This window comes from Gammaproteobacteria bacterium (assembly GCA_036383255.1).
Classification (GTDB): Bacteria; Pseudomonadota; Gammaproteobacteria; order Natronospirales; family REEB76; genus DASUBN01.
The window spans coordinates 1-223,678 of sequence record DASVOS010000013.1 but is presented as its reverse complement, the minus strand read 5'-3'; the positions used below and the strand labels follow the sequence as shown (position 1 = coordinate 223,678).

Annotated in this window: 219 protein-coding genes and 2 tRNA genes; 76 read left to right on the top strand and 145 right to left on the bottom strand. The window is 66.0% G+C overall.

Features of this window, described 5'->3' with window-relative positions; genetic code table 11:
* Positions 1-71: 71 nt before the first annotated feature.
* A complete protein-coding gene (locus VF651_09370) occupies positions 72-2,090 on the bottom strand; it encodes an NADPH-dependent 2,4-dienoyl-CoA reductase (GenBank protein HEX7965914.1) in 2,019 nt (672 codons plus the stop codon).
* Complete coding sequence (locus tag VF651_09365; GenBank protein HEX7965913.1) at positions 2,087-2,662, bottom strand: DNA-3-methyladenine glycosylase 2 family protein; 576 nt, start codon at positions 2,660-2,662, stop codon at positions 2,087-2,089. The genes VF651_09370 and VF651_09365 overlap by 4 nt, the downstream gene beginning before the upstream one ends.
* A gap of 162 nt (positions 2,663-2,824) precedes the next feature.
* Between VF651_09365 and VF651_09360 the strand changes: the two genes are divergently transcribed.
* The 4 genes from VF651_09360 (at position 2,825) to VF651_09345 (ending at position 6,938) form a co-directional block, all read left to right on the top strand.
* Positions 2,825-3,517: a BON domain-containing protein gene (locus tag VF651_09360; GenBank protein ID HEX7965912.1), complete on the top strand. Its 693-nt coding sequence runs from the start codon at positions 2,825-2,827 to the stop codon at positions 3,515-3,517.
* Between the two features lie 40 nt (positions 3,518-3,557).
* Entirely contained in the window at positions 3,558-4,769 is a 1,212-nt protein-coding gene (locus VF651_09355; GenBank protein HEX7965911.1) for a diguanylate cyclase, read from the top strand.
* Between the two features lie 10 nt (positions 4,770-4,779).
* Entirely contained in the window at positions 4,780-5,199 is a 420-nt protein-coding gene (locus tag VF651_09350) for a DUF3301 domain-containing protein (protein HEX7965910.1), read from the top strand.
* 137 nt (positions 5,200-5,336) lie between these two features.
* Positions 5,337-6,938 (top strand): APC family permease, encoded by a 1,602-nt coding sequence (locus VF651_09345; GenBank protein ID HEX7965909.1) that lies wholly within the window; start codon positions 5,337-5,339, stop codon positions 6,936-6,938.
* A 54-nt stretch (positions 6,939-6,992) separates the two neighbouring features.
* Here VF651_09345 and arfB read toward each other — a convergent pair whose 3' ends face one another.
* Together arfB and VF651_09335 are read right to left on the bottom strand one after the other, a co-directional pair.
* The gene (gene arfB / locus VF651_09340) at positions 6,993-7,424 is read right to left on the bottom strand and encodes an alternative ribosome rescue aminoacyl-tRNA hydrolase ArfB (protein ID HEX7965908.1); all 432 of its coding nucleotides are present in this window, start codon (positions 7,422-7,424) and stop codon (positions 6,993-6,995) included.
* Entirely contained in the window at positions 7,421-8,635 is a 1,215-nt protein-coding gene (locus VF651_09335; protein ID HEX7965907.1) for an HD-GYP domain-containing protein, read from the bottom strand. Before VF651_09335 ends, arfB begins: the two co-directional genes overlap by 4 nt.
* A 218-nt stretch (positions 8,636-8,853) precedes the next feature.
* Here VF651_09335 and VF651_09330 point away from each other — a divergent pair, with 218 nt between their 5' ends.
* A complete protein-coding gene (locus VF651_09330) occupies positions 8,854-9,090 on the top strand; it encodes a hypothetical protein (GenBank protein ID HEX7965906.1) in 237 nt (78 codons plus the stop codon).
* A 205-nt stretch (positions 9,091-9,295) separates the two neighbouring features.
* On the opposite strand, the gene pstB is transcribed toward VF651_09330, so the two are convergent.
* From pstB to lexA, 10 genes are all read right to left on the bottom strand, one after another.
* On the bottom strand, positions 9,296-10,069 hold the full coding sequence (gene pstB, locus VF651_09325) for a phosphate ABC transporter ATP-binding protein PstB (GenBank protein ID HEX7965905.1): 774 nt from the start codon (positions 10,067-10,069) through the stop codon (positions 9,296-9,298).
* 4 nt (positions 10,070-10,073) lie between these two features.
* Entirely contained in the window at positions 10,074-10,868 is a 795-nt protein-coding gene (gene pstA, locus VF651_09320; GenBank protein HEX7965904.1) for a phosphate ABC transporter permease PstA, read from the bottom strand.
* 59 nt (positions 10,869-10,927) lie between these two features.
* A complete protein-coding gene (pstC, locus tag VF651_09315) occupies positions 10,928-11,839 on the bottom strand; it encodes a phosphate ABC transporter permease subunit PstC (GenBank protein HEX7965903.1) in 912 nt (303 codons plus the stop codon).
* Positions 11,840-12,313: 474 nt separating this feature from the next.
* A complete protein-coding gene (mgtA, locus tag VF651_09310) occupies positions 12,314-15,007 on the bottom strand; it encodes a magnesium-translocating P-type ATPase (protein ID HEX7965902.1) in 2,694 nt (897 codons plus the stop codon).
* 298 nt (positions 15,008-15,305) lie between these two features.
* Positions 15,306-15,653, bottom strand: coding sequence for a hypothetical protein (locus VF651_09305; GenBank protein HEX7965901.1), 348 nt, complete (start codon positions 15,651-15,653; stop codon positions 15,306-15,308).
* An 83-nt stretch (positions 15,654-15,736) separates the two neighbouring features.
* Positions 15,737-19,408, bottom strand: coding sequence for a methionine synthase (gene metH, locus VF651_09300; GenBank protein HEX7965900.1), 3,672 nt, complete (start codon positions 19,406-19,408; stop codon positions 15,737-15,739).
* 5 nt (positions 19,409-19,413) lie between these two features.
* Positions 19,414-20,334 (bottom strand): methylenetetrahydrofolate reductase [NAD(P)H], encoded by a 921-nt coding sequence (metF, locus tag VF651_09295; GenBank protein ID HEX7965899.1) that lies wholly within the window; start codon positions 20,332-20,334, stop codon positions 19,414-19,416.
* A gap of 277 nt (positions 20,335-20,611) precedes the next feature.
* Positions 20,612-21,244 carry a DedA family protein gene (locus tag VF651_09290; GenBank protein ID HEX7965898.1) on the bottom strand — a complete coding sequence of 211 codons (633 nt, stop codon included), beginning with the start codon at positions 21,242-21,244 and terminating at the stop codon, positions 20,612-20,614.
* Position 21,245: 1 nt separating this feature from the next.
* Positions 21,246-23,165, bottom strand: a complete 1,920-nt coding sequence (locus VF651_09285) for a potassium transporter Kup (GenBank protein ID HEX7965897.1) — start codon at positions 23,163-23,165, stop codon at positions 21,246-21,248.
* A gap of 251 nt (positions 23,166-23,416) precedes the next feature.
* Positions 23,417-24,019, bottom strand: coding sequence for a transcriptional repressor LexA (lexA, locus tag VF651_09280; protein ID HEX7965896.1), 603 nt, complete (start codon positions 24,017-24,019; stop codon positions 23,417-23,419).
* A 128-nt stretch (positions 24,020-24,147) separates the two neighbouring features.
* On the opposite strand from lexA, the gene VF651_09275 reads away from it, so the two are divergent.
* From VF651_09275 to VF651_09260, 4 genes are read left to right on the top strand one after another with little or no spacing between them, the layout of a single operon-like run.
* Positions 24,148-24,489 (top strand): metalloregulator ArsR/SmtB family transcription factor, encoded by a 342-nt coding sequence (locus VF651_09275; GenBank protein ID HEX7965895.1) that lies wholly within the window; start codon positions 24,148-24,150, stop codon positions 24,487-24,489.
* Positions 24,486-25,043, top strand: coding sequence for an SRPBCC family protein (locus tag VF651_09270; GenBank protein ID HEX7965894.1), 558 nt, complete (start codon positions 24,486-24,488; stop codon positions 25,041-25,043). Before VF651_09275 ends, VF651_09270 begins: the two co-directional genes overlap by 4 nt.
* 32 nt (positions 25,044-25,075) lie before the next feature.
* Complete coding sequence (locus VF651_09265; protein ID HEX7965893.1) at positions 25,076-25,465, top strand: DUF1801 domain-containing protein; 390 nt, start codon at positions 25,076-25,078, stop codon at positions 25,463-25,465.
* Positions 25,465-25,827 (top strand): hypothetical protein, encoded by a 363-nt coding sequence (locus VF651_09260; protein HEX7965892.1) that lies wholly within the window; start codon positions 25,465-25,467, stop codon positions 25,825-25,827. Before VF651_09265 ends, VF651_09260 begins: the two co-directional genes overlap by 1 nt.
* Position 25,828: 1 nt before the next feature.
* Here VF651_09260 and VF651_09255 read toward each other — a convergent pair whose 3' ends face one another.
* From VF651_09255 to VF651_09150, 22 genes are all read right to left on the bottom strand, one after another.
* The gene (locus VF651_09255; protein ID HEX7965891.1) at positions 25,829-26,320 is read right to left on the bottom strand and encodes a hypothetical protein; all 492 of its coding nucleotides are present in this window, start codon (positions 26,318-26,320) and stop codon (positions 25,829-25,831) included.
* A gap of 23 nt (positions 26,321-26,343) precedes the next feature.
* The gene (locus tag VF651_09250) at positions 26,344-27,336 is read right to left on the bottom strand and encodes an aldo/keto reductase (protein ID HEX7965890.1); all 993 of its coding nucleotides are present in this window, start codon (positions 27,334-27,336) and stop codon (positions 26,344-26,346) included.
* 89 nt (positions 27,337-27,425) lie between these two features.
* Complete coding sequence (locus VF651_09245; GenBank protein HEX7965889.1) at positions 27,426-28,562, bottom strand: hypothetical protein; 1,137 nt, start codon at positions 28,560-28,562, stop codon at positions 27,426-27,428.
* An 86-nt stretch (positions 28,563-28,648) separates the two neighbouring features.
* Positions 28,649-30,832 (bottom strand): copper-translocating P-type ATPase, encoded by a 2,184-nt coding sequence (locus VF651_09240; GenBank protein HEX7965888.1) that lies wholly within the window; start codon positions 30,830-30,832, stop codon positions 28,649-28,651.
* Positions 30,833-30,848: 16 nt separating this feature from the next.
* Complete coding sequence (locus VF651_09235) at positions 30,849-31,124, bottom strand: metal-sensitive transcriptional regulator (protein HEX7965887.1); 276 nt, start codon at positions 31,122-31,124, stop codon at positions 30,849-30,851.
* A 75-nt stretch (positions 31,125-31,199) separates the two neighbouring features.
* Positions 31,200-33,941: an EAL domain-containing protein gene (locus VF651_09230; GenBank protein HEX7965886.1), complete on the bottom strand. Its 2,742-nt coding sequence runs from the start codon at positions 33,939-33,941 to the stop codon at positions 31,200-31,202.
* 95 nt (positions 33,942-34,036) lie between these two features.
* Positions 34,037-35,404, bottom strand: a complete 1,368-nt coding sequence (locus tag VF651_09225; GenBank protein ID HEX7965885.1) for an L-serine ammonia-lyase — start codon at positions 35,402-35,404, stop codon at positions 34,037-34,039.
* Entirely contained in the window at positions 35,405-38,590 is a 3,186-nt protein-coding gene (gene putA / locus VF651_09220) for a bifunctional proline dehydrogenase/L-glutamate gamma-semialdehyde dehydrogenase PutA (protein ID HEX7965884.1), read from the bottom strand.
* A gap of 66 nt (positions 38,591-38,656) precedes the next feature.
* Positions 38,657-39,394 carry an HAD family hydrolase gene (locus VF651_09215; GenBank protein HEX7965883.1) on the bottom strand — a complete coding sequence of 246 codons (738 nt, stop codon included), beginning with the start codon at positions 39,392-39,394 and terminating at the stop codon, positions 38,657-38,659.
* Positions 39,391-40,317, bottom strand: coding sequence for an aminotransferase class IV (locus VF651_09210; GenBank protein HEX7965882.1), 927 nt, complete (start codon positions 40,315-40,317; stop codon positions 39,391-39,393). The genes VF651_09215 and VF651_09210 overlap by 4 nt, the downstream gene beginning before the upstream one ends.
* A 76-nt stretch (positions 40,318-40,393) precedes the next feature.
* Positions 40,394-41,635, bottom strand: coding sequence for an isocitrate dehydrogenase (NADP(+)) (icd, locus tag VF651_09205; GenBank protein ID HEX7965881.1), 1,242 nt, complete (start codon positions 41,633-41,635; stop codon positions 40,394-40,396).
* Between the two features lie 60 nt (positions 41,636-41,695).
* The gene (locus tag VF651_09200; protein ID HEX7965880.1) at positions 41,696-42,622 is read right to left on the bottom strand and encodes a polysaccharide deacetylase family protein; all 927 of its coding nucleotides are present in this window, start codon (positions 42,620-42,622) and stop codon (positions 41,696-41,698) included.
* 5 nt (positions 42,623-42,627) lie between these two features.
* On the bottom strand, positions 42,628-43,095 hold the full coding sequence (locus tag VF651_09195) for a hypothetical protein (protein ID HEX7965879.1): 468 nt from the start codon (positions 43,093-43,095) through the stop codon (positions 42,628-42,630).
* Positions 43,096-43,129: 34 nt separating this feature from the next.
* Positions 43,130-44,182, bottom strand: a complete 1,053-nt coding sequence (locus VF651_09190; protein HEX7965878.1) for a bifunctional UDP-4-keto-pentose/UDP-xylose synthase — start codon at positions 44,180-44,182, stop codon at positions 43,130-43,132.
* A 2-nt stretch (positions 44,183-44,184) separates the two neighbouring features.
* The gene (locus VF651_09185) at positions 44,185-45,126 is read right to left on the bottom strand and encodes a formyltransferase (protein ID HEX7965877.1); all 942 of its coding nucleotides are present in this window, start codon (positions 45,124-45,126) and stop codon (positions 44,185-44,187) included.
* Complete coding sequence (locus tag VF651_09180) at positions 45,123-46,076, bottom strand: glycosyltransferase (GenBank protein HEX7965876.1); 954 nt, start codon at positions 46,074-46,076, stop codon at positions 45,123-45,125. The genes VF651_09185 and VF651_09180 overlap by 4 nt, the downstream gene beginning before the upstream one ends.
* A gap of 9 nt (positions 46,077-46,085) precedes the next feature.
* Positions 46,086-47,219 (bottom strand): DegT/DnrJ/EryC1/StrS aminotransferase family protein, encoded by a 1,134-nt coding sequence (locus VF651_09175; protein HEX7965875.1) that lies wholly within the window; start codon positions 47,217-47,219, stop codon positions 46,086-46,088.
* A 15-nt stretch (positions 47,220-47,234) separates the two neighbouring features.
* Positions 47,235-47,606, bottom strand: coding sequence for an SMR family transporter (locus VF651_09170; GenBank protein HEX7965874.1), 372 nt, complete (start codon positions 47,604-47,606; stop codon positions 47,235-47,237).
* Positions 47,603-49,219, bottom strand: coding sequence for a glycosyltransferase family 39 protein (locus VF651_09165; protein ID HEX7965873.1), 1,617 nt, complete (start codon positions 49,217-49,219; stop codon positions 47,603-47,605). Before VF651_09165 ends, VF651_09170 begins: the two co-directional genes overlap by 4 nt.
* A 104-nt stretch (positions 49,220-49,323) precedes the next feature.
* Complete coding sequence (locus VF651_09160; protein HEX7965872.1) at positions 49,324-49,605, bottom strand: TfoX/Sxy family protein; 282 nt, start codon at positions 49,603-49,605, stop codon at positions 49,324-49,326.
* 29 nt (positions 49,606-49,634) lie between these two features.
* The gene (locus tag VF651_09155; protein HEX7965871.1) at positions 49,635-50,066 is read right to left on the bottom strand and encodes an NUDIX hydrolase; all 432 of its coding nucleotides are present in this window, start codon (positions 50,064-50,066) and stop codon (positions 49,635-49,637) included.
* The gene (locus VF651_09150; GenBank protein ID HEX7965870.1) at positions 50,066-50,464 is read right to left on the bottom strand and encodes a S4 domain-containing protein; all 399 of its coding nucleotides are present in this window, start codon (positions 50,462-50,464) and stop codon (positions 50,066-50,068) included. The genes VF651_09155 and VF651_09150 overlap by 1 nt, the downstream gene beginning before the upstream one ends.
* Positions 50,465-50,698: 234 nt before the next feature.
* Between VF651_09150 and VF651_09145 the strand changes: the two genes are divergently transcribed.
* From VF651_09145 to VF651_09120, 6 genes are all read left to right on the top strand, one after another.
* Entirely contained in the window at positions 50,699-51,415 is a 717-nt protein-coding gene (locus VF651_09145; protein ID HEX7965869.1) for a CPBP family intramembrane glutamic endopeptidase, read from the top strand.
* A 389-nt stretch (positions 51,416-51,804) separates the two neighbouring features.
* Positions 51,805-53,001 carry a glycine C-acetyltransferase gene (locus VF651_09140; GenBank protein HEX7965868.1) on the top strand — a complete coding sequence of 399 codons (1,197 nt, stop codon included), beginning with the start codon at positions 51,805-51,807 and terminating at the stop codon, positions 52,999-53,001.
* A gap of 14 nt (positions 53,002-53,015) precedes the next feature.
* Positions 53,016-54,041 (top strand): L-threonine 3-dehydrogenase, encoded by a 1,026-nt coding sequence (tdh, locus tag VF651_09135; GenBank protein ID HEX7965867.1) that lies wholly within the window; start codon positions 53,016-53,018, stop codon positions 54,039-54,041.
* Positions 54,042-54,076: 35 nt separating this feature from the next.
* Positions 54,077-54,454 carry a hypothetical protein gene (locus tag VF651_09130; GenBank protein ID HEX7965866.1) on the top strand — a complete coding sequence of 126 codons (378 nt, stop codon included), beginning with the start codon at positions 54,077-54,079 and terminating at the stop codon, positions 54,452-54,454.
* Positions 54,455-54,725: 271 nt separating this feature from the next.
* Complete coding sequence (locus tag VF651_09125) at positions 54,726-55,271, top strand: peroxiredoxin (protein ID HEX7965865.1); 546 nt, start codon at positions 54,726-54,728, stop codon at positions 55,269-55,271.
* 126 nt (positions 55,272-55,397) lie between these two features.
* A complete protein-coding gene (locus tag VF651_09120) occupies positions 55,398-57,167 on the top strand; it encodes a GAF domain-containing protein (protein HEX7965864.1) in 1,770 nt (589 codons plus the stop codon).
* 33 nt (positions 57,168-57,200) lie between these two features.
* Here the strand turns inward: VF651_09120 and VF651_09115 are convergent, their stop codons facing one another.
* The 4 genes from VF651_09115 to sppA form a co-directional block, all read right to left on the bottom strand.
* The gene (locus VF651_09115) at positions 57,201-57,920 is read right to left on the bottom strand and encodes a hypothetical protein (GenBank protein ID HEX7965863.1); all 720 of its coding nucleotides are present in this window, start codon (positions 57,918-57,920) and stop codon (positions 57,201-57,203) included.
* Positions 57,921-57,964: 44 nt separating this feature from the next.
* Positions 57,965-58,780, bottom strand: a complete 816-nt coding sequence (locus VF651_09110; GenBank protein ID HEX7965862.1) for a hypothetical protein — start codon at positions 58,778-58,780, stop codon at positions 57,965-57,967.
* Positions 58,781-59,359, bottom strand: a complete 579-nt coding sequence (locus VF651_09105; GenBank protein HEX7965861.1) for a hypothetical protein — start codon at positions 59,357-59,359, stop codon at positions 58,781-58,783.
* Between the two features lie 249 nt (positions 59,360-59,608).
* Complete coding sequence (gene sppA, locus VF651_09100) at positions 59,609-61,435, bottom strand: signal peptide peptidase SppA (GenBank protein HEX7965860.1); 1,827 nt, start codon at positions 61,433-61,435, stop codon at positions 59,609-59,611.
* 242 nt (positions 61,436-61,677) lie between these two features.
* On the opposite strand from sppA, the gene VF651_09095 reads away from it, so the two are divergent.
* Entirely contained in the window at positions 61,678-61,914 is a 237-nt protein-coding gene (locus VF651_09095) for a hypothetical protein (GenBank protein HEX7965859.1), read from the top strand.
* 1 nt (position 61,915) lies between these two features.
* Here the strand turns inward: VF651_09095 and VF651_09090 are convergent, their stop codons facing one another.
* The 8 genes from VF651_09090 to VF651_09055 all read right to left on the bottom strand — a co-directional run bounded on the left by VF651_09090 (position 61,916) and on the right by VF651_09055 (position 70,553).
* Positions 61,916-63,268, bottom strand: a complete 1,353-nt coding sequence (locus tag VF651_09090; GenBank protein HEX7965858.1) for an aminotransferase class V-fold PLP-dependent enzyme — start codon at positions 63,266-63,268, stop codon at positions 61,916-61,918.
* A gap of 1,069 nt (positions 63,269-64,337) precedes the next feature.
* Positions 64,338-66,263: a hypothetical protein gene (locus VF651_09085; protein ID HEX7965857.1), complete on the bottom strand. Its 1,926-nt coding sequence runs from the start codon at positions 66,261-66,263 to the stop codon at positions 64,338-64,340.
* A gap of 66 nt (positions 66,264-66,329) precedes the next feature.
* Positions 66,330-66,671 (bottom strand): 50S ribosomal protein L19, encoded by a 342-nt coding sequence (rplS, locus tag VF651_09080; GenBank protein HEX7965856.1) that lies wholly within the window; start codon positions 66,669-66,671, stop codon positions 66,330-66,332.
* Between the two features lie 17 nt (positions 66,672-66,688).
* Positions 66,689-67,438, bottom strand: coding sequence for a tRNA (guanosine(37)-N1)-methyltransferase TrmD (gene trmD, locus VF651_09075; protein HEX7965855.1), 750 nt, complete (start codon positions 67,436-67,438; stop codon positions 66,689-66,691).
* 8 nt (positions 67,439-67,446) lie between these two features.
* Positions 67,447-67,956 carry a ribosome maturation factor RimM gene (rimM, locus tag VF651_09070; GenBank protein ID HEX7965854.1) on the bottom strand — a complete coding sequence of 170 codons (510 nt, stop codon included), beginning with the start codon at positions 67,954-67,956 and terminating at the stop codon, positions 67,447-67,449.
* A gap of 4 nt (positions 67,957-67,960) precedes the next feature.
* Complete coding sequence (gene rpsP / locus VF651_09065; GenBank protein ID HEX7965853.1) at positions 67,961-68,209, bottom strand: 30S ribosomal protein S16; 249 nt, start codon at positions 68,207-68,209, stop codon at positions 67,961-67,963.
* A gap of 182 nt (positions 68,210-68,391) precedes the next feature.
* Positions 68,392-69,750 (bottom strand): signal recognition particle protein, encoded by a 1,359-nt coding sequence (ffh, locus tag VF651_09060; GenBank protein ID HEX7965852.1) that lies wholly within the window; start codon positions 69,748-69,750, stop codon positions 68,392-68,394.
* A 38-nt stretch (positions 69,751-69,788) separates the two neighbouring features.
* Positions 69,789-70,553: a 3',5'-cyclic-nucleotide phosphodiesterase gene (locus VF651_09055; GenBank protein HEX7965851.1), complete on the bottom strand. Its 765-nt coding sequence runs from the start codon at positions 70,551-70,553 to the stop codon at positions 69,789-69,791.
* A 142-nt stretch (positions 70,554-70,695) separates the two neighbouring features.
* Here VF651_09055 and ccsA point away from each other — a divergent pair, with 142 nt between their 5' ends.
* Positions 70,696-71,514 carry a cytochrome c biogenesis protein CcsA gene (gene ccsA, locus VF651_09050; GenBank protein ID HEX7965850.1) on the top strand — a complete coding sequence of 273 codons (819 nt, stop codon included), beginning with the start codon at positions 70,696-70,698 and terminating at the stop codon, positions 71,512-71,514.
* Between the two features lie 22 nt (positions 71,515-71,536).
* A complete protein-coding gene (locus tag VF651_09045; GenBank protein HEX7965849.1) occupies positions 71,537-72,814 on the top strand; it encodes an HlyC/CorC family transporter in 1,278 nt (425 codons plus the stop codon).
* Here VF651_09045 and radA read toward each other — a convergent pair.
* Complete coding sequence (radA, locus tag VF651_09040) at positions 72,807-74,156, bottom strand: DNA repair protein RadA (GenBank protein ID HEX7965848.1); 1,350 nt, start codon at positions 74,154-74,156, stop codon at positions 72,807-72,809. The genes VF651_09045 and radA overlap by 8 nt on opposite strands.
* Positions 74,157-74,295: 139 nt before the next feature.
* Between radA and VF651_09035 the strand changes: the two genes are divergently transcribed.
* Genes VF651_09035 through VF651_09025 form a run of 3 tightly spaced genes read left to right on the top strand, consistent with a single transcriptional unit; the run spans position 74,296 to position 78,525 of the window.
* A complete protein-coding gene (locus VF651_09035; GenBank protein ID HEX7965847.1) occupies positions 74,296-76,902 on the top strand; it encodes a serine/threonine-protein kinase in 2,607 nt (868 codons plus the stop codon).
* Positions 76,903-76,921: 19 nt separating this feature from the next.
* Positions 76,922-77,743, top strand: coding sequence for a Stp1/IreP family PP2C-type Ser/Thr phosphatase (locus VF651_09030; GenBank protein HEX7965846.1), 822 nt, complete (start codon positions 76,922-76,924; stop codon positions 77,741-77,743).
* Between the two features lie 56 nt (positions 77,744-77,799).
* Positions 77,800-78,525 carry an FHA domain-containing protein gene (locus VF651_09025; GenBank protein ID HEX7965845.1) on the top strand — a complete coding sequence of 242 codons (726 nt, stop codon included), beginning with the start codon at positions 77,800-77,802 and terminating at the stop codon, positions 78,523-78,525.
* Positions 78,526-78,557: 32 nt separating this feature from the next.
* On the opposite strand, the gene alr is transcribed toward VF651_09025, so the two are convergent.
* The 5 genes from alr to rpsF all read right to left on the bottom strand — a co-directional run bounded on the left by alr (position 78,558) and on the right by rpsF (position 82,354).
* Positions 78,558-79,658 (bottom strand): alanine racemase, encoded by a 1,101-nt coding sequence (alr, locus tag VF651_09020; GenBank protein HEX7965844.1) that lies wholly within the window; start codon positions 79,656-79,658, stop codon positions 78,558-78,560.
* Positions 79,655-80,995 carry a replicative DNA helicase gene (dnaB, locus tag VF651_09015; GenBank protein HEX7965843.1) on the bottom strand — a complete coding sequence of 447 codons (1,341 nt, stop codon included), beginning with the start codon at positions 80,993-80,995 and terminating at the stop codon, positions 79,655-79,657. The genes alr and dnaB overlap by 4 nt, the downstream gene beginning before the upstream one ends.
* Positions 80,996-81,245: 250 nt before the next feature.
* Positions 81,246-81,695, bottom strand: a complete 450-nt coding sequence (gene rplI, locus VF651_09010; protein HEX7965842.1) for a 50S ribosomal protein L9 — start codon at positions 81,693-81,695, stop codon at positions 81,246-81,248.
* 14 nt (positions 81,696-81,709) lie between these two features.
* Complete coding sequence (gene rpsR / locus VF651_09005; protein ID HEX7965841.1) at positions 81,710-81,940, bottom strand: 30S ribosomal protein S18; 231 nt, start codon at positions 81,938-81,940, stop codon at positions 81,710-81,712.
* Between the two features lie 27 nt (positions 81,941-81,967).
* The gene (rpsF, locus tag VF651_09000) at positions 81,968-82,354 is read right to left on the bottom strand and encodes a 30S ribosomal protein S6 (GenBank protein ID HEX7965840.1); all 387 of its coding nucleotides are present in this window, start codon (positions 82,352-82,354) and stop codon (positions 81,968-81,970) included.
* A gap of 206 nt (positions 82,355-82,560) precedes the next feature.
* On the opposite strand from rpsF, the gene VF651_08995 reads away from it, so the two are divergent.
* Positions 82,561-82,896 carry a metalloregulator ArsR/SmtB family transcription factor gene (locus VF651_08995; GenBank protein ID HEX7965839.1) on the top strand — a complete coding sequence of 112 codons (336 nt, stop codon included), beginning with the start codon at positions 82,561-82,563 and terminating at the stop codon, positions 82,894-82,896.
* Between the two features lie 120 nt (positions 82,897-83,016).
* A complete protein-coding gene (locus VF651_08990) occupies positions 83,017-83,592 on the top strand; it encodes a hypothetical protein (protein HEX7965838.1) in 576 nt (191 codons plus the stop codon).
* Between the two features lie 204 nt (positions 83,593-83,796).
* On the opposite strand, the gene rlmB is transcribed toward VF651_08990, so the two are convergent.
* Together rlmB and rnr are read right to left on the bottom strand one after the other, a co-directional pair.
* Entirely contained in the window at positions 83,797-84,540 is a 744-nt protein-coding gene (gene rlmB / locus VF651_08985) for a 23S rRNA (guanosine(2251)-2'-O)-methyltransferase RlmB (GenBank protein ID HEX7965837.1), read from the bottom strand.
* A 13-nt stretch (positions 84,541-84,553) separates the two neighbouring features.
* Positions 84,554-86,839: a ribonuclease R gene (gene rnr / locus VF651_08980; protein HEX7965836.1), complete on the bottom strand. Its 2,286-nt coding sequence runs from the start codon at positions 86,837-86,839 to the stop codon at positions 84,554-84,556.
* A 140-nt stretch (positions 86,840-86,979) separates the two neighbouring features.
* Between rnr and VF651_08975 the strand changes: the two genes are divergently transcribed.
* Positions 86,980-87,064, top strand: a tRNA-Leu gene (locus VF651_08975).
* Between the two features lie 739 nt (positions 87,065-87,803).
* Positions 87,804-90,020, top strand: coding sequence for a DUF5916 domain-containing protein (locus VF651_08970; GenBank protein ID HEX7965835.1), 2,217 nt, complete (start codon positions 87,804-87,806; stop codon positions 90,018-90,020).
* 66 nt (positions 90,021-90,086) lie between these two features.
* Here VF651_08970 and VF651_08965 read toward each other — a convergent pair whose 3' ends face one another.
* From VF651_08965 to VF651_08925, 9 genes are all read right to left on the bottom strand, one after another.
* Positions 90,087-91,379, bottom strand: coding sequence for an adenylosuccinate synthase (locus tag VF651_08965; protein ID HEX7965834.1), 1,293 nt, complete (start codon positions 91,377-91,379; stop codon positions 90,087-90,089).
* A 2-nt stretch (positions 91,380-91,381) separates the two neighbouring features.
* Positions 91,382-91,570, bottom strand: a complete 189-nt coding sequence (locus VF651_08960) for a DUF2065 domain-containing protein (protein HEX7965833.1) — start codon at positions 91,568-91,570, stop codon at positions 91,382-91,384.
* 101 nt (positions 91,571-91,671) lie between these two features.
* A complete protein-coding gene (gene hflX / locus VF651_08955; protein ID HEX7965832.1) occupies positions 91,672-92,955 on the bottom strand; it encodes a ribosome rescue GTPase HflX in 1,284 nt (427 codons plus the stop codon).
* 24 nt (positions 92,956-92,979) lie between these two features.
* The gene (gene hfq, locus VF651_08950; GenBank protein HEX7965831.1) at positions 92,980-93,249 is read right to left on the bottom strand and encodes an RNA chaperone Hfq; all 270 of its coding nucleotides are present in this window, start codon (positions 93,247-93,249) and stop codon (positions 92,980-92,982) included.
* Positions 93,250-93,338: 89 nt separating this feature from the next.
* Positions 93,339-94,250 carry a tRNA (adenosine(37)-N6)-dimethylallyltransferase MiaA gene (gene miaA / locus VF651_08945; GenBank protein ID HEX7965830.1) on the bottom strand — a complete coding sequence of 304 codons (912 nt, stop codon included), beginning with the start codon at positions 94,248-94,250 and terminating at the stop codon, positions 93,339-93,341.
* A gap of 19 nt (positions 94,251-94,269) precedes the next feature.
* A complete protein-coding gene (gene mutL, locus VF651_08940; protein HEX7965829.1) occupies positions 94,270-96,045 on the bottom strand; it encodes a DNA mismatch repair endonuclease MutL in 1,776 nt (591 codons plus the stop codon).
* A gap of 90 nt (positions 96,046-96,135) precedes the next feature.
* Positions 96,136-97,371: an N-acetylmuramoyl-L-alanine amidase gene (locus tag VF651_08935; GenBank protein ID HEX7965828.1), complete on the bottom strand. Its 1,236-nt coding sequence runs from the start codon at positions 97,369-97,371 to the stop codon at positions 96,136-96,138.
* A gap of 88 nt (positions 97,372-97,459) precedes the next feature.
* Entirely contained in the window at positions 97,460-97,948 is a 489-nt protein-coding gene (tsaE, locus tag VF651_08930) for a tRNA (adenosine(37)-N6)-threonylcarbamoyltransferase complex ATPase subunit type 1 TsaE (GenBank protein HEX7965827.1), read from the bottom strand.
* Positions 97,948-99,426, bottom strand: a complete 1,479-nt coding sequence (locus VF651_08925) for an NAD(P)H-hydrate dehydratase (GenBank protein HEX7965826.1) — start codon at positions 99,424-99,426, stop codon at positions 97,948-97,950. Before VF651_08925 ends, tsaE begins: the two co-directional genes overlap by 1 nt.
* Before the next feature lie 22 nt (positions 99,427-99,448).
* Between VF651_08925 and queG the strand changes: the two genes are divergently transcribed.
* Positions 99,449-100,504 carry a tRNA epoxyqueuosine(34) reductase QueG gene (gene queG / locus VF651_08920; GenBank protein ID HEX7965825.1) on the top strand — a complete coding sequence of 352 codons (1,056 nt, stop codon included), beginning with the start codon at positions 99,449-99,451 and terminating at the stop codon, positions 100,502-100,504.
* A gap of 140 nt (positions 100,505-100,644) precedes the next feature.
* On the opposite strand, the gene VF651_08915 is transcribed toward queG, so the two are convergent.
* The 9 genes from VF651_08915 to pcnB all read right to left on the bottom strand — a co-directional run bounded on the left by VF651_08915 (position 100,645) and on the right by pcnB (position 108,447).
* Positions 100,645-101,121, bottom strand: a complete 477-nt coding sequence (locus VF651_08915; protein ID HEX7965824.1) for a GFA family protein — start codon at positions 101,119-101,121, stop codon at positions 100,645-100,647.
* A gap of 22 nt (positions 101,122-101,143) precedes the next feature.
* Positions 101,144-101,854, bottom strand: coding sequence for an SEC-C domain-containing protein (locus VF651_08910; GenBank protein HEX7965823.1), 711 nt, complete (start codon positions 101,852-101,854; stop codon positions 101,144-101,146).
* A complete protein-coding gene (gene pgi / locus VF651_08905) occupies positions 101,847-103,424 on the bottom strand; it encodes a glucose-6-phosphate isomerase (GenBank protein HEX7965822.1) in 1,578 nt (525 codons plus the stop codon). The genes VF651_08910 and pgi overlap by 8 nt, the downstream gene beginning before the upstream one ends.
* Before the next feature lie 174 nt (positions 103,425-103,598).
* A complete protein-coding gene (panD, locus tag VF651_08900; protein HEX7965821.1) occupies positions 103,599-103,979 on the bottom strand; it encodes an aspartate 1-decarboxylase in 381 nt (126 codons plus the stop codon).
* 39 nt (positions 103,980-104,018) lie between these two features.
* Positions 104,019-104,918 (bottom strand): pantoate--beta-alanine ligase, encoded by a 900-nt coding sequence (gene panC, locus VF651_08895; GenBank protein ID HEX7965820.1) that lies wholly within the window; start codon positions 104,916-104,918, stop codon positions 104,019-104,021.
* 1 nt (position 104,919) lies between these two features.
* Positions 104,920-105,747, bottom strand: a complete 828-nt coding sequence (panB, locus tag VF651_08890; GenBank protein HEX7965819.1) for a 3-methyl-2-oxobutanoate hydroxymethyltransferase — start codon at positions 105,745-105,747, stop codon at positions 104,920-104,922.
* Positions 105,748-105,946: 199 nt separating this feature from the next.
* Positions 105,947-106,591 carry a deoxynucleoside kinase gene (locus VF651_08885; protein HEX7965818.1) on the bottom strand — a complete coding sequence of 215 codons (645 nt, stop codon included), beginning with the start codon at positions 106,589-106,591 and terminating at the stop codon, positions 105,947-105,949.
* Entirely contained in the window at positions 106,588-107,088 is a 501-nt protein-coding gene (folK, locus tag VF651_08880; GenBank protein HEX7965817.1) for a 2-amino-4-hydroxy-6-hydroxymethyldihydropteridine diphosphokinase, read from the bottom strand. The genes VF651_08885 and folK overlap by 4 nt, the downstream gene beginning before the upstream one ends.
* Complete coding sequence (gene pcnB / locus VF651_08875) at positions 107,089-108,447, bottom strand: polynucleotide adenylyltransferase PcnB (GenBank protein HEX7965816.1); 1,359 nt, start codon at positions 108,445-108,447, stop codon at positions 107,089-107,091.
* A gap of 88 nt (positions 108,448-108,535) precedes the next feature.
* Here pcnB and VF651_08870 point away from each other — a divergent pair.
* Both VF651_08870 and VF651_08865 read left to right on the top strand, forming a co-directional pair.
* Positions 108,536-108,611: transfer RNA gene (locus VF651_08870), tRNA-Glu, on the top strand.
* Between the two features lie 16 nt (positions 108,612-108,627).
* Entirely contained in the window at positions 108,628-109,101 is a 474-nt protein-coding gene (locus VF651_08865) for an RDD family protein (GenBank protein HEX7965815.1), read from the top strand.
* Between the two features lie 187 nt (positions 109,102-109,288).
* On the opposite strand, the gene lptG is transcribed toward VF651_08865, so the two are convergent.
* The gene (gene lptG / locus VF651_08860) at positions 109,289-110,341 is read right to left on the bottom strand and encodes an LPS export ABC transporter permease LptG (protein ID HEX7965814.1); all 1,053 of its coding nucleotides are present in this window, start codon (positions 110,339-110,341) and stop codon (positions 109,289-109,291) included.
* Positions 110,342-110,346: 5 nt separating this feature from the next.
* On the bottom strand, positions 110,347-111,450 hold the full coding sequence (gene lptF / locus VF651_08855) for an LPS export ABC transporter permease LptF (GenBank protein HEX7965813.1): 1,104 nt from the start codon (positions 111,448-111,450) through the stop codon (positions 110,347-110,349).
* Positions 111,451-111,590: 140 nt separating this feature from the next.
* Between lptF and VF651_08850 the strand changes: the two genes are divergently transcribed.
* The 11 genes from VF651_08850 to VF651_08800 all read left to right on the top strand — a co-directional run bounded on the left by VF651_08850 (position 111,591) and on the right by VF651_08800 (position 129,686).
* The gene (locus tag VF651_08850) at positions 111,591-113,075 is read left to right on the top strand and encodes a leucyl aminopeptidase (protein HEX7965812.1); all 1,485 of its coding nucleotides are present in this window, start codon (positions 111,591-111,593) and stop codon (positions 113,073-113,075) included.
* Positions 113,072-113,491, top strand: a complete 420-nt coding sequence (locus tag VF651_08845; protein HEX7965811.1) for a DNA polymerase III subunit chi — start codon at positions 113,072-113,074, stop codon at positions 113,489-113,491. Before VF651_08850 ends, VF651_08845 begins: the two co-directional genes overlap by 4 nt.
* Before the next feature lies 1 nt (position 113,492).
* Complete coding sequence (locus VF651_08840) at positions 113,493-113,804, top strand: hypothetical protein (protein ID HEX7965810.1); 312 nt, start codon at positions 113,493-113,495, stop codon at positions 113,802-113,804.
* 178 nt (positions 113,805-113,982) lie between these two features.
* Complete coding sequence (locus VF651_08835) at positions 113,983-116,799, top strand: valine--tRNA ligase (GenBank protein ID HEX7965809.1); 2,817 nt, start codon at positions 113,983-113,985, stop codon at positions 116,797-116,799.
* 19 nt (positions 116,800-116,818) lie between these two features.
* Positions 116,819-118,228: an MBOAT family O-acyltransferase gene (locus tag VF651_08830; GenBank protein ID HEX7965808.1), complete on the top strand. Its 1,410-nt coding sequence runs from the start codon at positions 116,819-116,821 to the stop codon at positions 118,226-118,228.
* Positions 118,229-118,497: 269 nt separating this feature from the next.
* Positions 118,498-122,862 (top strand): RHS repeat-associated core domain-containing protein, encoded by a 4,365-nt coding sequence (locus VF651_08825; protein HEX7965807.1) that lies wholly within the window; start codon positions 118,498-118,500, stop codon positions 122,860-122,862.
* Between the two features lie 489 nt (positions 122,863-123,351).
* Positions 123,352-124,419 (top strand): hypothetical protein, encoded by a 1,068-nt coding sequence (locus VF651_08820; GenBank protein ID HEX7965806.1) that lies wholly within the window; start codon positions 123,352-123,354, stop codon positions 124,417-124,419.
* Positions 124,420-124,489: 70 nt separating this feature from the next.
* Entirely contained in the window at positions 124,490-125,638 is a 1,149-nt protein-coding gene (locus tag VF651_08815; GenBank protein HEX7965805.1) for a DGQHR domain-containing protein, read from the top strand.
* A 155-nt stretch (positions 125,639-125,793) separates the two neighbouring features.
* Positions 125,794-126,708 carry an AAA family ATPase gene (locus VF651_08810; protein ID HEX7965804.1) on the top strand — a complete coding sequence of 305 codons (915 nt, stop codon included), beginning with the start codon at positions 125,794-125,796 and terminating at the stop codon, positions 126,706-126,708.
* 3 nt (positions 126,709-126,711) lie between these two features.
* Positions 126,712-127,704, top strand: a complete 993-nt coding sequence (locus VF651_08805) for a DUF58 domain-containing protein (GenBank protein HEX7965803.1) — start codon at positions 126,712-126,714, stop codon at positions 127,702-127,704.
* Complete coding sequence (locus VF651_08800) at positions 127,701-129,686, top strand: DUF3488 and DUF4129 domain-containing transglutaminase family protein (protein HEX7965802.1); 1,986 nt, start codon at positions 127,701-127,703, stop codon at positions 129,684-129,686. The genes VF651_08805 and VF651_08800 overlap by 4 nt, the downstream gene beginning before the upstream one ends.
* Here the strand turns inward: VF651_08800 and VF651_08795 are convergent.
* From VF651_08795 to ilvC, 6 genes are all read right to left on the bottom strand, one after another.
* The gene (locus VF651_08795) at positions 129,658-130,926 is read right to left on the bottom strand and encodes an MFS transporter (protein ID HEX7965801.1); all 1,269 of its coding nucleotides are present in this window, start codon (positions 130,924-130,926) and stop codon (positions 129,658-129,660) included. The genes VF651_08800 and VF651_08795 overlap by 29 nt on opposite strands.
* A gap of 55 nt (positions 130,927-130,981) precedes the next feature.
* Positions 130,982-132,580 carry a peptide chain release factor 3 gene (locus VF651_08790; GenBank protein ID HEX7965800.1) on the bottom strand — a complete coding sequence of 533 codons (1,599 nt, stop codon included), beginning with the start codon at positions 132,578-132,580 and terminating at the stop codon, positions 130,982-130,984.
* A gap of 203 nt (positions 132,581-132,783) precedes the next feature.
* A complete protein-coding gene (gene rimI, locus VF651_08785; protein ID HEX7965799.1) occupies positions 132,784-133,248 on the bottom strand; it encodes a ribosomal protein S18-alanine N-acetyltransferase in 465 nt (154 codons plus the stop codon).
* The gene (locus VF651_08780) at positions 133,245-133,985 is read right to left on the bottom strand and encodes a uracil-DNA glycosylase (GenBank protein HEX7965798.1); all 741 of its coding nucleotides are present in this window, start codon (positions 133,983-133,985) and stop codon (positions 133,245-133,247) included. Before VF651_08780 ends, rimI begins: the two co-directional genes overlap by 4 nt.
* A 10-nt stretch (positions 133,986-133,995) precedes the next feature.
* On the bottom strand, positions 133,996-134,826 hold the full coding sequence (pssA, locus tag VF651_08775) for a CDP-diacylglycerol--serine O-phosphatidyltransferase (protein HEX7965797.1): 831 nt from the start codon (positions 134,824-134,826) through the stop codon (positions 133,996-133,998).
* Positions 134,827-134,881: 55 nt separating this feature from the next.
* Positions 134,882-135,868 carry a ketol-acid reductoisomerase gene (gene ilvC / locus VF651_08770; protein HEX7965796.1) on the bottom strand — a complete coding sequence of 329 codons (987 nt, stop codon included), beginning with the start codon at positions 135,866-135,868 and terminating at the stop codon, positions 134,882-134,884.
* Between the two features lie 68 nt (positions 135,869-135,936).
* On the opposite strand from ilvC, the gene VF651_08765 reads away from it, so the two are divergent.
* Positions 135,937-137,652, top strand: coding sequence for a proline--tRNA ligase (locus VF651_08765; GenBank protein HEX7965795.1), 1,716 nt, complete (start codon positions 135,937-135,939; stop codon positions 137,650-137,652).
* On the top strand, positions 137,652-138,221 hold the full coding sequence (locus VF651_08760; GenBank protein ID HEX7965794.1) for a transglycosylase SLT domain-containing protein: 570 nt from the start codon (positions 137,652-137,654) through the stop codon (positions 138,219-138,221). Before VF651_08765 ends, VF651_08760 begins: the two co-directional genes overlap by 1 nt.
* 6 nt (positions 138,222-138,227) lie before the next feature.
* Here the strand turns inward: VF651_08760 and VF651_08755 are convergent, their stop codons facing one another.
* From VF651_08755 to VF651_08745, 3 genes are all read right to left on the bottom strand, one after another.
* Positions 138,228-138,497, bottom strand: a complete 270-nt coding sequence (locus VF651_08755; protein ID HEX7965793.1) for an acylphosphatase — start codon at positions 138,495-138,497, stop codon at positions 138,228-138,230.
* A 64-nt stretch (positions 138,498-138,561) separates the two neighbouring features.
* The gene (locus VF651_08750) at positions 138,562-139,314 is read right to left on the bottom strand and encodes a hypothetical protein (protein ID HEX7965792.1); all 753 of its coding nucleotides are present in this window, start codon (positions 139,312-139,314) and stop codon (positions 138,562-138,564) included.
* 168 nt (positions 139,315-139,482) lie between these two features.
* The gene (locus VF651_08745) at positions 139,483-139,752 is read right to left on the bottom strand and encodes a DUF4398 domain-containing protein (GenBank protein HEX7965791.1); all 270 of its coding nucleotides are present in this window, start codon (positions 139,750-139,752) and stop codon (positions 139,483-139,485) included.
* Positions 139,753-139,931: 179 nt separating this feature from the next.
* Here VF651_08745 and arsC point away from each other — a divergent pair, with 179 nt between their 5' ends.
* Genes arsC through VF651_08730 form a run of 3 tightly spaced genes read left to right on the top strand, consistent with a single transcriptional unit; the run spans position 139,932 to position 141,231 of the window.
* A complete protein-coding gene (gene arsC, locus VF651_08740; protein HEX7965790.1) occupies positions 139,932-140,285 on the top strand; it encodes an arsenate reductase (glutaredoxin) in 354 nt (117 codons plus the stop codon).
* Positions 140,282-140,878 (top strand): NAD(P)H:quinone oxidoreductase, encoded by a 597-nt coding sequence (gene wrbA, locus VF651_08735; GenBank protein ID HEX7965789.1) that lies wholly within the window; start codon positions 140,282-140,284, stop codon positions 140,876-140,878. Before arsC ends, wrbA begins: the two co-directional genes overlap by 4 nt.
* Positions 140,875-141,231, top strand: coding sequence for a DUF2069 domain-containing protein (locus VF651_08730; protein ID HEX7965788.1), 357 nt, complete (start codon positions 140,875-140,877; stop codon positions 141,229-141,231). The genes wrbA and VF651_08730 overlap by 4 nt, the downstream gene beginning before the upstream one ends.
* Here the strand turns inward: VF651_08730 and hda are convergent.
* From hda to VF651_08715, 3 genes are read right to left on the bottom strand one after another with little or no spacing between them, the layout of a single operon-like run.
* Positions 141,212-141,925 carry a DnaA regulatory inactivator Hda gene (gene hda / locus VF651_08725; protein ID HEX7965787.1) on the bottom strand — a complete coding sequence of 238 codons (714 nt, stop codon included), beginning with the start codon at positions 141,923-141,925 and terminating at the stop codon, positions 141,212-141,214. The two genes, VF651_08730 and hda, sit on opposite strands and share 20 nt — an antisense overlap.
* Complete coding sequence (locus VF651_08720) at positions 141,922-143,025, bottom strand: AI-2E family transporter (protein HEX7965786.1); 1,104 nt, start codon at positions 143,023-143,025, stop codon at positions 141,922-141,924. The genes hda and VF651_08720 overlap by 4 nt, the downstream gene beginning before the upstream one ends.
* Positions 143,022-144,119, bottom strand: a complete 1,098-nt coding sequence (locus tag VF651_08715) for a DUF2066 domain-containing protein (protein ID HEX7965785.1) — start codon at positions 144,117-144,119, stop codon at positions 143,022-143,024. Before VF651_08715 ends, VF651_08720 begins: the two co-directional genes overlap by 4 nt.
* Before the next feature lie 109 nt (positions 144,120-144,228).
* On the opposite strand from VF651_08715, the gene purM reads away from it, so the two are divergent.
* Genes purM through VF651_08700 form a run of 3 tightly spaced genes read left to right on the top strand, consistent with a single transcriptional unit; the run spans position 144,229 to position 146,673 of the window.
* Positions 144,229-145,257 (top strand): phosphoribosylformylglycinamidine cyclo-ligase, encoded by a 1,029-nt coding sequence (gene purM, locus VF651_08710; GenBank protein ID HEX7965784.1) that lies wholly within the window; start codon positions 144,229-144,231, stop codon positions 145,255-145,257.
* A complete protein-coding gene (gene purN / locus VF651_08705; GenBank protein ID HEX7965783.1) occupies positions 145,257-145,925 on the top strand; it encodes a phosphoribosylglycinamide formyltransferase in 669 nt (222 codons plus the stop codon). Before purM ends, purN begins: the two co-directional genes overlap by 1 nt.
* A gap of 10 nt (positions 145,926-145,935) precedes the next feature.
* The gene (locus VF651_08700; GenBank protein HEX7965782.1) at positions 145,936-146,673 is read left to right on the top strand and encodes a DUF3108 domain-containing protein; all 738 of its coding nucleotides are present in this window, start codon (positions 145,936-145,938) and stop codon (positions 146,671-146,673) included.
* Here VF651_08700 and dcd read toward each other — a convergent pair whose 3' ends face one another.
* Together dcd and apbC are read right to left on the bottom strand one after the other, a co-directional pair.
* Positions 146,674-147,237, bottom strand: coding sequence for a dCTP deaminase (gene dcd, locus VF651_08695; GenBank protein ID HEX7965781.1), 564 nt, complete (start codon positions 147,235-147,237; stop codon positions 146,674-146,676). It abuts the gene before it with no gap.
* A gap of 32 nt (positions 147,238-147,269) precedes the next feature.
* Positions 147,270-148,340, bottom strand: a complete 1,071-nt coding sequence (apbC, locus tag VF651_08690; GenBank protein HEX7965780.1) for an iron-sulfur cluster carrier protein ApbC — start codon at positions 148,338-148,340, stop codon at positions 147,270-147,272.
* A gap of 121 nt (positions 148,341-148,461) precedes the next feature.
* On the opposite strand from apbC, the gene metG reads away from it, so the two are divergent.
* From metG to VF651_08670, 4 genes are all read left to right on the top strand, one after another.
* Complete coding sequence (gene metG, locus VF651_08685; protein ID HEX7965779.1) at positions 148,462-150,495, top strand: methionine--tRNA ligase; 2,034 nt, start codon at positions 148,462-148,464, stop codon at positions 150,493-150,495.
* A 146-nt stretch (positions 150,496-150,641) separates the two neighbouring features.
* Entirely contained in the window at positions 150,642-151,268 is a 627-nt protein-coding gene (locus tag VF651_08680; GenBank protein ID HEX7965778.1) for an RnfABCDGE type electron transport complex subunit B, read from the top strand.
* Complete coding sequence (gene nth / locus VF651_08675; protein ID HEX7965777.1) at positions 151,265-151,969, top strand: endonuclease III; 705 nt, start codon at positions 151,265-151,267, stop codon at positions 151,967-151,969. Before VF651_08680 ends, nth begins: the two co-directional genes overlap by 4 nt.
* The gene (locus tag VF651_08670; GenBank protein HEX7965776.1) at positions 151,966-152,406 is read left to right on the top strand and encodes a DUF1841 family protein; all 441 of its coding nucleotides are present in this window, start codon (positions 151,966-151,968) and stop codon (positions 152,404-152,406) included. Before nth ends, VF651_08670 begins: the two co-directional genes overlap by 4 nt.
* Before the next feature lie 3 nt (positions 152,407-152,409).
* On the opposite strand, the gene VF651_08665 is transcribed toward VF651_08670, so the two are convergent.
* Together VF651_08665 and VF651_08660 are read right to left on the bottom strand one after the other, a co-directional pair.
* Positions 152,410-152,706 carry a hypothetical protein gene (locus tag VF651_08665; protein ID HEX7965775.1) on the bottom strand — a complete coding sequence of 99 codons (297 nt, stop codon included), beginning with the start codon at positions 152,704-152,706 and terminating at the stop codon, positions 152,410-152,412.
* Positions 152,707-152,715: 9 nt separating this feature from the next.
* Positions 152,716-153,477 (bottom strand): thioredoxin domain-containing protein, encoded by a 762-nt coding sequence (locus VF651_08660; protein HEX7965774.1) that lies wholly within the window; start codon positions 153,475-153,477, stop codon positions 152,716-152,718.
* 370 nt (positions 153,478-153,847) lie between these two features.
* Here VF651_08660 and VF651_08655 point away from each other — a divergent pair, with 370 nt between their 5' ends.
* The 4 genes from VF651_08655 to VF651_08640 all read left to right on the top strand — a co-directional run bounded on the left by VF651_08655 (position 153,848) and on the right by VF651_08640 (position 156,750).
* Positions 153,848-154,111: a hypothetical protein gene (locus VF651_08655; GenBank protein HEX7965773.1), complete on the top strand. Its 264-nt coding sequence runs from the start codon at positions 153,848-153,850 to the stop codon at positions 154,109-154,111.
* A gap of 88 nt (positions 154,112-154,199) precedes the next feature.
* Positions 154,200-155,099 carry a DUF692 domain-containing protein gene (locus tag VF651_08650; protein HEX7965772.1) on the top strand — a complete coding sequence of 300 codons (900 nt, stop codon included), beginning with the start codon at positions 154,200-154,202 and terminating at the stop codon, positions 155,097-155,099.
* Complete coding sequence (locus tag VF651_08645) at positions 155,096-155,875, top strand: DNA-binding domain-containing protein (GenBank protein ID HEX7965771.1); 780 nt, start codon at positions 155,096-155,098, stop codon at positions 155,873-155,875. Before VF651_08650 ends, VF651_08645 begins: the two co-directional genes overlap by 4 nt.
* Complete coding sequence (locus VF651_08640; protein HEX7965770.1) at positions 155,872-156,750, top strand: hypothetical protein; 879 nt, start codon at positions 155,872-155,874, stop codon at positions 156,748-156,750. Before VF651_08645 ends, VF651_08640 begins: the two co-directional genes overlap by 4 nt.
* A 12-nt stretch (positions 156,751-156,762) precedes the next feature.
* Here VF651_08640 and VF651_08635 read toward each other — a convergent pair whose 3' ends face one another.
* The 7 genes from VF651_08635 to VF651_08605 all read right to left on the bottom strand — a co-directional run bounded on the left by VF651_08635 (position 156,763) and on the right by VF651_08605 (position 160,522).
* Positions 156,763-157,044, bottom strand: coding sequence for a hypothetical protein (locus VF651_08635; protein ID HEX7965769.1), 282 nt, complete (start codon positions 157,042-157,044; stop codon positions 156,763-156,765).
* 20 nt (positions 157,045-157,064) lie between these two features.
* Positions 157,065-157,508 carry a phage holin family protein gene (locus VF651_08630; protein HEX7965768.1) on the bottom strand — a complete coding sequence of 148 codons (444 nt, stop codon included), beginning with the start codon at positions 157,506-157,508 and terminating at the stop codon, positions 157,065-157,067.
* A 3-nt stretch (positions 157,509-157,511) separates the two neighbouring features.
* Positions 157,512-157,847, bottom strand: coding sequence for a DUF883 domain-containing protein (locus VF651_08625; protein ID HEX7965767.1), 336 nt, complete (start codon positions 157,845-157,847; stop codon positions 157,512-157,514).
* 276 nt (positions 157,848-158,123) lie between these two features.
* Entirely contained in the window at positions 158,124-158,609 is a 486-nt protein-coding gene (locus tag VF651_08620) for a DoxX family protein (GenBank protein ID HEX7965766.1), read from the bottom strand.
* 22 nt (positions 158,610-158,631) lie between these two features.
* Positions 158,632-159,390 carry a DNA-binding domain-containing protein gene (locus tag VF651_08615; protein ID HEX7965765.1) on the bottom strand — a complete coding sequence of 253 codons (759 nt, stop codon included), beginning with the start codon at positions 159,388-159,390 and terminating at the stop codon, positions 158,632-158,634.
* A complete protein-coding gene (locus VF651_08610; GenBank protein ID HEX7965764.1) occupies positions 159,374-160,234 on the bottom strand; it encodes a DUF692 domain-containing protein in 861 nt (286 codons plus the stop codon). Before VF651_08610 ends, VF651_08615 begins: the two co-directional genes overlap by 17 nt.
* Before the next feature lie 18 nt (positions 160,235-160,252).
* Positions 160,253-160,522, bottom strand: coding sequence for a DUF2282 domain-containing protein (locus tag VF651_08605; GenBank protein ID HEX7965763.1), 270 nt, complete (start codon positions 160,520-160,522; stop codon positions 160,253-160,255).
* A 339-nt stretch (positions 160,523-160,861) separates the two neighbouring features.
* Here VF651_08605 and VF651_08600 point away from each other — a divergent pair, with 339 nt between their 5' ends.
* A complete protein-coding gene (locus VF651_08600) occupies positions 160,862-162,169 on the top strand; it encodes a DEAD/DEAH box helicase (protein HEX7965762.1) in 1,308 nt (435 codons plus the stop codon).
* Positions 162,170-162,216: 47 nt separating this feature from the next.
* On the opposite strand, the gene VF651_08595 is transcribed toward VF651_08600, so the two are convergent.
* From VF651_08595 to VF651_08570, 6 genes are read right to left on the bottom strand one after another with little or no spacing between them, the layout of a single operon-like run.
* Positions 162,217-162,807, bottom strand: coding sequence for a GNAT family protein (locus tag VF651_08595; GenBank protein HEX7965761.1), 591 nt, complete (start codon positions 162,805-162,807; stop codon positions 162,217-162,219).
* The gene (locus tag VF651_08590) at positions 162,804-163,346 is read right to left on the bottom strand and encodes an FUSC family protein (GenBank protein ID HEX7965760.1); all 543 of its coding nucleotides are present in this window, start codon (positions 163,344-163,346) and stop codon (positions 162,804-162,806) included. Before VF651_08590 ends, VF651_08595 begins: the two co-directional genes overlap by 4 nt.
* Complete coding sequence (gene can / locus VF651_08585; GenBank protein HEX7965759.1) at positions 163,346-164,002, bottom strand: carbonate dehydratase; 657 nt, start codon at positions 164,000-164,002, stop codon at positions 163,346-163,348. Before can ends, VF651_08590 begins: the two co-directional genes overlap by 1 nt.
* 42 nt (positions 164,003-164,044) lie before the next feature.
* Positions 164,045-164,755 (bottom strand): hypothetical protein, encoded by a 711-nt coding sequence (locus VF651_08580; protein HEX7965758.1) that lies wholly within the window; start codon positions 164,753-164,755, stop codon positions 164,045-164,047.
* Positions 164,752-165,000, bottom strand: coding sequence for a DUF1272 domain-containing protein (locus VF651_08575; protein HEX7965757.1), 249 nt, complete (start codon positions 164,998-165,000; stop codon positions 164,752-164,754). Before VF651_08575 ends, VF651_08580 begins: the two co-directional genes overlap by 4 nt.
* Before the next feature lie 10 nt (positions 165,001-165,010).
* Positions 165,011-165,625 carry a hypothetical protein gene (locus VF651_08570; GenBank protein HEX7965756.1) on the bottom strand — a complete coding sequence of 205 codons (615 nt, stop codon included), beginning with the start codon at positions 165,623-165,625 and terminating at the stop codon, positions 165,011-165,013.
* Between the two features lie 233 nt (positions 165,626-165,858).
* Between VF651_08570 and VF651_08565 the strand changes: the two genes are divergently transcribed.
* Positions 165,859-166,476 carry a LysE family transporter gene (locus VF651_08565; protein ID HEX7965755.1) on the top strand — a complete coding sequence of 206 codons (618 nt, stop codon included), beginning with the start codon at positions 165,859-165,861 and terminating at the stop codon, positions 166,474-166,476.
* On the opposite strand, the gene lpdA is transcribed toward VF651_08565, so the two are convergent.
* The 4 genes from lpdA to aceE are packed head-to-tail and all read right to left on the bottom strand — an operon-like array spanning position 166,473 to position 172,625.
* On the bottom strand, positions 166,473-168,254 hold the full coding sequence (gene lpdA / locus VF651_08560; protein HEX7965754.1) for a dihydrolipoyl dehydrogenase: 1,782 nt from the start codon (positions 168,252-168,254) through the stop codon (positions 166,473-166,475). The genes VF651_08565 and lpdA overlap by 4 nt on opposite strands.
* Positions 168,255-168,283: 29 nt before the next feature.
* Positions 168,284-168,664, bottom strand: a complete 381-nt coding sequence (locus VF651_08555; protein ID HEX7965753.1) for a VOC family protein — start codon at positions 168,662-168,664, stop codon at positions 168,284-168,286.
* A 17-nt stretch (positions 168,665-168,681) separates the two neighbouring features.
* Positions 168,682-169,959 carry a dihydrolipoyllysine-residue acetyltransferase gene (aceF, locus tag VF651_08550; GenBank protein ID HEX7965752.1) on the bottom strand — a complete coding sequence of 426 codons (1,278 nt, stop codon included), beginning with the start codon at positions 169,957-169,959 and terminating at the stop codon, positions 168,682-168,684.
* An 11-nt stretch (positions 169,960-169,970) separates the two neighbouring features.
* Complete coding sequence (gene aceE, locus VF651_08545) at positions 169,971-172,625, bottom strand: pyruvate dehydrogenase (acetyl-transferring), homodimeric type (GenBank protein ID HEX7965751.1); 2,655 nt, start codon at positions 172,623-172,625, stop codon at positions 169,971-169,973.
* Between the two features lie 177 nt (positions 172,626-172,802).
* Here aceE and VF651_08540 point away from each other — a divergent pair, with 177 nt between their 5' ends.
* Genes VF651_08540 through rnt form a run of 3 tightly spaced genes read left to right on the top strand, consistent with a single transcriptional unit; the run spans position 172,803 to position 176,000 of the window.
* Positions 172,803-174,296, top strand: coding sequence for a leucyl aminopeptidase family protein (locus tag VF651_08540; GenBank protein ID HEX7965750.1), 1,494 nt, complete (start codon positions 172,803-172,805; stop codon positions 174,294-174,296).
* The gene (pyrC, locus tag VF651_08535; GenBank protein HEX7965749.1) at positions 174,293-175,324 is read left to right on the top strand and encodes a dihydroorotase; all 1,032 of its coding nucleotides are present in this window, start codon (positions 174,293-174,295) and stop codon (positions 175,322-175,324) included. The genes VF651_08540 and pyrC overlap by 4 nt, the downstream gene beginning before the upstream one ends.
* A gap of 40 nt (positions 175,325-175,364) precedes the next feature.
* On the top strand, positions 175,365-176,000 hold the full coding sequence (gene rnt / locus VF651_08530; GenBank protein HEX7965748.1) for a ribonuclease T: 636 nt from the start codon (positions 175,365-175,367) through the stop codon (positions 175,998-176,000).
* 51 nt (positions 176,001-176,051) lie between these two features.
* Here rnt and grxD read toward each other — a convergent pair whose 3' ends face one another.
* Together grxD and VF651_08520 are read right to left on the bottom strand one after the other, a co-directional pair.
* Positions 176,052-176,378, bottom strand: coding sequence for a Grx4 family monothiol glutaredoxin (gene grxD / locus VF651_08525; protein ID HEX7965747.1), 327 nt, complete (start codon positions 176,376-176,378; stop codon positions 176,052-176,054).
* Positions 176,379-176,407: 29 nt separating this feature from the next.
* Complete coding sequence (locus VF651_08520) at positions 176,408-176,734, bottom strand: BON domain-containing protein (GenBank protein ID HEX7965746.1); 327 nt, start codon at positions 176,732-176,734, stop codon at positions 176,408-176,410.
* A gap of 343 nt (positions 176,735-177,077) precedes the next feature.
* On the opposite strand from VF651_08520, the gene VF651_08515 reads away from it, so the two are divergent.
* The 3 genes from VF651_08515 to VF651_08505 all read left to right on the top strand — a co-directional run bounded on the left by VF651_08515 (position 177,078) and on the right by VF651_08505 (position 181,106).
* The gene (locus VF651_08515; GenBank protein ID HEX7965745.1) at positions 177,078-177,692 is read left to right on the top strand and encodes a urate hydroxylase PuuD; all 615 of its coding nucleotides are present in this window, start codon (positions 177,078-177,080) and stop codon (positions 177,690-177,692) included.
* A gap of 103 nt (positions 177,693-177,795) precedes the next feature.
* The gene (nadC, locus tag VF651_08510; protein HEX7965744.1) at positions 177,796-178,641 is read left to right on the top strand and encodes a carboxylating nicotinate-nucleotide diphosphorylase; all 846 of its coding nucleotides are present in this window, start codon (positions 177,796-177,798) and stop codon (positions 178,639-178,641) included.
* A gap of 50 nt (positions 178,642-178,691) precedes the next feature.
* Positions 178,692-181,106 carry an acyl-CoA dehydrogenase gene (locus tag VF651_08505; GenBank protein HEX7965743.1) on the top strand — a complete coding sequence of 805 codons (2,415 nt, stop codon included), beginning with the start codon at positions 178,692-178,694 and terminating at the stop codon, positions 181,104-181,106.
* 52 nt (positions 181,107-181,158) lie between these two features.
* On the opposite strand, the gene VF651_08500 is transcribed toward VF651_08505, so the two are convergent.
* Positions 181,159-183,654, bottom strand: coding sequence for an EAL domain-containing protein (locus tag VF651_08500; protein HEX7965742.1), 2,496 nt, complete (start codon positions 183,652-183,654; stop codon positions 181,159-181,161).
* A 161-nt stretch (positions 183,655-183,815) separates the two neighbouring features.
* Entirely contained in the window at positions 183,816-186,350 is a 2,535-nt protein-coding gene (locus VF651_08495; GenBank protein ID HEX7965741.1) for an EAL domain-containing protein, read from the bottom strand.
* Between the two features lie 265 nt (positions 186,351-186,615).
* On the opposite strand from VF651_08495, the gene VF651_08490 reads away from it, so the two are divergent.
* The gene (locus tag VF651_08490) at positions 186,616-188,502 is read left to right on the top strand and encodes a hypothetical protein (GenBank protein HEX7965740.1); all 1,887 of its coding nucleotides are present in this window, start codon (positions 186,616-186,618) and stop codon (positions 188,500-188,502) included.
* Positions 188,503-188,552: 50 nt separating this feature from the next.
* Here the strand turns inward: VF651_08490 and VF651_08485 are convergent, their stop codons facing one another.
* The 5 genes from VF651_08485 to VF651_08465 all read right to left on the bottom strand — a co-directional run bounded on the left by VF651_08485 (position 188,553) and on the right by VF651_08465 (position 194,656).
* A complete protein-coding gene (locus VF651_08485; protein ID HEX7965739.1) occupies positions 188,553-190,940 on the bottom strand; it encodes an EAL domain-containing protein in 2,388 nt (795 codons plus the stop codon).
* A 207-nt stretch (positions 190,941-191,147) separates the two neighbouring features.
* On the bottom strand, positions 191,148-192,167 hold the full coding sequence (locus tag VF651_08480) for an LPP20 family lipoprotein (protein ID HEX7965738.1): 1,020 nt from the start codon (positions 192,165-192,167) through the stop codon (positions 191,148-191,150).
* A 13-nt stretch (positions 192,168-192,180) separates the two neighbouring features.
* Positions 192,181-193,473 carry a hypothetical protein gene (locus VF651_08475; protein HEX7965737.1) on the bottom strand — a complete coding sequence of 431 codons (1,293 nt, stop codon included), beginning with the start codon at positions 193,471-193,473 and terminating at the stop codon, positions 192,181-192,183.
* A gap of 14 nt (positions 193,474-193,487) precedes the next feature.
* Positions 193,488-194,093, bottom strand: a complete 606-nt coding sequence (locus VF651_08470; GenBank protein HEX7965736.1) for a penicillin-binding protein activator LpoB — start codon at positions 194,091-194,093, stop codon at positions 193,488-193,490.
* Positions 194,093-194,656 (bottom strand): hypothetical protein, encoded by a 564-nt coding sequence (locus VF651_08465; GenBank protein ID HEX7965735.1) that lies wholly within the window; start codon positions 194,654-194,656, stop codon positions 194,093-194,095. Before VF651_08465 ends, VF651_08470 begins: the two co-directional genes overlap by 1 nt.
* 200 nt (positions 194,657-194,856) lie before the next feature.
* On the opposite strand from VF651_08465, the gene VF651_08460 reads away from it, so the two are divergent.
* The 5 genes from VF651_08460 (at position 194,857) to VF651_08440 (ending at position 197,489) form a co-directional block, all read left to right on the top strand.
* Positions 194,857-195,234, top strand: a complete 378-nt coding sequence (locus tag VF651_08460) for a hypothetical protein (GenBank protein ID HEX7965734.1) — start codon at positions 194,857-194,859, stop codon at positions 195,232-195,234.
* On the top strand, positions 195,215-195,565 hold the full coding sequence (locus VF651_08455) for an MGMT family protein (GenBank protein HEX7965733.1): 351 nt from the start codon (positions 195,215-195,217) through the stop codon (positions 195,563-195,565). Before VF651_08460 ends, VF651_08455 begins: the two co-directional genes overlap by 20 nt.
* Positions 195,566-195,629: 64 nt before the next feature.
* Entirely contained in the window at positions 195,630-196,013 is a 384-nt protein-coding gene (locus VF651_08450) for a PadR family transcriptional regulator (protein HEX7965732.1), read from the top strand.
* Positions 196,010-196,912, top strand: a complete 903-nt coding sequence (locus tag VF651_08445) for a sensor domain-containing protein (protein HEX7965731.1) — start codon at positions 196,010-196,012, stop codon at positions 196,910-196,912. The genes VF651_08450 and VF651_08445 overlap by 4 nt, the downstream gene beginning before the upstream one ends.
* Positions 196,913-197,030: 118 nt before the next feature.
* Entirely contained in the window at positions 197,031-197,489 is a 459-nt protein-coding gene (locus VF651_08440) for a hypothetical protein (protein ID HEX7965730.1), read from the top strand.
* Here the strand turns inward: VF651_08440 and VF651_08435 are convergent.
* From VF651_08435 to VF651_08385, 11 genes are all read right to left on the bottom strand, one after another.
* Positions 197,486-197,794 (bottom strand): hypothetical protein, encoded by a 309-nt coding sequence (locus VF651_08435; GenBank protein HEX7965729.1) that lies wholly within the window; start codon positions 197,792-197,794, stop codon positions 197,486-197,488. The two genes, VF651_08440 and VF651_08435, sit on opposite strands and share 4 nt — an antisense overlap.
* Complete coding sequence (locus VF651_08430; protein ID HEX7965728.1) at positions 197,794-198,195, bottom strand: 3TM-type holin; 402 nt, start codon at positions 198,193-198,195, stop codon at positions 197,794-197,796. Before VF651_08430 ends, VF651_08435 begins: the two co-directional genes overlap by 1 nt.
* A complete protein-coding gene (locus VF651_08425; GenBank protein ID HEX7965727.1) occupies positions 198,192-198,716 on the bottom strand; it encodes a glycosyl hydrolase 108 family protein in 525 nt (174 codons plus the stop codon). The genes VF651_08430 and VF651_08425 overlap by 4 nt, the downstream gene beginning before the upstream one ends.
* 247 nt (positions 198,717-198,963) lie before the next feature.
* Complete coding sequence (locus tag VF651_08420) at positions 198,964-199,956, bottom strand: hypothetical protein (GenBank protein HEX7965726.1); 993 nt, start codon at positions 199,954-199,956, stop codon at positions 198,964-198,966.
* 57 nt (positions 199,957-200,013) lie between these two features.
* On the bottom strand, positions 200,014-200,556 hold the full coding sequence (locus VF651_08415; protein HEX7965725.1) for a hypothetical protein: 543 nt from the start codon (positions 200,554-200,556) through the stop codon (positions 200,014-200,016).
* Positions 200,557-200,749: 193 nt separating this feature from the next.
* Positions 200,750-201,637 (bottom strand): hypothetical protein, encoded by an 888-nt coding sequence (locus tag VF651_08410; protein ID HEX7965724.1) that lies wholly within the window; start codon positions 201,635-201,637, stop codon positions 200,750-200,752.
* Between the two features lie 50 nt (positions 201,638-201,687).
* Complete coding sequence (locus VF651_08405) at positions 201,688-202,254, bottom strand: hypothetical protein (protein HEX7965723.1); 567 nt, start codon at positions 202,252-202,254, stop codon at positions 201,688-201,690.
* On the bottom strand, positions 202,245-202,649 hold the full coding sequence (locus VF651_08400; protein ID HEX7965722.1) for a hypothetical protein: 405 nt from the start codon (positions 202,647-202,649) through the stop codon (positions 202,245-202,247). The genes VF651_08405 and VF651_08400 overlap by 10 nt, the downstream gene beginning before the upstream one ends.
* Complete coding sequence (locus VF651_08395) at positions 202,646-202,972, bottom strand: hypothetical protein (GenBank protein HEX7965721.1); 327 nt, start codon at positions 202,970-202,972, stop codon at positions 202,646-202,648. The genes VF651_08400 and VF651_08395 overlap by 4 nt, the downstream gene beginning before the upstream one ends.
* A complete protein-coding gene (locus tag VF651_08390; GenBank protein HEX7965720.1) occupies positions 202,969-204,486 on the bottom strand; it encodes a hypothetical protein in 1,518 nt (505 codons plus the stop codon). Before VF651_08390 ends, VF651_08395 begins: the two co-directional genes overlap by 4 nt.
* An 11-nt stretch (positions 204,487-204,497) precedes the next feature.
* The gene (locus VF651_08385; protein ID HEX7965719.1) at positions 204,498-205,115 is read right to left on the bottom strand and encodes a hypothetical protein; all 618 of its coding nucleotides are present in this window, start codon (positions 205,113-205,115) and stop codon (positions 204,498-204,500) included.
* Positions 205,116-205,288: 173 nt separating this feature from the next.
* On the opposite strand from VF651_08385, the gene VF651_08380 reads away from it, so the two are divergent.
* Positions 205,289-205,723, top strand: a complete 435-nt coding sequence (locus tag VF651_08380; GenBank protein HEX7965718.1) for a cyclic nucleotide-binding domain-containing protein — start codon at positions 205,289-205,291, stop codon at positions 205,721-205,723.
* 53 nt (positions 205,724-205,776) lie between these two features.
* Here the strand turns inward: VF651_08380 and VF651_08375 are convergent, their stop codons facing one another.
* The 4 genes from VF651_08375 to VF651_08360 all read right to left on the bottom strand — a co-directional run bounded on the left by VF651_08375 (position 205,777) and on the right by VF651_08360 (position 208,849).
* On the bottom strand, positions 205,777-206,235 hold the full coding sequence (locus VF651_08375; GenBank protein ID HEX7965717.1) for a hypothetical protein: 459 nt from the start codon (positions 206,233-206,235) through the stop codon (positions 205,777-205,779).
* Positions 206,236-206,251: 16 nt separating this feature from the next.
* Positions 206,252-207,304 carry a N4-gp56 family major capsid protein gene (locus VF651_08370; GenBank protein ID HEX7965716.1) on the bottom strand — a complete coding sequence of 351 codons (1,053 nt, stop codon included), beginning with the start codon at positions 207,302-207,304 and terminating at the stop codon, positions 206,252-206,254.
* A 296-nt stretch (positions 207,305-207,600) separates the two neighbouring features.
* Complete coding sequence (locus VF651_08365) at positions 207,601-208,221, bottom strand: hypothetical protein (protein HEX7965715.1); 621 nt, start codon at positions 208,219-208,221, stop codon at positions 207,601-207,603.
* Positions 208,187-208,849: a hypothetical protein gene (locus VF651_08360; GenBank protein ID HEX7965714.1), complete on the bottom strand. Its 663-nt coding sequence runs from the start codon at positions 208,847-208,849 to the stop codon at positions 208,187-208,189. The genes VF651_08365 and VF651_08360 overlap by 35 nt, the downstream gene beginning before the upstream one ends.
* A 159-nt stretch (positions 208,850-209,008) precedes the next feature.
* Here VF651_08360 and VF651_08355 point away from each other — a divergent pair, with 159 nt between their 5' ends.
* Positions 209,009-209,323 carry a hypothetical protein gene (locus VF651_08355; GenBank protein ID HEX7965713.1) on the top strand — a complete coding sequence of 105 codons (315 nt, stop codon included), beginning with the start codon at positions 209,009-209,011 and terminating at the stop codon, positions 209,321-209,323.
* Here VF651_08355 and VF651_08350 read toward each other — a convergent pair.
* Positions 209,320-210,207 (bottom strand): hypothetical protein, encoded by an 888-nt coding sequence (locus tag VF651_08350; GenBank protein HEX7965712.1) that lies wholly within the window; start codon positions 210,205-210,207, stop codon positions 209,320-209,322. The two genes, VF651_08355 and VF651_08350, sit on opposite strands and share 4 nt — an antisense overlap.
* A 64-nt stretch (positions 210,208-210,271) precedes the next feature.
* Here VF651_08350 and VF651_08345 point away from each other — a divergent pair, with 64 nt between their 5' ends.
* The gene (locus VF651_08345; GenBank protein HEX7965711.1) at positions 210,272-210,565 is read left to right on the top strand and encodes a hypothetical protein; all 294 of its coding nucleotides are present in this window, start codon (positions 210,272-210,274) and stop codon (positions 210,563-210,565) included.
* Here VF651_08345 and VF651_08340 read toward each other — a convergent pair.
* Positions 210,550-212,550: a hypothetical protein gene (locus VF651_08340; protein ID HEX7965710.1), complete on the bottom strand. Its 2,001-nt coding sequence runs from the start codon at positions 212,548-212,550 to the stop codon at positions 210,550-210,552. The two genes, VF651_08345 and VF651_08340, sit on opposite strands and share 16 nt — an antisense overlap.
* A 315-nt stretch (positions 212,551-212,865) precedes the next feature.
* On the opposite strand from VF651_08340, the gene VF651_08335 reads away from it, so the two are divergent.
* Positions 212,866-213,300: a GFA family protein gene (locus VF651_08335; protein HEX7965709.1), complete on the top strand. Its 435-nt coding sequence runs from the start codon at positions 212,866-212,868 to the stop codon at positions 213,298-213,300.
* A 79-nt stretch (positions 213,301-213,379) separates the two neighbouring features.
* On the opposite strand, the gene VF651_08330 is transcribed toward VF651_08335, so the two are convergent.
* The 4 genes from VF651_08330 to VF651_08315 form a co-directional block, all read right to left on the bottom strand.
* Positions 213,380-213,592 (bottom strand): hypothetical protein, encoded by a 213-nt coding sequence (locus VF651_08330; protein ID HEX7965708.1) that lies wholly within the window; start codon positions 213,590-213,592, stop codon positions 213,380-213,382.
* A gap of 130 nt (positions 213,593-213,722) precedes the next feature.
* The gene (locus VF651_08325) at positions 213,723-215,021 is read right to left on the bottom strand and encodes a hypothetical protein (GenBank protein HEX7965707.1); all 1,299 of its coding nucleotides are present in this window, start codon (positions 215,019-215,021) and stop codon (positions 213,723-213,725) included.
* Entirely contained in the window at positions 214,999-215,283 is a 285-nt protein-coding gene (locus VF651_08320) for a hypothetical protein (GenBank protein HEX7965706.1), read from the bottom strand. The genes VF651_08325 and VF651_08320 overlap by 23 nt, the downstream gene beginning before the upstream one ends.
* On the bottom strand, positions 215,273-215,539 hold the full coding sequence (locus VF651_08315) for a hypothetical protein (GenBank protein HEX7965705.1): 267 nt from the start codon (positions 215,537-215,539) through the stop codon (positions 215,273-215,275). The genes VF651_08320 and VF651_08315 overlap by 11 nt, the downstream gene beginning before the upstream one ends.
* 121 nt (positions 215,540-215,660) lie before the next feature.
* Between VF651_08315 and VF651_08310 the strand changes: the two genes are divergently transcribed.
* Together VF651_08310 and VF651_08305 are read left to right on the top strand one after the other, a co-directional pair.
* A complete protein-coding gene (locus tag VF651_08310) occupies positions 215,661-216,461 on the top strand; it encodes a hypothetical protein (protein ID HEX7965704.1) in 801 nt (266 codons plus the stop codon).
* Positions 216,462-216,726: 265 nt separating this feature from the next.
* Positions 216,727-217,449, top strand: coding sequence for a hypothetical protein (locus tag VF651_08305; protein HEX7965703.1), 723 nt, complete (start codon positions 216,727-216,729; stop codon positions 217,447-217,449).
* 7 nt (positions 217,450-217,456) lie between these two features.
* On the opposite strand, the gene VF651_08300 is transcribed toward VF651_08305, so the two are convergent.
* The 4 genes from VF651_08300 to VF651_08285 form a co-directional block, all read right to left on the bottom strand.
* Complete coding sequence (locus VF651_08300) at positions 217,457-217,657, bottom strand: hypothetical protein (GenBank protein HEX7965702.1); 201 nt, start codon at positions 217,655-217,657, stop codon at positions 217,457-217,459.
* Positions 217,658-217,876, bottom strand: coding sequence for a hypothetical protein (locus VF651_08295; protein ID HEX7965701.1), 219 nt, complete (start codon positions 217,874-217,876; stop codon positions 217,658-217,660).
* Between the two features lie 144 nt (positions 217,877-218,020).
* Positions 218,021-219,739, bottom strand: coding sequence for a hypothetical protein (locus tag VF651_08290; GenBank protein ID HEX7965700.1), 1,719 nt, complete (start codon positions 219,737-219,739; stop codon positions 218,021-218,023).
* Between the two features lie 308 nt (positions 219,740-220,047).
* Positions 220,048-220,371: an SdpI family protein gene (locus tag VF651_08285; GenBank protein HEX7965699.1), complete on the bottom strand. Its 324-nt coding sequence runs from the start codon at positions 220,369-220,371 to the stop codon at positions 220,048-220,050.
* 90 nt (positions 220,372-220,461) lie between these two features.
* Here VF651_08285 and VF651_08280 point away from each other — a divergent pair, with 90 nt between their 5' ends.
* Positions 220,462-220,959 (top strand): DUF4124 domain-containing protein, encoded by a 498-nt coding sequence (locus VF651_08280; protein ID HEX7965698.1) that lies wholly within the window; start codon positions 220,462-220,464, stop codon positions 220,957-220,959.
* A gap of 4 nt (positions 220,960-220,963) precedes the next feature.
* Here VF651_08280 and VF651_08275 read toward each other — a convergent pair whose 3' ends face one another.
* Positions 220,964-221,941: a DUF4412 domain-containing protein gene (locus VF651_08275; GenBank protein ID HEX7965697.1), complete on the bottom strand. Its 978-nt coding sequence runs from the start codon at positions 221,939-221,941 to the stop codon at positions 220,964-220,966.
* Positions 221,942-222,004: 63 nt separating this feature from the next.
* Positions 222,005-223,474, bottom strand: coding sequence for a tetratricopeptide repeat protein (locus tag VF651_08270; protein ID HEX7965696.1), 1,470 nt, complete (start codon positions 223,472-223,474; stop codon positions 222,005-222,007).
* Positions 223,475-223,678: the final 204 nt, after the last annotated feature.

The window sequence follows — 223,678 nt, the reverse complement described above, 5'->3', positions numbered from 1 at the left end:
TTCAAAGGCCTGCGGGCCTCGCAGAATCATAGACTGTTGCCCGGCTGGAATCCACGGGGTTTTTGCCGGCCCTAAAGGCTCAATCCCAGGCGCGTGCCCTCCTCGATGGCCCGCTTGGCATCCAGCTCGCCGGCCAGGCGCGCCCCGCCGATGAGGTGGATCTGCATGCCCGCGAGGTCCGTCGCGAGCTCGCGGCGGCTCTCCTGGCCGGCGCAGATCACCACGTTGTCCACCTCGAGGACGCTCGGCGCGCCGTCGACGGTGATGTGCAGGCCGGCATCGTCCACACGCAGGTATTCCACGCCACCCTGCATCCGTACCCCATGTGCCTTGAGGGAGGAACGGTGGGCCCAGCCCGTGGTCTTGCCCAGGGTGCGGCCCGGCCGCCCGGCGGAACGCTGCAGCAACCACACCTGCCGCGCCGCGGCTTCGGGCCTGGCCGGCATGAGCCCGCCACGCGCTGCGTATCCCTCGTCCACGCCCCACTCCCGCATGAAGCGGTGCGGCGCGACGCTGGGATAGGGCGGAGACTGCACCAGGAACTCCGCCACGTCGAAGCCGATCCCACCAGCGCCCACGATCGCCACGCGCCGGCCCACCGGCCGGCCCTGCAGCAGCACCTCCACGTAGGACAATACCTTGGGATGGTCGAGGCCGGGGATGGCCGGGACACGCGGCCGCACGCCGGTGGCGAGCACCACCGCGTCGAAGCCTTGTGCGCGCAGTGCGGCCGCGTCCACCTCGCGCCCGAGCACCAGCGTCACACCCAGGAGCTCCAGGCGCCGGCGGAAGTAGCGCAAGGTCTCGTGGAACTCCTCCTTGCCGGGGACACGCTTGGCCATGTTGAACTGGCCGCCGATCTCGGCGGCGGCGTCGTACAGCGTCACCGCGTGGCCGCGCTCGGCGGCGCTGACGGCGGCGGCGAGCCCGGCGGGACCCGCTCCCACCACGGCGATGCGCCGTGCGCGCGGCGCCGGGACGCTGCGGAATTCCGTCTCGCGGCAGGCTCGCGGGTTGACGAGGCAGGTGGCGAGCTTCTGTTCGAACACGTGGTCGAGGCAGGCCTGGTTGCAGGCGATGCAGGTGTTGATCTCATCAGCGCGTCCGCTGGCCGCCTTCAGCACCCATTCCGGGTCCGCCAGGAGCGGCCGGGCCATGGACACCATGTCCGCCTGGCCTTTCGCCAGCACCTTCTCGGCGACGTCCGGCATGTTGATGCGGTTCACGGCGATGAGCGGCAGCTTCACTTCGCGCTTCAGGCGCGCCGTGACCCAGGTGAAGGCGGCGCGCGGCACGCGGGTGGCGATAGTGGGGATACGCGCCTCATGCCAGCCGATGCCGGTGTTGATGAGCGTGGCGCCGGCGGCCTCGATGGCCTTCGCCAGGGTCACCACCTCCGCCCAGTCGCTGCCCTGCTCCACCAGGTCCAGCATCGAGAGCCGGTAGATGAGGATGAAATCCCGGCCCACCGCCTCGCGGGTGCGGCGCACGATCTCCACCGGCAGGCGCATGCGCCGGGCGAAGTCGCCGCCCCAGGCGTCGTCGCGCTTGTTGGTGCGGGCCACCAGGAACTCGTTGATGAAGTAACCCTCGGAACCCATGATCTCGACGCCGTCGTAACCCGCCTCCCGGGCACGTGCGGCACAGCGCACGAAGCCGGCGATCTGCCTCTCGATGCCGCGGGCGCTCAAGGCCCGCGGCCTGAACGGCGTGATGGGCGCCTTGAGGGCCGAGGGCGCCACCGAGAACGGATGGTAGGCGTAGCGGCCCGCGTGCAGGATCTGCATGCAGATATGCCCGCCCTCCGCATGCACGGCCTGGGTCACCCTGCGATGCCGGGCGACTTCCCAGGGCCGGCTCAGCTTGGAGGCGAAAGGCGCGAGGGAGCCGACGAGGTTCGGCGCGATGCCGCCGGTGACGATGAGTCCGGCGCCGCCCCGCGAGCGCTCCGCGAAGTACTCGGCGAGCTTGCCGTAATCCCGGGCACGGTCCTCCAGGCCCGTGTGCATGGAACCCATGAGCACGCGGTTCCTGAGCGTGACGAAGCCCAGGTCCAGGGGTGCCAGCAGATGGGGGAAGGCCGCGCTCATAGCTCGGCGTCACCGTCGGTCACGCGCCACAGGTACCAGGATGCGATGGAGCGGTACGGCGCCCAGGCTTTGCCCGCCCGCTCAAGCGTCGAGTAGGCGGGCAGGCGCTTCATGCCGTAGGCCCGCTGGAAACCCTTGCGCACCCCCAGGTCCGTCACCGGCAGCACGTCCGGGCGGCCGAGGGTGAAGATGAGCAGCATCTCCACGGTCCAGCGGCCGACACCGCGCACCTGGGTGAGGCGCTCGATGATCTCCGCGTCGGGCATGCGCTTCAGGCCCTTCGAGTCCGGCACGGTGCCGTCCAGCGCCTTGGCGGCGAGGTCCTTGAGCGCCAGGAGCTTGTTGCGGGAGAGCCCGGCGCCGCGCAGCGAGGCCTCCGGCAGCGCCAGCAGCGCCTCCGGGTGCGGCCCCAGCTCCGGCGGGAACAGCGCCACCACGCGGCCGAGGATGGTGGCGGCGGCCTTGCCCGAGAGCTGCTGGTAGGTGATGGCGCGCATCAGCGAGTGGAACGGGCTGCGCAGCGGCATGAACTCCAGGCGGCAGGGCCCGATGCCGGCGATGACGGCAGCCATGCGCGGATCGGCGCGGCGCAGGTGGCGCAGGGCCGGGCGTACATCGTGGCGGGATTTGTCATTTGCCGTGCGATCCAAAGCTTTTCCTTCCCTATTGCCAAGCGGGCCGCCTGGGCTCAACCTTATATGAGAAGAACACCCCTCCGAAGCCCAAGGTGCCCCATGCCGCAGAAAGACCTGGTAGCCGCGCTGCTCGCGGCCCTGGCGAAGGACCCAGACATCAATCTGCACGAATCCCCCATCCACGTCGCCTATCATGACAGTCTGCGGCTCGAAGGCGAAGTGGCCAACATCATCGTCAAGCGCAAGGCCCGGCGCATCGCCATGGAGCTCTCGGGCTTGAACGACATCGAGGATCGCCTGCGGCTCCGGCCCGGCGAACGGCGCACCGGAAAGGCGCTGCTGGATGCCGCCACCTCCGCCCTGTCCCAGGAGCCTGCCTTCCGCGACATCGCGGTGCACCCCCATCCCGCCACCGAGTCCGGCCGCGACTGGATCGGCGTCGACGTGGACGACTGCGTGGTGCGCCTCGACGGCCAGCTGAACAGCCTCTCGCACCGGCGCCTGGCGGAGGTCATCGCCTGGTGGGTGCCGGGCAGCTGCGACGTGCACAACCACATCCGGGTCCGCCCGGCCGAGAAGGACAACGACGACGAGGTCTCCGACGCGGTGCGCATGGTGCTGGAGAAGGACCCGTTGCTGCACGCCGAGAGCATCGACGTACGCACCCGTGACCGCGAGGTGACGTTGCGCGGAGCGGTGCACAGCGACGAGCAGCGCCGCATGGCGATCTACGACTGCTGGTACGTGCCGGGCGTGCACGAGGTCCACGACCAGATGCAGGTGCAAGGCTGAGCAGGCTCAGGACGCCGCAGGTGGCGTCCCGGGATCCCATATGAAGATATTCATCGGCGTCCTATATACGCTGCTGCCAGAGCTGATCGTGTTCATGCTGGCGGCGCTCCTGGCGGTGCAGGTCACCTCCTTCCCCCGCCCGGGCCAGCTCGCGGTGGAGCTCTCCGTCGGCACGGTCCTGCTGGCGGCGCTCGGCCTCTCCGCCCAGTTCAACCGCAGCCGCATGTTCTTCGCCCTGCTCACGCTGCTCGCCGCCTACGTGGGCGTGTTCGCGCTCAGCCGCACCGCGGATCCGCTCACCCACGCGGTGCTGAGCGGCGGCCTCAACCTGTTCCTGCCGCTGGACGTGCTGGTGTTCGCCTGCATCCCGGAACGCGGCGTGTTCAGCCGCTATGGCGGCCTTTGGTTCGGAGTCCTGGCCGGCGAGGCGCTGGCGCTGTGGGCGATGGCGGCATTCCCGAGCCTGCTGCTGGCGCGGGCGCTGCACGTGCAGTTCGTGCATCTCTCCTTCCTCAACCACAGCGCCGTGACCCAGCCCGCGCTGCTCGCCACCGGGCTCGGCCTCGTCTGGCTCAACGACCAGCTGCTGCGCAAGCACGACGCCGAGAGCGCCGCGTTCTTCCTGGCGCTGGCGATGGCGGTGCCGGTGCTGCATGGCGCGCCGCTGGCCTGGGGCGCGTTGTTCCTGGGCGCGGCGGGCCTGGGCTTCGGCTACGCGGTGATCCAGGGTTCCTGGAGCATGGCCTACCTCGACGAGCTGACGGGCCTGCCGGGGCGGCGCGCACTGGAGGAGCAGATGCGCCAGCTCGGCGGGCGCTATGCCATCGCCATGGTGGACGTGGACCACTTCAAGCTCTTCAACGACCGCTACGGCCACGACGTGGGCGACCAGGTACTGCGTTTCGTGGCCTCACGCCTGCAGCAGCCGGCGCTCGCGGGCCGGCCGTTCCGCTACGGCGGCGAGGAGTTCTGCCTGCTCTACGGGGGACGCGGGCTGGATGAGGTGTCGCAGGAACTGGAGACGGTGCGCGCCGACATCGAGGCCTGCCGCTTCGACCTGCGCCATGGTGGGCGGCGCAGCGAGGATACGGGACCCGGCGAGAACCAGCCGGATATGCTCTCCATCACCGTCAGCATCGGCGCAGCCCAGCACGGCGACAGCCTGAACGAGCCCTGGACCGTGCTCAAGGCGGCCGACAAGGCGCTCTACGATGCCAAGCACGCCGGCCGCAACCGCGTCAGCCTGGCGTAGACTCTCACCCATGTACCTAGATGCGGGCGGCACCGGTGTGGCCATCCTGCTGCTACTCGCGGCGGCGGCGGGCTTCCTGTTCTGGAACGACAGCCTGCGGGCCCGCGAGCGCATGGTGGCGACCTGCGCGCGGCTGTGCCGCGAGCTCAAGGTGCAGTTCCTGGACGAGAGCGTCGTGCTCACCCGCCTGAGCCTGGGCCGGGGCGCCTCCGGCTGGCCCGAGTTCACCCGCATCTACGGCTTCGAGTTCAGCGGCACCGGCCAGGACCGCTGGCAGGGCCGTGCCACCCTCGCCGGCCGCCGCGTGCTCTCGGTGCAGCTCGATCACCCGGACGGGGTCACCATCCTGGGCGGCGGGGCGCCGGTCTCGCCGGACCTGCTCCGGCTGACGCAGTTCGTCGGGCCGGGGGATGGACGCTCCCTGCACTGATCCCCTGCCGGTTGTCCTGCCCTCCCGCCTCATCTAATATCGCCGGGTCCCCGCGCCGCACGGCCTGGGGCTCCATCAAACCGATATAGGGGTCCCGCGCAATGACAGCTCCCGACAAGGTCCGACGCGAAGCCGGTGTGATCGGACTCCTGTATGCCAGCCTGGGCAGCATCATCGGCTCCGGCTGGCTGTTCGGCGCGCTCAATGCCTCCATGCAGGCGGGCCCCTTCAGCATGGCCTCCTGGACCATCGGTGCCACCGCGGTGCTGTTCCTGGCGTTCGTGTTCGCCGAACTCTCCACCATGTTCCCGAATTCCGGCGCGCTGGTGCACATGGTGCACGTGAGCCACGGCGACATGCTGGGCAAGATCTGGAGCTGGGTGCTGTTCCTGGCATTCGTCTCGGTGCCGCCGGTGGAAGTCATCGCGGTGCTGACCTACATGAACACCCTGCTGCCCCCGTCGGGCTTCCTCGGCATGGGGCACTTCCTGGATGCCGGCGGCCTGCTCACGCCGCTCGGCACGGTGAGTTCGCTGATCATGCTGGCGCTGGTGGTGGCCCTGAACTTCATGGCCATCCGCTGGGTCATCGCCATCAACAGCGTGACCACCTGGTGGAAAGTGCTGGTGCCGGTGGTCACCATCTTCATCCTCGTGGCTTATTCCTTCCACCCGGAGAACATGACCGCGCAGCTGCAGAGCACGCCCACCAGCGGCATCTTCACCGCCGTCGGCACCGCCGGCATCATCTTCAGCTTCCTGGGCTTCCAGCAGGCTATCGCCCTCGCCGGCGAGACCCGCAACCCAGGCAAGTACGTGCCCATCGCTCTGATCGGCTCGGTGGTGATCGCCCTCATCATCTACCTGGGCCTGCAGTACGCTTTCATCGTGGCACTGGACCCCAACGACATCAGCTCCGGCTGGCCGCAGCTGCACTTCGCCGGCATGTTCGGTCCCCTGGCCGCCATCCTCACCGCCGTCGGTGCGCTGTGGTGGGCCTCGGTTCTGTACTTCGACGCGGTGGTATCGCCGCTCGGCACCGCGTTCATCTACATCACCGGCAGCCCGCGCATCCTGATGGCTGCCGGCGAGATGGGCGGCGCCCCCTCCCACGTGGCCAAGCTCAACCGCTGGGGCGTGCCCTGGATCGCCCTGATCGCCACCTACATCTTCGGCGCCGCGTTCTTCTTCCCATTCCCGTCCTGGTCCAAGCTGGTCTCTGCGGTGTCCTCCATCACCGTGCTCTCCTACGCCATCGGCCCGGTGATCCTGCTGCACCTGCGCAAGATCCTGCCCGGCGCGGAGCGCCCGTTCCGCCTGAAGGGCTCCGCCGCGGTCTCGATGATCGCGTTCATCGCCTCCAACTGGATCATCTACTGGACCGGCAACTACGTGATGAGCGTGCTGTTCGTGCTGGTAGGCGGCTACGTGGCCTTCCTGCTGGTGTGGCACCTCCTGGTGAAGCGGCTGCCCGCCTCGAGCCTCGGCTGGCAGCACGCCTGGTGGCTGCTGCCCTACTTCGCCGGCATGTGGCTGATCAGCTACCTCGGGCCCTCCGCCAGCGGCATGGGCGGCAACGACACTTTCGGCTTCTTCACCGGCATGCTGCTCGTGACGCTGTTCAGCCCCGCCATGCTGTGGCTGGCGCTGAAGACCGGCGTCACCTCGGCGGCGGCTCAAGCCCATTCCGACAAGGTGGGAGCGATGGGCTCGCGTGGCATGGAGATGCCATTGCATTAAGTGGTGGGAATCCCGCTAGAACGGAAAACCCGGCTTACGCCGGGTTTTCTTTTTCTAGTCGTAGCTCTTGCTGCGAAGGCGCTTCTTGTCACCCTGGCGCTTCTTGCCCTCGAGACGCCGGCGCTTGGAGCCCTTGGAGGGCTTGGTCTTCTTGCGCGGCTTGGGCGGATGCAGCGCCTGCTCCACGAGGGCGACGAGGCGCTCCAAGGCGTCGGCACGGTTGCGCTCCTGGGTGCGGTGGCGCTGGGCCTGGATGATGAGCACGCCCTCGTCCGTGACCCGCGAGCCCGCCAGGGCCTCGAGCCTCAGGCGCACCCCCACCGGCAGGTAGATGCTCTTGCGCAGGTCCCAGCGCAGTTCTACCGCGCTCGCCACCTTGTTCACGTTCTGGCCGCCGGGGCCTGAGCTGCGCACGAAGCTGAACTGGAACTCGGTGGCGTCCAGCATCAGGCCGTTGCTCAGGAATATCTGGGTCTCGCGGCTCACAGGCGCGCCTCCATCTGCGCGATCCGCGCCGGGTCGATGTCGTAATCCTTGCAATCCACCACCCGCTCCACGCGCCAGGAGAAGCCGCCGTCGTGGATGCCGGGCGCCGCCAGGTTGAGCAGCGGCCTGCGCCGGTACGGGCGCCCTTCCCTGTCCCGCACCAACATCACCACGGGTTTGAGCCGGCTGTCGGGGTTGCTGGACATGACGATGCCGAGCGCGCCGGTGTTGAGCTCCACCAGGCTGCCGATGGGATAGATGCCGATGCAGCGGATGAACTCCTGCATCAGGTCCTCGCCGAAGTCGCGCGGCGCCCAATGGAACATCATGTTGAGGCAGTTCGCGGCGGGGATGCCTTCGTGGTAGACACGGTCGCTGCTGATGTCATCGTAGACCTCCGCCACCGCCACCACCCGCACATGCAGGGGGATCTCCTCGCCCTTGAGGCTGAAGGGGTAGCCCTGCCCGCCGATGCGCTCATGGTGCAGATGCACTACCTCCAGCGCCAGCGGCGGGAAGCCGCCCTGCTTGCGCAGCATCTGGTAGCCGTCACCCGGGTGCTTCTTGAGGATGTCGAACTCGTCCTCGGTGAGCACGCCCGGCTTGTCGAGGATGGTGACTGGCGTGCGCATCTTGCCCACGTCGTGAAGCAGCGCCCCCAGGCCCACCTGTTCCAGGGTGTCCTTGGGCATGCCGAGATGGGAGCCGAAGGCTACCGCCAGCACCGCGGTGTTGAAGCAGTGGTCGGCGGTGTGGGCGTGGCGGTCCTTGAGGTTCGTGAGCCAGAGCGCCGCCTGGGGATTCACCGCCACCAGCTCCACGAGCTGCTGCACCATGGCGCGGGTCTCGCGGGCATCCATGAGCTTGCCCAGGCGGGCATCGTCCATGACCCGCTGCAGGTGGGGGTAGAGCTTCTGGCGGTAGTCCAGCACCCGGCGTACCGCCAGCCGGAAACCGCTGCGCTCGGGGGTCTCCTTGATGCCCGGCAGGGTGAGGTCCGCCGCGGCCCCTTCCCCCGGCTCGGCCGGGCCGCCCAGGACCCGGGCCTCGTCCACGAACACGTACTGGCAGCACTCCTGGAGGGCGGAGAGCTGGTCCGGGGACTCGATGGCGAAGCCCTGGAACAGGAAGGGGCTCTCCAGCCAGGGACGGTCCAGCTCGGTCACGTACATGCCCAGGCTGAGCTCGGATACGGGTATTTTCCTGGTCATCGGCACGTATTATGCCAGCCCGCCCGCAGGATACCCCCCGGGAAATCAGCCCCCTGGCAGCGTCAACCCGTCCACCCAGGAGGCGTTATAGCCCCGACAGAAAGTGTCAGCCCTGGGGCTTTCGAGGATCCGGCCGTAGAGCCGGACACCACCTGGACTTGGGGTCAGGTTTTGCAAAACCTTCAGGTATCCACTCACACAGCAATGGAGTACTCAGAATGAAGCGTCAGATCGTCATCAGCGTCCTCGCCGCCTCCCTGCTGGCCTTCGCCGGCGTGAGCTTCGCCGCTGCCCCGGCCGCCGCCCCGGCTGCCCCGGCCGCTTCCACCGCCAAGGCCGCCCCGGCTGCGGCCCCGGCGAAGAGCGGGCACAAGAAGTCCAGCAAGCACAAGCACAAGAGCCACAAGAAGTCGAAGGATGCCGCTCCGGCTGCCTCGACCGGTGGCAACAAGTAATCCCGGGCTTTTCGGGATTAAAAAAGGGCGCGGTTAAAACCGCGCCCTTTTTCTTTTCCAAGCCGTTTTAGAGCTACTGCGCTCGATATAGCTGCGTTGCGCTTCGGCTCGCACTCCTCACGTACTAAAGAGTACGCTCCAGGTGCTCGCCTCGCGCGCCTTGCTCTACCTTCGCTCGTCACGCTCTAAAAAGGCTTGATAAGAACTAGCCGTACCTTCCGGTGATGTAGTCTTCGGTCTGCTTCCGGGCCGGGTTGGTGAAGAGCGTGCTGGTGTCGGCGAACTCGATGAGGTCCCCCAGGTACATGAAGGCGGTGTAATCCGACACGCGCGCCGCCTGCTGCATGTTGTGGGTGACGATGACGATGGTGTAGTCCTTCTTGAGTTCGGCGATCAGCTCCTCCACCTTGAGGGTGGAGATGGGGTCCAGCGCAGAGGCCGGCTCGTCCAGGAGCAGCACCTCCGGCTTGACCGCGATGGCGCGGGCGATGCACAGGCGCTGCTGCTGGCCGCCGGAGAGGCGGGTGCCGCCCTGGTGCTGCTTGTCCTTGACCTCGTCCCACAGCGCCGCCTTGCGCAGCGCCCACTCGACCCGCTCGTCCATCTCGTTGCGCGGCACCTTCTCATACAGGCGCACGCCGAACGCGATGTTCTCGTACACCGACATGGGGAACGGCGTCGGCTTCTGGAACACCATGCCGACCTTGGCGCGCAGGAGGTTGAGGTCCTGCCCGGTGGCGAGGATGTTGCCGCCGTCGAGGATCACCTCGCCGGTGGCGCGCTGCTCGGGGTACAGCTCGTAGATCCGGTTCATGGTGCGCAGCAGCGTGGACTTGCCGCAGCCGGAGGGGCCGATGAAGGCGGTCACCTGCTTCTCGGGGATCTGCAGATCGATGCCGTGCAGGGCATGGAACTTCCCGTAGTAGAAGTCCAGCTTGCGGATGTCGATCTTGGCGTTGTCGATGCGGGGCGAGCTCATGAGGTCATTTCCCGAATGAATTGGAGCGCAGCAGGAGACGGGCCGCGATGCTGAGCACCAGGATCGCGGTGGTGATCATCAGCGCACCCGCCCAGGCCAGGTGCTGCCAGCCCTCGTAGGGGCTCATGGCGAACTGGAAGATCATCACCGGCAGGTTCGCCATGGGCTGCGACATGTCGGTGCTGCGGAACTGGTTGTTGAGCGCGGTGAACAGGAGCGGCGCGGTCTCGCCGCTGATGCGGGCGATGCCGAGGATCACGCCTGTGAGCATGCCGGCCAGCGACGCGCGGTGCACGATGAACACCGTGACCTTCCAGCGCGGCGCGCCCAGGGCGGCGGCGGCCTCGCGCATCTGGTCCGGCACCAGCCGCATCATGTCCTCGGTGGTGCGCAGCACCACCGGCAGCATGATGATGGCGAGCGAGAGCCCGCCGGCCCAGCCGGAGAAGTGCCCGAGCGGCCCCACCGCGACGCCGTAGACGAACACGCCGATGACGATGGAGGGCGCCGACAGCAGGATGTCGTTGACGAAGCGGATCACCGAGGCCATGCGGTTGGCGCGGCCGTACTCGGCGAGCCAGGTGCCGGCCATGAGCCCGACCGGCGTGCCCAGCCCCACCCCCACCGCGGTCAGGAGCAGCGAGCCGATCATGGCGTTGGCCATGCCGCCCTCGGCGCCCGGCGGCGGCGTGTCGAGGGTGAACAGCTCGACGTTGATGCTGTGCAGGCCGTGGCTCACCAGCGTCCACAGCAGCCAGGCCAGCCAGAACAGGCCGAACACCGTGGCGACCATGGACATGCCCAGGTTGAACACGTTGAGGGTGCGGCGGAACAGGTAGCGGCGGCTGTTGTGCTGGATCACGTCTTCGCCCCCTCGCGCGCCGCGACCCGGATGAGCAGCAGCTTGGCGATGGCCAGCACCACGAACGTGACCAGGAACAGGATGAGGCCGAGGGCGATCAGCGAGGAGGTGTACTTCTCGCCCACCGCCTCGGAGAACTCGTTGGCGAGCGTCGAGGAGATGGTGTTGCCCGGCATGAACAGGGCCTTGCTGATGTCATGACTGTTGCCGATGACGAAGGTCACGGCCATGGTCTCGCCGAGCGCGCGGCCCAGGCCCAGCATGATGCCGCCCACCACGCCGACGCGGGTGTAGGGCAGCACCACGCGCCACATCACCTCCCAGGTGGTGCAGCCGATGCCATAGGCGGACTCCTTGAGCACCAGCGGCACCACGTCGAACACGTCGCGCATCACCGAGGTCACGAACGGGATGACCATGATGGCGAGGATGAGGCCGGCGGTAAACACGCCGATGCCGATGGGCGGGCCCTGGAACAGGCTGCCGATGAGCGGCCACTTGCCGAGGTGCGCGGTTATCCAGGGCTGGACCTTCTCCGCGAACAGCGGCGCGAACACGAACAGGCCCCACATGCCGTAGATGATGCTGGGGATGGCGGCGAGCAGTTCCACCGCGGTGCTCACCGGGCGGCGCAGCCAGGCCGGCGCGAGTTCGGTGACGAAGAGCGCGATGCCGAAGCTCACCGGCACGGCGATGATGAGCGCGATGGCCGAGGTCACCAGGGTGCCGTAGATGGAGGTGAGCGCCGAGTACTGGTCGCTGACCGGGTCCCACTCGGTGCTGGTGAAGAACTTGAAGCCGAAGGTGTGGAACGCCGGCCAGGCCTTGAAGATGAGCAGGCCGATGATGGCCAGGATCAGCCCCAGCACCGTGAGCGCGGCGAGCTGGGTGACCCCCTTGAACACCATGTCAGCGGCGTTGTCCCGCCAGCGTGTGTTGTGCGTGTTGCCGCTCACGGTCCGGCTTCCCGTCTCTATGGTTTCTTCTGACAACACCGCTGCACCGGTAGCGGCGCCCCTTTAGGACACCCCCGCCGGCCTCCCCGCCTGTCTGGTCGGGGCAGTCTAGGGGGGGAATATGGCATAAATATGACAGCCGGGGCATCCGGATTGTCCCGGGCCGGACAACAGCCTTACCTGAGTGTTCCGGTGGGGCTTTTTTAGCCAAAAAATATCTCAGGAGTGTAGAGCGAAGGTGCAGCGCATGCGCTGCACGGGCGGGCAGGATGCCCGCCCGGCATTTCGCGGAGCAGGAAAGCGCAGCGAAATGGGGCTAGGCGAGTCCTCGCACTGCCGCTCTCGCACATCCCTGTGTTCCGCGGCACGTATGCGTCCCTGCTACAGACAACGCCCTGCCGAGCGCAGCAGCTCCTGAGGCAGCTTTCAGTCCAGACCGAAGCGGCGGATGAGGTGCGACTTCGACCACTGGGTGAGGGCCACGTAGCCCACCACGATCAGCGGCATCACCAACAGGAACGGCAGCGGCACCGGCACCATGCCGAAGCCGCGGGCGAGGCCGCTGAACGGCAGCCACAGGCCCACCAGGCAGACCAGGACAGTGGTGAGCAGGAGCGGCAAGCTCGGCCAGCTCTGCAGGAACGGCACCTTGCCGGTGCGGATCACATGCACGATCAGCGTCTGGCTCACGATGGATTCCACGAACCAGCCGCTCTGGAACAGCTTCTCATCGTGCAAGGCACCGAAGAACCAGATGAGCACGAAGAAGGTGATGAAGTCGAACACCGAGCTCACGGGTCCGATGCGCAGCATGTACTGCCTGATGGTCTCGAGATCCCAGCGCCGCGGCTTCTCCAGGTACTCCGGGTCCACGTTGTCCGTCGTCATGGCGGTCTGGGAGAAGTCGTAGAGCAGCGTGTTCACCAGCACCTGGATGGGCGCCATGGGCACGAACGGCAGGAACAGGCTCCCCACCACCACGCTCACCATGTTGCCGAAGTTCGAGCTCGCGCTCATGCGGATGTACTTGAGGATGTTGCCGAAGACCTTGCGGCCCTCCAGCACGCCCTGCTCCAGCACCAGCAGGTTCTTCTCCAGCAGGATGATGTCGGCCGACTCCTTGGCGATGTCCACCGCCGTATCCACCGAAATGCCGACGTCAGCGGCCTTGAGCGCCGGGCCGTCGTTGATGCCGTCGCCCAGGAACCCCACCACGTGGCCTCTGCGGTGCAGCGCGCGGATCACCCGCGCCTTCTGCTGCGGCGAGAGCTTGGCGAAGAGTGAGGTCGTCTCGGCGGCCTCCGCCAGCGCCGCGTCGTCCATCTGCTCCAGGTCCCGGCCCAGCAGGATGTGGGAGACCTCGAGCCCCACCTCGGAACAGATCTTGCGCGCCACGGTATCGTTGTCGCCGGTGAGCACCTTCACCGCCACGCCATGCTGGTTTAGCCGGGCGATGGCCTGGCCGGCGCTCTCCTTGGGCGGGTCCAGGAACGCGATGTAGCCGAGCAGCGTCATGCCCTGCTCGTCCGCGACGCCGTAGGCACGCTTGGGCTCGATGGTCTCGCGGTAGGCCACGGCGATGACGCGGAAACCATCCTCGTTGAGCGCCAGGGTCACGTCGCGGATGCGCACCAGGTCATCCGGGACCAGCGGCTCGGTCTCGCCCTCGATCTCGGCGTGGGTGCAGATGCTGAAGATCTCCTCCACCGCGCCCTTGCAGATGATGACGTGCCGCTCCTCCTCTTCCTCCACCACCACCGACATGCGGCGGCGCTGGAAGTCGAAGGGGATCTCGTCCACCTTGCGGTAGTTCTCCTCCGGGTGCAGGTCGGCGTACATCTCGACCTTCTCCAGCACCGCCACGTCCAGCAGGTTGCGCAGGCCGGACTGGTAGTAGCTGTTGAGGAAGGCGAACTCCAGGACCCGCTCGCTCTCGACGCCGTGGATGTCCACGTGCTTCTCCAGGAACACCTTGTCCTGGGTCAGGGTGCCGGTCTTGTCGGTGCACAGCACGTCCATGGCGCCGAAGTTCTGGATGGAGCTGAGCCGCTTGACGATGACCTTGTGGCGCGACATCACGAGCGCACCCTTGGCGAGGTTGCTGCTCAGGATCACCGGCAGCATCTCGGGGGTGAGGCCCACCGCCACCGCCATGGCGAACAGGAAGGCATCGCCCCAGGCGTGCTTGGTGAGTCCGTTGATGAGGAACACCAGCGGCACCATCACCGCCATGAACTTGATCATGAGCCAGGTGAACCGGTGGACGCCCTTGTCGAAGCTGGTCTGCACCCGTTCGTGGCCGAGGGTGCCGGCGAGAGACCCGAAATAGGTATCGGTGCCGGTCATCACCACCAGCGCGATGGCGGTGCCGCTGACCACGTTGGTGCCCATGAAGCAGAGGTTCGGCAAGTCCAGCGGGCTGCCGGCAGCCTGCTCCACGGCGCTGGCGCGCTTCTCCACCGGCAAGGACTCGCCGGTCAGGGCCGACTGGTTGACGAACAGGTCCTTGGCGGAGAGCAGCCGCACGTCTGCCGGGATCATGTCGCCGGCGGAGAGCTGCACCAGGTCGCCAGGCACCAGCTCGTCCAGGGGCACCTGCTTGCGCAGCGCGCGGTAGGCGACCCGCGGCCGGCCGCCCGCGTCCTCCTCCGGCTCGCCCTCCTCCTCCACCTCCTCGCGGCGCAGCACGGTGGCGGTGGTCTTGACCATGGACCGCAGCTTCTCGGCGGCGGCGTCGGAACGGGCTTCCTGCACCCAGGACAACCCCACCGACAGCACCACCATGAAGGTGATGATGACGGCGCCGTCCAGGTCGTGGGTCACCGCCGAGACCGCCGCCAGCACGATGAGCAGCACGTTGAGCGGGTTGGCGAGGCGCGCCGCCAGCTGGTAGAGGAAACTGCGCTCGGGTTCCATGACCACGGCGTTGGGGCCGTGCTCCGCCAAGCGCTCTTCGGCATCCGTCTCCGCCAGACCCTGGATGCCGGTGTGGAACTCGTCGAAGGTGTCGTCCGCCGCCATGCGGCTGACCTCGGCCAGGCGCGCGGACACGCGCCCGCTGCGCTCCCCCTGGGGGTCGCCGCCGCCGCGCAAGAGTCCACTGAGTCTGTCGAAGGCCACGCCTCACCTGCACCTTGTCGAAAGGCCATGACGCACCGGAGGGTGCGCGAACGTCCAGATCACGTCCGCGGCCGTCCGGTCATGCAGTGAAGCTTGTCGGGAACCGGCCGCGCTACCCTTCCGCATGGGAGGGTCTGCGCGGCCTCAGGGGAGAGGTCAGTCGCGCGAGGCGCCACCGTGGCGGGAAGGGAACTGTCTTTTACAGCTACTGCCCACTTCGGGGCCTCTCGTGACTGGATTGGCGCGGATGCTAGTCCCGGCCTGCGGGACTGTCAACGCATCCGCGCGCATTTCCAGGTCAGCGCGGCGGAGTCGTAGTCGCGGGCTTCGCGGGAGGCTTGGATGCGGCCTTGGTGGCCGGCTTGGGAGCGTCCTGGCAGGGGTTGGCCTTGTGCTTGTGAGCCTTGGCCTGCTTCGGATCCTTCTTGCCCACCTTGGCCATGGCCTTGTGCTTGGCTTTCTTCTTGTGGCCCATCTGCTTGCCGCAGTCATTGGCCTTCGCATCGCTGGCGGGTGCCGGCGCGGCGGTCTTCACCGCCGGAGCCTTGGGTTCGGCGGACTTGGGGGCAGCAGCCGGCGCGGCCCAGGCGAGGGTGACGGTCAGGGCGAGCAGGCCGCCCGCGGCGGTGGCGAGATATCGGTTCATGTCAGTCTCCTGGGATATCCGTGATGTCCGGTGCGCCGGATGCGCATGGCGCAGATATTACCCCGTCCCGGGCTTCCAAGTCCTCAGGGTGTGTATCCCAGGTTCGGCGCCAGCCAGCGCTCCGCGGTGGTGATGTCCATGCCCTTGCGGCGGGCGTAGTCCTCCACCTGGTCGCGGTTGATGCGGCCCACGGCGAAGTAATGGGACTCGGGATGGGAAAAGTAAAAACCGCTCACGGCCGCCGCCGGCCACATGGCGTAGTGCTCGGTGAGCTGGATGCCGGCGCGCCGCTCCGCGTCCAAGAGCTGCCACAGGATGCCCTTCTCGGTGTGCTCGGGGCAGGCGGGGTAGCCCGGGGCCGGACGGATGCCGGCGTATTCCTCGCGGATCAGCGCATCGTTGTCGAGACCCTCGGCAGATGCGTAGCCCCAGGACTCGCGCCGCACCTTCCGGTGCAGCCACTCGGCGAAGGCTTCCGCCAGCCGGTCCGCCAGGGCCTTGAGCAGGATCGCGCTGTAGTCGTCGTGATCCGCCTCGAAGGCCTTCACCCGCGCCTCGATCCCGAGGCCGGTGGTCACGGCGAAACCGCCGAGGTAGTCCTCCTTGCCGCTGTCCGCCGGCGCCACGTAATCCGCGAGGCAGCGGTTGGGCTTGCCGGCGGGCTTCTGCTGCTGCTGGCGCAGGAAATGGAAGGTGGCATGCCGCTCGCCGCGGTCCGTGCCCTTGAACACCGCTACGTCATCGCCTTCGGCATTGGCGGGGAACAGGCCATACACGGCCCGCGCCTGGAGCCAGCGCTCGGCGATGATCTGGTCCAGCATGGCGTTCGCATCCGCCAGCAGGCGGCGCGCGGTCTCCCCCTTCTCCGGATCGTCCAGGATCCTGGGGTAGCTGCCCTTGAGCTGCCAAGCGTGGAAGAACGGCGTCCAGTCTATATAAGGACGCAGTTCCTCCAGCGGGAAGTCGTCCAGGGTCTGGATGCCAAGCTGCCGCGGACGGGGCGGCTGGTACGAGCGCCATTCCACGGGGATGCGGTTGGCCCGGGCCGCCGTGAGGCTGAGCCAGCGGTCCTCGCTGTTGCGGCCCGCATACTCGGCGCGCAGCCCGGCGTACTCGGCCTGGATGGCCTGGATGACGGAAGCACTGCCCTCGCCCAGCAGGGACGAGGCCACGCTCACGGCGCGGGAGGCATCCTTCACGTGGGTGACTGCGCCCTGGTACTGGGGCGCGATGCGCACCGCGGTGTGGGTGCGGGAGGTGGTGGCGCCGCCGATCATGAGCGGGATGCTGAAGTTGTCCCGTTGCATCTCCCGTGCCACATGCACCATCTCATCCAGGGAAGGCGTGATGAGGCCCGAGAGACCGATGAGGTCCACCTGCCGCTCCCTGGCAGTCTCCAGGATCTTCTGGGCCGGGACCATCACCCCCAGGTCCAGCACCTCGTAGTTGTTGCACTGCAGCACGATGCCGACGATGTTCTTGCCGATGTCGTGCACGTCGCCCTTCACGGTGGCCATGAGGATGCGGCCCTTGGGGCGCACGCCGTCCTGTTTCTCGGCCTCGATGTACGGCGTGAGCCAGGCCACCGACTTCTTCATGACCCGGGCGGACTTCACCACCTGGGGCAGGAACATGCGGCCCGTGCCGAACAGCTCGCCCACCACGTCCATGCCCGCCATGAGAGGGCCTTCGATCACGTCCAGGGGCCGCTTGGCCTTGAGCCGCGCCTCCTCGGTGTCCTCATCTATATAGTCTGCGATACCCTGCACCAGGGCGTGCTTGAGGCGCTCCTCCACGGGCCAGCCGCGCCAGGCCAGGTCCTGCACCTGTTTCGTGCCGCCCTTGTCCAGGGTCGCGGCGAAGCTCATGAGCCGCTCGGTGGCGTCCGGACGCCGGTCCAGCAGCACGTCTTCCACATGCTCCAGGAGGTCTTTGGGTATCTCCTCGTACACCGCGAGCTGGCCCGCGTTGACGATGCCCATGTCCATGCCGGCCTTGATCGCGTGGTACAGGAAGGCCGCGTGCATGGCCTCCCGCACCTTGTCGTTGCCACGGAATGCGAAGGACACGTTGCTGACGCCGCCGCTCACCAAGACGCCCGGCAGCCGGCGCTTGATCTCCCGCACCGCGTCTATGTAGTCCAGCGCATAGCGGGCATGGGCCTCGATGCCGGTGCCCACCGCGAAGATGTTGGGATCGAAGATGATGTCCTGCGGCGGGAACCCGAGCTTCTCCGTCAGGATCCGATAGGCCCGCTCGCATACCGCCACACGCTTCTCGAGGGTGTCCGCCTGGCCCTGCTCGTCGAAGGCCATCACCACCACCGCGGCGCCGTGGCGGCGCGCGAGGCGCGCCTGCTCCAGGAACGAGGCCTCGCCCTCCTTGAGGCTGATGGAGTTGACGACGCATTTGCCCTGCACGCACTTCAGACCCGCCTCGATGATCTCCCAGCGGGAGGAATCGAGCATGACCGGCACCCGCGCGATGTCCGGCTCGGCGGCGAGCAGCGAGAGGAAGCGCACCATGGCGGCCTTGCCGTCCAGCAGGCCCTCGTCCATGTTCACGTCCACCACCTGGGCACCGTTCTGCACCTGATCCCGCGCCACTTCCAGTGCCGCGGGATAGTCCCCCGCCAGCACCAGCTTCTTGAACTTGGCGGAGCCGGTGACGTTGGTGCGTTCACCCACGTTCACGAACAGGCTGCCGGGCAGGATGTTGCAGGCCTCCAGGCCCGCGAGCCGGCAGCCCGGCGCGGCGGGATCGCGCTCCGGCGGCCTGTGCCCGGCGATGGCGGCCTTGATGGCGCGGATGTGCTCGGGAGTGGTGCCGCAGCAGCCGCCCACGATGTCCACGTTCCCCTCCTCGGCCCAGCCGCCCAGCTGATGGGCCATGTGCTCGGGGGTCTCGTCGTAACCGCCGAAGGCGTTGGGCAGGCCGGCGTTGGGGTGGGCACTCACGTGGCAGTCCGCGAGCTTCGCCAGTTCCTGCACGTAGGGCCGGAGCTGATCGGCACCGAGCGCACAGTTGAGCCCGATGCTGAAGGGCTTCACGTGACGCACGGAGTTCCAGAACGCCTCCACGGTCTGGCCCGAGAGGGTGCGGCCCGAGAGGTCGGTGATGGTGGCGGAGATCATCACCGGCACCTCGGTGCCGGCACGCTCGAAGTGCTCCTGGATCGCGATGAGCGCAGCCTTGCAGTTCAGGGTGTCGAAGATGGTCTCCACCATCAGGAGGTCCGCGCCGCCGTCCAGGAGACCCCGCACCGCGTCCGCGTAGGCAGCCTTGAGTTCGTCGAAGCTGACGTTGCGGAAGCCCGGGTCGTTCACGTCCGGCGACATGGACGCCGTGCGGTTGGTAGGGCCCAGGATGCCCGCCACGAAGCGGCGCTGGCCGTCCCGCTTGCCGATGGCCGCGGTCTCCTGCTTGGCGAGACGCGCGCCCTCGCGGTTCAGCTCATAGGCTAGGGCCTCGGTGCCATAGTCCGCCTGCGATATGGCGGTGGAGTTGAAGGTGTTGGTCTCGAGGATGTCCGCGCCCGCCTCGAGGTAGGCGCGGTGGATGCCGGCGATGATGTCGGGGCGCGTGAGCGTCAGGAGGTCGTTGTTGCCCTTGAGGGGCTTCGGATGGTTCTTGAAGCGCTCACCCCGGAAATCCGCCTCCTCGAGGGGATGGGCCTGGATCATGGTGCCCATGGCACCGTCCAGCACCAGGAGGCGCTCCTTGAGGAGCCGTTCGAGTTCGCTGCGACAATCCATGGATATCAGCGGGCGTTGACCGCCAGCGGCTCGGGCGCCGGCACCGCGGGCTTGATGCCCAGCAGCCGGCAGATGGCGCGCGCGAGCTCGGGGCGGTTGAGCGTATAGAAATGGAACTCCTGCACGCCCTCCGCCTGCAACAGGCGGCACTGCTCGCCGGCCACGTGGGCAGCCACCAGCTTGCGGGTCTCCGGGTCGTCATCCACGTCCTCGAAGATGTCCGCCAGCCAGCGCGGCACGCTGGCACCGCAACGCAGGCTGAACTTCTTCACCTGCGCGTAGTTGGTCACCGGCAGGATGCCGGGGATCACCGGTAGCCCGATGCCGGCGGAGGCGAGCCGGTCGCGGAAGCGCAGGAACACCTCCACGTCGAAGAAGTACTGGGTGATGGCGCGGGTGGCGCCCGCCTCCATCTTGCGCTTGAGGTTATCCAGGTCCGCCTGCGGCGAGACCGCCTCCGGATGCACCTCCGGATGGGCCGCCACGCTGATCTCGAAGTCCGCCACGCGCTTCAGCCCCGCCACGAGCTCGGCGGCGCTGGCGTAGCCCTCAGGATGCGGCTGGAAGTGCTCGCCTTCAGGCGCGTCACCGCGCAGCGCGACGATGTGGCGCACGCCGGCCTGCCAATAGCGGCGCGCCACCCTTTCGATCTCCTCGCGGCTCGCGCCGACGCAGGTGAGGTGCGCGGCGGGCCGCAGGCCCAGCCGTCGCTGGATCGCGACCACCGTCTCGTGTGTGCGCTCGCGGGTCGAGCCGCCGGCGCCGTAGGTGACTGAGACGAAGCGCGGAGCCAGGGGCGCGAGGCGCTCCAGGGCCTGCCACAGCTTCTTCTCCATCTCGGGCGTGCCGGGCGGGAAGAATTCGAAGGAGACACCGGGGGTGGTGGGGAAAGCCCGCCGGTCCCAGGCAGTGGTGAGGGAGTTCATCTCGGCTCGTGCGCTCCAGACGCTTTAGCAGTCGGCCCCCTTCACGGGTGCCGTATCGCCCTGCAAGTTGTCATAAACGGCGATGGTGCATGCCTCTTTCCGCCCTCCGCGCCCGTCCGTGGGTCCGGAAAACGAAAAACCTGCTTAGCTTGACCACCTTTCGGGTGGGGCTAAAGCAGGTTCCAGAGAGCCCGCTTTAGCTGCATTTATAGAGCGCCCGCAAGCTGAGACTCAAATCGGCGCTATGGGATAACTATCTGATATCCAGGGGATTACGTCAAGCCTGACCTCGCCCGGCCTTGAGGTGCTTGAAGTGCCGGCGGATCCACCAGGCGGCGGCCAAGACGATCAGGGCGCCGATGACCGCATCGAAGCGGTGGAACCAGGCCCCCAGGGTGTCCCAATGCTCTCCCAAGGCACGGCCTATCCAGGCCAGGCCCCAGCACCAGATCAGCGAACCCACGAAGGTATAGGCCACGAACTTGCCCAGGTGCATGCGCGCCACCCCCGCCGGGAACGCGATGAATGTGCGCACCACCGGCAGCAGCCGGCCCACGAAGATGATGGCCTCGCCGTAACGGGCGAACCAGCGGTCACCCATCTCGATGTCCTGGGGCGAGATGAACAGGTAGCGGCCGTACTTCACCACCAGCGGACGCCCGCCCAGGAGCCCCACGTAGTAGGCCGCCAGCGAGCCCAGCACGCAGCCCACGGCGCCCGCCAGGGCCACGCCCCACAGGCTGAGCTTGCCCTGGAACACCAGGTAGCCCGCGAACGGCATGATGAGCTCGGAGGGCAGCGGGATGCAGGCGCTCTCGATGCCCATGAGCAGCACCACGCCTGCATAGCCGAGCGTCGAGAGCGTGCCGGTGATGAACGCGGCGATCGCCGCCAGGAGCTTGCCGATCATGTCAGTGGCGGCCGTCGCCGTTGCGGCGGCCGCCGCCGATGTCCGCCAGCCTCAGGCGCAGGCCCAGCTCCACGGTGCGGTCCGGCGGGATCTGGTAGAAGTCCGTGGCGCGGATCGCGTTGCGCGACATGAACGCGAACAGGTTCTCACGCCAGCCCCACATGGACGGCCAGCGGCGGGTGGAGACCAGGGTCTCACGCCCTAGGTAATAGGTGACGGTCTCAGGATCGATGCTGAGGCCGAAGTCCTTGGCGCGGCGGAAGCACTGCGGGATGTTCGGTATCTGCATGAAGCCGTAGTGCACGTTCACGCGGTAGAACCCGAGGTCCATCTTCGCGACCTCCAGGCGCTGCAGCGGGTGCACGAAGGGCACGTCGTCCGTGAGCACCGTGAGCAGCACCACCTGCTCGTGCAACACCTGGTTGTGTTCCAGGTGGTGCTGCAGCATGGGCGGCGTGCCTAGGTTGGGCGCGGTCATGAAGACCGCGGTGCCGCGCACCCTGAGAGGCTTCTGCTTGCGGATGTGGGCCAGGAACTCGTCCAGGGGCTCGGTGGCGGCACGCAGCCGGTCGATGAGGTTGGAGCGGCCGGTGCTCCAGGTGGACATGATGATGAAGCCGATCACGCCCACCAGCAGCGGCAGCCAGCCACCGTCCCAGACCTTGAAGATGTTGGCGCTGAAGTACATCAGGTCCACGGAGAGGAAACACAGAGTGAGGAAGCCCACCACCGCCACGTTCCAGTGCCAGCGGTCGCGCTCCACGAAGAACATCAGGATCGAGGTCACCACCATGGTGGAGCTGACGGCCACGCCATAGGCAGTGGCCAGGCGGTCGGAGCTCTTGAAGCCCAGCACGATGGCGATGGTCGCCACCATCAGTATCCAGTTCATGGCCGGGATGTATATCTGGCCCTTCTCGTCCACCGAGGTCCTGATGATGGTGAGGCGCGGGCTCTGGCCGAATTGGATGGCCTGGCCCATCAGGGAGAAGGCGCCGGAGATCACCGCCTGGGAGGCGATCACCGTGGCGGCGGTGGCGATCGCGATCATGGGATACAGGAACCAGCCGGGCGAGAGGCTGTAGAACAGCTGCGATGCAGGCTGCTCGGGATGGGCCAGTAGCATCGCGCCCTGGCCGAAATAGTTGAGCAGGAGCGCCGGCATCACGTAGGCGAACCAGGCCAGCCGGATCGGCGCACGGCCGAAGTGGCCGAGGTCCGCGAACAGCGATTCGGCTCCGGTGACGCACAGGAAGACCGAGCCCAGCACCACGATGTCCGCGAGGCCGTGATGGGCGATGAACTCCAGGGCGTAACCCGGATTCACCGCCGCCAGGATGCCGGGGTGCATGACGATCGCGCGCAGGCCGAGCACGCCGATGACCGTGAACCAGAGTGCGCAGATGGGGCCGAAGAACGTGCCCACACGGCTGGTGCCCACGCGCTGGATGACGAACAGGAAGATCAGGATCACCACCGTGATGGCGATGATCACCGAGCGCGGGAACGCCGCGGAGCCCACCTGCAGGCCCTCCACGGCGGAGAGCACCGAGATGGCGGGCGTGATCATGCCGTCGCCGTAGAGCAGCGCCGCGCCGAAGATGCCGAGGGTGATGAGGATGCGCGAGCGGCGGCTGGTGCGGCGCGTGCGCCAGGGATCCAGCAGCGCCAGCAGCGCCATCACGCCGCCCTCGCCCTTGTTGTCGGCCCGCAGCACGAACACCTGGTACTTGAGGCAGACGATGATGATGATGGTCCAGAACACCAGCGACAGCACGCCGAGCACGCTCTCGGGAGTGATGGCCAGGCCGTTGGCGTCGGAGAACGAGCTGCTCAGGGCATAGAGCGGGCTGGTTCCGATGTCGCCGAACACCACGCCCAGCGCGCCCAGGCTCAGGGCATAGAGGCGCTTTCGGTCCATGGCGTCCGGGCCGCCGGCGCCGGCGCTGTTGCGGCGCGCGTGGGGATGATGCAGGTGGTGGCGGGTCATGTGGTGTTCGTTCTGTTCCCCAAAGACAAACGGCCGGCGTCACGTGGATGCGCCGGCCGATGCGAAGAGAAAGCTTGGGATTAGGCCTATAGAATCAACGACTTCGCGCGTAACCCCTGCTTCAGGGGCGCGAAATTATACTCCAAAGACCGGACCGCCAGGGTGGGCAAAAAACGTCCGGTTCACTGCACCGTGACGTCCCGCAGCACGCCCACCACCACCCCTTCGATGATGAACTCACGGCTGTGCACGTCCACCACGATGGGCTGGAAGGCAGGGTTCTCGGGGAGGAGGTGCACCTCGGCCCCCTGCAGGCGGTAGCGCTTCACCGTCACCTCGTCGCCCAGGCGGGCCACCACGATCTGGCCGTTGCGCACCTCGGGGTTGCGGTTCACCGCCACCAGGTCGCCGTCCAGGATGCCGGCGTCGCGCATGCTCATGCCACGCACGCGCAGGAGGTAATCGGGCTTGGGCTTGAACATGCGCGGATCGACGCGCACCCGGCCTTCCAGGTGCTGTTCCGCGAGGATAGGACTGCCCGCCGCTACCCGGCCCACTACCGGGAGACCGGGAGGATCGGTAATGCGGATTCCCCGGGCAGCGCCGGGCAGTAAGCTAATCATACCCTTTCGGGCGAGGGCGCGGAGATGTTCCTCCGCGGCGTTGGCAGATTTAAATCCCAGGGTCTCGGCGATCTCTGCACGCGTAGGCGGCATGCCGGTTTCATCGATAACCTCTTGAATCAACTCAAGAACTTCCTGCTGCCGGGGAGTGATCTTTTCCATGGAGAGAAGCCGCCTCAGCCTGGGTATGTATACAGGGTTCTGTGATTATATACAGGCATTCCCGGTTTGCAAGGAGTGGTTGTAATATACCTTGACAGGAATATGAACATAAAAGTATGTTTAAACTCATGGAATCTTCCTTCGCCATCATCGCCGAGCCGAACCGCCGGGCCATCCTCAAGCTGCTGGCCTCATCAGAACAATCCGTGGGTGAGATCGAACGGCGGCTGCACATGCCCCAGACCTCCGTATCCAAGCACCTGCGGGTATTAAGGGAAGCCGGCTTGGTGGAGTCGCGGGTGGAGGCCCAGCGGCGTGTCTACCGGATCCGGCCCGAGCCGCTCAAGGAAGTGGATGCCTGGCTCGATCCCTTCCGGCGCTTCTGGTCGGCCCACGTGGATGCGCTGGAGCGCCACCTCGAGCGCATGGAGATGGAAGAAGAGCCGGACGGGAAAGGAAAAGGCAAATGAGTGGACGTGAGGACTACCTGCCCGGCCCCGCCGCCGGTGCCGAGGTCCAGAAGGACGGCGACCGGTGGACCCTGGTGCTGGTGCGCAAGCTGCGCCAGCCACCGGCGATGGTCTGGGAGGCGCTGACGGATCCCGCGCAGCTCTCCCAATGGGCGCCCTTCGATGCGGACCGGGACTTAGGGAAAGAGGGTCCGGCGAAACTCGTTACGGTAGGCGCTCCTCAAGCGCCGGCCGAGAGCCTGGTCAAGCGGGCAGAAGCGCCGCGCATCTTGGAGTACAGCTGGGGCGGCAACGATCTCAGGTGGCAGCTCGAACCCGCCGGCGGCGGCACCCGCCTCACCCTCTGGCACAACATCGAGCGCGGCTTCATCACCTGGGGCGCCGCGGGCTGGCACATCTGCCTCGACGTGCTGGACCGGCTCACCGCGGGCGAGCCCATCGGGCGCATCGTGGGCGGCGAGGCCATGAAGTTCGACTGGCAGCGGCTCGTCCAGGAATACGCCGCGCAATTTGGTGTCGAAGCCCCGAGCTGGCCACCCAAGGGAACCAAGTGATGGCCGTGCGCAAGAAAGCGGCGAAGCGAACCATGAAGAAAAGTTCTTCGACAGCAGGCTCCGCTTCCAAGCTCATAGACGAGAGGATAGAACAGCTGGACGACTGGCGAGGCAAGCAGCTCGCCCTGCTCCGCTGCCTGATCAAGCAGGCGGATCCCAAGGTGCTGGAGGAATGGAAATGGGGGGTGCCGGTCTGGTCCCACGACGGGATCATCTGCACCGGTGAGACCTACAAGGACAAGGTGAAGTTGACCTTCGCCCGGGGCGCTGCACTCGAGGATCCTGCCGGCCTCTTCAACTCCAGCCTGGAAGGCAACACCCGGCGTGCCATCGACTTCCCCATGGGCGCGAAGCCCGACGAAAAAGCATTCAAGGCGCTCATCCGCGAGGCGGCAGCGTTGAACGTATCGAGAGGCAAATGATGAACATCCTCCTGTGGATACTCCAGATCCTGCTCGCCCTGCATACCGCCATGGGCGCAGTATGGAAGTTCTCTCACTCCGAGAAGTCCGTGCCTTCCCTGCGGGCGATCCCCCATGGGGTTTGGCTTGGGATGAGCTTGATCGAGCTGCTCTGCAGCCTGGGCCTGATCGCGACAGCGATCCCCTCCCTGGCAGTACTCACGCCGATCGCCGCGGCGCTCATCGCGGCAGAGATGCTGCTGTTCTGCGGCCTGCACCTCGGGCAAGGCGCCGGCAAGCGCGGTGAACTGGCCTATTGGCTGATCGTGGCCGTGCTGGCCGGATTCATCGCCTACGGCAGATTCATGCTGGTGCCGGCCTGACTCAGGAAGCGGCCCGTGCCGCTTCCCACATATCTATAGCCTTGGCCATGGCGAGCATCCCAAAGCGCAGGCTCTGGAGGGCGGCGGCCCTCTTCCCTGCCATCAGTTCAACGTAAGCCTTCTCGATGAGGGCTTCCTGGGGACCCAGCACGCCTTCCTTGAGGAGCTTGAGATAAGCCTGGAACAAGGCCCGCAGGCATTGTTCCACTTCCGGGGCCTCGAGGCCCGATTCGGTGAACACCAATGCGCAGACCGCGAGGGGAGCGCGCTCCAGCTCGGCACGGGGCGAAGCTTCCACCGGCAGGTCCTGCTGCAGATACGCGTGGGTGAGCGTTGTGACTCCGCCGAGCAGCGCCAGCATGGAAGCCATATCGTTGTAGAGGTACGGATCGCCGCGCTGCGCGGCCACCTCGGCGGCGGCCTGGAGCGCGGGGGCGGCGAGCAGCTGGTATTCGACGGGCGTTAAGAGCCCAGCGTTCTCTGGATCACTCATCCCGTCATGTTACGCGAAACGCCTCACCGATTGACCGTGGACATGTCCGCATAGCGGTTACCCGTGGCCGCGCCCACAGGGAAGGCCGCATCGATGCGCTTTAGCTCCTCGCCGCTTAGCTCGATGCCGATGGCGGCGGCGTTCTGCTCCAGGTACTTGCGGCGCTTGGTGCCGGGGATGGGGACGATGTCCTGTCCCTGGTGCAGCAGCCAGGCGATGGCGATCTGGGAGGCTTCCACGTCCCTGTCCCTGGCGATCTCCTCCACCCGCTCGACGAGGTCCAGGTTCTTCTGGAAGTTCTCGCCCTTGAAGCGGGGCATGTTGCGGCGCCAATCGTCCGCGGCCAAATCTTCGTATCTCTTGATGGTACCGGTGAGGAAGCCGCGCCCCAAGGGGCTGTAGGCCACGAAGCCGATGCCGAGTTCCCGCACCGTGTCCAACAGGCCCTCCTCCGGCTCGCGGGTCCACAGCGAGTACTCGGTCTGGAGCGCACTGATGGGATGGACATTGTGGGCACGGCGGAGGGTGTCCGGCGCCGCCTCGGAGAGGCCGAGGTAGCGCACCTTGCCCTGTTTCACGAGATCGGCCATGGCGCCGACGGTATCCTCGATGGGCGTGTTGATGTCCACCCGGTGCTGGTAGTAGAGGTCGATGTGATCCACGCCAAGGCGCTTTAGCGAGGCATCGCAGCAGGCACGCACGTAGTCAGGACTGCCGTTCACGCCCAGGAACCTGCCGTCCGGCGTGCGCTCGTTCCCGAACTTGGTGGCGACGATGAACTTATCGCGCTTGCCCTTGATGGCGCGGCCCACCAGCTCCTCGTTGGTGAACGGGCCATACATGTCCGCGGTGTCGAGGAAGTCGATGCCGAGCTCGAGCGCGCGGTGGATGGTGGCGATGGATTCCTTGTCCCCTTCCCCGCCCTTGTAGAAATCCGACATGCCCATGCAGCCTAAGCCCATGGCGGAGACCTCGAGACCCTGGGAACCGAGCCTGCGGCGGGGGAACGTGGACATGGGCACACCTCTTTCTTCTTGGCGGTCCTTGCGGGCCGATGAGCATACTCCCACTAGAGACAGCGGAGCATGACGGTTTATTTCAGGTCTCAGAGGAGCTTGAGGCGCAGGAACAGCATGTATGAGTGCGGGTTTCCATAAGCGGCCTGGGCGGTCGCCGGCAGGCCGTATACGCTCACCAGCCCGCCCAGACCCAGGCTGAGATGCTCAGCCACCGGCCAGTCGTGGATGTAACCCACGGATAGTTTCCCGACGGTGACCATCGAGGGCAGGAGCTCATCCTCCTGCACCCGCTCCAGGCGGGCGAACCAGGTGTGTACCCCCGAGAACTTGAGTTCACTCTCGGCGAGCCATGCATCCAGCTTGTCCCCGGGCCGGTTGTCGTCCTGTCCCCAGCCGAGGGTCGCGTCCCACTGCGCGTCGCCCACCGCGCCGGAATACATGGCCGACGCGGTGCTGCGGCGCTGGTCCACGGCAGGATCCAATTGCTCGGGGCTGCGCAGGTAGCCGCGGCTCGCCTGCAGCGACCAGTGCTCGTCCGGGTTCCAGGTGGCGCGCGCCGCGTAGGAATCCAGCGCGCCGCCATCGATGTTCCAGCGCCGCTCGTCCGGTTCCCGGCCATGGAAGACGGAGGCCTCCAGCTTCACCTGTCCCAGCACCAGGCCCGCGGTGAGCACGCCGAAGGTGACATGGGTGGAGTCCAGCCAGTGATGGGAGAGCGGCGCCTCCGGATTGTCCACGCCCGACGCCCTATGCATGAAGGCCGGCGGACCCAGGGCTGGCTCACCGGGCAGGCCCGCGTACACGAACAGCGAATCCGTCTCGGCGAACGCGTGGCTATAGGAGGCGGAGAGCTCCATGAAGAGATCGTGGGGATGCTGGCGGTCCACCAATGGGTTCACCCTGTCGGCGGTCTCGCCGGTCTGCAGCAGCAGCGGATAACCGGCCGGACCCATGAGCGGGTCCAGCGAGAACATGCCGCGCAGGCCGAGGGTGTCCTGGCCCCGGGTCCGCTGGGCCATGACCATGAACATGCTTTCGCTGAAATCCTCGTTGGCGCCCCGCGGCCCGCCCTGGTGGTCGCGCACCTGGTACAGGTAGCCGTGGACCATGGTCATCCAGTCGCCGTCCATGGTCATGATGCCTTGCATGGGCACGGCCTCCGGCTGCCAGCTGGTGCCGGAAGCTTCGCGGTCCATGGCATAGGGGCCGAAAGCGCCGGCCATGCCCATGAAATCCTCCGCGCGGACGTCCGGCGCGAATGACAGGGCCAATACCGTGGCCGCAAACAGCGTGCGAATGGGCGCCGCCCTCATAGCCGCGCCCGGCGCAGGCGCAGCGCATTCCCGATCACGGACACCGAGCTGAAGCTCATGGCGGCGGCCGCGATGGCCGGGCTCAGCAGCAGCCCGGCGATGGGATAGAGCACCCCGGCGGCCAGCGGCACGCCGAGCGCGTTGTAGAAGAAGGCGAAGAACAGGTTCTGCCGTATGTTGCGCATGGTACGCCGGCTCAGCTCGCGGGCCCGCGCGATGGCACGCAAGTCGCCCTTCACCAGGGTCACCGCCGCGCTCTCCATGGCCACGTCGGTGCCATTGCCCATGGCGATACCCACGTCGGCCCGAGCGAGTGCGGGTGCATCGTTCACGCCATCGCCCGCCATGGCCACCACACGGCCCTGCTGCTTCAGGCGCCCCACCACCTCGTGCTTGTCCTGGGGCAGGACGCCCGCATGCACCTCGTCGATGCCGAGCGCGGCGGCGACGGCCTGGGCGGTGATGGCGTTGTCGCCGGTGAGCATCACGATGCACACGCCGGAGGCCTTGAGTTGGCGCACGGCTTCGGCGCTGGTGGGCTTGATGGCGTCGGCGACGCCGATGATGCCGGCGGCCCTGCCGCCGATCGCCACCAGCATGACGGTCTGGCCCGCACGGCGCAGCTCTTCCGCCATGCCAGCCAGGGGGGCGGCATCTATCCTCGCTCCTTCCAGCAGCCGGATGTTGCCCACCAGCACATCGGCGCCAGCGAGCCTCCCGCTCACGCCCTGGCCGGTGATGGCCCTGAAGTCCTCGACCTTGGCGGGGACCACACCGCGTGCCTTTGCGCCTGCGACGATGGCCGCCGCCAGCGGATGCTCGCTGGCGGCCTCGAGGGCCGCCACTTGCGCGAGCAGCTCCTGTTCCGTGAAGCCCTGCAGGACCTTCACGGCCTGCAAGGTGGGCCTGCCCTCGGTGAGGGTGCCGGTCTTGTCCACCACCAGCACGTCGATCTTCTCCATGAGCTCCAGCGCCTCGGCATCCTTGATCAGCACGCCGGACTGCGCGCCGCGGCCTATCCCCACCATCACCGAGATGGGCGTGGCAAGGCCGAGGGCGCAGGGGCAAGCGATGATGAGCACCGAGACCGCCGCCAGCAGCGCGTGGTTGAGCGCCGGCGCCGGACCCCATGCGGCCCAGGCAACCGCGGCCGCGAGCGCGACGCCGATCACGGCGGGCACGAACCAGCCGGAGACTTTGTCGGCCAGCGCCTGGATCGGCGCACGACTGCGCTGCGCCTCGCCCACCATGTGCACGATGCGCGCCAGCAGCGTGTCAGAGCCCACCCGGTCGGCGCGCATGATGAAACCGCCCTGCTGGTTGATGCTGCCGGCACTGACCCGGTCACCAGCGGATTTCTGCACCGGCATGGACTCGCCGGTGAGCATGGACTCGTCCACGCCCGAATGCCCTTCGATCACCTCGCCGTCCACGGGAACCTTGTCGCCCGGGCGCACGCGCAGGCGGTCGCCTGCCATGACCTGGTCGAGGGGCACTTCCTTCTCGCCGTCTGAGCCGATGCGGTGCGCGGTCGGGGGCGCGAGCCTCAGCAGGGCGCGGATGGCATCGGAGGTGCCGCGCCGCGCCCGCAGTTCCAGCACCTGGCCCAGCAGCACGAGCGTGACGATGACAGCGGCGGCCTCGAAGTACAGCGGCGGCATGCCCTCCCCCATGAACGCCGCCGGCATCAGGCCGGGGAACAGGAGCACGAAGAGGCTGAAGCCGTAAGCGGCGCCACTGCCGAGGGCGATGAGGGTGAACATGTTGAGGTGGCGGGTGCGCAAGGACTGCCAGCCCCGTTCGAAGACCGGCCAGCCGCCCCACAGCACTACCGGCGTCGCCAGGGCGAACTGCGACCATCCGAACATCGCCTCACCAAGCCAGTGATGGAAGCGCAGAGCCGGCAGTACGTCCCCGCCCATGGACAGCACCAGCAACGGCAAGCTCAGGGCCACACCCAGCCAGAAGCGGCGGGTCATGTCCTTGAGTTCGGGATCGGCGCCTTGTTCGGCGCGCACGATCTTGGGCTCCAGTGCCATGCCGCAGATGGGACAGGTACCGGGGCCTTGCTGCACGACCTCAGGATGCATGGGACAGGTATAGAGGTCGCCCGCTACCGGCTTGTGGGTGGACGGGGGCGGCGCGGCGGCCGGCTCAGGATGGCGGCAGCATTCGTGCATGGCGGCCTCGGAGTGTCTAGGGGGCGAAGCGCTTCAGGATGTCGAACAGCTCATCCAGCTTGGCATCGCGCTCCTTGCGGTCGCCGCTCTCGGCGGCACCGGTCACGCAGTGCCCGATGTGCTTCTCCAACACCTGCAGCTCGACCCGGCGCAGGGCCGCCTGGACCGCCCGCAACTGGGTGAGGATGTCGCCGCAGTAGCGCTCCTCCTCCACCATGCGCGTGAGTCCGGCTACCTGGCCATGGATGCGCCGCAGGCTGTCCAGCTGGGATTTGTGTTCGGCATGTTTCATGCCACATACCATACCCTAGTATGGTATGTGAGGCAAGCCCCAAAAAGCCCCGGAACCACGGCGCCGGGGCATGGATCAGACGGCGAGCGCCCGTCCGCTCTTGAGCAGTTCCGCGAGCTCGTCCGCGGGCAGTGGCTTGCTGAACAGGTAGCCCTGCATGCCGTCGCAGCCGTGGGCCTTCAGGAATTCCCATTGGGCGCGAGTCTCGACGCCCTCCGCCACCGCGCTGACCTTGAGGTTGCGGGCCATGCCGATGATGGCGGTGACGATGGCGGCATCGTCGGCATCCACGCCGATGTCGCGCACGAAGCTCTGGTCGATCTTGAGCTTGTCCAGGTGGAAGCGGCGCAGGTAGCTCAGCGAGGAGTAGCCGGTGCCGAAGTCATCCAGCGCGAGCTGCACGCCGAGGTCATCCAGGCGCTTGATGATGTTGCCCACCTCGCGGGTGTCATACATCACCGCGCTCTCGGTGAATTCGAGCTCGAGCCAGCGCGGCTCCAGGCCGGTCTCAGCCAGGATCGCCGAGATGGTGTCGGCCATGTTGCGGCGGTTGAACTGGATGGCGGACAGGTTGACCGCGATGGGCAACGGTTCGAACCCCTGGCGCTGCCACTCCCGGTTCTGGCGGCAAGCCTCGCGCAGCACCCATTCCCCCACCGACCCGATCATGCCGCTGCTCTCCAGCACCGGCACGAACACCGAGGGTGGCACCGCCCCCTGGCCGTTGCGGTTCCAGCGCAGCAGCGCCTCCACGCCCATGATGCGCCCGCTGCGCAGGTCTACCTGGGGTTGGTAATGCAGGTGGAACTCCTGGCGCTCGATGGCCTGGCGCAGGCTGCCCTCCAGGGACAGGCGCTCATAGGCGCGGGTGTTCATCTCCGGGGTGAAGAACTGGAAGTTGAAGCGTCCGTTCTCCTTGGCATGGTACATGGCCGCGTCGGCGTTGCGGATGAGCGCGTCGATCTCCACAGCGTCGTCCGGGAACAGGCTGATGCCGATGCTGGGGGTGATGTGCAGCTCGTACTCGTCTATCTGCGCCGGCCGCGCCACCGCCTCCTGCAGCTTCTCCGCCACCCGCGCCACCGCAGTGGCGTCGGCCACATCACGCAGGATCAGCAGGAACTCATCTCCGCCCTGGCGGCTGATGGTGTCACTGTCACGCATGCACTCGCGCAGGCGCATGGACACCGTCTTGAGCAGCTTGTCGCCGGTCTCGTGACCGAGCGAATCATTCACGTTCTTGAAACGGTCGAGGTCGAGGTACATGACCGCGAGCTTGGCGTCACGCCTGCGGGCGTCGTGCATCGCCTGGCCAAGGCGGTCCCGCAGCAAGGCGCGGTTGGGCAGGCCGGTGAGGCTGTCGTAATGTGCAAGCTGGTAGACCTGCGCCTCGGCGCGCTTGCGCTCGGTAATGTCGGAGATCACACCGTCGAAGTACAGCGGGTTGCCCTGCTCGTCCTTGACGGTGGTGGCGCTGTTGATGGCGTAGAAACGGCTGCCATCCTTGCGCTGGTACTCCACCTCCTGGTTGCGGTAGTGGCCCTCGTCATCGAGCAGCTGGGTCAGCTCCTGGCGCCGCCGCGGGTTCGCATACAAAATCGGGCCTGCCACGCTCATGAGCTCGTGGGTGCTGCTGTAGCCGAACATGCGCGCCAGCGCCTCGTTGGCGTAGATCATGCCCTTGTCAGGCGTGCTCCTGTAGATGCCATCGGAGATGTTGCCGGTCACCGAGGACAAGAGCTGCTCCTGCTCGCGCAGGGACGCGGTCATCTGCTCGGCCAGCTTGAGGGCACGCGAGCGGTTTAGGCCGAGGTTCAGCACCAGCAGCGTCGCCGGCAGCGTGATGAGCACGCCCATCAGCACCACCAAGAGCGCGATCCACGACACGCTGGAGGGCTCGTGGAAGCGCAGCACCCACTCCCGCCCGCCGATGTTCATGCGGGTGGCATAGTCGGACTCGATGGTGGCCGGGCCGGTCCAGAGGGGGCGCTCCGCGGGGTCTTCCATCTTGCTGTAGAGCACGGCGCCCTCTCCCGCCACCGCGGCGTCGCGCACCTCCACTTCCATGGCCACGTGCTGCGGGATCACGCCCGTCACCACCTTGTCCATGGGCAGGGTCTCGGCCACCCAGCCGTAGAGCGCGGCACGCCGCGCGGCAGGCGTGGAGACGTCTGCGCCGTTGCGGTACAGCGCACGCACCGCCACCACACCGCGATGCACCCCGCCGTCCACGTCGTGCAGGTCGAAAGGCACGCTCAGGCTGTTGCGGCCGTTGTCCCGGGCTGCGAACAGCACGCCGGTGTTGGTGGACAGGTGGCAGGGGTCGAAGCCTTCCACGTAGCTGACGGTAGCGCGCGGCGCCGTATAGGTGATGGGGCAATAGAAGTCGCGCTGCTCGACCGGCCTGATGTGGAAGCCGGGAGCACCATCGGCGCGGGTGGCCGCCACGAAGCGCGCCGCGTCCTGGCGCGTCACGTAGCTCAGATACTGGAGGCTGGAGATGCCGGGATACTTTGCCTGCAGGGCCACGGTCTCGGCGAAGCCCTCCCAGTCCGCGCGGCCCACGCGGGTCGAGCCGGCGAAGAGCCCGGCGCTGGAATCCAGTACGGCCACATACTGGTCGAAGCGCGCCTCCAGGGTGATGGCGACCTGGGTCGCATACAGGCTGAAGCGGGCGTGGCGGCTCTCGGACTGGTACTTGAAGGTTATGACGTAGGCGATGGCGGTGAGCGCGAAGCCGGTCGCGAGCACCGCGAGCGCCACGAGATAGCTGCCGCGGACGCTGCCCAGGGAGCGCCCGGCGCCTAGATACCCCATCCTGCCGTCCCTTTTACAATCTTGTTACCCACCCCGTCTTTTAACATATGGGCGGGGGTTGGGACTACTGTCCCAAGGGCTTCAGGCGGGGATTTTCAGCACTCGGTGACGTTGACCGCGAGACCGCCCAGGGAGGTCTCCTTATAGATGCTGCGCATGTCATGGCCGGTCTGTCGCATGGTCGATATGACTTGATCCAGGGACACCCGGTGCTGGCCGTCGCCGTGCTGGGCCAGGCGCGCGGCATTGATGGCCTTCACCGCGCCCATGGCGTTGCGCTCGATGCAGGGTATCTGCACCAGTCCGCCCACGGGGTCGCAGGTCAGCCCCAGGTTGTGCTCCATGCCGATCTCGGCGGCGTTCTCGATCTGTCCGTCGCTGCCCTGCATGGCCGAGACGAGCCCTCCGGCGGCCATGGAGCAGGCCACGCCCACCTCGCCCTGGCAGCCCATCTCGGCACCGGAGATCGAGGCGTTCTGCTTGTAGAGGATGCCGATGGCGGCAGCGGTGAGCAGGAAGCGCAGGATACCCGCCTCGTCCGCGCCGTCCACGAAGCGCATGTAGTAGTGCATCACCGAGGGGATGATGCCGGCGGCACCGTTGGTGGGCGCGGTGACGACGCGGCCGCCCGCCGCGTTCTCCTCGTTCACGGCCAGCGCCCACAGGTTCACCCAGTCCATGGCGTCGAGCGCGGTGGTCTTCTTCTGATTCGCGAGGCTGGCATGGATCTTGGGGGCGCGACGCATGACCTTGAGTCCGCCTGGGAGCTCGCCGCCTTCGCGCATGCCGCGCGCGACGCAGGCCTTCATCACTTCCCATATCCTGATGAGGCCGGCGCGGGTCTCCGCCTCGGAGCGCCAGCACCGCTCGTTCGCCATCATCAGCTCCGGGATGCCGAGCTTGTGCTTGGCGCAGAGTGCCAGGAGCTCGTCGCCGGACTTGAAGGGGTACGGCAGCTTCACGTCGAGGGAAGCCGCGTCACCCTCCATCTCGCTGCTGCGCACGATGAAACCGCCGCCGATGGAGTAGAACTCGTCGGTGAACAGCTTGTGCTTGTTGGAATCCAGCGCCGTGAAGCGCAGGCCGTTGGAATGCTTGGGCAGCACCTGGTCCCGGTGGAACAGGAGGTCCAGGGCCTCGTCGAAGGGGATCTCGCGCTTGCCGAGCAGCTTGATCCTGCCGCTCTTGCGGATGTGGCTGAGCCGTTCCGCGATGCTATCCGGGTCCACGCCGTCCGGCGTCTCGCCTTCAAGTCCGAGGAGCACGGCCCGGTCGGTGCCGTGGCCCTTGCCGGTGAGCGCCAGCGAGCCGTAGAGCTGCACCGCCACCTGCGCGGTCTGGCCGAATAGGCCCTTCGCTTCGAGGTCCAGCAGGAACTGGCGCGCTGCCCGCATGGGACCGACGGTGTGGGAACTGGAAGGCCCCACGCCGATCTTGAACATGTCGAAGACGCTGACGGACAACTAGTTATCCTTCATGGAGAGCAGGCTGGCATTGCCGCCCACCGCCGCGGTGTTGACCGTGACGGTGCGCTCGGTGGCGAAACGCAGCATGTAGTGCGGGCCGCCGGCCTTGGGCCCGGTGCCGGAGAGGCCCTGGCCGCCGAAGGGCTGCACGCCCACCACGGCGCCGATCATGTTGCGGTTGATGTAGACGTTGCCGACGCGGATGCGCCGCTGGATGTACTGGGCCTGGCTGTCGATGCGCGAGTGGATGCCCAGCGTGAGCCCATAGCCGGTGCGGTTGATGCTGTCGATGACACTGTCCAGCTCGGCCGCCTTGAAGCGGATCACGTGCAGCACCGGGCCGAACACCTCGCGCTTGAGGATGTCCAGGGTCGGCAGCTCCACCGCCGCCGGGGCCACGAAGGTCCCGTGGGCGAGCTCCGCAGGGATGGGCATCTCCTTGATCAGCCGCCCTTGCGTCTTGATCCAGGCCTTGTGCTCGTCGAGCTGCTGCTTGGCGGCCTTGTCGATGACCGGGCCCACGTCGGTGGTGAGCCAGGCGGGATCGTCGATGCGCAGCTCGTCCATGTAGCCGGAGAGCACCTCCACCACGCGGTCGGCGATCTCCTCCTGCACGAACAGCACCCGCAGGGCGGAGCAGCGCTGGCCGGCGCTGTTGAAGGCGCTCGCCACCACGTCCATCACCACCTGCTCGGGCAGCGCGGAGGAATCCACCAGCATGCAGTTCTGCCCGCCGGTCTCGGCGATGAGCACGGGGATGATGCCGTCCCGGTCCGCCAGGGTCTTGTGGATGGTCTTGGCGGTCTCGGTGGAACCGGTGAAGGCCACGCCCGCGATGCGCGCATCCGCCACCGCGTGCTGGCCGACCACGGAGCCGCGGCCCGGGATGAAGTTGAGCACGCCGCCGGGCACGCCGGCCTGGTGCATCAGCCGCACGGCCTGCGCGCCGATGAGCGAAGTCTGCTCCGCGGGCTTGGTGAGCACCGCATTGCCGGCGGCGAGCGCCGCCGCCACCTGGCCCGTGAAGATCGCCAGGGGGAAGTTCCAGGGCGAGATGCAGACGAACACGCCGCGGCCCTGCAGCCACAGTTCATTCGACTCACCTGTCGGTCCCGGCATGGCCTTGGGCTTGCCGAAGTCCTCCTCGGCGCGCTCGGCGTAGTAGCGCAGGTAGTCCACCGCCTCGCGCACCTCGGACACCGCGTCCGGGATGGACTTGCCGGCTTCGCGCACGCAGAGCGCCATCAGCTCCGCCGTATGGGTCTCAAACAGATCCGCGGCCTTGCGCAGGATACGAGCCCGCTCCATGGCGGGCGTCATGTCCCAGGCGGGCTGGGCCGCCACCGCCACGTCCACCGCCTCGCGGATCACCTTGTCGTCCGCCTCGCGGATGATGCCGACGGTCTCGCGGTTGTCCACGGGGTTGAGGGAAGGCTTCTCTTTTCCGGATAGGACCTTGCCGCCCACGATGGGCGCCGCGATCCACTCGCGCTTGAAGGCCTGCTCCATCTCGGCGGCCAGGGCCGCAAGTTTCTGCGGGTCCGCCAGGTTCACGCCGCGGGAATTTGGGCGCCAGGGACCGTAGATGTCCTTCGGCAGCGGGATGCGCGGGTGCGGCTTCTGGGCCAGCGCCGCCACCTCCGCCACCGGGTCTGCCACGATGGCGTCCACCGGCACCTTGTCGTCGATGATGCGGTTCACGAACGAGGTGTTGGCGCCGTTCTCCAGGAGACGGCGCACGAGGTAAGGGAGCAAGTCCTCATGGCTGCCCACCGGCGCGTACACGCGGCAGTTGAGCTTGAGCTTGTCCGGGCCCACCACCTCGTCGTAGAGCTCGATGCCCATGCCGTGCAGGCGCTGGAACTCGAAGCCCAGGTCGCCGCCCGCCATCTGCAGGACGGCGGAGAGGGTGTGGGCGTTGTGGGTCGCGAACATGGGATAGAGGGCGTCGCGGCTCGCGAGCATCTTGCGGGCGCAGGCGAGATAAGCCACGTCCGTGTTCACCTTGCGGGTGTACACCGGGTAACCCTCGAGGCCGCGCTCCTGGGCGCGCTTCACCTCACTGTCCCAATAGGCGCCCTTCACGAGACGCACGGGGATGCGGCGCTTGCCGGCGCGGGCGAGCGCGATGAGCCAGTCCAGCACGCGCGGCGCGCGCTTCTGGTAAGCCTGCACCGCGAGGCCGAAGCCTTCCCAGCCCGCGAGCTTGGGCGAGCGGTACACCGCCTCAATGATGTCCAGCGAGAGGTCGAGCCGTTCGCTCTCCTCCGCGTCCACCGTGAGGCCCATGCCGTGGCCCTTGGCGCGCTCGGCGAGCGCCAGCACCTTGGGCGTGAGCTCGGCCATCACGCGCTCGCGCTGGGCGAGTTCGTAGCGCGGGTGCAGGGCCGAAAGCTTGACGGAGATGCTGGGAGCGGCGAACACGTCGGCGCCCTTCTCCACCGTGGCGCCGATGGCGTCGATGGCCGTGGCGTAGGCCTGGAAGTAGCGCTCCGCGTCCTTGGCGGTGAGGGCGGCTTCGCCCAGCATGTCGTAGGAGTGGCGGAACTTGCGGTTCTCCTCGTCCTTGGCGCGCTTCAGGGCTTCCTCGATCTTGCGCCCCATGACGAACTGGTGGCCCATGATGCGCATGGCCTGGCGGAAGGCGGCACGGATGACGGGCTCGCCCAGGCGCGCGGCGAGCGCGGCCATGTAGTTGCCGAGGTTCTTCTCCACGGCCTGGTCCAGCTCGATGAGCTTGCCGGTGAGCATGAGGCCCCAGGTGGAGGTGTTCACGAACAGCGAGGGGCTGGCGCCGAGATGCTCGGACCAGTTGCCGTTCACGATCTTGTCGCGGATGAGCTTGTCGGCGGTGTCCGCGTCCGGGATGCGCAGGAAAGCCTCGGCGAGGCACATGAGCACCATGCCCTCCTGGGAGGACAGGTCGTACTGGCGCAGAAACTCCTCGATGCCGCCCTTGGCCTTGCGGTTCCTGCGCACGGTCTCGACCAGCGCCTTGGCGCGGGCCTGGATCTCGGCGCGGGACTTGTCATCCAGCCTGGCCTGCTCGAGCAGCGCGTCCACGCACTGGGTCTCGTCCGCGAGGTAGAGCGCGTTGATGGCCGCGCGCAACGGGTCCAGGGCCGGCGGGTTGCCTTGGAAGATGAAGCGGTCGTCGGACGCGGTGTCGGCGGGCTGATACATGCAGGCTCTCAAGGAAAGGCTCAAGAGCCCGCTATTTTACCGGACGGCCCGGGAAAATGCCCCGTTTCAGGCTGCCGTAAGCCTGTGGCGGGCCATTGCGTCGTAGTGGGGACGGCAGAGGGTGGCGAGTTCCTGCTGGAAAGGCGTGAGTTCCGGCATTTTGGGCTCGTAAGGTTCGAAACCGGTGGAACGCTCCACCGCCGCGTACCAATGCGGCGCCCAGACGCCGTCGCTGGCGCGCCGCCCAGCCGGCCAGTGCAGCATGCGCTCGCTGAAGGGGATGCCGAGCCGCGTGCAGAGGATGCCCAACATGGCGCGGGGATCCTTGAGCACATCCTCCGCGTCCAGCACCGGCGGCGCCGCGCCGAGCTTGCCCGCGACATGCTCGAAGATGCGGGTCTGCTGTTCGAAACCAAGTTCCCAGGCGGCAGCATCGGGACGCTGGCGGGTGAAGGACGCCACCACGAGCTCGGGGCGGCGGATGAGGAAGCAGTTCACCACGTCGTCCAGCCAGTCCAGTGACATGTCCGCCAGCAGGTGCTGGGTCATGTGCTTCTGGTACCAGATGGCCTTGCCGCCGGGGATGGAGCCGGTGAGCTCTCTGGCCACCGCGCGCCAGTCCGTGGACTGGGAGGCGATCACCTCCTCACGACCCGGATGGTTCACGCCGGTGGCGGCGAGGTAATGCGCATAGAAGGGCTCGTCCACCACCGCCGTGTCCTCCCGGTTCTCCCAGGAGCGCATCATGGCGGTGGAGATGTTGCGGGGTCCCGACCACATGGCCACCCGCAGGCCCTGGGTCATACGCGTGGGCCCCGCGCGCTCTCGCGCTTGACGAGATCCATGTAGAGGCCTTGCAGCTTCTGCACCATGGGCCCACGCGTGCCGGCACCGATGCGCCGGCCATCCACCTCCGTGACGGGCACGAGGCCCGCGAAGGTGCCGGTGACGAAGGCTTCCTCGGCGCCGTACACATCCGTGAGGCTGAAGTCTTTCTCGAAGTGCGGGAGGCCATGCTCGCGGCAGACGCGCAGCACGTTGGCCCGGGTGATGCCGCCGAGGCAATACTTGCCGGAGGAGGTCCACACCTCGCCCTTGCGCACGATGAAGAAGTGGGTGGAGTTGCAGGTGGCGACGAAACCGTGGGGGTCCAGCATCAGGGCCTCGTCGTAGCCCGCCTTGGCCGCCTGGATGCAGGCCAGGATGTCGTTGAGCTTGGAATGGGCGTTGAGCTTCGGATCGAGAGTATCCGGCGCGGCGCGGCGCACGTGGGTGGTGAAGAGGCGGATGCCCTTCTCCACCGTCGCCGGCAGGGGCTGCTTGTACTCAGGGATGATGACCACCGTGGCAGGGCCGAGGGTGACGCGCGGGTCCTGGTAGGGCGTGGCCTTGATGCCGCGGGTGACCATGAGGCGGATGTGCACGCCGTCCTGCATCTTGTTGGCGCGCAGCGCCGCGAGGATGCGCTCGGTGAGTTGCTCGCGCGTGAGTCCGATGTCCATGTCGATGGCCTTGGCGCCCTCGTACATCCGGTCCAGGTGCAGCTCCAGGAACGGCAGGCCGCCCGCATGCAGCCGCAGGCCCTCCCACACCCCATCGCCCAGGATGTAGCCGCTGTCGAACACCGAGACCTTGGCCTGGTCCCGCGGGAACAGCTCGCCGTTGATGCTCACCTGGATAGCGGCGTTGCGCGGGTCCGCCTGGTAGTCATGGGTGCCTTTCGCCATGGGTGCTCCCGTAAAGCAAGACGGCGGCCTGGAGAGGCCGCCGTCAGGTTATCACTTCACCCTTCCCATCGCCGTCTCAGAGGTTCCTGACCACGGCATCGGCGAAGGCGCTGGTCTTCACTTCCTTCGCGCCGACCATCTGCCGGGCGAAGTCGTAGGTCACGACGCCGGAGGCCACGGTCTTGGCGTAGGCCGCCTGGATCATGTCCGCCGCCTCGCGCCAGCCGATGTACTCCAGCATCATCACGCCGGAGAACAGGAGCGAGCCGGGGTTGGCCTTGTCCAGCCCCGCGTGCTTGGGCGCGGTGCCGTGGGTGGCCTCGAACACCGCCAGCGAGTCGCCGATGTTGGCGCCGGGGGCGATGCCCACGCCGCCCACCTCCGCCGCCACCGCGTCGGAGAGGTAGTCGCCGTTCAGGTTCGGGGTGGCGAGCACCGCGTACTCATCAGGCCGCAGCAGCATCTGCTGGAACATGATGTCGGCGATCTGGTCCTTGATGACGATCCACTTGCCGGTCTTCGGGCTCTTGAAGTGCATCCAGGGGCCGCCGTCCAGGAGCTCCGCGCCGAACTCCTGCTTGGCGAGGTCGTAGCCCCACTGGCGGAACGCGCCCTCGGTGAACTTCATGATGTTGCCCTTGTGCACCAGCGTCACCGAGTTGCGGTCGTACTCGATCGCGTGCTGGATGGCCTTGCGCACCAGGCGCTTGGAGCCGAACTCGGAGATGGGCTTCACGCCCAGGCCCGCGTCCTCGAAGAACTTGGCGCCCAGCTCCTCGCGCAGGAACTTGGCGAGCTTCTTGTTCTTCTCGCTGCCGGCCTGGTACTCGATGCCGGCATAGACGTCCTCGGTGTTCTCGCGGAAGATCACCACGTCCACGAGCTCGGGCTTCTTGAGGGGCGAAGGCACGCCGGGATAGTGCTTGACCGGACGGACGCAGGCGTAGAGGTCCAGGTCCTGGCGCAGGGTCACGTTGAGGGAGCGGAAGCCGCCGCCCACCGGCGTGGTGAGAGGGCCCTTGATGGAGACGATGAGGTCCTTGATGGCCGTCAGGGTCTCGTCCGGGAAGTAGTTGCCGTCGTACAGCTTCTGGGCCTTCTCCCCGAGGAAGATCTCGCACCAGTGGATCTTGCGCTTGCCGCCGTAGGCCTTGGCCACGGCCGCGTCCCAGATCTTCATGCTGGCGGGCGTGATGTCCACGCCGATGCCGTCGCCTTCCACGTAGCCGAGGATGACCTGGTCCGGCACCACGAGCTTGCCGTTCGCGACCGAGATCTTGGTGCCGCCGGACGGCAGCTTGACGTGCTTGTAAGCCATCGAGGTTTTCCCTTGAGCGATGATGAGACGGAGCGCGCGGCAGCGCCGCGGCGGACGGCATTATACAGGAGCGGCCCCGAGCTTCCGCCGCTGCACGGCGAGCGTGCCGGAGCGGCCCGGGATCTCGCCCATCACCACCTCGTACACCGGCAGACGGGCGCGGTCGAGTCCGGCGGCAAGATCGCGGGTGGCGACGAGCGCATAGCCCTGGGACTTCCAGCCCACCAGGAGCTTCTCGAACACGGGCTTGAGGGCCATGCCCTCCAGCTCCGCGTGCAGGGTGAACACGTGCCCGGTGGGCGGCGGCGGCGCGGCGGTGAGCTTCAGCAGGTGCTCGGCCACGTTGTCCACGGTGATGCCGTCCACGCCCACGAGTTCGTCGAGGGTGGGCAGCGTGCCGGGGATCTGCGGCACCTTGTATACGCGCCCTTCCATGCTGGGCAGGAACGGCTCCAGGCCACCGCGGGTGTCGCTGGCGTAGTCCAGGCCCGCTTCCTCCTGTAGCGCCAGGGTGGAGGCGTTGATCTGCCAGCCGGCGGCGCCGAAGGTGCGCGGCGCCTCACCGAACACCTCACGGAATCGTGCCACGGCCTGGTCGAACTCATGCCGGGTCCAGGCCTCATCCTTGCCCGCCACATAGTCCTGCCAGCGGATGTGGTCCCAGGTATGGATGCCCACCTCGAAGCCGGCATCGCGGGCCGCGCGCATGGGCGCGGCGGCGCGCCGGCCGATGTCCGGACCCGGGATGAGCACGCCGTACATGAGGGTCTTCAGGCCGTAGTTCGCCGCGACGTTGGTGCGCAGCACCTTCCTGATGAAGCCGGGGCGGAACACGCGCTTGAGCGCGCGGCCGGTGTTGTCCGGTCCCAGGCTGAACAGGAACGTGGCTTGGGCGCCATGGCGCTTGAGCGTCTCGATCAGCGGCGGCACGCCTTCCAGGGTGCCGCGCAGGGTATCGACATCGATCTTGAGGGCGAGCCTGCGCATGGCCGTCACATCGCCCTACCGGTGCAGAAATTGGCTATCCGCTCGTCCAGCAGTGCTGCCAGGTCCTTGCCTTCGAAGCGGCGGCGGCCGGTCGCATCCGTCACTTCGACGGCGGTGATGACCATGTGGGGCAGCGCCACCGGCACCTGCTTCCCGTCTTCGCCCGCGGAACCGGCGGTGCTGATGACGACGGCGGCGGCCGGCTCGAAGGGCCCGTTGAAAGCCACGTCCCGCGTGCGGCCGGGTTGCCCCATGGTGTCGCAGGGGGCGATGGTGAGCGTGACGGAATCCAGCTCTGCGTCCTGGGTGTTCAGGAAGGCGACCGCCAGGGGCTCCTGCCGCGCGCCTGGGCGCGGGTCGTTCGCCGAGATGTCGTAGATGACGACCGGCACATGGGCGGCGCGGCCTTCCTCCATGTAGTGCCGGAACTGGTCCTTGCCGTTCCAGCAGCCGCACAACACCAGTGGCGCCACGCCGAGAAAGACGCCTGCCCCACTTCGCACGGTGTCAGGCGCTCTCTTCCGTCAGCCGGCGCGCGTCGGCCACGTGGCCGCGGTAGAACTCGAAGAGCTTCCTGAGCGCCATCTTCATGTCCACCTTGGGTTCCCAGCCGAGCTCCTGGCGCGTGTGCTCGATGCTGGGCAGGCGGTTCTCCACGTCTTGGTAGCCCTTGCCGTAGTAGTCGTCGGCGCTGACGGTGAGGAGCTTCACCTTCTTGGCACTGTCGGAGTACTCGGGCATGGAGAGGGCGATCTCCATCATCATGTCCGCCAGCTCCTTCACGGAGTGGCTGTTCTTGGGGTTGCCGATGTTGTAGATGCGCTTGTCCGCGACGCCGCCCTTGTTCTCGATGATGGTCATGAGCGCGTCGATGCCGTCATCCACGTAGGTGTAGGCGCGCTTGCGCACGCCGCCGTCCACCAGCTTGATGTTCTCGCCGCGCACGATCTGACCCAGGAACTGGGTCACCACGCGGGAGCTGCCTTCCTTCGGGGTGTAGATGGAGTCGAGGCCGGGCCCGATCCAGTTGAAGGGGCGGAACAGCGTGTAGGCCAGGCCCTCGCGGTCGCCGTAGGCGGCGATGACGCGGTCCATGAGCTGCTTGCTGCAGCTGTAGATCCAGCGCGGCTTGTTGATGGGTCCGAGGATGAGCTCGGAGGTGTAGGGGTCGAAGCCCGGGTCGCGGCACATGCCGTACACCTCGGAGGTGGACGGGAACAGCACGCGCTTCCTGTACTTCACGCACTGGCGCACGATCGGCAGGTTCGCCTCGAAGTCGAGCTCGAACACCCGCAGCGGGTCCTTCACGTAGGTGGCCGGGGTGGCGATGGCCACCAGCGGCAGCACCACGTCGCACTTGCGCACGTGGTACTCGACCCATTCGCGGTTGATAGTGATGTCACCCTCGAAGAAGTTGAAGCGCGGGTTCCCCATGAGGTCGGAGACCTTGTCGGAGTACATGTCCATGCCATGGACTTCCCAGTCCGTGGTCTCGATGATGCGCTTGCTGAGGTGGTGGCCGATGAAGCCGTTGACGCCGAGGATGAGGATCTTCTTCACGTTCAATCTCCCAATGAAAGCGGTCTGTTCAGGTGCTGCGCGAGCTGCGCGGCATCCAGCGTGCGGCCATCCAGCTCGAGGGCCAGTATCTCGATGCGCTTGCCGTCGCCGCAATCGGCATAGCAGCGGCCCGTGGACTCCATATATAAGGTCGGCTGCGGGTTCTTCGCCGCCTCGTCAGGATAATGGCTGCGCAGCACCTTGAGGGGCTTGCCGCCCGCCGTGCTGTAGGCGCCCGGATAAGGCGGCGCCACGGCCCGGACCAGGTTGTGCACGCTCCAGGCGGGCTGCTTCCAGTCTATGCGCCCGTCCTCCGGGCGGCGGCGGCCGTAGTAGCTGCCGGCCTTGAGGTCCAGCGGCTGGCGGGCCGCGGTGCCGAGCACCAGGGACGGCAGGCTGCGGTCCAGCACCTGCTCCGCCGCCACCGTGACCTTGGCGAACACCTCGCTCGCGGTGTCGTCCGGTAGGATCGGCACCGCCTGCTGGTCGACGAGGTCGCCGGCGTCCGGCTTGGCCTCCATGTAGTGCAGGCTCGCGCCGGTCTGGCGCTCGCCGTGGAGCACCGCCCAGTTCACCGGCACCCGGCCGCGGTACTTGGGCAGGAGCGAGCCATGCATGTTGAGGGCGCCGCGCGGGGCGATGCCGAGCAGCCGCTCGCCCAGCATGAAGCGGTAGTAGAAGGAGAACAGGAAGTCGGGCTTGAGTGCCTCGATGCGCGCGGCGAGCTCGCCCGTGTTCGGGTCCGCCGGCGTCGCCACCGGGATGCCGTTCAGCTCGGCGAGCTTCTTGACGCTGCCGAACCATATCTTCTCGTTGGGGTCGTCCTCGTGGGTGACCACCAGGCTCACGCGCACGCCGTAGGCGAGCAGCACCGACAGGCAGCGCACGCCCACGTCATGGTAGGCGAACACCACCGCGCTGGCGGAGCCGACGCGCGGGCTCATCGCGACTGCTTCTCGAGGATGCTGCGGATCAGGAAGCGCGGCCGGCGCTGCACCTCCTGGTAGATGCGGCCCACGTACTCGCCGAGCAGGCCGATGCCGAACAGCAGGATGCCGATGAAGAAGAACGCCAGGGCGAACAGGGTGAACACGCCCTGCACCGTGCCTTCCGGATACAGGATGCGGTACAGCACCAGGAACAGGAACAGGAAGAACGAGCCGGCGGCGATGATGACGCCGAATAACGAGAACACCTGCAGCGGCACCACCGAGAAGCCGGTGACCAGGTCGAAGTTGAGGCGGATGAGCTTGTAGAGGGAGTACTTGGACTCCCCCGCCTCGCGCTCGTCGTGCTCCACCTCGATCTCGACGGGCTTGAGCGCGTACAGGTAAGCCAGCGCCGGGATGAAGGTGTTGATCTCGCTGGTGTTGTTTATCGCATCTATGACATGCCGCGAATAGGCGCGCAGCATGCAGCCCTGGTCCGTCATCTTGACCTTGGTGATGCGCTCGCGCAGGCGGTTCATGGCGCGGGAGGCGTACTTGCGCCAGGCCACGTCCCGGCGGCTGCGGCGGATGGTGCCGACGTAGTCGTAGCCCTCGTCCATCTTCTTCAGGAGGTTGCCGATCTCCTCCGGCGGGTTCTGCAGGTCCGCGTCCAGCGTGACCACGGCGTCGCCGCGCGACACCTCGAAGCCGGCGAGGATGGCCGCGTGCTGGCCGAAGTTGCTCTGCAGCAGCACCACGCGGGTCGCGTCCTCGCGCTTGCCGAACTGCTCCCTCAGCATCGCGGCGGAGCGGTCGGCGCTGCCGTCGTCCACGAAGATGACCTCGTACTCGCGGCCCAGGGCGTCGAGCGCGGGATACAGGCGCCTGAACAGGGTCTCCAGGGACTCCTGCTCGTTGTAGACCGGTATCACTACCGATAACTCAGGTGCGCGCTTGTCGCTCATGCGTCTCCCTCAGGCCTTCTGCGTGAGACAGTGTCGCAGGGCATCGCAGACCCTGTCCACGTCCGACATCTGCATGGTGGGGAATAGGGGGAAGGTCAGGGTCTCGCTGCCGATGCGCTCGGCGTTGGGGAACTGGCCTTCCTTATATCCCATCTTCTTGTAGAAGCTGAACTGGTTGAGGGCCTGGTAGTGGATGCCGAGGCCGATCCCCTGGGCGTGCATGCGCTGCTTGAGGGCGTTCCGGTCCAGGCCGTACTTCTTATATAGAGGCAGCGGCGTGAACATGTGCCAGCTGTGGCCGGCGTCGCCCTTGGCGGGCAGCACGACCAGGGACTCGTCCGCCAAGAGCTCGAAATAACGGTAGGCCAGCTCGCGGCGCTTCTTGTTGAACTCGTCCAGGCGCTTCAGCTGCCCTATGCCGACGCGGGCGGCCACGTCCGTCATGTTGTGCTTGCTGGCGGCCTCGGTGATGTCCATGGTCCCGTCCGGGAACTTGGTGATGCCGTGGAAGCGCAGGATCTCGAGGCGCCGCGCCTCCTCCGGCGTCGCCACGGACACCGCTGCGCCCTCGATGGTGGTGAGGTTCTTGTTGGCGTGGAAGCTGAACACCACGATGTCGCCGAAGGAGCCGACGCGCTTGCCTTTATATTCGGTGCCGATGGCCTGGGCCGCGTCCTCGATGACACGCAGGCCGTGCTTCTTGGCCAGCGCGTACACCGCATCCAGGTCAGCGGCCATGCCGTTGAGGTGCACCGGCATGATGGCGCGGGTCTTGGGGGTGACGGCGGCGGCGGCCTGGTCCATGAGCATGGCGCGGCTGCGCAGGTCCACGTCCACCAGCACGGGCTTGGCGCCCACGCGCACCACCACGTTGGCGGTGGCGGCGAAGGTCATGGCCGGGACGATGACCTCGTCCCCCGGGCCGATGCCGGCCATCACCAGCGCCTCTTCCATCGCGCCGGTGGCGTGCAGGTAGGTGCGCACTTGGCGCTGGCCGCCGAGATAGTCGCTGAGGCCCTTCTCCAGCTGCTCCACCATGGGGCCGGAGGTGATCCACCCTGAGCGCAGCACGTCCGCCACCCCCTGGATGGTCTCCTCATCGAGGGTGGGACGGGTGAAAGGCAGATAATCCTTGTTACTCATCATCAACCTTATAAGTCAGCTGCGGGCCACGAGGAAGACGCCCACGATGATCACCCCGATGCCGGTGAGACGCATCGCATTCACGGCCTCGCCCATGAAGGCCCAGGCGATGAACGCCGTGACCACGTAACCCAGGGACAGCATCGGGTAAGCGATGCTCACCTGCACCCGCGACAGCGCCAGGATCCACACCACCACGCTCACGGCATAGCAGAACAGGCCGGTGAGGATGTGGGGCTCCAGCGCGAGCTTGAGGCCTGCGCTCCATATCGTGGCAGGCGTCAATTGGATGACACCCAGGTCCTTCACCCCCGCCTTGAGCAGGAGCTGGGCCGCCGCGTTGAGCAGCACGCCGGTGAGCACCAGGGCGAAACTGACGAGGTTCATGGTTTCCTCACGGCGACGTGTTGCGGGTCCCGGCCGATGACCGTCATGGGCAGGCCTTGTCTTGCCAGCGTGTCATACATGTCCGGCGGCATCACCGCCAGGGCGGGCCCGCCGGACCGCCATTGTGAGGCAAAAGCCCGCAGCTCCGGAATCCACTTCTCCTGCTGCCGGCCGATGCCGTATTCCAGCTCGCCCATGTAGGCGACCACGGTGAGGGTGCGACCGAGGTAGAACGGCAGGGACTGGGGGTAGTCCTCGAGACTATATATAGGCATGTCCGCCGTGAGGCTCGGGGCCATCTGGTCCGCCAGGCTCCTCTGGGAGTAGGCCGGCGACAGGGCCTGGGCGCCGAGGGCGAGCACCTGGGTGCCGGCGAAGAGGCCCGCGGTCATCACCGCGAGGCCAGCGGCGACCTTGCCGAAGTGGGCCAGGAAGAACCCCGCCGCCGACGCCAGCAACACGACGCAGATGCCGGTGCCGAGCCAGGGCAGGAAGGCCTGGTACAGCTCCAGCGGCAGCTTGTCGGTGTGCTGCTGCAGCCCCGGGGCCTGCCACAGGGCCAGCACCGCCAGGATCGCGCAGAGGAAGGCGCTCAGCATGGCGTCGCGCCGGCGCAGCAGGGCGAGCTCGCGCCCCACCAGCAAGGCCAGCGCCGGGAAGATGGGCAGGATGTAGCTGCCGAGCTTGGAGTCGGAGAGCGAGAAGAACAGGAAGATGAACCCGCACCAGAGCCACAGGAACAGCAGGCTGTTGAAGCGGCCGGGCTCCGCGGCGTAGGTCCCGCGCCGGAACAGCGCGGCGGCGGCGCGCAGGAACTGCGGCAGGAAAGCGAACAGGCCGAACAGCAGGATGGGGATGAAGAACCACCAGGGCTCCACGCGGTGATGCACGGTGGTGAGGAAGCGCTGGAAGTGCTCGTGGATGAAGAAGAACTGGGCGAAGCCGGGGTTGCGCAGGCTCACCAGGACGAACCAGGGTGCCGTGATCACCATGTATATGAGGAGGCCACCCAGGGCATGGAGCTGCCTGAACCGGAACCATTCCCGCGTGATGAGCACGTAGAGCATGAACACCGCGCCCGGCAGCACCACCGCCTCGAGGCCCTTGCTCAGGGTGGCGAGGGCCGCAGCGGCCCAGGCGAGGTACATGAAACCGCGCCGGGCTTTCGGATCCGCCGCGGCCATGGACAGCAAGAAGCCGAACAGGCTCGCGCTCATGAAGAACGTCACGCCCATGTCGAGGGTGTTGAAGTGCCCCATGACGGCGTAATAAGCGCTGCCCGCGAGCACCAGCGCGGCGCACCAGGCGGTGCGCGCGTCGAACAGGCGGCGGGCGGTGTAGGCCGTCATCAGGATGCCGAGGAAGCCCAGCAGCGCAGTCCACAGGCGCGAGGTGGCGTTGGAGACGCCGAAGGCCTCGTAGGCCACGGCGGTCGCCCAATACTGCAGCGGCGGTTTCTCGAAATAGTGGAAGCCGTCGAGGCGCGGCGTGACCCAGTCGCCGGTGACCAGCATCTCGCGCGGGATCTCGGCGTAGCGGCCCTCGTCGGTCTGGAACAGGTCGCGGTGGCCGAGCCCGGTGAACCAGGCCAGGGCCAGGAGCAGCACAGCCACGAGCGTCTTGGCACGGGTGCTAAGAACCATGGCTGGCGCGGGCCCGAGGGAGGAAAGGCCGCAGATTATATAGGAGGGACGTGGGATTTTCGCCCCGCCGGGCATCAGTCCCGCCCTGCCACCGCCGTACGCGCCCATTTCTGCAGCGTTTCGGCGTCCTCGAGGATGTCCGCGGGCACCTCGTAGTAGCGATGTAGCTCTTGCTTGCCTTTCGGATTGAAGGGCTTGCTGCCGGCTTTGACATAGGCAGGCCGGCTGGCCTCGTCGGTGCGGAAGTAGAGCGCGCCCTTGTGCACTATCCCGAAGAAGGCTTCGCCCATGTAAAGGCCGGTGCCTCCAAACATAGAGCGTGTCTTGATGCCCTTGGCTTCGGCCAATTGCTCCAAGACGTAATCCAAGAAAGAGGTGTCGACCACTACCGTAAGGGGGCAACCAGCCCCGTCTCGCGGAAACGGCGATAGTCCGCGAGCACGATCGCATGATCGAAGGCGAGCGCTGGAGGATGCAGAGGGTCGAAGACCTGCACGTTCTTGGCATCGTCCCCCGCCGTCGGCGAGCCGTGAGCTTCGGCCACGTAGACGGCGGTGACGGTGTGGCCGCGCGGGTCGCGGTCCGGGTCAGAGTAGTTACCCAGCAGGGCCTTGAGCTTCACCTTGAGGCCTGTCTCCTCCTCCGCTTCCCGGACCGCTGCGTGCTCGAGAGTCTCGCCCACGTCCACGAAGCCGCCGGGGATGGCCCAGCCGTGGGGCGGGTTCTTGCGCTCGATGAGCACGATGGGACGGCCAGGCTGGTCGAGCAGCTCGATGATGATGTCGGCGGCGATGATGGGCGTGACTGGTCTACCCATCAGACCTCTCCCTTGCGCGTGAACTTGATGATGTGGCGCCTGTCTCTCTTGTCGGGCCGCTTCTCAGGCGCGGGGTTCTTGAGCGCCTTGCTCTTGCGCAGCACCGCGCGGGCGGCGCGCTCGTCGATGCTGGCGCTGGTCTCCTCGTAGAGCGCCTGGGCTTGAGTCGCGGGGCCGCGCTTGTCTGACAAAGCGCGCACGATGACTTCCAGGGACCCGGTGCCGCGGGTCAGGGAGACGGTGTCGCCGATGCGCGCGTCACGGGAAGGCTTCACGCGGACGCCGTCCACATGCACCTTGCCGCCGTTGATGGCGACGGTGGCGAGGCTGCGCGTCTTATATAGACGGGCCGCCCAGAGCCACTTATCCAACCTGACGTCTCCTGCTTTCTCGCGCATCTGATTTAACCGTTTAACCCCCCACTATGTGAATCTTTTGTGACAGTCACTTCGCATGGAGGCCATCTCAGCACAGCAGAGGAAAAGCCGATAGCCCCTCCCCGAGGGGGTTGACCGACATCGCCCGGCAGGTGCCGGACAGCGTTATGGAATATCCTCCTCTGCAGTCCGGTAGCTGCTTTAAGACCCGCGAAACATCGCCCGTGCCAGACCGCAATCTCTTGGAGGGTATCGATGGATACGCTGATGTTCTCCCTGACCTTCATGTCCGCCGCACTGGTGCTCGCCTTGCTAGCAAAGAGCCTGGACAGGCGCATCCTCCTGGTGGGAGCGGTGCTCTTCGCTCTTTACCTCTCGCTGGACGACTTCGTGACCGGCCTTCCCGCTCTCTTGCCGGCACTCGACCTCATCCCAGGACACTGGAATTGGACCGGAAAGATCCTGAGCCTGATGTTCGCGGCGATCGTCATCATCTCGCTGCGCCTTTCGCCCGACGCCGTCGGCCTGCGCAGGCAGGAGCATCCCCGCATCGCATGGATCGCCTTGGGCCTCTTCATCGTGTGGGGAGCCTGCCTCGGGTTCCTGTTCAAGCCCGGCGTGCCGGACGCGGAGACGCTGGCGTTCCAGGCGACCATGCCGGGATTGGCGGAGGAACTTGCCTATCGGGGCGTCGCTCCGGCGATCCTCCTCATGCTCATCAACCGCAAGCCCCACGTCGATGGCATCCCGTGGGCCGTTATCCTCGTGACATCCGTGACATTCGGGATCTGGCACGCCTTGAGCTACTCCCATGGACATATCGGGTTCGACGTGATGTCGGGACTCTTCCCCTTCATCGGCAGCATCCCGGGCGGCTGGCTCCGCTTCAAGACCAAGAGCCTGCTGGTGCCGGTGCTGGGACACAGCCTCGCCAATGTGGCGTTCCACGTCGCAGGCGCACTGGCGGGCTAACAAAGACGCTCTATCTGCGCGGCCCTGAGAGTCTCGCCTTCCGGGCCGCCCGGGACCGAGAGATTTCGCTTCCAGGGTAGGAATGGACGGCTGCGCGGAGGGAGCGTACTCCTTCATATATGTGAGGCGCGTAGCTTTCGAGACATCCGAGAATGAGGGATTTTGGCCCCTGGCTAGGCGCCGACGGCCGAGCAACCGGAGCGTACTCTTCAGTACGTGAGGGCACCCGCATGCGGGTGCGAGCGGACAGGAGGTCCGCTCGGGACCATGAGCGAAGCAGGATAGCGAAGCGAAATGACGAGGCCCGAGGCAACGACGCCAGGGGACAAAAGAGCCATTCTCGGACGCTGGTATAATGCGCCCGCGTTTTTAGGCCTATGGAGCCTCCCTTGAACCCCTCCCTCCTCGCCCACCTCAAGCAGCAGACCCAGGCCCTCCACGAGCAGGGGCTGTACAAGACCGAGCGGGTGATCAGCACGCCGCAGCAGGCGGCGATCAAGGTGCAGGGCGGCGCGGAGGTGCTGAACTTCTGCGCCAACAACTACCTGGGGCTCTCGGACCATCCGGCGCTGGTGAAGGCGGCCCAGGAGTCGCTCGGCAAGTTCGGCTTCGGCATGTCCTCGGTGCGCTTCATCTGCGGCACCCAGACGGTGCACAAGGAGCTGGAGGCCCGGCTCTCGAAGTTCCTGGGGATGGAGGACACCATCCTCTACGGGTCCTGCTTCGACGCGAACGGCGGCCTGTTCGAGACCATCCTGGACGAGCAGGACGCGGTGATCAGCGACGCGCTGAACCACGCCTCCATCATCGACGGCGTGCGCCTGTGCAAGGCCAAGCGCTTCCGCTACAACAATAACGACATGGCGGACCTGGAGGCGAAGCTCAAGGAGGCGGACGCGGCCGGCGCGCGCTACAAGCTCATCGCCACCGACGGCGTGTTCTCCATGGACGGGATCATCGCGGACCTCAAGGGCATCTGCGACCTGGCCGACAAGTACCAGGCACTGGTGATGGTGGACGACTCCCACGCGGTGGGGTTCATGGGCGAGAAGGGCCGCGGCAGCCACGAGTTCCGCGGCGTGATGGGCCGCATCGACATCATCACCGGCACGCTCGGCAAGGCGCTGGGCGGCGCTTCGGGCGGCTACACCTCCGGGCGCAAGGAGATCGTGGAGTGGCTGCGCCAGCGCTCCCGCCCCTACCTCTTCTCCAACACCCTGATGCCCGCCATCGCCGCCACCTCTCTCAAGGTGCTGGACATGCTGGAGGGCGACGACAGCCTGATCAGGAAGGTGCATGCCAACAGCAAGCGCTTCCGCGAGGGCATGCAGAAGCTCGGCTTCAAGCTGGCCGGCGCGGACCACCCCATCATCCCCGTGATGCTGGGGGACGCGCGGCTCGCCAAGGCCATGGCCGACGACATGCTGGCGGAGGGCATCTACGTGATCGGCTTCTCCTTCCCGGTGGTGCCGAAGGACCAGGCCCGCATCCGTACGCAGATGTCCGCTGGCCACGAGCCGGAACATATAGATAGAGCCATTGCTGCCTTCGCCAAGGTCGGCCGCAAGCACGGCGTCATCAAATAATCCAAGGAATCCCCATGAGAGCTCTCGTAAAAGCTAAGGCCCAAGAAGGCATCTGGCTGCAGGACATGCCGAAGCCCAAGATCGGCCACAACGACCTGCTCATCAAGGTGAAGAAGACCGCCATCTGCGGCACCGACATCCACATCTATAACTGGGATGAGTGGGCCTCCAAGACCATCCCGGTGCCCATGACCGTGGGCCACGAGTTCGTGGGCGAAGTGGCGGAGATCGGCAGCGAGGTGCAGGGCTTCAAGGTCGGCGACCGCGTCTCGGGCGAGGGCCACATCACCTGCGGCCACTGCCGCAACTGCCGCGCCGGCCGGCGCCACCTGTGCCGCAACACCGTGGGCGTGGGCGTGAACCGCCCCGGCTGCTTCGCCGAGTACCTGGCGATCCCGGCGGTGAACGCCTTCCCGCTGCCCAACGACATCCCGGACGACGTGGCCGCGTTCCTGGACCCGCTGGGCAACGCCACCCACACCGCGCTCTCCTTCGACCTCGTGGGCGAGGACGTGCTCATCACCGGCGCCGGCCCCATCGGCTGCATGGCGGTGGCCATCGCCAAGCACGTGGGCGCGCGCCACGTGGTGATCACCGACGTGAACGAATACCGGCTGGAGCTGGCGAAGAAGATGGGCGCCACCCGCACCGTGAACGTGATGAACCAGAAGCTCGAGTCGGCCATGGCTGACCTCGGCATGAAGGAAGGCTTCGACGTGGGCCTGGAGATGTCCGGCAACGCGCAGGCCTTCCGCCAGATGCTGGAGACCATGACCCACGGCGGCAAGGTGGCGCTGCTCGGCCTGCTGCCGGCGGATGCCGCCATCGACTGGAGCAAGGTGATCTTCAAGGGCCTCGTGCTCAAGGGCATCTACGGCCGCGAGATGTTCGAGACCTGGTACAAGATGGTCTCCATGCTGCAGAGCGGGCTCGACATCAGCCCGGTGCTAACGCACCACTACAAGGTGCAGGACTTCCAGCAGGGGTTCGATGTGATGAGGTCTGGAAAATCGGGGAAAGTAGTTTTAGATTGGAATTGAGCTAATCCCAGCCCGGCGCCGTTCGAGGGGGACGCATGCCGTGGACGCTTGAACTCGCCGAGCAGGGCCAAGTGCTGCTGCTCACCTACCGCGGACTGCTCTCGCCGGCAGAATCCGCCGGCATGACGCGGCAGACCCTGGAGCGCATCCTGGAGACGGGCGTGATGCGGGTGATGCTGGACTGCAGTGCGGCGCAGATGGAGATCCCGGTCACCGACATCTACAAGCTGCCGGACCGCTACGAGGCGGCCGGGGTGCCCCGGGCCATCCGCGTGGCGGTGTTGGTGCCCCACGACAACTACAAGCGCGAGCTGTTCGAGTTCTACGAGGACGTGTGCCGCAACCGCGGCTACTTCGTACGCCTATTTGAAGACGCCGTCGCTGCTTGGGACTGGCTCAGGGCCGAGGGATAGACCCCCGCTTGGTCGAGTGATGCAGCCGTCGCTGGATTAAGTCAAAACCTTCTGGCTGGCGGCGACCGCCAGCTCCCCCGCTTCGCTCTCCTGCTCCGCGGGCAGCACTGGGCAGGCTATCCGTGCCTGCCCGTTCGACCGGATGGTCATGCCACTGGCATGACCATGAAGTCGCCGGTCTCACCGGGGAATAAATCCCGCCGCGTCCGGGTCCCCCATGCAGCCCCTAACGGGCTTATCATCACCCCCTGAATCCGCCAAGGAGATGCTCATGAAGCGCCTGCTCACCCTGCTCCCGCTCACGCTGGCCGCCCTCGCCCTGCCCGCCTTCGCGGCCCTCTCCGTCGGCGCCAAGGCGCCGATGTTCACCGCCCAGGCTTCGCTGGACGGCAAGGAGTTCACCTTCAAGCTGGCGGACGAGCTGAAGAAGGGCCCGGTGGTGGTGTACTTCTACCCGGAGGCCTTCACCAAGGGCTGCACCATCGAGGCGCACAAGTTCGCCGAGGCCATGGACCAGTACCACGCGCTGGGCGCGCAGGTGGTGGGCGTGTCCCACGACAAGATCGACAAGCTCAACAAGTTCTCCGTGAGCGAGTGCCAGAGCAAGTTCCCGGTGGCGGACGACAGCAGCCAGGCGATCATGAAGTCCTACGACGCGCTGCTGCCCGGCCACGAGGAGTACGCGAACCGCACCTCCTACGTGGTCGCGCCGGACGGCACCATCATCTACCAGTACACGGACATGAACCCAGACGGCCACATCACCAACACCCTCAAGGCCATCCAGGACTGGAAGAAGGCCCATACGCCCGCGTGACGCAGGCGGCCAAGCCTTGTGACTGCAAGACGGCCCGCGAGGGCCGTCTTCTTTTTGGGTTGCCGCCGGGAAGCAGTCGCGGTAGCTTGTTGGGCCTGTCCCCCGGGGAAATGGACGGATTCAGACATGAGCCTTCGCCAACTCCTCCTGACCGCGTTCAGCGTCCTGGTCATCGGCGCCTGCCTCGCGGTGCCCTTCATCCCCCTCGCGGCCCAGCCCTTCGACGCCAACTCCGTCCCCGGCAAGACGGTGGCGCTCACCGTGCGGCCGAGTTCCGTGGGCCTGCCCATGCCGGAGGGGATGCAGGAAGGGGACCTCATCTATTTCTCGGACCTGCCTCCGGCGACCCGCGCTTATTTCATGGGCAACTCCAGCAACCCGCCGGTGGGCACCACCCTGGACATCCCGGTGCGGCGCGCCGACGGCCTGCACCACATCAAGGTGGTGTTCCAGAAGATATCCCTGTTCGACGGCAGCCTCACCGTCCAGATCAACTCGGCGGCCAACTACCTGCTGATGCTGCTGAGCGCTGCGCTCGGCCTCCTCCTGCTGTGGCGCGGCCAGAGCCGCGCCACCTTCGGCGTGGCGCTGTGGTGCCTCTCCACCGTGCTGGCGGACATCGCGCAGGTCGTGCCGGTGCCCGGCTCCGCCGGCGTGCTATTCACCTGGCTGACCTCGGTGGTGCTGAACGTGTGCACCCTGATCGGCCTGTACCTGGTGGCGGACGACCTCACGGCCTCCGCGCGGGCGGCGGAGCGGCGCAGGCTCGCGCATTGGACGTTCTCGGCGGTCACGGCGAGCTACATGGCCTGCGTGCTCTACACCAACGGCACCATCTACTTCGGCGGCACCAGCGCCGCCGTGGTCCCCGACCTGGTGGTGGTGCTGCACCTGGTGGGCTTCGGCATGCCGCTCTACATGCTGGCCGCCAACTACCGCCGCTCGGCGCCGCTGGACCAGGCGCGCATCCGCTGGGTGCTGTTCAGCCTGTGCGGCCTGCTGGCGGCCTATGCCATGCGGCTGTCCATCGTGCAGATCGCGCTGCCCTTCGTGGTGGTCTATCTCATCATGACCCTGCTGCAGGCCGCCGCGTTCATCGGCTTCGCCTACGCGTTGCTCAAGCACAGGCTGGTGTCGCTGCAGCTGGTGCTGAACCGGACGCTGGTCTACGGCCTCATCACCACCCTGGTGGTGGGCGTGTTCGCGGCCCTGCTCTCCTTCCTGGAGCGCAACACCGTCAACTCCGAGACCAACAAGTTCCTGGCGCTCATCATCCCGCTGGTGCTGGGCATGGGCATGCACGCCCTGAAGCGGCAGGTGGACGAGCGGATCAACCGGCTGTTCTTCCGCAACAAGCACAAGGCGGAAGCGGAGCTGACCCAGTTCGCCCGCACGGCGCCCTACGTGGAAGACCCGGAGAAGCTCCTGGACCTCACCATGGACGCGCTCTACAGGAACAGCGGCGCCCAGGGCGTGGCGCTCTACTTCACCCAGAAGGGCAAGGCGGGGCCGAAGCTGGTGCGCAAGCAGGGAGAACTGCCCTTCCCCGCCAAGCTGGACAACGACGACCTGGCGCTGCTCAGGCTCAAGGCCGGCGATGCGGAAGTGAACCTGCGGGATACCTTCAGCGCCCTGGAACAGGAAGGCTTCGCCTACGCCCTCACGGTGCGGGGCGAGGTGATGGGGTTCGTGGTGCTGGGCCCGCGGCCTTCCGACGCCTATTCGCTTGAAGAGCGGCGGCTATTCGGCCTCGTGGCCCATCAGGTGGCGGTGGCGATGCATGGGTTGCGGCTGCAGGAGCAGCAGAGTTTGTTACGAGAGTTGGCAGAAGGTGTATTCAAGAGCCTGCCGAAAGCGCGGGCGAAAGCGAAAGAATTAATTGGAGCAGTGGGATGACATTCAAAAAAGGAAACGGCGCCTACTCGCAGTTCATCTTTTAGAACCAAAACTAAGTAAGTTACTCGCAAATCTCTTAACAACTGCAACTGGGGCAGTGTCCACCTCCGACTTGGTCTCAGGGAACATCGCATCACCGCCCTTGAATATGACCTCATCAACAATAGCTTGCTTAGCAGTATTGCGAAAATAGTAAGCCACCGAAACGCCAAACAAATCGCTAAGCTTCGAAAGAGCCTTCTCCAATTGCGCTTTCTTCATTTCCTTGGAACTGTGTTGGTGCATCAAAAAATAAAATGCAGACCAAAACACGGATGCTTGATCGAAGAAAATGCGCTTCGTTGGTGCGATTACTGAATACATGCCACCATTCTTCGCAAACAATAGATCGGCAAACTTTCGGTTTCCTAAACTACATCCAGAAATGAAAAGCCGCCGGTTATGAAGTTTTTTATCAAAAATATCCGCGAATTCTTCAAATGTAATGGATCCAAATGTGAAAGCTAAGGCGTCGTCATTCCCGTGACAGGAAAGATGTAGATATCTGTAGCCAGACGCCCTGAATTCTTTGGATAACTCGATAAGCTCGCGTTGTGTTCTAAAGTAATAGTAGACTGGCTTCTTGCCTTGCAATTTCAACATATCAAACAGAATTTGCCCATCGAGTCGCTTATTTCTCTCATCATCAAGCGTTAATGACTCAAGAATGAAGGTCTCAGCTTCCGTCAGAGAAGCTGGAGGTATTGTGTTCATCTTGAGACCTCTTGTCGTACCATTTAGATTGTTAGTCAACCTGACTAATTGAACTTAGGGTTCAAAAGTACAAGTTGCGTGATATCCGCGTAATACGCTTGTAGTTTCACAGGATCGGGCTGGTAACCTGTCGGATGCCCACAACCATTCCGCAGGTCGAGAGCCGCTTTTAAGTGCTTATACTGAGTGTCATCTAGGTACAACAAAAATCGACATAGAAGTATTAGATGCGCATCTGCCGCTTCTTGTACGTCCAGATCGCTTGAAAACACATAGGGTTTCGTGAACGTTTTAAACATGAGCCCATTATCAGCTTTCATTTTGGCGAATTCGGCGTTCAGTGTAGTAATCCCAAGTGAAGCCAGTTTTTTTTGTATTCTAAAAGCGATAGCACACCAGGCGAGGACCACGGATGCTCGGATGCAGCCCGTCTCCGCACATTGAATTGATTCATCGAGGTATTTTAAAAGCGCAGGATCCGAGACAGGTTGAACCAATTTACGAAGTACATCACCAATCGTCTGGATGGCGGAGCCCTTAATGTAGGTATAAAGCAGTTCGTTCTCGACTTTCCCGATAATCGCCTTTAGAAGTGCTTTGTATTGGGCTCTCGGACTTGCGGCACTGGCTAGTTTGACCAATGCCTTCCAGTTTTCAGATACATCTTGCACATCGGCAGTATCGACGATACTGCTAGACTCCAATACACCAACAACAGGTAACCAGTATTTCTTATATGTATCCTTGACGCGGCCGCGCAAGGACTGACCACTGACGGAAGCAGTGGTCAGCTTGTTCACTTCTTTTTGTATGGAGGTGAGCTCTTCGAGCACATCCTCCAGCGACTGCGCGACATCCATTTACGCAACCGCTGCGATGCTCTTGATTATCTCTCCTGCTTTTTTCATGCCTGCGGCACTAAGTTCCAAATCCTCACCCCTGTCACGTGGCTTGTAGTAATTTTTATTTGCCTTCAGCGTTGCAGAAAAATTCGTTGGATCATAGCAGTCATAGTGAGCGGCCAATTCACGCAAATTCTTCAAAGTGCAAGTAAAAACTCCCGTGTCTAACGCCTGCTTTACGCAGAGTAGTAAAGAAAGACTGACCAGCATTCCTGCCCTGCCATTCCCTGGTATGGAAGACGCGAGCAACTGAGCGCCTGGGCCTGCGGGCTGAAATACTCTTTCTAAAATTTCTATGGTTATCGCGTTAGCAGTGAGGAAAGGTTTAACGGAATCGGGGATACCGCTTGGTACTAGCAGCGAGCTCGACGCGGAAGATGCGACAGACCCGGGAGTAGAAGAATTAGATTTTGAAATTGAGTTCGCGCTAAACCACTGCTCCAAAATCATTTTGAAAGCGGTTTCTTGAAGCGCTGTTGGCGCCTTATTGACGAGCTCAAGGATAGTGTCGAAGTCCGATTTCAACTTATCGAGCATCTTCCCTCTCCCATTAAAGAACTAGCCCCAAATGAATAATCCCACCGCCCTGTATTCGTGTCAAAAAGGCCGCGAAATGCCGGGAATCCTGGTAGTCGTTTGAAAACTATCTTCTTCGGGATCTACAAACGTCACCCGCGCCCGTCAGGGCTAGGCGCGGGAGGCGAGTAGGAGGGAGTGCACTCTTGTGTGCATGACCGACTGCGAGCCGGACCGCAACAACGCCCTGCGGGCGCCGGTGGCGTTTGCCTACCGGACGTCACAGAAACAGAATGCATAGACTCCCCTTGGATCACTAAACACATCCAACCCCTTCGCCACGTCTAGCAGCTTTCCATACCACGGCGCCACGCCGGCGCTGGGCTGCTTCAGCATGCCCTCTTCCCCTGAGTTCTCCGCCAGACTCATGAGCAGCCGGTCGCTGAAGCTCAGGGGCTTCTCTATATAGGTGACGGAGTAGTTCGACCCCAGGCCCGCGAGCTTGGCGGCGGCGGCTTCCGCGTCCTCTATGCCGCCGAACTTGTCCACGAGGCCGAGCTTCTTGGCCTGGGTGCCGGACCAGACCCGGCCCTGGGCGATGGCGTCCACGTCCTGCACCTTCATGTGGCGGTGGTCCGCGACCTTGGTGATGAACTCCTGGTAGCCGTGGTCTATGGTCTGCTGGAACAGGTCCTTCATCTGCGGGCTCATGGGGCGGGTGATGTCGCCCGCGTCGCTGAGCGGCGTGGTGCCGAGCCCATCCGTGTGCACGCCGACCTTGGCGAGGGTGTTCTGGAAGGTGGGCAGCATGCCGAAGATGCCGATGGAGCCGGTGACCGTGGAGGGGCTGGCGAAGATCTGGTCCCCCGCCATGGAGATCCAGTAGCCGCCGGAGGCGGCGAGGCTGCCCATGGAGACCACCACGGGCTTGCCCGCCTCCTTGGTGAGCTCCACTTCCCTGAGGATCAGGTCCGAGGCGAAGGAGCTGCCGCCGGGGCTGTCCACCCGCAGCACCAGGGCGCGCACGGAGTCGTCATACCGCGCGCGGCGGATGAGCTCGGAGGTGGAGTCCCCGCCGACGGTGCCGGGGGGCTGGTCGCCGTCCATGATGTCGCCGGCGGCCACCACCACCGCCACTTCCCCGCCCCGCCCGCGCGGCTCGAGGTCGGCGGCGAGGTAGTCGCGGAAATCTATCTGGCGGAAGGTGTGGCCGGAGGTGCCGGTGACCTTGCTCACCGCTTCCTGCATCTCGTCGTGGGTGGCGATGCGGTCCACGAGGCGGGACTTGAGGGCGAGCGATGCGCCGTCGCCCCCCACCGCTGCGAGGCGGGTGTTGAGGTCGCCGATGTAGTCCTTGATGGCCTCGCCCGGCAGCTTGCGGGCGGCGGTGACATCCTTCTGGTAGTCGCCCCACAGGTCGTCCAGCACCTGGCCGTAATCCTCGCGCGCTTCCGGCGACATGTCGTTGCGCAGGAAGGGCTCCACCGCGGACTTGTACTTGCCGACGCGGAACACGTTCCACTCCACGCCGAGCTTGTCGAGGGCGTCCTTGAAGTAAGGCTGGTAGACGCCGTAGCCCTGCAGGAACACGTAGCCCTGGGGGTGGATGAACACGGTGTCGGCCTGGGCGGCGAGGTAGTACTGGCTCTGGTCGTAGCCGCTCCCTAACGCGAACACGGGCTTGCCGCTCTTCTTGAAGTCGCGGATGGCGCGGCCGATGTCCTGCAGCTTGGTGAGGCCGGCGCCCTGCATCTGGTCCGTGGCCAGCACCAGGGCCTTGATGCGCTTGTCGTCCGCCGCGCGCTCGATGGCCTCGATCACGTCGGCGAGGCGCGTCTCGGGGTCGCGCTTCTGGCCCAGCATGCGGTCGATGGCGCGCTGGCCGGGCTGGCCGGAGAGCTGCTCCACCACGCGGCCCTGGATGTCCACCACCAGGGCGGCGGAGCTCGGCACGATGACGCGGTGCTCGGTGAGGCTGCCGACGAGGAACAGCAGCACCAGGATGGTGATGATGAGGTTGACGATGGAACGGCAGAAGTAGTCCCAGACCTTCCACATTCCGCCGAAGATATGCACGAAAAAGTTTTTTTGGGCCACGATAAATCCCTATCCTTGAGTGCTCAACAACCAACTCAAAGCTGCTGCGCTCGCCAGGGCGTCGTTGCGCTCGGACTCGCAATCGGTCATGCACATCAAAGTGCACTCCCTCCTGCTCGCCTTGCGCGCCTAGCCCCGGCTTCGCTCGCGACGCTTTGAGGCTCTCTACCCCTTATAAGGCATGCTTCAGCGAGAAGCTCTTATATGATGCTATATATTATGCCCAAGCACGGGGGCAGAACATGAAAGCAGCACAAGACAGACTGGGCGAGCGTAGTGCCGCGGCGCTGGCGGTGTGCCTCAGCTGCGCCGCGCTGTTCCTGCTGATCTGGCTGTGGTGGGACGCGACCGGCGGCGACGGGCCGTTCTACTGGTCCTGGCGCACGCCCGTGATCGCGACCGCCCTCTTCACCGCCCTCGCCTACCTGATGCCGGAGAAGATGGTGAAGTCCCTGGGCAGGCTGCTGGGAACCCGCTGATTCAGCCCCGCGCGAGCACGTCCGAAGCCGCCGCGCCCAATACCTCGACGATCTTAGGCAGCCACTCCTTGTGCTCCGGCTTCATGAGGCAGGAGCGCAGCGCGGCGGTGGTGTCCGCATCCGCCTTGAGCTTGGGCCACCAAGCGCCCGCGAGGGCCTCCGGAAGTTTCAGCAGCGCGAGGTGAAGCTGCCGCTCCGCTGCGGCATCGAACACGGCTTGCGCCCGCTCTCCTGCCTGCTTGCGGCCCGAGCCCGTCAGGGTCCAGACCACGATGTCGAGCTCCGGCGCGAGGCCGGGCAGATAACGCTCATCCTTCGACAGGGCCGCATGCAGCTCCAGCGCCGCCGCGCGCCCTGCAGCGAGACCCTGGGCGAACTCGCCGCCCCGGGTCATGGGCAGCAGGCGCTGGGTGGCCCAGAGCGCCACCGCTGCGGCACCGGCGCGGGAGCACTCCAGGCTGATCTCGCCCAGGTGCAGCTCGGCGGAGGTGAAATAGGTGTAGGGCGAGTCGTGCTTGTAATAGCGGCCCACGGAAGGATCCTTGAACAGCACGCATCCGCAGCCATAAGGCTGCAGGCCGTGCTTATGGGGGTCCACCACGATGGAGTCAGCTTCAGATACGGCGTCGTAGGCGGCGCGGGCATTGGAACCCAAGTTGTCCACCAAGGTGAAGTAGCCGCCGTAGGCGGCGTCCACATGCACACGGAATCCGTACTTCTCCCGCAACGGGAGGATCTCGTGCAGCGGATCCACGGCGCCGAGGGCGGTGTTGCCGAGGGTCACCACCACGGTGGCGGCGGGCTCGCGCTTGAGCTGGTCTTCCAGCGCGCCCACGTCCATGCGGCCGAGGCTGTCCACCGGCACGCTCTTGAAAGACAGACCCAGGACTTCGCACATGCGGCTGTGGGTGTAGTGGGCCTGGGACGAGGCCAGCACCAGGCCGGACTTAACGTGCCGCGCGACCCAGAGAGCCTCCAGGTTCGCGATGGTGCCGCTGGCGGAGAGATGGCCGAGGTGCTCCCTGTAACCGAACATGGTGGCGATGGCGGCGACGGCTTCGCGCTCGAGGGTGGAGCTGGCGCGGCCGCCGTCCAGGGCATGGTTGTTGGGGTTGATCCAGAGGGCGAGCATGTAGGCGAGGCGCGCCATGGCGTGCGGGGGCTTTAGCATCTGCCCCGCGTAGAGCGGATGGAAATAGGGATAGTTGTCCTGCATGCGCCGCGCGGTCTCGAGCAGGACTTCGCGGCCGCGAGAGTCCAGCGCGGGCGCCTGGAAGCCGGGCATACCGGAGAAGCCCTGCTCAAGCACAGTGAGGGCTTCTTCGAGGACTTTGAGAGAATCGCGTTCGAGCATTATTGGCCTAACTAGGTGGAAGCCGACACACTAACACCGCTGAGAGCATGAATGGCTCTGGTCACATTCATACGAGCATTACGCTCGAAGCGATCAAACATAGGCTGCCAATGATAGATGCGAGGCCTACCCAGGAATGATTTCAGTATGGCTACACGTTTGGGGTTGTAGATAGATTTCGGGACCCACCGATATTCAGTTCTTACATCGCGCTCAAATTCGTCATAACGGCTTTGGGTGGCGCCGAGAATCGCCAAATCGATATCAACTACCAGGCCACAGTCCCCACCGCGGGACGGAGCTAGATGACGCGTGGCCATGATACATGTGCTAATGCGGCTTATTTTTTCAGGGGCCATGCCAACACTAATGCCGAATTTAGCCATCCAATTCGCACTCCGCTCCTCGTTCGATCTCGACATTGGCCTATATATCGCATCGTGAAACCAGAGTGCACATTCCACTTCAGGTGGGTGCTCTGCAAGGTCTTTGACCCCGTCAAACACAGACAGGCATTCGGCTATGTGCCGTGCCGTGTGATACCGACGATGCTTCTGCGCGTACTCCGATTGCAATTGAGAGAACGTATCGTCTTCAAACGCGACCTCTAGCCCGCGAAGCAGCGCACTCCAGCGTTCAATGTTCATTATGAGAAGCGAGGAGCGTCATCACGCCGGAGGCCCAAAGCCTGCAACACATTCTTTCCAGCTAGTACCAGATATAGCCAAGCCTTCTTCCAGCGCCCCGTCAACAGGATTATGTGGATGTGCCAGCCCTGCTCACGGCGCGCGCTATAGCCGCTATACAACACGCTGTAGGCCTGGGAATCCCCTACTCTTGCTAAGGCCAGAGACTGAGCCCGTGTCATGCCGAGTACGAGCATTTCCGAGAGATCGGTAGGAGATGGTTCACCAGCATCTCGAGGAAAAGAAAGCAGGTAGTAGTCCGGAATCATGTCCAGCCGGATCCGATATAAGGTGCACCGTTGACCGCTAGACAATGCAAATGTGTCGGTGATTTCGTGCATATCCAAAATTCCAGGCTGTTAACCCATTGGGAGCGGTCTCACTCAATGCAATTCGCCGCCCGATTTGGCCGGCAGCAGCATGAGCTGTTGCAGGTCATGCTCCAGCACTGCCTGCTGGGCGGGATCGCGGGTGGCGTTGAGCAGGCCCCGGTAGAGCTGGCGCGCGTCCTCGATGTAGCCCGCGCGCCCAAGCATCTGCGCCGCCTGGTAGCGCGCGGTCTGGGCCCAGGGGTCCAGGGTGAAGGGGCCCGGCAGCATGGCGGAGCGCAGGTAAAGCTCCGCTGCCTTGGGGAAATCCTCCACCGCCTTGTAGGAGTCCGCGGTCCAGTAGAGCATCTGGCGGCGCTGGTCCGGCGGTAGGGGCTTGGCCAGCAGCGCCTCGAACAGCGGGATCGCGTCCTTGTCCCGGTGCAGGGTCTGCAGGTCGAACAACACTTGCAGTACTTCCTCGACATCGACCGGCGCTTCACCTTCTATCAGTTTGTGCAGCGAGGCGACTCCCGCGGCGGGATCGCCGCCGAGGATGAACACGTGGGCGCGCTTGAGCTGCCAGGCCATCTCGGCGGCTGCCTCGTCGCGCTTCTCGCCGGGCGCGGCGGGCGGCGCGGAGTCCAGGCCCTGCAAGAGCCGCGAGGCCAGCGGGATGTCCGGCATGGCCAGCACGTCGTCCACCAGGAGATAACGCACTTCGGCGGGGACGGACTCGGGATCCTTGAAGCGCTCGGAGTCGAGGTAGAGGTGGCGCAGCACCACGCCGCCGTAGCGCTGGCGCTGCAGCAGCGCGGCGAACTGGCCGTGGGCCACAGACGACTGCTTGGGATCGCCGGCCTGGTATGCGACGACGCTGAACAGCGCCGCGGCGCCGATGGGCGCAGTGTCGTACTGGTTGGAAGCCGCCACGAACCAGGCCTGGTCGTCCCCCACCACGAGCTGCAGGTCGTTGCCGAGGGCCTCGCCGTAACTTATGTAGGCGTCCCACAGCATGTCGGGGCTGAGGACGAACACGTCGTCCTGCTCGATGAGCACGTCCTGCAGGCCGAGGGCGTTCTGCAGCGCGCTGATGCGCGCCGCCGGGTTGTGCAGCCGGTCGGCTGCCTCGGCGGCGATGATCCAGGCGCGCACCTGCTCCGCCGCGGGCGCCTTGCTGTCGCTGCCGATCTTCACCGCCTGGCCGAGGGCGTCGCCCGGCGTGAGCGTGCCGCTGCGCAGCGAGGCGAGGAGCGCGAGCATGTCCGCCTCGTCGCCGGCCACGTCCTGCAGCACGTCGAGCGCGGACTGGGGCTGGCCGGACCTCAGGAACAGGCGCGCTTCCAGCAGCGGCCAGGCGCCGGCGTCCTTCGGGTAGTCCTGGCGGTAGCGGATCACCGCGGCCTGGGCGTCGTCGAGCCGGCCGAGGGAGGTGTAGCAGCGGATCACGAGCTGGCGCAGCGCCGCGAGGTCGCGCTCGTCCGGCGGGTGTTTCTCGTCCCAGATGAGGGGCTGCACCAGGGCGAGCGCCTTGGCGCCGTCGCCCATGTGCAGCCAGGCGTCCGCCGCCTGCATGGCTTCCCAGGCGCGGAAGTCCGGCGTCGCGTCCTTCGGCAGCTTGCCCATGCGCCGCACCACCGCTTTCCAGGCGTGGCTCGACTGGTAGATGTAGATGCGCTCGCGCTCCCAGCTCATCCAGCCGGCGGGATCCTTGGCGGGGTCCGGCTGGTCGCGGTCCATGATGCCGAGCGCCAGGCGCGGCGCGCCCGCCTCGGACATGCCGCTCACGGTCTCGAGGCTGATGAGGTTGGGATCCACCGGCGGCGGCGCGGCGGTGGCCGCGGCAGGAGCGGGTTTCGGCTGCGTGGGCTTGGCGGCCGCCTTGGGCTGCGCCTTCTTGGCGGCGGCGGGCTTCGGGGCCGGTGCCTTCGCCGCATGGGCGCCGCCCGCCGCGAGCAGCGCGGCGAGCAGGCCGATGGCGAGTGGGCGAAGCTGCGGCATCCTTAGTACCCCGGAAAGAAAACGGGCGCCCGAGGGCGCCCGTTTAGTCTAGCAGCAGAGCTTGGCTCAGACTTTCTCGCGGATGCGGGCGGCCTTGCCGGCGAGATCGCGCAGGTAGTACAGCTTGGCGCGGCGCACGTCGCCCCTGCGCTTCACTTCGATGCCGCCGATCACCGGGCTGTGGGTCTGGAAGGTGCGCTCCACGCCCTCGCCGTGCGAGATCTTGCGCACGGTGAAGGAGGAGTTGAGGCCGCGGTTCTTCATGGCGATGACCAGGCCCTCGAAGGCCTGCAGGCGCTCGCGCTCGCCGTCCTTCACCTTGACCTGCACCACCACGGTGTCGCCGGGCTCGAAGGCCGGGACCTTCTTCAACTGCGCTTCTTCGACCGCCTGGATGATCTTGTTCATGACTGCATTACCCTTGTTCAAACCGTTTTATCGCCGTGTTCGCGGATGAAGTCCTCGAGCAACTTCTCCTGTTCCGCGCTCAATTCCAACTTCTGCAACAGGTCCGGACGCCGCTTCCAGGTCCGTCCCAGCATCTCTTTCATGCGCCAGCGGCGTATCGCCGCGTGGTCGCCCGAGAGCAGCACCTCCGGCACCCGCCGCCCGTCTATCTCCTCGGGCCGCGTGTAGTGCGGACAATCCAGGAGCCCGTTCTCGAACGAGTCCTGGGCGGCCGACTCCTCGTCGTTCAGCGCCCCGGGGATGAGCCGCGCCAGCGCGTCCACCATCACCAGTGCCGGCAGCTCGCCGCCGGACAGCACGTAATCGCCGATGGACCACTCTTCGTCCACCTCGGTCTCGATCAGGCGCTCGTCCACGCCCTCGTAGCGTCCCGCCACCAGCACCAGCGCCGGGTGCCGCGACAGCTCGCGCACGCCCGCCTGGTCCAGCGGCCGGCCTTGCGGGCTGAGGTAGATCACCTTCGCCCCGGGGCCCGCCTTCCCCTTCGCCTCGCGGATGGCCGCGCGCAGGGTCTCGACCTTCATCACCATGCCGGGGCCGCCGCCGTAAGGCCGGTCGTCCACGGTCTTGTGACGGTCGGTGGCATGGTCGCGCGGGTTGCTCGTGCCCACCTGCAGCAGACCGCGCTCCACCGCGCGTCCCGTCACACCGAACTGGAGCAGCGCTGTGACGCTCTCCGGAAACAACGTGACGACTTCGATATGCATCACAGCCTCTAGAAATCCGGATCCCAGTCCACCGTGATGGTCCCGGCGCCGAGGTCGACGCCCTGGATCACCTGGCCCTGGATGAACGGGATGAGGCGTTCCCGTTCTCCCTTCACCACCAGCACGTCGTTCGCGCCGGTGGCCATCAATCCATCCACCTTGCCGAAGCTCCGACCCTCTGTGGTCTTCACTTCGAGGCCGACGAGGTCAGCCCAGTAATACTGTCCGGGCGCCGGCTCGCCCAGCTGGTCGCGCCACACCGCGATGTCGGCGCCCATGAGTGCGGCAGCCTGGTCGCGGTCGTCGAGTCCGACGAGCTTGGCGGCGAGCCCCTTGCCGTGGGGCCGGAACTCGGCGACCTTCCATTCCTTCCAGCCCTCGCCCTGCTTCAGCTGCCAGGGTGAGTAGCCGGCGATCTCTTCGCGCGGTTCGGTCCAGGAGAGGAGCTTGATCCAGCCCTTGACGCCGAACGGGCCGCCGACCTTGCCGATGACGATGCGCTTGCGCTCACCGCTCATCGGATCACAGCGCGACCTTGTGCTCCTTGAGCAGGTACTGCACGCGCTCGGACGGCTGGGCGCCGTTCGAGAGCCAGTGCTTCATGCGCGCGGCGTCGACGCGCAGCGTCTCTTCGTGCTTGGCGGCCAGCGGGTTGTAGAAGCCCAGGCGCTCGATGTAACGGCCGTCGCGCGAGCTGCGCTTGTCGGTCGCGACCAGGTGGTAGAAGGGGCGCTTCTTGGCGCCGCCGCGGGAAAGACGGATGGTGACCATTAAATCTGATCCTCTATAAAAAACTTGGGGCCGCCCTGAGGGGAGACCCCGGAAAAGAGCAGGGTATTTTACGGAAATCCGGAGAAAAGTGAAGAGCTTACGAGCGATTTGGGGGCTGAAAACCGGCCCCGGAGGCTGAAAAGGGCCAAAAACCCGCTTAAACCCTGATCGATACCGGCGCCCTATCGGGGCCCAAAACCGGGCGGCAAGCGCCCTTTCAGGCTCCGCATCATCTTGGCCATACCGCCCGCGCCGGACATTTTTTTCATCACGTCCGCGAGTTGGTCGTACTGCTTGATGAGGCGGTTCACTTCCTGCACCTGGGTTCCGGAGCCCTGGGCGATGCGGCGGCGGCGGGAGCCGTTCAGGAGGTCCGGCTTGGCCCGCTCCCTGGCGGTCATGGAGTCGATGATGGCGATCTGGCGCTTGAGCTCCTTGTCGCCGAACTGGCCGTTCACCTTGCCTGCCATGGCGGCACCGCCCGGCAGCTTGTCCAGCATGGCGCCCATGCCGCCCATGGACATGAACTGCTGCAGCTGGGCGCGGTAGTCGGCGAGGTCGAAGCGCTTGCCCTTCTTGAGCTTCTCGGCGAGCTCGGCGCCCTTCTCCCGGTCGATCTTCTGCTGTGCTTGTTCGACAAGCGCCAGCACGTCGCCCATGCCGAGGATGCGGCCGACGACGCGGTCCGGCTGGAACGCTTCCAGCGCGGCGGTGTCCTCGCCCACGCCCATGAACTTGATGGGCACGCCGGTGACGTGGCGCACCGAGAGCGCGGCGCCGCCGCGGGCGTCGCCGTCGGCCTTGGTGAGGATGACGCCGGTGAGCGTGAGGGCCTTGCCGAACTCGGCGGCGGCATTGGCCGCGTCCTGGCCCGCCATGGCGTCGATGACGAACAGGGTCTCCTTGGGATCGAGCGCGGCGGCGAGCGCCTGCACTTCCTGCATGAGCTCCTGGTCCACGTGCAGGCGGCCGGCGGTGTCCACGATGAGCACGTCGTGCAGGCGCGCCTTCGCTTCCTTGAGCGCGCCGGCGGCGATGACGAGGGGCTGGTCGCTCACGGAGTCGAAATAGTCCACGCCCACCTGGGCCGCGAGCTTCTTGAGCTGCTCCCGCGCAGCGGGGCGGTAGACGTCGGTGCTGACGAGCAGCGGCTTCTTGTGCAGCCGCTCCTTGAGGTAGCGCGCGAGCTTGCCGGCGCTGGTGGTCTTGCCCGCGCCCTGCAGGCCCGCCAGCAGGATGACCACCGGCGGCTGGGCGGCGAGATCCAGCGGCGCGCCGGGGCCGATGGCCTTGAGCAGCTCTTCGTGGACGATCTTGATGAAGGCCTGGCCCGGCGTGAGGCTGGCGCTCACCTCCGCGCCCAGGGCGCGGTCGCGGGCGGCGTCGGTGAAGGCCTTCACCACCGGCAGCGCCACGTCCGCTTCCAGCAGCGCCATGCGCACGTCGCGCAGGGCGTCTCTTATGTTTTGCTCGGACAGCCGGCCGGTGCCGCGTAGGGCGGACAGGGTCTTATCGAGGCGTTCGGTGAGGGACTTGAACATGGTCAGAAGATGGGGCCGGCAGAATCAGGAGACAAGGATTATAGGTCAAACACCTCGCCGCCCTTGAGACGAGTCACCTTGCGCTGGGGCAGCGCCGCCCGGATCTCGTCGAAGATCACGTCTTCGCCGCCGGGCTTGAGGTGCGTTATGTATATCGGGCAGTCGTGCTTGAGTTTCTTGAGGTCCGCGGCGAGGGTCTCGGGACAGTAGTGCTTGGCCATGTCCGCGAGCTTGCGGTTGCTGTTGGCGAAGGCGGCCTCCACCATCAGCGCGTCGATCTTCGGGTAGGAGTTGACCGCCGCCCAGAACGTGTCGTTGGTGTAGGTGTCGCCGCTGAAGGCGAACACCTTGCCGTCGCGCTCGATGATGTAGCCCGCGCCCGGCACGGTATGGTCCACGTCCACCATGTGCAGCTTGCGCCCGGCGACCTCGATGCGGTCGCCCGGATTGAGCGGCTTATAGGTGAGCACCGGGTTGTGCTTGGCCGGCAGCTCGCCGAAGTCCGGCCACATGACCCAGTTGAAGATGTGCTTGCGCACCGCGTCCAGGGTCTCGGGCCGGCCGTAGACCGTGAGCGGCGTCTTGAGGGTGTCGAAGATGGTGTCCACCAGCAGCGGCAGGCCGCAGGTGTGGTCGAGGTGGGAGTGGGTGAAGAACACGTGGCGGATCCGGCGCATCTCGTCCAGCGTGAGGTCGCCGATGCCGGTGCCCGCGTCGATGAGCGTCTCGTTGTCGAGCAGCAACGAGGTGGTGCGCAATACCGCGCCGATACCTCCGCTGCAACCCAGGATCCTGATGCCCATCGTGGAAATTACCTGCCTTTAGACGGGCTCCCCTCCCGCTGGGCAAGCTTAACACAAGCCTTATATATGGTCTTTCACGGGGCCGGGACCCTGTGCGATGATGGTTTCAGCCTTCGGGGCACTCCCCGCCAGACACGACGCCATGCAGTTCACCGGCACCGCCGCACTCGATCTCGTCCTGTACCTCACCGCCGCCCTGGGGCTGCTGCTCAGGTTCCTGGGCAAGGGACCGGCGCTGCTGCGCGAGGGCCGCGGCTTCACCGTGAGCGCGGCGATGGCGGCGGTGTTCATCCACAGCGTGCTGCTGTACGGCGTCATGGCGACGCCGCGCGGCCTCGACCTCGGCTACTTCAACGCGGTGGCGCTGGCCGGCTGGCTGATGGCATGCATCGGGCTTGCGATGTTCCTGAAACCCGCCTTCGAAAACCTCGGCCTGGTGCTGTTCCCGCTCGCGGGCGTGAGCGTGCTGCTGGCGGAGCTCTTCCCCCACGACGTGCTGCTGCTGCAGGACCGGAGCTGGCCCCTCGGCATGCACATCCTCACCTCGATGCTGGCCTACAGCCTGCTCGGCGTGGCGGCGCTGCAGGCCTGCGCGCTGTACCTGCAGGAGCGGCGCCTGCGGCATGCCAGCGCTGGCGGCGTGCTCTCCGCGCTGCCGCCGCTCACCGAGATGGAGCGCTTCCTGTTCCAGCTCATCGGCGCGGGCTTCGTGCTGCTGACGCTCTCGCTGCTCACCGGCCTCATCTTCGTCAAGGACTTCATGGCCCAGCACCTGGCCCACAAGGCGGTGCTCTCGGCGCTGGCGTGGCTGGTGTTCGCGGTGCTGCTGTGGGGGCGCTGGAAGTTCGGCTGGCGCGGCCGCCTCGCCATCCGCTGGACCCTGGGGGGCTTCGCGGCGCTGGTGCTGGCCTACTTCGGCAGCAAGCTGGTGCTGGAGCTGATCCTGGGCCGCCACTGGTGAGCGCCGCCCGGCGCACGCTGCCATGAACGACCTGCCCCTCAGCTACCTGTTCATCCTCGTCGGCGCCTGCTTCCTGATCTCGGGGTTCTTCGCCGGTTCCGAGACGGCGCTCATGAGCCTCAACCGCTACCGCTTGCGGCACCTGGCGCGCGCCGGGCACCGCGGCGCGGTGTTCGCCGAACGGCTGCTGAAGCGCCCGGACCGGCTGATCGGGCTGATGCGCATCGGCGACACCCTCTCCAACGTGGTGGCGACCTTCACCACCACCTTGATCGCGTTGCGCCTGGGCGGCGAGGGAGTGGTGGCGCTGGCAGGCGCGGCCCTGATCCTCGGCCTGCTGATCTTCGCCGAGATCACGCCCAAGACGCTGGGCGCGCTGTACCCGGAGCGGGTGGGCTTCGCCGCCGCCTACGTGTACGTGCCGCTGCTCAAGGTGCTGTGGCCGCTGGTGTGGGTGGTGAACAGCTTCACCCACGGACTGCTGCGCCTGGTGCGCATCCGCGCCGACGAGGCGCCGCTGCAGTCCATGAGCCGGGAGGAACTGCGCAGCGTGGTGGCCGAGGCCGGCGCGCTGATCCCCAAGCGCCACCAGCGCATGCTGCTCAGCATCCTGGACCTGGAGAAGATCACGGTCGAGGACATCATGGTGCCGCGCAACGAGATCAGCGGCATCGACATCGAGGCGGACTGGGACGACATCTCGCGCCAGCTGCAGAACAGCGAGCACACCCGCATGCCGGTCTACGAGGGCAGCATCGACAACGTGCTCGGCTTCGTGCACGCGCGCCAAGTGCTGCACCTCCTCTCCAGCGACGACCCCGGCAAGGAGGGCCTGAAGGAGATCCTGCGCGACGCCCACTTCGTGCCGGAGGGCACCTCGCTGCAGCGCCAGCTGCTGAACTTCCAGACCGCCAAGCGCCGCATCGGCCTGGTGGTGGACGAGTACGGCGACATCCAGGGGCTGGTGACGCTGGAGGACATCCTGGAGGAGATCGTCGGCGAGTTCACCACGGACCCGGCGGCGCACCACAAGGACGTGTACCAGGAGAGCGAGACGAGCTACCTCATCAACGCCAGCGCCCACGTGCGCAGCCTGAACCGGGTGATGCACCTCAAGCTGCCGACGGGCGGGCCCAAGACCCTGAACGGCGTGATCCTGGAGTCGCTGGAGACGATCCCGCAGTCCGGCACCGCCTTCAAGCTGGCGGGCTATCCGTTCGAGGTGGTGCAGACCAGCGGCAACGCCGTGAGGACGGTGCGGCTCACGCTGCCGCCCGAGAAGAAAAAGCCCGCTAAATAGACGCGATCGCCTCGGCGAGCCGCGTGACACCAACAACTTCTAGGCCATCGATTGAACCCTGCTTGGGCGCATTGGCCCTGGGCACGATGGCGCGCTTGAAGCCGTGCTTGGCGGCCTCCCGCAGGCGCTCCTCGCCGTTGTAGACCGGGCGGATCTCGCCGGCGAGGCCCACTTCACCGAACACGATGAGCTCGGAGGGCAGCGGCTTGTCGCGGAAACTGGAGAGCGCGGCCAGCAGCACCGCGAGGTCGGCCGCGGTCTCGCTCACCTTGAGGCCGCCCACCACGTTCACGAACACGTCGTGGCCGAACATGGCGATGCCGCCGTGGCGGTGCATGACCGCGAGCAGCATGGAGAGGCGGTTCGGGTCCATGCCCACGGCCACGCGCCGCGGGTTGTTGAGGGGACTCTCGTCCACCAGCGCCTGCACCTCGATGAGCATGGGGCGGGTGCCCTCGCGGATCACGGTGACGGCGGAGCCCGCCACCGCCTCGCCGTGGCGCGAGAGGAAGATGGCGGAAGGGTTCTTCACTTCCTTGAGGCCGGTCTCGGTCATGGCGAACACGCCCAGCTCGTTGGCGGCGCCGAAGCGGTTCTTGACGGAGCGGATGATGCGGTAGCGGCTGCCGGCGTCGTTCTCGAAGTACAGCACCGTGTCCACCATGTGCTCGAGCACGCGCGGACCGGCGATCACGCCTTCCTTGGTGACGTGGCCCACCAGCAGCACGGCGGTGCCGCTCTGCTTGGCATAGCGGGTGAAGAGCGCGGTGCACTCGCGCAGCTGCGCCACGGCGCCGGGCGCCGACTGCAGGGTGACGGTGAACACGGTCTGGATGGAGTCCACCACCAGGACGCCGGGCCGGGCCTTGTGGGCGGCTTCCAGGATGCGTTCCACGCAGGTCTCGGCCGCCAGGGTCACGGGGGCGTCCGCCACCTCCAGGCGCCGGGCCCGGAGGCCCACCTGGCTGAGCGATTCTTCGCCACTCACGTAGAGCACCGGCCGGCCCCGGGCGAGGCTGGCGGTGGCCTGGAGCAACAGGGTGGACTTGCCGATGCCGGGGTCGCCGCCGATGAGGGTGATGGACCCGGGCACGAGGCCCCCGCCCAGGACCCGATCCAGCTCCCCCAGGCCTGTAGGGAAGCGTGGCGTCTCTTCACGGCCGGCCTTGTCGAGGCCTTCCAGGAGCGCAGGGCCGCCCGCTTCCGGGGCAGGCTTGGACCCGGCCAGGGTCTGGGTCTCGGTGAGGGTGTTCCAGGCGCCGCAGTCGGGACACTGGCCTGCCCAGCGCAGGGATTTGCCGCCGCAGGCATCACAGACGTAGACGGTCTTGGACTTTTTCATGGCTGCCGGGGGTCGCGTTGGGCGGCATGGTAACACGCCTTCCGGAGCGGTTATTCCCGGGGTTTTTGCTTCCATTTCCATGAAAATTCAAGGTACTATGGACCACGCTTGATAGAGCCTCTCAGGGGCAGGGGTTGGGGTGAAGAAGGGCTTCTGGAGCAGCGACTGGTTCGCGGGCGTGGCCTACGGACTGGTCTTCATCCTGGTCGCTTATGTCATCTTTGGGGACGGTTTCAACCGTACCGAGACGGCTGCCTATGACCTTGGGATGAACCTCACCAGCGCCGCCCCGGCCCCGGACATCGCGGTGATCGCGGTGGACGACGCCAGCATCCAGACCCTGGGCCGCTGGCCCTGGCCCCGCGACTACCACGCCGAACTCATCCACAAGCTGGCCCAGGACGGCGCCCAGGTCATCGGCTTCACGATCTTCCTCTCCGAGGCCCAGCAGGACGCAGGCAGCATCTATATCAAGGACATGATGAATTTCTACGATTCATCGTCCCTGGGCGCGGCCGCGCCGTTCGCGGCCCCCGCCCCCGCCGGCAGCACCGCCGCGCCGGCACCGAAGACCGCCAGCATCACCGTGCCCGGCCCCGTGCGCACCGACCTCGAGGACCTGCGCAAGCGCCTGCAGGAAGCGGACGAGGTCACCGACACCGACAGCAAGCTCGCCGCCGCCATGCAGCAGTCCGGCAAGGTGGTGATCCCCATGCTGTTCACCCTGGGGCAGCCGCTCGGCAACCAGGGTGACGAGACCCCGGACTACCTGCTGCGCAACGCGCTCGGCGCCACCACCTCGGACCCCGAGGACGTGCAGCCGCTCGCCACCAAGGGCATGACGCCGCCGCTCGCCGACTTCGCCAAGACCGCGAGCATCGGCTACCTGGACGAGATCCCGGACAGCGACGGGGTGCTGCGCAGCGAGCCCTTGGCGCTGCGCTACTACAACGTCTACTACCCTTCCATGTCGCTCGCGATCGCGATGAAGAGCCTGAACCTCAAGCCCGAGGACGTGCAGGTGCAGCCTGGCCGGGGCATCAAGGTGGGGCGCCTGTTCATCGGCACCAGCTCCGACATGTTCATGCGCAACTTCTACTACGCGGGCGCGAACGGCAACCCGCCCTTCCCGGTGTACTCGTACGCTGACGTGAAGCAGGGCAAGGTGCCGGCGGACGCGTTCCGCGGCAAGATCGTGCTGATCGGCGCCACCGCGCTCGGCGTGGGCACGAGCTTCCCCACCCCGACCTCGCCCACCATGTCGCCAGCGCTGGTGATGGCGAACGTGATCTCCTCGATCCTGCAGCAGAACTTCTTCACCAAGCCGGGCTGGGCCGGCTGGATCACCTTCCTCGCCCTGCTCTTGATCACCGCCTACCTCGCGATCGGGCTGCCGCGCCTCAAGCCGGGCATCGCCGCCCTGGTGAGCGTGGGCCTGATCGTGCTGATGCTCGTCGTCGAGTTCGGCATGATGAAGAGCAAGTTCGTGTGGGTGCCGCTGATGGTGCCGGTGCTGATGCTGGTGGTCGGGCACCTGGTGGTGACGATCATCCGCTCGGGCATGCTGAACCGCATGCTGGTGCGCAGCGAGGCGGACAGCGCCGAGAGCAACAAGATGCTGGGCCTCGCCTTCCAGGGCCAGGGCCAGCTGGACATGGCCTTCGAGAAGTTCCGCAAGTGCCCGATGGACGACTCCATCGCCGACCTGCTCTACAACCTGGCCCTGGACTACGAGCGCAAGCGCCAGTTCAACAAGGCCGGCTCGGTGTTCTCCTACATCAACGACTTCAACCCGAAGTTCCGCGACATCGGCGAGCGCCTGCACCGCGCCAAGCAGCTGGAAGGCACGGTGATCCTGGGCGGCGGGGGCGGCGGCACCGCGGCCGGCACCATGATCCTGGGCGACGGCACGGTGCAGAAGCCGATGCTGGGCCGCTACCAGGTGGAGAAGGAGCTGGGCAAGGGCGCCATGGGCGTGGTGTACCTGGGCCGCGACCCCAAGATCAACCGCGTGGTGGCCATCAAGACCATGGCGCTGTCGCAGGAGTTCGATGCCGACGAGCTGACCGAGGTGAAGGCGCGCTTCTTCCGCGAGGCCGAGACGGCCGGGCGCCTCAACCACCCGAACATCGTGACCATCTACGACGCCGGCGAGGAGCACGACCTGGCCTACATCGCCATGGAGTTCCTCAAGGGCAAGGACCTCACTTCGCGCACGAAGGGTAACGCCCTGCTGCCCGCGAAGACCGTGCTGGACATCATCGCCAAGGCCGCCGACGCCCTGGACTACGCCCATTCCCAGAACGTGGTGCACCGGGACATCAAGCCCGCCAACATCATGTACGACGAGGAAAAGGGCGAGATCAAGGTCACCGACTTCGGCATCGCCCGCATCACGGATTCCAGCAAGACCAAGACCGGCATGGTCCTGGGCACCCCCTCCTACATGAGCCCGGAACAGCTTTCCGGCAAGAAGGTGGACGGGCGTTCCGACCTGTTCTCCCTGGGTGTTACCATGTACCAGTTGCTGGCCGGCCAGTTGCCGTTCCAGGCGGACTCGATGGCGACCCTGATGTTCAAGATCGCCAACGAGACCCATGCACCGGTGACCTTGTTCAGGGGTGAACTACCGGCCAGCATCGATACCGTGATCGACAAGGCGATGCAGAAGGATCCCGAACAGCGCTACCAGCGTGGCGCCGAGTTCGCGAAGGACGTGCGCGCCTGTGCCGCACAGATCAGCTAGCTAAGAAAAGGCCGCGAGCATGAGCTACAAAGGCAAGCTGAATTTCGTCGGGCACAGCGACAAGGGGATGGTGCGCCCGAACAACGAGGACTCCATCGGCACGGACCTGGAGACCGGCATGGTCGTGGTCGCCGACGGCATGGGCGGCTACAAGGCCGGCGAGGTCGCGAGCGGCATCGCCGTGCAGACCCTCACCGAGTTCGTGACCAACGGCATCAAGGATGCCCACAAGCACGCCGGCCAGATCGACGGCTACAGCGCCGAGAGCGTGCTGCTCAAGAACGCCATCCTCAAGGCCAACGACATCATCCACCAGACGGCGAAGAGCCAGCCCCAGTGCGAGGGCATGGGCACCACCATCGTCGCCTGCCTGTTCTACAACAACCGCGTCTCCATCGCCCACGTGGGCGACTCGCGGCTGTACCGCATCCGGCACGGCCAGTTCGAGCAGGTCACCACCGACCATTCCCTGCTCCAGGAACTGGTGGCGCGGGGCTTCTATACCCCGGAGGAAGCCCGCAAGTCCCTCAACAAGAACCTGGTCACCCGGGCGCTGGGGATCGAGCCCACCGTGGAGGTGGACGTCCAGGAGGACGTGGTGATGCCCGATGACATCTACCTGCTGTGCTCGGACGGCCTGAACGACATGGTAGAGGACGCGGATATTTACTTAACCCTTAAGACATTTAGTGCTAACCTTGAGACGGCAGCCCAACAGCTGGTCAAGCTGGCCTGCGACAACGGTGGACGCGACAACGTCTCCGTGGTCCTGGTCCAGCCCCTCAAGTCGTTCGAGGCCCAACGCGGGTTCTTCGACCGGCTGACCGACTGGTTCTCGTGAGCGTCGTGGGGTCAAGTGGCGCTGAATGAGAAGATGAAACACCAAGAGGCAGAGCCATGGGCAAGTTGATACTCACATTGGACGGCCAGGAGCTGGCGCAGTACGAGCTCGAGAAGGAGCGGTACACGATCGGCCGACTGGCGGACAACGACATCCATATCGACAACATGGCGGTCTCCGGCCACCATGCGCTCATCATCAACATCCTCAAGGACTCGTTCCTCGAAGACCTCAACAGCACCAACGGCACCTACGTCAACGGCAAGCTGGTGAAGAAGCACGCCCTCCAGGAGGGCGACGTGATCACCATCGGCCGGCACGCGCTCAAGTACGCGAGCGGCAAGGCCGCGGCGGCCGGCGGCGGCGACGGCGACGACTTCGAGAAGACCATGATCATCCGGCCCGGCACCAAGAGCCAGACCGGCGTGCCGAGCATGGACAGCGTGAACAAGGCGATCTCCGGCGCGGGCGGCGCCCCCATCGGCGACGACAGCAAGGCGGCCGGACTGCCCAAGGCCAAGCTGCAGGTGCTCTCCGGCGGCTTCGCCGGCAAGGAACTGGAGCTCAACAAGGCGCTCACCACCCTGGGCCGCCCGGGCGTGCAGGTGGCGGCCGTGACGCGCCGCGCCGACGGCTTCTTCGTGGTGCACGTGGAGAGCGGCCAGGGCCAGGGCTTCCCCACCGTGAACGGCAAGGAGATCGGCGCGCAGGCGCAGAAGCTCGCGGACAACGACGTGATCGAGCTCGCCGGCGTGAAGATGGGCTTCTACGAGATGAAGTAAGCCCTGCCGAAAGCTGAATCAAAAAACCCGCCTCACCGGCGGGTTTTTTCTTTTGTGTCAATGACACTGAATTTGACGCGCTGCGTGACGCCGCAGAGCAGTTCCAGCGGGATGGTGCCGGCGGCGCGGGCGATCTCCTCCACCGGCAGCTCCGGTCCCCAGGCCGCCACCCGGTCGCCCACCGCGGGCGAGCGCACGCCGCGCAGGTCCACGCCGATCATGTCCATGGCCACGCGGCCGACGAGCGGCACGCGCACGCCCTTCACCAGCACCGGGGTGCCGCTGGGCGCGTGGCGCGGATAGCCGTCGCCGTAGCCGATGGCGGCGATGCCGAGGGTCATGTCCTCCGGCGCCACGAATGCGCCGCCGTAGCCCACGCTCTCCCCCTTCTTGAGGACCTTCACGGCGATGAGCGTGGTCTCCATGGTCATGACGGGCTTCAAGCCGTCGTCCGCGCCGCACTTCATGGGGAACGGCGAAGCGCCGTAGAGCATGGAGCCGGGGCGCACCCAGTCCGCGTGGCTCGCAGGCCAGGCGAGGATGCCGGCGGAGTTCGCGATGCTGCGCTCGGCCTGGATGCCGGCGGTGGCGGCGGCGAAGGCCTCGAGCTGCGACTGGGTCTTGGGGTTGGAAGTCTCGTCGGCGGAGGCGAAGTGGGTCATGAGGCGCACCGGCGGCTTCACGGCCTTGGCCTTGTTGAGCCGCTTCCAGGCGTCCGCCACCGCGTCGGGCGCGAACCCCAGGCGGTTCATGCCGGTGTCGACCTTGAGCCAGACGGCGAGCTCGCCGCGCAGTCCGCACTTCTCAATGAGCTTGAGTTGATAGCCGTCGTGCACCACGAGCTCGCAGCCCCAGCGCGCGGCCTCCTCCAGCTCCTGCTCGCCGAACACGCCCTCCAGCAGCACGATGGGATTGGAGAGGCCGGCGCGGCGGATGACCTGCGCCTCCTCCAGGCTCGCCACGGCGAACGCGTCCGCGTCGGCCAGCGCCTGGGCCGCGAGCGCGAGGCCGTGGCCATAGGCGTTGGCCTTGAGCACCGCCATAACGCGGGACTTGGGAGCGAGCGCGCGCACGCGCTTCAGGTTGTGACGGAGCGCGGCGAGATCGATGAGCGCGCCGGTGGCGCGGCTCATGCGTAGCCGCCGCCGTCGTCGGCGGTGTAGTTCTCGAAGCGGGTGAACTGGCCGAGGAAGGTGGAGCGCACCATGCCGATGGGGCCGTTACGCTGCTTGCCGATGATGATCTCGGCGGTGCCCTTGTCGGGGCTGTCCTTGTCGTAGACCTCGTCACGGTAGATGAACACGATCACGTCGGCGTCCTGCTCGATGGAGCCGGACTCGCGCAGGTCGGACATGATGGGCCGCTTGTCGGGACGCTGTTCCAGGCTGCGGTTGAGCTGGGAGAGCGCTATCACCGGGATGCGCAGCTCCTTGGCCAGGGACTTCAGGCCGCGGCAGATCTCGGAGATCTCGGTGGCGCGGTTCTCGCGGGTGCCGGGCACCTGCATGAGCTGCAGGTAGTCCACCACGATGAGCCCCAGGTTGTGGTCGCGCTTGAGGCGACGGGCCCGGGCCCTGAGCTCCGTCGGGGTCAGGGCGCCGGTGTCGTCGATGAACATGGGCGCCTTGGACATGATCGAGATGGCCGAGCTCACGCGCTTCCAGTCGGTGTCGTCGAGCTTGCCGGTGCGGACCTTGAGCTGGTCGATGCGGCCGAGCGAGGAGATCATGCGCATGGCGAGCTGCTCGCCGGACATCTCCATGCTGAAGATGGCGGCCGGCAGGCCGCCGCTGATGGCGGCGTACTCGGCGATGTTCATGGCGAAGCTGGTCTTGCCCATGGAGGGGCGGCCGGCCACGATGACGAGGTCGCCGGGCTGCAGCCCCGCGGTCATCTCGTCGAACTTGGAGAGGCCGGTGGCGACGCCGGTCACGTGGCTGTCGGCGTGCACCAGGGTATCGAGCCGGTCCACCGCCTTGGACATGAGCTCGCTGATGCGCACGTAGCTCTTGCCCATGCGGTCGCCGCGCTCGGCGATCTCGAACACGGAGCGTTCGGCCTGGTCCACGAGCTCGGCCACGCTGCGGCCCTCGGGCCGGAAGGCGGACTCGGCGAGCTCGCCGCCCACCCGGATGAGCTGGCGCAGCACCGAGCGCTCGCGCACGATGTCGGCGTAGGCGCGCACGTTGGCGGCGGTGGGGGTGTCGCGGGCGAGGGTCGCGAGGTAAGCGAGCCCCCCCGCCTGCTCCAGCTTGCCGCGGGCCTGCAGCCACTCGGACAGGGTCACCGCGTCGAAGGGCTGGTCGGCGTCGGCGAGTTCGGCCATGGCCCGGAACACGAGCCTGTGGTCCTGGCGGTAGAAGTCTTCCTCGGTGACGCGGTCAGCCACCCGCTCCCAGGCGGTGTTATCCAGCATCAGGCCGCCCAGCACCGCCTGTTCCGCCTCGAGGGAGTGCGGCGGCGTGCGCATGGCTTCCAGGGCCGAGCTGGTGGCCTGGTCTAGGGTCTTGACGGCGCTGGGCACGGATCGGTCTCCCAAAGTCCAAGTCAATTTAGAGCAGTAAGCCGGGACGGGCAAATGCCCATCCGGGAGCCGCACCAGCGCCGGGGCCGGGGCAGCCCGGTACTGGCGATTTTTTGGGCGATACTTAAGTCACTGAAACCACAAAAGAAAACGGAGGCTTGCGCCTCCGCTCTCTGCAGCATCCCTTACGGGGTGCTTATTCTTCGGCGACGACGTTGATCGTGATCTCCACGTTCACGTCGGTGTGCAGGTGGATCTCCACCTTGTGCTCGCCGGCGGTGCGGATCGGGCCCTGCGGCATGCGCACTTCCTTGCGCTCGACCTTGAGGCCGGCCGCGGTGAGGGCGTCGGCGATGTCCACCGTGCCCACGGAACCGAACAGCTTGCCTTCGGAGCCGGCCTTGGAGTTGATGGTGATGACCTTGCCTTCGAGCTCCGCCTTGCGCTTCTCGGCGCCCGACAGGTGCTCCGCGGCGAGCTTCTCCAGCTCGGCGCGGCGCTTCTCGAACTCCTCGATGTTCTTCGCGGTGGCAGGCTTGGCCTTGCCCTGGGGGATGAGGAAGTTGCGGCCGTAGCCGGCACGCACCTTGACCTTGTCGCCCAGGTTGCCGAGGTTATCGACCTTCTGCAGGAGGATGACTTCCATTGCTAGTTACCTCCTCAGTGCTGGTCGGTGTAGGGCAGGAGCGCCAGGAAGCGGGCGCGCTTCACGGCGAGGGAGAGCTGGCGCTGGTAGTTCGAGCGCGTGCCGGTGATGCGGCTCGGCACGATCTTGCCGGTCTCGGTGACGTAGCCCTTGAGGGTGGCCAGGTCCTTGTAGTCGATCTCGACGACGCCTTCCGCCGTGAACCGGCAGAACTTGCGCTTACGGAAAAAACGCTGCTGTGACATGTGCTTGTCCTCTCGAATTCTTTGGGGTTACGCCGGCTCGCGATCGTCGTCGCGGTCGTCGTCGAAGCGCTCGGCGCGGCCTTCCTTCTCCTCGTCCTTCGGCTTGACCAGCGCGGAGGGCTCGGTGACGGCTTCCTCGCGGCGCACCACCAGGTGACGCAGCACGGCGTCATTGAAGCGGAACATGCCGACGAGCTCATTGAGGGTGGACTGGCCACACTCGATGTTCATCAGCACGTAATGGGCCTTGTGGACCTTGGCGATGGGATAGGCGAGCTGGCGGCGGCCCCAGTCTTCCATGCGGTGCACCTTGCCGCCTTCGGACTCGATCATCGAGCGGTAACGCTCGACCATCGCGGGCACCTGTTCGCTCTGGTCAGGGTGGACCAGAAACACGATCTCGTAGTGTCTCAATCGAAGCTCCTTATGGACTGACCGGCTACCCGTCGAAGCGGTGTAGCAAGGGCTTCCGGCGGGTCTCGACGGAAGGGCGCGCATGATGCCACAGGCTCCGTGGGCTTGCAAATTCAGTGGCTTAGGACAGCTACCGGTCTGGAACAAGGCTTGGATAAGGGCTGTAACTAAGCTATTATTAATCCGTATGGGTGAATATTAAATCTATGGCTCGGCCTGCCACCCTGGACCTGACCCTGGGAGCCCTGGCGGACCCCACCCGCCGGGCCATCCTGCAGCGCCTGGCCCGCGGGGAAGCCCGGGTCACGGAGTTGGCGGCGCCCTTCCCCATCTCCCTGAACTCCGTGTCCAAGCACATCCGCATCCTGGAGCGGGCGCATCTGGTGCGCCGGCGCCGGGCTGGCCGCGAGCACCTGCTCAGCCTGGAGCCGCGGCCCCTGGACGAGGCGGCCGCCTGGATGGCCGGCCAGCGCAACATCTGGAACGCCCACAGCGACGTGCTGGAAGCGCTCATGGAGGCCGAGGACGCGGCAGCCGCCTGATCCCGCCACGACGGATCCGGGAGCAGCCTCGACGAAGCCTGACCAAGTCCGAAAACGGCGGGTCGCGCCGGCGATCGCGTGCTATCTCTTAGGGCCTCGCAACCCCGAGGAAGACCTTCGATGAAGATCCGCACCCTGTTCGCCGTCGCTCTCCTGGGCACCGGCCTCACGGCCCAGGCCGAGACCCAGCTCGCTGCCGCCGGTGCCGATGCCAAGCCGGCCCTGCACCACTACTGTGACGACGCGGTGTACCACCAGCTCGACTTCTGGATCGGCGACTGGGACACCATCGACATGGGCGACCACCCGGACGGCAAGGGCCCTTCCATCGCCCACGCGGTGATCGCGCCGGTGCTGGACGGCTGCGCGCTGCACGAGAAGTACGAGCAGGTGGACGGACTGATCGGCGAGAGCTACTCACTCTATGTGCCGAGCCTCAAGCACTGGCACCAGAGCTGGGTGAACAACGGCGCCGGCCTGTGGCTCCAGGACGGCAACTTCAAGGACGGCGTGCTGACGATGACCGCCACCACCACCGCCAAGGACGGCACCGAAGTGCACCACAGGATCACTTGGGCCAAGCAAGGTGAAGGCGTGCGCGAGACTTCCGTGGCCTCGAAGGACGGCGGCAAGACCTGGGCGATGGAGTTCGACTGCCTGTTCATAAAGCGCGGCACGGCGCAGAAAGGCAACTGAGACGATTTCACCCCGAGTCGTCTCGTGTGATGGGCGCCTCCTTAAACGGAGGCGCCTTTTTTATATCCGCTTCAACAAATGGTGATGCAAAAATGAAGGATTTTGGTCGCTGGCTAGGCGCGCGAGGCGAGCAGGAGGGAGTGCACTCTTATGTGCATGACCGACTGCGAGCCCGAAGCGCAACAACGCCAGCGGCCAAAAGACTCATTTTTTGCGGCGTTGGCGTAGGGCTTCGAAGAGCGTGACGCCCGTAGCGACGGAGACGTTGAGGCTCTCCACCTGCCCGCCCATGGGGATCTTCGCCAGGAAGTCGCAGTTTTCCTTGGTGAGGCGGCGCATGCCGTCTCCCTCCGCACCCATGACGATCGCGATGGGGCCTTTAAGGTCCAGCTCGTAGAGGCTCTGGTCCGCCTCGCCGGCGAGGCCGACGAACCAGATGTTGCGCTCCTTGAGGTCCCGGAGCGTGCGCGCCAAGTTCGTGACCTGGAAGAACGGCGTGACCTCCGCCGCGCCGGAGGCGACCTTGCGGGCCACGGCGGTGAGGCCGGCGGAGCGGTCCTTGGGGGCGATCACCGCGTGCACGCCGGCGGCGTTCGCGGAACGCAGGCAGGCGCCGAGGTTATGGGGATCCTGCACGCCGTCCAGCACCAGGAGGAACGGCGGCTCATCGAGCCGGTCCAGGAGCGGCATCAGGCCGCCCTCGTCCCTGAGCTCAGCGCCTTCCGCCTCCGCGGCCACGCCCTGGTGGCGCGCGTCGTGGGTGAGCCGGTCGAGCTCGGCGCGCGGCACCCGCTGCACCTTCACGCCGGCCTGCTGCGCCAGCTCCGCCACGCGCGTGAGGCGGTCGTCATGGCGGCTGTCCAGCATCCACAGCGAATGCACCTTGCCGCCGCCCTCCAGCAGCGCGGTGACGGCATGCAGGCCGTAGATCAATTCTTTCTCTCGCATCGGATGAGGCCTTCTAGCGTCTGCGCGGCTTCTTGCCGCCCGGATGCCCGGACTGGCGGTGGTTCTGGCGGCTGCCATGGCGCCCGGGCTCGGGCAGCGCCGCGAGCTCGAAGTCTATCTTGCGCTCGTCCACGTTCACGGCGGCGACGCGCACCCGCACCGTGTCCGTGAGCCGGAACACCCGGCCGGTGCGCTCGCCCACCAGGCGGTGGCCGACGGCGTCGTGGTCGTAGTAGTCGTTCGGCAACGAGGTCACGTGGACCAGGCCCTCCACGTAGAGGCCCTTGATCTGCACGAACAGGCCGAAGTTGGTGACGCCGGTGACCAGGCCCTCGAACTCTTCACCTTGTTTGTCCCGCATGTATTCGGCCTTGAGGCGGTCCAGGGCGTCGCGGGTGGCCTCGTCCGCCCGCCGCTCGGTCATGGAGCAGTGGGAACCGAGCTGCTCCATCTGCCCGCCGGAATAGCCGAAGCTGCGTCCCTCGCCGCCGCGCACCACGTGGCGGATGGCGCGGTGGACCAAGAGGTCCGGGTAACGGCGGATGGGCGAGGTGAAATGGGCGTAGAAATCCAGCGCGAGACCGAAATGGCCCACGTTCTCCGGGGTATACACCGCCTGGGCCAGGGAGCGCAGCAGCACGGTCTGGATGAGCTCCTTGTCGGGGCGCTCCTGAACCTTCTCCAGCAGCTTGGCGTAGTGCATCGGCTCCGGCGCGGTGCCGCCGCCGAACTTGAGGCCGAGGGTGCCGAGGAAGACGCGCAGCTTCTCCAGGCTCTCTTCCTTGGGACCGGCGTGGACCCGGTACAGGGTCGCGAGCTTGTGCTTGGAGAGGAACTTCCCCGCCTGCACGTTGGCGGCGATCATGCACTCCTCGATCAGCTTGTGGGCGTCGTTGCGCACCTGCGGGACGATGGCGGCGATGCCCCCCTGCGCGTCGAACGCCACCTTGGTCTCGGTGGTGTCGAAGTCGATGGCGCCGCGCCGCTGCCGGGCCTTGTGCAGCACGTGGTAGAGCGCGTACAGGGTCTCGAGGTGCGGCACCAGGGCCGCATGCTCGCGGCGCAGGTCCGGGTCCTTGTCCACCAGTATCTTCGCGACCTTGGTGTAGGTGAAGCGGGCGGCGGAACGCATCACCGCCTCGTGGAAGCGGGCGCGGCTGACTTCGCCGTCCTTGTCCACCCGCATCTCGCAGACCATGCACAGGCGGTCCACGTGGGGGTTGATGGAGCAGAGGCCGTTGGACAGCACCTCCGGCAGCATGGGGATGACCCGGTCGGCGAAGTACACCGAGTTGCCGCGCTTCTGGGCCTCGCGGTCCAACGAGGTGCTGGGCTTCACGTAGTGGGAGACGTCGGCGATGGCCACCAGCAGGCGGAAGCCGTCCCCCTGCCTCTCGCAGAACACGGCGTCGTCGAAGTCGCGGGCATCCTCGCCATCGATGGTGACGAGCGGCGTCGCGCGCAGGTCCAGGCGGCCCTGCTTCGCCTCCTCCGGCACCTCCGGCCGCAGGCCGTGCACTTCCTGCTCGACCTCCGGCGGGAAGGCATGGGGCAAGGCGTGGGCATGGATCGCGAGCTCCGTCGCCATGCCGGCGGCGTTGCGCTCGCCCATGATCCGGCTGACGCGGCCGATGACCTCGCTGTGCTTGCCGGGCTGCTGGGTGATCTGCACCACCACCATCTGGCCGGTGCGGGCGCCGCCGCGCTCGGGCACCGGCACCTGCACGGTGTGGGAGATGCGCGCGTTGTCCGGCACCACGAAGCTCACGCCCCGTTCCTCCACGTAGCGGCCGGCGAGCTCGGTGGTGTTGCGCTCCAGCACGTCCACCAGCGAGCCTTCGGGGCGGCCGCGCCGGTCCACGCCCTGCACCCGCACCACCGCGCGGTCGCCGTGCATGAGCTCGCGCATCTGGCGCGGCGGCAGGAAGATGTCGTCGCCGCCCTCGTCGGGCTTGAGGAAACCGAAACCGTCGCGGTGGCCGATCACGGTGCCGGCCGTGAGCGGCAGGCGCTTCACCAGGCAGTACTCGCCGCGCCGGTTCTGCACCAGCTGGCCGTCCCGCAGCATGGCACCCAGGCGCCGGTTCAGGGCCTCGATGTCCACCGCGTCGTGGAGCTTCAGGTCATGGGCCAGGCGCTCGAATGAGAGGGGCTGGTCCGCTTCCGTCAGCCACTCCAGGATCGCCTCGCGGCTCGCGATGGGGCGGGCGTACTTGAGGGCTTCCCGCTGGGCGTAGGGATCGGTGCCGCGCTTGGGGCGGCGGCGGGAGGGCTGGCTGCGGGTTTTCTTGCGTCTCATGGCGTGCAGGATAGCGGAGCGCGGGGGCCAAGTCCGCGCCGGCGGTGAAAAACGCTGATTTTTAGAGGTCTTTCAAGGGAATAGGCGCATTGACACCCACCGAAGGGGCCGGTAAAGTGCCCGCCCTTCGCGCCCCTAAAGCCCAGGTGGCGGAATTGGTAGACGCACTAGTTTCAGGTACTAGCGGGTAACACCGTGGAGGTTCGAGTCCTCTCCTGGGCACCAAGTATTTAATGCTTTCGTGGTCGCCATCCCTGGCGTCATTAATCAAGCTCTTAACTGTCGTTAGTCCAGCCCGGACATCCTGTCCGGCCGCTCAGGCGGACGCGGCCAGTGGCCGCGTAAAGACACCGCCTTCGCCCTCTCCTGGGCACCAAGGTCTTAACTCTCTCTGTAGTCGCCTTCCCTGGCACATTAAATCGATATCCTTGCCGGCGTTAGCCCGGCCCGGACTTCCTGTCCGGGCGTTTTCCCAAGTCCGAGCTGTGCTCGGACTTGGGAAAACCCTCTCCTGGGCACCAGGTTCTTTATTCTCTCTGCGACCGCCGTCCCTGGCGACTTTAATCGAGACCCTTTCTGACGGTAGCCCTGACCGGACGTCCTGTCCGGTCGCTCAGCCGGGCGCGAGCAGTGCTCGCGCTAAAACCCCGGCTTCGCCCTCTCCTGGGCACCAAGTATTTAATGCTTTCGTGGTCGCTATCCCTGGCGTCATTAATCAAGCTCTTAACCGTCGTTAGTCCAGCCCGGACATCTGTCCGGCCGCTCAGGCGGACGCGGGCAATGCCCGCGTAAAGACACCGTCCTCGCCCCTGGCGCCGATATCGACCACCCTGTGCCAGAGCCGATTGCGCAGGCCCTGGTCATAAAGAATTCAGCTTCGTGCCCGATGCCCTGTCCGCCAAAAATATTCCCGGTTTTGTGTCAAAACGTAAAACCTTTTGGCCTCTCCCGGCATCCAAGGGACATGCAGAGAAATCCGACTCCCAGCCGGCGGGGTAAAGCGGCAAGTGGGGTCCTGGCGGTGCTGCTGGCGGGCCTATGCCTGCCGGCCCTGGCCCAGGACGAGGTTCCCGAGGTCCAGGCGGGCCACGTTGATGGCAGCGCCATCAGCGTGGACGGGCGCCTGGACGAGGCAGCCTGGAGTCAGGCCGGGGTGATCCCGGACATCACCCAGCAGAGCCCCCATCCGGGTGAGCCCACCCCCTATCACACCAAGGTCCTGCTGCTGCGGGATGACCACACCCTCTACATCGGCCTGCGCTGCGAGGATCCGGACCCGAGCCGCTCCATCAGCCATACCCTGGTGCGCGACGGCTGGCAGGGCGACGACGACAACGTGCTGTTCATGCTGGACACCTTCGGCACTCACCGGTTCGCCTACGTGTTCCGGGTGAACGCCGCCGGCGCCATGGCCGACGGCCTGCAGTCCCCCACCCCCGCCATCAACAGCAACGACGGGGTGGACTACAACTGGGACGGCATCTGGGACACGGTGGTGACCCGGGACGAGCACGGCTGGACCGCCGAGATCGCCATCGACACCCGCAGCCTGCAGTTCACCGACGGCCTCACCCGCTGGGGCTTCAACCTGGCCCGCAACGTGCCGCGCGACCTCCTGACCCTGGACTGGTCCGGCACCACGCTGGACTCCTCCGTGTACCAGCTGCAGCGCGAGGGCCTGCTCACGGGCATGCAAGGCATGCAGCAGGGCAAGGGCCTCGACTTCCAGCCCTACGGCCTGGCCAAGTACCAGACCGGCAAGGGCACCACCAGCAACACGGGCTTCGACCTCAAGTACAACTTCAACCCGGCGCTCGCGGGCCTGTTCACCTACCACACGGACTTCGCGGAAGCCGACGCGGACCAGCAGCAGATCAACACCACGCGCTTCCCGCTGTTCTTCCCCGAGAAGCGCCAGTTCTTCCTGCAGGGCTCGAACCTGCTGAGCTTCGGCTACAACCTGGGCACCACCTTCATCCCCTTCAACTCGCGCACCATCGGCCTCGTCGACGGCGAGCAGGTCTCGCTGGACGAGGGCGTTAAGCTTATCGGCCAGTCGGACTCGGGCTCGCTCGCGCTCCTGGATACCCAGATGGGCGACAGCGCCGTGTCCCAGGGCACCAACCTGTTCGTGGGCCGCGGCACCTACAACCTGGATCCGGAACTGCAGCTCGGCACCCTGGTGACCCACGGCGACCCCACCGGGCTCGACTCCAACACCTTCGTGGGTACCGACGCCACCTGGAAGACCTCCACCTTCCAGGGCGACAAGAACCTCAACTTCGCCGGCTGGCTCGGCCACTCCTCCGGCGACTTGCCGACGGGCAACACGAACGGCTTCGGTGTGGACGCGGAGTACCCGAACGACCTGTGGTATGCCCACGTGCAGTACAGCCAGTTCGGCGAGGCGCTGGACCCGGCGCTGGGGTTCCTGCCCCGCCCGGGCACCCGCCACTACATGAACGAGCTCGGCTACCAGCCGCGTCCCGCCAAGGACAGCGTGTTCAACTGGGTGCACCGCTTCTGGTTCTACGGCCACTACAGCGAGGACGATGGCTTCGGCCCCAACGGCGGCGGCAAGCAGAGCTCCGAGTGGTTCTTCAGCCCGGAGATGCTGACCGAGGGCGGATGGTACTGGGAAGCGGACGTCTACCAGACGTACGATGCCCCGGCGTTCCCCTTCGAGATCGTGCCGGGCGTGACGGTGCCGGCGGGCCAGTACACCTGGAACCGCCGCCGCGTGCAGTTCAACTCCCCCACCTCGCAGGCTTTCTGGTGGCGGTTCATCGACTCCCAGGGCACGTTCTATGCGGGCACCGCCCATCACCCCCTGGTGGAGGCGCACTGGAGCACGCCGTCCGGCCGGCTGGTGCTCTCGGCCTCGCAGGAATGGCTGTTCTACTACTCGCCCCAGGGAGACGGTTCCACGCGCCTCACCACCTTCACCGGCACCTATGCGTTCACGCCCACGTTCTACGTCTCCACGCAGATGCAGTACAACAACGACGTGGTGAACGGCGTGAGCTACAACACCCGGCTGCGCTGGATCGTGGGCGGCGCGAGCAACATCTACCTGGTATTCAACCACGGCCTCGTGACCGAGACCGACGGCCTGGGCCAGCCGGTGGTCGCATCGGGCAACGTGGTCATCTTCAAGGTTCAGTGGGACTTCAGAAACTGACCTGAAGCCACAGATAAAAAAGGCGCGCCAGACGGCGCGCCTTTTCTTTTGGGGATCTGAAAGCGTTCAGTCGAAGGGGTGCTTGAGGACGATGGTCTGGGTGCGATCGGGGCCCGTGGAGATGATGTCCACCGGCACGCCCATGAGTTCCTCCACCTTCTTGAGGTAGGCCCGGGCGTTCTCCGGCAGCTCCTCGTACTTCGTGATGCCCACGGTGGATGCCTTCCAGCCGGGCATGTCCACGTACACGGGCTCGGACTCGGCGAAGCTCTCGGCGCCGGTGGGCGCGATCTTCACCTCGCCCTGGGGGGTCTTGTAGGCCACGCAGATGCGGATGGTGTCGAGGCCGTCCAGCACGTCGAGCTTGGTGATGCAGACGCTGCTCACGCTGTTGTTGATGATGGAGCGCTTCAGGGCCACCACGTCGAACCAGCCGCAGCGGCGCGGACGGCCGGTGACGGAGCCGAACTCGTGGCCGCGGCGCGCCAGGTGCTCGCCCATCGCATCGAACAGTTCCGTGGGCATGGGGCCCTCGCCCACGCGGGTGGTGTAGGCCTTGACGATGCCCAGCACCTGGCTGAAGTAGCGGGGGCCGAGGCCGGTGCCGGTGGCGGCACCGCCCGCGGTGGTGTTGGACGAAGTCACGTAGGGGTAGGTGCCGTGGTCCACGTCCAGCAGCGCGCCCTGGGCGCCCTCGAACAGCATGTTCTCGCCGCGCTCGTTGAGCGCGTAGAGGATGCCGGTGACGTCCGCCACCATGGGCTCGAGCTGCGGCACGAGCTCGAGGCACTGCTCGAGGGTCTGCTGGAACGAGACCGGCTCGGTGCGGAAGTAGTTCTTGAGCACGAAGTTGTGGTAATCCAGCACCTCGCCGAGCTTGGCGGCGAAGCGCTCGCGGTGGAACAGGTCCGCCACGCGCACGGCGCGGCGGGCGATCTTGTCCTCGTAGGCGGGGCCGATGCCGCGGCCGGTGGTGCCGATCTTGCCGGCGCCCTTGGCGTGCTCGCGCGCCTTGTCCAGCGCCACGTGGGACGGCAGGATCAGCGGGCAGGCAGGCGAGATCTTGAGGCGCCGGCGCGCCGGCACGCCCTTGCTCTCCAGCATGGCGATCTCCTCGAACAGCGCCGTGGGCGAGAGCACCACGCCGTTGCCGATGAGGCACTGCACGTCCTCCCGCAGGATGCCGGAGGGGATGAGCTTGAGCACGGTCTTCTCGCCGCCGATGACGAGCGTGTGGCCGGCATTATGGCCGCCCTGGAAGCGCACCACCGCGGCGGCGCGGTCAGTGAGCCAGTCGACGAGCTTGCCCTTGCCCTCGTCGCCCCACTGAGCGCCTATCACTATTACATTCTTGCCCATGCTCAACTCCGCACCAGGTACAGGACCACGACGCCGGCCGCCATGCTGAGCAGACCGACCAGGCGCAACACCCGGTCGTCCGCCTGCACCACGGCGGCCAGGGTGCGGCGGAAGCCGCGGGGCGCGACGAAGGGCGCGATGCCCTCCATCACCAGCATCAATCCGACCGCGCTCAGGAATGGCACCAGCATCTAGGGACCTCTTGAATCCGCCGGAGCGGCGGGCACAAAAAACGGGCGCCCTTTTCAGGACCGCCCGTGGTCAGATTATACCGGGTTATGGGCCGGGCCGCTCAGGCGCTCAAGGCCTCCGGTTCCAGGCCCTCGCGGCGGCAGAGCCGCTGGTACTCGCGGCGCGGCAGCTCCACTTCCAGGAGGTAGCCGCCCTGCTCGTCCCCCTTCTCGTTCTTCACGGCCCCCATGTCGAAGAACGCGGCGCGGGCGCGGCCATGGGCCGGGGAGAGGCGTATCCAGCCGTGGACCACGTCGCTCTTGAGCCGCCCGGAGATCTCGTGGCGCAGCAGGTCGAGGCCGGCGCCGGTGGCGGCGGACACCCAGACGCGGCGCGCGAGGCCGTCCGGCCCGCGCTCCACGCCGGGAGCCTGGCCGGTGAGGTCGATCTTGTTGAACACCTCGATCTGCGGGACCTTGTCGGCACCGATCTCGGTGAGTACTGCGTTCACGGTCTCGATGTACTCGTCCCGCTCCGGGTCGCCGGCGTCCACCACGTGCAGCAGCAGCGCGGCCTCTTCCGTCTCCTGCAGGGTGGAGCGGAACGCCGCCACCAGGTCATGGGGCAGGTCGCGGATGAACCCCACCGTGTCCGCCAGCACCGCCTGGGTGGCGTCGCCGAGCTGCAGGCGCCGCAGGGTGGGGTCGAGGGTGGCGAACAGCAGGTTCGCCGCCAGCACTTCGGCGCCGGTCAGGGCGTTGAACAGGGTGGACTTGCCGGCATTGGTGTAGCCCACCACCGAGACCGTGGGCACGTCGTGGCGCTGGCGGGTGCGGCGGCCCTGTTCACGCTGGTCGCCCACCCGTTCGAGGCGCTTCTCGAGCATGTCGATGCGCTTGCCGATGAGGCGGCGGTCGATCTCGAGCTGGGTCTCGCCGGGACCGCGCAGGCCGATGCTGCCGCCGCGCTGCCGCTCCAGGTGGGTCCAGCCGCGCACCAGGCGCGTGGCCAGGTGCCGGTGCTGGGCCAGCTCCACCTGCAGCTTGCCCTCGAAGGTGCGGGCGCGCTGGGCGAAGATGTCGAGGATGAGTCCGGTGCGGTCGAGCACGCGGCAGGAGAGCAATTTCTCCAGGTTGCGCTCCTGGCTGGGACTGAGCGCATGGTTCACCAGCACCAGATCGGCCTTGAGCTCCTTGACGCGCTCGCCGACTTCGGCGGCCTTGCCTTCGCCGATGAAGTAGCGCGGCTCAGGGATGCGGCGGCTGCCGGTGACGGTAGCCAGCACCTCGGCGCCTGCGGCGCGGGCGAGCTCGGCGAATTCGGCGAGCAGCACCTCGCCGTGGTCTGAGTTCAGGTCGAGATGGACCAGGACGGCGCGTTCGCCGCTCTTCGGGCGTTCAAACAACCTGGTATCCCGGAGCCGTGAGGCTCAATGATGCTCGCCGCCGCCTTCGTTGCCCGCCTCGGCCTCGTGGCCCGGGGCCGGACCCACGTGCACGTGCCGGCCCGGCACGACGGTGGAGATGGCGTGCTTGTAGACCATCTGGCTGACGCTGTTCTTGAGCAGGATCACGAACTGATCGAACGACTCGATCTGGCCCTGGAGCTTGATGCCGTTCACGAGATAGATCGAGACCGGCACCTTGTCGCGCCGCAAGGCGTTCAGGAACGGCTCTTGCAGCGATTGACCTTTCGCCATGGTGCTTCTCCTTGTTGTAGTTGCAGGCCGGTTGGGTAGGCCCATGGTTCTGTACATATTATCGCCAATTGTATCACAGGGGCCGCCATTTACCTTGGATGGAGATCGCGCGCCGCGCGTGCGAGCGCGCGTTCCACGAGTTGCGGCGAACCCGTCTCGAACCACGCCACGTCCGTCTCCGCGCGCAACCACGTGAGCTGCCGCTTCGCGTAACGGCGTGTGGCGACGATGCCACGGCGGACCGCTTCATCAAGACCGCAGGCCCCTGCCAGATATTCCAGAAGTTGGCGATATCCAACAGCGCGCATGGACGGCATGCCTGCGTCGAGATCGCCGCGCGCATGCAGGTTACGCACCTCTTCCAGGAAACCCTGCTCCATCATGCTATGGAAGCGCCGCTCGATCGCCTGGTGCAGCACCGCGCGGTCGGCGGGCGCCACCGCCAGCTTGATGTAGCGGTATTCCCCGGCTTCGACCGCGGCGGCGGCCTGGAGTTCCGAGAGCGGACGGCCGGAGATGTGACAGACCTCCAGCGCGCGCTGGATGCGTTGCGGGTCGTTGGGATGGATGCGCGCAGCGGCCTTGGGATCCAGGCGCGCGAGCTCGGCGTGCAGCGCGGCCCAGCCTTCCCGCGCGGCACGGGCGTCCAGCTCCGCGCGCAGCACGGGGTCGGCGTCCGGCAGCGGCGCGATACCGTGCTGTAACACATCGAAATAAAGCATGGTGCCGCCCGTCAGGAGCGGCACCCCGCCGGCGGCGGTGACCTCGCGCATGGCGGCGAGCGCGTCCTCCCGGAAGCGCGCGGCGGAATAGCTCTCGGCCGGATCGAGGATGTCGATGAGGCGGTGCGGCGCCACCGCCAGCACCTCGGGCCCCGGCTTGGCGGTGCCGATGTCCATGCCGCGGTAGATCATGGCGGAGTCCACGCTCACGATCCCGCAGCCCAGCCGCTTCACGAACTCGACCGCAAGCGCGGTCTTGCCCGAGGCGGTGGGACCCATGATGCAGATGGCCGCTGGTTTAGCGGCCACGCAGGAATAGACGATCGAGTTCGGGAAGCGTGAGGCGCGTCCAGGTGGGACGGCCGTGATTGCACTGGTCGGCGCGCGGCGTGCGCTCCATGTCCCGCAAGAGTGCGTTCATCTCGGCGAGCGTCAGCTCCCGGTGCGCCCGCACCGAGGTGTGGCAGGCGGAGGTGGCGAGCACCCGCTCCAGGGACTCGTCCAGGCGCCGGCTCTCGCCGTGCTCCGCCAGGTCCGCCAAGAGGTCGCGCAGCAGCGCGGCGACGTCTTCCTTCGCCAGCAGCGCCGGCACCTCGCGGATGGCGAGGCTCTCAGGCCCGCGCCGCTCCACCACGAAGCCGCCGGTGGCGAGGACCGCCGCCGCGGTCTCCGCGAGATCCGCCTCCCGCCGGCTGACGGCGAGCGTGATGGGCACCAGCAGCGGCTGCGTGACCACGCTGCCCTGCTCCAATGCCGCCTTCATGCGTTCGTAGGTGATGCGCTCGTGGGCCGCATGCATATCCACCAGGATCAGGCCATCGGGCGCGGCGGTGAGGATGTAGATGCCGTGGAGCTGCGCCAGTGCGTAGCCGAGCGGAGGCACGCCTGAACCCTGCAGTGGAGCGGCTGCCGGCATGGTTGCACCGTCGCTGTGCAGTTGCGCATAGGCAGCGAGCGTCTCCGCCACCTGCATGGGCATCTGCTGCGGGCCGAGCCCCGCCGGGCGGTAGCCCGGGGCCATGGGCGGCATGGCGTCACCACTGGGCGCAGGCATGCCCGCACCCTGGGGCCGTGGTGTGGTCGCGGCCAGCGCTTCCTGCACGGTGCGGAACACGAAGTCGTGCACCAGGCGGCTGTCGCGGAATCGCACCTCGTGCTTAGCGGGATGGGCGTTGACGTCCACCCGTGCGGGATCGAGCTCGAGGTACAGCACGTAGGCGGGATGGCGGCCGTGGAACAGCACGTCGTGGAAACCCTGGCGCACCGCGTGCGCCAGCAGCTTGTCGCGCACCACGCGGCCGTTCACGTAGAAGTACTGAAGATCGGCCTGGCTGCGGGAGAAGGTCGGGCGCGCCAACCATCCCGTGAGCCTCAAGCCGCCGGCCTGCTGCTCGAGATGGAAGGCCTGCCCGATGAACTCAGGACCCACGAGTTCCTTCAGGCGCCGCTCGATGCCGGGAAGGTCGCCGGCGGCATGCAAGGCCAGTACCGGCCGGCCGTTGTGCCTGAGCTGCACGTCGAGATCATGGCGAGCCAGCGCGATGCGCCGGACCGCCGTGTCCAGGTGGCCGAACTCCGTGGCCTCGCTCTTCAGGAACTTGCGGCGGGCCGGGGTGTTGAAGAAGAGGTCGCGCACCTCGACGCTGGTGCCCTGGGCATGGGCCGCAGGCGCGGGCTCCGCATAGCGGCCATGCCCGTCCCCCTCCAGGCGCCAGGCATGCTCGCTGTCCTGCGTGCGGGAGGTGATGGCGAGACGCGCCACGGCGCCGATGCTCGGCAGCGCCTCGCCCCGGAACCCCAGGGTCGCGACCCGCTCCAGGTCCTCCAGGCTCGCGATCTTGCTGGTGGCGTGGCGCGCCACCGCCAGCGGCAGCTCCTGCTTCGGGATGCCGCCGCCGTCATCGCGCACGCGCATGAGCCGCGCGCCGCCGCCCTCCACCTCCACTTCCACGCGGGTGGCGCCCGCGTCCAGGGCGTTCTCCAGGAGCTCCTTGACCACGGACGCCGGGCGCTCCACCACCTCGCCGGCGGCGATCTGGTTCACGAGCTGGAGGGGCAGTTCGCGGATGGGCATGGAGAACCTAAGGCTTGGGAGGGCCTTAGCTTACCGTAAGGGGAGAAACGTGAATCAGACGGATCCGGACATGGCTGCCCGGAACAGTGTCTATTTCTGCGGACCGATACCCACGCCGGACGCCAGCATGCCCGACGCCCGGCCGTCCCGCTGCTGTTTGGCCACCGCGTACTGGGTGCCCGGCGGCGGGTAGTGGGAGAAGTAGTTGTCCACGCCGGTGAAGATGGCCTGGGCCAGCTGCTGCTGGTAGTCCGTGGACATGAGCAGCCTGGCGGTGCGCGGGTTGGTGATGTAGTTGGTCTCGATGAGCATGGAGGGCACGTCGGGCGCCTTGAGCACCAGGAAGCCCGCCTGCTGCACGCTGTTGCGGTGCATGGCGCCGATGGCGTCGAGCTGCTTGGCGACGCTCGAACCCACGTCGAAGCTCATGCCCATGACGACGGACTGGGACATGTCCACCACCACCGACTTCACCTGGGGCGGCAGGCCGGCGAGGCGCACGCCTCCCACCAGATCGGAGTCGTTCTCCTCCCGTTCCAGGAACTTGGCGTGCTCGGTGGTGGCGCCGTGCTCCGAGAGCACGTACACGGTGGCGCCGTCCGCGCCCTTGTCGCGCGCCGCGTCGCAGTGAATGGAGACGAACAGGTCGGCGTTGGCGTCACGGGCCTTCTCGAAGCGCTCCTTGAGCACGACGAAGGTGTCGCTGTCGCGGGTCAGCACCGCTTTCATGCCGGGCTGGCGGTCGATAAGCGCCGCGAGCTTGCGGGCGATCGCCAGGGTCACGTTCTTCTCGTATGCGCCCTTGGGGCCGTGGGCGCCGGGATCCTTGCCGCCGTGGCCGGCGTCGATGGCGATGACGATATCGCGGCCGTGGCGCGGCGGAGCCGGAGGCGTGAACACCGGCAGGCTCGCCACCGGCGTCGGTGCGGGAGCGGACGGCGCGGCGGCGACCGCGGTGCCGGCGGTGAACAGGTCCACCACCAGCTCGGCTCCGTTGGGGCCCTGGCGCAGGAAACTCTGGGGCATGGCGCGCGCGGAGAGGTCCAGCACCAGCCGCAGCTTGTCGTCATGCAGCGCGCTGCGCAGCTCGGTGATGACGCCCCGGCCGTTGGGCAGGGCGGCGTTGAGCCGCGCGTTGTCCACGTCGATGACGATGCGGTCCGGCTGGCTCAGGGTGAACAGGGTGTGCTCCGCGGGCGCGGACAGGGAGAGCACAAGCTCGGTGCGGGAACCATCGGCCACGAGCTGCACCGCGCCCACGTTGACCGGGGCAGACGCCGCACCCAGCGTGGGCAGAAGCAGCCCCGCCGCCAAGAAGAAACCCATCACCCGCACGAACGCAGCCCTCCGGCCCCAGTGGTGTCCATAATTTATACACCAACGGGACAGGTTTTCAAGTATTTTTTCTTTACATTTAAGGGGATAGGCCGTTATGTTCGAGTCCGGCCTCACGATTTGTCGCATCCCACGCGGCCAGGAGCGCCCGGCCCGCATCGCTCCTGCCCTCCGCCTCCAGCACCCGGCCGGGAGCAGCCACCGTGAGGCGGCACTCCAGGTCCGGATTGGGCAGGAAATGAGCACCCCGCTCCGGCCATTCGATGAGTACCGTGCCCTGCATCTCGCGCATCCCCAGGAACGCCAGTTCCTCGGGATCGGCGATGCGGTAGAGGTCCAGGTGCTTGAGACTCAGGGACCCGAGTTCGTAAGGCTCCACCAGGGTATAGGTGGGGCTGGGCACGCGGCCAGGATGGCCCAGGGACCTGATCATGCCGCGCACCAGGGTGGTCTTGCCGGCACCCAGGTCGCCGTGCAGGTAGATCACCAGATCCCCGGCGGGCAGCACTTTACCCAAGGCAGCGCCCGCCGCCTCCGTGGCGGCGGCATCCTTTAGCCCTAAGCGCATCAGACGTTCACCAGGTGCCGCAGCGGATCCATGAGGTCCCGCGCCATGAGGCCGCGTTCGCCCTGGCGCGCGGCGAGGTCGCCCGCCGCGGCGTGCACGTACACGCCCTGGCGCGCCGCTTCCGGCAGCGGCAGGCCCTGGGCCACCAGCGCGGCGACGATGCCGGTGAGCACATCGCCCATGCCCGGCGCGGCCATGCCGGGATTGCCGGCGGTGCAGACGGAGGTGATCTCGCCGTGGGCGGCGATGAGGCTGCCGGCGCCCTTCAGTACCGTGACGGCATCGAAGCGCTCGGCGATGCGCTCGACGCAGGCGTAGCGGTCGCGCTGCACGGTGGCGGTGTCGGTGCCCAGGAGGCGCGCCGCCTCGCCCGGGTGCGGTGTGAGGATCCAGCGCCCGTGCTTGTGGGGCGCCTCCGCGAGCAGGTTGAGCGCGTCCGCGTCCACCACCAGCGGGAGGTGCGAGGCGAGCACGCTCTTGAGCAGCATGCGGCCCCAGGGACCGCGGCCGAGGCCGGGACCGATGGCCACCACGCTGGCACGGCCGAGCAAGGCCTCGATGTCGCCGGCGGTCTCGATGCCGTGCACCATGGCTTCCGGCAGGCCGGCCAGGAGGCCGGCCACGTGCGCGCCCTGGGTGGCGACGGTGACGAGGCCGGCACCGCTGCGCAGCGCCGCTTCCGCCGCGAGGCGCACCGCGCCTCCCATGCCGTGGTCTCCGCCCACCACCAGCACCCTGCCGAAGTCGCCCTTGTGGGTGTCGCGGGCACGGCGCTTCAGACCGGTCTCGCGCATGGTGGCGCTGCGCAAGCGCCGCGCGCGGGGCAAGAGGCTGCCGTAGACCTTGGGCGGCACGGCGAGGTCATCGAAGCGCAGGAGGCCGGTGCAGGCGGGGCCGGCCCCGGTGAAGAGTCCGGCCTTGAGGCCGAGGAAGCTCACGGTGAGGTCGGCGTGCACCGCGGTGCCGAGCTCGGCGCCGGTGTCGGCGTTCAAGCCCGTGGGGATGTCCAGGGACAGTACCGGCATGCCGCAGCCGTTCACCTCCTGCACGAGCTTCAGCCACTCGCCGCCGAGCGGCCGGTCGAGGCCGGTGCCGAGCAGCGCGTCCACGATCACGTCCGCCGCCGGCAGGCGCGACTCGAAAGCCTGCTCCTTGCCGCCGGACTGCAGGAACGCGCCGCGCATCTCGGCGGCGGGACGCGGCAGCTTGAGGCGGTCCCCCAGGGTGAGCACCGTGACCCGGTGCTGCTCCGCCAGCGCGCGGATGGCGAGCACGTAACCGTCGCCCGCGTTGCTGCCGGCGCCGCACAGCACCAGGAGATGCTTCGCGCCCGGCCACTGGTGCTTGAGCTGGGCCCAGGCGGCCTCTCCGGCCCGCTGCATGAGCGTGACGGCGCTGATGCCGGCGTCCTCGATGGCGCGGCGGTCCAGCTCGCGCACCTGGGCTGCGGTGTAGAGGTTTTCAGGGAGCACTGACATGTGAGGCATTATATATAGCCTTATGTCCGCCCCCACCGACTTCCATGCCTTAGCCGGCCGCATCAAGGGATGGGGCCGGGAACTGGGCTTCCAGCAACTCGGCATCTCCGGCGTGGAGCTGCCGGAGGATGAGCGCCGCCTGTTGGCATGGCTGGCGGCGGGCCGCCATGGGGACATGGCCTACATGCAGCAGCATGGCACGCGCCGCAGCCGGCCCCAGGAGCTGGTGCCGGGCACGCTCCGGGTGATCTCCGCGCGCATGGATTACTGGCCGGGCGCCACGCAGGACACGGAGGCGCTGCTGGAGGACCGGGACCGGGCCTACATCGCGCGCTACGCGCTGGGGCGCGACTACCACAAGGTGCTGCGCGCGCGGCTGCAGAAGCTCGCGGACCGCATCCAGGAGGAGACCGGGCCCTTCGGCTACCGGGCCTTCACGGACAGCGCGCCGGTGCTGGAGAAGGCGTTGGCCCGCGGCGCAGGCCTGGGTTGGATCGGCAAGCACACCAACCTCATCAACAAGGACGCCGGTTCCTGGTTCTTCCTGGGCGAGCTCTTCACGGACCTGCCGCTGCCGCTGGACGAAGCCGGCGGCGAGCACTGCGGCAGCTGCCGTGCCTGCCTCGACGTCTGCCCCACCGGCGCCATCGTGGCGCCTTACGAGCTGGACGCACGCCGCTGCATCGCCTACCTCACCATCGAGCACAAGGGGCCGATACCGGAGGAATTCCGCAAGCCCATGGGCAACCGGGTGTTCGGCTGCGACGACTGCCAGCTCTTCTGCCCCTGGAACAAGTTCGCGCAGGTGTCTAAGGAAGCGGACTTCACGCCCCGCGCCGGACTCGACGGTCCCCAGCTCACGGAACTCTTCGCCTGGAGCGAGGAGGAGTTCCTGAAGCGCACCGAGGGCAGCGCGATACGCCGCGCGGGCTACGAAGGCTGGCTGCGGAACATCGCGGTAGGATTGGGGAACGCACCGACCTCGGACGCAGTGGTGTCGGCCCTCAGGAGCCGGGAGTCACATCCCTCGGAGCTGGTGCGGGAGCACGTGCGGTGGGCGTTAGCCCAACATCAATAGACATTAGAACCACGATAAAACCGTCGCGAGCGAAGGCAGGGCTAGGCGCGCGAGGCGAGCAGGAGGGAGTGCACTCTGATGTGCATGACCGACTGCGAGTCCGAAGCGCAACAACGCCCTGCCGAGCGCAGCAGGTTTTATCAGCACAGCAGTTTGTGACGTCTGTGCCAGTCCTCAATCGACTCCTTCGGATACTCCCTGAAGTGCTTGCCCAGCGCCACTTCCGCCCAGGGCGCAGCGAAGTCCAGCATGATGCTCACCACCTCAGGCGGCTTGGGTAGCGGCGTATCTATCGCCGAGGCCATGGGATACACCCATTGCGGCCACTGTTCGTCGCTGAGGTAGAGCGGCGAGCCGCAGTCCCGGCAGAAGTGCCGCTCCGCACCGCTGTGCTTGATGCCGCCTTTCCCGTCCGGCATGCGCGCGTGGTAGATGCCCACGTGCTCCGCGCCGTCCACTTTGAGGGTGGCCGCCTCTCCCATGATGTTCACGGCGTAGCCTTCTCCACCACCGGTCTTGCGGCAGATGGAGCAGTAGCAGCGCATGAAGGGATAGGGCGTGTGGGACTCGACGCTGAAGCGGACAGCGCCGCAGTGGCAGGAACCTTCGAGCAGCATGATGGACCTCCTGGCAGGAAGCCTAGGCCGCCTTGCCGTGACAATCCTTGAATTGCTTCCCACTGTTGCAGGGACAGGGCGCATCCGGCGGCACCGACGAGGGTACGTCGCCGCGCCCGTAGCTCGCCTCCCGCTGGAAGCGGCGCTGCATGGTCTGCTTGTCGAAGGGACCGATGCGTTCGCGTCCGTCGAACCTGAAGTCGGTGTAGGCGCCGTTGGCGTCCACGTAGTGCAGGAACACCTGGGCGCACCACTGGCCTTCGAAGGGCTCGCGCCAGTGGGCCACGTCGGCGCCGCGGTACACCAGCATGTCGCCCGGGGCGAGACCGATGGGCTTGTCCTCCCCGTCCGCATGCACGCACAGGGGCCAAAGGGACGGTGCCTGCAGCCCGAGCGCGAGAGAGGCGCTGATCTCGCAGGACGGCCGGTCCAGGTGGCGCGGCAACACCGCGCCGGGGCCGTAGATGCGCAGGTACGAATAACAGGGCAAGAGGCTGAGGCCGGTGGCGCGCTCCATAGCGGGCTTGAGTTCCAGCAGCAGGGTCTCGCTCATGGCGTCGGCGTAGTGGCCGTGCGCGGCGCGGAACACGTCTTCCGGCTGGTAGTAGCCCGGCCACTGCTGCTGCAGCAGCGCGTAGGTGGTCATGAGCTGCGCGCTCTGGGGCGAGACCACGCCCCGCAGCACGGTGTACTTGCTCTGCTTGAACTGCGCGGCGGGCGCGAGCTCACTCATAGCGGGAGCGCTTCACCGCGGCGCGGGTGGCGGGATCCTGGATGCCGGTGACGTCGCCGCTCTCCAGCGCCTTGAGCACGCCCTCGGCGAGCTGCTTGCCGAGCTCCACGCCCATCTGGTCGAAGCAGTTGACGTCCCAGATGCAGGCCTGCACGAAGGTGCGGTGCTCGTAGAGCGTGAGCAGCATGCCAAGATTCCGTGCGTCCAGGCGCGAGAGCGTGATGAGGGTGCTGGGGCGGCCGCCGGGGAAGGTCTTGTGGGGTGCGAGCGCCTTGCCGGACTGCTTCTCGGCCTCGGCGGCGCTGCGGCCGTGGAACAGCGCCTCGGCCTGGGCATAGCAGTTCGCGAGCAGCATGGCCTGCTGGCGCCAGTGGCCGCTCTCCTCCTCCAGCACCGCCACGAAGTCCACCGGCACCAGCCCGGTGCCCTGGTGCAGGAGCTGGAAGAAGGCGTGCTGCCCGTTGGTGCCGGTATCGCCCCAGACCACGGGCATGGTGGCGTAATCGGCGGGCGTGCCGTCGCGACGCACGCGCTTGCCGTCGCTCTCCATCTCGAGCTGCTGCAGGTAAGGCACCAGCAGGCGCAGGTCCTGACGGTAGGGCACCACGGCGCGCGTGGCGGCCTGCCAGAAGTTCGCGTACCAGACGCCGAGCAATGCGAGCAGCACCGGCAGGTTGCGTTCAGCAGGTGCCTCGCGGAAATGCCGGTCCATCTGCGCGGCGCCGGCGAGCAAGGCCTCGAAGGCCTCGAAGCCGTGGGCCAGCGCGATGGGCAGGCCCACCGCAGACCACAGGGAATAGCGCCCGCCCACCCAGTCCCAGAATGCGAACACGCGCTCGGGCGGGATGCCGAAGGCGCGTGCCTTGTCCGGCGCGGCGGAGACGGCGGCGAAGTGTGCCGGCACCGCCTTCTCTCCCAGGGCCTGCACCAGCCAGGTGCGTGCTGCCTGGGCGTTGGCGAGGGTCTCCTGGGTGGTGAAGGTCTTGGAGATGACCACCACCAGGGTGTGCTCGGGATCCAGTGCCGGCAAGAGGCGCGCCGCGTGCATGGGATCCACGTTGGAGAGGAAATGGGTGCGCAGCTTGGGGCCCTTGAGCGGCGCCAGGGCCTCCACCACCAGCTCCGGCCCGAGGTGGGAGCCTCCGATGCCGATGCTCACCACGTCGGTGATGCGGTCCGCGTGCACGTCCCCGCAGAAGGCGCGCATGCGCGCGAACACCTCTCGCACCTCGGCGGCCTGGGGTGCGAGCGCGGGCGGCACGTCCGCCGGCGCGGCGCGCAGCAGCGTGTGCAGCGCGGCGCGGTCCTCGGTGTTGTTGACGTGTCCGCCTTCGAACAGCTGCCGGCGCCTGGCGTCGAGGCCGGCGGCCTCCGCCAGCTTCGCGAGCAGCTTCAGGGTCTCGGGGGTGGCGAGGTGACGCGAGAGATCCGCGTGCAGGCCGGGCAGTTCGATCGAGAAATCCGCGACGCGCTTCGCGTCCAGGGCAGTAGCCTTGAACTCGTCGAGGTCGAACTCGGCCTGATGGGCGGCGAGCGCCTTCCAGGCAGCGGATTGGGTGATGGACGACATGCCTTAAATTAACCTGCCACGGTATCCGTTGTCACGGCAGGTCAAAGAAGACCTGAAACGAGAGATTTTTGCCGAGGATGAGGCGCGGTGCTCACTGAGGAGCGGAGTTTACGTTGCAGTAAATGAGCACCGAGGTGAGCGCCGCAACGAAGTCATTCGGCCAAAAGATCCGTTTCAGGCGGCTTGCACGGGGATGGCGTTGGAAGTGCGCATGACCTTGTTGTGCTCGTTCAGGTAGATCAGACGCGGCTTGTGGTTCATGGCCTCGGCGGCATTCATCTGGCAGTAGGCGCAGATGATGATGATGTCGCCCGGCTTGGCGCGGTGGGCGGCGGCGCCGTTTATGGAGATGACTCCGGAGCCCGGCTCGGCGCGCATGGCATAGGTGGTGAAGCGCTCGCCGTTGGTGACGTTGTAGATCTGGATCTGCTCGTAGTCGAGCATGCCGGCGGTGTCCAGGAGCTGGCTGTCGATGGCGCAGGAACCCTCGTAGTCGAGCTCGGCGTGGGTCACGCGGGCACGATGGAGCTTCGCCTTGAGCAGGGTCACTTGCATGGGGATATCCGGGGGACGAGGAAGGACAGTGGGGATATTTTAGCCGACGCGCTCGGCTTCGCTCAAGGTGACGGTCCTGTCCTGCGGCGCGGCGAGGTCCAACGGCAGGTTGTCGATGAGTCGCGCCTTGCCGAGCCAGGCCGCCGCCAGCACCACCAGGCGCTCGTCGTCCGGCTTGGGCGGCGCGAGCGTGTCGGCGTGGCGGATCTCCACATAGTCGGGACGGAAGCCGCCCTCCGTGAGCCGCCGGGCGGCCTCGGCCTGCAGCTTGCCGAAATCCCGCGCGCCCTCGCGCAGGCTGGCGCCGAGATCGGTGAGCACGCGGCGCAGCAGCGGCGCCTGGACGCGCTCGGACTTGGTGAGGTACTGGTTGCGCGAGCTCATGGCGAGGCCATCCGGCTCGCGCACCGTCGGGTGGCCCACCACCTGCACCGGCAGGCAGAGGTCCGCGGTCATGCGCCGGATCACCAGCAGCTGCTGGTAGTCCTTCTCGCCGAACACCGCCACGTCCGGCTGCACCATGTTGAAAAGCTTGGTGACCACGGTGGCTACGCCGGCGAAGTGGCCGGGGCGCGAGGCCCCGTCGAGGATGCCGTCGAAGGCCGGCACTTCCACCCGCGACACCTGGTCCATGCCGCCGGGATACATCTCCTCCACCTCCGGCATGAACAGGAGGTCGGTGCCTGCCACCGCGAGCTGCAGGCGGTCCGCATCCGGCGTGCGCGGGTAGGCGCCGAAATCCTCCTTCGGGCCGAACTGCAGCGGGTTCACGAAGATGCTGACCACCACGCGGTCCGCCAGCGCGCGGGCGCGCTTCACCAGCGCGATGTGGCCGGCATGCAGGTTGCCCATGGTGGGCACCAGCGCCACCTGCTGGTTGATGGCGCGCCAGCGCTGGATGCGCTTGCGAAGCTCCACGACCGAGTGTTCGGTGAGCATGTCAGTCGAAGCTGTGCTCGGCGGCCGGATAGCTCTTGTCGCGCACCGCCTTCACGTAGGCTGCCACCGCCTCGGACGGCGTCTTGCCGCCCTCGGTGAAGTTGCGCACGAACTTGGGCCGGCGCCCGGGGGTGATGTCGAGCATGTCGTAGAGCACGAGGATCTGGCCATCCACCTTGGGACCGGCGCCGATGCCGATCACCGGCACCTTCACAGCGGCGGTGATCTTGGCGGCGAGGTCGCGCGGCACGAGCTCCAGCAGGATGAGGTCTGCGCCCGCCTTCTCCAGGAGCTTGGCGTCTTCCAGCATCTGCTTCGCGGCCTTGGCCTGGCGGCCCTGCACCGGGTAACCGCCGAGCTTGTGCACGAACTGGGGCCGCAGGCCCAGGTGCGCGCAGACCGGGATGCCGTTGTCGCTGAGGTAGGTGACGATGTCCGCCTGGCGGCCGCTGCCCTCGAGCTTCACCATCTTGGCGCCGCCCTCCTGCATCAGGCGCGCGGCATTGGCGAGCGCGATCTCGGGCGTGGGATAGCTCACGAACGGCATGTCCGCGATGAGGAAAGCGCGCTTCAAGCCGCGCGCCACGTTCCTGGTGTGGTAGACGATGTCATCCACCGTCACCGGCACGGTGGTGGCGTGGCCCTGGATGACGTTGCCGAGGGAATCCCCCACCAGCACCACGTCCACGCCGGCCTCGTCCAGGAGCGCGGCGAAGCTCGCGTCGTAGGCGGTGAGGCAGGCGATCTTCTGCTTCTCCGCCTTCATGTGCGCGAGCGAGCTCAGCGTGACGGGCTTCGCATCGTTGGTGTTCTTGGGCGTGGTGTACATCGCCGGACCCTGTAAAAACAGCGCTTCAGGATGCCTTTCCCCATCCCAAATGTCTAGGACTGCCAGCTGCAAGCGTCGCGAGCGCAGGCGGGGCTAGGCGCGCGAGGCGAACAGGAGGGAGTGCACTCTTGGTGTGCATGACCGACTGCGAGTCCAAAGCGCAACAACGCCCCGGCAAGCGCAGCAGCTTGCGGCGCTCTCACCGCACTGGTGTGGGGTTGAAGTAGTGCCGCCCCGACCTGACGCGGTTGATTTCCCGCACCAGCGAGTTGTAGTCCGCCTCGCTCTCCACCGGGTTGATGTCGGCGGCATTGACGATGAGCAGCGGCGAGGCGCCGTAGTGGTGGAAATAGTGGGAGTAAGCCGAAGCGACCCGCTCCAGGTACTCCTGCTGGATGAAACGCTCGTAGCCGATGCCGCGGCGGTTCACGCGGCGCACCAGCACGTCCACCGGCGCCTGCAGGTAGACCACGAGGTCGGGACGCGGCGCGTCCAGCGTGAGGTGCTGGTACACCTGCTCGTAGAGCTTGAGCTCCTCATCGTCCAGGTTCAGGCGGGCGAACAGCGGGTCCTTGTCCAGCAGGAAGTCCGCCACGCGGGTGGGCTGGAAGATGTCGCCCTGGCGCAGCTCCTGCAGCTGGCGCGCGCGCTGGAACAGGAACGAGAGCTGGGTGGGAAGCGCGGCGCCCTTGGGGTCGCGGTAGAAACGCTCGAGGAAGGGGTTCTCCTCGGCTCGCTCCAGCAGGAGCTCGCCGCCGAGGGTCTCTGCCAGCTTCATGGCGAGGCTGGTCTTGCCCACGCCGATGGGCCCCTCCACCACGATGTAGCGCGATTGACCGCTCATGCGTCTTGCGGCTCCAGGCGTTCGATGCGCGCGTCCCCCAAGCGTGCGCGCAGCTCGCTCACCGCGCCCAGGCCCGGTATCACGAGCGCAGGTGCGATGTCATGGAGAGGATACAGGACGAAGGCGCGCTCCGGCACGCCGGGATGCGGCAGCGTGAGCTCGGGCGTCTGCATGGTCACGTCGCCGTATATAAGGAGGTCGAGGTCGAGGCTGCGCGGACCCCAGCGGGTGCCGTCGCGGCGCCGGCCATGGGCCGCCTCGATGGCGCGCAGCGCCGCGAGCAGCTCCAGCGGCGCGAGCGCGGTCTCGACGGCGGCGGCGGCGTTGACGTAGTCGGGCTGGTCCTGGGGACCCAGGGGCGGACTCTTATATAGAGGCGAGCGTGCGGTGACGCGGGTGTTTGGGACGGCGGCGAGCTCGTCCAGCGCGCGGCGCACTTGCGATGCGGGTGCCTGCAGGTTGGCGCCGAGGCCCACGTAGGCCGTGACGGCAGCCACTCAGGCGGGCTCCTGCCCCGCTCCGCCTTCGGCGCGGCGCTTGCGTCCCCGCCCGCCACGGCGACGCCGGCGGCGGCGTCCGGTGCCGCTGCCCGGCTCGGCCGGCGGCGGTGCCACCGGGTCGCCGGCGAGGAGCTGCGTCCACCACTCGGCCAGCTCCGGGTCCGCCTCGCCGGACTGGGCGCGCAGCACCATGAAGTCGTAGGCAGCGCGGAAGCGCGGGTGCTCCATCAGCCGCTGCGGGCGCTTGCCCTGGCGCTGGGTGAAACGCGGCTGCAGCGTGAAGATCTCGATCATGGGCGTGGAGAAGCGGCGCGGCAGCGCCACGCGCTGCACCTGTTCGTCCACCACCTCGGCGGAGGCGCGGCGCAGCGCCTCGCTGGGATGCAGGCCCTCCGCCTCGAGCTGCGACGCGACCTGGCGCACCGGTTCCCACAGCAGCGCGGCGAAGAGGAACGCGGGCGTGACCGGCAGGTCCTGCTGTACGCGGCTGTCGGTGCTGGCGAGGGCCTTGGCGATGAACACGCGCGGGAACCCCTGCTCCTCCACCGCGAGCGCCTCCTCGGTGCGGGGAAACAGCTGCGTGAACAGGCCGTGGTGGCGCAACGCCTCGAAGGCCTGCTCGCCGAAGCCGTACATGAAGAGCTTGAGGATCTCCTCGAACATGCGCGCGGGAGGCACGTCCGCCAGCAGGCCGCTCAGGCGCCCGATGGGACGCTCGGTGCCGGGATGCAGCTTGAAGCCGAGCTTCACCGCGAAGCGCACCGCGCGCAGCATGCGCACCGGGTCCTCCCGGTAGCGCACCTCCGGGTCGCCGATCAGGCGCAGCACGCCGTCACGCAGGTCCGGCAGGCCGCCCACGTAGTCGCGCACCGAGAAGTCGCGCACGTCGTAGTAGAGCGCGTTGACGCTGAAGTCGCGGCGGACCGCGTCCTCCTCCACCGTGCCGTAGATGTTGTCGCGCAGGATGCGGCCGGTGCCGCCGTCGTGGGCCCGGTCCGGGTCGTCTTCTTCCCCGGCCGTGTCGGCGGCGCCGCTGGCGCGGAAGGTGGCGACCTCGATGATCTCGTCGCCGAAACGCACGTGGGCCAGGCGGAAGCGCCGCCCGATGAGGCGGCAGTTGCGGAACTCCCGTTCCACCTGCTCCGGGCTCGCGCTGGTGGCGATGTCGAAGTCCTTGGGTTCGCGGCCCAGCAAGAGGTCGCGCACGCCGCCGCCGACGAGATAAGCCTCGTAGCCGGCGTTCTTGAGCCGGTAGAGCACCTTGAGGGCGTTTTCAGAGATATTCGCCCGCGAAATGCTGTGGTCGGCGCGGGGGATGATGACCGGGTGGATAAGCGGGCTTCCTATGCGGCTCACGGGTTTCCGGTGGGTCCGGAGGTTATTTTGGCGCAGAACTTGAGCAAATCCGGCGCGTCCGTATAATACCACTCCCTTTCGGCCCGACGCTCCCTTCGTCTAGAGGCCTAGGACGGAGCCCTCTCAAGGCTTAAACGCGGGTTCGAATCCCGCAGGGAGCGCCACTTTGAAACCGCCCGCATGCCGGACGTGAATCCCGACGACAGCCGACCCGCGCCGCTGTGGCGCCGCCTCGCCGCGGCGAGCTACGACGCCCTGGTGGTGCTGGGCCTCTGGTTCATCGCCACCGCCGTGGCCATGCCGGTCGCGCGCGGCGCCATCACCCCCGACCATCCCCTGGCCGAACTCCTCTATCGCCTCTACATCCTCGCGGTGGGCTTCCTGTTCTTCGGCGGCTTCTGGGTGCGCAACGGCCAGACCCTGGGGATGCTGGCCTGGCGGGTGAAGCTGGTGGATGCCCGGACCGGCGGTTCGGTGCGCTGGGGCCAGGCGCTCATCCGCTACCTGGCTGCCTACCTCTCCTGGGCGGCGCTGGGACTCGGCTTCTGGTGGTCGCTGTGGGACCCGGAGAAGAAGACCTGGCACGACCGGCTCTCGGGCACGGTCTTGAGACCCGCGCCCTCCTTCGCCGAAATTTCCAATCCCAAGAATTAGAACCACGCCAAAAGCGTCGCGAGCCAAAGCAGAGCGAGGCGCGCGAGGCGAGCGGGAGGGAGTGCACTCTGATGTGCATGACCGACCGCGAGTCCGAAGCGCTCGCCGCTCCCGCACATCCCTGTGCTCCCCGGCACATACGCATCCCTGCTACAGACGAAGCTATGCGGGGCGCAGCAGCTTTTGGCTACTTGATGCGTCTGAGGGCAAGGAAGCTGACTGCTCCCAATAGGAGCGTCGGCAGCCAGGCCGTGAGCACCGGGTTGATGCCGAACACCACGCCGCTCTGCATGAACATGCTGTTCGCCACGTAGAAGCCGATGCCGATGAGCATGCCCACCAGCAGCCGCTGACCGGTGCTGGCGGAACGCAGCGGCCCGAACACGAAGGGCAGCGAGAGGATCAGCATCAGCAGCAGCGATACGGGCTTGGCAAGGTGTCCCCAGAACTCCGCCACGTAGCGCCGCTCGTCCAGGTGGTTCGCGCGCAGGTAGCCGATGTAGTAATAGAGCCCGGCGGCGGACAAGGTGGTGGAGTCCATCGTGAACAGGCTGATGATGTTGGGATTGAGGGAGGTCTGCCACTCGCGGTCGGGGACCCGGAAAGTGCTGGAGCCGTCCACGCTCATCTGGGTGCCGCGCACGCCGTGCAGTTCCGGCGGGAGCCGGCCGAACTCCGCGGCGTTAGCGAAGGTGGCGCCGGTGAGCTGGCGATCCGGGCTGACGTCATAGATATAGATGCCGCGCGCCAGGTCGCGGTTGGTCATGGAGCGCACGTTGACGAAGCTCGAGCCATCCTTCGCCCATATGCCGCCGGTGCCGAGCGCGTTGGTGCGGGCGTTGACGAGCTCGGCGCGCCGGTCCTCTGCCTGCTGCTCGCTCCCAGGCACCACCAGCTCGCCGATGAGCACGCAGCAAGCCGCCAGCACCAAGCCGCCGAGCAGGGCGGACAGGCCGAGCCGCGCCACCGAGACGCCCGCCACGCGCATGACCGTGAGCTCGTTGTGGCCGGCGAGTTCGCCGAGGCCCAGCAACGCACCGAGCAGCACCGCGATGGTGAACATGTTGTACATGCCACCCGGCACCTTGTAGAGCGTGTAGCGCGCCGCCTCCAGCAGGGTGTAGCTGCCGCTCAGGCTGCGGATCTCGCTGACGAAGGTGATCACGCTGGCGAGCGCGGTGAGCACCAGCAGCACCAGCAGCACGTTGACGATGACCGCCTTCGCCAGGTAGAGGTCCATCCGCTTCACGCGCGCGGCCTCCAGTTGGCGGCGAACAGCCCACGGGTGCCGTACTGCTGCAGGAGCAGCAGCCCCACCACCGCGAGATAGATGCCGTCCACCCACCACAGGCCCAGCGCGGCGGGCGTCACGCCCTTCTGCAGCCAGACGCGGCCGAGGATGCCGAGGTTGTAGTAGATGACGTAGACCAGCACCGCGATGAGCAGCTTGCCGTAGCGGCCCTGGCGCGGCGAGGTGCGCGCCAGCGGCACCGCCAGCAGCGTCAGCAGCACCACCGAGATCGGCACCGAGAGGCGCCATTGCAGTTCGGAGGCGGCGGCGAGGTCGTGCAGCTTCAGCAGCTCGCCGGTGGGATAGGCATCGTAGGAGTCGAGGCCGCTCTCGGGCTTGGGCGGATCGATGACGATGCCGTGCTCGGCGTAGCGCACGATGCGGTAGTCGGCCTTGCCGGGCGTGCCCTCGTAGCGCCAACCGTCCTTGAGGACCAGCATGCCGCCGCCGGCCACGTCCGGGTTGCCCTGGCGATGGCCCTGCTCGGCGATCACCACCGCCATGAGGTCGCCGCTCGGGCCCTGCATGAACACCTTGCCGAGGTCCTTGCCGTCCTTGCTCACGTGCTCGGCATAGAGCGCGCCATGGCCGTCGTCGTCCACCTTGAAGCGGCCCGACTCGAAGCTGCCGACCTGCGCGTCGTGCTCGCCGGCGCTGTTGACGATGTGGGTCATGCGCTCGGCCCAGGGCGAGACCTGCAGCGACAGCGCCGCCATGGCCGAGCCCAGCACCAGGGCGATGACCAGCAGCGGCCGGTAGACCTGCGCCGGCCCCACGCCGCAGGCCATGAAGGTGGTCATCTCGCTGTCGCGGTAAAGCCTGCCCAGGGCCAGCATGATGGCGAGGAAGGTCGCGACCGGCACCACCACGATGAAGAACTTGATGGAGGCGAGCCCGAGCAGGGTGAACACGGTCTCGCGCGGCAGGCGCCCGGCGGCCGCATCGCCCAAGAGGCTGGCGAAGCGGTTGCTGAGGAGGATCAGCATGAGCACGCCGGTGACGGCGCCGATGGTGAGCACCGTCTCCTTGGCGAGATAGCGGTCCACGATGCGTATCATGCGTCGCTCGGGTGTCTCATCGCGTGGCGCGGGCCTTGGGTTAGAATGGCGGCCACAAAACCGATCGCCGGGACCGCGGCCGCAGGCGTCCATGATACGCCAGGGGCACTGCGTACCCGAACCCTCCACCGGAGACATGCATGCAATTTTCCCTGAAGTCCGCGGCCGCCGAATCCCTGGCCACGCCCTGCCTCGTGGTCGGCCTGTTCGAGGGTGGCAAGCTGCCGTCCGCGGCGCACGCATTGGACCAGGCGAGCCACGGTTACCTGACCAAGGTCGCCAAGAGCGGCGCGATCGAGGGCCGCGCCGGCCAGGTGCAGCTCCTGTTCGACGTGCCTAAGGCTGCTGCGGAACGGGTGCTGCTGGTGGGCCTGGGCAAGGAGAAGGACTTCGGCCTGCGCGCCTACCGCAAGGCGACGATGAAGGCGGTGCGCACGCTCGGCGAAGCGGGCGTGAAGGAAGCGGTGAGCACTCTCCCGCTGCTGGAGATCAAGGATGCGGACGCCTACTGGCTGGTGCGCCACGCGGTGGAAGCCGCCGAGGAGGCGGGCTACCGTTTCGACCAGTTCAAGGGCCACGGCAAGGACAAGCCGCGTCCCACGCTGCACAAGCTGACGCTACTGGTGGGCCGCGACCACGGCAAGGCCGCCGAGGAGGGGCTGCGGGCGGGCAGCGCGATCGCCACCGGCGTGGCGCTCACCAAGAACCTGGGCAACCTGCCGCCCAACGTGTGCACCCCCTCCTACCTCGCCGAGGAGGCGCGCCGGCTCGCCAAGGGCAGCAAGCTCAAGGTGACGGTGCTGGAGGCGGCGCAGATGAAGAAGCTCGGCATGGGCGCGCTGCTGGCGGTCGCCAGCGGCAGCCACCAGGCGCCGAAGATGATCGTGATGGAATACCAGGGCGGACCGAAGGGGCAGAAGCCGCACGTGCTCGTCGGCAAGGGCATCACCTTCGACACCGGCGGCATCTCCATCAAACCGGCCCAGTCCATGGACGAGATGAAGTTCGACATGTGCGGCGCCGCCAGCGTGTTCGGCGCGCTCAAGGCGGTGATGACGATGGGCCTCAAGATGAACGTGGTGGGCATCGTGCCCAGCGCCGAGAACATGCCGGGCGGCAACGCCGCGCGCCCGGGTGACATCGTCAGCACCATGTCGGGCCAGACGGTGGAGATCCTGAACACCGACGCCGAGGGCCGCCTGATCCTGTGCGAGGCGCTCACCTACGCAGAGCGCTTCAAGCCCGCGACGGTGGTGGACATCGCCACGCTCACCGGCGCCTGCGTGATCGCGCTCGGCAACGTGGTCTCGGGCCTGCTCGGCAACAACGAGCGCCTGGTGCAGGGCCTCAAGGCCGCCGGCGAGAAAGCCGAGGACCGTGCCTGGCAGCTGCCGCTGTACGAGGACTACCAGGACAGCCTGAAGAGCAACTTCGCGGACTTCGCCAACATCGGCGGCCGCGAGGCGGGCGCCATCACCGCCGCCTGCTTCCTGTCGCGCTTCACCAAGAACCTAGCCTGGGCGCACCTGGACGTGGCCGGTACCGCCTGGAAGGGCGGCGGCGAGAAGGGCGCGAGCGGCCGGCCGGTGCCGCTGCTGGTGCAGCACCTCCTGGACCAGGCGTGACCCAGGTCGACTTCTATATATTGGAGAGTGACGGTCCGCGCGGGCGCCTGATGTTCGCCTGCAAGCTGGCGGACAAGGTGGTGGGCATGGGCCACAAGGTCTTCGTGCAGGCGCCCGACGAGAGCACCGCCCGGGAACTGGACGACCTGATGTGGACGTACCACGACCGCAGCTTCCTGCCCCATTGCCTCGCGGGCGCGGAACCGGAGGTGCCGGTGCACATCGGCCACGGCGCCGAACCCGCCGACGGCTTCCACCTGCTCATCAACCTCGGCGCCGAGGTGCCGGGCTTCTTCGCCCGCTTCGAGCGGGTGGCGGAAGTGGTGGACGGGGACGAGACCCGCAAGATGGAAGGGCGCGAGCGCTTCCGCTTCTATAAGGACCGGGGTTACCCCCTCGAGACCCACAAGCTCTGACATGGCAGACCCGCGCAAGCCCCGCATCACGCCCAGCCTGGACATCCCGGTGCTCACGGACATCGTGGACGAAGAGCCGGCCGCAGCACCTGCGCCCGCTGCCGTCCCCGCCTCCACCCCGGAAGTGCTCACCATCCCCCAGGACCTGCTATCCGAGGTGCTGACGGAGCGCATCGCCGCGCTCACGGACCGGCTGCTGCGCGACGCCTCCGCCGAGATCCACGCCACCCTCGTGAACAAGGTGTGGGAGAAGCTCCGGGAGGAGATCCCCGGCATCGTCGAGGAAGCTCTGCGCGAGAACGGAAAAGAATGATCTATCGAAAAAGGCCATCCTGGCCTTTTCCTCTGTTTTCCCCTCAGCGAAGCTGAGGGGAAAACACCGGCGCCTCCCTGCGCCGGTCCCCCGCCCTCCACTTAGGCTGCAGCACACCGCTGATATAATCCCGCCTCATGCCGCGCCCCGCGGCGCAGCAGAAAAAGCCTCCCGGACCATGGATAAAGCCTACGAACCCCGCGGCATGGAAGGCCGCTGGTACGAGACCTGGGAGCGCCACGGCTGGTTCGCGCCCGCGGACCAAGGCGAACCCTACTGCATCCTGCTGCCGCCGCCGAACGTCACCGGCACGCTGCACATGGGCCATGCCTTCCAGCAGACCCTCATGGACGCCCTCACCCGCTACCACCGCATGCACGGGCGGCGGGTGCTGTGGCAGGGCGGCACCGACCACGCCGGCATCGCCACCCAGAAGATCGTCGAGAACCAGCTGGCCGCCGCCGGCAAGACCCGCCATGACCTGGGACGCGAGGCCTTCGTGGCCAAGGTCTGGGAGTGGAAGGAGGAGTCCGGTTCCACCATCACCCGCCAGATGCGCCGCCTGGGCGCCTCGGTGGACTGGACCCGAGAGCGCTTCACCATGGACCCGGGCCTCTCCGCCGCGGTGCGCCGGGTGTTCGTGCAGTGGTACCGGGACGGCCTGCTCTACCGGGGCAAGCGCCTGGTGCACTGGGATCCGGTGCTGCAGACCGCCGTCTCCGACCTCGAGGTGAACAACGAGGAGAAGGACGGCAGCCTGTGGCTGATCCGCTATCCCGCCGCCGCAGGCGGCAAGGACCTGACCGTCGCCACCACCCGTCCCGAGACCATGCTGGGCGACGTGGCGGTGGCGGTGCATCCGGACGACGAGCGCTACAAGGACATGATCGGCAAGCAGCTCAGGCTGCCGCTCACGGACCGGCTGATCCCGGTGATCGCCGACGAATACGTGGACAAGGAATTCGGCACCGGCTGCGTGAAGATCACCCCGGCCCACGACTTCAACGACCAGAAGCTGGGCCAGCGCCATAACCTGCCCGTCATCGGCATCTTCACGCTCGACGCGAAGGTGAACGAGAACGCGCCGGCGCAGTACCGCGACCTGGACCGCTTCGCCGCACGCAAGAAGATCGTGGCGGACCTGGAAGCCGCGGGCCTGCTGGTCGAGACCAAGAAGCACAAGCTGATGGTGCCGGTCAGCCAGCGCTCCGACGCGGTCATCGAGCCCATGCTCACGGACCAGTGGTTCCTGGACCTCACCCGTGACACCCAGCCGGACGGCCGGCCCGGCGGCAAGCGTGCCATCACCGAGCCCGCCCTCGCGGCGGTGCGCGGCGGCGCCATCAAGTTCACGCCGGAGAACTGGAGCACCACCTACGTGCAGTGGCTGGAGAACATCCAGGACTGGTGCGTGAGCCGCCAGCTCTGGTGGGGACACCAGATCCCGGCATGGTTCGACGAGGCGGGCAACATCTTCGTGGGCGAGGATGAGGCGGACGCGCTCAAGCACTCCCCCATCAAGCCCGTGGGCGAGCTGCGCCAGGACGAGGACGTGCTGGACACCTGGTTCAGTTCCGCGCTGTGGCCCTTCTCCACCCTGGGCTGGCCCGGCGACACGCCGGAACGCGCCAAGGAGTGGGAACGGTTCAACGCCTTCCTGCCCTCCTCGGTGCTGATCACCGGCTTCGACATCATCTTCTTCTGGGTGGCGCGCATGGTGATGGCGACCCAGTACTTCACCGGCCGCGTGCCGTTCCACGAGGTGTACATCAACGCCATCGTGCGCGACGCCGAGGGCCAGAAGATGTCCAAGTCCAAGGGCAACACCATCGACCCCCTGGACCTCATCGACGGCATCGGCCTCGAAGCGCTGGTGCAGAAGTCCACCGCCGCGCTGCTGATCCCGCAGGTGCGGGAGAAGGTGGAGAAGCGCGTGCGCAAGGACTACCCCCAGGGCATCCCGGCGGTGGGCGCCGACGCGTTGCGCTTCACCTTCGCGGCGCTGGCCACCTACAGCCGCACCATCAACTTCGACCTGAAGCGCTGCGAAGGCTACAAGAACTTCTGCAACAAGCTGTGGAATGCCTTCCGCTACGTGCTGATGAACACCGAAGGGCAAGACAACGGCATGTCCGGCGAGCTGGAGTTCTCCCTGGCGGACCGCTGGATCCAGTCGCGCCTGTCGCAGACCCTGAGCGTCGTCGAGAAAGAGTTCGCCGGCTACCGCTTCGACCTCGCGGCGCAGGCGCTCTACGAGTTCACCTGGAACGAGTTCTGCGACTGGTACCTGGAGCTGTCCAAGCCCGCGCTGCAGGGCGAGGGCGTCAGTGCCGCCCGCCAGCGCGGCACCCGCCGCACCCTGGTGACGGTACTGGAGGCGCTGCTGCGCGCCCTCCATCCCATCACCCCTTTCATCACGGAAGAGATCTGGCAGAAGCTCGGCCCGCTGGCGGGCAAGTCGGGCGCCAGCGTCATGATCCAGCCCTACCCGAAGCCCTCCGACTTCAAGCGCGACGAGACGGCCGAGCAGGAGCTGCGTTGGATACAGGAGTTCGTCCTGGGACTGCGCCGCATCCGCGCCGAGATGGACATCGCGCCGGGCAAGCTGATCCCCGTGTTGCTGCAGGATGCCTCGAAATCGGATCGCGAGCGCGCAGAGAGATATCAGCCCCTGCTGACGTTCATCGCCCGGCTCGAGAATATTGGCCTTCTGGCGGGGGAAGCCCCGCCCTCTGCCACCGCGCTCTTGGGCGAGATGAAGATCCTGGTGCCCATGGCCGGCTTGATCGACATGGACGCGGAGCGCGCGCGCCTGGCCAAGGAGATCGCGCGGGTGGAAGGCGAGATCGGCAAGTGCCAGGCCAAGCTCGGCAAGCCGGATTTCGTGGATAACGCCCCGCCGGCGGTGGTGGAGAAGGAACGCCAGCGCCTGAAGGAGTTCGAGACGGCGGTCCAGGGCCTCAAGGAGCAGCTCAAGCGCCTGGCCTCCCTGTAACACGCGACGAGGGGTCCGAATGCTTTTCAATTCCCTGACCTTCCTGGTCTTCTTCGTCGTGGTATTCGGCCTGCACCGGCTGATCCCCGGCTGGGGGGGCAAGAAGCTGCTCCTGCTGGCCGCGAGCTACGTCTTCTACGCCGCCTGGAACCCGCCCTACGTTGCGATCCTGCTGTTCTCCACCTCCCTGGACTGGTGGCTGGCGCGGCTCATCTGGAAGAGTGAGGACCCGCGCCGCCGCCGGCTGCTGCTCACCCTGAGCCTCGTGGCGAACCTTTCGCTGCTGGGCTTCTTCAAGTACGGCAGTTTCCTGCTGGACAACACGCGCCTGCTGCTCGGCGCGCTGGGCGTGGACTACCAGCCGCCGGCACTGGACATCGTGCTGCCCATCGGCATCTCGTTCTACACCTTCGCTTCCTTGTCTTACACGATAGATGTCTACCGCCGCGAGGTGGAGGGCGACGCCGGTTTCCTCGACTACGCGCTGTTCGTGAGCTTCTTCCCGCACCTGGTGGCGGGGCCCATCGTCCGCGCCCGGCAGCTGCTCCCGCAGATCAAGGTGCCGCGCACGGTGAGCCGCGACCAGCTCGGCTGGGGGCTCACGCTGGTGGTGCTGGGCCTCTTCACCAAGACGGTGCTGGCGGACTCGGTGTTCGCGCCAGTGGTGGACGCGGCCTATGGCACGCCGGGCATGGGCGCGCTGGAGAGCTGGGGCGCGGTGCTGGGCTTCTCAGGCCAGATCTACTGCGACTTCGCCGGCTACTCGCTCTGCGCCATCGGCCTCGCGCTCTGCTTCGGCTTCGAGTTCCCGGACAACTTCCGCTATCCCTACGCCGCGCGCGGCTTCTCGGACTTCTGGCGGCGCTGGCACACCACCCTCTCCAGCTGGCTGCGGGATTACCTCTACGTGCCGCTGGGCGGCAATCGCCACGGCGAGGGGCGCACCTACCTCAACCTGATGCTGACCATGCTGATCGGCGGCCTTTGGCACGGCGCCTCCTGGATGTTCGTGCTGTGGGGCGGCCTGCATGGTGCCTACCTCGCGGCGGAACGGGCGCTGCGCGGAGCCGGACGGGACGCGCCGCTGCCGCGCGGCAAGGACTGGCTGTTCACCGCGTTCACGTTCCTCATGGTGACGCTCACCTGGATACCATTCCGCGCCAAGGATGCCCACACGGCGGGCACGGTGTTCGCCGGATTGTGGCGTCCCGACATCGCGCCCGGGGTGGACTCGGGCAGCCTGCTCATCTGTTACGCGGCCATGGCGCTATTGCTGGCATGGCAGTTCCAGAACCGGGACATCAGCCTGGAGGAGCGCTTCGCGGACTTCAGCACCACGCTGCAGGCCGCCGTCGTGGGCGCCTGCCTGGTGGCGATCTTCCTCTGCTCCGGCGGCGACGAACGTGCGTTCATCTATTTCCAGTTCTAGCCGGTACTTACGTCGCTTACATCGTTTGCATTAGCTAAATACTGCATCAAGTCCAACAGTCTTACGTCGCACCAATATGCGACGAACGTCACATTTCCCTGATTGACACCATCGCGAAATAAGCGCTTAGATAGTCGCGCGCTAGGAAAGGGGAATCTTGCACAGGGAACGTGCAGTCACGACATTCGTCTCCCTGTCTGGATCACATCATCCCGTTCTCGGGAAATCAAGCCGTTGTTGCCTCGAGCAGCTTCGGCGGGGAGTCGAGCATGCACGCCTCTATCGTGGGGAAATTCCCTGTCTTGAAGCTATTGGCACTGATGCTGGTGTTCATCGCCGGCATGGCTGCATCGGGCTTGGCCCAGGCAGAAACATCCACCATTACCTATCCGGCAACTTTCAAGATTGCCCCACCGGATGTCACTAGCGGTATTTGCGTCGGCACGTACCCAAGTCTCGGAGCTGCACAGGCCGCTTGCATTGCCAGCTATCCATGGATCGCACCAGGCGCGAATGGCTTGACATACCGGCATGAGATTGCGGGAGGCTGGGTCCAGGACAACCACCAGACCTGGCATATCCCAGCTCACTATTGCGCGATCAATCCCACCACTGGCATATGCGGCCCGTGGAGCAATTACAACGACTCTCTGAGCATATCGTGCCCCAAGGGCGGTAATTATGAAGATCCCGATGCTGGGATACATATCCCCGAATCATGCGTAGTGCTGGCAGGAGCTTGCCCTGCTGGCCAGCAGACAGACCCAGTCACCAACCAATGCGAAGCGCCGCCGCAGCGCAATGCAGGCACGCCACCCAAGTGTACACAGTGCGTGGGTAATCCCATCAATACCGGTATCGGGAACAAGTTGCAGACCGTGACGGACTTCAAGGGAGGTGGAGCGTTCCCGCTGGAGTTCACCCGGACATACAACAGTACCCTCGCCAATGCGGGCACAACGGCCATCCATGGCGCCATTGAGAACTTGGGTTACGGTTGGACCAGCAACGTGGCGGGCCATCTCTACGTCAACCCCTATTGGAATGGCACGACCACGTGCCAGTCGACCGTGTCCCCATTCAAGATCTATAGCTGTCCCGAAGCCAGTGCGCCGATTTACGTGGAGTTGATGCTTTGGCATGCGGATGGCAGCCAATCGGTGTTCCGATATAGCTCTTCCGCAGCTCCTGACGGCACAGCTGCGACTCCGGAACCAGGTACTAAGGGACAGCTCTATTTCATCGATCACCTGCCATCGCCCCTGAGCGTTTGGACGGGATATGAATACCGCCGGGACGACGGTTATACGGAGTTCTACGATGTCAAGGGCCGGCTCGCCATCGTGCGCAAGCCGGGAGGCTTGCAGCAAGTCTATACCTATGACGGCGCCGATCGCCTGACCACCATTACCGACCCTGCAGGACGGACGCTGACCTTCACCTATGACGGCTTGAAGCGCGTCCTCACCATGAAGAACCCGGCAAACGGGACATATACCTTCAGCTATGGCACCAATGGCAGCATCAGCCAGATCAAGTACCCGGACAACAGTATCGTCAAGTATCTCTACGAGAACACCACCTTCACCCGGGCTCTGACCGGCATCACGGACGAGAACAACAACCGCTACGTCACCTGGGGCTACAACGCCCAGGGCCAGGCCACATCATCCGAACATGCGGGCGGCGTGGACAGCTTCAGCATCGTCTACAACGTGGATGGCAGCGCTGACGTGACCGAGCCCACGGGGCTTAGCAGGCACCTGACGTTCACCACTGTGAACATGGTGAACCTAATCACGGGTTCTTCGGCACCTTGTACCGAGTGCGGTGACACGAGCCAGAGCGTAAGCTACGACGCCAATGGTTACGTCAGCAGTATCACGGATTACAACGGCAACGTTACTAACTATGTGCATGACAGTACAGGTCTTGAGACTTCTCGTACTGAAGCTTATGGCTCAGCTCAGGCACGTACCATCACCACCACCTGGGACACTGCTCTCAGGTTGCCTACGCTCATCACCGAACCGGGTCGCACCACGGCCTACACTTACAACACCGCTGGGTACGTCCTCACCAAGACGGTAACCGACACGGTCACGAGCGAAGCGCGCACTACCACCTATACCTACAATGCTCAGAACCTGATCTATACGGTAGATGGTCCGCGTACCGATGTAAGCGATGTGACCACTTATGCTTATACGCCGGCAGGGGACCTTAGCAGCGTCACCAATGCCTTGAGCCAAGTGGGCCAGATCACCGCATACGACAGCAACGGTTATCCCACGACCATCGTGGATCCCAACGGCGTACCCACGGCGTTGACATACGACCTTCGCCAGAGATTGCTAACTAAGACGGTGAACACCACCGAGACTACACAGTTTACCTATGATCTCGCCGGCAATCTGACCAAGGTCACTCTGCCTGATGGGGCGTATCTGCAATACGGCTATGACAACGCCCACAGGATCACGAGCATAACCGACAATCTAAGCAACCAGATTGTTTATACGTTGGATAATTTGGGTAATCGCACTACGGAACAGACCAAGGATCCGGCAAGCAATATCGTCAAGACCTTGGGCCGCGTGCATGACAACAAGGGCTATCTCTACCAAATCATCGGCGGCATGAGCCAGACGACGACCTATACGGATGATGGTTTGGGAAATCCAACCATCATCACTGATCCGATGACAAATCCGACTGGCCAAACATTCGATGCCTTAAATCGCCTGACGATGGTCACTGATCCTGCCAGTGGGGTAACCACCTATGCGCTGGATGCTTTGGACCACACTACGGATGTCACCGACCCTCGCGGCCTCAATACCCATTATGACTACGATGCCTTTGGGGATGTGGTGGAACTGGACAGCCCCGATACGGGCACGACGACTTATACCCATGATCTAGCCGCCAACCGCCTGACCAAGACCAATAACGCCAGCGTCACTGCGACCTACACCTATGACTCCTTGAACAGGCTCACATCCATCAGCTATCCCGATACCAGCAAGAACGTTACTTACACGTATGATTCGGGGACCTACGGTAAGGGCCACCTCACAGGCATCGCCGATGCCAGCGGCACCACGACATACACCTATGACGCTTGGACGAACCTGACCCAGAAGGTGGTGGTGGAAGGCGGACAGACCTTCACGGTGGGATATGGCTATGATCTTGCCAACCGCTTGGCGAGCATCACCTACCCCAGCGGCATGGTGGTGAGCTATACCCGAGACAGCACGGGGCGCATTACTACGGTGACGGGAAATAGCAATACTGTCGCCTCTTACATCACCTATAAGCCGTTCGGCCCTGTTTCTGGCCTGACCTATGGCAATGGCCTTGTGGAAACCCGGACCTATGATCTGGATTACCGGATGACCGGCATATCGATCCCTAGCATCCAGGGGCTGACGTTCGGCTACAACGCCAACGATGACATCACTAGCATTACCGACAGCATCACGACCACCAACAGTCAGACACTGGGTTACGACAGCCTAAACCAGCTGACTTCGGCAGTCAGTGGCACCGGCGGTTACGGCAGCCTGACCTATAGCTACGATGCCGATGGCAACCGCACTTCACTCATCAATGGCGCAGGTACTGCCGCCTATACCATCGATACTCTCAGCAACCAGCTCCAGAGCATCAGTGGCGCTACTACAGCCAGCTATAGCTACAACAGCATCGGCGCACTGGATGATGACGGCACCAATCAGTATGCCTATGCGGACACGGAGCGGCTGGACACAGTGACGGATATCGCTACCAGCACTACTGTGGCAACGTTCACCTACAATGGATTGGGGCAGCGTACAGGGAAAGCTACGACTGCCGGCGCATCACTATTCGTCTATGACGAGAGTGGGAACCTGCTTGGTGAGTACGATAGCGGCGGAAATTTAGTCCAGGAACATATCTGGCTTGATGGCAGACCGATTGGCGTCATTGATCCAGTCGCCCTCTACTATGTACAGACAGATCAGCTTAATGCGCCTAGAGCCGTGACGAATGCAAGCCATAGCGTCATGTGGAATTGGAATAGTGATCCATTTGGTGCCGGAATGCCCACAGGCGGCTTGACGTACAACTTGCGATTCCCCGGCCAGTACTATGATGCAGAAACGGGGCGTAACTATAACTATTATCGAGACTATGACCCAGGCACTGGTAGATATAGCGAGAGCGACCCTATTGGCCTTGGTGGCGGAATAAATACGTATGGGTATGCATACGAGAATCCCGTAGCGAACGCAGATCCATCTGGTAAATCGCCATTCAGCGCAGCCGTCGCAACTGACATCGTGCTTGGTGGACCTGAGAATCCAATTGCAGATGCCGTCGCAGCAGCTGTATATGTGGGTTCAGCAGCGTGGGCTGCCTGGGAACTATATAACGCGATGCATTCTGAGCCTGTACTTCCTGATGTCAATCCAGGTCGCGACTGTAAAGGAAACTGCAAGCCGTGCCCACCAGGAATAAAGTGGTATGTGCCAGGCCCGGGCCACGGCCATCCGAACGGGTTTTGGCATGAAATAAAATATAATCAAGATCCCGCCACATGCATGTGTTATGCCGACCGGCCAAGTCAAGGACTTAAGGGACACTAAGGTAGTCTATGGATAACATAACGAAAGATATGCTTCGATTTAAAGAAGCATTGCGCCATATCTGGAATGTCTATTTTCTGGACTTGGAAGAACCGAGATCGCCAGAGAAGTTGATTGCATTCCAGTCTATCGAGCGGGAATTATTTCGAACGCTGATACTAGATAGACGTGGGGCTTCTGCAGAAGCAAACAATTACCACAGCAAACCATCATCAAGGATTGTCGTCCGACCTAGACAACATCTAACAGAAATTCCTATTCAATTCGGGAATCGCGATGCGAATCAGAATATGACCTGGGAAATGCCCGTGGTATTGAAGACGTCAGAAATAGTGCGGTATTACTTCGTCGATTTCTTTGACTGGAACCCATACGGCCATATAGATTTGGCGTACATACGAGCATGGGACCATATTAGTAATCGAACCGCGCTAGTCGCGCAGATGTATTGCGACTTTGAATTCCATAAGTAATTCTTCCAATAACTTTATGCAACAACGCCTGCCCCGGTTGCACTGGGGCATAGTTCTGGGCGGTGGACTCGCGATCTTGGCCGCCTTCATGGGCGTGATGGAACTGCGCCTGGGGGCGCGCGGCTTCAAGCCCAGCGTCATCGATTCGGCGGGCCTGTGGATGCGCGAACGCGAGCGCGCGGCCCACCTGGGCAGCCGTGCGCTGATCCTGGTGGGCAGCTCCCGCGTGCTGCTGGACACGGACCTGGACACGCTGCGACGCGAGACGGGACTCGAGCCCGTGCAGCTCGCGGTGGACGGCAGCTCCTTCGTGCCGGTGCTCCAGGGCCTGGCGGGTGATCCGCGCATCACGGGCACGGTACTGGTGGACTTCGCCCAGAACGTGCTGACGGTGCCCGCGAAGCGGGACGCCGCCTATGACTACCAACGCGCCTACGAGCAGGGACTCGGACTGCCGGACTTCGAGCGCAGCGAGGCCTGGCTCGCGGACTTCCTGCACGGGCACCTGCGCAGCTATGCCGACGGCACCCGGCCGCTCACGGCCCTGCGCCTGCGCATCCTGCACAAGGGCCCCACGCCCCAGTACCTGCGGATGCTGCCGGACCGGGAGGTGTTGGCGGACTACAGCCGGGTGCCGCAGCCGGCCTTCTACTATGGCCGCATCATGCGCAACCTGGGGCAGGCGGTACCGACGGAGGGACGCTCCTACCGGGACATCGAGCGGGACTTCGCCGCCCGCATCGCCGCGCTGCCGCCTTTCGACGACCGGCTGTTCCTGGAGTCCCTGCCGGCCATGGCGGAGATGACCCGCGCCATCCAGTCCCACGGTGGAAAGGTGATCTACGCCACCTATCCCACCAGCGGCTACATCCGGCTCATCGACGACAAGCGCTTCCCGCGGGCCCTGTTCTGGGACCGCTTCACGGCCGCCGTGGCGGCCCCCGCCCTGAACTTCGAGGACGCGCCCGCACTCAGGGGCTTCTATTGCCCGGATGGCTCGCACCTGGACATGCGCGCGCGGGCCCGCTTCACCCATGCCCTGGTGCAGGCCCTGAACCTCGGCACGGCGGCAACCACCCCGTAACCGGCTCGGGCTTCCGGTGTACCCCGGGGGGTAGTGCAGTTTATGATGTTGCCCCCTACCGGAGGCCCCCATGCTGGCGACCCAGGTCCGACAGAAAGACGGCGTGTTCTACTTCGCGGCCTATCCCGTGGAGGACCTGCTGGCCAAGGTGCAGTTCATCAGCCGCTTCTACGGCGAGGGTGAGCAGATCGCCCCGGAGAAGCCGGCCGAGGGCGACGAGATCGCCGAGTTCATCGGGCACATCGAGCACTCCGACAAGGCCTTCCAGCGCCAGCTGGGCCGCGCCAAGGTGGCGGCCCTCAAGAACTTCTACGAGACCGCCGCCAGCCAGCCGCCGATCCCCGGCACCGTGCTGCTGTTCACCAACGAGCGGCTGGACTTCGATCCCATGCAGGGCTTCGAGAGCGTCGGCCACCTGCAGGAGCCCAAGGGCAAGTACCTCATCATCGACGGCCAGCACCGCCTGGCGGCCCTGAACTTCTACCGCAAGGACCGCCCGGGCGAGGCCCGCACCATCAGCGTGCCCTGCGTGATCTTCGACGGGCGCAGCGAGGACTTCGCCACCGAGATGTTCGTCATCATCAACTCGACCCCGACGCGCATCAACAAGAGCCACCTCATCGACCTGTACGAGCGCGTGTCCTGGGCGGCGCCGGAGAAGAAGTTCGCCGCGCGCATCGTGGAGAAGCTCTACTCCAGCGGCGACAGCCCGCTGCGCTACCGCATCAACCGCCTGGGCGGCCGCGCCCAGCGCCAGAAGTGGATCCTGCAGGCGGAGCTGTTCAACGAGCTCAACCGCTGGATCAGCGCAGACTGGAAGTCCATCGAGCGGCGCGGCGCCGACGACAAGGAGGCAGAGCGCTTCTACCGGGTGGTGCGCGACTTCCTCAAGGCGGCCGAGACGGTCTGGGGCGAGGCCTGGGGCCACAACTCCTACATGATCACCACCTCGGTGACGCTGAAGGCCCAGCTGCGCGTGTGCGCGGACCTGGCGCCGCAGGACGCGACGCCGGAGAACGGCCGGCTGGAGCGCTGGACCAAGCGTCTCGCGCCCTGGACCGAGCAGAAGCGCATGTTCCGGGCCGAGGGCTTCTACGAGCGCTTCCCCGCCAAGGGCCAGGTGGAGCGCGTCTCGCGCATCCACAAGGAGCTGCTGCGGGCCGCCGGCATCGAGCCCTTCGTCCGCTCCCAGGGCAAGCGCAAGCCGGAAGCGCGCTGAAGACCCAAGCCCCGCGCGGAACTTCCCCGCCGCCCGGCAGTCCATGGACTGCCCGGGTCTTTTGGCATAAGGTCTAACCGGAGGTAGTTATGGTCGCGGACACGCGGGCAGTGGCGGCGGAGAGCCGCCTGCAGCCGGCCCAATACGCCGCACAGATGCGCAAGCTGGAGCAGGCGCTGGCGGAAGCCAACCGCATCGTGCTCGGCAAGGACGCGCAGATCCGCCTTTGCATCGCCTGCCTGCTGGCGGGCGGGCACCTCCTCATCGAGGACATACCGGGCGTAGGCAAGACCACGCTGGCCCACGCGCTGGCGCGGGTGCTGGGTTTGAGCTACCAGCGCATCCAGTTCACCAGCGATCTCCTGCCCGCCGACATCATCGGCGCCTCCATCTTCGAGCGCCAGAGCGAGAGCTTCCGCTTCCACCCCGGACCGATCTTCGCCCAACTCATCCTCGCCGACGAGGTGAACCGCGCCACCCCGAAGACCCAGAGCGCCCTGCTCGAGGCCATGGAAGAGCGCCAGGTGACCGTGGACGGCGAGACCCGCGCGCTGCCGCAGCCGTTCTTCGTGATCGCCACCCAGAACCCGCTGCAGCAGGTGGGCACCTTCCCGCTGCCGGAGTCTCAGCTGGACCGCTTCCTGATGCGCATCGAGCTCGGCTACCCGGGCGAAGACGCGGAACGCGACCTCCTACGCGGCCGCGACCGGCGCGAGGTGCTGGCGGACCTCAAGCCCGCGCTGGAGCCGCGCGACCTCGCCTCCCTGCGCGAGGCCGCCTCGCGCGTGCACGTCTCGGACGCGCTCCTCGACTACCTGCAGGCGCTGGTGCGCTACACCCGCGAGGGCAACCGCTTCGAGAACGGCCTGTCGCCGCGCGCGGCGCTCGGCCTCAAGCACTCGGCCCAGGTGTGGGCGCTGCTGGCGGGCCGCAGCGGCGTGCTGCCCGAGGACCTGCAGGCGGTGCTGCCGGGCGTGGCGGGCCATAGGCTGCATCCGCGCGGCGGCCGCGAGGCGCCGCCGGCGGCGCAGCTCGCGCGTGAACTGCTCGAAGCCGTCCCGATCCCCTAAGCCATGTTCGCCAAGGCGCGCGCGTATCTCCGCCGCCGCATCCGGGAATGGGCCAAGAGCCGCCAGGGCCCGGACGGACGGCGTGTCACGATCGTGCAGCGGCGGCTGTACATCCTGCCCACGCCGCAGGGCTTCCTGTTCGGCCTGACCCTGCTGGTGATGCTGCTCGGCTCCATGAACTACGCCAACAGCATGGGCTTCATGCTGACCTTCCTGCTCGCCTCCCTCGCGGTCATCGCCATGCACGCGTCGCACTCCAACCTGCTGGGCCTGGAGCTGGTGGCGGCCCATGCCGAGCCCGTGTTCGCGGGCGAGACCGCGCGCTTCCACGTGGCGGTGCACAACCCGGGCCGTCACGCGCGCGTGGCCGTGACCCTGAGCGCCGAGCAGGACGAGCGCACCATCACCAGCGACGTGCCGGCGGCGGGCCAGAACCTGGCGCCGGTGCCGCTCGCCACCGCCCGCCGCGGCTGGCAGCCGCTCGGGCGCCTGGCGCTGGAGAGCAGCTATCCCTTCGGCCTGTTCCGTCCCTGGAGCTGGATCTACATGGACTGGAAGGTGCTGGTGTATCCCGCACCCGCGGAACAGGCGCCGCCCCTGCCGGAGCCGCTGGGCGGCCAGGGCCTGGGCAAGCCCAACGACCAGGGCGAGGACGACTTCAGCGGCCTGCGCCAGTACCAGCGCGGCGATTCGCCGCGTCGCATCGCCTGGAAGGCCTCGAGCCGCCAGCAGGAACTCCTGACCAAGCGCTTCTCGGGCACCGGCCAGCAGACCCGCTGGTTCGACTGGGCGGACCTCGCCGGGCTCGACGACGAGACCCGCCTCTCGGTGCTGTGCCGCTGGGTGCTGAACGCCCATGCCGCCGGCATGGCCTATGGCATGAAGCTCCCCGGGGCGGTGTTCCCGCCGGCGGCCGGCGAGGAGCAGCGCCTGCGCTGCCTGGAGGCGCTGGCGCTGCACGGCATCTCCATCGCCGACGAAGAGGAAGCGGCGTGAGCGCGGTGATCATGCCCATGGAAGAGGAGCGCAGCCTGGAGCGCCAGCGCCTCGGCTGGTCGCTGCTGGCGCTGGCGGTGATGGCCGCGCCCCACGCGCTGCACCTCGCGCCCTGGATCAGCATCTGTGCATCGCTGCTGGCGGCCTGGCGCGTACTCGTGGAACAGCGCGGCTGGAAGCTGCCGGGACGCTACCCGCGCTACGCGCTGGCACTGCTCTGCTTCGCCGGCGTGCTCGCCACATTCCATACGCTCAACGGCCCGGAGGCCGGCACCGCGCTGCTGCTGCTGCTGGCCATGCTCAAGCTCATGGAGGCCAAGGGCCTGCGGGACTACTTCATGCTGGTGGTGATCGCCTACTTCCTGGGCATCGCGAACTTCCTCTACGACCAGAACATCGAGCTCGCGCTCTACATGCTGCCGGCGGTATGGCTCGCCACCGTGGCACTGCTCAACGTGGCGCACCCGGACCCGGAACGCAGCTTCGCCACGGCGGTGCGCGGCGTGTCGCGCTTCCTCCTGCCGGCACTGCCCATGGCGGCAGCGCTGTTCCTGCTGTTCCCGCGCATCTCGGGGCCGCTGTGGGGCTTCGGCTCCATCAAGCACGCCGGATTGACCGGACTCACCACCAGCATGTCGCCGGGGGACCTGAGCCAGCTCGCGCAGTCCGACGAGGTGGCGTTCCACGTGAAGTTCGATGGCCCGGCACCGCCGCGCAACCAGCTCTACTGGCGCGCCCTGGTGCTGCACGAGTACGACGGCAAGACCTGGAGCAGCGGCAACCTGCCCTGGCGCGGCGAGCCCAGCGCCGTGAGCAGCGGCGCGCCCATCCACTACCAGGTGACGCTGGAACCGAACAACCTGCCGCTGCTCTACACCCTCGACCTGCCGGTGAAGCTGCCGGCAGAGACCCAGCTCTCGGCGAGCTACGAGGTGCAGGCCCGCGGCGCCGTCACCGAGCGCAAGCTCTATGAGGTGACTTCCAACACCCGCTCCCGCTACGGCGCCGAGACACCGCGCTGGATGCTGCACCGGGACCTGGCGCTGCCGCGCGGCGGCGACCCCGAGACCCGCAGCCTGGCAGCGCAGTGGCGCGCCTCGGCCGCCTCCCCCGAGGAGGTGGTGCGCGACGCCCTCGCCATGTTCCACGACCAGCCGTTCCACTACACGCTGCAGCCGGGGCCTCTCACCAGCGGCAACCGCATGGATGAGTTCCTGTTCCAGACCCGCCGCGGCTTCTGCGAGCACTACGCCGGCGCGTTCGTGTTCCTGATGCGCGCCGCCGGCATCCCCGCCCACGTGGTGATCGGCTACCAGGGCGGCAGCCAGAACCCATTGGACGAGTACTACGTGGTGCGCCAGCAGGAGGCCCATGCCTGGGCCGAGGTGTGGATCGCGAAGAAGGGCTGGATCCGGGTGGACCCGACCGGCGCGGTGGATCCGGCGCGGGTGGAAGAAGGCATCGCCGACTCGCTGGCGTCAGAGGATATCGCCGGTTCCATGTACCAGCGCTATCCCTGGCTGGGCGCTATGCGCAACAGCTGGGATGCGCTCAACAGCGGGTGGAACAACTGGGTGCTGGCCTACGGGCCGGAGCTGCAGGCGAAGTTCTTCAACAAGGTGGGCCTCCGGTACGGCGACTGGCTGCAACTCGCGCTGGTGCTCGGGGGGCTCGTGGGCGGCCTGATGGCGCTCTACTGGCTGTACCTCGTGTGGGAGCGGCGTCCGCCGCCGCTGCCGCCGGTGGCCCGCGAGTACGCGCGCTTCTGCGCGCGCCTCGCACGGCTGGGGCTTCCACGGGCGGCCTACGAGGGCCCGCTGGATTATGCGGCGCGGGTGACCGCGGCCCGCGCCGACCTCGCGGGAGAGGTGATGGCGATCACCGGCTGCTACGTGGAGCTGCGCTACGAGGAGCGGGGCGACGCGCGCGGCTTGCGCCGCCTCGTACGCTCCTTCAAGCCGCCACGCCGGCCTTCCCGCTAGCAGGCTTCACCAGGGTCAGCAGCGCGGCGCCCACGGCGAACAGCAGGATCACCGACAGGATGGAGACCCGCGGGTTGTGGGTGGCGACGCTCACCACGCCGATCAGCACCGGCCCGATGATGGCGGCGAACTCGCCCAGCATGTTGTAGAAGCCGAAGAACTCCCCGGCCCGCTCCGGCGGCACCAGCCGCGCGTAGTAAGAGCGGCTGAGGAGCTGCACCCCGCCCTGCACCAGCCCCACCATGGCCGCCAGCAGGTAGAACTGCCAGGCGGTGTGCATGAAGGCGGCGAACACCGAGACGAACACGTAGACCGCGAGGCCGATGAAGATGCCGCGCTTGGGGCCGATGCGCTCGCCGATACGGCCGAACAGCATCGCCGCCGGCACACCCACGAACTGCACCAGCAGCACCGCCAGGATGAGGTCGGCGGTGCTGAAGCCGATGGCTTTGCCGTAGTCCACCGCCATCTGGATGATGGTGTTGACCCCGTCGATGTAGACCCAGTAGGCCACGAGGAACATGAACACCGGCTTGTAGCTGCGCACATGGCGGAAGGTCTCGCCCAGCTGCGCGAAGCCGCGGCGCACCGAGAGCATGAAGGGCTCGCCCGAGGCGGCCGCGGCCGGTTCCGGCACCCAGAACCACATGGGCAGCGCGAACAGCAGCCACCACACCGAGACCAGCATGAGGATGAGCTTCACCGCCGCGGCCGCGTCCGGCAGGCCGAACAGCGCGGGCTTGAGGCTCATGGCCACGCCCACCACGAGGAACAGGCCGCCGCCCAGGTAGCCGGCGAAGTAGCCCACCGCGGAGGTCATGTCGAACTTGCCGGGCTCCGCCACGCTCACCAGCATGGAATCGCCGAACACGTTGCCCCACCAGTAGCAGACGTTCGCCGCCATGTAGAAGGCCATGGCGAGCTGCCACTGGCCGAGTCCTACGAAGTGCAGCAGGAACACCAGCACGGCGCCGATGACCGCGGAGGCCAGCAGGAAGCGCTTCTTGTGGCCGCCCTTGTCGGCGATGGCCCCGAGAATGGGCGCCGAGAACGCCACGATCAGGCTGGAGAGGGAGTTCGCGAGGCCCAGGCGGAAGGTGCTGAGGCTGGGATCGACGCCGTGGTTCCAGTAGTCCTTGAAGAAGATCGGGAAGAACACCGTGACGACTGCGGTGGTGAAGGCGTGGTTGCCCCAGTAGTAGAGCGCCCAGCCTTTCACCTTGCGGGTCAGTAGTGCCATGGTGCCGTCTCCCCGTTGTGAGCGGCTAGCCTAGCATGGCCTCGCGACAGAATGACTATGCGGCGGCGGCGGTGTCCGTGCCGTGCTCGCGGGTCTTGCGGAAACGAAGCTCGGGCCAGCGTTCCTGGGTGAGCTGCAGGTTGACCATGGTCGGCGCCACGTACACCAGGCTGTTGGTGTGGTCCAGCGCCAGGTTGTCGAAGGCCTTGTCACGGAACTCCTGCAGGCGCTTGGCATCGTCGCCCTCGACCCAGCGGGCGGTGGCCACCGGTATGGAGTCGAACACGCATTCAACGCCGTACTCCTCCTTGAGCCGGAAGGCCACGACATCGAACTGCAGGAGGCCCACCGCGCCCAGGATAAGGTCGTTGTTGCGCATGGGCTTGAAGAGCTGGGTCGCGCCCTCTTCGCAGAGCTGCGCCAGGCCCTTGCTGAGGGCCTTGGACTTGAGCGGGTCCTTGAGCACCACGCGGCGGAAGATCTCCGGCGCGAAATTGGGGATGCCGGTGAAGGTCAGGTCCTCGCCCTGGGTGAAGGTATCGCCGATGGCGACGGTGCCGTGGTTGTGGATGCCGATGATGTCGCCGGCATAGGCTGCCTCCACCCGCTCGCGCTCGGCGGCCATGAAGGTCAGGGCGTCGGCGATCTTCACCTCGCGGCCGATGCGCACGTGCCTGACGCGCATCCCCGGCGTGTAGCGCCCCGAGCACAGGCGCACGAAGGCGATGCGGTCGTGGTGCTGCGGGTCCATGTTGGCCTGGATCTTGAACACGAAGCCGGTGAGCTTCTCCTCGACCGGGCTGACTTCGCGGCTCAGGGTGGCGCGGGCGCGCGGGCCCGGCGCGCTGGCGACGAAGCCATCCAGCAGCTCGCGCACCCCGAAGTTGTTGATGGCGGAGCCGAAGAACACCGGCGTGAGCCTTCCGGCCAGGTACTCCCCGAGGTCGAAAGCGTGGGAGGCGCCCTTCACCAGTTCCACCTCGGCGCGGTAGCTGTCCGCGTCGTAGCCCAGGAGCTCGGTGGCCTCGGCGCTCATGAGGCCCTGGATCACGCGGGTCTCGCCCAGCTTGCCGCTCTTCTCGCCCTCGTAGATGTGGATGCGGTCGGTGCCGAAGTGGTAGATGCCCTTGAGAGCGCGGCCCATGCCGATGGGCCAGGTGATGGGCGCGCAACGGATCTTGAGCACCTGCTCCACCTCGTCCAGCAGCGACATGGGGTCGCGGGCCTCGCGGTCGAGCTTGTTGATGAAGGTCATGATGGGCGTGTCGCGTAGGCGGCACACCTCCATGAGCTTGATGGTGCGCTCCTCCACGCCCTTGGCGCAGTCGATGACCATGAGGGCCGAGTCCACCGCGGTGAGGGTGCGGTAGGTGTCCTCGGAGAAGTCCTCGTGGCCGGGGGTGTCCAGCAGGTTGACGATGCAGTCGCCGTAGGGGAACTGCATCACCGAGGAGGTGACGGAGATGCCGCGCTGCTGCTCCAGCTTCATCCAGTCGGAAGTGGCATGGCGCGAGGCCTTGCGGCCCTTGACCGCGCCGGCGAGCTGGATGGCGCCGCCGAACAGGAGCAGCTTCTCGGTGAGGGTGGTCTTGCCGGCGTCCGGGTGCGAGATGATCGCGAACGTCCGCCTACGCTGGATTTCCTGGTCAAACATGGACGTGGGCCTGGAACGAAAGGCGCGTATTTTACCTGAATGTAGGCCGCAGGATTAGAAATACGGTTCCGCAAAAGCGTGACGAGCGAAGGCAGTACGAGGCGCGGGAGGCGAGCGGCCGGAGCGTGCTCTTGGTGTACGTGAGGACCGCGAGCCGGACCGCAACGAAGTAATGCCAAGCGCAGTAGCTTTTGCGGGAAGCGCTACAACTCCGTAGCAAGAATCAAGGCATCCTCACGCCCGCTGACGCCCGGGTAGTAGTTCTTCCTCATGCCCACTTCGTTGAAGCCGCGGTTTCGGTACAGGTTCAAGGCCACGGTGTTGGAGAGCCGGACCTCGAGGAACATCTGGCTCGCGCCCCGCTCCCGTGCCAGCTCCATGAAGTGCTCCAGCAGCATGTGGCCGTAGCCCCGCTGCTGCCACTCCGGCGCGATGCAGATGTTGAGCAGGTGCGCCTCGCCTACCACCAGGGACATGATGCCGTAGCCGGCCACGGTGCCGTGCAGCTCCATGACCCAGCAGCAGTAGCCGACCCTGAGGCAGTCCCGGAAGATGCCCTCGGTCCAGTGGAACTCGTAGGCGCGCCGCTCGATGTCCATGACCGCCCGCACGTCACCCTCGTGCATGGGCCGGCACAGCGGTGATTCGTTGATGGCCAGGGCGTTCATCCGCCCGCCTTGGCGGTGGCCACCGCGAGCTTGAGGTCGTCCCAGGCCTTGCGCTTCTCGCCGGGCGAGCGAAGCAGGTAAGCCGGATGGTAAGTCACCACCACCGGCGTGCCGCCGAGCTGGTGCACGGTGCCACGCAGGCGGCCGATGGTGGTCTCGGTGTGCAGGAGGTTCTGGGCGGCGATGCGGCCCACCGCGAGGATGATCTTCGGCTTCACCAGTGCGATCTGGCGCTCGAGGTAGGGGCGGCAGAGCTCCGCCTCCGCGGGCTTGGGATCGCGATTGCCGGGCGGCCGGCACTTCAGGATGTTCGCGATGTACACCTGCTGGCGCTTCAGGCCGATGGCCGCCAGCATGGAGTTCAGGAGTTGGCCGGCGCGTCCCACGAAAGGCTCGCCCTGCTTGTCCTCGTCGGCACCGGGGGCCTCGCCCACCACCATCCAGCGTGCGGACTCGTCGCCCACGCCGAACACGGTCTGGGTGCAGCCGGCGCGCAGCCCGCAGATCGTGCAGCCCTTCACCGCCGCCTTGAGGTCGGTCCAATCCATGGCGGCGATGGCCGCATCCCGCTCGGCGGAAGGCGGCGGCGGCGTGAAGTCCGCGGTGACAGGCTCGATACGCGGCGCGGCGGGGCGCGCGTCGGGCTGCGCCGAGCGCGTAGCGCCTGATCGGCCTGAGCGCGGCGCCCAGGCGGTCACGCCCAGGTCATGCAGCCGGCTGAGGCGCTTGGCATCCATGTCCGGCGGGTCAGGCCGGCTTGCGCTTGAGCCTGAGGTGCAGGCGCCACAGCGCCATGACCAGGCCCGAGACGGCGTAGAGCAGGAAGCCCACGAACAGCACGTTCGGCGGCGACAGGAACACCACCACCAGGAGCAGCGGCACCAGCAGCAGCATCGTGAACGGCACACGGCCCTGGAGCTTGAGGTCCTTGAAACTGTAGTAGCCGACGCTGCTGACCATGAGTGCGCCGGCGCCCACCGTCAGGATGAAAGCCGGCACCACGAAGGCGGAGCCGGGGATGTCGAAGTTCTCGGTGGAGCACCATACCGCGCCCGCGAGGATGCCGGCGGCGGCCGGGCTCGGGAGGCCCTGGAAGTAGCGCTTGTCCACCATCCCGACCCGCACGTTGAAGCGCGCGAGGCGCAGCGCAGCGCAGGCGGCGTACAGGAACGCGGCCATCCAGCCGAGCTTGCCCCAGGCCCAGCTGTAGTCGCCCATGGAGTGCAGCGACCACTCGTACATCACCAGCGAGGGTGCGAGGCCGAAGGACACCATGTCGGCGAGGCTGTCGTATTCCTTGCCGAAAGCGCTCTCGGTGTGGGTCCAGCGGGCGACCCGTCCGTCTAGGCTGTCGAAGATCATGGCCACGAACACCGCGACTGCGGCCGGCTGGAAGCGGCCGGCCATGGCGGCGACGATGGCATAGAACCCGGCGAACAGGCCGGCGGTGGTGAACAGGTTCGGCAGCAGGTAGATGCCGCGGCGGCGGGGACCCTCGCCCTCGGCAGAGCCGGGCTCGAGTTCGTCCACCCCGATCTCGGTCTCGACATCGTCATCGGGGGTCATGGGCTGCTGCATGCGGACGGCCTCTTGGGTGCCTGCATACATGATGCCATGAACGGCGCGGGCTGTCTTAGTCCCGGCGTTTCATGCCCTTACGTAAAGTCTCCCCGACTTTGTCCAATAGCGCCGCGCGGGCGGCGGCACGGCCGGCCTTGATGACAGGCTTGCCGGATTCCATCTCGCGGGCGAGTTCCGCGGCGAACTCGCCGCTCTGGATCTCCCGGAGCATGGCGCGCATGGCGGCGCGGCTCTCCGGGCCGATGACGCGCGGACCGCGGGTGTAGTCGCCGAACTCGGCGGTGGAGGAGATGGACTCGCGCATGCCGGCGATGCCGCGCGCGTAGATCATGTCCGCCATGAGCTTGATCTCGTGCAGGCAGCAGAAGTAGGCGATCTCGGGCGCGTAGCCCGCCTCCACCAGGGTCTCGAATCCCGCAGATATCAGATGAGTCAGGCCGCCGGAGAGCACCGCCTGCTCGGCGAAGAGGTCGGTCTCGGTCTCCTCCCGGAAGCTGGACTCGGCGACGCCGGCGCGCCCCAGCCCGAGGGCCCAGGCGAGCGAGAGCGCGAGAGCCCGGGCGCCGCCGCTCGCGTCCTGGTGCACCGCCACGAGACCGGGGACACCGTGGCCGGCCTGGTACTGCATGCGTACCTGCTCGCCGATGCCGTTGGGCGCCACCATGATGACGTCCAGGTCGGTGCGGGGCTGGATGCGCTTGAAATGGATGTTGTAGCCGTGGGCGAAGACCAGCGCGCCGCCGGGCTTCAGGTTCGGCCCCACCGTCTCGCGGTAGATGCCGGGCTGCGCCTCGTCCGGGATGAGCATCAGCACCACGTCGGCCCAGGCCGCCGCATCGGCGGGCGCGAGGACCTCGAGACCAGCGGCGGCGGCGGCGGGCAGGGACCGGGAGCCGGCACGCAGGCCCACGCGCACCTCCACGCCGGAATCCTGCAGGTTGGCTGCCTGCGCCCGGCCCTGCGCGCCGAAGCCCAACACCGCCACGCGGCGCGCGCGGATGAGCCTGGGATCGATGTCGGCGTCGTAGGAGAGCTGCATAGTGCTAGGCCGGGCTGCCCGGGACCGTTAGAATACGGGCTTTCCGCCATAAAACCCACACCAAAATCATGCGCGCCTCCCGCTTCCCCCTGAACACGGTCAAAGAGACCCCCGCCGACGCGGAGCTGGTCAGCCACAAGCTCATGATCCGCGCCGGCATGCTGAAGAAGCTGGGGGCCGGCCTCTACACCTGGACGCCGCTGGGCCTAAGGGTCCTGCACAAGGTGGAAGGCATCGTGCGGGAGGAGATGGACAAGGCCGGCGCGCTCGAGATGCTGATGCCCACGGTGCAGCCCAAGGAACTGTGGGAGGAGACAGGCCGCTGGCAGAAGTTCGGCGGGCAGCTCCTCAAGATCCGCGACCGCAAGGAGCAGGAGTTCTGCTTCGGCCCCACCGCCGAAGAGGTGGTGACGGATTGGGCGCGCGGCGAGCTCCGGAGCTACAAGCAGCTGCCGCTCAACGTGTACCAGATCCAGACCAAGTTCCGGGACGAGATCCGCCCGCGCTTCGGCATCATGCGTGCCCGCGAGTTCCTGATGAAGGATGCCTACTCTTTCCACGTGGACATGGCGAGCCTGGAAACCGAATACCAGAACATGTACGACACCTACGCGCGCATCTTCACGCGCCTGGGGCTGAAGTTCCGTGCCGTGAAGGCCGACACCGGCGCCATCGGCGGCAATGCTTCCCATGAATTCCAGGTGCTGGCGGATTCCGGCGAGGACGCCATCGTGTTCTCGGACGGCTCCGACTACACCGCCAATATGGAGCTGGCGGAAGCGCTCGCTCCCAAGGGTCCGCGCCCTGCTCCCTCGGCGGAGCTCACACTGGTGGACACGCCGACCCAGAAGACCATCGAGGAGGTCTCGAGCTTCCTGAAGGTGGATCCCAAGCAGTGCGTGAAGACCATCCTGGTGCGCGGCGAGAAGGGCCTCGTGGCCCTGTGCCTGCGCGGCGACCATGAGATCAACGAGACCAAGGCAGCGAAGCTGCCTGAGCTCCCCGGCGAGTCGGTGCTGGCGGACGAGAGCGAGATCTGGAAGGCCGCCCAGTGCAAGCCGGGCTTCATCGGCCCGGTGAAGCTGCCGGATACGGTACCGGTGATCGTGGACCGGGATGCGGCCCAGCTTGCGGATTTCGTCTGCGGCGGCAACCAGGCGGGTAAGCACTACACCGGCGCCAACTGGGAACGGGATGCGCGCGTGACCCGCGTCGTCGACCTACGCAAGGTACAGGCGGGCGACCCCTCCCCCGACGGCAAGGGCAAGCTCGGCGTCGCCCGCGGCATCGAGGTGGGCCACGTGTTCTCGCTGGGCGACAAGTACGCGAAGGCCATGGGCGCCTCGGTTCTGGACCGGGAAGGCAAGCAGGTGACGCTGCAGATGGGCTGCTACGGCATCGGCGTGAGCCGCATCGTGGCCGCCGCCATCGAGCAGAACCACGATGAGCGCGGCATCATCTGGCCGCAGCCGCTGGCGCCCTTCGACATCGCCCTGCTACCCCTCAACATGGCGAAGTCCGAGAAGCTCAAGGCTGCCGCCGAGAAGCTCTATGCCGAACTCACCGAGGCGGGTTACGCGGTGTTCATGGACGACCGGGACCTCAGGCCCGGCCCCATGTTCGCTGACGCGGAACTCATCGGCATCCCGCACCGCCTGGTGCTCTCGGACCGGGGCCTGGATGCCGGGACCGTCGAGTACAAGGGCCGCACGGACCTCGACAAGCAGGACATCCTGGCGCCACAGCTGATGGACTTCATCCGTCAGAAGCTCCAGGCCGCCTGATGCGTGCCGCGGCGGCCCTCCTCTGCGCCGCCGCGTTGCTGGCTCCGGGTGCGAGTTGGGCCAGGCTCGCGAAGCCGGACCCGGAGCTCATCGCGCTGGTGCAGCAGGCTGCCCAGGACAAGAGCGAGTTCCAGGACAAGTACGACGAGCAGGTCTGGCTCGCGGACATGTCCCAGCGGCTCGCCGGCGTGGTGCCCGATACTGACGAGCGCGCCCGGCTCCTGAAGATGATCCACGCGGAGGCAAGCCGTGCCGGGCTGCCGCCGCAGCTGGTGCTGGCGCTGATCCACGTGGAGAGCCGCTTCGATCCCTACGCCGTGTCCCGCGCCGGCGCGGTGGGGCTGATGCAGATCATGCCGTTCTGGCTCAAGCTCATCGGCCGCGAGCATGACAGCCTGGTGCACCCCGAGACCAACCTGCGCATGGGCTGCACGATCCTCAAGTACTACCTGGGCAAGACCCACGGCGACATCCGCGCCGCGCTGCAGCGCTACAACGGCGCCACGGTGGGTATCGACTATTCGGACGCGGTACTGAAGTCGCTCAGCCGCAAATGGTATTGGGACTGATCCGCTTCAGCGCGTGCCAAAATCCGCAGGCACCGGTCCCGGCTTCACCTCTTCGATCTCCACGCTGTCCACTTCCGCCCTGGGCGGACCCTGGTACAGCCAGGCGATGAGCTGCTGCACGGCACCCTCCTCGCCGCAGGCCAGCACCTCGACACGCCCGTCCGGCAGGTTCTTCGCGTAGCCCGTGAGGTCGAGCGCCTTGGCACGCTCGGCGGTGCTGGCGCGGTAGAAGACGCCCTGCACCTTGCCTGACACGAAACAACGTTTGGCGATCATCTCCCCATCCTACAAAAGGAAAGGGCCCCGAAGGGCCCTTTCCGGATCACTCGATAGAGAAGGATTACTTGCTGCCGCCAGCGGCGAACTTCTTGTCCTTCTTGTCCGCGCGGTGGCCGCGCCAGGCACCGCGGTGCTTGGCATAGTTCACGGCCGCGTCGGAGTCCGCCGCCGCCGGGTTCTTCACGATGTCGAACTGCTGGTCCGGCGTGATGAGGTCGGCGTGCTTGATCTTGTCCGCGTTGGCCTTGTAGATCAGCGGCCACTGGTAGGGGTTGCCGTAGACGTCGGCCTTGCCGGCGATGCGCCACAGGCTGTCGCCGCGCACCACGCTGTAGGTCATGTGGGCGGCCTGCAGCTCGGCCACGAGGGCGGCGAGCAGGTCATAAGCCGGCTTGCCCTGGTTGCTGGAGATGTAGGTACCGGCCTGGGTCAGGCGCCCCTGCTGGTCGGCGTTCAGGTTCTTGTAGCCCTGGGCCTGGGTCTGGAGCTCCTGGGCCTTGGCCAGGTAGCAGCCGTTGATGGCGTCGCCCGCCACCTGCTTCGCCTGGGCGGCGAGCTGCTGGGCCTTGGCGGCGTCGGTGGCCTGGGCGGCCTGGGCCTGGCTCAAGAGGTCAGCGGCGTTGCCGGTGTCGGTGCAGGGCGACTGGGCGCCCGCGATCACCGCCTGGGCATCGTTGATGGCCTGGGTGGCGGCGGCGCTGGCCTGGGCAGCGGCCGCGGCGGCCTGGTCGTTCTTGGCCTTGTTGTTGGCGCAACCGGCGAGGGAGCCGGCCACCAGCAACAGCACCGCGGACAGCTTGAGGACGTTCTTCATATGGTTCTCCAAACCTCGATTGTTATTGTGCGCACGCAGGTTCAAGCCCGCGGCACATCCCAGAAAAGACGCATGATGTGTCGCAAGGTTAACGTCCGGGTGCAGACGGTGTCAAGGAAACGACATCCTTAACATAAGGAAATATCGGGGAAAATCTGCGAATCGCGGCTAGGAACGGCCCGGGATATCCGGTTTCACGCCCAGGGCACGCAACGCCAATTGACGTGCCAGGCGGGCATCCTCGCGGGCGGTGGAATAGTCCTGTGCGTCGAGGGCGGCCTGGGCCGCCTGCAGGTACTGGCGGGCGCGGATGAGGTCCGGCGTGGCCGGCTTGTCGGCGAGCGCCTGCTCCGCCGCCGCCACCGCCTGGCGGGCATCGCTCATCTCCTGTACCGGCGCGCCGGCACAGGCGAACAGCAGCAGGATGGCAGCGAGCATCGCCGTCAGGCGCAGGCCGCGAGCCGCGATGTGGTGTGCAGTCTCCAGGGGGCGGATACCGTGGTAACCGGAAAAATCGGCGTGAGGGACGCTATCAGCGCCTGCCGATGCCCGTCAAGCGAGACGGCTTGAGCTATAGTGTGGCCACTTCCGCATCTCGTCCTGCTCCATCCCCGCGTATGCAAAAAGTCACAATCTGGCATAACCCACGCTGCTCGAAATCCCGCGAGACCCTTGCGCTGTTGCAACAGCGCGACATCGAACCGGAGATCGTCGAGTACCTGAAGGATCCGCCCTCTCCTGCTGAGATCGAGCGCGTCCTGGGACTGCTCGGTACCGGCGCGCGCGGGCTCATCCGCGACAACGAAGACGCCTACAAGTCCGTCCGCGCAGGCGAGCCCTCCCTGAGCGAGAAGCAGCTGGTGCAGATCATGCACAGCCATCCGATACTGATCCAAAGGCCTGTGGTGATCGTGGGCGACAAGGCGCGCATCGGCCGCCCGCCCGAAGCGGTGCTCGAGATCCTGCCGTGAGCGACATCCTGGTGCTCTACTACAGCCGCCACGGCGCCACCGCCGAGATGGCGCGCCAGGTCTGCCGCGGCGTGGAGAGCGTGGCCGGCATGGCCGCGCGCCTGCGAACGGTGCCGGCGGTCTCGCCGGTGAGCGAGGCGGTGGAAGACGCGGTGCCCGCCGCCGGACCGCCCTACGCCAGCCTCGATGACCTCAAGGAGTGCGCGGGCCTCGTGCTCGGCAGCCCGACCCGCTTCGGTCACATGGCCGCCTCCCTCAAGTACTTCCTGGACGGCACCGCGGGCCTGTGGCTCTCGGGTGAGCTGGCCGGCAAGCCCGCCGGCGTGTTCACCTCCACCTCCTCCCAGCACGGGGGCCAGGAGGCGACGCTGCTCTCCATGATGCTGCCGCTGCTGCACCACGGCATGCTGATGGTGGGCGTACCCTACACGGAGCCGGAGCTGATGCAGACCACCAGCGGCGGCACGCCCTACGGCCCGAGCCACGTGGCGGGGGCGAACAGCGACCGCAAGCTGAGCGAGGCGGAGAAGCATTTCTGCCAGGTGCTGGGGGCGCGGGTCGCCGACGTGGCGCGCCGCCTGCAGGCGAAATGAAGCTGAAGCTCACCGGCGCGCTGCTGGCCCGCGCGGCATTCCTGGCGCTCGTGTTGTGGCTCGGGCTGTGGCTCGGCGTGCTCGCCCACGCGCCGGCCGGCGTGCGCATGACCTGGGCAGGCTTGAGTCTCTTGCCTCTCGCGATCCTCGCGCCCTTCCTGTTCCGCGGCAGCAAGGCAGGTTACGGCTGGGCAGGATTCCTCTCGCTGGGCTACTTCGCGCAGGGGATCGCCGTGACCCTGGGCAGCCGCAGCATCAACGGTGCGGTGGAGATCTTCCTGAGCATCCTGCTGTTCTTCGGGGCGAGTGCCGCTCTAAGAGAGCTGCAGCGTATCAGCGCTTCTTCTCGATAAACCCCTTGACGAACGGGACCGTGACCTTGCGCTGGGCGACCAGCGAGGCAGTGTCGAGCGCGTCCAGCGTAGCGCAGAGGGTGCTCATGTCCCGCTGCAGGCGATTGAGCAGGAACACCGCGGTGTCTTCCGGCAACTCGAAGCCGCGGCGCTGCGCGCGCTGCTGCAGCGCGGCGATCTTGTCCTCGTCCGACAACGGTTCAAGGTGATAGACGGGACCCCAGGACAGGCGCGACACCAGGTCCGGTAGCAGGCGCTTGATGGCGGAAGGCGTGCTGCGGGCGCTGGCGACGAAGGTCCCGCCCCTCTGCTTGATGCCGTCGATGAGCGTCAGCAAGGCCCGCTGCCAGGGCTCGACCGCCGCGATGCGCTGCACGTCGTCCACGCAGACGAAGGCGTAGCGCTCGAAGCCTTCCACCGCGGAAGGGTCCAGCAGCACCGCCTGGTCCATGGGCAGGTAGATGGCGCTCCGCTCGGCAGCGAGCGCGGCGCGGAACGCGGCCTGCAGCAGGTGGGTCTTGCCGGTGCCGCCGGCGCCGTGCAGGAAAAGCACGGGCGTGCCGGGCTTGAGCGCGGCATCCCGCAGGGCCTGGATGGCCGCGGCGTTGGGGCCGGCGAAGATGCCGTCGAAGTCAGAGCCGCCGTCCAGCATCATGGGCAGCGGCAGCTGCCCCTCCAGCACCGGTCCGCTCATCCGGACTCGCCGCCGCCGTCGCCATCACCGCGATAGAGATCGCCCTGGTCGCCGCGGTACATGTCACTCTGCAGGTAGCGCTCCTGGGCGTGGCGCACGAACACGGTGCCGGCGGCCGCCACCGGCAGCGCCAGCAGCACGCCCACGAAGCCGAACAGCTCGCCGCCTGCGAGGATGGTGAAGATCACCAGCACCGGGTGCAGGCCGATGCGGCCGCCCACCAGGCGCGGCGTGAGCACGAAGCCTTCCATGCCATGGCCCACGGCGAACACGATCAGCACCCACAGGGGCAGCCAGCCGTCGCCGTCCTGAAGCACCGCCGAGGACAGGCCGAGCAGCACGCCGATGCTGATGCCGAGATAGGGTACGAAGCTCAGGAGGCCCGCGATCACGCCCACCGCGATGCCGCCCTCCAGCCCCACCGCGGTGAGGCCGATGCTGTAGATGACCGCGAGCGAGGCCATGACCAGCAGCTGGCCGCGGAAGAACGCCGCCAGCACGCCCTCGCACTCCACGGCGATGCTGCAGATGGCTTCCTTGTGGTCGCGCGGCAGGAGGCTCGCCACCCGCGCCTTGAAGATGTCCCAGTCGCGCAGCCAGTAGAAGGTGATCACCGGCACCAGCAGGATGCTGATGACGGCGGTGAAGATGAGCTTGCCGGAATGGGTGATGGCGGTGAAGGTGTTGCTGGCGAGCGCGCCGGCGTTGGCGAAGTTCTCGGTGGCGACCCCAGAGAGGCGCTCCAGGCGCAGGCGCGAGGGCTCCACATGCAGGTGCGTGGCGAGCCAGGGGGTGGCGATGTCGTTGTACCAGACATAGAACTTCGGCGCCCGGGTGGTGATGGCGGTGACCTCGTGGCCGATCATGGGGCCGATCAGCAGCACCAGCAGCGCGATGATGATGAAGGTGGCGAAGAACACCATCGTGACCGCGAGGCCGCGCGGGAACTTCCAGGCCTCGAGCCGGTCGGCCACCGGGTCGCCGAGCCAGGCCAGCAACGCGCTGATGATGAACGGCGTGAGGATGGGGCCCAGGGTGTAGAGCAGCGCCAGCACGGCGATGACGCCGGCCAGGATCCAGAGGCGGCCTTCGGTCGTCATGGCACGTAGCTGTAGCGCAGCGCGGCGGCGGGTGCCGGCGCCATACCGGTGGCGGCCGCCGGCGCGGGTGCCGGGGCTGCGGCGAGCATGCCGCCCAGCGCCAGCGCGGACTGCAGGTTGGGCACGCTGCCGTGGATGTCCACGCTGTAGAAGACGCTGCCCTGGGCCACGCGCTGCACATGCACCGCGCGCACCGGCGTCAAAGTGTCGAGGTAGGCGAGCACCTTGGCGTAGGCGTCGAGGCTGGTCACGCCGTCCACCTCCAGCGCCACGCCGTCCTGGTCCTGGGCGTTGGGCACGATGGCATAGCGCACCGCGAAGCGGTCAGCCGCGGTCTGCACGCCGTCGACCGCCACCACCGCCTCGTCGCCGGGCGGCGTATCCCAGGTCTCGGGATGGTCCGCCGGCATGAGCTGCCAACGGCCGAGGTACTGGCCGCCGCCGGCGGAGCCCAGGCTCCCTACCAGCAGCGCGTCGGCGCGGTAGCGGGCGGAGGCTTGTGCGAGGCGATCGGCATTGAAGCCCACCACGTCCGGCACGCCGACGGCAGCGCGGTCGGGGCCGTCCATCTGCGGGAACACCAGCACGATGCCGCGCTGCTCGGCGGCGGTGAGGAGCGCCTGCAGCAGCGGGCCGCCGTCGCCCGCGGTGAGGATGCGGCCGCCGGGTGCGTCCGGCAGCGCCAGCCAGACCAGCGTGCGCGGACGCTCGGCGCCCCACAGCGGCGCGTGGGCCGCCTGCAGCGCCTTGGCGATCACGCCGGCGTCGAACTTGGCCCACAGCACGAGGCCGGGGAGCGAGCCCGGCACCGCGGGGTCCGCCGGCACCTGCTCGTAGCGGTACTGCTGGATGTACTGGTTGGGACTGCCGAGGCCCGCGGCGAGGGAGCTCACGGCGGCACGGTTGCCGGTGACCTTCACCAGCACCGCGTCGAAGGCCTGCTGCAGCGCGGCGTTGCGCTGCGACGTGGATTGGTCCGTCACCGGCACGCGCGCCTCGTAGAGACCGCCCACCAGCGCGGCGCGCGCGGGCGTGGCCGCGAGCCAGAGCGCGGCGGCGAAGAAGCAAGCGAGGACGCGGACCGGGTTGTTCACGGGCATATTCTCGGGCATCCAGCGGGTCGAATGAAGGCTCGTGTAGAATATACAGTCTCAAGCCGCCGTGCTGCGAGCGGTTTTACCGCCTGAAGACCCGGAAAGCCCCATGACCGCGAAAAAACCCCTCACCTACCGTGATGCCGGCGTGGACATCGACGCGGGCGACGAGCTGGTGGAACGCATCAAGCCCGCCGCCAAGCGCACCCAGCGCCCCGAGGTGCTCGGGGGCCTGGGCGGATTCGGCGCCCTGGTGGAGCTCCCCGCCAAGTACAAGCAGCCGGTGCTGGTCTCGGGCACCGACGGCGTCGGCACCAAGCTCAAGCTCGCCATCGATAGCGGCCGCCACGGCACCATCGGCCAGGATCTGGTCGGCATGTGCGTGAACGACGTGGTGGTGCAAGGCGCGGAGCCCCTGTTCTTCCTCGACTACTACGCCACCGGCAAGCTCGACGTGGAGACCGCCGCCGACGTCATCAACGGCATCGCCAAAGGCTGCGAGCTCGCGGGCTGCGCGCTGGTGGGCGGCGAGACGGCGGAGCTGCCCGGCATGTACCAGGGCGAGGACTACGACCTCGCCGGCTTCGCCGTGGGCGTGGTGGAGAAGGCGAAGATCATCGACGGCATGAAGGTCAAGGACGGCGACGCGCTCATCGGTCTCGCCTCGTCCGGGCCCCACTCCAACGGCTACTCGCTGATCCGCAAGGTGCTGGCGGTGTCCGGCGCGAGCTTCGAGCAGCGGATCGACGGCCGCTCGCTCATCGACCGGCTCATGGAGCCGACCCGCATCTACGTGAAGCCCCTGCTCAAGCTGCTGGACGAGGTGCCGGTGCACGCCTTCGCCCACATCACCGGCGGCGGACTCACCGAGAACATCCCGCGCGTGCTGCCTGAGGGCCTGGGCGTCGAGATAGACGCGAAGAGCTGGCCGCGGCCGGCGCTGTTCGATTGGCTCATGCAGGAAGGCAACATCGCGCTGCCGGAGATGCACCGCACCTTCAACATGGGCCTGGGTATGGTGGCGGTGGTGGACGCGGCCGACGCGGACCGCACCCTGGCCGCGCTCAAGGCCGCCGGCGAGGAAGCCTGGCGCATCGGCCGCGTGGCCCGCGGCACCGACGGCGTCGTCATCCGCTGATGCCGGCGCCGCCGGCACCTATCACTCTGCCGGTGGTGGTGCTGGCCTCGGGCCACGGCAGCAACCTCCAGGCGATCCTCGACCAGTCCAGCCGGTTCGGCTATGAAGTGCGCGCGGTCCTGAGCGACCGCGCCGGCGCCACCGCGCTCGAACGGGCCCGCACCGCCGGCGTGGCGGCGGAGACGGTGCCGGCGAAGGGATACCCGGACCGCCCCACCTACGATGCCGCGCTGGCGGAACGCATAGACCACCATTCTCCAGGCCTCCTGGTGCTGGCCGGGTTCATGCGCATCCTGACTCCCGCCTTCGTGCAGCGCTACCAGGGCCGGATGCTCAACATCCATCCCTCCCTGCTGCCCAAGTACCGGGGCCTCGACACCCATCGCCGGGCGCTGGCGGCGGGAGAAACGTCGCATGGCTGCAGCGTGCACTTCGTCACAGAAGAGCTGGACGCCGGGGCGGTGGTGGCCCAGGCGCCGGTGCCGGTCAGGAAAGATGACGACGAGGCGACATTGCGTGTACGCGTCCAGGCCCGGGAGCACGTTATATACCCCGAGGTGATCGGCTGGTACGCCAGCGGGCGGCTGCGGCTCGCCGGCGGACATGTCATGTTTGACGGTGCGCCTCTCAGCGTGCCAAAGATATTCTCCTGGCAGGAACAGCAATAGAGAGACGGCGATGAACAAGCTTTCCGTGACGGCATTTCTGGCGATGGGACTGATCGCGGCGGGCGCCGCGCGCGCCGATGAGAACGTGCTGACGCCGTTCCACGCCGATTACTCGCTGCAACGCAACAGCCTGGGGCTCGGCACGTCCAGCTTCAGCCTGGGCCGCGACGGCGACGGCTACCTCTACAAGTCCGCCGCCCACGCCAGCGGACTCGCCTCGCTGTTCTCGAGCTCGACCATCACCCAGGAGAGCCGCTTCACGCTGGTGGACGGCCGGCCGCGCCCCGCCTCCTACCGCTACGAGGACAGCGGCAAATCCCAGGATGCCGAAACCATCCGCTTCGACTGGGACAAGCGCAACGCCACCACCGAGGAAAACGGCCAGCAGAAAGCCAAGCCCCTGACGCCGAACACCAGCGACGTGCAGCTCATCCAGCTCATGTTGGCCTCGGACGTGGCCGCGGGCCGCGCCGAGGACGGCTACCGGCTGCTGGACCACGGGCAGATCACGGCCTATACGGCGAAGCCGCTGCCGGACGCGCCCCTGAAGGCGGCCGGAAAGACCTATTCGACCAAGGTGGTTCAGCTGAACAACGCCGAACGGGGCCGCACCATCACCGTGTGGCTGGCGCCGGAGCTGCACTACCTGCCTGTCCAGATCCAGCAGGCCCAGACCGGCAAGGCCACCATCACGCTCACGCTGCAGAAGGCGACGTTCGACGCCGGATCCCTTTCCGCCGGAAACTGATCAGGTCTTTGGAAGCGTGACGCCCTGCTGGCCCTGATATTTGCCGCCCCGGTCCTTGTAAGAGGTCTCGCAGACCTCATCCGACTCGAAGAACAGCATCTGGGCCACGCCCTCGTTGGCGTAGATCTTGGCGGGCAGCGGCGTGGTGTTGGAGAACTCCAGCGTCACGTGCCCCTCCCACTCCGGCTCCAGCGGCGTGACGTTCACGATGATGCCGCAGCGGGCATAGGTGGACTTGCCCAGGCACACCGTGAGCACGCTGCGCGGGATGCGGAAGAACTCCACGGTGCGGGCCAGGGCGAAGGAGTTGGGCGGGATCACGCAGCAGTCGCCCTTGAAGTCCACGAAGCTGCGTGCGTCGAAGGCCTTGGGATCGACGATGGTGCTGTTGATGTTGGTGAAGATCTTGAACTCGTCGGCGCAGCGCACGTCGTAGCCGTAGCTGGAGGTGCCGTAGGAGACGATCTTGCCGCCCTTGGCCTCGCGCACCTGGCCCGCCTCGAAAGGCTCGATCATGCCCTTGGCGGCCATGCGGCGTATCCACTTGTCTGCTTTGATGCTCATCCCTTGGCTCTCTCTATATATTATGAGTGAGTTCAGTCTTCGATGACGATCTTGGGGAAAGCCCCGGCATAGTCCTTCCCCGCGAGGGCCAACTGGGCCGCGGTGCGGCGCGCTATCTCCCGGTAGCGGGTGGCGATTGTACCCCGGGGCTCGGCCGCCACGGTGGGGTTGCCGGCGTCCGCCTGCTCGCGGATGGAGAGGTCCAGCGGCAGGCTGCCCAGGAACGGCACCTGGTACTGGGCCGCGAGGCTCTCGCCTCCGCCGCTGCCGAAGATGTGCTCCTCGTGGCCGCAGTTCGTGCACACGTGGGTGCTCATGTTCTCCACCACGCCGAGGATGCTCACCTCCACCTTCTGGAACATCTTGAGGCCCTTGCGGGCGTCCAGCAGCGCGATCTCCTGGGGCGTGGTGACGATGACGGCGCCGGAGACCGGTACGTGCTGGGAGAGGGTGAGCTGGATGTCGCCGGTGCCCGGAGGCATGTCCACGATGAGGTAGTCGAGCTCACCCCACAGGGTGTCGCGGATGAGCTGCACCAGCGCCTGGGTGACCATGGGGCCGCGCCAGACCATAGGCTGCTCTGCATCGATCAGGAAGCCGATGGACATGCATCTCACGCCATGGCCGATGAGCGGCTCGATGTGCTTGCCGTCCTTGCTGGTGGGACGTCCGGAGAGGCCGAGCATGCGCGGCTGGCTGGGGCCGTAGATGTCCGCGTCCAGCATGCCCACCGCGGCGCCGTCCGCCGCGAGCGCCAGGGCCAGGTTCACCGCCACGGTGGACTTGCCGACACCGCCCTTGCCCGAGGCCACGGCGATGACGTTCTTCACATCCTTGAGCGGGGTGAGGTTGCGCTGCACGGCATGGGAAAGGATGGTCTGGCTGACCTTCACCTCGGCGTCCAAGCCGGCGGCCTTGAGCAGCTCGGCCGCCTTCGTGGCGAGCTCATCCCGATAGGCTCCCAGTGGGAAGCCCAGCTCCAGCTCGATCCGGCCGCCTTCGACGGCGCGCAAGGCGCCGGCGGTCACGAGATCCGTGCCCAAGTGGGGTTCGGTCCAGCCTTTGAGGGCCGCTTCGACGCGGTCCCGGGTGAGGGTGCTCATGGATGATCGCGCGGGTTCGATGGCGGCGCATTCTAGCACTTAGGTCCGGGCTCCAAGGCCGGCGCGGGGCCTATGGCATAATTGCGTTTCCGCCCCAAAAGACCGCCAAAAGCATCCGTCCATGCCGCAGAAACCGCGCGACATCCTGGTCACCTACGCCCTCACCTACGCCAACGGCCCGCTGCACCTGGGGCATATGGTGGGCAACATCCAGACGGACATCTGGGTGCGTTACCAGAACATGGCCGGCAACCGCTGCCTGTTCGTCTCGGCGGACGACGCGCACGGCACCCCCATCATGCTCAAGGCGCGCGAGCAGGGCATCACGCCCGAGCAGCTCATCGCCGGCGTGGGCGTGGACCACCAGCGGGACTTCAAGGACTTCCACGTCCGCTTCGAGAACTACCACAGCACCCATTCGGACGAGAACCGGGAGCTGTCGACGCTCATCTACAAGAACCTGCGGGATGCCAAGCCCAGCCACATCGACGTGCGCACCATCCAGCAGATGTACGACGAGCAGGCCAAGATGTTCCTGCCGGACCGCTTCATCAAGGGCGAGTGCCCGCGCTGCGGCACGGCGGACCAGTACGGCGATTCCTGCGAGAACTGCGGCGCCACCTACTCGCCCTCCGACCTCAAGAACCCGGTGTCGGTCATCTCGGGCACCCGGCCGGTGCCGCGCGAGTCGCAGCACTACTTCTTCAAGCTCGGCGACTTCGAGAAGCTGCTGCGGGACTGGACCCGCGCCCCCGGCCACCTGCACGAGGCGGTGACCCGCAAGCTGGACGAGTGGTTCGCCGCCGGGCTGCAGGACTGGGACATCTCCCGCGACGCGCCCTACTTCGGCTTCGAGATCCCGGATGCGCCGGGCAAGTACTTCTACGTGTGGCTGGACGCGCCCATCGGCTACATGGCGAGCTTCAAGAACCTCTGCGGCAAGCGCAAGGACCTGAAGTTCGACGACTTCTGGGGCAAGGACAGCCGGGCCGAGGTGTACCACTTCATCGGCAAGGACATCATCTACTTCCACTCGCTGTTCTGGCCGGCGATGCTGGCCGGCGCCGGCTTCCGCACGCCGTCGGCGGTCTACGCCCACGGCTTCCTGACGGTGAACGGGCAGAAGATGTCCAAGTCCCGCGGCACCTTCATCAAGGCGCGCACCTACCTGGACGCGGGCCTCGATCCCGAGTACCTGCGCTACTACTTCGCCGCCAAGCTCGGACCGGGCATCGACGACATCGACCTGAACCTGGACGACTTCCTGCAGCGCGTGAACTCGGACCTGGTGGGCAAGCTCGTGAACATCGCGAGCCGCTGCGCCGGTTTCATAGAGACCCACTACCAGGGCAAGCTGTCGAAGACGCTCACGGACGACGAGCTGCTGAAGAAGGCCGTGGCCGCCAAGGACAGCATCGCCTCCGCCTATCAGAACAGGGAGTATTCCCGCGCCATCCGCGAGGTGATGGAGATCGCCGACCGGGTGAACGAGTACATCGACGCGAAGAAGCCCTGGTCGCTGGCCAAGCAGCAGCCGGTGCCGGCCGAGGTGCAGCAGATCTGCAGCCTCGGCATCAACCTGTTTCGGGTGATGATGGTCTACCTGAAGCCCGTGCTGCCCGAGCTCGCGGTGAAGACCGAGGCCTTCCTCGGCGTGGCGCCCCTGACCTGGGAGGACGCCGGACAGCCGCTGCTGGACCACAAGATCAACGCCTTCAAGCCGATGATGGCGCGGGTGGAGAAGGCCCGCATCGATTCCATGGTGGAGTCCTCGAAGGAGGACCTCGGCAAGAACAACAGCAAGGCATCCAACATGGACCCCATCGCCGCCGAGATCAGCTACGACGACTTCGCCAAGATCGACCTGCGCATCGCGCGCATCGCCAAGGCCGAGCACGTGGAGGGCGCGGACAAGCTGCTGCGCCTGACCCTGGACCTGGGAGACGGCACCCGCAACGTATTCGCCGGCATCAAGAGCGCCTACGCGCCGGAGCAGCTCGAGGGCAAGCTCACGGTCATGGTGGCCAACCTGGCACCGCGCAAGATGAAGTTCGGCATGTCGGAGGGCATGGTGCTGGCGGCCGGCCCGGGCGGCAAGGACCTTTGGATCCTCGAACCGCACAGTGGTGCCCAACCCGGCATGCGCGTGAAGTAATTCCTGAAACGGGTCTTTTCGTCTCAGGCGTTGTTGCGCATGCCCCCGGACTCCTCACGTACACTAAAAGTACGCTCCGGGTCCTCGGTCATGCGCGCCTAGCCTGAGCCAAAAACCCTCGTTTCAGGAGCGCTTTCTTTTAGCCCATGAACGCATTGGCAGAAAAAATCGATTCGTTTTTACCTCAGACGCAATGCACGCGCTGTGGATATCCAGACTGCCGTTCATATGCGGAAGCGATTGCGCGGGATGAGACCGACATCGACCGCTGCCCGCCCGGCGGCGAGGCGACCCTCGCCGCGCTCGCGGGACTGCTGCATCGACCTCCGAAACCCCTCGCAGCGGAAGTGGGCACGTTCGCGCCCGGCACCGTCGCGGTCATCGAAGAACCCCTCTGCATCGGCTGCACCAAATGCATCCAAGCCTGTCCGGTGGATGCCATCACCGGCGCAGCGAAACAGATGCACGCGGTGATCGAGGCGCTCTGTACCGGCTGCGGGCTGTGCCTGCCGCCCTGCCCCGTAGATTGCATCCGGCTCGGACCCGTGCAGGGCATGACGGAAGGCCTGGAAGGCTGGCAGTTCCCCATGGCGGGCCGGGAGCGGGCCGATGCGCTGCGGGAACGCTACCTCGCCTATAAGAGGCGCCAAACCGAGCGGAAGGCCGCGAAGGATGCGCCGGCGGATGTGCCGCCGGACACAAAAGCCCATCGCCAGGCGGAGATCGCCGCAGCGGTGGCACGGGTGCGGGCCCGCCGGGGACAGAAGCCATGACCCCAGCGAAGCGCCGGAAGATCTTCGAGCGGCTGAAGTCGGCCAATCCCAAGCCCACGACAGAACTGCGCTACTCCACGCCCTATGAACTCCTGGTAGCGGTGTCGCTCTCGGCTCAGGCCACGGACAAGAGCGTGAACCTCGCCACCGCGAAGCTCTTCCCCGCCGCGAGCACGCCCGCGGCGATCCTGGCCCTTGGGGAGAACGGCCTCAAGGACTACATCAAGACCATTGGCCTCTACAACACCAAGGCCAAGAACGTGGTCGCCGCCGCGCGCCTGCTGCTGGAGAAGCACGGCGGCGAGGTGCCGCGCACCCGCGAGGAGCTGGAGGCGCTGCCCGGCGTGGGCCGCAAGACCGCGAACGTGGTGCTGAACACCGCCTTCGGCGAAGCCACCATCGCGGTGGACACCCACATCTTCCGGGTCGCGAACCGCACCGGTCTCGCCCCCGGCAAGAACGAGCGGCAGGTGGAGGACCGGCTCACCGAGACCACGCCGGACGAGTTCAAGCAGGATGCGCACCACTGGCTGATCCTGCACGGGCGCTACGTGTGCGTGGCGCGCAAGCCCAAGTGCCCGGAGTGCGTGATCAAGGACCTCTGCGAATACCAGCACAAGACCAAGCCGGAGTTGAAGGTCCCGCTCAAGCTCGGCAAGCCCGTGAAGAAGAAAAGCAGGAAGATGGTGCGCAAGCCATGAGCATCCACGGCGAGAGCCGCAGCGACACACGCCAGGCGTTCTTCGACGTCTGGAGGAAGATGCAGGCCGGCACGCCCATGACGGCGCTGGAGACCCTCATCGCCGACGTGATCCGGCTGCACCCGGAATACCACACGCTGCTGGACCAGGGGATCGAAGTGCTGGACAAGGACTGGCTGCCGGAAGGCGGCGAGACCAACCCGTTCCTGCACATGGGCATGCACATCGCGATCCGGGAGCAGCTCTCGATAGACCGGCCGCCGGGCATCAAGGCCGCCTACGCGGCGCTGCTGGCCAAGACCCGCGACGTGATGGAGACGGAGCACCAGATGCTGGAGTGCCTGGGAGAGACGCTGTGGCGGGCACAGCGGGAGAATAAGATGCCAGACGAACAGCTCTACCTGAGGCTGGTCAGGGAACGCGTCGAACTGGCCTGAACCCTATTCCGCCGGCTTGGCCAGGAGCATCAACAAGGCGACAGCAATATTTCCCTCCGGCGCCTTGTCGATACGTTTCCTGAAATCCTCGATGCGGCCCACGCGGTTGTTGCTGGAGCTGTAGACGTCCAGCTCCTTGATGTAGGCCATGCGCCGGTTGGTGGCGTCGTAGATGTCGTTGCCGCGCAGGTAGCCTACGCGCCGGTTCACAGCGTCGAACACCGTGCTCTCGCGCGCGTAGCCCATCCGGTTCTTGTTCCGGTCGTAGAGAGCCGCTCCCTCCATGCGGTACTCAGCCACCCGCGGTCCTCACTGCTTGGCGCCGGCGGCGAGCTGCGCGTCGATGAGCGCCTTGAGGTCCGTGTAGGCGGCGCCGCCGATGTGGCCCTGGCCGTTCACTGCGAACGTGGGCGTAGCGTGCAGGCCCAGCGCCTCGCCGTAGCCCTGGCTCAGCACCACCGCCTGGTGGGTGGAACCGGTGCGGATGCAGCTCAGGATCTTGCCGTGGTCGAGACCCAGGCTGTCGGTGTAGCCGAGGAAGGTGTCCACCGCGTTCTTGGAGTCGGCCCATTCGGCCTGCTTGGCGTACAGCAGGTCGTGCATCTGCCAGTACTGATCCTGGTAGCCGGCGCAGCGGGCAACCTGGGCCGCCATCATGGCGTTCTGGTGCTGCTCCTGCAGCGGCATGTCGAAGAACACGAAGCGCACCTTGCCGGTGTCCACGTACTCCTTGCGCATCTGCTGGATCACGGGCTCGAAGCCGCCGCAGGCGGGGCACTGGAAGTCGGCGAACTCGCGCACCACCACCGGGGCGTTGCGGTCGCCCACCGACATGCCTTTCTCGTCGTGGCCGGTGTCGAAGGGTATCTGCACCAGGTCGAGGTCGGTGCCGGAGGCCGCCTTGGTGCGGGAGTGCATGAGCAGCACGCCGCTGTAGACGAGCGCCACGATGAGCAGGGCGATGCCGCCGACCAGCCACAGGCGCGAGCCACTCTCGTCCTTCTCGTAGTGCTGGGCATGGACATGCACGTGTTCGCGTTCATGGCCGTGTTGCTGTTGCTTCTGCTGCATGGGATCCCCCGGTTCTATTCAGAGTAAATCACTCTGGTATTGGACGCCCCGGCCCGATGGCCTCCCCTAGACTATAGCCCGGTCCGCGATATGTCGTCTGGGCGTGGCGCCGGCCGGCCGGCCCATGTAATAAATAGCCTCCCGCGGGGTCTTTGGACCAGGGGTTACGAGGGGGTGGCGCAAAGGCGCCTCCGATCTCCCCGCTAGTCCGTATCCAGTGCGGGACCGGCCGTGCCGGGACCTCCCTGTGATGGGGAACACGGGTAACTTGGCTCCCGACAGGGGGATCGGGTTTTCCGGCCGGGAGGGAGCGATCCTCCCCGGGTGTATCTGGGTAATGAACAACCAACTCCATAGAAGGATTGCAACCATGAACACGACCAAAGTCTCCGGTATCGCCATCGCCGCCGTCGCCGCCAGCCTGTTCGTGCTGGCCCCGCTCGCCACCGCCGCCGACGGCGCCGCTGCCACCGGCAAGTGCGTGGGCGGCAACGCCTGCAAGGGCGAGAGCGCCTGCAAGTCCGCCGACCACGCCTGCAAGGGCCAGAACTCCTGCAAGGGCAAGGGCTTCACCGTGGTCAGCAAGGCCGACTGCGACAAGGCCGGCGGCAAGTTCGAAGGCGACAAGGGCTGATCAGCCCTTCAAGCCTCAAGCTTGATGTGACGACCCGGCCGCGGAACTACGCGGCCGGGTTTTCCTTTTAGAGGGGTAGAATCCCGGCGTGAGCAAGCAAGACCCCAAGACGCGTCCCTACCTCGGGTTCGGCCTCGGGCTGCGCACCGACCATTACGACGCGATCCTCGCACAGAAGCCGGCCCTGGACTGGCTGGAGATCATCTCCGAGAACTACATGGTGGACGGCGGCAAGCCGCTCCACTACCTCGACCGCATCCGCGCGCTCTACCCCATGGTGATGCACGGCGTGTCGCTGTCCATCGGCAGCGCCGACCCGCTGGACCGCGAGTACCTGAAGCGCCTGAAGGCGCTGGCGGCGCGGGTCGAACCCCAGTGGATATCCGACCATCTGTGCTGGACCGGCGTCGCCGGCATGAACCTGCACGACCTGATGCCCCTGCCCTACACCGAGGAGGCGGTCGCCCACGTGGCCGCGCGGGTGCGCGAGGTGCAGGACTTCCTGGGCCGGCAGATCCTGCTGGAGAACGTGTCCAGCTACGTGACCTACACCCAGTCCGCCATGAGCGAGTGGGAATTCCTGGCGGCGGTGGCCGAGGCGGCGGACTGCCTGATACTGCTGGACGTGAACAACATCTATGTGAGCAGCCACAACCACGAGTTCGACCCCCGCGACTACCTGCGCGGCATCCCCGCGGCCCGGGTGCGCCAGTTCCACCTGGCGGGCCACACCCACAACGGCAACATCATCGTGGACACCCACGACCATCCGGTGATCGGCGACGTGTGGCAACTCTACGCCGAGGCGCTGCGCAGCTACGGCCCGGTCTCCACCATGATCGAGCGCGACGCCCACATCCCGCCGCTCGCGGAGCTGATGGCGGAACTGGACCAGGCGCGCCGCATCGCCGCGCCCATCCTGAAGGGAGCTGCTGCACAAAGTGGCGTGCAGCCGCGACAGGACGTCGCGCTGGAATTGACACCATGAGCAAGCTCCTCACACTCGAGCAAGACTTCAAGGACTGCATGCTCGCCAATCAGGTAGACATGGGCGGGCACGTGGTGGGCACGGCGCGCGCCTCCGCGGAGGAGCGGGTCAAGGTCTACGTGGAAGGCTATCGCCTGCGCCTCTTGGAAGTGCTGCAGGACAACTTCACGGGACTGCACGGCCTCCTGGGAGACGCGCAGTTCGACGAGATGGGCCGCGCCTACATCGACGCGCACCCTTCCACCCACCCCTCGGTGCGCTGGTTCGGACGGCAGCTCGCCGGGTTCCTGCGCGACATTGCTCCCTACTCCGCTCACCCGCATCTCGCGGAGATGGCGGCCTTCGAGTGGGCCCAGGGGCTGGTGTTCGACTCGGCCGACATCGCTTCGCTGGATATGCAAGCGCTGGCGGCGGTGCCGCCCGAGGACTGGGCGCGGGTGGGCTTCGGCTTCCATCCTTCCGTGCAGCGGCTGGACCTCGCCTGGAACGTGCCCAAGCTGTGGCAGGCGCTGGAAGCGGAGGAGACCCCACCGGAACCGGATGCTTCCAAGCCCGGCTCGTGGCTGCTGTGGCGCAAGGACCTCACGACTCACTGGCGCTCCTTAGGGCCCGATGAAGCCTGGATGCTGGACGCGGCCCGCGGGGGCCGGCGCTTCGGCGAGCTCTGCGAGGGCTTATGTGAATGGCACGCGGCCGATTCCGTGGCCTTGCAGGCAGCGAGCTATCTCAAACTGTGGTTGAGTGATGGTCTCGTGACTGCCGTCGTGCTGGATTGAACCTCAAGCCCCTCGCCTTCCTCGCGCTGATCCCCGCCCTGGCCATGGCTGCCGCGACGCCGGTGCACGTGGATTTCCGGGCCACCGGACTCACGGTGACGGAACCCCAGGTGTTGAAGTGGATCGGCACGGCCGAGAAAGCCGTGACCCGTTACTACGGCCGCTATCCCGTGACGCGGGTGGACATCGAGGTGCGCGCCCATGCCGGCGGCGGCGAGCCTTCCGGCACCACCTACGGCGACGAGGATGGCGCCCTCATCAGGCTGGGCATCGGCCGGGACACGACGGATCAGGACCTGCAAGCGAGCTGGGTGATGACCCACGAGATGGTGCACCTGGCGTTCCCGCGGGTGGCGGACAACCAGCACTGGGCCGAAGAAGGCCAGGCCACCTGGGTGGAGCCCATCGCCCGCGCGCAGGTCGGCGACCTCGGCATGGATTACCTGTGGAAGGAGACCCTGCAGGGCATGCCCAAGGGCCTGCCGCAGGAGGGCGACCAGGGCCTCGACCGCACCGGCACCTGGGCGCGCACCTACTGGGGCGGTGCGCTCTTCTACCTCATCGCGGACGTCACCATCCGTGAGCGCACCCACAACAAGTTCGGATTGCAGGATGCGCTGGCGGCGGTGGTGGCAGCCGGCGGGACCGTGGAGGTCTCCTGGCCGCTGGAGCGCGCCTTCGCCGTGGGCGACAAGGCGGTGGGTGTGCCGGTGCTGGAGGAGCTCTACGCCGGGTGGAAGGATAAGCCTATGCCCGTGGACCTGCCGGCGCTGTGGAGAAAGCTGGGCGTGTCCTTGAAGGATGGCAAGGTGGTCTACGACGATTCGGCGCCGGACGCCGCCATAAGAAAAGCCATCACCGCGCCTCATCCCTGAGACGGGGGCCCATCAGCCCCGCTGCTTGAGCATGGCATGCAGGAACTTGCCGCCCCGGTACAGCGCGAGCCCGCGCGCCCACCAGGTGCGCAGCGGCGTCAAGCGCAGTCCTGTCGTCAGCAAAGTGGTCAAGGCCGAGAGCCCCGCCACCCTGGGATTAGCGCGCACGGAACCGGCCACGCGCAGTCCCAGCATCAGGGAAGCGAACGGTCCGCGCAGGTCCCGGTGGATCACCGCCAGCTCGCGGCGCTGGTGTGCGGCCCTGGCGACGAGCCCCGCCCGTCTTTGGGCCAATTCCCTTTGCCTGGCTTCCATCATCTGCGGCCGCCGGCGGCCCTCAGCATGGATTCGGCCTCATCGGGAGGCTCCTCTTCCAGCGCTGACCGGTCCTTGTGCAGTTCTTCCAGGCTGGCGGAGAACAAGCGCGACTTCCTGCCCAGCTGGCGGTACAACGACAGGCCCGCGACCAATCCCAGCACGGCGTGGAAGGCTATGACACCCAGCAGGGCTGCGATCCTGTGTCCCTCCCAGTTGAGCACCACCACCAGGAGCGAGAGGAAGATGACGGCGAGACCGGCGAAGAAAGCCGTGAGCGTGCCCAGGACCAGTATCCTCGCGAGCCGCAGACGCTCCTCCGCCAGCTCGACCGTCAGTATCTCCAGGCGCGTGGCGATCACCGAGATGGAGGTGATCGCCAGCGTCCGGAGCGAGCCCAGCAGGTCAGCATGGTGTTGGGGCGCGGGCTGGGCGCCGCCCATGGATCAAGTCCTGGAGGGCGTCATGGCACGCGTGACGATCAGCCCCACTACGAAGCTGATGCCGCTGGCGATGAACAGGGAGCGCCAGGGATTCTCCCGCACGTAGACATCCGTGGCCTGCGCCGTGGCCTTGCTCTTCTCCACGACGAACCTCTCGGCCGAAGCCAGGCGCTCGGCCACCTTCGCGCTGATGGCGGTCACGTTATCGCTGCCCTGGGCGGCGGCCTCGCCCAGCAACTGTTCGCCGTCGGAGACGACGGACTTGAAGTCAGAGGAAAGCTTGTCCTTGCCGGCGGAGATCCTGTCACGGTTGGACTGCGGGGGCATATTGCTGCTCATGATGTGTACTCCTGGTGACTTGAAGTGTTTTTTCCAGCGGTCGGGTCGTGCCGGCGCGCTGCCGTGAAAGTCCGGCCGACGGAACATACAGCACGTCTGTGGCCGTCTCAGTGCACTGGTCCTCAAAATGGAGAGGCGATCAAAATTTTCCGGAGCGCACTCGGTGCACAAGCGCACCATGCACGGCGAGCGGCAGGGCCGCGATGCGCGCGCCCGCCAAAGAGAGACGGGGCCTTGCGGCCCCGTCTCATAAGGTAGGTCATCATCCCTATCGATCTACGGCCTCAGCTTGGGGGACATCTTCAGCAGCAGATAGTCCACGGACAGCTTGCCCGGCCCGTAGACGAACGTCACCAGCAGCATCAGGCCCCAGATCTTGTGGTCGTTGAAGCCGTCGCCGAAGAGGCCGGTCCAGAAGCCATCCGGCCACAGGTCCGGGTAGGACACCACGCAGATGATGTTGTAGACGAACATGAACCCCGCCGAGAGGCGGCCGAAGAGGCCAATGGCGAGCAGCACCGGCACCGTGAGCTCGATGCCGGTGCCGAGGTAGGCGGCGAAGTCCGGCGGCAGCAGCGGCACGTGGTACTCGTTCTCGAAGATGGCGATGGTCGAATCCATGTTGTGGATCTTCACCAGGCCGGCGCGGAAGAACGCGTCCGCCACCCACAGGCGCAGCGCCAGGTCCACCAGCGGCCTCAGGTACTGCAACCAGTCCACGCCCTTGTAGTAATAGTCATGCGCTCGCGCGAAAGCCTTCATCCCCGTCCTCCCCTCGCTTGTTTCAGAAATAGAAGCTGGTCAGGATCTCGTCCCGCACCAGCGCCGCGAACCTCTCCTGCACGTCGAAATGCGGTTCCTGCTGCAGTGCCGCGCCGCAGGCATCCTCGAAGGTCGCGCCCCGGCACAGCAGCTTCAGGAAGGCATATTCCCCCGGCGTGAGCAGGCGCATCTCCACGTCCAGCCTGGGCCGCGAGAGCAGCACGCATTCGCCGCCGCGCGTGAAGTCCAGCTCCCCCTCGGGCTCCGCCTGCTGGCAGAACTGCCAGATGCTGAGGATGGGGAAGCGCGAATCCAGCGCCCGCGCCGCGGGCTGGTGGTGGAAGCACAGTTCCGGGAGCCGCTCCTCGGGCACCTGTGCCAGGGAGTGCAGGTCCATGGGCAGATGCGGCGGCGCGATGGCGGTCTGCAGGCGGCGCCATTCCAGCGCCGCCACGTCGCCGAGATACGGCAGCGACGCGGCGGGGGCATAGCCCTGCAGGAACATCGGGAAGGCGCCGCCGTAGTCCTGCAGGTTGCCGCTGTGGGAAGGGTTGTGCGCGATGTAGGCCTCCGCGGCGGTGGCGAAGAACGCCTCCCCTACCAGCCGCTCGGTCGCGGGATAGGCCGCCCGCAGCGCGCCCTGCAAGGCGCTGAGATGGTTGTGGCGATACACCTGCAGGCGGCGCGCGCCCGGCAGACCGCGCTCACGCAGCGGCAGCACCACGTCTCCGCCACGCAGGGCCTGGGCGAAGTGGCGTTGCAGTTCAGGCAGCCGCTGCATGGCACCGTCCGAGGTGGCTCTCGGCCTTGGCGGCCTCGCTCATGAGCGTGCCGAATGACGGCAGATCGTTGTCCCACTCGATGAGCGTGGGCTTGGGGCCCATGAGCTCGAGGGCGTGGACGTACAGCGCCCACACCGGGTCCGCCACCGGCCGGCTGTGGCTGTCGATGAGGAGGGTGCCCTGCTCCAGCTCCCTGCGCAGGTGGCCGGCGAGATGGATCTCCTCCACGTCCCGGCCCGGGATGGACGCGAGGTAGCGGCGCGCATCGAAGCCGTGGTTCTCGGCGCTCACGTAGATGTTGTTCACGTCGAGCAGGATGCCGCAGCCGGAACGGGCCGCCACCTCCCGCAGGAAATCCCATTCCGGGATCGTCGAGTGCTCGAACTCGAGATAGCTCGAGACATTCTCCACCAGCAGGCGCCGGCCAAGCCGGTCCTGGGCTTCGGCGATGCGCGCGGTGACGTGCGCGAGCGCTTCCTCGGTGTAGGGCAGCGGCAGGAGGTCATGCAGGTGGGAACCTGCGGCGGTCCAGCACAGATGCTCGGAGACGAGCGCGGGGCTGAAGCGCGCGATGGCCTGCTTGAGGTGCTGCAGGTGAGCCGCGTCCAGGGGATCGCAGCCGCCCAGCGACAGGCCCACGCCGTGCAGGCTCAGGGCGTAGTCGCGGCGCACCGCATCCAGCTCGGCGACCGCGCGGCCGCCCGGCGCGAAGTAGTTCTCGCTGTGGACCTCGAACCAGGCGACGGCGGGCTTGTGCTCGAGCACTTCCCGCAGGTGGGGCGCCCGGAGGCCGATCCCCGCGCGTGCGGGGACCGGGTCCGGACGGGATACCGTCGTATCCATGGCTGATCCCCTGGGGACTCAGCCCTTCTTGGCGGGCGCGGTGGTGGTGCCGCCGGCCAGCTTCTCGCACAGGCCCTTCGGCAGGTACACGAAGGCATCCGCCTGGTGGTCCTTGGTGGCGCTGCCGGCACAGGAGTTGGTGGCGGTGGCGCAGTCGTTCTGGTGGGCCGCGGCCACGCCGAAGCACTTCTCCTGGGCGGGCTTATCGGCCGCCATGGCGGACGCGGCGGCGATGGTCGCGACACCCGCCACGGCGGCGGTGATGGCGAGCTTGATGTCTCTGTTCATGGTCCAATCCTCCACTTGGGTTTTGAAGACATTCGCGGGAATCCCCGCACCCAGACTACTCGAAAGCCGTCCGGATGGAGGCACCCGCCTCTGCCTCCCAAGACCCCAGGACCCCCCGATTTGTTACGCCGGAAGGGGTTTCCTGACTGATTTCATTAGGTAATCCGGGCCCGGGCCTGTATAATGCCCCCCGAGTTTGACGTGGCACGATCCGGTCTCAAGTCCCCGCAAACCTGTCGCGGCGTACCTTCCAAAGTATCCCCGATCCTTAAGTAACCCATCCATGCCTGGACCGGCAGTGCGCCTCAAGTGCGCCAGCAGGCTTCTCCAGGAGCAAAAATGTCATTCGATTCCCTCGGCCTTTCGGCCGAACTGCTGCGTGCTGTCAAGGAACAGGGCTACACCGAGCCCACTCCGGTTCAGGCGCGCGCCATCCCCGTGGTCATCTCCGGCCGCGACCTGCAGGCCGCCGCCCAGACGGGCACCGGCAAGACCGCAGGCTTCACCCTGCCCCTGCTGCAGCGGCTGCACACCGTCGCTGCCCCCTCCGGCGGGCACAAGCATCCGGTACGGGCGCTGATCCTCACCCCCACCCGTGAGCTCGCTGCCCAGGTGGCCGAGAGCGTCTCCGCCTACGGCAAGTACCTGCGCTTCTCGAGCGCGGTGATCTTCGGCGGCGTGAACATCAACCCCCAGATCGACAAGCTGCGCCGCGGCGTGGACATCGTGATCGCCACTCCGGGCCGGCTGCTGGACCATGTGGAGCAGCGGACCATCGACCTCTCCAGGGTCGAGATCCTGGTGCTGGACGAAGCGGACCGCATGCTGGACATGGGCTTCATCCGCGACATCCGCCGGGTGCTGGCGCTCTTGCCCGTGAACCGGCAGAACCTCATGTTCTCCGCCACCTTCTCCGACGAGATCCGCGCGCTCGCCGCCGGCATCCTGCGCGCGCCCGAGACCATCGACGTGGCGCCGCGCAACTCCACCGCGGAGCGCGTCAGCCAGCGCATCTACCCCGTGGACCAGGGCAAGAAGCGCGCGCTGCTCTCCAAGCTCATCACCGAGGGCGACTGGAAGCAGGTGCTGGTGTTCACCCGCACCAAGCACGGTGCCAACCGCCTGGCCGAGCAGCTCGGCAAGGACGGCATCCACTCCGCCGCCATCCACGGCAACAAGAGCCAGGGTGCGCGCACGCGCGCGCTGGCGGACTTCAAGTCCAACCGGGTGCGGGTGCTGGTGGCGACCGACATCGCCGCGCGCGGGCTGGACATCGACCAGTTGCCGCACGTCGTCAACTACGAGCTGCCGAACGTGCCTGAGGACTACGTGCACCGCATCGGCCGCACCGGCCGTGCCGGCAGCTCCGGCGAGGCCATCTCGCTGGTGGCGGGCGCCGAGCGCGGCCTGCTGCGGGACATCGAGCGGCTGCTGCGGGCCGAGTTGCCGCGCACGGTGGTGCCGGGCTTCGAGCCGGGCAGCGGCGGCGGCGAAGAGCCTGACAGCCGTCCACCGCGCCAGCACCATGGACAGCGCCGCCACTCCGGCGGCGGCCAGCGCCAGGGCGGCGGGCATCACCATGGCCACGGCCGTGGCCAGGGCCGCGGCAACGGCCAGCGCCGCAACGGCAACAGCGGTAACCGCTAGAGATTGACGGGGGACGTCGAAGCCCGCGGCGCGAGCCGCGGGCTTTTTTATGCGCGGCTGAGTCTGGCTTCGAGACCGGCTTTCACGCCGGGCCATTCGTCGTCCAAGATACTGAAGTAGACCGTATCCCTGATACGGCCTGAGTAAGTCATCATGTGCTTGCGTAGGATGCCATCCTGTTTCGCGCCGAGCCGCAAGATGGCATTCCGCGACTTGTCGTTCAGGCCATCGGTCTTCAGTTCCACCCGGGTGCAGCCCAGCACCTCGAAGGCATGGCGCAGCATCAGGTACTTGGCCTCGATGTTCACGGCGCTGCGCTGCCAGGGCTTGCCGATCCAGGTCCAGCCTATCTCCAGGCGCCCGTCCGGCACGCTGATGTTGGCGTAGCGGGTGCAGCCCACGACCTGTCCCGTCTCCTTCAGCGTGGTGGTGAACGGCACGGACATGCCGCGGCGCTGTTCATCCAGCGCGAGCTCCACGTAAGCCTGCATCTGCTGCCGGTCCAGCACCCGCGTGGGTATCCACTGCCACAGCTCCGGCTCCAGGCCCACGGCGCAGAGGCCGTCCAGGTGGCCCTGACCCAGGGGCACGAGGCGTACCTGGGTGCCCTCGAGGGTGACGGGCGCGGGCTTGATCACGTGGGTGCGTTGCGGCGCACGAACACGCGCATGGAGTAGACGCTGAGGATGCACACCCCGATGCCGATACTGGACTCCACGAAGCGCAGGAACGCGTTCAGGAACGGCGGCACACCGGGCGAGGACTGGCTCAGGGCGGCGATGATGACCACGGTGGCGGCGGCGAGGCGCGCGTACTCGAAGATGTCCACCAGGTAGCAGATGGCCAGCGTCAGGCCGGCGCAGAGCGCCATGCCTACCATGCCGAAGCCGAACAATGTGAGGTACAGCCCGGCGATGAGCGCGCCAATGAAGGTGCCGATGCTGCGCAGCAGCGAGGACTTCAGGGTCTCGCGGATGGTGCTCTGCAGCACCACCAGTCCCGAGATCACGGACCATACCCCGCCCACCTCCGCCGAGGGCCCGTGGAAGATGGCGGTGAAGCGCGAGCCCAGGTAGTAGGCCAGCAGCGTGATGAGCACGCCCTCGGCGGCGATGACGAGGGTCATGCGCCGCGGCTTGCGGAAGATGGCAGCGGGACGCCAGGCGACGGGGCGCATCAGAACGCGGCGCCGGGCATGACCTTCTGGGCCAGGAGCGTCTCCAGCTCCTTGGCGCCGCTGATGTCCACGCCGATCTCCTTGAGCAGGCCGCTCTGCAGGCGGTACACCCAGCCATGCACGTTGAGCGGCTGGCCGCGCGCCCAGGCGTCCAGAACGATGGTGGTGCGGCAGACGTGCAGCACCTGCTCGATGACGTTGAGCTCGCAGAGCCGGTCGAGGCGAGTCTCATGGGTGGGACGGATGCCGATATCGGATTCGTACTTCTCGGCGACGTCCTTCACGTGACGGAGCCAGTTGTCGATGAGACCGAGGGAGGCGTTGCCGTAGGCAGCCTGCACGCCGCCGCAGCCGTAGTGGCCGCAGACGATGACGTGCTCGACCTTGAGCACATCTACCGCGTACTGCAGCACCGAGAGGCAGTTGAGGTCGGTGTGCACCACCACGTTCGCCACGTTGCGGTGCACGAACACCTCGCCCGGCATGAGGCCGATGATCTCGTTGGCGGGCACCCGGCTGTCGGCGCAGCCGATCCACAGGTACTTGGGGTTCTGCTGGGCCGAGAGTCGCTGGAAGAAGTCGGGCTTCTCTTTGACTATCCCCTCTGCCCACGCGCGATTGTTGGCGAAGAGTTCCGGGAGCTTGTTCTTGTTCATGCCGCCTGCCCCTCGATGATCATCGTTGCTCTCTCCTGCCGTTCAATCGCCGCCGAAGCGGAAGGAATCCAGGAACGCGGCGGCGCGGCCGTCCACCGACAGCGCCTTGTCTATCGCGTCGTCACCTGTGGCCGGCGGTCCGGGCGGCGGCGCGGTGCAGGCCTTGCAGCCCACGGGCCACTCCATCCACAGCACCGCGACCTTGCCCTCGCGGGCGGCCGTGTACATCAGTATATAGGCCGTGTAGTCCTCGGCCATCCACTGGGGATCCTGGGTCAGGGTGGTCATCGGCGTGCGCTCGGTGTAGAGCCGCAACAGGCCCTGGGTGGCACCGGTGTGCCAGGGCCGTTCCTCGACCAGCTGCATGGGCTCGCCCCGTGCCGCCACCATCTGGCGGGCGAAGAACCGCATGGCGCCATCCGCCACGCGGCCGATGTCCGGCGTGGAGCGGCCGTCGCTGGAGAACTCCTCGACGTAGGCGCGGTAGTACTCCCCCGGCCTGTCGAGCGGCATGAAGCTCGCATAGCTCAGGTTCGGGTGGTACTCCTCGGTGAGGCTGAGGTTGCGGTAAGCCGGGTCCAAGGGCGCGACGGGCGTGGTCACCCCGAACCAGTCGCGCATGTCATGGTAGCGGCCCTTGTCCAGGTGGCCGTACAGCACGCCCTTGACCAGCACCGGGCCCTGGGCAGGCGCGGGTGCGCCGGCGCAGCCGGCCAGCAGCAGCGCGGCGAGGATAGCGCGTGAGGCCTTCAAGCGGCGGCGCCGGCGCACTTGGGGTTGTGGACGCGCTTGCCGGAGGGCGGGTACTTCTCCAGCAGCCGTGCGGGACGCATGGGCCGGGGCTTCAAGTCGCCGCCGCAGTTGGGGCACATGCCCTTGAGGCGTCCGCTGGCGCAGGCGGCGCAGTAGGTGCATTCGAAAGTGCAGATGAGCGCTTCGGCCGAGTCCGGCGGGAGGTCCCGGTCGCAGCATTCGCAGTTGGGGCGCATCTCGAGCATGGCTCTCTCCTCAGAACGGATGGGACGCGGGCGGCGCGAGGGTGACGGGCGCCGGCGGCGTGATGGCAGGCAGCGTGGAAGTGGCGGCGGGCGGGGGCGCGTCTAGCCCCAGGCCGTAGCGCGGGTTGGAGCACAGGAGGTGCGCGGTGGGATACGGCAGGAATGCGTTCCGGGCGTAGTCGTAGGCCCAGGCGGATTCGAAGCGGTCGAACCACTGCTTGTCCAAGTCGTAGTCCACCACCGCCACCACGCGGGAGTTGGGCGCGCCATCGTCCATGCAGCTGCCCATGGCGAACATCTGCCCGGCCTTCAACAGCGGCACGTCCTGCACCGCCACCACCTGCCAGACCTGGGTGAGCCGGTTGGGCGTGGTGTTCTGGTCGGCGCTCAGGAGGTAGTGATCCCCCTGCCACACGAGCGACATGCCCCAGTCCACGCCGGGGCGGGACTCGTCGAACTGCATGGTGTCCTGGTCCACCAGGAACTTGGGACCGTATACCGTCTTGGGATCCTTGCCGATGTACTGGTTGAGTTCCCTGGGCACGCAGCCGCAGACCACGAGCGCCGCCAAGGCGGCCGGAAGCAGGCGTGCAGGGATGCGCTGATGGGATGCCCAAGGCTGCATGTGCCCATTCTAACGTGACGCGCCGCGCGGGTCTTGGACCAGATGCTTGACAGGAAGCGGGCCAGCCCTAAGATAGCCGCCCCATGAAGACCACCCGCCTCCGCCGCACGTTGCAGCAAGCGAGCCGACAACCTTGAGGTCCGGCACTGGGCAGCCATGCCCGCATGTTTTCCTCAAGAAAACCGCCGGACAGGCGGTTTCTTTTTTTGAGCTTCTGTTCGGAGGATGGGGAAATGGGTATCGAACTATTCGCGCGGGGACTGCTCATCGGCTTCGCCATCGCGGCACCGGTGGGGCCCATCGGCCTCCTGGTGATCCGCCGCACCCTCACGGAGGGACGCCTGCTGGGCCTGCTCACGGGGCTGGGCGCCGCCGTGGCGGACGCGCTCTACGGCTGCGTGGGGGCCTTCGGCCTCACCTTCATCTCGAGCTTGCTCATGGGCTACGCCTTCTGGACCAAGCTGATCGGCGGGACTTTCCTGGTCTATCTCGGCATCAGTACCTTCCGGTCCAAGCCGCAGGAGGAGAGCACGGGTGCCTCTAACGTACGCTATGCGACCGCCTTCCTCTCCACCCTGGCGCTGACGCTCACGAATCCCGCCACCATCCTCTCGTTCATGGCGGTGTTCGCGGGTTTGGGACTTGGGACGACGGCGGGAGACTACGGCGCGGCGGGGGTCGTGGTGGCGGGCGTGTTCGTGGGCTCGGCCATCTGGTGGCTGCTGCTCTCGGGCGGCGTGGCGCTGGTACGCCACAAGCTCAAGCCCGCGACCCTGCAGTGGATCAATTACGCTTCAGGTGCTTTCCTGTCCGCCTTCGGCATCTATGCACTGGTGAGCCTGGCTTTCTAGTGCTTCTTCGGTGCGTAGAGGTCTGTGATGGTACCCTCGAACACCTCCGCTGCCAGCATCACGCTCTCGTTGAGGGTCGGATGCGGGTGGATGGTGAGGCCGATGTCCTCGGCGTTGGCGCCCATCTCGATGGCGAGGGCGAACTCGCCGGTGAGCTCGCCGGCGTTGACGCCGGTGGCCGCCGCGCCGATGAGCCGGCCGGTGCTCTCCTCGAAGATGAGCTTGGTCTGGCCGTCGGTGCGGTCGATGGAGCGGGCGCGTCCGGAGGCGGCCCAGGGGAACACGCCCTTGCCGTAGGCGATGCCCTTCTCCTTGGCCTCGGTCTCGGTCATGCCGACCCAGGCCACTTCGGGGTCGGTGTAGGCGACGGACGGGATCACGCGCGCGTCGAAGAAGCGCTTATGGCCCGCCGCCACTTCCGCAGCCACGTGGGCCTCGTGGCTGGCCTTGTGGGCCAGCATGGGATTACCGACCACGTCGCCGATCGCGAAAATATTTGGCGCGGACGTGCGCATCTGCCGGTCCACGGGGATGAAGCCGCGCTCGTCCACCGAGACGCCCGCCTTCCCGGCATCCAATAGCTTGCCGTTGGGCCGGCGGCCCACCGCCACCAGCACGCGGCCGTAGGTCTGGGGTTCCGGCGCGCCGTTGCCCTCGAAGCTGGCCTTGATGCCCTGCTTCGTCGCTTCCAGCTTCGCCACCTTCACGCCCAGCAGGATCGATTCGTAGCGCTTCTTGATACGCTGCTCCAGGGGGCGCACCACGTCCCGGTCCGCGCCGGGGATCAGGGTCTCGGTGAGTTCCACCACGGTGACCTTCACGCCGAGGGCATCGTACACGCAGGCCATCTCCAGGCCGATGATGCCGCCGCCCACCACCAGCATGCGCTCCGGCAGGTCCTTGAGCTCCAAGGCTCCCGTGGAATCCATGATGCGCGGATCGTCCGGCAGGCCCGGGATCTTCGTCACGGAGCTGCCGGCGGCGACGATGCACTGCTCGAACTTGATGACGGTCTGCTTGCCGTCCTGTTCCGCCGCGAGATGGTGCGGCCCCAGGAACTTGGCCGTGCCCGTGACCACCTGCACCTTGCGCTGCTTCGCCAGCATGGCGAGGCCGTCGGTGGACTTCTTGACCACCTTCTCCTTAAAGCCACGCAGCTTGTCGAGGTCGATCTTGGGCTCGCCGAACACCACGCCGTTCTCGGCCATGGCTTCCGCGTCCTCGATGACCTTGGCGGCATGCAGCAGCGCCTTGGAGGGGATGCAGCCCACGTTGGTGCAGACGCCGCCCAGCGCCGCGTAGCGCTCCACCATCACGGTGTTGAGGCCGAGGTCCGAGGCGCGATAGGCGGCGCTGTAGCCGCCCGGGCCGGAACCGATGACCACGAGCTGGCATTCGATGTCGTGCTTGCCGGAATACTCGGGCACGTTCGCTGCGGCGGCCGGCGCGGGCTTGGGTGCTTCTGCCTTGGGAGCAGCCGCAGCGGGTGCAGGGGCAGCAGGTTTGGATGCGGCGGGCTTTGCCGTGGCGGCAGCTTCGTCCACTTCCAGCACGGCGACGAGGGTGCCTTGCGAGGCCTTGTCACCCTTCTTGAGCTTCACTTCCTTCACCACGCCCGCGGCGGGGGAAGGGATGTCCATGGCGGCCTTGTCGGTCTCCAGGGTCACGAGCCCCTGTTCCTTCGCGACCTGCTCGCCGGCTTTCACCAGCACGTCGATCACGTCGACGTCCTTGAAGTTGCCGATGTCCGGGACTTTGACTTCGAGGGTCTTGGCCATGGGTTCAGCCTTTGGTTCGGAGGCCGGGATCAGTCCCAGCGGTTGGCGTTCTTGGGAAAACCGGGGCGCTGGATGCGCACCACGCAGAAGCGCTGGCCGCTGGGGGCCTGCATCACCACCCAGCGGGGCAGCTCCGCCACCACGGTGGCACCCAGCTTCTGCAGGCGCTTCACCTCGGCGGGGATGTCGTCGGTCTCGATGTCGATGTGCACCCGGCTCTCATGCTCCACCTTCTGGATCTCGACGATGGGCTCGTCGGGCGGGGTCTCCAGCATGCGGTAGTTGCCGCGAGTGGCGGGATGCTTGTGATCGACCGGACGGCCGAGGGCGGCGCCCCAGAACTCGGCGGCCGCATCCACGTCATCGGTCTTGCAGTCGATAAGCACGGCACAAAGGCGAGAGTGATGCATTTGCTATCCCTTGCGCCTTAGAGCACGAGCCCCCGGGCTTCCGACAGGATCTTGGAGAGGAAGGTGGTGAAGCGCGCTGCGGAAGCGCCGTCGATGACACGGTGGTCGTAGGACAGCGACAGCGGCAGCATGAGGCGAGGCTGGAAGGCCTTGCCGTCCCACACCGGCTTCATCTGGGACTTGGAGACGCCGAGGATGGCCACTTCCGGCGCGTTCACGATGGGCGTGAAGGCGGTACCGCCGATGCCGCCCAGGCTCGAGATGCTGAAGCAGCCGCCCTGCATCTCGTCGGCCTTGAGCTTGCCGTCGCGGGCCTTGGCGGCGAGCTCGCCCAGTTCCTTCGCCACCTCGAACACGTTCTTCCTGTCGGCGTCGCGGATCACCGGCACCACCAGGCCGTTGGGGGTGTCGGCCGCGAAACCGATGTGGATGTACTTCTTCATCACCTGGTTCTGGCCCGACGCATCCAGGGAGGAGTTGAAGTCCGGATACTCCTTGAGCGCGGCGACGCTGGCTTTCACCAGGAACGCCAGGGGCGTGAGCTTGGCGCCGATCTTCTCGGCGTCCGCCTTCAGTTCCTTGCGCAGGGTCTCGAGGTCGGTGATGTCCGCCTCGTCGTGCTGGGTGACGTGGGGCACGTTGACCCAGGCGGCCTGCAGGCGCGGGCCGGATATCTTCTTGATGCGGGAGAGCGGCTTCACCTCGACCGTGCCGAAGCGCGCGAAGTCCACCTCCGGCACCTTGGGCAGCCCGCCGCCGGCGACGGCACCGCCCTGCATGACAGCCTTCACGAAGGCCTTCACGTCATCGGGCGTGATGCGCCCCTTGCGGCCGGAGCCGTTGACGCGGGAGAGGTCCACGCCCAGTTCGCGGGCGAACTTGCGCACCGAGGGACCCGCATGGGCCTTGCCGAAACCGGACTCGTTGATGGGCGGCAAGGAAGCGGGCGCCGCAGCGCGCGGGACCTGAGGTGCGGGCGCAGGAGCGGCTTTCGGCGCTTCCTTCGCGGGTGCCGCGGCCTTGGTTGGGGCGGCAGCGGCAGGCTTGGATGCCTCCGCCTCCGCGTCCATGACGAGCACCAAAGTGCCTTCCGAGACCTTGTCGCCCTTCTTCACCGCCACGCTCTTGACGGTGCCGGCGTAGGGCGCGGGCACGTCCATGGCGGCCTTGTCGGTCTCGAGGGTGATGAGCCCCTGCTCCTTGGCGATCTTGTCGCCGGCCTTGACCATGACCTCGATGACCTCGACGCCCTGGAAGTTGCCGATGTCCGGGACTTTGACTTCTTTTTCCGCCACGGCGCTTCTCCTTACACCGTGACCGGGTTGGGCTTGTTGGGGTCGATGCCGTATTTCTTCATGGCCTCGACCACCTTCTTGGCATCCAGCTGGTTTTCATCTACCAGTGATTTAAGCGCCGCGACCGTGACGTAACGGCGGTCCACCTCGAAGAAATGGCGCAGGCCGGTGCGGGTGTCGCTGCGGCCGTAGCCGTCCGTGCCCAGCACCGTGTAGCGGCGTGGCACGTACTCGCGCACCTGGTCGGCGAAGAGCTTCATGTAGTCGGTGGCGGCGATCACCGGGCCCGCATGCTTCTCCAGCATCTGGGTCACGTAAGGGATGCGGGGCTTCTCCCCAGCATGGAACAGGTTCCAGCGGCTGCAGTCCTGGCCCTCGCGGCGCAGCTCCGTGAAGCTGGTGGCGCTCCACACGGCCGCCGACACGCCCCATTCCTTCTCCAGCATCTCGGCGGCAGCCTCCACCTCTCGCAGGATGGTGCCGGAGCCCATGAGCTGCACGCGCAGCTTGTTCTTGCCGCCTTCCTTCAGGAGATACAGGCCCTTGAGGATGCCCTGTTCGGCGCCCGCCGGCATGGCCGGCTGCACGTAGTTCTCGTTCATGCAGGTCAGGTAATAGAAGACGTTCTCCTGCTCCTGGAACATGCGGCGCATGCCGTCCTGCACGATCACCGCCACCTCGTAGGCGTACGTGGGATCGTAGGACACGCAGTTGGGGATGGTGGAGGACATGATGTGGCTGTGGCCGTCCTCGTGCTGCAGGCCCTCGCCCTCCAGCGTGGTCCTTCCTGCGGTACCTCCGATGAGGAAGCCACGGGCCTGGATGTCGCCCGCCGCCCAAGCCAGGTCGCCGATGCGCTGGAAGCCGAACATGGAGTAGTAGATGTAGAACGGCACCATCTGCACGCCGTGGTTGCTGTAGGCGGTGGCCGCGGAGATCCAGGAGGACATGGAGCCGGCCTCGGTGATGCCCTCTTCCAGGATCTGGCCGGACTTGTCTTCCTTGTAGAACATGAGCTGATCGGCGTCGGCGGGCTCGTAGAGCTGGCCCACGGAGGAGTAGATGCCGATCTGGCGGAACAGGCCCTCCATGCCGAAGGTGCGCGCCTCGTCCGGCACGATGGGCACGACGTGCCTGCCGATGCCCTTGTCCTTCACCAGCGCGGTGATGATGCGCACGATCGCCATGGTGGTGGAGATCTCGCGGTCGCCGGTGCTCTCGAGGAAGGTCTTGAAGAAATCCAGCGCCGGCACCGGCAGCGCCTTCGCCTTGCGGCGGCGCTGCGGGAGGAAACCGCCCAGCTTCTCGCGGCGGGCCTTGAGGTACTTCACCTCGTCGCTGTCCGCCGGCGGACGCGCGAACGGGACCTTGCCGATCTCCTCGTTGCTCACCTGGATGTTGAACTGGTCGCGGAAGGACTTGAGCGCGTCCTCGTCCAGCTTCTTCTGCTGGTGCGCGCCCATGGCGCCCTGCCCGGCCTTGCCCATGCCGAAGCCCTTGACGGTCTTCGCCAGGATCACGGTGGGCTGCCCCTTGTGGGTGACCGCCGCCTGGTAGGCCGCATGCACCTTGCGCGCGTCGTGGCCGCCGCGGTTCAGGTTCCAGATCTCCTCGTCGCTCATGTTGGCGACCATCTCCAGGAGTTCCGGGTACTTGCCGAAGAACTTCTCGCGGACGAACTTGCCGTCCTTGGACTTGAAGTTCTGGTACTCGCCGTCCACGCATTCCATCATGAGGCGCTTCAGGAGGTCGTCCTTGTCGCGCTCCAGCAGCGGGTCCCAGCGCGAACCCCACAGCACCTTGATCACGTTCCAGCCGCTGCCGCGGAAGTTCGCCTCCAGCTCCTGGATGATCTTGCCGTTGCCGCGCACCGGGCCATCCAGGCGCTGCAGGTTGCAGTTGACCACGAAGATGAGGTTGTCGAGCTTCTCGCGGGAGGCGAGGGAGATGGCGCCGAGCGACTCCGGCTCGTCCATCTCGCCGTCGCCCAGGAACGCCCACACCTTGCGGTCGCTCTCGGGGATGAAGCCGCGATGCTCCATGTAGCGCATGAAGCGCGCCTGGTAGATGGCCTGGAGGGGCCCCAGGCCCATGGACACCGTCGGGAACTGCCAGTAGTCCGGCATCAGCCAGGGATGCGGGTAGGAGGTGAGGCCGTCCCGTTCCACCTCGCGGCGGAAGTTCAGGAGCTGTTCCTCGGTGAAGCGCCCTTCCAGGAAGGAGCGGGCATAGATGCCAGGCGAGGAGTGGCCCTGGATGTAGATCATGTCGCCGCCGTTGTCCTGGGTCGGCGCGCGCCAGAAGTGGTTGAAGCCCACCTCATATAAGGTGCCGGAGGAGGCGTAGGTGGCGATGTGGCCGCCGATGCCGCTGTTGGCCTTGTTGGCATGCACCACCATGGCCATGGCGTTCCAGCGCAGGTAGGCCTCGATGCGTTTCTCGATGGCGCGGTCGCCGGGATAGGCCGGCTGCTGGTTGGCGTTGATGGTGTTGACGTAAGCGGTGTTCGGACTGTACGGCAGGTAGGCGCCGGTACGGCGCGCTTTATCTATCAGCTGTTCGATCAGGTAGTGGGCGCGCTCGGCGCCCTCCACGTCCAGGACGGACGCCAGGGCATCGAGCCACTCGTGGGTCTCGGCCGGATCCAGGTCCTCGATGTTCGTCATGTCGTTCGCCATGGCAAGGCATGCCCTGTGGTTGTCGCGTCGTACGGGGAATAAAAACCCCGCCGCCGCGGGGTGTACGGCCGACTTAAGGCCGTCCCGATGCTGGTGTCGCGCTTTCGGCAGGGCCGGAAGCCCTATATCATCACTCCCGGAAATCCTACCGGTCCGGACCACCCGATGCCCGCCAAGCTGCCGCGTCTTCCCAGGCTCGAGATACGCCAGCTGGCCGTGGATGCCGCCCGGGTGGATGCCCTGGACGCGGTCATTATACTGCTGCCGGAAAGCGCGCTCCAAAAGCGCTGGCCGGAATTTGCCCACTCCGAGCGGCTGCAGAAACGTGTGGACGGCAAGAAGACGCTCGCCCCCACGCGCCTGGACCTCTCCAACAGCCGCGGCACCGTCGCGGTCCTGGCCGGCTACAAGCCGGACGCCTCTACGTTCGATCTCCTCACCCTCGCCCGCCGCTGCATCGCCAAGGTACGCGAGAGCGAGGCGGCGGACGTGGGCGTGATGCTGCCGGCAGTGGACGAGACCCGCCGGCCGGCGCTGCTGGACGCGGTGGTGTCCGCGGCGGCGGCCTCCAACTTCGATGCGCCGAGCTTCAAGGCCGAGCCGGCCGGAACCCGCCACATCCGCAACCTTGTGCTGCTCCACGGCGGCAAGCCGCTGGACTTCAGCCGGCGCCTGGCGGAGGCGGAAGGCAATGCCCTCGCCCGCTGGCTCACGCTGCTGCCTGCGAACCACCTCACGCCCGGTCTCTACCTCGGCTACGTGAAGGAACTCGCCAAGCGCGAGGGTTGGAAGCTCGAGTTCCTGGATGAGAAGAAACTGCACAAGGCGGGCGCCGGTGCATTCCTGGCTGTCGCCCAAGGCAGCGCCGAGCGGGATGCCGGGATCGTCCATCTCACGTACAAGCCGGCCAAGGCGGCGAAGGGCGCCAAGCCTCTCGCGCTGGTGGGCAAGGGCATCTGCTACGACACAGGCGGCGTGAACCTGAAGTCCGCCAAGTCCATGTTCGGCATGCACGGCGACATGCAGGGCTCGGCGGTGGCGCTGGGTACCCTGCTTGCCCTCACCCGCCTCGAGGTGCCTTTCCAGGTGGACGCCTGGCTCGCGCTCTCGCGCAACGAGATCGGTCCCCGGGCTTACACCCAGAACGAGGTAGTGCGCGCCTCCAACGGCGTCACCGTCGAGATCGTGCACACGGATGCGGAAGGCCGCATGGTGCTGTCGGATACCCTGGCCCTGGCGAGCCGCGGCGCGCCGGGCCTGATGCTGGACTACGCGACGCTCACGGGCAGCTGCATCGTGGCGCTCGGCAGCCGTTATGCCGGCGCCTTCACCCGTAGCGGCGAGCTCGGCAAGGCCGTGATCGCCGCCGGTGTCGCGAGCGGCGAGCGGGTCTGGCCCCTGCCGGTGGACGCGGACTACGACGAGGCCATCGAGAGCCAGGTCGCGGACGTCAAGCAGTGCATCATCGAGAGCGAGGCGGACCACATCCTCGCGGCGCGCTTCCTGGGCCGCTTCGTGCCGGATTCGGTGCCCTGGGTGCACGTGGACCTGTCCTGCGCGGAGCACAAGGGCGGCCTCGCCCATGTGCCCACCGACACCACCGGCTTCGGCGTGCGCTTCACCCTGCAGCTGCTGCAGGACCGGGGCATGGTGGCATGAACCAGCTCACCCTCATCCGCCCTGACGACTGGCACCTGCACCTCAGGGATGGCGCGGTGCTCAAGGACGTGCTGCCCCACACGGCCGCGCGCTTCGGCCGCGCCATCGTGATGCCCAACCTCAAGCCGCCCGTGACCACCCTGGAGCTGGCGCTGCAGTACCGCGAGCGCATCATGGCGGTGATGCCCAAAGGCTCCGACTTCACGCCGCTCATGACGCTCTATCTCACGGAGAGCACGTCGCCGGAGGAGATCCACAGGGCGAAGGCCAACGGCCATGTGCACGCGGTGAAATATTACCCGGCCGGCGCCACCACCAACGCGGATTCCGGAGTGCGCGACATCCTGCGCTGCCAGAAGGTGCTGGAGACCATGGCGGACGTGGGCCTGCCGCTCCTGATCCACGGCGAGGTGACGGACCCGGCAGTGGACGTGTTCGACCGGGAGACGGTATTCATCGATAAGGTGCTCGCGTCCCTGGTGCGGCGCCTGCCGAACCTCAAGGTGGTGCTGGAGCACATCACCACCAAGACCGCCGTGGATTTCGTGCGCGCGGCGCCGGCGAACGTGGGAGCCACCCTCACGCCGCAGCACCTGCTGCACAACCGAAACGCCATCTTCAAGGGTGGCATCCGCCCGCACCTGTATTGCCTGCCGATCCTGAAGCGCGAGCGGGACCGGGAAGCGCTGGTGCAGGCCGCGGTGAGCGGCGATCCCAAGTTCTTCCTGGGTACCGACAGCGCACCTCACGCCCAGCACCTCAAGGAGAATGCCTGCGGCTGTGCCGGCATCTACACGGCCCACGCCGCCATCGAGCTCTATGCCGAGGTGTTCGAGGCGGCCGGCAGGCTGGACCGGCTGGAGGGCTTCGCCAGCTTCCACGGCGCGGACTTCTACGGCCTGCCCCGCAACCGCGACCGCATCACCCTCGTGAAGAAGCCCTGGACGCCGCCCGAGAGCTATTCCTTCGGCGAGCACTGGCTGGTGCCGTTCCGCGCGGGCGAGGAAGTGAACTGGACCCTGGGCTGAGCGTATCTTCCCCGATACGCTTCCTTTATCCTGCTCCCCCATGGACCACTCCACCCACCCGCACCCATTCTCCCAGCGCTTCCGCGGCTTCCTGCCGGTGGTGGTGGACGTGGAGACCGGCGGCTTCAATGCCCAGACCGATGCGCTGCTGGAGATCGCGGGTGTGCTGCTGGAGATGGACGACTCCGGCCTGATCCGGCGGGGTTCCACCCACAGCTTCCACGTGCAGCCCTTCGAGGGCGCGAACATGGAGCCGGCGGCGCTCGCCATCACCGGCATCGACCCTTACCACCCTCTGCGCCCGGCACTGCCGGAACGCGAAGCCCTGCGGCGCCTGTTCCGTGAGGTGCGCAACGACCTGGACAAGTACGGCTGCACCCGGGCGGTGCTGGTGGGACACAACTCGTTCTTCGACCTGAACTTCCTCAACGCCGCCGTGACACGCAGCGGCGTCAAGCGCAACCCTTTCCACCCCTTCTCGAGCTTCGACACCGCCACCCTCGGCGGCGTGGCGGTGGGACAGACGGTGCTGGCGCGGGCGGCGGAGGCCATGGGACTGGCCTGGGACAGCGCCGCGGCCCATTCCGCCTCCTACGATGCGGAGAAGACCGCCGACCTCTTTTGCGAGATCGTCAACCGCTTCCAGGACATCTATCTGGCCTCGCTTAGACGCTGAAAAGAAAACGGAGCCGCGAGGCCCCGTTTCCTTGTTGCCGTCTTGGCGGCTTCAGGCGTGCTTTATGCCTTTTTCCTCCAGCAGCTTTTTCAGCTCGCCGGATTCGAACATCTCGACGGTGATGTCGCAACCACCGATGAGTTCGCCCTTCACGAACAGCTGCGGGAAGGTAGGCCAGTTGGAGTAGCGCGGCAAGTTGGCGCGCACCTCCGGCTCGGCCAGCACGTTGACGTGCCCGAACTCCACGCCCAGCGCCTTCAGCACCTGGGAAGTGCGCGCCGAGAAGCCGCACTGTGGGAAGTCCGGGGTGCCTTTCATGAAGAGCACCACCGGCCGGCTCTCGATCTCGCGCTTGATGCGTTCCACCACCTCGTCCATCGTCTCCCTCCGGGAATCGCCCTGTTGCGTCAGTCGGATTTCACTTCGATGTTGTTGACCACGTCCTTCACACCGTCCACGCTCTTGGCCACGGTCTCGGCCTGGTCCTTCAGCGCCTGGGTCGGCAGGGTGCCGCTCAGCGCGACCACCTGATGGGTGGTCTCGACATGGATGTCGAAGGACTTCAGGCCCGTGTCACCCAGGAGCTTGGTCTTCACGGCCGTGGTGAGGTAGGAGTCATCCACGAAAGTCCCAGCCCTCTGGGCGGGCATGGGCTTGTCGCTGGCACAGCCAGTGACGACGGCCGTTACCGATACTGTCGACAGCAGGGCGACGATCAAAGCGCTTCTCTTCATGTTCATTCTTCTATCTCCTCGATTTCATTGCCGCGCGGACGCCACCTTGGCATGCCGCAGCGGGAGTTCATCGAGTATACGACGCCGCTCTTGCTCGGATAACCGCATCCACCCCGCGATCTCGTTTATGTGACGCTTGCACCCATGACAATAATCGGCATCGTCCAGCGTGCAGACCCCGATGCAGGGGGAAGGGACCGTGGAGAGTGCCGGGCTGTACATTGGGGATGCGATGGCGTGGCTTGTGGGAAGGATTATACTAGAGGGCATAATGCGATTGGACGTAACGTGTCCCGCCGCGTCCCCTAAGGGCCCCGCGAGAATTCAAACAGAGGAGTATGCGATGAACCCCCTGAACAGCATCAAAGGCACTCTCACCCTGGGCTTCGTGCTCGCCATCGTGGTGGCGCTGATAGCCAGCATGGGCGTGGGCAGCCTGAACTGGCTGGTCCTGGTCCGCTGGTTCCATATCCTGGCCGGCATCACCTGGATCGGCCTGCTCTACTACTTCAACTTCGTGCAGACCCCGGCCATGGCCGATGCGGCCGCGGACAAGGGCGGCCCGGGTGGGGCCGGCATATCCAAGTACGTGGTGCCGCGCGCCCTGCTGTGGTTCCGCATGTCGGCGGCGGTCACCTGGGTGCTGGGCTTCATCTACCTGGCCTGGACCGGCAACCTGGGCGCCTTCGCCTTCGGCATGATGGGCGAGGCGGTGAACACCTACCAACTCACCATCGGCATCGGCGCCTGGCTCGGCACCATCATGCTGTTCAACGTGTGGGTGCTGATCTGGCCGAACCAGAAGAAGGTCCTCGGCATTGTCGCCGCCAGCGACGAGGAGAAGGCCAAGGCCCGCAAGGTCGCGGCCATGGCCTCCCGCACCAACACCATGCTCTCCATCCCCATGCTGCTGTGCATGGCTTCCGCGTTCCACGGCGTGCCCTTCCTGCACGGCTGAGCGGACAGTGCACATCGAAAAGCCCGGCCATGAGGCCGGGCTTTTCTTTTGGGCGGTCCAGCCGCCTTATAATAGGCATCGTCTTCCAACCGTCCGGCGACCCATGTCCGTCTCCCTTCCCCACGACATCCCCGCCACGGTGAGCCGCGCGCTCGCCGAGGACATCGGCGAGGGCGACCTCACCGCAGCGCTGGTGCCTGCGAGCGCCCAGGCGCGGGGCCAGGTCATCTCGCGGGACGTGGCGGTGCTGTGCGGTACCGCCTGGTTCGACGAGGTGTTCCGCCAGGTGGATGACACGATCCAGGTGCAGTGGCAGGCGCGGGAAGGTGACACGCTGCGGCCCGACCAGGTGCTGTGCCGGCTGCAGGGCCCGGCCCGGGGCCTCCTCACTGGCGAACGCACCGCGCTCAACTTCCTGCAGACCCTCTCCGGCACCGCTACCGCGGCGCGGCATTACGCGGAGGCCGTGAAGGGTACCCGCGCCACCATCCTGGACACGCGCAAGACCCTGCCGGGGCTGCGCACCGCCCAGAAATATGCGGTGCGCTGCGGCGGCGCCAACAACCACCGCATGGGCCTGTATGACGGTATCCTTATCAAGGAGAACCACATCATGGCCTCTGGGGGTATCGGCCCCGCGGTCGCGGCGGCACGCGCGGGCGGCGCTCAGGTGCCGGTGGAAGTGGAGGTAGAGACGCTGGAGCAGGTGCGGGAGGCGCTGGCGGCTGGCGCAGACATCCTGCTGCTGGATAATTTCGATGCCGAGGGCATGCGCGAGGCGGTGAAGCTTACTGCTGGCCGCGCGAAGCTGGAGGCTTCCGGCGGCATAGGCCAGGAGGGGATCCGCCGGGTGGCCGAGACCGGGGTGGACTACATATCGGTGGGCGCGCTCACCAAACACGTGCAGGGTGTGGACCTGTCGCTGCGCTTCGAATTCGGAAAGGGTTGATCACGTACCAGCCGGCCGCAACGCGTCCGCGCCGCCACTGAGGGACAAGCATGTCGGGACTCCTCTTCGCGCTCATAGTCATCGCCACGCTGTGGGCGCTGGCCTATTTCGCCGCCCCGCTGTGGGCCTGGACCGCAGCCATCGCGCTGGCGCTGGTGGCGGACGGCTGGCTCTGCCACCAGGCCCCCACAGCCGCCTGGATCGTGTTCCTCATCGCGGCCGTGGTGCTCAACGTGCAGCCGCTGCGGCGGCTGCTCATCAGCGACCACCTCTTGGGCTGGTTCCGCAAGGTGCTGCCACCCATCTCCGAGACCGAGCGCATCGCCATCGATGCCGGCAACACCTGGTGGGATGCGGACCTCTTCACCGGCCGGCCGGACTGGAACAAGCTGCTAGCCACCCCGCCCGCAACGCTCAGTGACGAGGAGCAGGCTTTCCTGGATGGTCCCGTGGAGGAGTTCTGCAAGTCGCTGGACGACTGGCATATCACCCACGACCTGCAGGACCTGCCGCCCCAGGCCTGGGAGCAGATCCGCAAGCACCGCTTCTTCGGCATGATCATCCCCAAGCAGTATGGTGGCCTGGGCTTCTCGGCCCTGGCGCACTCCACGGTGGTGATGAAGATCGGCACCCGCAGCACCAGCGCCGCCGTCACCGTGATGGTGCCGAACTCGCTCGGTCCCGGCGAGCTGCTCCTGCACTACGGCACCGAGGAGCAGAAGCAGCACTACCTGCCGCGCCTCGCGCGTGCAGAGGAGATACCCTGCTTTGCCCTCACCGGCCCCTACGTGGGCTCCGATGCCGGTGCGCTACCGGACACCGGTGTCGTCTGCAAGGGCACATACCAGGGCAAGGAGACGCTGGGCTTCCGCGTGAGTTGGGACAAGCGCTACATCACCCTCGCGCCCATCTCGACACTGCTGGGCGTGGCCTTCAAGGCCTACGATCCGGACCACCTCCTGGGCGACAAGGTGGATCTCGGCATCACCCTTGCGCTGATCCCCACCAACCTGCCCGGCATCGAGATCGGCACACGCCACAATCCGCTGAACGCAGCCTTCATGAACGGCCCGACCCGCGGCAAGGACGTGTTCATCCCCTTCGACTGCCTGATCGGCGGCACCCAGTACATCGGCAAGGGTTGGATGATGCTGATGAACTGCCTGTCGGTGGGCCGCGCGATCTCGCTGCCGGCCCTCGGCACCGGCGCGGGCAAGCACGCCAGCCGTGTGGCGGGTGCCTATGCGCGGGTGCGCAAGCAGTTCCGCGTGCCCATCGGCAAGTTCGAGGGCGTGGAAGAGGCGCTGGCGCGCATCGCCGGCATCACCTACCGCATGGAGGCGGCGCGCAAGCTCACTGCCGGCGCCTTGGACCGGGGCGAGAAGCCCTCGGTACTGTCGGCCATCCTCAAGTACCACTGTACCGAGGGCATGCGCCAGGTACTGGCGGACGCCATGGACGTGCATGGTGGGCGCGGCGTGATGATGGGTCCGCGCAACTACCTAGCCCGCGGCTACCAGGCGGTGCCGGTGAGCATCACCGTCGAGGGCGCGAACATCCTCACGCGCAGCATGATCATCTTCGGCCAGGGCGCGATCCGCGCCCATCCTTATCTGCTCAAGGAGATGGAAGCGGCCTCAAGCGCCGACCAGGCCAAGGCTGCGGTGGACTTCGACAAGGCTCTATTCGCGCATATCGGCTTCACCATCAGCAATGCCGCGCGGTCCCTGTTCCTGGGCCTCACCGGTGCGCTGTTCGCCGCCGCCCCGGGTACCGGCCGCACCCGCCGCTACTTCCGCCAGCTCTCGCGCATGAGTGCCGCGTTCACCTTCACGGCGGATGTGGGCCTGCTGATGCTGGGCGGCGAGATGAAGCGCAAGGAGAAGCTCTCGGCCCGCTACGGCGACATGCTGAGCCACCTGTACCTCACCTCGGCGGTGCTGAAGCAGTACGAGGACCAGGGCCGGCCTGAGACGGACCTGCCGCTGGTGGAATGGGCCTGCCAGGATTCCCTCTACGCCATGCAACAGGCGCTCGAGGGCATCCTGCGCAACTTCCCCTCACGGCCGGCCGCCTGGTTGATGCGGTTGATCGTGTTGCCGCTGGGAAGGCCTTATGCCCCGGCCAGCGACAGGCTGGGCCACAAGGCAGCGAGCCTGCTGCTGCAACCCTCGGACGCCCGCGACAGGCTGACGCGCTACGCCTTCACCTCCACCGATCCCAAGGATCCGGTGGGCAGGATGGAGCATGCGCTCAAGCAGACCCTGGCCGCGGAACCGGTGGAAGAGAAGCTGCAGGCGGGCCTCAAGAAGCGCCTGGCACCGGCCAACTACCTCAAATTGGTGGACGAAGCCGCAGCCAAAAACGTGCTGAGCACGGACGAAGCCCGGCTGTTGCGGGACGCTCACGCGGTGGCCCGCGATGCCATCGACGTGGACGAGTTCGGGACGATGCGGGGCGAATGACCTGGAATGGTGGGTAGCCCGCTCCTGCAAAGGGGGCGGGCTTTTTTATCGCTTAGATCTCTAGATCGGGCGCGCCGCGCAGCAGGCGGTCGCACTGGTCGGCGGGCAGCGGCGGGCTGAACAGGAAACCCTGCATCAAGTGGCAGCCCTCCGCTGCCAGCTGCTTCATCTGCTCCACCGTCTCCACGCCCTCGGCGATGACACGGAACTTGAGCCGGTCCGCCAGGGTCAGGATCACCCGCGCGATGGCGGCGTCGTATTCGTTGGTGGCGATGCCCTGCACGAAAGCACGGTCGATCTTGATGATGTCCACCGGCAGGTGCTTGATGTACATCAGCGAGGAATGGCCGGTGCCGAAATCGTCGAGCGCGATGCGCACGCCCAGGGACTTCAGGTCCTCCAGGATGCGGATGCTGGCCTTCACGTCCTGCATGATCAGGCTCTCGGTGATCTCGAACTGCAGTGCCGAGGGCGGCAGGCCCGAGGCCATGAGCGCGTCCTCCACCACCCGTTTTAGGTTCTGCATGGTGAACTGGCGCACCGAGAGGTTCACCGCCACGTGCAGGCGCTTGGCCCTCGAGGACTTGTACCAGAGACCAACTTGGCGGCAAGCCTCCTCCAGGACCCACTGGCCCAGCGGGACGATCAAGCCGGTCTCTTCCGCGAGCTGGATGAACTCGCCCGGCGGCACCAGGCCGATCTCCGGATCCTGCCAGCGCACCAGCGCTTCCACGCCCACCACGCCGCCTTCCCGGATGTCGAACTGCGGCTGGTAGTGCAGCACCATCTCGTTATGCTTGAGGGCGCGGCGCAGTGCGTTCTCGCTGGAAAGGCGCTGCATCGCCTTGGCGTGCATGTCCTGGGTGAAGAACTGGTAGTTGTTGCGGCCGCGCTCCTTGGCCTTGTACATGGCGCTGTCGGCGTTCTGTAATAGTGCTTGCACCGTTGTGCCGTCACCCGGATACATGCTCACGCCGATGCTGGCGCCGAGATTCACCTCGGTACCCTCGAGCAGCATGGACTCCGACAGCGACGATAGGATGCGCTCGCAGGTCAGCGTGACCGACTGTGGTTCGTTGCAGTCCTCGATGATCACCGTGAACTCATCCCCGCCGAGGCGGGCCACCGTATCTGAAGTACGCACACACTCCAGCAGGCGCTGGCCGATCTGGTAGAGCATCTGGTCGCCCACGTTGTGACCGAGCGAGTCGTTCACGCTCTTGAAGCGGTCCACGTCGATGAACAACAGCGCCATGGGCTTGCGCGAGCGGCGCGCCCGCGCCAGCGACTGTTCCATGCGGTCCAGGAACAGGGTTCGGTTCGGCAGCCCGGTGAGATGGTCATAGTTCGCGAGCCGCCGCATCTCCTCCTCTGCCTGCTTGCGGTCGGCGGCGGAGAGAGCCAGCGCCATGAAATCGGCGAGCGCGCTCGCGTAGTTCATCTCCTCGGCGGTCCAGGGACGCACACCCCCGGTCCACTCGTGGAACACCACGCCGCGAACCTTGTATCCGTGGCGGAACGGCACGAACAGCACTGCACTGGTGTTGTTTGGCTTGAAGTAGTGGTGCCAGACCTTGCCAAGACCCGTGTCGCGCTCGATGTCCGGCACCGGTACTGCGCGGCTCTGCTGCAGGTCCTCGAACAGCTGCGGGCACTCATCCTTCTCGATGTTGGCGCGGGACTGGGTGGAGTGCTCGCCGCGCTCGTAGATGTGCACACAGCGCATGGCGGTGCCGATGGAGTTCATCAGCCAGATGCTGATGCGCTCGCACTGGGTGGCCTGGGTGGAGCGTGAGCTGATCACCTCGAAGGCTGCTCGCAGGTCGCCGGTGGAGATGCTGGGGTCCCGGGTGAGCTCGTAGAGCTGGGAATCCTTGTGGCGGGTCTTCTCTTCCTCGCGCTTGAGCCGGGTCTCGAGCCGGGTGCGCTGGTTGACTTCGTTGTCCAGTTCCTCGGTCATGCCCTCGTAGGAGAGCTTAAGCCGCAACCGTTCAGCGATCTCGCCCTGCTGGGCGCGGGCGATCAGGCACAGGGTGACCATGACCACCGCGCTCACGCACGCCACCAGCAGGCCCACCGGGCCCGGCTCCATCGCCAACCGTATGTCGATAGGCAGGAACAGCATGGTGAGGTAGGCGATGTAGAAGATCACATTGCCGGCGAACATCATGGCCGGCAGTGCGCCCATGGCCACCAGCAGCACCAGCAGCGTGACCTGGTGCTGCATCGAGCCCGGGGTGAACATCATCCAGCCTGCGCCGCCCCAGGCGATGCCGAGCAGCGTGGTGAGTACAAGGAATAGCTTCTGCCAGTGCGTCGCGGTGGTGATGGAATCGATGTCGCCGTCGGCGCGCCAGCTCAGCCAGATGCGGATGCCGCTCACCAGCACCATGCAGGCAAGCCAAGAGAGCATCACCGCATGGTTGATCTCAGGCCAAAATGCCACCGCTGCCAGCAGGGCGGCGCAGATCACCGCCACGTCGGTCCAGCGACCGAATTTACGAAGCGCATTGACCCGAGCCAGCTGCACATGCTGGTCGAAGGACATGAATTTACGGACTGGTTGCTCTGCCGCCACGCTCCAACCCCTGAAGCGCTAGTTTGCCGGATGCCCAAGCTCCCTCCCAGGAGGCTTGAACACATAATCTGAAAAAGATTATGTCATATTGAAATGATAAATCCAGCTAAAACGTTCACTTAGTGTGCAAACTAGACGGCGAGATCCACTATTCCACGCAACAGTCGGTCGCAGTCCTCCTCTTCCAGAGGGGGACTGAAGAGATAACCCTGCATCAGATGGCAGCCCTGGGCTTGAAGACTCTGCATCTGGGCCACGCTCTCCACCCCTTCGGCGATCACCGAAAGCTTCAGGCTATCCCCCAGGGCGATGACGGTCCGGGCGATGGCGGCGTCATATTGGCTCTTATGGATGACATCCACGAATTCCCGGTCAATCTTGAGCACATCCACCGGCAGGCGCTTGAGGTAAAGCAACGAGGAATGGCCGGTGCCGAAGTCGTCCAGGGCGATGCGCACCCCCAGTACCTTGAGCTGCTCAAGCACCCCGATGTTGTTCTCCACGTCCCGCATGATAAGGCTCTCGGTGATCTCAAGCTGCAATGCCGCCGGTGGCAACCCCGAATCCTGCAACGCGCCTCGCACCACCTCCACCAGGTTCTTCATGCCGAACTGGCGAACCGACAGGTTCACCGCGATGTGGAACGGCCGGCCGTTGGCGGCGTCGTGCCACTGCCGTGCCCGCTTGCAGGCCTGCTCCAGGACCCACTGCCCTAGCGGCACGATCAGCCCGGTCTCCTCCGCGAGGGGTATGAACTCCCCCGGCCAGATGAGACCGAGCTCGGGATCATGCCAGCGCACCAGTGCCTCCAGGCCCACGATGCCGCCCTTCTCCACGTCGAACTGCGGCTGGTAGTGCAGCACCATCTCGGTGCGCTGCAGGGCCTTGCGCAGGGCGTTCTCGCGGGAGAGGTGCAGCATCGCCCGTGCATGCATGTCCTGGGTGAAGAACTGGTAATTGTTGCGGCCGCGTTCCTTGGCTTTATACATGGCGCTGTCGGCGTTCTGCAGCAGCATGTCCCCGTCCTCTCCGTCGCCGGGGAACAGACTGATACCGATGCTGCAGGTAAGGTTCACGTCGGTCTGGCCCAGGGAGATGGGCTCCACGACCGCCGACAGGATGCGCTCGCAGACCATGGTGATGTACTCGGCATCCTGGCAGTTCTCCAGGATAACCGTGAACTCGTCGCCGCCGAGGCGGGCCACGGTATCCGAGGCACGCACGCAGGCCAGGATGCGCTTGCCGATGGAACGCAGCACCAGGTCGCCGGCGTGATGACCCAGGGAATCATTGATGCTCTTGAAACGATCCACGTCTATGAACAGCAGCGCGGTGCGCTGGCGGGCACGGCGTGCCTTCGCCAGCCCCTGTGCCAGGCGGTCCAGGAACAACGAGCGGTTCGGCAGGCCCGTGAGCCGGTCGTAGTTGGCCATCTCGCGCAGCTTGTCCTCGGCCGCGCGCCGGTCGTTGGAGGTGAGCCCCAAGGCCACGAAATCCGCCAGTGAGCTCGCGAAACTCGCCTCGTCTCGGGTCCATTCCCGCGTGCCGCCCTGATACTCGTGGGTGATGATGCCGCGCACCTTATGGCCCTGCCGGAACGGTGCCACCAGGAGCGCGGTGATGCCGTTAGGCTTGAGATACTCCTGGCGCAGCTCGCTGATGCGGGCATCGCCGGCCACGTCGCTTACCGCATAAGTGCGTGTCTCCTGGATCGAGTGGAACAAGGACGGACTGCGGCGTTTGTCGATGAGTTCCCCGCCTCCATTGCCGTGCTCGCCGCCACTGTAGACATGCACGCAGCGCAACGTGGAACCGCTGTCGTCCAGGAACCAGATGCCGATGCGCCGGCAGTTCATGGCCTGCGCTGCCTTCTCGCTGATCACGGTGAGGGCACCCTTGAGGTCGCCGCCCGAGATGGTGGATTCGCGCGCCAAGTCCAGCAGCGATTGGCTCTGGCGCCGCATCCGCTCCTCTCCCTCACGCAACTTGGTCTCGATGCGGGTGCGCTCCGACACCTGGCCGGTGAGCTCTTCCACGATGGTGGCGTAGGAGAAGCGCAGGTTAAGCCCTTCCATGAGCCGTTCGTTGGCGATGCTCGCCACGGCGCACATCAGGGCGGCGGCAGCGGCGGTCAGCACCAGGATCAACAGCGAGGCACGGTCGCCGCCTATGATCAGCCGTGAGGCCGCAGGCACCAGCACCAACGCCAAGAACGGGAAATAATGCAGCACGCTGGCACTGAGCAAGGGGACCGCGAGTGCCGCCACGCAGGCCATGAGCAGCATCCCCGGTGCAGCAGTGCTCCAATAGCCAGGCAGCACCAGCCCCGCGCCGAGGGCACCCCAGCTTGCCGCGACCAGCAGCGTGAGGATGAGGTAGCCGCGCTGCCAAGGCTGCGCCTCCTCCACCGGGATGGTGCGCCGCCGGAACAGGATGCCAAGACAGGCTCGCAGCAGTGCGCTCAAGGCGAGCACCACCGCGCACCATGCGGAGTAGTTGCCGCCCTCCTCACCCCAATACACCCAGAAGAAGATCGCGGCAGCAGCAAGGCTCGGCCAATCCGCCGCCCAGCCGAAGCGATACAGCAAGTTGGTCTGTTCGGCCCGGACCTGCCGCGCGACTTCTTCGTTATGTATCTCGGGACAGACCGCAGTGGTAATGGGCACGCCCGGAGCCTCTCCACGTCTTGCGGAAAATCAGGTTCGTTTGGAACCCACCCTTCTTGACGCGCCGAACCCTGGCCTTGAGACGAACGCTCCCCGTAGAAGGATATTAGTTAACTTAAATTCACTATACCAGCGGCGGCTTTCCCCGGGTGAATACCCTAGGAATGCGCCAAATCGCGCATGGATTTGAGCAAATCATCACAAACCCCTCATGACCGGCAGGGCAGGATGCGCTTGCCAGATTACTAAAAGAAGGGACTCTTCCATGTTTCTCCAAAGCATGACTTCACGCGCGCTGCAGTTCACGGCGCTCTCCACGCTGCTCGCGCTCGCCGCCTGCGGCGGCTCCGGCTCAAACCTCGCCTCTAACGGTGGCGGCGGCGGAAATGGCGGCGGCGGTGGCGGGATCACGGACTCCAACGTGGACTGCACCCAACCAAAGTCGACGGATGACGACGGCTGTATCTATGTATCCATGACGGATGAAGCCGGCGACTTCCTCACCTATACCGTCAGCGTCACCCGTTTCACCATAACCAAGCGTGACGGCACCGAAGTCAACGTCCTGCCTCATCCCATCACCGTGGATTTCGCTCAGTACAATGACCTCAGCGAGTACCTCGCGCTGGGCGGCATCTCGACCGGCGACTATCAGGGCGGCAAGATCACGCTCGACTTCACTCACGCGGATATCCAGGAACAGAGCGTTTCTGGGGCGGCCGTGCAGTTGATGCCGGTAGATGGCAGCGGCAAGGCCCTCACGACGCAGGATGTCACCTTCACCCTGGATTCGGACCATCCATTCGATCCTGTGGCGGGCGTGCCCCACGTCCTCGGCGTGGACTTTGATCTCGATGCCTCCAACAGCATCAACAACACCAGCAAGACTGTCACCGTGCATCCCTTCCTGGTCGCGACGGTGGACCCTAGCGACGGCAAGCTGCAACGGATCCAGGGGTCGCTGGACAGCGTGGACACCGGCGGCAGCGACTTCACGCTCGAGCTGCATCCGTTCCGTGCCACCAGCCAGGACTACGGCAAGCTGGCTGCGCACGGCGCGGCATCCACCGTCTACGTGGTGGACGGCAAGATGTCCCTGGGCAGCACCGGCCTATCTGCCCTGAAGTCTGCCGGTAGCGGCACGGCTGTGCTGGCCCGGGGCCAGTTCGACTTCAGCAGTCACCGCTTTGTCGCTGACCTGGTGTTCGCCGGCTCCTCCACCCCAGGTGGCACCTCAGACGCCGTCGAGGGTCTTGTGACCAAGCGTAGCGGCAACACCCTCACCTTGCGTGGCGCCAACATCTACCGTACCGGCGGTAGTGCTAGTTTCCACGACACCGTGACCGTGATCGTCGATACGGCGACCGTGGTGCGTGAGGCTGAGCGACCGAAGACCGCCTTCCACAGCGACGACATCTCCGTGGGACAGAAACTGCTGGTGTTCGGCGATTTGACCGCCGCCACCCGCCTGGACGCTTCCGGCAACTTCGCCCTCCTCGAAGAGACGCCTCTGGACGGTACGGTGCTGACCATCAACAGTGGAGGTAGCAGCACCCAGGCCAGCATCAACCTGGATGTGCAGGCCTTGGGAGGGCGTGACGTGAGCGCCTTCGACTTCACCGGCACCAACAGCGACAGTGCGAACTACGAGGTACGGCTACCCTGCAGCTGCCTGAGCACCGGTGTCAACACCAGCGACCCCGTGCGCGTCACCGGTTTCGTGACGCCCTTCGGCTCCGCTCAGCCGGACTTCAAGGCACAGACGCTGGTGGACTACGATGTCGGTGGCTCGACCGTGATCGTCACCTGGCCGGGCACCGGCACCGCCGATGCCTTCACGGACATCGACGTCCACAGCGGCATCGTGCTGGACCTGGATGGCTCATCGCACCACAGCCTGCGCCGGGGCGGCGCGACGCTGGACCTCAAGAGCCTGGCGACCGCACCCACCGTCAAGGGCGCGGACCTGGGCAGCTACTCGCTGCTCCAGAGCGGGGAAGTGCATGGCTATGTGCGCTACAGCGACTTCGTGGCCGCTCTGCAGGATGCCCTCTCCGGCGGAGCGAAGGTGCGCGGCTTCTTCGCCCGCGGCGGGTTCGGTATCACGACGGACACATTGGATTCGAACGATATCCTAGTATCCCTGGACTGAACTCGACGACGGCATTGGACGTGGACGGCCCGCGCGAGCGGGCCGTCTGCTTAAGGGGCTTCGTTGAACATCGCGAGGCCGCTGTGTAGCAGCGCCTCGATGTGGTTCGCGGCCTGGGGATGGGCGAACAAGTAACCTTGTCCTTGCTCGCATTCCAGGGTCTTGAGTAACTCCCACTGGGCAGCGGTCTCCACGCCTTCGGCGATCACCTGGATACCCAAGCTCTTGGCCATGGCCACGATCGCTCGAACGATCGCCTGCTGGTGCTCGTCATGGGGCAGGTTGCTAACGAAGGCCCGGTCCACCTTCAGGTAGTCCACTTGGTATTGGCGCAGGTAATTCAGCGAGGAATAGCCGGTGCCGAAGTCGTCGATGGCGATGCCGACCCCGAGATCATGTAGGGCAGCCAGCACCTCGCGTGTCCGCTCCGGGTTCTCCATCATGCTGCTCTCGGTGAGTTCCAGTACCAGCCCGCCGGGTAGCAGCCCTGTCTCGTCCAGGATCGCAACGAGCCGGTCGAGGAAGTCCGGCTGGCGTAGCTGGCGCGCGGAGATGTTCACCGCCATGTGCATGTCCTGCAGTCCCGCCTCCTGCCACGCCCGCATCTGCAGGCAGGCGCTCCTCAGCACCCACTCGCCAAGACGCACGATGTGGCCGGTCTCCTCCGCCACCGGGATGAACCGCGACGGCGGTATCAATCCGAGCTCGGGATGGTGCCAGCGCAGCAGCGCTTCGGCTCCGCTGATGCGCCCGGTGTAGAGGTCGAAATAAGGCTGGTAGTGCAGGAACAGCTCGCCATGCTCCACCGCATGCCTGAGGCCGGTAGTGAGCCTCAACGACTCCGCCGCATCGGTCTCCACGCCGGAGAAGCTCTCGATGCTGCCGGCGCCGCGGCGCATCGCAGCATGCATCGCATGTCCTGCATGCCGGAACAGTGTCTGTGCGTCCTGGTCCGGCGGTGAGAGGGCGATGCCGATGCTCGCGGACAGCGTCAGACTGTGCCCCTGGATGTCCAACGGCGCCTCGAGGCTGGCGAGGATGTTGCGCGCCATGTCACGCGCCTCTGCCTCTGAAGCGATCTGTGTGAGTAGTACGCCGAAGCCGTCGCTGCCCAGATGGAATGCCTCGCCCCAGCCCGCCACCGTCTCCTCCAGGCGCCTCGCCAGCTTGCGCAGCGCGTCATCCCCCACGGCGGTGCCGAAGGAGCGGTTGACCAGGCTGAAGTTGTCTATGTCGAGGTAGAGCAGCGCCATGAGCCGGCCGTCGCGGCCCGGATGCTCCACCGATTGGGCCAAGCGGCGCATCAGCATGAAGCGGTTGGGCAGGCCACTCAGGGCGTCGTGGCTGGAGAGGAACGCCATGCGGTCCTCGTATTTGTGCGCCTGAGTCGCGTCCGTCACCACCGCCACATAGTGCCCGGGATGGCCTTGCCTGCCGCGCAGCTTGCTCAGGCTCACGAGCTCCGGGAAAGTGCTGCCGTCGCTGCGCCGGTCCGTGAGCTCGCCGCGCCAATGGCCTTCACGGTCAACGGTCGCCAATATCTCCTTGTATAGCACTGCATCCAGCGTCTCCGGCCGGAGGCAGAACGGCACCTGTCCCGTCAGCGCCTCGCGGCCGCTGCCGGTGAGGCTGCAGTAGGCCAGGTTTGCCGAAACCACGTGCATGTCCTGGTCCAGGATCAGCAGGCCTTCGGCGATGTTCTCCAGGGCCTCGTGCGCGAGCTGCAATCGCTCTTCCGCCTGGACACGCCTGGTGATGTCCAGCATCGCGCCGACCACCCGCATCGGTTTGCCTTCCATGTTACGTACGGCGCGTCCGCGGTCCTGCACATGGGAATAGCCGCCATCGGGACGGCGCATGCGGTAGCGCTCCTCCCAGAAGCCGTCCCCTTGCTCGAGATAGGCTTGTAGGCTGGCCTGGATCCGTTCCCTATCTTCCGGGTGCACCGTCTCCAGCCACCAATTGGCTACGCCGAGGGTGGTGTCCTGGGGATAGCCGAACATCCTGGCGGCACCCTCGCTGTGCCAGGACTCCCCGGTCGCAAGGTTGAGATCCCACATCACGTCCGTGGTGACACTGGAGATCAGCCGCAGGCGCAGTTCGCTCTCGCGCAGGGCCGTGGCCGTGCGCGGATGCCCGCCGAGGGTATGGGTGCGGATGAACCCCAGCAACAGCTGCCGTCCATCCAGGCCGATGCGCTCGAGCTGCAGCTCCACGAGCTTGCCCGCATCCGGACCGGCCTTGAGCGTCGCCACCAGGTTCGCTTGGCCCTGTTTGAAAGCCTCGATGATCGCCTCGCGCACCCGGCCGCGATCAGCCGGGTTGAACCGCTGAGTGAGATCTCCTCCGCTCCGTGTGCGGGTACCGGTGAAAGGATGTTGCCAGAACCCCGTGCTGCCCGCGGCATCGCACACGAAGACCAGCCTGAATGCATCCATGGCCGGTCGGCCGGTATCGCTCTGTTTTCGCAACGCAGGGTCCCTTCCGGCGCCCCCCTCAAGGAGAGACACCTCGAGCACGCAGGCCTGATTTATGGGTTTTAAAACCCACAAGGAGTATACACGCGCAGGTCGCGGAAGCGGCCGCAAAAAAGACGCCCGCCGGGGCCTGCGGGCGTTGGATAAAAACTCGCCAGACGCGCCGCGTCAGTGCGTGCGCGCACCGCCGGCGAAGTCCAACACGGTGCCCTGGATGTCACTCTGCAGATCCTGCGAGACCTGCTCCAGCAGCCGCTGCTGCGCGAGCTGTGGGTCCTGCCCCGACACCTTGAGTTCCCAACGCCGTACTCCGTGAGCGCGGTTCGCGCCATCCAGCGTCACCTGCAGCGTGCCGGTGATCCAGTACCAGCCGTTCTGCGGTTTGAGGTTCGCATAGTCCAGGTTTGCGGTCATGGTGTACGGCGCACCATCGGTGACGGTGAATCCGGCATCCGCCAGCGCGCCCGCCAGAAGCTTCTTCACCGCGCCGGCGTCGCGTCCATCCGCCGCCGGCGCGATCGCGAGCTGCTTGAGCAGCGCGGCGCGGTCGGCCTGCAGCTTACCGAGCGACCAGGATGAGGGCATGCCGAGGCCGCTCACATCCACCACCTGCAACGACTTCTGCAGCCCCGCGCGGGTCTGCTGTGCCGTCACCGCCTGCCCCGCGGCCGAGATCTTGTCGAACAGGTCGCTGCTGCCCTGCGCCTGGCTCAGGTAGGTGGCAGTGCCCGCATCAAGGTCGCTGATCTGCTGACGCAACGCCGTGGCCGCCTTGGCGCGCGACAGCGTCGCCAGCGCGTAGTACAGGTGGGTCTGGGGATCCTGCCAGGTATCCGAGATCTCTACGCCGTTCAGCATCTGGTCGGTGCGGGTGTTGATGTTGCGGCTCACATCAAGGGTGTTCTGCATCACGGCCGCACCACCGGCATTGGTCTGCGAGTACGACGAGGCGTCGTGGGTCTGCTCGCTCACGTTCACCGAGAACACCTTGGCGAGTTCGCCGCGGGCACGGTCCTTCGCCACCGCCATGTTGTCCGATTCGCCATGGCCCGTGAGGTACGAAGCGGCCGGATACCGGCTGCTGTTGCCCGTGACCCAATCGGGACGCGCGTCACCAGGCTTGGCACTGCTGCAGGCTGCGAGCAGCAGCGTCGCGGCCATGGTCAGGATGCACAGGATCTTGTTCATGCTCGTACCCTCGTCAGTTTAATGAGGTCCATTGCAGGGAGGCGAAAGTCATCTGGCCTGGGCTGATGGTCACGCCCTTCAGCGTGCGCGAGCCGCCGTGCCCGCCTCTGAGCTCGACCGTCAGGTCGTAGGTCCCGGGGGCGAGCCTGAGCCGCGCGAGCTGGATGTTGTCGGGAAGCGTGGTCCAGATGCGGGTATCCGCCTGGTCCACGGCGGAAGCCACCAGGCTGATCAGGCTGCCCAACCCCTGCGCGTTTTTGTCGGCCTGGTTGGCCACCGCGCTACGGGTCACGTTGCGGGCGAACTCCGCCGCCAGCAGCTTCGGCCGGTCCGCTGCCATCTGTTGCGAGGCATCCGCAGCGATGTTCGCCACCTTCTCGGTGCCCGTCTCCGCGCCTCCAGCCGAGATGGTGGCGCCGCCGGTCCCCGGCGGCCGCCGCCGCAGCACCGGCAGCGTGATGCTGTAGTAATGCCCGTTCACCGGATCCGGCAGTAGGCTCGACTGCGCGTACTTCACCGGTCCCATGCCATCGCTGAACACGAAGAGGAGCTGGCCTTCCTCATCCTGCTTGTTCACCGGTGGCCATTGCTTCAGGTCGAAGCGTTTCTTGTAATCCTCGAGTTCCTCGTCGAGTCCGAGATATTCGGCGAAGCGGCACAGGCTGAGCCTGAGGTCGTCCGGGATCGCATCGTCGGAAGTGCCCTGCGCCTTGTAGGCCTTGTAAGCCTGGCGATAGGCGATCATCGCGTCGCTGTACTCGCCCATGTTCTCGTAGATGAGCCCCGAGAAATAGCGCGGGAACGCATCGCTCCCGTTGGGGGCCGCGGCGGCGGCGGGATACAGGCGTTTAAGGAGGTCATCCATCTGCACCGCCTCCACCCGCGCTGCATCCGGCTGATGGAGCTGCAGGTAGTTCAGGCCCTGGTAGACGTGCATCAGCAGCCGCTCGTATAGCGGGGGCTGATAGGCGCGCAGGTTCTCGGTGAGCGTGAAGGCTGCCGCAGACTCGGAGACGCTGGTTGCCTCCAGATATTGCATCAGCGGCTTCGCCTGCTCGAAGACCTGGGCGCTGGCGGCGTAATCTCCGGTCATGCGCAGCACCATAGCCTTGTTGAGCAGGTATAGCGCCTGGTCCCCGCCGCCCGCCAGTTTGTCCAGCGCCTTGAGCGCCGCGTCTGGCTTTTGCGAGGCCAGGTCCTGGTCCACCTGGCGCATCACATCCATGTAGTTCAGCGCGCAGCCGCCAAGTGCGAGCGCCGCGGCCAGAAACCACAGGCGCGGACGGCAGCGGATGGCCGCCGACATCGGCCGGCTCCGGATCAGGGACGGACGCTGCCGTTCTTCACCGTCTTCTTGATCTTCTGCTGGCCGACCCAGACGATCCTGTTGTTATGCATGTTGATGAGGGTCAGGTCCACCTGGTAGTACTTGACCTGATAGTTGCCGGCTGCATCGATGATGGTGTTGATGGTCCCCTGCATCATGAAGTCGGCACCGCTCTCCTGGCCCATGGCGCTGCGCGTGTCGCTGGTGGCGTTCAGGTCCTGGTCCTTGCGCTCCTTGCGCACCGCGCCGCGCTGGTCCTGGCTCGCCACGAACTGCACCTTGCCGGAATTGATCAGGGTCCGCTGGATGTCATCGATGAAGGTCGAGGTGCTGATGTGCTCGGCGCTGAGATTCTTGATCTGGCTCACGATCACGGTGGGCTGGTTGCCCTGGTTCGCGCTCTCGAAGTTGTTGAGCCACGGATCGCCCAGCATCTGGCCGATCATCTGCTGCGCTGTCTGGTTCGCGTCGGTGTCGTTCCAGAAGCCGCTGACGTCCGTCACCTGGTCAGGCGCGATGCGCTCGACCTTCGGCATGGTCTGGCAGGCGGCCAGCAGCAGCCCCAGGGAAGCCGCGGCCATCAGTTTCAGGGTCTTCATCAGTGGTCTCCCTTGGGCATGCCGTCGAAGATGTTATCGGCGTGCGAGTTGAAGTAATCGCGGAACGCGCCGTTCATGTCCTTGGAGTTGGCCACCATGTCCTTGACCTGCTTGAGGTCGAGTTCGGCGATGCTCCAGACGCTGCCGTCCTTCTCGTTCCGCCAGTGACGGATGATGCGTGCGCCGCTCACGTTCTGCTCGGTGATGTTCTGGATCTGGCGCGAGACCGACTGCTCGCTCTGCTGGTCCTGGCCGCTGCCGGCGGAAGCCGAGTAGTCCTGCGACACCACGTGCATGAAGGAGTTCAGCACCCGCGCCACCTCGGTGCGGGCGCGGTCGTCCGCGGTGGAGGTCTGCAGGGAGAGGTCGTTCATGTTCGGTGCCATGCCGACGCCGTGGATCAAGCGGCCGTCCTTGTCGTTCACCACCTGGGTGCCTTCGTTGACCCAGTCAGGCGCACCCTTGATGCCCAGGTCGCCCTTGAGCTGGTTGCTGGAACAGGCACTGAGCGCCCCTGCCAAAAACACCAGGAGCCCGAGACGGGCCATGGATACGGATTTCATGCGGATTCTCCCCTGCGGTTGCCTCACCGGCCACGGGGCCGGCGTCCTCTATATTGCATATGCTACGTCAGCGGAACCCCCATGGGCAGGGCCTGACGCTGCGTTAAGTCAAGAGAACGCGCCCCTGGCGCACTGGTGCACCGTACTACCCCGCCCGCCGCAAGGGGTTTAAGCTCAACAGGCAGTCCAAGGCATCGCATATGAAACGTCTTTTACTCATCGTCCTCCTGCCGGTTTCCCTCGGCGCCTGCGCGAGCTACGATGCCCGCGAGCACGCACGTGTCCTGAACACTGCGCTCAAGGATGACCAGGCCTGCAACCAGCAGGGCTGGAGATATCCCGAATACCGCTATGTGAGCTGCCGCATGCAGCTTCAGGACGATCGCCTGCACCAGGACTGGCTGAACCTGCAGCTCATGCGCCAGGGCCAGACCCAGCCACCCAACGTGCCCTCGCCCTATATACCCCGCGAGCACTATCGGCCCATGGATCCGGACCACTTCGACTGCCGCCTCGTCACCGAAGACAAGCGCGACTACATCCTCTGCGACCCCACGGATGACGCCGAAAAGCCCTGAGTCCAAGGACTCCCTCTACACCCGCATTTACGCTGCCGTCCGCAAGATACCCAAGGGCCGGGTCAGCACCTATGGCCGCATCGCCAAACTGGCCAAGGCGCCGGGACCACGGGTGGTGGGCTATGCCATGGCCGCGCTGCATGACGGCTCCGCGGTGCCTTGGCAGCGGGTGGTGAACCACAAGGGAGAGATCAGCCTGAGGAAGGGTGGGGATGGAGAAATACGCCAAAGGCGGCTTTTAGAAGCAGAAGGGGTCCATTTCAGCCTGCGGGGGCGCATTGACCTCAAGATTTATGGATGGCCGGCCAGTCCCCGGAGGGTCCCGAAATAGGTCTTGCAATGTACTATTGTGTAGTCTACAGTATTATCAAATCGATAGTATTGAGCACTACACAGTGGCCACCGATACCGAAGACGAAGCCCTCCAGGGCCAGCAGCGCAAGTTCCAGAAGGAACTGAACGCCGGCATCGTCTCGCTCGTCCTCCTCTCCATCATGGCCGGCGCCCGGGAGCCCCTCTATGGGTACCAGATCGCCAAGCAGATGGAGCACGAGGGCATCGGCACGGCCATCATGAAGCAGGGGACCCTCTACCCCGTGCTCCGCTCCCTTTGCGCCGCGGGCCTCCTCGACAGCAAGGTCGAGCCCTCCGTCTCCGGGCCCCCGCGCCGCTATTACCACATCACCGAAGCGGGCCAGACCGTGCTCGCCCAGTGGAAGAATGCCTGGGTCACCACCCGGGATTTCGTAGACGCCATCCTCAGGGGATCAACGCCATGAGCAACTCCGTGCCACGCTCCATCCAGGAGTATCTGGACCAGCTCCGCGCCGAACTCACCGGCGCGGACCCTGCCCTGATACAGGACGCCCTCTACGACGCGGAGGAATACCTGCGCGGCGAGCTCCATGCCCACCCTGACAAGAGCGAGGAGCAGATCCTCGCCGCCATCGCCACCACCTACGGAGCTCCGGAAGAAGTGGCGGAAGCCTATCGGAATACCGAAGCGAAGGTGCAGCTCGCCCTTCGCACCCCGCGGCCCAGGAAGCGCGAATCCCTCATCGGGCGCTTCTTCTCGGTGTTCGCCGACCCCCGTGCCTACACCTCGCTCCTCTTCATGCTGCTGGCCTTCGTCACCGGCATCTTCTACTTCGTCTGGGCCGTCACCGGCACCGCCCTCTCCATCGGCCTCATGGTGCTCATCATCGGCCTGCCCTTCTGCCTGCTGTTCCTCAGCAGCACCCGGCTCCTGTCCCTGGTGGAAGGCCGCATCGTCGAGGTGCTGCTCGGCGTGCGCATGCCGCGCCGCCCCGTGCACCCCGGCAACGGCAACTCGCGCCCGCTCATGGAGCGCGTCAAGGAAGTCTTCACCGACCCGCGCACCTGGAGCACCCTGTTCTACATGGTCCTCAAGCTGCCACTCGGTATCGTGGATTTCGTCATCTTCGTGTTCCTGGGCAGCCTGTCTCTTTCCCTCATCTTCATGCCCATCGAGATGGGCTTCAGCCACGACATCTGGTTCGACATCGGAGGCTACGACGTCTTCAACCTGCCCTGGATCGTGACGCCGATCTTCACCGTGTTCGGCATCGTATTGCTCGCCATCCTCATGCATCTCGCCCGCGGCATGGGCTGGCTCCATGGCCATCTCGCCAAGGCCTTGCTGGTGAAGGCCGGTTGAACATGCAAAGGCCTGGGCGGCCTCGAGGCCGCCCAGGTTTTTTAATTTGTGACCCGTGTCCAGTTTTGTCCCTAGCTTGAGCGGCAGACTCTCCCTCAAGCCATCCCGGATCCCCATCGTGCGCAAGCTAGTCCTGCCGCTGCTCTTGCTCCTGAGCGCCTGCGCCACCCAGGTGCCCGTCTCGGCGCCGCCTTCACCGGCCCCCGCGCCGGCTCCCCGGCCTGCAGCACCCAGTGCGCCCGCCATCCCCGAAGGCAAGGCTGCCGTGCACCTCTACCGCAGGGCCTTGCCCTTGGGCCCTACGATTCTCTCTATATATGATGCCGGCCGCCCCATTGGGACCCTCAAGAGCGGCACATACCTGGATTACTACGCCGATCCTGGCCCCCGCAGCCTGAAGGCCCTGGGTTCCGGCGCGGGCAGTATCCCTTACTCCACCAGCTTCCGGGCCGGTCAGGACTACTACTTCCTCGTGTACTTCCTGGGCAGCCAGGAGAAAGGCAACACCAGCGTCACTCCGGTGGACGCCACCACGGCGGCCCGGCAGATGGCGGCGCTCAAGCCCTCCGGACCTTAACGCGCATCCCTGAGCAGCGTGTCCATATAGGTGAGCAGGCCCGGGTTGTCCCGGAAGGCGGCCGCCAGCCCCCAGGAGAGTTCCGTCACCACCCTCTCCTCCCGTGCCCGCTCCGGGATCTTCCGGCTGTCCCAGATGCCGTGCAGCATCTCGTGCACCACTCCGTACACCGCATCCATGTCCTGCAGGTCATCTGCCAGTTGGATGCGCCGGGTATCGAGCCGGATCATGCCGTAGAGCTCCGGCATGTGCTTGTAGTCCACGGGGTAGCAGATGCGGCCGATCTTGAGCTGTTTAAGTTCCATCAGGCCTTCCACGCGGCGACGCATTTCTCCGCCGAGCGGCCCATGAGATAGCCTCCGAGGCCCAGCTTGATGAGCTCCCACAGGTCCGGCGGCGTATCGAGCTTCACTGACCAGGAGAACATCGCCTGCAGATATGGCGCCAATAGATAGTTGTTGAACACCACCCCGACGAACACCATCATCGTGATGGGCCGCCAGTTCCTTTGCAGCCAGCTTTCCCCCTGCGCCTCCGCCTTCACCACCCCCGCCTGGGATTCCAGCGCCAAGACATCCGCCGAAAGCACAGCAGTCTGGATGCTGGCCTTGAGCTTGGCTTGCAGGTCCTGGTCCGGGATCGCCTTGTCCACTTCCTTGAAGACCCCCGGCAGGATCAGGTTCGCTACCGTGCCCAGGATGCTCATGCCAGCTCCTCCACGTATCTATCCAGCCTATCCACTCGCGCCAGCCATCCTTTAAGGAACACCCCTTGGTCCGGGCGTGCATGTGCCCGCTTTCGGTACCACGCTCGCCGCAAGTCGTTATAGATACGCTGCAACTCAGCCTCATCGCATGACGCTAACGCCGCCCGCGTCTTGGGCCCGAGTTCACCATCGGCGGCCACATGCAACGCTTCCTGCAAAGTCTTGATGGCTCCCGCGACACCGTGATTCACGCACCAATCGAAATGGCACACCCCCAATGCGGGGCTCATCCCTTCGCACTGACCCGGCATCCAGTACATCATCCCGTACAGGCTCCGTATTTCGGAGTCTTCGATAAGATCAACGCTGCGGCGCGGTTTCTCTTGTGCGTGCCGCCACTCGTCATAAGAAGCCTGTGTGATACCCCGATTTGTAGCTCCACCTGCATCGTGCGGGTTATCCACGCAGCCGCCCTCCTCCTTTAACGTGAATGCAAGTGCCAGCGGGAAAGCAGAATTCATCCGTGGCCCCGGCCCATAAAAAGCCCGCCAAGCAGTCCGCCGAGGGACAGTAGCCCGCCCCAGATCACGGCTGCCAGCCTCGCTGCGCCAGTTTGGCGATTGTGAGCGGCCACCAAGATTTTCACGTCAGCTTTAATCTCGGCCACATTTGCCTTCAACTCTGGATACGCGGCTTCTAAGACAGCAAGACGTTCAGGTACTGTGCGATCCATGCCCAATGTATGCTTCCCCAATTTATTCAATGTTGTTAAGCGCGAATCACAATCAAAATACCGGAGGCACCAAGACCACCTACGCCACCTTGATTGCCAGAGCCACCACCTCCGCCACCGCCACCTCCGCCCCCACCTGTATTGGCGACTCCGGCCTGACCAGCAGGACCGATGCCAGCCGTTGCGAAACCACCACTACCACCACCATAACCACCACCATTTGTGCCTGATGAAAAAGGACCAGATCCGGTGGATACGGAACCACGCCCCTGATTTCCTCCTGCGCCCCCAGTCGCTATGGTAGTACCGTTGAAACTCGTTGCTGTCCCATTCCCTCCAGGGGTTCCATTACTACCAGATGACGAACCGGCACTCCCTTGCGTGCCGCCTGCTCCAATAACAACGGGATAAGCTGTACCAGCGGTAAGACTGATGACAGAGAACCCTATTGCGCCGCCACCACCTCCTGTAGCCCCGTTACCACCGACATTGCCATTACCGCCCCCACCTCCACCCCCACTTCCCCCTCCACCTATGCCTATGACCAGGTAGTTAGCCGTCGCCTTCGGAATGAAGCTACCGTTGGCAGTGAAGATGGTCGCCTCTAGTGCACCGCTGAGTATTCCCTTCGGGCTCACGAGCGGATTGAGCAGGTTCCACTGCGTGCCGTCGTACTTCAGTAGCGCAGGTACGCCAGGTTGCAGTTCTCCGCCCAACAGCGTCGCTCCATTGGCGAAGATGCTCTTTGCAGTGAGCCCATCCGGCGCGAGTGTGGCCGCGCCGGTATTGGTGGATGCGGGATTGAGCACCTGCAGCAGGCCTGTGACCAGGGAGCCGAATGCACGCCCGTTACTGATCGTGAGGGCATTGGCCGTGCCGCCGGCGGTCGGTAGGCTGACGCTGTAGCTGGCAAGATCCGCCATGATGTCCCAGCCTGCGTTCTTCACCTGACTGGGACGCATCCCGGTCTTGAAGTAGTTGGTCAGGTCATTGCTGGAGGGCGTTGTGCTGTATTGGTCGATGGACATGGAGATACCCGACTAGATTGGAAATATTCTTCGCATACATATTTGTCGGCCTTTTTACTAAGACCTTCTCTTCAAATATCCTGTGGCAGCTCCCTTCAGTCCCTCAATCAACCCTTCTATCCCGGCATTCTTGAGACGCTCTTCAGCATCATCCGCCGGCATCATCATGCCTTTCCCGACCCCTTCTCCGGCGCCTTTGATTCCAGCGCGAGCCATCGAGGCCAGCAAACCGGAGCCTTGTATCCCCTTCGCCAACGGCGCGACTAATTCACCACCCGCCATCTGGGCTGGCAAGGTATTGATGTAATCCGCCGCTGCAGCCCCAAAACGGGCTGCCGTAGAGTTGGCCATGAGATCTTTCCTTATGTCCTCATCCGGTTCGGAGGGGTTCTTGAACATGAGTCCTGTTGGGTTCCCTTGCATCGCCCCCGAAACCCCGTCGAGGAAGTGGCCCAGACTACGTCCCATGTGGAGTGTTTCGGCTCCGTACCCCGCCAGGGCGTTCTGCACTGGGGAACTTTGCTGCGCTGCAAATGCCGCAGGCGAGACGTCCGGCAGCAGCGGGATGAATTTGCCGGTACTGCTATCGATGTATCCCACCATCCGTCGTTTAGGCCGGGTGATAGAGGCCGGAGCGCCTGCAGCAGTCAATGCGGCACCCAACCCTGCCCCCGATGCTCCTCGTGGTCGACTCAGCAGCCCCTGCGCAAGCCCCGGTCGCATGTCTTCGTCGTCTTGGATTGCCATCACATCTTCCTCATGTTTTGCCGATAACAGTTTTGCCTGAGAGCAGTCAGCCGCTATCACCCCCGATATCGAAACTACCTGGCGTGGTGAGGGGACTGCCGGTGCTGCCAAAGCCGCCGCTCATGCTGAAACCGGAGTCGGAGTCACCCCCGCTACCTCCCTTGCTGCTGAAGCCTTGGTAGAGCTTCTGCATGGCCAGCAAGTTGCCAAGAGCGTCGGCGCCGGGATTGCCGGTGATGGGATTCTGGGTCTGTGAGCCTGGCTGCAGACCTCCCAACATGCTTTCGAACCATTGCAGGTTCTTGTAAGGTTGGTTCTGGTCGTAGTTGTAGGCATTCATGCTCGCGTCGATGAGCTTCTGGCTCTGGTCCTGCACTCTCTGGCCCACTTGCGCTGCAGCGTTCTGCAGTCCCAACTTCGAGTTCACCAGGTTTTGCGCGTTGCCCACCGCCTGCTGCTGCAGGCCGCTTAGCGCCTGGTTGGCCGCCAGGGCGTTCGCCTGGTCCTGGGCATAGGCGCCGCCGTAGAGCGACGTCGCGAGGTTGTTGAGCTGCTCGCTGCGCAGCGGTGCCGCCGCGCCGAGGTTCCTTCCTGCGTTCGCGAACTCGCTGCTGAGCTGGTTGCGGGTCGTGCCTGCCGCCTGCTGGAACATTTCGTCCAGGTGCGGATTCATCGCGCCGCCCTGCCCCATCGCCTCCAGTTGCGATGCCGGCCCGCCGAAGTTGCCCTTCAGCAGGGCATTGTTGTATTGCGTCGCCGCCTGGTAGGGGTTGCTACGCGCGAGCTTCTGGATGTTTCCGAAGGCCTGTTCCTGGACAGGATTGAACTGCGCCGTCTGCCGCCCGGGGTAGTAGCCGGGCCCGCCGACCTGCAGGAGGTTCGCTGCCTGCCCATAGGCTGTTCCGATGTAGGGCAACATGTAGGAAGGCGGCATCGTGGTGGTCGTCGCGGTGCCGGTCTGCTGTGCCCCTTTTCCCCCGCCGCTCATTTCCTTCCCCCTTGCATCTGCCGCAGGCGTTCCAGCATCTGCGGATTGATGGGCAGGGTTGGCTGATTGGGCTTGGCACCACCGGCGCCCCCTGGGGTTTGGCCTACGGCACCCTTGCTGCCGGAGACGCCACCAAGTGGCGGCTGCGCCATAGCCGGATTGAACAGCCGGCCAGCGCCGAGCGCCGCCATGTCGTTGAATCGGCCGCCGCTCATGTCAGGGCGCTGGAATGCGCCGCTGGGCATGCGCGCCATCAGCGTGGCGTCGCCCAGGTTGGGTAATGCGCTGCTCGACATGCCGCCCGCGCCGCCAGGAACACCACCGGGGCCGTAAGGGTTTGCGGCCTGGTTGAAACCGAAGACGTTCCCGGGATCGAAGAAGTTGGCCAACACGTGGCCGGACGAAGCCTTCCCCGTGAAATTGGCCGGATCCAGGAAGTTATAGAAGGACTGCGCGGTCCCATCGATGGCCCCTGGCCCGCCGAGCAGGCCCGTGGACTGTCCGCGATTCCGATACTGGGCATTGTTGAGCCCCTGCCCGATCGCCATAGGGATCATCTGCATAGTTCTTTCTCCATGACCGTGTTGGTGGCCTTGAAACCGTCCAGGACCTTGAGCCAGCCTGGGCGTCCGCTGATCATCAGTTTTTGGCAGCCCATGAACCGGCGCGCCCAGTCCTCTACCGTGGGCTGGGCCGCAGCGATGGCGGTGATGTCTTCGCCTCCGCACATGAACAGCAGGCATTTGCGCTTGCCGCTCGGGAATGCCTGGACCTGGGTGATCAGTGCGAACCCGCCTCCCAGCCAGAGCTGGAACGGCATGGGATCGTGGGGATTCACCAGTTTCTGGTAGACCGAGCGCAGGTCCCATTCATCTTGCACTGCAACCACTTTGGCGATCAGCGGTTCCGCGTCCTTCCACACGTTCTCGACCTCCCAGTACGGGATCTGCCGGATCATGCGAACACCACGTAGTCGAAGTTGAGGTCTGCTTGGTTCACGGCGGAATGGTTGAGCGTGATCATGCCGCCGGCTTCCGGCACGCTCGCCGGGTCGTACCAGAGGCCCGCCACCGACACGGCGTTAGCCGTGGTGGGCGCCAGGAACAGCTTGCTGCCGCGCCGGATGTGGTTGTCGCTGAGTGTCGTCGAGGTCCCGTTCTGCGTGAGCGTCACGCTGCCCACGCTGTTCAGCCGGCCGTTCGCCAGCAGGTTCACCAGCGTCGCCGTCTTCCACGCCTCATCGTAGGGCGGCGTAGTCCGTAGCTGTTGCAGCTGGCTCATCGCTGACCGGCTTGTGTGCCGTAGATATCGACGCCCAGCGCCTGCCCGAATCCGGCGCCGGCGCCGCCGGGGATGCTCACCCTGGCGCGCACGTATCGGCCCGCGACCCGCGCGTGACAGATGCCGGTGGCCGCTTCCTGTGCCGCCGCACCCGTAGCGGAGTAGTCGCTGTTCTCCAGGTTCCGCGTCAGGAACTGCACCGTGGGCGCGCTCGCCCCTCCCGCCGCCTGGGTCAGCACCGGCCGTGCGCCATCCAGATAGGTGATGCCGCCGGGATTCGGTACGGATTCCAGCGTGTCCAGCGCGGCATCGAGGGGGTCGCCGCCCAGTTGCCCGTAGTTGTTGCTCGAATCGAAGGCCTGGACCTGCAGGTTGCCTCCCTGCCAGAACGGGTCATCCAGCGAGGGCGTGACCAGGTCCAGGTCCGTGTTCACGCCGTCCAGCGTCTCCATCGTGTAGCCGAAGCTCTTGCTGCTGAAGATGCGCGAGAGATCCTGCGTCGTGGGCATGAACCGCTGCTCTGCGTAGTTGTAGGCGATGGTCTTGTCCGGCACTCCGGTGGCGTTGCCCGCTGAGCAGTAGCACCAGCGGATCAATTTCGTCACCGGGTCGTAGGCGCCCACCACTCGGTCCGCGTAGGCCTGCGAGATGCCGTTCAGGAAAGTGGTGTCCACCTTGTCGTGCCCGATCTGCGTCACCTGCTGCCCGTCGGTCATGCAGAACCCGTCTTCCGCGATGAAATACACCACGTTGCCGAGCTGCACCGGCGAGTTGGGGTAATAGGCGCCGCGCTGCTTCTCGTAGGTGTCGAAGCTGAAGATCGCGTCCCCGCCCGTGTAATAGGCGCGGGTGATGGCCCTTTGCTGGAAGATGAGGCCGTAGGCATAGCCGTCGGCGATATGCGTCACCGGGCCGTACACGGCGTTCAGGAACTGTTCGCCTGCCTGCGCCTGCTGCGCCGCGAGGGTCCCGAAATCCCAGTTGGTGGGGTCGCCTATGGCGCACCACTGCACCCGGTTCGGCACCAGCCCGTTCAGCGGATCCTCCGTGCTGCCCAGCATCACGAACTGGTTAACCGCCGCCACCGTCGCCGCTTTGGGGGGTGAACCTGCCAGGTTGGCGAACGCCGGGTTCCCCACATCGATGGACTGCACCGGATCCGCCAGGTTCGTCGCCACCAGCAGCGTCGGGAATCCCGGACTCGAGAACTCCGCGAACTTCCAGTAGCCGCCGTCTGCCGTGGTGTAGCCGGTTCCGGAGCGGTCCGTGAAGGCGGTGCCGGTGTACTCCAGGAGCTGCGCCGCTGTCCCCACGTACACATGCGTATCCGCGTTCGCGTCCGTGGCCGCATAGGCCCCCTGGCAGCGCGCGCCGATGGAAGCCCCCAGCGCCGAGAATCCCGGCGCTGGCACATAGGTTCCGTTTACCCACAGCGCGTTCTGCACCAGCGGCGAACCTGGATTGTCCTGCGCCGGCATGTCCGGCAGCCATTCACCGAATTTCAATCTCGCCAATAGCTTCGCCATCAGAGGTGTGGCCGGATTGTGTTAAGGCCTGTCTGGCCGATGTTCTTCTCCTGCAGGTTCGCCAGGGCTTCCTTCTCGAGCTGCGTGTAGAGCATGTATTGCTCCGGGTCACGGATATAGCGCCCGTAGAGCTGGCGCACGGCGCGGGTGCGTATCAGTTCCTCAGCGCTGGTGAGCCAGGCGTTTGTATCGCTGTCCTGCGTGAGCGGTGCCGGCGAGAGGATCACCGTCCCCTTCACCTTCACCGGCAGGCCGCCCTGCGGCGGCGGGAACAGGCGGATCTGCCCGTTCCAGAATGAGTAATCCGTCGGGTAGCCAGACCAGAAGTCGTTGCCCCAGTCCACCTGGTCCAGGTACTGCTCCGTGCGCGGCTCCAGGCGGTAGGTGTAGTTGCCGAGCGTCGCCAGCACGTCCAGCACGGAGGCGAAGTTCGTCGGCAATGGGTAATAGCGCTGCCCTTGCACCGTGGTGATGTCCGCCATCGTGGCCTCGTTGAACCAGAAGGCCTTGTTGCCGTAGAAGGTGATGGCGTTGTTGATCTCCCGCTGGATCTCTGTGGTCAGGTCCGAGCGCGCCAGCTCGCCGGCGATCGCCCCCTGCATGTCCGAAAATGCCATCACAACCTCCGAAAAGAGGGCCCTGCGGCCCCCGAGTGCATGGATGCCCGCCCCAGTCGTGGGGCCTAGGCGGTATTCAGGGGTTCCCTGACGCCAAGATGGCGCCAAACCCGATGGTCGGCCCGCACTGGCGGCGGGATGATGGGTCCGTACATACGGCAAGGACTGCTCTTATGAACGCCAGCATCAGCGCCGCACTGGGATTGATAGGACGCCGCGCCAAGGCACGGCCCGTTCCGGCCGCCATCCCCAGGCTGCGGCTCCCGCGTACCTTGCAGCTCGGGCGCTTGCGCGCAGGCGATCTCGAGCGTCTGGAACGCCTCACCCAAGGCACTTTGCTCATCCAGGCCGGCAGCTACGTCGCCCGTTACGGCTATCCGTTCCGCGACCTCTATGCCGTCCGCTCCGGGCGTATCCAGGCCAGCATCCCTGACGCAGGAGGCCATGTCCGTCTGCTCGGTGAGTTCATGCCGGGTGACGTCATCGGCTTCGATGCACTGCGCAGGGGCACTTATCCCGCCGATCTCGTGGCCCTTGAGACCTCAACCGTCTGCCGGGTGCCCCTCCACATGCTGGACGCCCTGGCGGCTGCCCAGCGCATCCAATAGAGCTGGAATAAAAAAGGGGCCCCGCGGGGCCCCTCAAGTTTCCTAACGCTCACTCACGCGAAGCTCGCATGGTCCACTTGCATTTCGGCAGCACACCGCACCGTGCCGTTGGCCCAGGTCTGGGCCGCGGTGGTGCACACGAGCTGGATCAGGGATGATCCCGAGTTCCCGCCCGTGGTGGCGATGGGATACACGTACCCCGTCGAGCCCGCCACGTTGTTGTAGGCCACGCCGCCCGCCTGTGCCAGCGTGGACTGGCTGAGGTAGCGGGTGGCCGAGCCGGAGTCCCCCAGGTTGAACTTGAGCGCCGGCGAGGCGCCGCTGTCCAGGTCGTCCGTGTCCACCGTCACGTTCAGCACCTTGTAGCCGTTCGGCACGTTCATGAGCTGCACCACGTCGTTCGCCGCGAGCGCGGTGGTGAGCGAGATGCTGCCGTACACGAAGAAGCTCGCGCCCCGCTCGTTGATCGGCACCGTCCCGCTCAGCACCTGCGCGCTGGTATAAGTCGCCATTGCCTATTCCTCCTTATCAGTGCGCCGCGGCATAAGTGCTGATCACTTGGGTGCCGAAGTCGTTGCTGTTGAACACCAGCTTCTTGATGCCGAAGATGGACCCCGCCGAGACACCCAGCATGTTCCCGTAGTCGAAGAGTTCCTCGGACCAGGTGAACTGCTCCTTGCCCTCCTCCCGGCCGAACGCCAGGGCGCCCGCCTGGGCGCCTGCGAACACGGCGCGGTAGGTGTTGGCCATGGCCGCTCCTGAGTTCACCGCCTGCGACACGCGGTAAGCCTTGTGCAGGATCACCCCGTTGTACTCGCCGAGGCTTCCCGTGAAGATCGGGTTGTCCGAGACCTCGCCGCCCGTCATCGCCGCCTTCTCGATGTCCAGCCACTGGCCGGTCGAGGTGGAGGTGCGCAGGTCCGTCACCTGGCTCGGGTGGATGAAGCACACGTACTTGTCCTCGCCCTTGATACGGATCGGCCGGATCAGGTACGGGTTGTTGAGGTACGCGCGTTCGACCGCGGTATCTACCAGCGCCAGCGAGAAGGTATCCGTGCTGGTGAGCTGGCTCTCCGCCGTGTGTCCACCGGGGAGGATGGTGCGGGTCGGGGCCGTGCAGGCGTTGTTACCCGTGTAGCGGCTGTCCGTCTGCACCGTGTAGCCGCAGAGCTGGTTGAAGAAGCTGAGGTCGAACCTCGCCGCCCACCAGTCCTGCAGGCCCATGCGCGCTTCCTCACGGAGCTCGAACGGCACCCTCTGCTGGGTCATGCGGCCACCCACGTTCACCGCGTGGCGCAGCTGGTCGATGAGCAGCTTGTCCGCGTAGGTGGTGAGCGCCTCCTCTTGGCCCTCCAGCGTGCCGTCGCCCTGGATGCCGGCGCCCGCGAGCTGCGTCCGCAGCCCCACGTTCACCGTGTCCCCGGCGGACTTCTCCGCGTCGTCCAGCAGATAGATGACGTTGTTGCCGTCGTCCGAGATGAAGTTGCGGAACCAAGTCTGCTGGATCGCCTGGACCGCGAGTTTCTTCGCCCACAGTTTTACTGCGAGCGGATCGTTGACCGTGAAATTGGTGTTAGCCACTGTGGCTGCCTCCGTATGGGTAAAGGATCGGCTCTATGAGCCGGATTTACTCGTAATGGGCGCGCCGCACGCGGCGCGCGAGCGCACAAGGATGTGCGCCCTGGACCGTGAGCGGAACGGGATAGCGCAGCGAACGGGTCGCTGTAGGGCCTATATCGGAAGGCTTAGCCGTGGATGTCGCACTTGACGCCGTGCCGGCGGAGGCTCACTTGACGCAGTGGCAGCGGGGACAAAAAGCCGCTCGGTCTCCCGGCGGCTTCCGTGGATGCATGCACATCCAGCGTAGTGGGATCATTTCAGGAATGACGCGGACCGTCTAGCCCCCCCTGGTCCTCGGACGGCGGCTTGGGATGTTCTTCCCGGTCTTTCTTGAGGGCCTGCAACGTTGACAGCAGGTCAGTCGTGGTGTCGTCCGGATAGATGAAGTTCACAAACAGCCATGTTCCATTGCGCTTATCCACCACCGGAATGACCGTTGCTCGCTCAGGGTGAGAGCCCGCACAGTTACTGAATACCTCGACTTGGTACCGGTTTCCCGCGTGTATGGCCTTGCCTGCCTTATAGGGGAAACAGGTATCTTGTGCATTCAGGAAGGGGTCGAAGTCTATTCCAACGATATAACCCTCCACCTTTGCCTGCGCTTCCGTATCGGCCTGAAGCGCCTTCTTGATTTCATCGCTGAAAGGCCAGCGTTCGTTCTTTAGCGCTGCAGTCATGCTTGGCCATCCATCCTTCTCCTGTTCGGCCTGCTGCACGTACCAATCGTAGAAGCCCTGGACGAAATCATGGGCCGATTGCAGCTCGGCGTTCTGTGCCTGTGCGGTGGCTTGCGGGGATTTTGGTTCAGCCGCCTGAGCCGCGGATACCCCGATGCACAGCAGGCTAAGGGCGATATATCTCGTAATGGAGAGTGCCATCGCCGTACGGGATCGGTCCCTTCTGCTTGAAATCGGAGACGCATTGCTTGCCATCGTACATCTCCATGTGTCCGTGCTCATGATCGGGAAGCAGCGCGGGATAGATGATTACGTCCCCTTTCTGGGGAGTATAGTTCTTGCGGGTATTGGCATCCAATCGCGTATACCCGGCATCCACCAGTTTTGGCCCATAGTCCTTTGCCTCCTCGGTGTTAGCCACCTCGCGCCCACCTGCTCCGATGGCTACCCGCACTGCCCTGGCACAATGGCCGGCTTTTTCCTTGTCATAGGCGGGCAATGCGTGCTCATCCAGATACTGGGTAGCCTTGTCCAAGTCGAACTTGCTCTTGGATACCGCGGATCCGAAGATGCCGGCACGCACCGGAGCGGCAGCCTCATCGGCGGCTGCGGGCGCGGCCGTTGCGCTGGACCGCAAACCTGCCAGCGCCTTGCTGAAGGCCACGGTACCCCCTGGTATGCCTGTGTTTATCGGAAGCGGTAATCCAGGCTCCATGGTCGGAAGGTTCATCCGCAACAACGCATCAGCGAGTCCGGGCCGCTTGCGGGGCGGATCTATGACACCCCCAAATGTGTCCTGCAACTGATCATCGTCGAAATAGGGGTTCATCTCGTGAGCCCGCCCTTGTCGAATGTGAAGTTCCCGGCAACTTGCTGGACCAAGTCAGTAAATTCAGCTTTCCCCCTATGGATATGTCGTTTTCGTTGCGCGCACTATCGCTTCCGTTAGCGCGGCTCAGGTGTTTGCCGCATCAGGAGGATCCCAGCATTGAGCACGATAGAGACCATCTGCGAAGCCCTTGCCACCCGCTCCCTTCTACAGATCTGCTACGACGACCACTACCGCATAGTCGAGCCCAACGCATACGGCGCCGACCCCCGGGGCAATCAAGTGCTGCTTGCTTATCAGACCGAGGGCGGCGGCGGCCATGACAGCCGCGCCGGCTGGCGCGTGCTCGACATCCGGGCCATGAAGCGGGTCTCCGTCCTCACCGAGCACTTCCTCGGCCCCCGTCCTCGCACCGGGCGGGATGAGACCCGCATCGAGCGCGGCTTCAAGACCGCCATCGCAGCGATCGCCTAACGCTTCTTCCCGAACACCCGCTTCCAGGCTTTTTCGAATTCCTCGGGGTCGGTGATCCCGGCCAGGTCGCGGGCGTTCATCTCGCCTTCTCCAGTGGCGCCGCCCTGGTTCAGCTTGGCACCGGCAGCCTGCAGGCCCGCGGCGATCTTCGCCTGGCCCTCCGAACTGCTCCCGCGTCCGCCCTTCGGCATGTAACCTCGCGCCCGCGCGTATTCCCACACCAGTTCGGCTGGGTTGTGTCCTTGCTGGATCGCGTTGTTGATGACCTCCGCCGTGTTCATCCGCAGGATCGCCGTCCGCTCGGCGGCTGAATAGCCCAGGCTCTGCAACTCCTTGTCCCGCGCTTGGGTGGCGAAGCGATAGGCCTCATGGTATTCCGGCTGCTGCTTCGCGAACTCCCGTTCCTGCTCCGTGGCCCAGGAGGCGTGCTGCTGCACGGCCGCCTGCTCTTGGGCCGCCTGCTCCTGTTGCAGGCGCCAGTGTTGAAGTTCCGCGGTGCTCGCCTGCATGTTGCCCAGCACGTGGTTGATGTAGTCCAGCGGCTGCGTCTGCGGATCCGGTACCTGCGGCTCGCGCCCCGCCGGCATCTGCTGCAGCCGTTGGGCGAGCTGCGCCTGCCATTCCCGGTACTGCCTGAGCTCTTCGCGGAGCTGCCTCTTCTCCGCGCGCTCCTCCTGCAACGCCTGCAAGGGTACGAATCGGCCTTCCCGCTCCGGCTTGCCTGGGTTGTCGGTCCGTGGGCCATCCGGCGTGGCTTCGGCGGCTTCCGCATCCGCGCCGCGGCTCTCCACGACCGGCTCAGGTGAAGGCTCCGAGAGCGAGGGCGCCACGTCTTGGCCCTTGCTCTCGAAGAATCGGGATTCGGCTTCGTTCAACTGTGACATCGCGCTCATCGTTTCTCCGGGTTTGTCGTTAATGTCGTATGTGGCGACAGGTCGGGTCCGGGCCATGCAGCAAGCCATCTGTGATGCCATAGAGGCACACCACCTCCTGAAGCTCGATTACGGCGGCACTGCCCGCATCGTCGAGCCTCATATCTACGGCCATGACAGTCACGGCCATGAGCTACTGAGCGCCTACCAGGTATCGGGCGGCAGTCTCTCGGGCGAACACAGCGGCTGGAAGCTGTTCGACCTCACGAAGGTCGGGGATCTCAGGGTCCTGTCCACCCGCTTTCGCAAGCCGCGCGCCGCCTATAACCCCGGTGACCGCACCTTCCGGGCCGTCTACTCCCGGCTTTGAGACTGCGCGCGGACGATCTCAGCCGCCGCCTTGTGCATCCCCGCCACGGCGCCTAGCGTGTCCGCCTGGGCTCGCGCTTCTGCGCTCCTGGCCTTCAGCGTCTCCACCGGCACCTGCAGCGCATCCTGCCGCTGGATGTGCTGGGCTTGCGCGCCCTTGAGTTGCGCCGAGGCCATCAGTTCCGCGGCTTGCGCCTGTAGTACCGGATCCGGCGGTGGCGGCGCCGGAGGTGGCGCCAGTGCGCCGGCCGCGGCCGCCTTGAGCTTCTGCACCATCGCCTGCGGGAAGGGGGAATAATCCAGTGCGATCAGCACGGCCTGCGGCGTCACGAGCTGCGGCACCTGCCCCGCCAGCAGCGTGAAGGCTTCCCAGGTGCGTTGTTTCACGTTCGGTGCCGTGGGCGCCTCGTCCACGATCACGTCGTATTCCACCGCCGTGTCGTCATAGACCAGCGGCACGTACTGGATGCCGTCCTGGCCCACTACCCGCACCAGCCGCCCTTCGGGGATGAAGCGGCGGATCATCGTTAGCAGCAGCCTCCCCTGTTCCTTGCGGTAACGGCGCAGGCCGTCGAAGAGATAAGCCAGCATGTTGAGCCCGCTCTGCCGGCGTCCTTCTTCCATCACGCCGGAGGGATCCAGCGCCTGGGAGAGGCCCATCACCTCCGGGTTCACCCCTGCCACCGCTTTCAGCGACTGTTCGCAGTACTGCATCAGCGCCATCATCTGCGGTGGCATGTTGTTCACCGGCCGCGGCATGATCTTGTTGGCGGAGATCGCCCCCTCGGTCATGGCCACGTTGCGCGAGGGATCGGCCCAGTCCTCCTCCGCTTCGCGGGTGTTCAGGAAGGCATCCGGCTCATAGAGGATGCCTCCCTTGCCGGAGGTGGCGATGATCTCCAGCATCGATGACATGAACTTGTTGGCCCAGCGCTGCGGGTCCTTCATGGCTCGCACGATGCCATACCAGCATTTCTGCTTGCGGTCCCGCTTCGCCGTCATGGCCTTATAGGTGAAGCTGCCGCCGGTCGGCGTCTCCTTCTTCTCCAGCAGCTCGTCGCCGCTGAAGTACATGCGCTGATAGCGGCGGCGCTTCTGCTTAAGCACCTGCACGCCCTCGAGTAGAGCTTCGACCTTCCCGTACTCATCGGAATCCAGTGTGATCAGGCCCTGGGCGTCGGGCTGAAGCTTGTGGGCGGGGAGCAGGAAGCTGCCATCCTCATCCGGCGTGTTCACCATCAGGAACGCACGCTCCGGGCCGAGCTGCTGGACCGGTATGCGGTATACGGGTTCGTGCTCCCACCATTGGAAATCGTGCACGATCACCTTGTCGCCACCGCCGCCCCGCCCGCCGCTGCCTGAGTCGGCCCGGTAGAATGCTGCGGCGATCACGTCCACCGGGCTGTCCGCCTCGCGCATCGCGTTGGCAGGCGTGAATTCGCCTTCAGGCCACAGCTCCTGCGCCTCCCGGCGGTCATACACCTTGGAGCGGCAGACCCATTTGGCATCCGCGTGGTTCTTGCGCGTGCTCGCCGGATCCAAGTCCATCTCCAGCGGGTCCACCCGCGAGATGTCGATGCGGCCATCCAGGTCCACGTCGTATTCCAGTTCCGTCTGGGTCCAGCCCTCGCCGCACACCGTCGCGTCGTAGAAGGCATCGGATTCCTCGTGCTCCGCGTCGCACTCCTCACGCACCCACTCCGCCGCCGCCGTCAGCACTTCGTTCACTCCGGCGCTACCCGCCTGGCGCGGTAGGTAGGTCACCTCCTGCCGGTTCGCCACCTCGTGCCCTGCGATGGCATCCGCCACCGGCGCGATGTTGTTGAAGGTGGTGCGGGGCCTCAGCGCCTGGTCCATCTGCGAGGCGTCCTCCTCGCTCCACTGGTGGCCCGCCACGAATGCGAAGTCCTCGCGCGCGTCCTGCCGCCACTGCCGGCGCTTGGCTACGGACCTGGCCAGCAGCCGTTGTGCTTCTTCTACATCCATCTCATCCCCCGACGTTGTGTATCTGCAGGTTTGGGCGGCATGCGCCGCCCGGGAATAAGCTCTCCTTGGCCTCTGTTATGGGTCACAGAGGCCCATGCCATGCGGGGTTTGCCGGCTCCACCAGTCAAGCCGACTGGCTCTTGATCCCACTTGCCCCGGTTTTGGTCAGCGAGGACGACTTTTTCTAAGTCCCGGCATGCGTGTGGCGACAATACCGTCTGCCGCGGAGGGGTCTGCGGCCTCCTTAATCGGTGTGCAGCCGTCACCGGCAGGCACTTTCACCTGAATGTCCATCACCACAGAGGGATCGAGACCATGAGCGAAGCAAAGAGCTATGCAGGCAGCTGTTTTTGTGGCGCGGTGCAGTTCACCGTCGCCGGCGAGCCCGCCGGCGCGGGATATTGCCATTGCGAATCATGCCGTCATTGGTCGGCGGGCCCGGTCAATGCCTTCACGCTCTGGAACCCCGAAGCGCTGAAGATCACCCGCGGTGCCGACAACATCGGCACGTTCAACAAGACTCCCCGTAGCGCCCGCAAGTGGTGCAAGACCTGTGGCGGCCACCTCTTCACGGATCATCCGCACTGGAACCTGGTGGACGTCTACGCGGCGGTCATCCCGGGCTTTCCATACCAGGCCGGCGTCCACGTGAACTACCAGGAGACCCGGCTGCACATGCATGACGGCCTGCCCAAGATGAAGGACCTGCCCAAGGAGATGGGTGGTTCGGGCGCGACTGTCGCTGAGTGATGGATCGTTGATGGCCCACGCCGGAGCCGCTTGTACCCGGCTCCGGCGTGGGTTCTTGCTTCACACGTAATCGGCTAACTTACTCTCGCCCCGCTTCCAGCACCGCGTCCCGCGCCTGCTCCAGGAGCCACAGCACGTTCGGGCCATCCGCATAAGAGCTCTTGAAATACATGTTCCCGGCCTTGTCCCAGCCGAGCACCACCGCGTCGGTGAGGCCGACGGATTCCGCGTCCGCCAGGACATCTTTCGCCGGCAATGTCCCTGCCGGCACGAGTTTGATCACCTGGGCCATGGTGTCGCCTTCCTTGTCTCTGATGGTTAGCTTCCTTATCGCCTTTTGAGGCCGCGCCTAAAGTGCCGTGAATCACAATTGAGCCAATTGCCGGAACGCAGGCGACATAAGGCCGTCCGGGGTCAAATCGTCACCGCCCCATGAATGAGCCTCTGTGCCTCGATCGTCGAGGCACAGAGGTGACAGGAGCTGCCTTCTTTACTGTCACCGCGCCGGTGCGGAATGCGTCCGCTCCGTGCGACGCCCAGTCATGCACCGGATGCGGGAGGTAAGCCTGCCGCCGCTCGTTGAAGTCCCGGTGATAGCTCTTGAGCGCGCGCAGCCCCTGGCAGCAGCGCTCTGCGTCGAACCAGGCCCGCGGCAGGAGGTTGCGCACCGCCTCGATGCCGTCCTCCACCGACAGCCGCGGCGCCACCTTGAAATGCAGTCCCAGCCCCTTCGCCACCTCGAGGCGCGACTTGCCGGTACCCAGCTCCCGGGCCTCGATGTCATGGGGCGCCCAGTGCGAGCCGTACACGTAGCCCTTCTCCTGCAGCACCTTGGCGTAATGCGCGAGGCCTTCGCCGCTGCACTCGTAGTAATCGATGAAGTGGTGCTCGAGTCCCGTCCGCTGGCTGAACCAGACCGCCGTGCTGTCGCCGATACCGAGGTCCCACCAGGTGTCCACCGCGAGTTCCGGCTGCCACGGCACCCGCGTCACCCTTCCCGCCTGTTCGGCCTGTTCCATCAGCTTGCCGTAGTAGCTGCCCTCGCTCGCCGCCTCGAAGGAGCAGTAGTACTCCTGCTGCACCAGCGCCTCGCTCATGCCGCTGGCCCGTTCCGCCGCCACCACTTCCGGCTTCAGGATGCCGGTATCCTCGACGCCTAGCTTCTCAGCGAACCAGTCTCCATGATGACGGGCGATGTCATAGAGCTCGGACCCGTGGTTCTTCCCGCGCGGGGTATAGACAAAAACCGCCCATCCGCCGTTCTGAGCGAGAATCGGTCGCACATAGTCCCAAGCACGCGGATCGGTGAGACTCCACTCGCTAAACACCACCCCGACGGGGTTGGCTCCCACCAGTCGGTCGTAATTGTCCGATCCCACCACTTGCCATACTGATCCACACTTCAACTCCATCGTCATGCGGTCGTTGCGTTCGCTCAGCCTGAGGCCGGGTGGAAACGCCTGGTCTATGAGGCGCCGGCCTTCGCCGTCGCGCCCCTCCCACACCACCATCCGCCCCTGGGTAGCCGTCGGCAGCATGTGCCAGTAAGTGCCGACGCGCTGATGCGCCGCCACCGCCGTCCAATTGATGGCGGTGGAATCCTTGCCCGCGCGCCGGTGCCACACCGCCACCGCGCGCTTGCCGCCGCCTTCCAGGTAATCCCACAGCCGCCGCTGGTGCGCGCGTGGCCGCCAGCCGTTAGGCAGCGTGACTTCGGCCATCCTTCCTCCGGCTGCGGTTCTTGGGCTTCTGCAGCGCCTCGGTGAGCTCCTGTTGCTGTCTCGCGGCGAGCACGGCTGGCTTCGGTACGGGGCCTTTGTATACCCGCCGCCGGCCCGTGGTGGACTCACGGCTCGTCACGTACACCCTCCCGCTGCCGGCGCAGCGGGGACAGTCCCGCACCCGCGCCATCCCGAGCGTCGCATGGTCCTTGCCGTCGCCCTTGCACCAGCCACAGGCCTCGATCTCTTGCTCACTCTGCATGTCCGTCTTCCTCTCTGAAGCGCATGATCTTCACCGTCAGCCCGCCCTCGGGACCTTTAAGGTTCATGGCCTGGGCCACCTTGCCGTGGGCCCGGTCCAGCACCGTCTGTGCTGCCGAGAGCGCTACCCGTTCGTTTTTGCTGTCTATGAGCGTCACCAGCTTCTTTAAGGCGTGTACCGCGTGCTGCTGGGCGATCTCCCGCATCCCCTGCGTCTCGGCCCGCGCTCGCGTGGTCTTGCCTGTCTTCTTCGTCATCTGCCACCGTTGATATGTCGTATTTCGCAGCCATGCGCGAGTACCCATGGCAGGCGCATGCGTATGACAGGCGTGGATGCGGTAAAGTAAACAAGGGATCGGATCCCCGTGGAGAGTGACCGTGTATCGATATATCCGCCGCCTGAGCCTCGCCTTTCTCGCCACACTGCTCGTAGCCTGTGGTGGCGGCACCTCCGGTGCTTATGGCGGAGGCGGAGGCGGCGGCAACCCGCCACCCACTACCGCTGCGGTGCAGGGAGTCTGGTTCGGGTCCTACACCATCAATGGGCAATCCGGTTCCACCCCGATCATCGCTGCAATCGCTCAGGGTGGTTACGCCTTCTTCTATGACGAGTTCGGGAACATCTACGTGTTGCCCAAGCTGACTGGCAGCGCCACTCTGAGCGGCACGCTCACCGCGTATGCCGCCTTCGGCACCCCCTTCCCGGACGGTCACAGCAAGGAAGATTTCAGTCTCACCGGCACTGCCTCGGATACGTCCATCACCGGCACCTTCTCCGGCAACGGTGAGACCGGCAGTTTCGCCCTCACGCCGCTCGCCACCCAATCCACGGGGGTGATGGGTATTGCAGATCTCGCCGGCAACATGCAGGGCTTCTATTTTGGGTCCGGCAGCGCCGCAGTGGCACTCACCGTCCAGTCCAGCGGCGTATTCGCCGGCACTGACGCGAACGGATGCAACCTGGTGGGCACTCTCACCAAGATCCAGTCAGCGCCCTTCTTGGTCGCAGTCACCGTCAAGAGCAGCGGTGCTTCCGGAGCCTGTGCCGGCGACATGACGGGCCTCGGGTTCGTGACCGACGAAGACCTCGGTGACCTGTTCGGCAACGCCGCCGGCCATTATCTCTATGTCGGCGTCTCCAGTTCCCAGGGCGCCTTCGCCGCGGAAATGAGGTTCTGACGCTACTGCTCTTTGCATGCGCTAGCTCCGGCGCATGCTCGCTTCACTCTCCCTGGGTCCGGCACCTTATCGGGTGACGAATCTCTCACCTTTCCGACATATCACCGTTCAGACATGGAACACGGGTACATTTACTTTGGGAATTTAATCCCTAAGTTCTGGTCTATACTTTCGTTCGAGCTCGGATCGTCATGTGCCACAAAGGGAAGTGCACATGCAGGGAAGGGAATCCCGTGCTCTCCTAGGGGTCCTGTTTGCGGCATCCATGGCGTTCCTCGCCGCCTGCAACCAGGGTCAGGACAGCGATAGCACGGAGGTCTTGGTGGAAGGACGCTGGAGCGGCACCTATGCCGCGCCCGGGGCGGCCTTTTCACTTCCCGCCGTCGCGTTCATCCGCAAGGATGGCATCGCCTTCTTCTTCGACAATCACGGCATCATGTACCGCCTCCCTCGTTTCGATGGCGGCTTCGACATCCAGGGGGATGTGCAGGCCTTCGCGCCCATCGGTTACGCCTTCACCACGGGACGGAGCAGCGCCTCCTACCGGCTCCAGGCCACCGTACTGGATAGCGGCATCACGGGAAGCCTTCAGAATGATGAGGGCTCAGGACCGCTCGAACTCCATCCGCTGGAAGCCTTCGGCGATGAGCCGGGCCTCGTCGCCGGCCAGTGGAGCGGCTACTACATCACCCCTACGCCATACGCGGTGACTTTGCAGGTGGAGGCCGGTGGCCGCATCAGCGGCAACGACGTGTTCGGCTGCAGCCTCGCGGGCCGCCTTGACCAGCTCAAGCCCGGCGAGGACCTGTTCTCGATGGTGCTGACCAGCTCCGGGCCGCTGCCGGTGTGCGGGAAGACCTTCGAGGGCTTGGCCTATGAGAGCGTCTACGACACTTACGGCTATTTCAAGGGCGCGCCCGGGACCTACTACTACATCGGTGGCTTCAGCGGGGATTCCGCCTTCGTCGCCGAGGTGAAGGTCGACTGAAGTCCTGTCAGCTCAGGCCTTCCATCCGCCTGAACGCCCGGCAGGTCTGGGTGAAGCTCAGGCCCTGTTTGGCCTTCTGCTTGGCGAACACCCAGATGCCGTTGCGCTCATCCGAGCCGTAGGGACACTGCGCGAGCGGCCCCGCCAGCTTGTAGGCATCGAAACCTTCCTGCAGCACGCGCCGGTAGGTCTGCCAAGCGAAGCGCATTCAGTCTTCGAGCGCGCGATCGCGCTCGATATCGCTCACCGGGTCCTTTGCCGGAGCCTGCTTCAGGTTGCGGTCCTTCGGCGGGCAGTACTCGCCCACGCAGGCTGTCTCAGCCGGGCTCGCAGACTTGATGGGGTTGCGCCCCGTCACGTTCACCGGCAGCTTGCCCTTCACGGACTTGCCCATGGAGCTTCTGGGATCGTTCTTGCCCATCTTCATGCCTGGTCTCCTGTTAATGGGGAAAAGAAAAGGCCGCTCAGTCTCCTGAGCGGCCTTGGTATCCGTGCTGGACATGCATATCCAGCGTAAAGGGATTTTTTCAAATCTGACGCGAGGCCACAACCCCCTCCCCCGGTTGTCAGCTCACTCCTGGAAATCCTCGTCCAGCGAGGCCATGAACGCCTCCAGATCCGGCAGGTCGGGGTGCTCCAGCGCGATGTTCTGTATCTCGGGATCCGCGTTGCGCAGCAGCCCGTCGCGCGCGTGCTCACCCGCGTGGTGATAGAACATCGCCACGTCATCCAGGGTCTTGAAGTGTCCGCTGTGCATGTACGGGCCTGAATCTCCCATGTCCCGCACCGTGTGCGTCCTGAACACCCCGATCGCTCTGTCCAGCAGCTCCGCGTCGGTGCTGCCGCAGTCTTCGAACCGCCTGGTGTCTATCGCACACAGGAACTCACGCAAGGAAGCCTGCCGGCTGGCGAAATCCGGGTTCGCGAAGATGTTCCATACCCCGAGATCGGCCTGCCCGGGCGCAGAGGCGTCCGCCGGCCTGCGGAACGGCTCCGCGGCATTCGGATGCGCGGCGGTCACCGGCAGGTAAGCGTCCGGGTCAGCCTCGCGTTGCGCCAGGTCCGGTATCGTCAGGTTCGCGAAACTTCCTTCCCCGTGTATGTCGTCATATTCGAACTGCGTCGCGCCCGTATTGTGCATCATGGAATCCGTGAACTCCGGTGGGGCATGGCAGGCCACGCAGTTGCCGATGCCGCTCTGCGCGACCTCCTCCGGCGTGATCACGGGGCCCGCCGGCCTGCGCAGGAACATGACGAGCCCGTGCAGTTCGTGGGAGCCGAAGGCGAACGGCCGCTGGCCGTGGTACTTGAAGCGCCCGTCGTTGACGAATTTCGGGTTGGACAGCGCCTCTACTCGCCTCAGCAGGCGTGCCCCATACTCCAGGGGGGTCTCGCCCGCTTTGGGCGAACGCGGCAGTCGATTGGCTATCAGGAACTGGTCATAGGGCGAACCTGTGTGCCGCCCCATGCTGTCTCGCGCGAAGTCGACTCTCTGTAGATAGGCGGACATCACCCCCGCGACGGCGCCCACGATCTCCGCATCGGTCGCTGTCTTCAGATCCATGCAGAACCGTGCCGGCAGGCGGTACTCAGCCTGCACCCGTGGGTTGCACTGGAACAGCGCCCGGTAACGCCAGCCGCCGCTGAACGTACGGGCGAGGCTATTGTGCCCATCGTCGCCCCGGATGACTTCCGCCACTTGATGCAGGGCCTGGGCCTGCTCCGTCGCCAGCCAGCCGAAGTTCCGGCCTGACAGGGTTCCCGCCACCAGCTCCGTCATGGAACCGAACTGCCCGTCCCAATGCAGCATGTGATCGGCATCGCCGTGCACCCGGGCACCCACGATGCTCGTCGCATTGCGAGCGGTGTTGTAGTTATGCCCGGGGTCGTCCGCGCGCGGTGGGATGGGCGAATGTACCGCGAAGTCCGTGAACGCGCGGTTGCCGCCACCCGCCACCATCGCGTCCTGCCGGCCGAGATGGCACTGCATGCAGTTGATCGCCTGGCCCTGCATCGGGTCGGGCAAGGTGGCCGGGTCTCCGGTGTAGTTCGCCTCCGCGTCCACCAGAGGCTCGCCGCTGCTCAACACCGTGTTCACGTCGCCGTTGGAATGCGCCATGAAGAAATGCCCGAACCGGGTCTCCCGGAACAGGCGTTTGCCCAGGCGCTCCACCGGCAACTTCCCGGTGCCGGCCGCAGATGCTGTGTGCACCGCGAACCCGAAGCTTCCTGCCAGCAGGGCGAACGTGAGCGAAAGGGTCAGGCCCCTGGGCGTGCGTGACTTATCCATGTCATCGGCTTCCTGGTATTTCCGGGCACGGCGCACGCGCGGGCTCAGGGGAGCCCGCAGCGTCGATCACGCGATGGATCGTCCATCCTCTGGTGTTCCATCACCCGGTCAAAAATATGTTGTCGTCGATCGGACTGGCGTTCCGTCTGCGCGGAGTCTCGCCATCAGCAGTTATATATTGGAGGCACGCGGCGGGGTCAATTCTTTCAAGACAGATATGCAGGGATTACGGGATATTCCCCCGCCGAAGCAGGTGAATACCTGAGGCGGGACAACGGTTGTGGACGTCGGCTCTTTTCGCTGTCAGCTCAGCGGCAGCGCTTCACCACCCAGTGCAGTCCGACCGCACCGTTCAGGAACGCGGCTAGGATCACTGCCAGCGGCGCCAGTGGCACCGGTATCACCATCAGGAACAACAGCGCGCACGGTATCACTGCCACCCCCGCCATCATGAAGCCCTGGCCCGCCAGGCGGTTGGCACGTATCCAGTTGCCTTCCGTCGCCATGGCCCAGTCGCTCACGAAGCCGAACCATGGGTTGCGTCCCACTTCCGGCGCCAGGCGATATGTGAGCCAGCCGACTGTAAAGAGAGCCGTGGACGTGAAGCCCATGGCCACATAAGCGTTCAACATGTTCCCCTGCCTGTTTCACAACGTAACGCCGTCAACGGCGACGTGGCATCAGACGTATGATGTCCCTAGGTATCCAGCCGGAGCCGATCCATGAAGGCCCTTGCCCCAAGCCTGCTTTCCCTCGCCGCCATCTTGCCTGCTCTGGCCCTGGCGGACAATGCACAAGTTTTTAAATGGACGGATGTGTCGGGTGTCGTCCATTACAGCGACAAGCCGCCGGCCGAGGCGGCGGAGGCCGAACTCCTCGACCTGCCCGCCCTGCCGCCCCAAGACCCGGTGAAGCTCGCTCAGGACCAGGCCGCTCTGCTCGCCAGCGTCGCGGCACTGCAAAAGAACGCTGAGGTCCAGGCCATGCAGGAACAGGCCGCGAAGCTCGCCGAACAGCAGGCCCAACTCCAGGCGGCGCTCGCCGCCCTCGCCGAGGCGCAATCACGGCCGGTCCCGGAACCTGTCCCCGCTGTCTACGCCGTCTCGGCCTTCATGCCCCGCGCATTCCATCCGCGCTGGCACGAGCATCCCGGCCACGACAAGCCGGATCCGCGGCGCCTGCCCGACCGGCCAGCTAAGTCTTTGTTGAAGCAGCCTTAGCCTTTCAATCTTCCTTGTAGCTCTCCGGCACCTCGAACAGGTCCGCCGGGAGGCTCTCCGTATCCACCGACTTCACCTCAGTGTGGCAGGTGAACACCGTGGTCATGCCGTCGGCGTTCTCATCCTTCTTGGCGTCATCGCTCGAACCCAGGAAGCCGCTCAGGGTCTTGACCGCGTCCTGGTCCTTGCCTTCTTCATCCTTACCGTTGCTGGAGGCCTCCCACTTCACGTCCATGCTGATGGGATAACCCTTGATGGTCTTGAGCTTGTCGAAGAAGGGCTTGGCGTCCGCACCGCTCAGGGTCACGGTCTCGAAGCCGTACTCCTTGAACTCGTCGGGGTTCGTCGGCAGGTGCATGAGTTTCATGTAGGCCTGGGTATAGGCCAGGTCCTCCTTGCGCGCCTTGTCCAGCTTGTCGCCGCTGGCGTTCCAGAGCTCCGTGGTCATGAGGCTCTTGCTGCGCCCGTGGCTCTTGACGTTCTCCGTCTCAAGGTTCCAGGTGATGAGGTATCCGTGGGTATCGAAGCCGTTGATCTTCTGGGTCTTGCCCGTGTCCTTCACCTCGAACTCGTTCTTCACGATCTTGGTGTCTTCATCCTTCTCGGCACCCTTCTCGTCCTTGTTCTGCTCCTCCGGCCGGTACATGTCGTGCACGGAGTAGGTCTTCTCCTTGGGGTCCAGGCTGTAGACCTTGTTCTGATCCACCCGCGAGATGGTCACGCTGTCGGAGCCCTTGCTGCCGTTCTTGAAGCGCTGCAGCGCGCCCAGCACCGAACCGGTGAACTTGGTGTTGGACTCCTCGCGGCGCTTCAGGCCCTGCACGTAGGAGACCGTGGTGGTGTCGTTGGCCGCGACGCCGAACACGCCGCCGAAATGGATGAAGCGCTCGACCTTGGTATCGGCCTGCGCTGCCAAGGGCAGGGAGAGCGCCAGGGTGATGGCGCAGGCGAGCGTGCTTTTGGCGAGGATATGCGTTCTCATGGCGGGACCCCGGTGGATGGCTATGCCTTTTATAGACGAGCCCGCGTCCCGCCGCCAGTCCGGCTAAAGCCTGCCCAGTGCTTCTTTCACCTGTGCCACCGCGCCAGTCCACTCGCGCGGTATCCGGCTGCGGAACAGCCGCGCCTGGGGATACCAAGGAGTACGCTCGCCCTCGAGCCCCCAGCGCCAGTCCGGGTTGGGCGCCAGCAGGAACCAGGCCGGTACCCCAAGCGCGCCGGCGATGTGCAACGGCGCCGTATCCACGCCGATCACCAGGTCTGCTTCCGCGAGCCGACGTGTCGCCTCTGTGAGGGATCCCGGGAAGCGCTGGATGGGCAGCCCCGTGCGCCGGAGGTCCTCCGCTGCCTCTTCCTCCGGGTGCAACGTGAACCAATGGGCCTTGGGCTGTGAGTGCACCAGCGGCGCCAGCGCCTCCAGCGGGATCGAGCGGTCGCGATCACAGGGATGCTGGGGATTCCCTCGCCAGAACAGCGCGATCGCCGGCCGCTCCCGCGGCGCACGTCCCTCCACCTTCAGGTAAGGAGGCTTCGGTGCCTGGCAGGGCTGTGGCAGGTCCAGCACCGGCGGCAGGCTGAGTAGCGGCACCCAGGCATCGAACTCCGCCGTGGGTGGCATACCGTCCCGCCGCGCCACCACCTCATCCGCGCAGCCGAAGAGTTCCGCGAACTTCTCCCAGCCCGGCGTCACTTCCAGCACCACGCGCCGGGCCCGCTGCCGTGCCAGCGGCAAGTAGCGCATGAAGTGCGCCAGGTCCCCCAACCCCTGCTCCCCACATACATAGAGAGTGTCGACCGTCTCACCGCGCCAGAGCGCCCTACTGGCGAACCGCTGGAACTCCAAATGCCGCGGGTCCTCGATCCGCGTCCCATACCACTTCCAGCCCTCCTCGTAGTCACCCAGGAGCAGCGCCAGGATGCCGAGGTTCATGCCCATCACCGGGTCTTTTCCCATGGTGTAGGCCTTGGCATAGAGCTGCCGAGCCTCCTCGAACTCGCCGCGCGCGCCAAGGATGTTCCCCAGGTTGCCGTAGGGCGGGTAGTAGTCCGGCCTGAGCTTCATGGCGTGCCGGTAAGCGCGCTCCGCCTTGGCATGTTCCCGCATCGCGAAATGGGCGTTGCCTCGTGCCACCTGCAGCTGGCACTGCATCGTGGCATCGTCGTCCAGCAGCGCTTCCGCGCGCTTCAGGAGCTTGAGCGCCTGCCGCGGCCGCTTCGCCAGTGTCGTGCAGTCCGCCAGCCCCAGCAGCGCCGGCACGAACGCGGGGTCGCAGGCCAGCGCCTGCTTGTAGCAGGCATGGGCACGCGGGTACTTCGCGAGGTTAGTCCAGCACTCGCCGAGGCACGTCCATACCACCTTGTCGTGGGGCAGGATGCCCACCACCTTCTGGTAGAGCTGCTGCGCCTGGGCATAGTCCCGCGCCGCGCGGCTGCGGTTCGCCATGTCCAGGTAAGCATTCGCCAGCAACACCCGCTCGCCCTGCACCTGGCGCACGTAGTTCCAGTCCGGCAGCATGGATTTCCTTCGGTGGATAAGGGTGCGTCGTGCCGGTTTCCCGGAGGTTTCGGCGCGCAAAGCATTGACCCAACCATTCACGACGCATGGAAAAGAAAAAGGCCGCTGTCTCTCGACAGCGGCCTTGATTTAGTTTCGCCGGACGCGCGAGTCCAGCGTGGCGTGATTTTTCAGATAGTGACGCGAGACCGCAAGCCCCTCCCC

Excerpts from the sequence above, each read along its gene's own strand:
- VF651_08605 (HEX7965763.1), bottom strand. The coding sequence starts at position 160,522 with ATGAACAGAGACATCAAGCTCGCCATCACCGCCGCCGTGGCGGGTGTC.
- VF651_08990 (HEX7965838.1), top strand. The coding sequence starts at position 83,017 with ATGAAGATCCGCACCCTGTTCGCCGTCGCTCTCCTGGGCACCGGCCTC.
- radA (HEX7965848.1), bottom strand. The coding sequence starts at position 74,156 with ATGAAAAAGTCCAAGACCGTCTACGTCTGTGATGCCTGCGGCGGCAAA.
- VF651_09085 (HEX7965857.1), bottom strand. The coding sequence starts at position 66,263 with ATGCCGCAGCTTCGCCCACTCGCCATCGGCCTGCTCGCCGCGCTGCTC.
- VF651_08720 (HEX7965786.1), bottom strand. The coding sequence starts at position 143,025 with ATGACGACCGAAGGCCGCCTCTGGATCCTGGCCGGCGTCATCGCCGTG.
- VF651_08925 (HEX7965826.1), bottom strand. The coding sequence starts at position 99,426 with ATGTCAGTGCTCCCTGAAAACCTCTACACCGCAGCCCAGGTGCGCGAG.
- lptG (HEX7965814.1), bottom strand. The coding sequence starts at position 110,341 with ATGGACCTCTACCTGGCGAAGGCGGTCATCGTCAACGTGCTGCTGGTG.
- VF651_08970 (HEX7965835.1), top strand. The coding sequence starts at position 87,804 with ATGCAGAGAAATCCGACTCCCAGCCGGCGGGGTAAAGCGGCAAGTGGG.
- VF651_09285 (HEX7965897.1), bottom strand. The coding sequence starts at position 23,165 with ATGGACCGAAAGCGCCTCTATGCCCTGAGCCTGGGCGCGCTGGGCGTG.
- metH (HEX7965900.1), bottom strand. The coding sequence starts at position 19,408 with ATGGATTGTCGCAGCGAACTCGAACGGCTCCTCAAGGAGCGCCTCCTG.
- VF651_09025 (HEX7965845.1), top strand. The coding sequence starts at position 77,800 with ATGGGCAAGTTGATACTCACATTGGACGGCCAGGAGCTGGCGCAGTAC.
- nth (HEX7965777.1), top strand. The coding sequence starts at position 151,265 with ATGACCCCAGCGAAGCGCCGGAAGATCTTCGAGCGGCTGAAGTCGGCC.
- rplS (HEX7965856.1), bottom strand. The coding sequence starts at position 66,671 with ATGAACAAGATCATCCAGGCGGTCGAAGAAGCGCAGTTGAAGAAGGTC.
- VF651_09255 (HEX7965891.1), bottom strand. The coding sequence starts at position 26,320 with ATGAGTGATCCAGAGAACGCTGGGCTCTTAACGCCCGTCGAATACCAG.
- lexA (HEX7965896.1), bottom strand. The coding sequence starts at position 24,019 with ATGGAAAAGATCACTCCCCGGCAGCAGGAAGTTCTTGAGTTGATTCAA.
- miaA (HEX7965830.1), bottom strand. The coding sequence starts at position 94,250 with ATGGGTCCCACCGCCTCGGGCAAGACCGCGCTTGCGGTCGAGTTCGTG.
- VF651_09270 (HEX7965894.1), top strand. The coding sequence starts at position 24,486 with ATGAGTGGACGTGAGGACTACCTGCCCGGCCCCGCCGCCGGTGCCGAG.
- VF651_08380 (HEX7965718.1), top strand. The coding sequence starts at position 205,289 with ATGAACGCCAGCATCAGCGCCGCACTGGGATTGATAGGACGCCGCGCC.
- VF651_09130 (HEX7965866.1), top strand. The coding sequence starts at position 54,077 with ATGCCGTGGACGCTTGAACTCGCCGAGCAGGGCCAAGTGCTGCTGCTC.
- VF651_08810 (HEX7965804.1), top strand. The coding sequence starts at position 125,794 with ATGCGCAAGCTGGAGCAGGCGCTGGCGGAAGCCAACCGCATCGTGCTC.
- panD (HEX7965821.1), bottom strand. The coding sequence starts at position 103,979 with ATGCAAGTGACCCTGCTCAAGGCGAAGCTCCATCGTGCCCGCGTGACC.
- VF651_08615 (HEX7965765.1), bottom strand. The coding sequence starts at position 159,390 with ATGCAGCGGCTGCCTGAACTGCAACGCCACTTCGCCCAGGCCCTGCGT.
- VF651_09235 (HEX7965887.1), bottom strand. The coding sequence starts at position 31,124 with ATGAAACATGCCGAACACAAATCCCAGCTGGACAGCCTGCGGCGCATC.
- VF651_08830 (HEX7965808.1), top strand. The coding sequence starts at position 116,819 with ATGCTTTTCAATTCCCTGACCTTCCTGGTCTTCTTCGTCGTGGTATTC.
- VF651_08425 (HEX7965727.1), bottom strand. The coding sequence starts at position 198,716 with ATGAATTCTGCTTTCCCGCTGGCACTTGCATTCACGTTAAAGGAGGAG.
- hfq (HEX7965831.1), bottom strand. The coding sequence starts at position 93,249 with ATGGCGAAAGGTCAATCGCTGCAAGAGCCGTTCCTGAACGCCTTGCGG.
- tsaE (HEX7965827.1), bottom strand. The coding sequence starts at position 97,948 with ATGCGCTTAGGGCTAAAGGATGCCGCCGCCACGGAGGCGGCGGGCGCT.
- VF651_09030 (HEX7965846.1), top strand. The coding sequence starts at position 76,922 with ATGAGCTACAAAGGCAAGCTGAATTTCGTCGGGCACAGCGACAAGGGG.
- aceE (HEX7965751.1), bottom strand. The coding sequence starts at position 172,625 with ATGACGAACATCGAGGACCTGGATCCGGCCGAGACCCACGAGTGGCTC.
- VF651_09230 (HEX7965886.1), bottom strand. The coding sequence starts at position 33,941 with ATGGGGTATCTAGGCGCCGGGCGCTCCCTGGGCAGCGTCCGCGGCAGC.
- VF651_08485 (HEX7965739.1), bottom strand. The coding sequence starts at position 190,940 with ATGGATGCATTCAGGCTGGTCTTCGTGTGCGATGCCGCGGGCAGCACG.
- VF651_09045 (HEX7965849.1), top strand. The coding sequence starts at position 71,537 with ATGAACGACCTGCCCCTCAGCTACCTGTTCATCCTCGTCGGCGCCTGC.
- VF651_08660 (HEX7965774.1), bottom strand. The coding sequence starts at position 153,477 with ATGCAGCAGAAGCAACAGCAACACGGCCATGAACGCGAACACGTGCAT.
- VF651_08840 (HEX7965810.1), top strand. The coding sequence starts at position 113,493 with ATGGCAGACCCGCGCAAGCCCCGCATCACGCCCAGCCTGGACATCCCG.
- ccsA (HEX7965850.1), top strand. The coding sequence starts at position 70,696 with ATGCAGTTCACCGGCACCGCCGCACTCGATCTCGTCCTGTACCTCACC.
- rlmB (HEX7965837.1), bottom strand. The coding sequence starts at position 84,540 with ATGCGAGAGAAAGAATTGATCTACGGCCTGCATGCCGTCACCGCGCTG.
- VF651_08815 (HEX7965805.1), top strand. The coding sequence starts at position 124,490 with ATGCTGGCGACCCAGGTCCGACAGAAAGACGGCGTGTTCTACTTCGCG.
- VF651_08405 (HEX7965723.1), bottom strand. The coding sequence starts at position 202,254 with ATGCAGATGATCCCTATGGCGATCGGGCAGGGGCTCAACAATGCCCAG.
- pgi (HEX7965822.1), bottom strand. The coding sequence starts at position 103,424 with ATGTCGTCCATCACCCAATCCGCTGCCTGGAAGGCGCTCGCCGCCCAT.
- lptF (HEX7965813.1), bottom strand. The coding sequence starts at position 111,450 with ATGATACGCATCGTGGACCGCTATCTCGCCAAGGAGACGGTGCTCACC.
- VF651_09360 (HEX7965912.1), top strand. The coding sequence starts at position 2,825 with ATGCCGCAGAAAGACCTGGTAGCCGCGCTGCTCGCGGCCCTGGCGAAG.
- VF651_08410 (HEX7965724.1), bottom strand. The coding sequence starts at position 201,637 with ATGCCGCCTTCCTACATGTTGCCCTACATCGGAACAGCCTATGGGCAG.
- VF651_08290 (HEX7965700.1), bottom strand. The coding sequence starts at position 219,739 with ATGGATAAGTCACGCACGCCCAGGGGCCTGACCCTTTCGCTCACGTTC.
- VF651_08360 (HEX7965714.1), bottom strand. The coding sequence starts at position 208,849 with ATGAACCCCTATTTCGACGATGATCAGTTGCAGGACACATTTGGGGGT.
- ilvC (HEX7965796.1), bottom strand. The coding sequence starts at position 135,868 with ATGCAGCTCTCCTACGACGCCGACATCGATCCCAGGCTCATCCGCGCG.
- VF651_09260 (HEX7965892.1), top strand. The coding sequence starts at position 25,465 with ATGAACATCCTCCTGTGGATACTCCAGATCCTGCTCGCCCTGCATACC.
- queG (HEX7965825.1), top strand. The coding sequence starts at position 99,449 with ATGTCCGCCCCCACCGACTTCCATGCCTTAGCCGGCCGCATCAAGGGA.
- VF651_09305 (HEX7965901.1), bottom strand. The coding sequence starts at position 15,653 with ATGAACCGATATCTCGCCACCGCCGCGGGCGGCCTGCTCGCCCTGACC.
- rnr (HEX7965836.1), bottom strand. The coding sequence starts at position 86,839 with ATGAGACGCAAGAAAACCCGCAGCCAGCCCTCCCGCCGCCGCCCCAAG.
- nadC (HEX7965744.1), top strand. The coding sequence starts at position 177,796 with ATGTCCGTCTCCCTTCCCCACGACATCCCCGCCACGGTGAGCCGCGCG.
- VF651_09120 (HEX7965864.1), top strand. The coding sequence starts at position 55,398 with ATGAGCCTTCGCCAACTCCTCCTGACCGCGTTCAGCGTCCTGGTCATC.
- VF651_08515 (HEX7965745.1), top strand. The coding sequence starts at position 177,078 with ATGAACCCCCTGAACAGCATCAAAGGCACTCTCACCCTGGGCTTCGTG.
- VF651_09265 (HEX7965893.1), top strand. The coding sequence starts at position 25,076 with ATGAAGAAAAGTTCTTCGACAGCAGGCTCCGCTTCCAAGCTCATAGAC.
- VF651_09055 (HEX7965851.1), bottom strand. The coding sequence starts at position 70,553 with ATGGGCATCAGGATCCTGGGTTGCAGCGGAGGTATCGGCGCGGTATTG.
- pssA (HEX7965797.1), bottom strand. The coding sequence starts at position 134,826 with ATGCAGCAGCCCATGACCCCCGATGACGATGTCGAGACCGAGATCGGG.
- VF651_08680 (HEX7965778.1), top strand. The coding sequence starts at position 150,642 with ATGAACGCATTGGCAGAAAAAATCGATTCGTTTTTACCTCAGACGCAA.
- VF651_08915 (HEX7965824.1), bottom strand. The coding sequence starts at position 101,121 with ATGCTGCTCGAAGGTTCCTGCCACTGCGGCGCTGTCCGCTTCAGCGTC.
- VF651_08300 (HEX7965702.1), bottom strand. The coding sequence starts at position 217,657 with ATGCGCTTCGCTTGGCAGACCTACCGGCGCGTGCTGCAGGAAGGTTTC.
- panB (HEX7965819.1), bottom strand. The coding sequence starts at position 105,747 with ATGTACACCACGCCCAAGAACACCAACGATGCGAAGCCCGTCACGCTG.
- pstC (HEX7965903.1), bottom strand. The coding sequence starts at position 11,839 with ATGGTGTTCAAGGGGGTCACCCAGCTCGCCGCGCTCACGGTGCTGGGG.
- VF651_09275 (HEX7965895.1), top strand. The coding sequence starts at position 24,148 with ATGGAATCTTCCTTCGCCATCATCGCCGAGCCGAACCGCCGGGCCATC.
- VF651_09210 (HEX7965882.1), bottom strand. The coding sequence starts at position 40,317 with ATGGCGAAAGGCACCCATGACTACCAGGCGGACCCGCGCAACGCCGCT.
- purM (HEX7965784.1), top strand. The coding sequence starts at position 144,229 with ATGACCGCGAAAAAACCCCTCACCTACCGTGATGCCGGCGTGGACATC.
- VF651_09095 (HEX7965859.1), top strand. The coding sequence starts at position 61,678 with ATGAAAGCAGCACAAGACAGACTGGGCGAGCGTAGTGCCGCGGCGCTG.
- VF651_09125 (HEX7965865.1), top strand. The coding sequence starts at position 54,726 with ATGAAGCGCCTGCTCACCCTGCTCCCGCTCACGCTGGCCGCCCTCGCC.
- VF651_09185 (HEX7965877.1), bottom strand. The coding sequence starts at position 45,126 with ATGAGCCCGCGCGTCGGCTCCGCCAGCGCGGTGGTGTTCGCCTACCAT.
- VF651_08960 (HEX7965833.1), bottom strand. The coding sequence starts at position 91,570 with ATGCTGGTGCCATTCCTGAGCGCGGTCGGATTGATGCTGGTGATGGAG.
- VF651_08835 (HEX7965809.1), top strand. The coding sequence starts at position 113,983 with ATGGATAAAGCCTACGAACCCCGCGGCATGGAAGGCCGCTGGTACGAG.
- VF651_08700 (HEX7965782.1), top strand. The coding sequence starts at position 145,936 with ATGAACAAGCTTTCCGTGACGGCATTTCTGGCGATGGGACTGATCGCG.
- can (HEX7965759.1), bottom strand. The coding sequence starts at position 164,002 with ATGAACAAGAACAAGCTCCCGGAACTCTTCGCCAACAATCGCGCGTGG.
- VF651_09175 (HEX7965875.1), bottom strand. The coding sequence starts at position 47,219 with ATGAGTAACAAGGATTATCTGCCTTTCACCCGTCCCACCCTCGATGAG.
- grxD (HEX7965747.1), bottom strand. The coding sequence starts at position 176,378 with ATGGACGAGGTGGTGGAACGCATCAAGCGCGAGATCGAGAGCCGGCCG.
- VF651_08655 (HEX7965773.1), top strand. The coding sequence starts at position 153,848 with ATGAACACGACCAAAGTCTCCGGTATCGCCATCGCCGCCGTCGCCGCC.
- panC (HEX7965820.1), bottom strand. The coding sequence starts at position 104,918 with ATGCTCACCGAACACTCGGTCGTGGAGCTTCGCAAGCGCATCCAGCGC.
- VF651_08795 (HEX7965801.1), bottom strand. The coding sequence starts at position 130,926 with ATGGCACTACTGACCCGCAAGGTGAAAGGCTGGGCGCTCTACTACTGG.
- VF651_08730 (HEX7965788.1), top strand. The coding sequence starts at position 140,875 with ATGAAGCTGAAGCTCACCGGCGCGCTGCTGGCCCGCGCGGCATTCCTG.
- VF651_08305 (HEX7965703.1), top strand. The coding sequence starts at position 216,727 with ATGGCGTTCCTCGCCGCCTGCAACCAGGGTCAGGACAGCGATAGCACG.
- VF651_08445 (HEX7965731.1), top strand. The coding sequence starts at position 196,010 with ATGAGCAACTCCGTGCCACGCTCCATCCAGGAGTATCTGGACCAGCTC.
- VF651_08350 (HEX7965712.1), bottom strand. The coding sequence starts at position 210,207 with ATGTCACAGTTGAACGAAGCCGAATCCCGATTCTTCGAGAGCAAGGGC.
- VF651_09290 (HEX7965898.1), bottom strand. The coding sequence starts at position 21,244 with ATGATCGGCAAGCTCCTGGCGGCGATCGCCGCGTTCATCACCGGCACG.
- VF651_08555 (HEX7965753.1), bottom strand. The coding sequence starts at position 168,664 with ATGCATCACTCTCGCCTTTGTGCCGTGCTTATCGACTGCAAGACCGAT.
- rimI (HEX7965799.1), bottom strand. The coding sequence starts at position 133,248 with ATGAACGCCCTGGCCATCAACGAATCACCGCTGTGCCGGCCCATGCAC.
- VF651_08400 (HEX7965722.1), bottom strand. The coding sequence starts at position 202,649 with ATGATCCGGCAGATCCCGTACTGGGAGGTCGAGAACGTGTGGAAGGAC.
- VF651_09090 (HEX7965858.1), bottom strand. The coding sequence starts at position 63,268 with ATGCTCGAACGCGATTCTCTCAAAGTCCTCGAAGAAGCCCTCACTGTG.
- rplI (HEX7965842.1), bottom strand. The coding sequence starts at position 81,695 with ATGGAAGTCATCCTCCTGCAGAAGGTCGATAACCTCGGCAACCTGGGC.
- VF651_08465 (HEX7965735.1), bottom strand. The coding sequence starts at position 194,656 with ATGAAATCCGTATCCATGGCCCGTCTCGGGCTCCTGGTGTTTTTGGCA.
- VF651_08490 (HEX7965740.1), top strand. The coding sequence starts at position 186,616 with ATGTTTCTCCAAAGCATGACTTCACGCGCGCTGCAGTTCACGGCGCTC.
- VF651_08865 (HEX7965815.1), top strand. The coding sequence starts at position 108,628 with ATGCCGGACGTGAATCCCGACGACAGCCGACCCGCGCCGCTGTGGCGC.
- arsC (HEX7965790.1), top strand. The coding sequence starts at position 139,932 with ATGCAAAAAGTCACAATCTGGCATAACCCACGCTGCTCGAAATCCCGC.
- VF651_08630 (HEX7965768.1), bottom strand. The coding sequence starts at position 157,508 with ATGGGCGGCGCCCAGCCCGCGCCCCAACACCATGCTGACCTGCTGGGC.
- VF651_08315 (HEX7965705.1), bottom strand. The coding sequence starts at position 215,539 with ATGACGAAGAAGACAGGCAAGACCACGCGAGCGCGGGCCGAGACGCAG.
- VF651_09170 (HEX7965874.1), bottom strand. The coding sequence starts at position 47,606 with ATGAACCTCGTCAGTTTCGCCCTGGTGCTCACCGGCGTGCTGCTCAAC.
- VF651_09200 (HEX7965880.1), bottom strand. The coding sequence starts at position 42,622 with ATGCGCAGGCTCGCCCTCAAGATCGATGTCGATACCCTGCGCGGCACC.
- VF651_08480 (HEX7965738.1), bottom strand. The coding sequence starts at position 192,167 with ATGAACAAGATCCTGTGCATCCTGACCATGGCCGCGACGCTGCTGCTC.
- VF651_08320 (HEX7965706.1), bottom strand. The coding sequence starts at position 215,283 with ATGCAGAGTGAGCAAGAGATCGAGGCCTGTGGCTGGTGCAAGGGCGAC.
- VF651_09245 (HEX7965889.1), bottom strand. The coding sequence starts at position 28,562 with ATGGCCGGCGCTTTCGGCCCCTATGCCATGGACCGCGAAGCTTCCGGC.
- VF651_08435 (HEX7965729.1), bottom strand. The coding sequence starts at position 197,794 with ATGGAACTTAAACAGCTCAAGATCGGCCGCATCTGCTACCCCGTGGAC.
- pyrC (HEX7965749.1), top strand. The coding sequence starts at position 174,293 with ATGAACCAGCTCACCCTCATCCGCCCTGACGACTGGCACCTGCACCTC.
- VF651_08590 (HEX7965760.1), bottom strand. The coding sequence starts at position 163,346 with ATGCGCCCCGTCGCCTGGCGTCCCGCTGCCATCTTCCGCAAGCCGCGG.
- VF651_08395 (HEX7965721.1), bottom strand. The coding sequence starts at position 202,972 with ATGAGCCAGCTGCAACAGCTACGGACTACGCCGCCCTACGATGAGGCG.
- VF651_08750 (HEX7965792.1), bottom strand. The coding sequence starts at position 139,314 with ATGAAGAACGTCCTCAAGCTGTCCGCGGTGCTGTTGCTGGTGGCCGGC.
- VF651_08910 (HEX7965823.1), bottom strand. The coding sequence starts at position 101,854 with ATGAGTGAGCTCGCGCCCGCCGCGCAGTTCAAGCAGAGCAAGTACACC.
- apbC (HEX7965780.1), bottom strand. The coding sequence starts at position 148,340 with ATGAGCACCCTCACCCGGGACCGCGTCGAAGCGGCCCTCAAAGGCTGG.
- VF651_08455 (HEX7965733.1), top strand. The coding sequence starts at position 195,215 with ATGACGCCGAAAAGCCCTGAGTCCAAGGACTCCCTCTACACCCGCATT.
- VF651_08575 (HEX7965757.1), bottom strand. The coding sequence starts at position 165,000 with ATGCTCGAGATGCGCCCCAACTGCGAATGCTGCGACCGGGACCTCCCG.
- VF651_09330 (HEX7965906.1), top strand. The coding sequence starts at position 8,854 with ATGAAGCGTCAGATCGTCATCAGCGTCCTCGCCGCCTCCCTGCTGGCC.
- VF651_08620 (HEX7965766.1), bottom strand. The coding sequence starts at position 158,609 with ATGAAGGCTTTCGCGCGAGCGCATGACTATTACTACAAGGGCGTGGAC.
- VF651_08365 (HEX7965715.1), bottom strand. The coding sequence starts at position 208,221 with ATGGCACTCTCCATTACGAGATATATCGCCCTTAGCCTGCTGTGCATC.
- pstB (HEX7965905.1), bottom strand. The coding sequence starts at position 10,069 with ATGAGCTCGCCCCGCATCGACAACGCCAAGATCGACATCCGCAAGCTG.
- mutL (HEX7965829.1), bottom strand. The coding sequence starts at position 96,045 with ATGCCCATCCGCGAACTGCCCCTCCAGCTCGTGAACCAGATCGCCGCC.
- VF651_08505 (HEX7965743.1), top strand. The coding sequence starts at position 178,692 with ATGTCGGGACTCCTCTTCGCGCTCATAGTCATCGCCACGCTGTGGGCG.
- VF651_08345 (HEX7965711.1), top strand. The coding sequence starts at position 210,272 with ATGCAGCAAGCCATCTGTGATGCCATAGAGGCACACCACCTCCTGAAG.
- VF651_09105 (HEX7965861.1), bottom strand. The coding sequence starts at position 59,359 with ATGCTCGATAAGTTGAAATCGGACTTCGACACTATCCTTGAGCTCGTC.
- VF651_08610 (HEX7965764.1), bottom strand. The coding sequence starts at position 160,234 with ATGGATACGACGGTATCCCGTCCGGACCCGGTCCCCGCACGCGCGGGG.
- VF651_08755 (HEX7965793.1), bottom strand. The coding sequence starts at position 138,497 with ATGATCGCCAAACGTTGTTTCGTGTCAGGCAAGGTGCAGGGCGTCTTC.
- VF651_08625 (HEX7965767.1), bottom strand. The coding sequence starts at position 157,847 with ATGAGCAGCAATATGCCCCCGCAGTCCAACCGTGACAGGATCTCCGCC.
- hda (HEX7965787.1), bottom strand. The coding sequence starts at position 141,925 with ATGAGCGGACCGGTGCTGGAGGGGCAGCTGCCGCTGCCCATGATGCTG.
- VF651_08850 (HEX7965812.1), top strand. The coding sequence starts at position 111,591 with ATGCAATTTTCCCTGAAGTCCGCGGCCGCCGAATCCCTGGCCACGCCC.
- VF651_08995 (HEX7965839.1), top strand. The coding sequence starts at position 82,561 with ATGGCTCGGCCTGCCACCCTGGACCTGACCCTGGGAGCCCTGGCGGAC.
- rpsR (HEX7965841.1), bottom strand. The coding sequence starts at position 81,940 with ATGTCACAGCAGCGTTTTTTCCGTAAGCGCAAGTTCTGCCGGTTCACG.
- VF651_08805 (HEX7965803.1), top strand. The coding sequence starts at position 126,712 with ATGTTCGCCAAGGCGCGCGCGTATCTCCGCCGCCGCATCCGGGAATGG.
- metF (HEX7965899.1), bottom strand. The coding sequence starts at position 20,334 with ATGAACTCCCTCACCACTGCCTGGGACCGGCGGGCTTTCCCCACCACC.
- VF651_08765 (HEX7965795.1), top strand. The coding sequence starts at position 135,937 with ATGCGCGCCTCCCGCTTCCCCCTGAACACGGTCAAAGAGACCCCCGCC.
- rnt (HEX7965748.1), top strand. The coding sequence starts at position 175,365 with ATGGACCACTCCACCCACCCGCACCCATTCTCCCAGCGCTTCCGCGGC.
- VF651_08745 (HEX7965791.1), bottom strand. The coding sequence starts at position 139,752 with ATGCTCGCTGCCATCCTGCTGCTGTTCGCCTGTGCCGGCGCGCCGGTA.
- VF651_08375 (HEX7965717.1), bottom strand. The coding sequence starts at position 206,235 with ATGGCGACTTATACCAGCGCGCAGGTGCTGAGCGGGACGGTGCCGATC.
- VF651_08475 (HEX7965737.1), bottom strand. The coding sequence starts at position 193,473 with ATGTCGGCGGCCATCCGCTGCCGTCCGCGCCTGTGGTTTCTGGCCGCG.
- VF651_08325 (HEX7965707.1), bottom strand. The coding sequence starts at position 215,021 with ATGGCCGAAGTCACGCTGCCTAACGGCTGGCGGCCACGCGCGCACCAG.
- VF651_09350 (HEX7965910.1), top strand. The coding sequence starts at position 4,780 with ATGTACCTAGATGCGGGCGGCACCGGTGTGGCCATCCTGCTGCTACTC.
- VF651_08275 (HEX7965697.1), bottom strand. The coding sequence starts at position 221,941 with ATGAGAACGCATATCCTCGCCAAAAGCACGCTCGCCTGCGCCATCACC.
- trmD (HEX7965855.1), bottom strand. The coding sequence starts at position 67,438 with ATGCATATCGAAGTCGTCACGTTGTTTCCGGAGAGCGTCACAGCGCTG.
- VF651_08335 (HEX7965709.1), top strand. The coding sequence starts at position 212,866 with ATGAGCGAAGCAAAGAGCTATGCAGGCAGCTGTTTTTGTGGCGCGGTG.
- VF651_08385 (HEX7965719.1), bottom strand. The coding sequence starts at position 205,115 with ATGGCATTTTCGGACATGCAGGGGGCGATCGCCGGCGAGCTGGCGCGC.
- VF651_09355 (HEX7965911.1), top strand. The coding sequence starts at position 3,558 with ATGAAGATATTCATCGGCGTCCTATATACGCTGCTGCCAGAGCTGATC.
- tdh (HEX7965867.1), top strand. The coding sequence starts at position 53,016 with ATGAGAGCTCTCGTAAAAGCTAAGGCCCAAGAAGGCATCTGGCTGCAG.
- VF651_08825 (HEX7965807.1), top strand. The coding sequence starts at position 118,498 with ATGCACGCCTCTATCGTGGGGAAATTCCCTGTCTTGAAGCTATTGGCA.
- VF651_08935 (HEX7965828.1), bottom strand. The coding sequence starts at position 97,371 with ATGGGTTTCTTCTTGGCGGCGGGGCTGCTTCTGCCCACGCTGGGTGCG.
- alr (HEX7965844.1), bottom strand. The coding sequence starts at position 79,658 with ATGAGCCGCGCCACCGGCGCGCTCATCGATCTCGCCGCGCTCCGTCAC.
- dnaB (HEX7965843.1), bottom strand. The coding sequence starts at position 80,995 with ATGCGCACGCCGCCGCACTCCCTCGAGGCGGAACAGGCGGTGCTGGGC.
- VF651_08295 (HEX7965701.1), bottom strand. The coding sequence starts at position 217,876 with ATGAAGATGGGCAAGAACGATCCCAGAAGCTCCATGGGCAAGTCCGTG.
- VF651_09335 (HEX7965907.1), bottom strand. The coding sequence starts at position 8,635 with ATGACCAGGAAAATACCCGTATCCGAGCTCAGCCTGGGCATGTACGTG.
- VF651_08760 (HEX7965794.1), top strand. The coding sequence starts at position 137,652 with ATGCGTGCCGCGGCGGCCCTCCTCTGCGCCGCCGCGTTGCTGGCTCCG.
- VF651_09215 (HEX7965883.1), bottom strand. The coding sequence starts at position 39,394 with ATGACCCAGGGCCTGCGGGTGGCCATGTGGTCGGGACCCCGCAACATC.
- VF651_08965 (HEX7965834.1), bottom strand. The coding sequence starts at position 91,379 with ATGGGCAAGAATGTAATAGTGATAGGCGCTCAGTGGGGCGACGAGGGC.
- VF651_09110 (HEX7965862.1), bottom strand. The coding sequence starts at position 58,780 with ATGGATGTCGCGCAGTCGCTGGAGGATGTGCTCGAAGAGCTCACCTCC.
- VF651_09365 (HEX7965913.1), bottom strand. The coding sequence starts at position 2,662 with ATGGCTGCCGTCATCGCCGGCATCGGGCCCTGCCGCCTGGAGTTCATG.
- metG (HEX7965779.1), top strand. The coding sequence starts at position 148,462 with ATGCCGCAGAAACCGCGCGACATCCTGGTCACCTACGCCCTCACCTAC.
- VF651_08540 (HEX7965750.1), top strand. The coding sequence starts at position 172,803 with ATGCCCGCCAAGCTGCCGCGTCTTCCCAGGCTCGAGATACGCCAGCTG.
- purN (HEX7965783.1), top strand. The coding sequence starts at position 145,257 with ATGCCGGCGCCGCCGGCACCTATCACTCTGCCGGTGGTGGTGCTGGCC.
- VF651_08790 (HEX7965800.1), bottom strand. The coding sequence starts at position 132,580 with ATGTTTGACCAGGAAATCCAGCGTAGGCGGACGTTCGCGATCATCTCG.
- VF651_08645 (HEX7965771.1), top strand. The coding sequence starts at position 155,096 with ATGAGCAAGCTCCTCACACTCGAGCAAGACTTCAAGGACTGCATGCTC.
- VF651_09155 (HEX7965871.1), bottom strand. The coding sequence starts at position 50,066 with ATGGGTAGACCAGTCACGCCCATCATCGCCGCCGACATCATCATCGAG.
- ffh (HEX7965852.1), bottom strand. The coding sequence starts at position 69,750 with ATGTTCAAGTCCCTCACCGAACGCCTCGATAAGACCCTGTCCGCCCTA.
- VF651_09240 (HEX7965888.1), bottom strand. The coding sequence starts at position 30,832 with ATGCACGAATGCTGCCGCCATCCTGAGCCGGCCGCCGCGCCGCCCCCG.
- VF651_09180 (HEX7965876.1), bottom strand. The coding sequence starts at position 46,076 with ATGAGCGACAAGCGCGCACCTGAGTTATCGGTAGTGATACCGGTCTAC.
- VF651_08330 (HEX7965708.1), bottom strand. The coding sequence starts at position 213,592 with ATGGCCCAGGTGATCAAACTCGTGCCGGCAGGGACATTGCCGGCGAAA.
- dcd (HEX7965781.1), bottom strand. The coding sequence starts at position 147,237 with ATGAGCATCAAAGCAGACAAGTGGATACGCCGCATGGCCGCCAAGGGC.
- VF651_08420 (HEX7965726.1), bottom strand. The coding sequence starts at position 199,956 with ATGTCCATCGACCAATACAGCACAACGCCCTCCAGCAATGACCTGACC.
- VF651_08470 (HEX7965736.1), bottom strand. The coding sequence starts at position 194,093 with ATGAAGACCCTGAAACTGATGGCCGCGGCTTCCCTGGGGCTGCTGCTG.
- VF651_08670 (HEX7965776.1), top strand. The coding sequence starts at position 151,966 with ATGAGCATCCACGGCGAGAGCCGCAGCGACACACGCCAGGCGTTCTTC.
- VF651_08340 (HEX7965710.1), bottom strand. The coding sequence starts at position 212,550 with ATGGATGTAGAAGAAGCACAACGGCTGCTGGCCAGGTCCGTAGCCAAG.
- VF651_09115 (HEX7965863.1), bottom strand. The coding sequence starts at position 57,920 with ATGAACACAATACCTCCAGCTTCTCTGACGGAAGCTGAGACCTTCATT.
- VF651_08600 (HEX7965762.1), top strand. The coding sequence starts at position 160,862 with ATGTCATTCGATTCCCTCGGCCTTTCGGCCGAACTGCTGCGTGCTGTC.
- VF651_08520 (HEX7965746.1), bottom strand. The coding sequence starts at position 176,734 with ATGAAGAGAAGCGCTTTGATCGTCGCCCTGCTGTCGACAGTATCGGTA.
- lpdA (HEX7965754.1), bottom strand. The coding sequence starts at position 168,254 with ATGGCCAAGACCCTCGAAGTCAAAGTCCCGGACATCGGCAACTTCAAG.
- VF651_08565 (HEX7965755.1), top strand. The coding sequence starts at position 165,859 with ATGGGTATCGAACTATTCGCGCGGGGACTGCTCATCGGCTTCGCCATC.
- VF651_08270 (HEX7965696.1), bottom strand. The coding sequence starts at position 223,474 with ATGCTGCCGGACTGGAACTACGTGCGCCAGGTGCAGGGCGAGCGGGTG.
- VF651_08885 (HEX7965818.1), bottom strand. The coding sequence starts at position 106,591 with ATGAGCGGTCAATCGCGCTACATCGTGGTGGAGGGGCCCATCGGCGTG.
- rimM (HEX7965854.1), bottom strand. The coding sequence starts at position 67,956 with ATGAGCGGTGAGCGCAAGCGCATCGTCATCGGCAAGGTCGGCGGCCCG.
- VF651_09370 (HEX7965914.1), bottom strand. The coding sequence starts at position 2,090 with ATGAGCGCGGCCTTCCCCCATCTGCTGGCACCCCTGGACCTGGGCTTC.
- VF651_08820 (HEX7965806.1), top strand. The coding sequence starts at position 123,352 with ATGCAACAACGCCTGCCCCGGTTGCACTGGGGCATAGTTCTGGGCGGT.
- VF651_08460 (HEX7965734.1), top strand. The coding sequence starts at position 194,857 with ATGAAACGTCTTTTACTCATCGTCCTCCTGCCGGTTTCCCTCGGCGCC.
- VF651_08280 (HEX7965698.1), top strand. The coding sequence starts at position 220,462 with ATGAAGGCCCTTGCCCCAAGCCTGCTTTCCCTCGCCGCCATCTTGCCT.
- rpsP (HEX7965853.1), bottom strand. The coding sequence starts at position 68,209 with ATGGTCACCATCCGTCTTTCCCGCGGCGGCGCCAAGAAGCGCCCCTTC.
- pstA (HEX7965904.1), bottom strand. The coding sequence starts at position 10,868 with ATGTCCATGGTCGCCACGGTGTTCGGCCTGTTCTGGCTGGCCTGGCTG.
- putA (HEX7965884.1), bottom strand. The coding sequence starts at position 38,590 with ATGTATCAGCCCGCCGACACCGCGTCCGACGACCGCTTCATCTTCCAA.
- VF651_08500 (HEX7965742.1), bottom strand. The coding sequence starts at position 183,654 with ATGTCCTTCGACCAGCATGTGCAGCTGGCTCGGGTCAATGCGCTTCGT.
- VF651_08285 (HEX7965699.1), bottom strand. The coding sequence starts at position 220,371 with ATGTTGAACGCTTATGTGGCCATGGGCTTCACGTCCACGGCTCTCTTT.
- VF651_08570 (HEX7965756.1), bottom strand. The coding sequence starts at position 165,625 with ATGCAGCCTTGGGCATCCCATCAGCGCATCCCTGCACGCCTGCTTCCG.
- VF651_09250 (HEX7965890.1), bottom strand. The coding sequence starts at position 27,336 with ATGTCCACGTTCCCCCGCCGCAGGCTCGGTTCCCAGGGTCTCGAGGTC.
- icd (HEX7965881.1), bottom strand. The coding sequence starts at position 41,635 with ATGGCTTACAAGCACGTCAAGCTGCCGTCCGGCGGCACCAAGATCTCG.
- VF651_08780 (HEX7965798.1), bottom strand. The coding sequence starts at position 133,985 with ATGGATGCCAAGCGCCTCAGCCGGCTGCATGACCTGGGCGTGACCGCC.
- VF651_08430 (HEX7965728.1), bottom strand. The coding sequence starts at position 198,195 with ATGAGCATCCTGGGCACGGTAGCGAACCTGATCCTGCCGGGGGTCTTC.
- VF651_09145 (HEX7965869.1), top strand. The coding sequence starts at position 50,699 with ATGGATACGCTGATGTTCTCCCTGACCTTCATGTCCGCCGCACTGGTG.
- VF651_09150 (HEX7965870.1), bottom strand. The coding sequence starts at position 50,464 with ATGCGCGAGAAAGCAGGAGACGTCAGGTTGGATAAGTGGCTCTGGGCG.